At 59.0% G+C, this 220,677-nt stretch carries 233 protein-coding genes, 3 pseudogenes, 1 CRISPR repeat array and 1 riboswitch (1 of these 238 only partly in view); of the genes and pseudogenes, 99 read left to right on the forward strand and 137 right to left on the reverse strand.

Going from position 1 to position 220,677, the window contains the following annotated elements; all coding sequences use genetic code 11:
* The first annotated feature begins 36 nt into the window (after positions 1-36).
* The 6 genes from dnaA (at position 37) to ACG2K1_RS00030 (ending at position 7,032) form a co-directional block, all read left to right on the forward strand.
* The gene (gene dnaA / locus ACG2K1_RS00005; protein ID WP_395429426.1) at positions 37-1,587 is read left to right on the forward strand and encodes a chromosomal replication initiator protein DnaA; all 1,551 of its coding nucleotides are present in this window, start codon (positions 37-39) and stop codon (positions 1,585-1,587) included.
* Positions 1,588-1,786: 199 nt separating this feature from the next.
* A complete protein-coding gene (dnaN, locus tag ACG2K1_RS00010) occupies positions 1,787-2,890 on the forward strand; it encodes a DNA polymerase III subunit beta (RefSeq protein WP_009427521.1) in 1,104 nt (367 codons plus the stop codon).
* An 89-nt stretch (positions 2,891-2,979) separates the two neighbouring features.
* Entirely contained in the window at positions 2,980-3,204 is a 225-nt protein-coding gene (locus ACG2K1_RS00015) for an exodeoxyribonuclease VII small subunit (protein ID WP_395429419.1), read from the forward strand.
* Positions 3,194-4,087, forward strand: coding sequence for a polyprenyl synthetase family protein (locus ACG2K1_RS00020; protein WP_395429420.1), 894 nt, complete (start codon positions 3,194-3,196; stop codon positions 4,085-4,087). Before ACG2K1_RS00015 ends, ACG2K1_RS00020 begins: the two co-directional genes overlap by 11 nt.
* A gap of 241 nt (positions 4,088-4,328) precedes the next feature.
* Complete coding sequence (locus ACG2K1_RS00025; RefSeq protein ID WP_395429421.1) at positions 4,329-5,180, forward strand: energy transducer TonB; 852 nt, start codon at positions 4,329-4,331, stop codon at positions 5,178-5,180.
* A gap of 175 nt (positions 5,181-5,355) precedes the next feature.
* Positions 5,356-7,032: a formate--tetrahydrofolate ligase gene (locus ACG2K1_RS00030; RefSeq protein ID WP_395429422.1), complete on the forward strand. Its 1,677-nt coding sequence runs from the start codon at positions 5,356-5,358 to the stop codon at positions 7,030-7,032.
* 61 nt (positions 7,033-7,093) lie between these two features.
* On the opposite strand, the gene ACG2K1_RS00035 is transcribed toward ACG2K1_RS00030, so the two are convergent.
* The gene (locus tag ACG2K1_RS00035) at positions 7,094-7,399 is read right to left on the reverse strand and encodes a hypothetical protein (RefSeq protein WP_009424855.1); all 306 of its coding nucleotides are present in this window, start codon (positions 7,397-7,399) and stop codon (positions 7,094-7,096) included.
* A gap of 93 nt (positions 7,400-7,492) precedes the next feature.
* Between ACG2K1_RS00035 and metE the strand changes: the two genes are divergently transcribed.
* Together metE and ACG2K1_RS00045 are read left to right on the forward strand one after the other, a co-directional pair.
* Positions 7,493-9,775 carry a 5-methyltetrahydropteroyltriglutamate--homocysteine S-methyltransferase gene (gene metE, locus ACG2K1_RS00040; protein WP_395429423.1) on the forward strand — a complete coding sequence of 761 codons (2,283 nt, stop codon included), beginning with the start codon at positions 7,493-7,495 and terminating at the stop codon, positions 9,773-9,775.
* 104 nt (positions 9,776-9,879) lie between these two features.
* Entirely contained in the window at positions 9,880-10,113 is a 234-nt protein-coding gene (locus ACG2K1_RS00045; protein ID WP_395429424.1) for a hypothetical protein, read from the forward strand.
* Here the strand turns inward: ACG2K1_RS00045 and ACG2K1_RS00050 are convergent.
* Positions 10,110-10,957 (reverse strand): annotated as a pseudogene (locus ACG2K1_RS00050) (IS630 family transposase). The gene ACG2K1_RS00045 and the pseudogene ACG2K1_RS00050 overlap by 4 nt on opposite strands.
* Positions 10,958-11,131: 174 nt before the next feature.
* Between ACG2K1_RS00050 and ACG2K1_RS00055 the strand changes: the two are divergent.
* The 4 genes from ACG2K1_RS00055 (at position 11,132) to ACG2K1_RS00070 (ending at position 14,713) form a co-directional block, all read left to right on the forward strand.
* Positions 11,132-11,935 carry a hypothetical protein gene (locus ACG2K1_RS00055; RefSeq protein WP_395429614.1) on the forward strand — a complete coding sequence of 268 codons (804 nt, stop codon included), beginning with the start codon at positions 11,132-11,134 and terminating at the stop codon, positions 11,933-11,935.
* A gap of 249 nt (positions 11,936-12,184) precedes the next feature.
* Entirely contained in the window at positions 12,185-12,916 is a 732-nt protein-coding gene (locus ACG2K1_RS00060) for a TIGR00730 family Rossman fold protein (protein ID WP_036495411.1), read from the forward strand.
* A gap of 56 nt (positions 12,917-12,972) precedes the next feature.
* Positions 12,973-13,623 (forward strand): HAD-IA family hydrolase, encoded by a 651-nt coding sequence (locus tag ACG2K1_RS00065; protein WP_094030870.1) that lies wholly within the window; start codon positions 12,973-12,975, stop codon positions 13,621-13,623.
* Between the two features lie 40 nt (positions 13,624-13,663).
* On the forward strand, positions 13,664-14,713 hold the full coding sequence (locus tag ACG2K1_RS00070; RefSeq protein WP_395429615.1) for a S49 family peptidase: 1,050 nt from the start codon (positions 13,664-13,666) through the stop codon (positions 14,711-14,713).
* Between the two features lie 144 nt (positions 14,714-14,857).
* Here the strand turns inward: ACG2K1_RS00070 and ACG2K1_RS00075 are convergent, their stop codons facing one another.
* From ACG2K1_RS00075 to ACG2K1_RS00085, 3 genes are all read right to left on the reverse strand, one after another.
* Positions 14,858-15,550 carry a hypothetical protein gene (locus ACG2K1_RS00075; RefSeq protein WP_402838278.1) on the reverse strand — a complete coding sequence of 231 codons (693 nt, stop codon included), beginning with the start codon at positions 15,548-15,550 and terminating at the stop codon, positions 14,858-14,860.
* Entirely contained in the window at positions 15,501-16,373 is an 873-nt protein-coding gene (locus ACG2K1_RS00080) for a DDE-type integrase/transposase/recombinase (protein ID WP_402838281.1), read from the reverse strand. The genes ACG2K1_RS00075 and ACG2K1_RS00080 overlap by 50 nt, the downstream gene beginning before the upstream one ends.
* 228 nt (positions 16,374-16,601) lie before the next feature.
* The gene (locus ACG2K1_RS00085) at positions 16,602-18,359 is read right to left on the reverse strand and encodes a M61 family metallopeptidase (RefSeq protein ID WP_395429611.1); all 1,758 of its coding nucleotides are present in this window, start codon (positions 18,357-18,359) and stop codon (positions 16,602-16,604) included.
* A gap of 344 nt (positions 18,360-18,703) precedes the next feature.
* On the opposite strand from ACG2K1_RS00085, the gene ccoN reads away from it, so the two are divergent.
* From ccoN to ccoP, 4 genes are read left to right on the forward strand one after another with little or no spacing between them, the layout of a single operon-like run.
* Positions 18,704-20,137, forward strand: a complete 1,434-nt coding sequence (gene ccoN, locus ACG2K1_RS00090; RefSeq protein ID WP_198142876.1) for a cytochrome-c oxidase, cbb3-type subunit I — start codon at positions 18,704-18,706, stop codon at positions 20,135-20,137.
* A 24-nt stretch (positions 20,138-20,161) separates the two neighbouring features.
* Positions 20,162-20,773 carry a cytochrome-c oxidase, cbb3-type subunit II gene (gene ccoO, locus ACG2K1_RS00095; RefSeq protein ID WP_009425112.1) on the forward strand — a complete coding sequence of 204 codons (612 nt, stop codon included), beginning with the start codon at positions 20,162-20,164 and terminating at the stop codon, positions 20,771-20,773.
* Between the two features lie 4 nt (positions 20,774-20,777).
* Positions 20,778-20,954, forward strand: a complete 177-nt coding sequence (locus tag ACG2K1_RS00100) for a CcoQ/FixQ family Cbb3-type cytochrome c oxidase assembly chaperone (RefSeq protein WP_009425111.1) — start codon at positions 20,778-20,780, stop codon at positions 20,952-20,954.
* 23 nt (positions 20,955-20,977) lie between these two features.
* Positions 20,978-22,357 carry a cytochrome-c oxidase, cbb3-type subunit III gene (gene ccoP / locus ACG2K1_RS00105; protein ID WP_395429610.1) on the forward strand — a complete coding sequence of 460 codons (1,380 nt, stop codon included), beginning with the start codon at positions 20,978-20,980 and terminating at the stop codon, positions 22,355-22,357.
* Positions 22,358-23,121: 764 nt separating this feature from the next.
* Here the strand turns inward: ccoP and ACG2K1_RS00110 are convergent.
* Positions 23,122-23,802 carry an IS1595 family transposase gene (locus ACG2K1_RS00110; RefSeq protein ID WP_402838290.1) on the reverse strand — a complete coding sequence of 227 codons (681 nt, stop codon included), beginning with the start codon at positions 23,800-23,802 and terminating at the stop codon, positions 23,122-23,124.
* Positions 23,803-23,857: 55 nt separating this feature from the next.
* Here ACG2K1_RS00110 and ACG2K1_RS00115 point away from each other — a divergent pair, with 55 nt between their 5' ends.
* Positions 23,858-24,049, forward strand: coding sequence for a hypothetical protein (locus tag ACG2K1_RS00115; protein ID WP_395428791.1), 192 nt, complete (start codon positions 23,858-23,860; stop codon positions 24,047-24,049).
* 222 nt (positions 24,050-24,271) lie between these two features.
* On the opposite strand, the gene ACG2K1_RS00120 is transcribed toward ACG2K1_RS00115, so the two are convergent.
* From ACG2K1_RS00120 to ACG2K1_RS00145, 6 genes are all read right to left on the reverse strand, one after another.
* Complete coding sequence (locus ACG2K1_RS00120) at positions 24,272-24,577, reverse strand: hypothetical protein (protein ID WP_395428792.1); 306 nt, start codon at positions 24,575-24,577, stop codon at positions 24,272-24,274.
* 55 nt (positions 24,578-24,632) lie between these two features.
* Positions 24,633-25,031 (reverse strand): hypothetical protein, encoded by a 399-nt coding sequence (locus ACG2K1_RS00125; RefSeq protein WP_395428793.1) that lies wholly within the window; start codon positions 25,029-25,031, stop codon positions 24,633-24,635.
* A 115-nt stretch (positions 25,032-25,146) separates the two neighbouring features.
* Complete coding sequence (nagZ, locus tag ACG2K1_RS00130; protein WP_395428794.1) at positions 25,147-26,229, reverse strand: beta-N-acetylhexosaminidase; 1,083 nt, start codon at positions 26,227-26,229, stop codon at positions 25,147-25,149.
* Between the two features lie 90 nt (positions 26,230-26,319).
* Positions 26,320-27,807: a DegQ family serine endoprotease gene (locus ACG2K1_RS00135; RefSeq protein ID WP_395428795.1), complete on the reverse strand. Its 1,488-nt coding sequence runs from the start codon at positions 27,805-27,807 to the stop codon at positions 26,320-26,322.
* A 106-nt stretch (positions 27,808-27,913) separates the two neighbouring features.
* Positions 27,914-28,444: a hypothetical protein gene (locus ACG2K1_RS00140; protein WP_395428796.1), complete on the reverse strand. Its 531-nt coding sequence runs from the start codon at positions 28,442-28,444 to the stop codon at positions 27,914-27,916.
* A gap of 25 nt (positions 28,445-28,469) precedes the next feature.
* Positions 28,470-29,078, reverse strand: coding sequence for a BON domain-containing protein (locus ACG2K1_RS00145; protein ID WP_009426607.1), 609 nt, complete (start codon positions 29,076-29,078; stop codon positions 28,470-28,472).
* Positions 29,079-29,325: 247 nt separating this feature from the next.
* Here ACG2K1_RS00145 and fabG point away from each other — a divergent pair, with 247 nt between their 5' ends.
* The 6 genes from fabG (at position 29,326) to gap (ending at position 34,398) form a co-directional block, all read left to right on the forward strand.
* Positions 29,326-30,072: a 3-oxoacyl-ACP reductase FabG gene (gene fabG / locus ACG2K1_RS00150; protein ID WP_036496330.1), complete on the forward strand. Its 747-nt coding sequence runs from the start codon at positions 29,326-29,328 to the stop codon at positions 30,070-30,072.
* A 180-nt stretch (positions 30,073-30,252) separates the two neighbouring features.
* Positions 30,253-30,642, forward strand: coding sequence for a YqjD family protein (locus ACG2K1_RS00155; RefSeq protein ID WP_009426605.1), 390 nt, complete (start codon positions 30,253-30,255; stop codon positions 30,640-30,642).
* 75 nt (positions 30,643-30,717) lie between these two features.
* Entirely contained in the window at positions 30,718-31,116 is a 399-nt protein-coding gene (locus ACG2K1_RS00160; RefSeq protein WP_395428797.1) for a phage holin family protein, read from the forward strand.
* Positions 31,109-31,411, forward strand: coding sequence for a hypothetical protein (locus tag ACG2K1_RS00165; RefSeq protein WP_009426603.1), 303 nt, complete (start codon positions 31,109-31,111; stop codon positions 31,409-31,411). The genes ACG2K1_RS00160 and ACG2K1_RS00165 overlap by 8 nt, the downstream gene beginning before the upstream one ends.
* Positions 31,412-31,545: 134 nt before the next feature.
* Positions 31,546-32,961 (forward strand): aspartate ammonia-lyase, encoded by a 1,416-nt coding sequence (aspA, locus tag ACG2K1_RS00170; RefSeq protein ID WP_395428798.1) that lies wholly within the window; start codon positions 31,546-31,548, stop codon positions 32,959-32,961.
* A 405-nt stretch (positions 32,962-33,366) separates the two neighbouring features.
* A complete protein-coding gene (gene gap, locus ACG2K1_RS00175) occupies positions 33,367-34,398 on the forward strand; it encodes a type I glyceraldehyde-3-phosphate dehydrogenase (RefSeq protein WP_009425457.1) in 1,032 nt (343 codons plus the stop codon).
* 96 nt (positions 34,399-34,494) lie between these two features.
* Here the strand turns inward: gap and prmA are convergent, their stop codons facing one another.
* Both prmA and ACG2K1_RS00185 read right to left on the reverse strand, forming a co-directional pair.
* Positions 34,495-35,382 (reverse strand): 50S ribosomal protein L11 methyltransferase, encoded by an 888-nt coding sequence (prmA, locus tag ACG2K1_RS00180; protein WP_009425458.1) that lies wholly within the window; start codon positions 35,380-35,382, stop codon positions 34,495-34,497.
* 85 nt (positions 35,383-35,467) lie between these two features.
* Positions 35,468-36,187 carry a 16S rRNA (uracil(1498)-N(3))-methyltransferase gene (locus ACG2K1_RS00185; RefSeq protein ID WP_009425459.1) on the reverse strand — a complete coding sequence of 240 codons (720 nt, stop codon included), beginning with the start codon at positions 36,185-36,187 and terminating at the stop codon, positions 35,468-35,470.
* Positions 36,188-36,321: 134 nt separating this feature from the next.
* Between ACG2K1_RS00185 and ACG2K1_RS00190 the strand changes: the two genes are divergently transcribed.
* Positions 36,322-37,110, forward strand: a complete 789-nt coding sequence (locus ACG2K1_RS00190) for an inositol monophosphatase family protein (RefSeq protein ID WP_009425460.1) — start codon at positions 36,322-36,324, stop codon at positions 37,108-37,110.
* A 304-nt stretch (positions 37,111-37,414) separates the two neighbouring features.
* Positions 37,415-37,699, forward strand: a complete 285-nt coding sequence (locus tag ACG2K1_RS00195) for a hypothetical protein (RefSeq protein ID WP_009425461.1) — start codon at positions 37,415-37,417, stop codon at positions 37,697-37,699.
* Positions 37,700-37,873: 174 nt separating this feature from the next.
* On the opposite strand, the pseudogene ppk1 reads toward ACG2K1_RS00195, so the two are convergent.
* A pseudogene (gene ppk1, locus ACG2K1_RS00200) lies at positions 37,874-39,946 on the reverse strand (polyphosphate kinase 1); the annotation flags it as partial.
* A 244-nt stretch (positions 39,947-40,190) separates the two neighbouring features.
* On the opposite strand from ppk1, the gene ACG2K1_RS00205 reads away from it, so the two are divergent.
* The gene (locus tag ACG2K1_RS00205) at positions 40,191-40,574 is read left to right on the forward strand and encodes a hypothetical protein (protein ID WP_395428799.1); all 384 of its coding nucleotides are present in this window, start codon (positions 40,191-40,193) and stop codon (positions 40,572-40,574) included.
* Between the two features lie 152 nt (positions 40,575-40,726).
* Here the strand turns inward: ACG2K1_RS00205 and ACG2K1_RS00210 are convergent, their stop codons facing one another.
* Positions 40,727-41,002: an oxidative damage protection protein gene (locus tag ACG2K1_RS00210; RefSeq protein WP_009425466.1), complete on the reverse strand. Its 276-nt coding sequence runs from the start codon at positions 41,000-41,002 to the stop codon at positions 40,727-40,729.
* 84 nt (positions 41,003-41,086) lie between these two features.
* Entirely contained in the window at positions 41,087-41,977 is an 891-nt protein-coding gene (locus tag ACG2K1_RS00215; RefSeq protein WP_395428800.1) for a LysR family transcriptional regulator, read from the reverse strand.
* Between the two features lie 102 nt (positions 41,978-42,079).
* Between ACG2K1_RS00215 and ACG2K1_RS00220 the strand changes: the two genes are divergently transcribed.
* Together ACG2K1_RS00220 and ACG2K1_RS00225 are read left to right on the forward strand one after the other, a co-directional pair.
* Positions 42,080-42,478 carry a DoxX family protein gene (locus ACG2K1_RS00220; RefSeq protein WP_009425468.1) on the forward strand — a complete coding sequence of 133 codons (399 nt, stop codon included), beginning with the start codon at positions 42,080-42,082 and terminating at the stop codon, positions 42,476-42,478.
* Positions 42,479-42,489: 11 nt separating this feature from the next.
* Complete coding sequence (locus tag ACG2K1_RS00225) at positions 42,490-43,095, forward strand: nitroreductase family protein (RefSeq protein WP_009425469.1); 606 nt, start codon at positions 42,490-42,492, stop codon at positions 43,093-43,095.
* Between the two features lie 195 nt (positions 43,096-43,290).
* On the opposite strand, the gene ACG2K1_RS00230 is transcribed toward ACG2K1_RS00225, so the two are convergent.
* Positions 43,291-44,181 (reverse strand): tyrosine-type recombinase/integrase, encoded by an 891-nt coding sequence (locus ACG2K1_RS00230; protein WP_009425471.1) that lies wholly within the window; start codon positions 44,179-44,181, stop codon positions 43,291-43,293.
* A 137-nt stretch (positions 44,182-44,318) separates the two neighbouring features.
* Here ACG2K1_RS00230 and ACG2K1_RS00235 point away from each other — a divergent pair, with 137 nt between their 5' ends.
* Positions 44,319-44,651, forward strand: a complete 333-nt coding sequence (locus tag ACG2K1_RS00235; protein WP_009425473.1) for a zinc ribbon domain-containing protein YjdM — start codon at positions 44,319-44,321, stop codon at positions 44,649-44,651.
* Between the two features lie 98 nt (positions 44,652-44,749).
* On the opposite strand, the gene msrAB is transcribed toward ACG2K1_RS00235, so the two are convergent.
* Entirely contained in the window at positions 44,750-46,309 is a 1,560-nt protein-coding gene (gene msrAB / locus ACG2K1_RS00240; RefSeq protein WP_395428801.1) for a bifunctional peptide-methionine (S)-S-oxide reductase MsrA/peptide-methionine (R)-S-oxide reductase MsrB, read from the reverse strand.
* A 165-nt stretch (positions 46,310-46,474) separates the two neighbouring features.
* Here msrAB and ACG2K1_RS00245 point away from each other — a divergent pair, with 165 nt between their 5' ends.
* The gene (locus tag ACG2K1_RS00245; RefSeq protein WP_395428802.1) at positions 46,475-48,745 is read left to right on the forward strand and encodes a Tex family protein; all 2,271 of its coding nucleotides are present in this window, start codon (positions 46,475-46,477) and stop codon (positions 48,743-48,745) included.
* A 61-nt stretch (positions 48,746-48,806) separates the two neighbouring features.
* Here ACG2K1_RS00245 and ruvC read toward each other — a convergent pair whose 3' ends face one another.
* From ruvC to prfB, 4 genes are all read right to left on the reverse strand, one after another.
* Positions 48,807-49,346, reverse strand: coding sequence for a crossover junction endodeoxyribonuclease RuvC (gene ruvC / locus ACG2K1_RS00250; protein ID WP_395428803.1), 540 nt, complete (start codon positions 49,344-49,346; stop codon positions 48,807-48,809).
* Positions 49,343-49,642, reverse strand: a complete 300-nt coding sequence (locus tag ACG2K1_RS00255) for a GIY-YIG nuclease family protein (RefSeq protein WP_395428804.1) — start codon at positions 49,640-49,642, stop codon at positions 49,343-49,345. Before ACG2K1_RS00255 ends, ruvC begins: the two co-directional genes overlap by 4 nt.
* Positions 49,643-49,718: 76 nt before the next feature.
* Positions 49,719-50,150, reverse strand: coding sequence for a hypothetical protein (locus ACG2K1_RS00260; protein ID WP_395428805.1), 432 nt, complete (start codon positions 50,148-50,150; stop codon positions 49,719-49,721).
* Positions 50,151-50,379: 229 nt separating this feature from the next.
* Positions 50,380-51,483 (reverse strand): peptide chain release factor 2, encoded by a 1,104-nt coding sequence (gene prfB, locus ACG2K1_RS00265; protein WP_395428806.1) that lies wholly within the window; start codon positions 51,481-51,483, stop codon positions 50,380-50,382.
* A gap of 149 nt (positions 51,484-51,632) precedes the next feature.
* On the opposite strand from prfB, the gene lpxB reads away from it, so the two are divergent.
* Positions 51,633-52,790, forward strand: coding sequence for a lipid-A-disaccharide synthase (gene lpxB, locus ACG2K1_RS00270; protein ID WP_094031020.1), 1,158 nt, complete (start codon positions 51,633-51,635; stop codon positions 52,788-52,790).
* A gap of 165 nt (positions 52,791-52,955) precedes the next feature.
* Here lpxB and ACG2K1_RS00275 read toward each other — a convergent pair whose 3' ends face one another.
* The 7 genes from ACG2K1_RS00275 to ACG2K1_RS00305 form a co-directional block, all read right to left on the reverse strand.
* A complete protein-coding gene (locus tag ACG2K1_RS00275) occupies positions 52,956-54,134 on the reverse strand; it encodes a phosphoglycerate kinase (protein ID WP_395428807.1) in 1,179 nt (392 codons plus the stop codon).
* A gap of 222 nt (positions 54,135-54,356) precedes the next feature.
* Complete coding sequence (locus tag ACG2K1_RS00280; RefSeq protein WP_395428808.1) at positions 54,357-55,532, reverse strand: glycosyltransferase; 1,176 nt, start codon at positions 55,530-55,532, stop codon at positions 54,357-54,359.
* A 146-nt stretch (positions 55,533-55,678) separates the two neighbouring features.
* Positions 55,679-56,410: a substrate-binding periplasmic protein gene (locus tag ACG2K1_RS00285; RefSeq protein WP_395428809.1), complete on the reverse strand. Its 732-nt coding sequence runs from the start codon at positions 56,408-56,410 to the stop codon at positions 55,679-55,681.
* Positions 56,411-56,553: 143 nt separating this feature from the next.
* Positions 56,554-57,006, reverse strand: coding sequence for a chemotaxis protein CheX (locus ACG2K1_RS00290; RefSeq protein ID WP_009425487.1), 453 nt, complete (start codon positions 57,004-57,006; stop codon positions 56,554-56,556).
* A 56-nt stretch (positions 57,007-57,062) separates the two neighbouring features.
* Complete coding sequence (locus ACG2K1_RS00295) at positions 57,063-57,428, reverse strand: response regulator (protein ID WP_395428810.1); 366 nt, start codon at positions 57,426-57,428, stop codon at positions 57,063-57,065.
* Between the two features lie 12 nt (positions 57,429-57,440).
* Positions 57,441-59,531: an ATP-binding protein gene (locus ACG2K1_RS00300; protein ID WP_094031016.1), complete on the reverse strand. Its 2,091-nt coding sequence runs from the start codon at positions 59,529-59,531 to the stop codon at positions 57,441-57,443.
* 588 nt (positions 59,532-60,119) lie between these two features.
* On the reverse strand, positions 60,120-61,532 hold the full coding sequence (locus tag ACG2K1_RS00305) for a lipopolysaccharide biosynthesis protein (protein WP_395428811.1): 1,413 nt from the start codon (positions 61,530-61,532) through the stop codon (positions 60,120-60,122).
* 217 nt (positions 61,533-61,749) lie between these two features.
* On the opposite strand from ACG2K1_RS00305, the gene ACG2K1_RS00310 reads away from it, so the two are divergent.
* Positions 61,750-62,016, forward strand: a complete 267-nt coding sequence (locus tag ACG2K1_RS00310) for a SemiSWEET family transporter (protein ID WP_395428812.1) — start codon at positions 61,750-61,752, stop codon at positions 62,014-62,016.
* A gap of 219 nt (positions 62,017-62,235) precedes the next feature.
* Here ACG2K1_RS00310 and tgt read toward each other — a convergent pair whose 3' ends face one another.
* The 3 genes from tgt to ACG2K1_RS00325 form a co-directional block, all read right to left on the reverse strand.
* Positions 62,236-63,372, reverse strand: a complete 1,137-nt coding sequence (gene tgt, locus ACG2K1_RS00315; RefSeq protein ID WP_395428813.1) for a tRNA guanosine(34) transglycosylase Tgt — start codon at positions 63,370-63,372, stop codon at positions 62,236-62,238.
* 206 nt (positions 63,373-63,578) lie between these two features.
* A complete protein-coding gene (gene ftsY / locus ACG2K1_RS00320; protein ID WP_395428814.1) occupies positions 63,579-64,922 on the reverse strand; it encodes a signal recognition particle-docking protein FtsY in 1,344 nt (447 codons plus the stop codon).
* Positions 64,923-64,948: 26 nt separating this feature from the next.
* On the reverse strand, positions 64,949-65,155 hold the full coding sequence (locus ACG2K1_RS00325; protein WP_395428815.1) for a phosphoglucosamine mutase: 207 nt from the start codon (positions 65,153-65,155) through the stop codon (positions 64,949-64,951).
* 153 nt (positions 65,156-65,308) lie between these two features.
* Here ACG2K1_RS00325 and ACG2K1_RS00330 point away from each other — a divergent pair, with 153 nt between their 5' ends.
* Positions 65,309-66,694: a M16 family metallopeptidase gene (locus ACG2K1_RS00330; protein ID WP_395428816.1), complete on the forward strand. Its 1,386-nt coding sequence runs from the start codon at positions 65,309-65,311 to the stop codon at positions 66,692-66,694.
* Complete coding sequence (locus ACG2K1_RS00335) at positions 66,691-67,989, forward strand: pitrilysin family protein (RefSeq protein WP_009425500.1); 1,299 nt, start codon at positions 66,691-66,693, stop codon at positions 67,987-67,989. The genes ACG2K1_RS00330 and ACG2K1_RS00335 overlap by 4 nt, the downstream gene beginning before the upstream one ends.
* A gap of 196 nt (positions 67,990-68,185) precedes the next feature.
* On the opposite strand, the gene aceK is transcribed toward ACG2K1_RS00335, so the two are convergent.
* The gene (gene aceK, locus ACG2K1_RS00340; protein ID WP_395428817.1) at positions 68,186-69,943 is read right to left on the reverse strand and encodes a bifunctional isocitrate dehydrogenase kinase/phosphatase; all 1,758 of its coding nucleotides are present in this window, start codon (positions 69,941-69,943) and stop codon (positions 68,186-68,188) included.
* A gap of 166 nt (positions 69,944-70,109) precedes the next feature.
* On the opposite strand from aceK, the gene grpE reads away from it, so the two are divergent.
* Complete coding sequence (gene grpE / locus ACG2K1_RS00345; RefSeq protein WP_395428818.1) at positions 70,110-70,652, forward strand: nucleotide exchange factor GrpE; 543 nt, start codon at positions 70,110-70,112, stop codon at positions 70,650-70,652.
* A gap of 233 nt (positions 70,653-70,885) precedes the next feature.
* On the forward strand, positions 70,886-72,817 hold the full coding sequence (gene dnaK / locus ACG2K1_RS00350; RefSeq protein WP_395428819.1) for a molecular chaperone DnaK: 1,932 nt from the start codon (positions 70,886-70,888) through the stop codon (positions 72,815-72,817).
* A gap of 120 nt (positions 72,818-72,937) precedes the next feature.
* Here dnaK and ACG2K1_RS00355 read toward each other — a convergent pair whose 3' ends face one another.
* Positions 72,938-74,008 (reverse strand): MBL fold metallo-hydrolase, encoded by a 1,071-nt coding sequence (locus ACG2K1_RS00355; RefSeq protein WP_395428820.1) that lies wholly within the window; start codon positions 74,006-74,008, stop codon positions 72,938-72,940.
* 191 nt (positions 74,009-74,199) lie between these two features.
* On the opposite strand from ACG2K1_RS00355, the pseudogene ACG2K1_RS00360 reads away from it, so the two are divergent.
* Together ACG2K1_RS00360 and brnQ are read left to right on the forward strand one after the other, a co-directional pair.
* Positions 74,200-74,297 (forward strand): annotated as a pseudogene (locus ACG2K1_RS00360) (branched-chain amino acid transport system II carrier protein); the annotation flags it as partial.
* A gap of 74 nt (positions 74,298-74,371) precedes the next feature.
* A complete protein-coding gene (gene brnQ, locus ACG2K1_RS00365) occupies positions 74,372-75,565 on the forward strand; it encodes a branched-chain amino acid transport system II carrier protein (RefSeq protein WP_395428821.1) in 1,194 nt (397 codons plus the stop codon).
* A gap of 71 nt (positions 75,566-75,636) precedes the next feature.
* On the opposite strand, the gene ACG2K1_RS00370 is transcribed toward brnQ, so the two are convergent.
* Positions 75,637-76,239, reverse strand: a complete 603-nt coding sequence (locus ACG2K1_RS00370) for a 5-formyltetrahydrofolate cyclo-ligase (protein ID WP_036495659.1) — start codon at positions 76,237-76,239, stop codon at positions 75,637-75,639.
* 83 nt (positions 76,240-76,322) lie between these two features.
* The gene (locus ACG2K1_RS00375) at positions 76,323-76,853 is read right to left on the reverse strand and encodes an inorganic diphosphatase (protein WP_395428822.1); all 531 of its coding nucleotides are present in this window, start codon (positions 76,851-76,853) and stop codon (positions 76,323-76,325) included.
* Positions 76,854-76,951: 98 nt separating this feature from the next.
* On the opposite strand from ACG2K1_RS00375, the gene ACG2K1_RS00380 reads away from it, so the two are divergent.
* The 3 genes from ACG2K1_RS00380 to tsf all read left to right on the forward strand — a co-directional run bounded on the left by ACG2K1_RS00380 (position 76,952) and on the right by tsf (position 78,977).
* Positions 76,952-77,152, forward strand: coding sequence for a hypothetical protein (locus ACG2K1_RS00380; RefSeq protein ID WP_009425510.1), 201 nt, complete (start codon positions 76,952-76,954; stop codon positions 77,150-77,152).
* A 152-nt stretch (positions 77,153-77,304) separates the two neighbouring features.
* On the forward strand, positions 77,305-78,033 hold the full coding sequence (gene rpsB, locus ACG2K1_RS00385) for a 30S ribosomal protein S2 (protein ID WP_009425511.1): 729 nt from the start codon (positions 77,305-77,307) through the stop codon (positions 78,031-78,033).
* Positions 78,034-78,122: 89 nt separating this feature from the next.
* Positions 78,123-78,977, forward strand: coding sequence for a translation elongation factor Ts (gene tsf, locus ACG2K1_RS00390; RefSeq protein ID WP_009425512.1), 855 nt, complete (start codon positions 78,123-78,125; stop codon positions 78,975-78,977).
* 122 nt (positions 78,978-79,099) lie between these two features.
* Here tsf and ACG2K1_RS00395 read toward each other — a convergent pair whose 3' ends face one another.
* Positions 79,100-79,342: a hypothetical protein gene (locus tag ACG2K1_RS00395; protein ID WP_402838331.1), complete on the reverse strand. Its 243-nt coding sequence runs from the start codon at positions 79,340-79,342 to the stop codon at positions 79,100-79,102.
* Between ACG2K1_RS00395 and rsgA the strand changes: the two genes are divergently transcribed.
* Positions 79,341-80,216: a ribosome small subunit-dependent GTPase A gene (gene rsgA / locus ACG2K1_RS00400; protein WP_395428824.1), complete on the forward strand. Its 876-nt coding sequence runs from the start codon at positions 79,341-79,343 to the stop codon at positions 80,214-80,216. The genes ACG2K1_RS00395 and rsgA overlap by 2 nt on opposite strands.
* A gap of 104 nt (positions 80,217-80,320) precedes the next feature.
* Positions 80,321-82,141 (forward strand): DNA recombination protein RmuC, encoded by a 1,821-nt coding sequence (gene rmuC / locus ACG2K1_RS00405; protein ID WP_395428825.1) that lies wholly within the window; start codon positions 80,321-80,323, stop codon positions 82,139-82,141.
* Between the two features lie 45 nt (positions 82,142-82,186).
* Here rmuC and ACG2K1_RS00410 read toward each other — a convergent pair whose 3' ends face one another.
* Positions 82,187-82,414, reverse strand: coding sequence for a hypothetical protein (locus tag ACG2K1_RS00410; RefSeq protein ID WP_395428826.1), 228 nt, complete (start codon positions 82,412-82,414; stop codon positions 82,187-82,189).
* Between the two features lie 47 nt (positions 82,415-82,461).
* Between ACG2K1_RS00410 and ACG2K1_RS00415 the strand changes: the two genes are divergently transcribed.
* The 9 genes from ACG2K1_RS00415 to ACG2K1_RS00455 all read left to right on the forward strand — a co-directional run bounded on the left by ACG2K1_RS00415 (position 82,462) and on the right by ACG2K1_RS00455 (position 90,940).
* Positions 82,462-82,623 (forward strand): hypothetical protein, encoded by a 162-nt coding sequence (locus tag ACG2K1_RS00415; RefSeq protein ID WP_395428827.1) that lies wholly within the window; start codon positions 82,462-82,464, stop codon positions 82,621-82,623.
* 234 nt (positions 82,624-82,857) lie between these two features.
* A complete protein-coding gene (locus tag ACG2K1_RS00420) occupies positions 82,858-84,912 on the forward strand; it encodes a M3 family metallopeptidase (protein WP_395428828.1) in 2,055 nt (684 codons plus the stop codon).
* A 117-nt stretch (positions 84,913-85,029) separates the two neighbouring features.
* Positions 85,030-85,779 carry a Nif3-like dinuclear metal center hexameric protein gene (locus tag ACG2K1_RS00425; RefSeq protein ID WP_395428829.1) on the forward strand — a complete coding sequence of 250 codons (750 nt, stop codon included), beginning with the start codon at positions 85,030-85,032 and terminating at the stop codon, positions 85,777-85,779.
* Positions 85,780-85,902: 123 nt separating this feature from the next.
* On the forward strand, positions 85,903-86,487 hold the full coding sequence (petA, locus tag ACG2K1_RS00430; protein ID WP_036495662.1) for a ubiquinol-cytochrome c reductase iron-sulfur subunit: 585 nt from the start codon (positions 85,903-85,905) through the stop codon (positions 86,485-86,487).
* Positions 86,488-86,502: 15 nt separating this feature from the next.
* The gene (locus ACG2K1_RS00435) at positions 86,503-87,852 is read left to right on the forward strand and encodes a cytochrome bc complex cytochrome b subunit (protein WP_009425521.1); all 1,350 of its coding nucleotides are present in this window, start codon (positions 86,503-86,505) and stop codon (positions 87,850-87,852) included.
* A 13-nt stretch (positions 87,853-87,865) separates the two neighbouring features.
* Complete coding sequence (locus ACG2K1_RS00440) at positions 87,866-88,648, forward strand: cytochrome c1 (RefSeq protein ID WP_395428830.1); 783 nt, start codon at positions 87,866-87,868, stop codon at positions 88,646-88,648.
* Between the two features lie 176 nt (positions 88,649-88,824).
* Positions 88,825-89,430, forward strand: coding sequence for a glutathione S-transferase N-terminal domain-containing protein (locus ACG2K1_RS00445; protein WP_009425523.1), 606 nt, complete (start codon positions 88,825-88,827; stop codon positions 89,428-89,430).
* A gap of 10 nt (positions 89,431-89,440) precedes the next feature.
* On the forward strand, positions 89,441-89,893 hold the full coding sequence (locus ACG2K1_RS00450) for a ClpXP protease specificity-enhancing factor (protein ID WP_009425524.1): 453 nt from the start codon (positions 89,441-89,443) through the stop codon (positions 89,891-89,893).
* A 72-nt stretch (positions 89,894-89,965) separates the two neighbouring features.
* On the forward strand, positions 89,966-90,940 hold the full coding sequence (locus tag ACG2K1_RS00455) for a TerC family protein (protein WP_395428831.1): 975 nt from the start codon (positions 89,966-89,968) through the stop codon (positions 90,938-90,940).
* Between the two features lie 170 nt (positions 90,941-91,110).
* On the opposite strand, the gene ACG2K1_RS00460 is transcribed toward ACG2K1_RS00455, so the two are convergent.
* Together ACG2K1_RS00460 and ACG2K1_RS00465 are read right to left on the reverse strand one after the other, a co-directional pair.
* The gene (locus ACG2K1_RS00460) at positions 91,111-91,518 is read right to left on the reverse strand and encodes a bacteriohemerythrin (protein WP_094031010.1); all 408 of its coding nucleotides are present in this window, start codon (positions 91,516-91,518) and stop codon (positions 91,111-91,113) included.
* A 120-nt stretch (positions 91,519-91,638) separates the two neighbouring features.
* Complete coding sequence (locus ACG2K1_RS00465) at positions 91,639-92,529, reverse strand: NAD(P)H-hydrate dehydratase (protein WP_395428832.1); 891 nt, start codon at positions 92,527-92,529, stop codon at positions 91,639-91,641.
* A gap of 193 nt (positions 92,530-92,722) precedes the next feature.
* Between ACG2K1_RS00465 and ACG2K1_RS00470 the strand changes: the two genes are divergently transcribed.
* From ACG2K1_RS00470 to ACG2K1_RS00480, 3 genes are all read left to right on the forward strand, one after another.
* On the forward strand, positions 92,723-93,649 hold the full coding sequence (locus tag ACG2K1_RS00470) for a LysR family transcriptional regulator (protein ID WP_395428833.1): 927 nt from the start codon (positions 92,723-92,725) through the stop codon (positions 93,647-93,649).
* 10 nt (positions 93,650-93,659) lie between these two features.
* Positions 93,660-94,631: an ABC transporter ATP-binding protein gene (locus tag ACG2K1_RS00475; protein ID WP_395428834.1), complete on the forward strand. Its 972-nt coding sequence runs from the start codon at positions 93,660-93,662 to the stop codon at positions 94,629-94,631.
* Positions 94,632-94,755: 124 nt separating this feature from the next.
* Complete coding sequence (locus ACG2K1_RS00480) at positions 94,756-96,288, forward strand: ABC transporter permease (protein ID WP_395428835.1); 1,533 nt, start codon at positions 94,756-94,758, stop codon at positions 96,286-96,288.
* A 130-nt stretch (positions 96,289-96,418) separates the two neighbouring features.
* On the opposite strand, the gene ACG2K1_RS00485 is transcribed toward ACG2K1_RS00480, so the two are convergent.
* The 4 genes from ACG2K1_RS00485 to ACG2K1_RS00500 all read right to left on the reverse strand — a co-directional run bounded on the left by ACG2K1_RS00485 (position 96,419) and on the right by ACG2K1_RS00500 (position 101,812).
* Entirely contained in the window at positions 96,419-97,885 is a 1,467-nt protein-coding gene (locus ACG2K1_RS00485) for a DASS family sodium-coupled anion symporter (RefSeq protein ID WP_395428836.1), read from the reverse strand.
* Positions 97,886-98,151: 266 nt separating this feature from the next.
* Positions 98,152-99,123 (reverse strand): 4-hydroxythreonine-4-phosphate dehydrogenase PdxA, encoded by a 972-nt coding sequence (gene pdxA / locus ACG2K1_RS00490; protein ID WP_009425532.1) that lies wholly within the window; start codon positions 99,121-99,123, stop codon positions 98,152-98,154.
* 255 nt (positions 99,124-99,378) lie between these two features.
* Positions 99,379-101,034, reverse strand: a complete 1,656-nt coding sequence (locus ACG2K1_RS00495; RefSeq protein ID WP_395428837.1) for an ArnT family glycosyltransferase — start codon at positions 101,032-101,034, stop codon at positions 99,379-99,381.
* A gap of 151 nt (positions 101,035-101,185) precedes the next feature.
* Positions 101,186-101,812 (reverse strand): nitroreductase family protein, encoded by a 627-nt coding sequence (locus ACG2K1_RS00500; RefSeq protein ID WP_395428838.1) that lies wholly within the window; start codon positions 101,810-101,812, stop codon positions 101,186-101,188.
* Between the two features lie 122 nt (positions 101,813-101,934).
* On the opposite strand from ACG2K1_RS00500, the gene ACG2K1_RS00505 reads away from it, so the two are divergent.
* The 3 genes from ACG2K1_RS00505 to yciA all read left to right on the forward strand — a co-directional run bounded on the left by ACG2K1_RS00505 (position 101,935) and on the right by yciA (position 103,488).
* Positions 101,935-102,285, forward strand: a complete 351-nt coding sequence (locus ACG2K1_RS00505) for a winged helix-turn-helix transcriptional regulator (RefSeq protein WP_395428839.1) — start codon at positions 101,935-101,937, stop codon at positions 102,283-102,285.
* Positions 102,286-102,428: 143 nt separating this feature from the next.
* Positions 102,429-103,070, forward strand: a complete 642-nt coding sequence (locus ACG2K1_RS00510) for a glutathione S-transferase family protein (RefSeq protein WP_395428840.1) — start codon at positions 102,429-102,431, stop codon at positions 103,068-103,070.
* Between the two features lie 4 nt (positions 103,071-103,074).
* Complete coding sequence (gene yciA, locus ACG2K1_RS00515; protein ID WP_009425121.1) at positions 103,075-103,488, forward strand: acyl-CoA thioester hydrolase YciA; 414 nt, start codon at positions 103,075-103,077, stop codon at positions 103,486-103,488.
* 62 nt (positions 103,489-103,550) lie between these two features.
* On the opposite strand, the gene ACG2K1_RS00520 is transcribed toward yciA, so the two are convergent.
* The 4 genes from ACG2K1_RS00520 to ACG2K1_RS00535 form a co-directional block, all read right to left on the reverse strand.
* Positions 103,551-104,231, reverse strand: a complete 681-nt coding sequence (locus ACG2K1_RS00520; protein ID WP_395428841.1) for a suppressor of fused domain protein — start codon at positions 104,229-104,231, stop codon at positions 103,551-103,553.
* 98 nt (positions 104,232-104,329) lie between these two features.
* Positions 104,330-106,720 (reverse strand): DNA topoisomerase (ATP-hydrolyzing) subunit B, encoded by a 2,391-nt coding sequence (gyrB, locus tag ACG2K1_RS00525; protein WP_395428842.1) that lies wholly within the window; start codon positions 106,718-106,720, stop codon positions 104,330-104,332.
* A gap of 267 nt (positions 106,721-106,987) precedes the next feature.
* Positions 106,988-107,548: a hypothetical protein gene (locus ACG2K1_RS00530; RefSeq protein ID WP_395428843.1), complete on the reverse strand. Its 561-nt coding sequence runs from the start codon at positions 107,546-107,548 to the stop codon at positions 106,988-106,990.
* Positions 107,549-107,730: 182 nt separating this feature from the next.
* The gene (locus ACG2K1_RS00535) at positions 107,731-108,306 is read right to left on the reverse strand and encodes a TMEM165/GDT1 family protein (protein ID WP_395428844.1); all 576 of its coding nucleotides are present in this window, start codon (positions 108,304-108,306) and stop codon (positions 107,731-107,733) included.
* Between the two features lie 13 nt (positions 108,307-108,319).
* A riboswitch (yybP-ykoY riboswitch) is annotated at positions 108,320-108,489 on the reverse strand.
* A gap of 121 nt (positions 108,490-108,610) precedes the next feature.
* Here ACG2K1_RS00535 and ACG2K1_RS00540 point away from each other — a divergent pair.
* Complete coding sequence (locus ACG2K1_RS00540) at positions 108,611-109,213, forward strand: YdcF family protein (protein ID WP_395428845.1); 603 nt, start codon at positions 108,611-108,613, stop codon at positions 109,211-109,213.
* 130 nt (positions 109,214-109,343) lie between these two features.
* Positions 109,344-109,784 carry a large conductance mechanosensitive channel protein MscL gene (gene mscL / locus ACG2K1_RS00545; protein ID WP_009425129.1) on the forward strand — a complete coding sequence of 147 codons (441 nt, stop codon included), beginning with the start codon at positions 109,344-109,346 and terminating at the stop codon, positions 109,782-109,784.
* Positions 109,785-109,856: 72 nt separating this feature from the next.
* On the opposite strand, the gene ACG2K1_RS00550 is transcribed toward mscL, so the two are convergent.
* The 6 genes from ACG2K1_RS00550 to lysS form a co-directional block, all read right to left on the reverse strand.
* On the reverse strand, positions 109,857-110,420 hold the full coding sequence (locus ACG2K1_RS00550) for an L-threonylcarbamoyladenylate synthase (protein WP_036495471.1): 564 nt from the start codon (positions 110,418-110,420) through the stop codon (positions 109,857-109,859).
* Between the two features lie 107 nt (positions 110,421-110,527).
* Positions 110,528-111,115 (reverse strand): UbiX family flavin prenyltransferase, encoded by a 588-nt coding sequence (locus tag ACG2K1_RS00555; RefSeq protein ID WP_395428846.1) that lies wholly within the window; start codon positions 111,113-111,115, stop codon positions 110,528-110,530.
* A gap of 54 nt (positions 111,116-111,169) precedes the next feature.
* Positions 111,170-111,505, reverse strand: coding sequence for a hypothetical protein (locus ACG2K1_RS00560; RefSeq protein WP_395428847.1), 336 nt, complete (start codon positions 111,503-111,505; stop codon positions 111,170-111,172).
* A 530-nt stretch (positions 111,506-112,035) separates the two neighbouring features.
* On the reverse strand, positions 112,036-114,876 hold the full coding sequence (locus ACG2K1_RS00565; RefSeq protein ID WP_395428848.1) for a helicase-related protein: 2,841 nt from the start codon (positions 114,874-114,876) through the stop codon (positions 112,036-112,038).
* A 3-nt stretch (positions 114,877-114,879) separates the two neighbouring features.
* Complete coding sequence (locus ACG2K1_RS00570; RefSeq protein ID WP_395428849.1) at positions 114,880-116,058, reverse strand: hypothetical protein; 1,179 nt, start codon at positions 116,056-116,058, stop codon at positions 114,880-114,882.
* Positions 116,059-116,201: 143 nt separating this feature from the next.
* Complete coding sequence (gene lysS / locus ACG2K1_RS00575; RefSeq protein WP_395428850.1) at positions 116,202-117,713, reverse strand: lysine--tRNA ligase; 1,512 nt, start codon at positions 117,711-117,713, stop codon at positions 116,202-116,204.
* Between the two features lie 175 nt (positions 117,714-117,888).
* On the opposite strand from lysS, the gene ACG2K1_RS00580 reads away from it, so the two are divergent.
* From ACG2K1_RS00580 to ACG2K1_RS00615, 8 genes are all read left to right on the forward strand, one after another.
* Positions 117,889-118,029 (forward strand): hypothetical protein, encoded by a 141-nt coding sequence (locus tag ACG2K1_RS00580; protein ID WP_395428851.1) that lies wholly within the window; start codon positions 117,889-117,891, stop codon positions 118,027-118,029.
* Positions 118,030-118,043: 14 nt separating this feature from the next.
* Complete coding sequence (locus ACG2K1_RS00585; RefSeq protein WP_036495473.1) at positions 118,044-118,415, forward strand: hypothetical protein; 372 nt, start codon at positions 118,044-118,046, stop codon at positions 118,413-118,415.
* 94 nt (positions 118,416-118,509) lie between these two features.
* A complete protein-coding gene (locus ACG2K1_RS00590) occupies positions 118,510-120,531 on the forward strand; it encodes a prolyl oligopeptidase family protein (protein ID WP_395428852.1) in 2,022 nt (673 codons plus the stop codon).
* A gap of 213 nt (positions 120,532-120,744) precedes the next feature.
* The gene (gene acpP / locus ACG2K1_RS00595) at positions 120,745-120,981 is read left to right on the forward strand and encodes an acyl carrier protein (RefSeq protein WP_009427565.1); all 237 of its coding nucleotides are present in this window, start codon (positions 120,745-120,747) and stop codon (positions 120,979-120,981) included.
* A gap of 116 nt (positions 120,982-121,097) precedes the next feature.
* A complete protein-coding gene (fabF, locus tag ACG2K1_RS00600) occupies positions 121,098-122,345 on the forward strand; it encodes a beta-ketoacyl-ACP synthase II (RefSeq protein ID WP_395428853.1) in 1,248 nt (415 codons plus the stop codon).
* Between the two features lie 269 nt (positions 122,346-122,614).
* The gene (gene rpiA / locus ACG2K1_RS00605) at positions 122,615-123,283 is read left to right on the forward strand and encodes a ribose-5-phosphate isomerase RpiA (RefSeq protein ID WP_395428854.1); all 669 of its coding nucleotides are present in this window, start codon (positions 122,615-122,617) and stop codon (positions 123,281-123,283) included.
* Positions 123,284-123,413: 130 nt separating this feature from the next.
* Entirely contained in the window at positions 123,414-124,544 is a 1,131-nt protein-coding gene (ribD, locus tag ACG2K1_RS00610; RefSeq protein ID WP_395428855.1) for a bifunctional diaminohydroxyphosphoribosylaminopyrimidine deaminase/5-amino-6-(5-phosphoribosylamino)uracil reductase RibD, read from the forward strand.
* A complete protein-coding gene (locus ACG2K1_RS00615; RefSeq protein ID WP_009427570.1) occupies positions 124,514-125,074 on the forward strand; it encodes a hypothetical protein in 561 nt (186 codons plus the stop codon). Before ribD ends, ACG2K1_RS00615 begins: the two co-directional genes overlap by 31 nt.
* Here the strand turns inward: ACG2K1_RS00615 and ACG2K1_RS00620 are convergent.
* From ACG2K1_RS00620 to ACG2K1_RS00640, 5 genes are all read right to left on the reverse strand, one after another.
* Entirely contained in the window at positions 125,071-125,754 is a 684-nt protein-coding gene (locus ACG2K1_RS00620) for a hypothetical protein (RefSeq protein WP_395428856.1), read from the reverse strand. The two genes, ACG2K1_RS00615 and ACG2K1_RS00620, sit on opposite strands and share 4 nt — an antisense overlap.
* A 57-nt stretch (positions 125,755-125,811) precedes the next feature.
* Positions 125,812-126,681, reverse strand: coding sequence for a uracil-DNA glycosylase family protein (locus ACG2K1_RS00625; protein WP_395428857.1), 870 nt, complete (start codon positions 126,679-126,681; stop codon positions 125,812-125,814).
* On the reverse strand, positions 126,675-127,118 hold the full coding sequence (gene rimI / locus ACG2K1_RS00630; protein WP_009427575.1) for a ribosomal protein S18-alanine N-acetyltransferase: 444 nt from the start codon (positions 127,116-127,118) through the stop codon (positions 126,675-126,677). Before rimI ends, ACG2K1_RS00625 begins: the two co-directional genes overlap by 7 nt.
* Positions 127,115-127,795, reverse strand: coding sequence for a tRNA (adenosine(37)-N6)-threonylcarbamoyltransferase complex dimerization subunit type 1 TsaB (tsaB, locus tag ACG2K1_RS00635; protein WP_009427576.1), 681 nt, complete (start codon positions 127,793-127,795; stop codon positions 127,115-127,117). The genes rimI and tsaB overlap by 4 nt, the downstream gene beginning before the upstream one ends.
* A 225-nt stretch (positions 127,796-128,020) precedes the next feature.
* Positions 128,021-128,629: a Maf family protein gene (locus ACG2K1_RS00640; RefSeq protein ID WP_395428858.1), complete on the reverse strand. Its 609-nt coding sequence runs from the start codon at positions 128,627-128,629 to the stop codon at positions 128,021-128,023.
* Between the two features lie 229 nt (positions 128,630-128,858).
* On the opposite strand from ACG2K1_RS00640, the gene ACG2K1_RS00645 reads away from it, so the two are divergent.
* The gene (locus tag ACG2K1_RS00645) at positions 128,859-130,739 is read left to right on the forward strand and encodes an autotransporter assembly complex family protein (protein ID WP_009427578.1); all 1,881 of its coding nucleotides are present in this window, start codon (positions 128,859-128,861) and stop codon (positions 130,737-130,739) included.
* A complete protein-coding gene (locus ACG2K1_RS00650) occupies positions 130,740-134,672 on the forward strand; it encodes a translocation/assembly module TamB domain-containing protein (protein ID WP_395428859.1) in 3,933 nt (1,310 codons plus the stop codon).
* A 330-nt stretch (positions 134,673-135,002) separates the two neighbouring features.
* Here the strand turns inward: ACG2K1_RS00650 and ACG2K1_RS00655 are convergent, their stop codons facing one another.
* From ACG2K1_RS00655 to ACG2K1_RS00690, 8 genes are all read right to left on the reverse strand, one after another.
* Positions 135,003-136,007, reverse strand: coding sequence for a quinone-dependent dihydroorotate dehydrogenase (locus ACG2K1_RS00655; protein ID WP_395428860.1), 1,005 nt, complete (start codon positions 136,005-136,007; stop codon positions 135,003-135,005).
* A 78-nt stretch (positions 136,008-136,085) separates the two neighbouring features.
* Positions 136,086-136,628 carry a DUF924 family protein gene (locus ACG2K1_RS00660; protein WP_395428861.1) on the reverse strand — a complete coding sequence of 181 codons (543 nt, stop codon included), beginning with the start codon at positions 136,626-136,628 and terminating at the stop codon, positions 136,086-136,088.
* 54 nt (positions 136,629-136,682) lie between these two features.
* Positions 136,683-137,006, reverse strand: coding sequence for an FKBP-type peptidyl-prolyl cis-trans isomerase (locus tag ACG2K1_RS00665; protein ID WP_395428862.1), 324 nt, complete (start codon positions 137,004-137,006; stop codon positions 136,683-136,685).
* Between the two features lie 195 nt (positions 137,007-137,201).
* Entirely contained in the window at positions 137,202-139,403 is a 2,202-nt protein-coding gene (locus ACG2K1_RS00670; protein WP_395428863.1) for a UvrD-helicase domain-containing protein, read from the reverse strand.
* Positions 139,404-139,445: 42 nt separating this feature from the next.
* Positions 139,446-139,607, reverse strand: a complete 162-nt coding sequence (locus ACG2K1_RS00675; RefSeq protein WP_395428864.1) for a hypothetical protein — start codon at positions 139,605-139,607, stop codon at positions 139,446-139,448.
* Positions 139,604-140,647, reverse strand: a complete 1,044-nt coding sequence (aroG, locus tag ACG2K1_RS00680) for a 3-deoxy-7-phosphoheptulonate synthase AroG (protein ID WP_395428865.1) — start codon at positions 140,645-140,647, stop codon at positions 139,604-139,606. The genes ACG2K1_RS00675 and aroG overlap by 4 nt, the downstream gene beginning before the upstream one ends.
* 224 nt (positions 140,648-140,871) lie before the next feature.
* Positions 140,872-141,750 (reverse strand): DegV family protein, encoded by an 879-nt coding sequence (locus ACG2K1_RS00685; protein ID WP_009427588.1) that lies wholly within the window; start codon positions 141,748-141,750, stop codon positions 140,872-140,874.
* 180 nt (positions 141,751-141,930) lie between these two features.
* On the reverse strand, positions 141,931-142,401 hold the full coding sequence (locus ACG2K1_RS00690; protein WP_395428866.1) for a CinA family protein: 471 nt from the start codon (positions 142,399-142,401) through the stop codon (positions 141,931-141,933).
* Positions 142,402-142,698: 297 nt separating this feature from the next.
* Between ACG2K1_RS00690 and efeB the strand changes: the two genes are divergently transcribed.
* Complete coding sequence (gene efeB, locus ACG2K1_RS00695) at positions 142,699-143,985, forward strand: iron uptake transporter deferrochelatase/peroxidase subunit (RefSeq protein WP_009427591.1); 1,287 nt, start codon at positions 142,699-142,701, stop codon at positions 143,983-143,985.
* A 49-nt stretch (positions 143,986-144,034) separates the two neighbouring features.
* Here the strand turns inward: efeB and ACG2K1_RS00700 are convergent, their stop codons facing one another.
* The 7 genes from ACG2K1_RS00700 to ACG2K1_RS00730 all read right to left on the reverse strand — a co-directional run bounded on the left by ACG2K1_RS00700 (position 144,035) and on the right by ACG2K1_RS00730 (position 149,193).
* Entirely contained in the window at positions 144,035-144,586 is a 552-nt protein-coding gene (locus tag ACG2K1_RS00700) for a DNA-3-methyladenine glycosylase I (RefSeq protein WP_009427592.1), read from the reverse strand.
* Positions 144,583-145,245: a dethiobiotin synthase gene (gene bioD, locus ACG2K1_RS00705; RefSeq protein WP_009427593.1), complete on the reverse strand. Its 663-nt coding sequence runs from the start codon at positions 145,243-145,245 to the stop codon at positions 144,583-144,585. Before bioD ends, ACG2K1_RS00700 begins: the two co-directional genes overlap by 4 nt.
* A 1-nt stretch (position 145,246) precedes the next feature.
* The gene (bioA, locus tag ACG2K1_RS00710; protein ID WP_009427594.1) at positions 145,247-146,536 is read right to left on the reverse strand and encodes an adenosylmethionine--8-amino-7-oxononanoate transaminase; all 1,290 of its coding nucleotides are present in this window, start codon (positions 146,534-146,536) and stop codon (positions 145,247-145,249) included.
* 348 nt (positions 146,537-146,884) lie between these two features.
* Complete coding sequence (locus tag ACG2K1_RS00715) at positions 146,885-147,331, reverse strand: hypothetical protein (RefSeq protein WP_036496882.1); 447 nt, start codon at positions 147,329-147,331, stop codon at positions 146,885-146,887.
* Positions 147,332-147,525: 194 nt separating this feature from the next.
* Positions 147,526-148,038: a pantetheine-phosphate adenylyltransferase gene (gene coaD, locus ACG2K1_RS00720; RefSeq protein WP_009427597.1), complete on the reverse strand. Its 513-nt coding sequence runs from the start codon at positions 148,036-148,038 to the stop codon at positions 147,526-147,528.
* Between the two features lie 122 nt (positions 148,039-148,160).
* Positions 148,161-148,853, reverse strand: a complete 693-nt coding sequence (locus tag ACG2K1_RS00725; protein WP_009427598.1) for a Bax inhibitor-1 family protein — start codon at positions 148,851-148,853, stop codon at positions 148,161-148,163.
* Positions 148,854-148,953: 100 nt separating this feature from the next.
* Positions 148,954-149,193, reverse strand: coding sequence for a GlsB/YeaQ/YmgE family stress response membrane protein (locus ACG2K1_RS00730; protein WP_009427599.1), 240 nt, complete (start codon positions 149,191-149,193; stop codon positions 148,954-148,956).
* 962 nt (positions 149,194-150,155) lie between these two features.
* On the opposite strand from ACG2K1_RS00730, the gene ACG2K1_RS00735 reads away from it, so the two are divergent.
* Together ACG2K1_RS00735 and ACG2K1_RS00740 are read left to right on the forward strand one after the other, a co-directional pair.
* Positions 150,156-150,662, forward strand: a complete 507-nt coding sequence (locus tag ACG2K1_RS00735) for a C40 family peptidase (RefSeq protein ID WP_083479466.1) — start codon at positions 150,156-150,158, stop codon at positions 150,660-150,662.
* A 17-nt stretch (positions 150,663-150,679) separates the two neighbouring features.
* Positions 150,680-150,898, forward strand: coding sequence for a hypothetical protein (locus ACG2K1_RS00740; protein ID WP_009427601.1), 219 nt, complete (start codon positions 150,680-150,682; stop codon positions 150,896-150,898).
* 188 nt (positions 150,899-151,086) lie between these two features.
* On the opposite strand, the gene ACG2K1_RS00745 is transcribed toward ACG2K1_RS00740, so the two are convergent.
* From ACG2K1_RS00745 to ACG2K1_RS00755, 3 genes are read right to left on the reverse strand one after another with little or no spacing between them, the layout of a single operon-like run.
* The gene (locus ACG2K1_RS00745; RefSeq protein ID WP_395428867.1) at positions 151,087-151,827 is read right to left on the reverse strand and encodes a phosphate/phosphite/phosphonate ABC transporter substrate-binding protein; all 741 of its coding nucleotides are present in this window, start codon (positions 151,825-151,827) and stop codon (positions 151,087-151,089) included.
* Between the two features lie 2 nt (positions 151,828-151,829).
* On the reverse strand, positions 151,830-152,309 hold the full coding sequence (locus ACG2K1_RS00750) for a PAS domain-containing protein (RefSeq protein WP_009427603.1): 480 nt from the start codon (positions 152,307-152,309) through the stop codon (positions 151,830-151,832).
* A gap of 4 nt (positions 152,310-152,313) precedes the next feature.
* Positions 152,314-152,700, reverse strand: coding sequence for a roadblock/LC7 domain-containing protein (locus ACG2K1_RS00755; RefSeq protein ID WP_009427604.1), 387 nt, complete (start codon positions 152,698-152,700; stop codon positions 152,314-152,316).
* Between the two features lie 484 nt (positions 152,701-153,184).
* Here ACG2K1_RS00755 and nfsA point away from each other — a divergent pair, with 484 nt between their 5' ends.
* Positions 153,185-153,928 (forward strand): oxygen-insensitive NADPH nitroreductase, encoded by a 744-nt coding sequence (gene nfsA, locus ACG2K1_RS00760; protein WP_395428868.1) that lies wholly within the window; start codon positions 153,185-153,187, stop codon positions 153,926-153,928.
* 597 nt (positions 153,929-154,525) lie between these two features.
* Here the strand turns inward: nfsA and efeO are convergent.
* From efeO to ACG2K1_RS00775, 3 genes are all read right to left on the reverse strand, one after another.
* Positions 154,526-155,710, reverse strand: a complete 1,185-nt coding sequence (efeO, locus tag ACG2K1_RS00765; RefSeq protein WP_395428869.1) for an iron uptake system protein EfeO — start codon at positions 155,708-155,710, stop codon at positions 154,526-154,528.
* A gap of 10 nt (positions 155,711-155,720) precedes the next feature.
* The gene (efeU, locus tag ACG2K1_RS00770; protein ID WP_395428870.1) at positions 155,721-156,539 is read right to left on the reverse strand and encodes an iron uptake transporter permease EfeU; all 819 of its coding nucleotides are present in this window, start codon (positions 156,537-156,539) and stop codon (positions 155,721-155,723) included.
* 297 nt (positions 156,540-156,836) lie between these two features.
* Entirely contained in the window at positions 156,837-157,142 is a 306-nt protein-coding gene (locus tag ACG2K1_RS00775) for an MGMT family protein (protein WP_395428871.1), read from the reverse strand.
* A 92-nt stretch (positions 157,143-157,234) separates the two neighbouring features.
* Between ACG2K1_RS00775 and ACG2K1_RS00780 the strand changes: the two genes are divergently transcribed.
* A complete protein-coding gene (locus ACG2K1_RS00780) occupies positions 157,235-157,888 on the forward strand; it encodes an IS1595 family transposase (RefSeq protein WP_395428872.1) in 654 nt (217 codons plus the stop codon).
* A 155-nt stretch (positions 157,889-158,043) separates the two neighbouring features.
* Here ACG2K1_RS00780 and ACG2K1_RS00785 read toward each other — a convergent pair whose 3' ends face one another.
* The 11 genes from ACG2K1_RS00785 to hrpA all read right to left on the reverse strand — a co-directional run bounded on the left by ACG2K1_RS00785 (position 158,044) and on the right by hrpA (position 171,267).
* Positions 158,044-158,283, reverse strand: coding sequence for an SWIM zinc finger domain-containing protein (locus tag ACG2K1_RS00785; RefSeq protein WP_395428873.1), 240 nt, complete (start codon positions 158,281-158,283; stop codon positions 158,044-158,046).
* A 313-nt stretch (positions 158,284-158,596) separates the two neighbouring features.
* Positions 158,597-160,846: an SEC-C metal-binding domain-containing protein gene (locus ACG2K1_RS00790; protein ID WP_009427613.1), complete on the reverse strand. Its 2,250-nt coding sequence runs from the start codon at positions 160,844-160,846 to the stop codon at positions 158,597-158,599.
* Positions 160,847-160,913: 67 nt separating this feature from the next.
* Positions 160,914-165,077, reverse strand: a complete 4,164-nt coding sequence (locus tag ACG2K1_RS00795; protein ID WP_402838381.1) for an alpha/beta fold hydrolase — start codon at positions 165,075-165,077, stop codon at positions 160,914-160,916.
* 278 nt (positions 165,078-165,355) lie between these two features.
* Positions 165,356-165,976 (reverse strand): alpha-ketoglutarate-dependent dioxygenase AlkB family protein, encoded by a 621-nt coding sequence (locus tag ACG2K1_RS00800; protein WP_395428874.1) that lies wholly within the window; start codon positions 165,974-165,976, stop codon positions 165,356-165,358.
* A 5-nt stretch (positions 165,977-165,981) separates the two neighbouring features.
* Complete coding sequence (locus ACG2K1_RS00805; protein ID WP_395428875.1) at positions 165,982-166,242, reverse strand: hypothetical protein; 261 nt, start codon at positions 166,240-166,242, stop codon at positions 165,982-165,984.
* 73 nt (positions 166,243-166,315) lie between these two features.
* Complete coding sequence (locus ACG2K1_RS00810) at positions 166,316-167,143, reverse strand: bifunctional transcriptional activator/DNA repair enzyme AdaA (protein ID WP_395428876.1); 828 nt, start codon at positions 167,141-167,143, stop codon at positions 166,316-166,318.
* Positions 167,144-167,220: 77 nt separating this feature from the next.
* Positions 167,221-167,673, reverse strand: coding sequence for an EVE domain-containing protein (locus ACG2K1_RS00815; RefSeq protein ID WP_395428877.1), 453 nt, complete (start codon positions 167,671-167,673; stop codon positions 167,221-167,223).
* Positions 167,674-167,822: 149 nt separating this feature from the next.
* Complete coding sequence (locus ACG2K1_RS00820; protein ID WP_395428878.1) at positions 167,823-168,473, reverse strand: SDR family oxidoreductase; 651 nt, start codon at positions 168,471-168,473, stop codon at positions 167,823-167,825.
* Positions 168,425-168,583 carry a hypothetical protein gene (locus ACG2K1_RS00825; RefSeq protein WP_395428879.1) on the reverse strand — a complete coding sequence of 53 codons (159 nt, stop codon included), beginning with the start codon at positions 168,581-168,583 and terminating at the stop codon, positions 168,425-168,427. Before ACG2K1_RS00825 ends, ACG2K1_RS00820 begins: the two co-directional genes overlap by 49 nt.
* Before the next feature lie 386 nt (positions 168,584-168,969).
* Complete coding sequence (locus ACG2K1_RS00830) at positions 168,970-169,794, reverse strand: CPBP family intramembrane glutamic endopeptidase (RefSeq protein WP_009427622.1); 825 nt, start codon at positions 169,792-169,794, stop codon at positions 168,970-168,972.
* A 75-nt stretch (positions 169,795-169,869) separates the two neighbouring features.
* Positions 169,870-171,267, reverse strand: a complete 1,398-nt coding sequence (hrpA, locus tag ACG2K1_RS00835; RefSeq protein ID WP_395428880.1) for an ATP-dependent RNA helicase HrpA — start codon at positions 171,265-171,267, stop codon at positions 169,870-169,872.
* 241 nt (positions 171,268-171,508) lie between these two features.
* On the opposite strand from hrpA, the gene cas3 reads away from it, so the two are divergent.
* From cas3 to cas7c, 4 genes are read left to right on the forward strand one after another with little or no spacing between them, the layout of a single operon-like run.
* Entirely contained in the window at positions 171,509-173,992 is a 2,484-nt protein-coding gene (gene cas3 / locus ACG2K1_RS00840) for a CRISPR-associated helicase Cas3' (protein ID WP_395428881.1), read from the forward strand.
* Positions 173,993-174,009: 17 nt separating this feature from the next.
* Positions 174,010-174,744, forward strand: coding sequence for a type I-C CRISPR-associated protein Cas5c (cas5c, locus tag ACG2K1_RS00845; protein WP_395428882.1), 735 nt, complete (start codon positions 174,010-174,012; stop codon positions 174,742-174,744).
* Positions 174,741-176,768 (forward strand): type I-C CRISPR-associated protein Cas8c/Csd1, encoded by a 2,028-nt coding sequence (gene cas8c, locus ACG2K1_RS00850; RefSeq protein ID WP_395428883.1) that lies wholly within the window; start codon positions 174,741-174,743, stop codon positions 176,766-176,768. Before cas5c ends, cas8c begins: the two co-directional genes overlap by 4 nt.
* A gap of 21 nt (positions 176,769-176,789) precedes the next feature.
* Complete coding sequence (gene cas7c / locus ACG2K1_RS00855) at positions 176,790-177,632, forward strand: type I-C CRISPR-associated protein Cas7/Csd2 (RefSeq protein ID WP_395428884.1); 843 nt, start codon at positions 176,790-176,792, stop codon at positions 177,630-177,632.
* 300 nt (positions 177,633-177,932) lie between these two features.
* On the opposite strand, the gene ACG2K1_RS00860 is transcribed toward cas7c, so the two are convergent.
* From ACG2K1_RS00860 to ACG2K1_RS00935, 16 genes are all read right to left on the reverse strand, one after another.
* A complete protein-coding gene (locus ACG2K1_RS00860; RefSeq protein WP_395428885.1) occupies positions 177,933-178,505 on the reverse strand; it encodes a formyltransferase family protein in 573 nt (190 codons plus the stop codon).
* Complete coding sequence (locus tag ACG2K1_RS00865) at positions 178,502-179,629, reverse strand: ABC transporter ATP-binding protein (RefSeq protein WP_395428886.1); 1,128 nt, start codon at positions 179,627-179,629, stop codon at positions 178,502-178,504. Before ACG2K1_RS00865 ends, ACG2K1_RS00860 begins: the two co-directional genes overlap by 4 nt.
* On the reverse strand, positions 179,626-179,814 hold the full coding sequence (locus ACG2K1_RS00870; RefSeq protein ID WP_395428887.1) for a hypothetical protein: 189 nt from the start codon (positions 179,812-179,814) through the stop codon (positions 179,626-179,628). Before ACG2K1_RS00870 ends, ACG2K1_RS00865 begins: the two co-directional genes overlap by 4 nt.
* Positions 179,787-179,966 (reverse strand): Com family DNA-binding transcriptional regulator, encoded by a 180-nt coding sequence (locus tag ACG2K1_RS00875; protein ID WP_395428888.1) that lies wholly within the window; start codon positions 179,964-179,966, stop codon positions 179,787-179,789. Before ACG2K1_RS00875 ends, ACG2K1_RS00870 begins: the two co-directional genes overlap by 28 nt.
* Before the next feature lie 172 nt (positions 179,967-180,138).
* Positions 180,139-180,432 (reverse strand): hypothetical protein, encoded by a 294-nt coding sequence (locus ACG2K1_RS00880; protein ID WP_395428889.1) that lies wholly within the window; start codon positions 180,430-180,432, stop codon positions 180,139-180,141.
* Positions 180,433-180,499: 67 nt separating this feature from the next.
* A complete protein-coding gene (locus ACG2K1_RS00885) occupies positions 180,500-180,661 on the reverse strand; it encodes a hypothetical protein (protein WP_395428890.1) in 162 nt (53 codons plus the stop codon).
* A gap of 11 nt (positions 180,662-180,672) precedes the next feature.
* A complete protein-coding gene (locus ACG2K1_RS00890) occupies positions 180,673-181,401 on the reverse strand; it encodes a DUF4376 domain-containing protein (RefSeq protein WP_395428891.1) in 729 nt (242 codons plus the stop codon).
* Between the two features lie 9 nt (positions 181,402-181,410).
* On the reverse strand, positions 181,411-182,709 hold the full coding sequence (locus tag ACG2K1_RS00895; RefSeq protein WP_395428892.1) for a phage tail protein: 1,299 nt from the start codon (positions 182,707-182,709) through the stop codon (positions 181,411-181,413).
* A 22-nt stretch (positions 182,710-182,731) separates the two neighbouring features.
* Entirely contained in the window at positions 182,732-183,310 is a 579-nt protein-coding gene (locus ACG2K1_RS00900; protein WP_395428893.1) for a phage tail protein, read from the reverse strand.
* A gap of 3 nt (positions 183,311-183,313) precedes the next feature.
* Positions 183,314-184,447: a baseplate J/gp47 family protein gene (locus tag ACG2K1_RS00905; RefSeq protein WP_395428894.1), complete on the reverse strand. Its 1,134-nt coding sequence runs from the start codon at positions 184,445-184,447 to the stop codon at positions 183,314-183,316.
* A gap of 3 nt (positions 184,448-184,450) precedes the next feature.
* On the reverse strand, positions 184,451-184,810 hold the full coding sequence (locus ACG2K1_RS00910) for a GPW/gp25 family protein (RefSeq protein ID WP_395428895.1): 360 nt from the start codon (positions 184,808-184,810) through the stop codon (positions 184,451-184,453).
* A gap of 90 nt (positions 184,811-184,900) precedes the next feature.
* Entirely contained in the window at positions 184,901-185,524 is a 624-nt protein-coding gene (locus ACG2K1_RS00915) for a phage baseplate assembly protein V (RefSeq protein ID WP_395428896.1), read from the reverse strand.
* Positions 185,508-186,686 carry a phage late control D family protein gene (locus ACG2K1_RS00920; RefSeq protein ID WP_395428897.1) on the reverse strand — a complete coding sequence of 393 codons (1,179 nt, stop codon included), beginning with the start codon at positions 186,684-186,686 and terminating at the stop codon, positions 185,508-185,510. Before ACG2K1_RS00920 ends, ACG2K1_RS00915 begins: the two co-directional genes overlap by 17 nt.
* Before the next feature lie 8 nt (positions 186,687-186,694).
* The gene (locus ACG2K1_RS00925; protein WP_395428898.1) at positions 186,695-186,913 is read right to left on the reverse strand and encodes a tail protein X; all 219 of its coding nucleotides are present in this window, start codon (positions 186,911-186,913) and stop codon (positions 186,695-186,697) included.
* Positions 186,910-187,809 carry a phage tail protein gene (locus tag ACG2K1_RS00930; protein ID WP_395428899.1) on the reverse strand — a complete coding sequence of 300 codons (900 nt, stop codon included), beginning with the start codon at positions 187,807-187,809 and terminating at the stop codon, positions 186,910-186,912. Before ACG2K1_RS00930 ends, ACG2K1_RS00925 begins: the two co-directional genes overlap by 4 nt.
* Positions 187,809-190,496 carry a phage tail tape measure protein gene (locus tag ACG2K1_RS00935; RefSeq protein WP_395428900.1) on the reverse strand — a complete coding sequence of 896 codons (2,688 nt, stop codon included), beginning with the start codon at positions 190,494-190,496 and terminating at the stop codon, positions 187,809-187,811. Before ACG2K1_RS00935 ends, ACG2K1_RS00930 begins: the two co-directional genes overlap by 1 nt.
* Before the next feature lie 44 nt (positions 190,497-190,540).
* Between ACG2K1_RS00935 and ACG2K1_RS00940 the strand changes: the two genes are divergently transcribed.
* The gene (locus ACG2K1_RS00940; RefSeq protein WP_395428901.1) at positions 190,541-190,816 is read left to right on the forward strand and encodes a hypothetical protein; all 276 of its coding nucleotides are present in this window, start codon (positions 190,541-190,543) and stop codon (positions 190,814-190,816) included.
* Here ACG2K1_RS00940 and ACG2K1_RS00945 read toward each other — a convergent pair whose 3' ends face one another.
* From ACG2K1_RS00945 to ACG2K1_RS01070, 26 genes are all read right to left on the reverse strand, one after another.
* Positions 190,817-190,933 (reverse strand): GpE family phage tail protein, encoded by a 117-nt coding sequence (locus ACG2K1_RS00945; protein WP_395428902.1) that lies wholly within the window; start codon positions 190,931-190,933, stop codon positions 190,817-190,819.
* A gap of 43 nt (positions 190,934-190,976) precedes the next feature.
* Complete coding sequence (locus tag ACG2K1_RS00950) at positions 190,977-191,273, reverse strand: phage tail assembly protein (RefSeq protein WP_395428903.1); 297 nt, start codon at positions 191,271-191,273, stop codon at positions 190,977-190,979.
* Positions 191,274-191,397: 124 nt separating this feature from the next.
* Complete coding sequence (locus ACG2K1_RS00955) at positions 191,398-191,916, reverse strand: phage major tail tube protein (RefSeq protein WP_395428904.1); 519 nt, start codon at positions 191,914-191,916, stop codon at positions 191,398-191,400.
* Positions 191,917-191,928: 12 nt separating this feature from the next.
* A complete protein-coding gene (locus tag ACG2K1_RS00960; protein WP_395428905.1) occupies positions 191,929-193,329 on the reverse strand; it encodes a phage tail sheath family protein in 1,401 nt (466 codons plus the stop codon).
* A gap of 22 nt (positions 193,330-193,351) precedes the next feature.
* Complete coding sequence (locus ACG2K1_RS00965) at positions 193,352-193,831, reverse strand: Gp37 family protein (RefSeq protein WP_395428906.1); 480 nt, start codon at positions 193,829-193,831, stop codon at positions 193,352-193,354.
* Positions 193,831-194,265, reverse strand: a complete 435-nt coding sequence (locus ACG2K1_RS00970) for a DUF1320 domain-containing protein (protein ID WP_395428907.1) — start codon at positions 194,263-194,265, stop codon at positions 193,831-193,833. The genes ACG2K1_RS00965 and ACG2K1_RS00970 overlap by 1 nt, the downstream gene beginning before the upstream one ends.
* Positions 194,266-194,268: 3 nt before the next feature.
* Positions 194,269-194,586 carry a hypothetical protein gene (locus tag ACG2K1_RS00975; RefSeq protein ID WP_395428908.1) on the reverse strand — a complete coding sequence of 106 codons (318 nt, stop codon included), beginning with the start codon at positions 194,584-194,586 and terminating at the stop codon, positions 194,269-194,271.
* A 2-nt stretch (positions 194,587-194,588) separates the two neighbouring features.
* Positions 194,589-194,927: a capsid cement protein gene (locus ACG2K1_RS00980; RefSeq protein WP_395428909.1), complete on the reverse strand. Its 339-nt coding sequence runs from the start codon at positions 194,925-194,927 to the stop codon at positions 194,589-194,591.
* A gap of 51 nt (positions 194,928-194,978) precedes the next feature.
* Positions 194,979-195,917 (reverse strand): hypothetical protein, encoded by a 939-nt coding sequence (locus ACG2K1_RS00985; protein WP_395428910.1) that lies wholly within the window; start codon positions 195,915-195,917, stop codon positions 194,979-194,981.
* 27 nt (positions 195,918-195,944) lie between these two features.
* Positions 195,945-197,021 (reverse strand): 2-oxoacid:acceptor oxidoreductase, encoded by a 1,077-nt coding sequence (locus tag ACG2K1_RS00990; protein WP_395428911.1) that lies wholly within the window; start codon positions 197,019-197,021, stop codon positions 195,945-195,947.
* A gap of 206 nt (positions 197,022-197,227) precedes the next feature.
* Entirely contained in the window at positions 197,228-197,590 is a 363-nt protein-coding gene (locus ACG2K1_RS00995; RefSeq protein WP_395428912.1) for a Mor transcription activator family protein, read from the reverse strand.
* Positions 197,580-198,038 carry a gp16 family protein gene (locus tag ACG2K1_RS01000; protein WP_395428913.1) on the reverse strand — a complete coding sequence of 153 codons (459 nt, stop codon included), beginning with the start codon at positions 198,036-198,038 and terminating at the stop codon, positions 197,580-197,582. The genes ACG2K1_RS00995 and ACG2K1_RS01000 overlap by 11 nt, the downstream gene beginning before the upstream one ends.
* Complete coding sequence (locus ACG2K1_RS01005; protein ID WP_395428914.1) at positions 198,035-198,205, reverse strand: hypothetical protein; 171 nt, start codon at positions 198,203-198,205, stop codon at positions 198,035-198,037. Before ACG2K1_RS01005 ends, ACG2K1_RS01000 begins: the two co-directional genes overlap by 4 nt.
* A gap of 197 nt (positions 198,206-198,402) precedes the next feature.
* On the reverse strand, positions 198,403-198,678 hold the full coding sequence (locus ACG2K1_RS01010) for an HU family DNA-binding protein (RefSeq protein WP_395428915.1): 276 nt from the start codon (positions 198,676-198,678) through the stop codon (positions 198,403-198,405).
* Between the two features lie 44 nt (positions 198,679-198,722).
* A complete protein-coding gene (locus ACG2K1_RS01015; RefSeq protein ID WP_395428916.1) occupies positions 198,723-198,977 on the reverse strand; it encodes a hypothetical protein in 255 nt (84 codons plus the stop codon).
* Positions 198,978-198,987: 10 nt separating this feature from the next.
* Positions 198,988-199,599, reverse strand: coding sequence for a DUF3164 family protein (locus ACG2K1_RS01020; protein ID WP_395428917.1), 612 nt, complete (start codon positions 199,597-199,599; stop codon positions 198,988-198,990).
* Complete coding sequence (locus ACG2K1_RS01025) at positions 199,592-200,050, reverse strand: hypothetical protein (protein ID WP_395428919.1); 459 nt, start codon at positions 200,048-200,050, stop codon at positions 199,592-199,594. Before ACG2K1_RS01025 ends, ACG2K1_RS01020 begins: the two co-directional genes overlap by 8 nt.
* Positions 200,034-200,528, reverse strand: a complete 495-nt coding sequence (locus ACG2K1_RS01030; protein WP_395428920.1) for a hypothetical protein — start codon at positions 200,526-200,528, stop codon at positions 200,034-200,036. Before ACG2K1_RS01030 ends, ACG2K1_RS01025 begins: the two co-directional genes overlap by 17 nt.
* Positions 200,525-200,812: a hypothetical protein gene (locus ACG2K1_RS01035; protein ID WP_395428922.1), complete on the reverse strand. Its 288-nt coding sequence runs from the start codon at positions 200,810-200,812 to the stop codon at positions 200,525-200,527. The genes ACG2K1_RS01030 and ACG2K1_RS01035 overlap by 4 nt, the downstream gene beginning before the upstream one ends.
* Positions 200,809-201,099 (reverse strand): hypothetical protein, encoded by a 291-nt coding sequence (locus tag ACG2K1_RS01040; RefSeq protein ID WP_395428923.1) that lies wholly within the window; start codon positions 201,097-201,099, stop codon positions 200,809-200,811. Before ACG2K1_RS01040 ends, ACG2K1_RS01035 begins: the two co-directional genes overlap by 4 nt.
* Entirely contained in the window at positions 201,074-202,213 is a 1,140-nt protein-coding gene (locus ACG2K1_RS01045) for an ExeA family protein (protein ID WP_395428947.1), read from the reverse strand. Before ACG2K1_RS01045 ends, ACG2K1_RS01040 begins: the two co-directional genes overlap by 26 nt.
* Positions 202,197-202,400, reverse strand: a complete 204-nt coding sequence (locus ACG2K1_RS01050; RefSeq protein WP_395428924.1) for a hypothetical protein — start codon at positions 202,398-202,400, stop codon at positions 202,197-202,199. Before ACG2K1_RS01050 ends, ACG2K1_RS01045 begins: the two co-directional genes overlap by 17 nt.
* Before the next feature lie 11 nt (positions 202,401-202,411).
* Complete coding sequence (locus ACG2K1_RS01055; RefSeq protein WP_395428925.1) at positions 202,412-204,187, reverse strand: transposase; 1,776 nt, start codon at positions 204,185-204,187, stop codon at positions 202,412-202,414.
* Positions 204,188-204,190: 3 nt separating this feature from the next.
* The gene (locus ACG2K1_RS01060; protein ID WP_395428926.1) at positions 204,191-205,045 is read right to left on the reverse strand and encodes a DUF3102 domain-containing protein; all 855 of its coding nucleotides are present in this window, start codon (positions 205,043-205,045) and stop codon (positions 204,191-204,193) included.
* A gap of 44 nt (positions 205,046-205,089) precedes the next feature.
* On the reverse strand, positions 205,090-205,380 hold the full coding sequence (locus ACG2K1_RS01065; protein WP_395428927.1) for a helix-turn-helix domain-containing protein: 291 nt from the start codon (positions 205,378-205,380) through the stop codon (positions 205,090-205,092).
* Entirely contained in the window at positions 205,377-205,562 is a 186-nt protein-coding gene (locus tag ACG2K1_RS01070; protein WP_395428928.1) for a DNA-binding protein, read from the reverse strand. The genes ACG2K1_RS01065 and ACG2K1_RS01070 overlap by 4 nt, the downstream gene beginning before the upstream one ends.
* A gap of 126 nt (positions 205,563-205,688) precedes the next feature.
* On the opposite strand from ACG2K1_RS01070, the gene ACG2K1_RS01075 reads away from it, so the two are divergent.
* The 19 genes from ACG2K1_RS01075 to cas2 all read left to right on the forward strand — a co-directional run bounded on the left by ACG2K1_RS01075 (position 205,689) and on the right by cas2 (position 217,223).
* The gene (locus ACG2K1_RS01075; RefSeq protein ID WP_395428929.1) at positions 205,689-206,327 is read left to right on the forward strand and encodes a S24 family peptidase; all 639 of its coding nucleotides are present in this window, start codon (positions 205,689-205,691) and stop codon (positions 206,325-206,327) included.
* A gap of 14 nt (positions 206,328-206,341) precedes the next feature.
* A complete protein-coding gene (locus ACG2K1_RS01080) occupies positions 206,342-206,572 on the forward strand; it encodes an excalibur calcium-binding domain-containing protein (protein ID WP_315361196.1) in 231 nt (76 codons plus the stop codon).
* 8 nt (positions 206,573-206,580) lie between these two features.
* Positions 206,581-207,168, forward strand: a complete 588-nt coding sequence (locus ACG2K1_RS01085) for a hypothetical protein (RefSeq protein WP_395428930.1) — start codon at positions 206,581-206,583, stop codon at positions 207,166-207,168.
* Positions 207,169-207,177: 9 nt separating this feature from the next.
* Positions 207,178-207,432 carry a hypothetical protein gene (locus ACG2K1_RS01090; protein ID WP_395428931.1) on the forward strand — a complete coding sequence of 85 codons (255 nt, stop codon included), beginning with the start codon at positions 207,178-207,180 and terminating at the stop codon, positions 207,430-207,432.
* Between the two features lie 129 nt (positions 207,433-207,561).
* Entirely contained in the window at positions 207,562-208,092 is a 531-nt protein-coding gene (locus ACG2K1_RS01095; protein WP_395428932.1) for an N-acetylmuramoyl-L-alanine amidase, read from the forward strand.
* Positions 208,092-208,352, forward strand: a complete 261-nt coding sequence (locus ACG2K1_RS01100; RefSeq protein ID WP_395428933.1) for a hypothetical protein — start codon at positions 208,092-208,094, stop codon at positions 208,350-208,352. The genes ACG2K1_RS01095 and ACG2K1_RS01100 overlap by 1 nt, the downstream gene beginning before the upstream one ends.
* The gene (locus ACG2K1_RS01105; RefSeq protein ID WP_395428934.1) at positions 208,330-208,758 is read left to right on the forward strand and encodes a hypothetical protein; all 429 of its coding nucleotides are present in this window, start codon (positions 208,330-208,332) and stop codon (positions 208,756-208,758) included. The genes ACG2K1_RS01100 and ACG2K1_RS01105 overlap by 23 nt, the downstream gene beginning before the upstream one ends.
* 19 nt (positions 208,759-208,777) lie before the next feature.
* Positions 208,778-208,954, forward strand: coding sequence for a hypothetical protein (locus ACG2K1_RS01110; protein ID WP_395428935.1), 177 nt, complete (start codon positions 208,778-208,780; stop codon positions 208,952-208,954).
* Positions 208,951-209,160, forward strand: a complete 210-nt coding sequence (locus ACG2K1_RS01115) for a TraR/DksA family transcriptional regulator (protein WP_395428936.1) — start codon at positions 208,951-208,953, stop codon at positions 209,158-209,160. The genes ACG2K1_RS01110 and ACG2K1_RS01115 overlap by 4 nt, the downstream gene beginning before the upstream one ends.
* Positions 209,161-209,162: 2 nt before the next feature.
* Positions 209,163-209,486 (forward strand): hypothetical protein, encoded by a 324-nt coding sequence (locus tag ACG2K1_RS01120; protein WP_040659594.1) that lies wholly within the window; start codon positions 209,163-209,165, stop codon positions 209,484-209,486.
* Positions 209,483-209,788: a hypothetical protein gene (locus tag ACG2K1_RS01125; protein WP_049256753.1), complete on the forward strand. Its 306-nt coding sequence runs from the start codon at positions 209,483-209,485 to the stop codon at positions 209,786-209,788. The genes ACG2K1_RS01120 and ACG2K1_RS01125 overlap by 4 nt, the downstream gene beginning before the upstream one ends.
* Before the next feature lies 1 nt (position 209,789).
* A complete protein-coding gene (locus ACG2K1_RS01130; RefSeq protein ID WP_395428937.1) occupies positions 209,790-210,335 on the forward strand; it encodes a DUF3486 family protein in 546 nt (181 codons plus the stop codon).
* Positions 210,332-211,846: a terminase large subunit domain-containing protein gene (locus ACG2K1_RS01135; RefSeq protein ID WP_395428938.1), complete on the forward strand. Its 1,515-nt coding sequence runs from the start codon at positions 210,332-210,334 to the stop codon at positions 211,844-211,846. The genes ACG2K1_RS01130 and ACG2K1_RS01135 overlap by 4 nt, the downstream gene beginning before the upstream one ends.
* A gap of 57 nt (positions 211,847-211,903) precedes the next feature.
* Positions 211,904-213,406, forward strand: a complete 1,503-nt coding sequence (locus tag ACG2K1_RS01140; protein WP_395428939.1) for a DUF935 domain-containing protein — start codon at positions 211,904-211,906, stop codon at positions 213,404-213,406.
* Positions 213,403-214,308, forward strand: coding sequence for a phage minor head protein (locus tag ACG2K1_RS01145; RefSeq protein WP_395428940.1), 906 nt, complete (start codon positions 213,403-213,405; stop codon positions 214,306-214,308). The genes ACG2K1_RS01140 and ACG2K1_RS01145 overlap by 4 nt, the downstream gene beginning before the upstream one ends.
* 3 nt (positions 214,309-214,311) lie before the next feature.
* The gene (locus ACG2K1_RS01150; RefSeq protein WP_395428941.1) at positions 214,312-214,755 is read left to right on the forward strand and encodes a phage virion morphogenesis protein; all 444 of its coding nucleotides are present in this window, start codon (positions 214,312-214,314) and stop codon (positions 214,753-214,755) included.
* 117 nt (positions 214,756-214,872) lie between these two features.
* Positions 214,873-215,529, forward strand: a complete 657-nt coding sequence (cas4, locus tag ACG2K1_RS01155; protein ID WP_395428942.1) for a CRISPR-associated protein Cas4 — start codon at positions 214,873-214,875, stop codon at positions 215,527-215,529.
* A 344-nt stretch (positions 215,530-215,873) separates the two neighbouring features.
* On the forward strand, positions 215,874-216,887 hold the full coding sequence (gene cas1c, locus ACG2K1_RS01160) for a type I-C CRISPR-associated endonuclease Cas1c (protein ID WP_395428943.1): 1,014 nt from the start codon (positions 215,874-215,876) through the stop codon (positions 216,885-216,887).
* Positions 216,888-216,929: 42 nt separating this feature from the next.
* Entirely contained in the window at positions 216,930-217,223 is a 294-nt protein-coding gene (gene cas2, locus ACG2K1_RS01165) for a CRISPR-associated endonuclease Cas2 (RefSeq protein ID WP_009427630.1), read from the forward strand.
* 189 nt (positions 217,224-217,412) lie between these two features.
* A CRISPR array of direct repeats spans positions 217,413-219,088; the repeat unit is 32 nt; unit sequence GCAGCCGCCTTCGGGCGGCTGAGTGTTGAAAC.
* 115 nt (positions 219,089-219,203) lie between these two features.
* On the opposite strand, the gene ACG2K1_RS01170 is transcribed toward cas2, so the two are convergent.
* The 3 genes from ACG2K1_RS01170 to ACG2K1_RS01180 form a co-directional block, all read right to left on the reverse strand.
* The gene (locus tag ACG2K1_RS01170; RefSeq protein WP_009427636.1) at positions 219,204-219,746 is read right to left on the reverse strand and encodes a hypothetical protein; all 543 of its coding nucleotides are present in this window, start codon (positions 219,744-219,746) and stop codon (positions 219,204-219,206) included.
* 63 nt (positions 219,747-219,809) lie between these two features.
* Entirely contained in the window at positions 219,810-220,265 is a 456-nt protein-coding gene (locus tag ACG2K1_RS01175; RefSeq protein ID WP_009427637.1) for a hypothetical protein, read from the reverse strand.
* Between the two features lie 318 nt (positions 220,266-220,583).
* A protein-coding gene (locus ACG2K1_RS01180; RefSeq protein WP_395428944.1) for a DUF58 domain-containing protein crosses the window boundary here: on the reverse strand, positions 220,584-220,677 show its 3' end. 848 nt of this gene lie beyond the right edge of the window; only the last 94 of its 942 coding nucleotides appear in the window; its start codon lies off the right edge, out of view; the stop codon is at positions 220,584-220,586.

Genomic DNA, 220,677 nt, shown 5'->3' on the forward strand with positions numbered 1-220,677 from the left:
ATGATTTTCCGACGGTTTTTTCTTTTTATGAACACCATGACGCCCGCCGAGTTTTGGCCGCTTTGCCTGCGCCGCCTGCACGAAACGCTGACCGCGCAGCAGTTTGACACGTGGATCGCGCCGCTGACCGTGGGCGAAGAGGACGGCGCGTGGGTGGTCTACGGCAAAAACCAGTTTGCCGTCAATATGCTGAAAACCCAATTTGCCGCCGCGTTCGAGGCCGTGCGCGCCGAGCTTGCGCCCGAGCAGCCGCCGCTGGTGTTCAAAGCGGGATGCGGCGCGTCTTATCCGATGGCGGCATCAGAGGAGAGGCCGTCTGAAAACGGAAACGGCACAAGCGCCGCGCCGCAGGCACAAGAGACGCCCGTTTCCCAATCCGATACGGCCGCAGCCGCCAAAGTGCAGGCCAAGCCCGCCGCCAAACAGAGCGCGCAGGACATTTTGGCCGAACGTCTGAAAAACCTACCCGCCAAACCTGCGGCGGCTGCGGGCATACAAGATGCCGCGCCTGCGCCCTCGTCGGCTAAACCTGCCGCGGCCGAAACGCCGCGCGAAACGACGAATGCCCAGTCCAACCTGTCGGCCGAATACACCTTCGACACGCTGGTGGAAGGCAAGGGCAACCGCATCGCCGCCGCCGCCGCCCGCAACATCGCCGAAAATCCCGGCCAGGGCTACAACCCCTTCTTTCTCTACGGCAGCACCGGCCTGGGCAAAACCCACCTTGTGCAGGCCGTCGGCAACGAACTGCTGAAAAACAATCCCAAGGCCAAAGTGCGCTACATGCACGCCGACGAATACATCCGCAGCCTGATGAGCGCCTTCCGCAGCAACAACTACGACACCTTCAAACAGCAATACCGCCAATACGACCTGCTCATCATCGACGACATCCAGTTCATCAAGGGCAAAGACCGCACGATGGAAGAATTCTTCTATCTGTACAACCACTTCCACACCGAAAAAAAACAGCTCATCCTTACCTGCGACGTGCTGCCGACCAAAATCGAAGATATGGACGACCGCCTCAAATCGCGCTTTTCCTGGGGTTTGACGCTGGAACTCGAACCGCCCGAATTTGAAATGCGCGTTGCCATTTTGCAGAAAAAGGCCGAAGCCTCGGGCGTGACCCTGCGCGAAGACGCCGCCTTTTTCATCGCCAAACACATCCGTTCCAACGTGCGCGAACTCGAAGGCGCGTTCAAGCGCGTCGAAGCCAGCAGCCGTTTTCAGAAAAAACCCATCGACATCGACCTGGCCGCCGAAGCCTTGCAGGACATCGTCGCCAGCGCCTACAAAGTCATTACCGCCGAGCTGATACTCGACACCGTCGCCAAACACTACCGCGTCAAAATCAGCGAGCTGCTCGGCAAAAAGCGCACGCGCAACATCGCCCGCCCGCGCCAGGTGGCCATGAGTCTTACCAAAGACCTCACCAACCTCAGCCTGCCCGCTATCGGCGACGCTTTCGGCGGCCGCGACCACACCACCGTCATGCACGGCATCAAAGCCGTTGCCAAGCTGCGGCAGGAAGACCCCGAGCTGGCGCAGGACTACGAAAAACTGCTGATACTGATACAGAACTGAGCTTTCAGACGGCCTCTTAATATAGTGAGCCAACACGAAAATCTACGGCGTTGCTGCGCCTTGCCGTACTACTTGTACTGTCTGCGGCTTGCTGCCTTGTATCTTTCCGTGTTGCTTCACTATATTAGAGTTATTAACATTAAAGGCCGTCTGAAAAACAAAAATCCGCCTTTTCTCTTAAATCAAATAAGGAAAACCCATGCTGATACTGCAAGCCGACCGCGACAGCCTGCTCAAACCCCTGCAGGCCGTCACCGGCATCGTCGAACGCCGCCACACCCTGCCCATCCTCTCCAACGTTTTACTCGAAAGCGCGCACGGCCAGACCAACATCCTCGCCACCGACCTCGAAATCCAAATCAACACCGCCGGCCCCGAAAGCGAAGCCGGCGATTTCCGCATCACCACCAACGCCAAAAAACTGCAAGACATCCTGCGCGCCCTGCCCGAAGGCGCGCAAGTCGCCCTCGATTGGGCGCAAAACCGCCTCACCCTCAAAGCGGGCAAATCCCGTTTCGCCCTGCAAACCCTGCCCGCCGAAGACTTCCCTCTGATGAGCGTCGGCGAAGAAGTCAGCTCCGCCTTCTCCCTGCCGCAGGAAACCCTCAAAACCATGCTCGCCCAAGTGCAGTACAGCATGGCCGTGCAGGACATCCGCTACTACCTCAACGGCCTTTTGATGCAGACCGAAGGCAGCCAGCTGCGCCTCGTCGCCACCGACGGCCACCGCCTCGCCTACTCCGCCGCCGCCATCGAAGCCGACCTGCCCAAAGCCGAAGTCATCCTGCCGCGCAAAACCGTGCTCGAACTCTTCAAACTGCTCAACCGCCCCGAAGAGCAGGTCAGCGTCGAGCTGCTCGGCAACCAGGTGCGCTTCCGCTGCAACGATTCCGTCATCGTCAGCAAAGTCGTCGACGGCAAATTCCCCGACTTCAACCGCGTCATTCCGCTCGACAACGACAAAATCTTCGTCCTCAACCGCGCCAACCTGCTCGGTGCCTTGGAGCGCGCCGCCATCCTTGCCAACGAAAAATTCAGAGGCGCCCGCCTGCACCTGCAACCCGGCCTGCTGAGCGTCGTGTGCAGCAACAACGAACAGGAAGAAGCGCGCGAAGAACTCGAAATCGCCTATCAGGGCGGCGAACTCGAAGCCGGCTTCAACATCAACTACCTGATGGACATCCTGCGCAACGTCCACGCCGAAGACATCCAGCTTGCCTTCGGCGACGCCAACCGCTCCACCCTGTTCACCATCCCCAACAACCCCAACTTCAAATATATCGTCATGCCCATGCGCATTTAGAGCATATCGAGCACCGTCAGGCCGTCTGAACCCTTGATACGGAGGTTTCAGACGGCCTCTTCCCATCCGATCCGTCCCCAAATACCGCCATGAAAAAAGCCCCCAAATCCTTCGAAGAGGCCATGAAACGCCTCGAAACCCTCACCGAAGCCATGCAAAACGCCGACATGCCCCTCGAAGACGCCCTTGCCGCCTATCAGGAAGGCAGCGCCCTCGTCAAATACTGCCAAGACAAACTCGCCGAAGTCGAACAAAAACTGCACATCCTCGATTCAGACGGCCTCATCAAGGAATTCGCCCCCGATGGACAATAGCGACCTCAAACACTGGCAGGCACAGGCACAGGCGCAAACCGAGCTGCTGCTGCAAAGCCTGATGCCGTCTGAAAACCAAGTCCCGCAGGATTTGCACCAAGCCATGCGCTACGCCGCCCTCGGCGGCGGCAAACGCCTGCGCCCCCTGCTCGTACTCGCCGCCTCGCAGCTCGGACAGGCCGATCCCGACGCCGTCGGACACGCCATGGCCGCCGTCGAACTCATCCACGTCTACTCCCTCGTCCACGACGACATGCCCGCCATGGACAACGACAGCCTGCGGCGCGGCAAACCCACCTGCCACATCCGCTACGGCGAAGCCGCCGCCCTGCTCGCGGGCGACGCCCTGCAAACCCTCGCCTTCGACATCCTCGCCCGCCCCACAGATCTGCCGCCCGCGCGCCAGCTCAAAATGCTCTCCGTCCTCGCCCGCGCCGGCGGCAGCCTCGGCATGGCGGGCGGACAGGCCGTCGACCTCGCCAACGTCGGCAAACCCCTGGCTCAGGCGCAGCTCGAACAAATGCACAGCCTGAAAACAGGCGCACTCATCCGCGCCGCCGCCGCCCTCGGCGGCCTCGCCTGCTCCGACATCGACGACACCGCCCTGCAACACATCGACCGCTACGCCGAACGCCTCGGCCTCGCCTTCCAAGTCATCGACGACGTGCTCGACTGCGAAGCCGACACCGCCACCCTCGGCAAAACCGCCGGCAAAGACGCCGAACAAAACAAACCCACCTACGTTTCCCTGATGGGACTCGCCGCCGCCCGCCGCTACGCCGAAAGCCTCACCGCCGAAGCCGCCGCCGCCCTCGAACCCTTCGGCAAACGCGCCGAACGCCTGCGCCAGCTCGCGCAATTCGTCACCGCACGCAAAAAGTGAACGGCCGGCTAGGGGCTGTTTGCATTTGGTTTGTGAAGCGGATTTTGCGTCAGAAAGCGGCAGGTGCAAGGCGAAAATACGATCCTATGCCGTCCATAGGCGAGTATTTTCAACGCGGCAGATGCCGTTTTATGGCGTAAAAGCCGCCGCAATACCAAATGCAAACAGCTCCTAAGGCCGTCTGAATCCTGTTTTACGGTTTTCAGACGGCCAACCCTTTCCCGCCACAACAAATGCGGGAATGATGTTTCCGAAACCGTTTTTCAGAAACGTCATCCCGCATTTATGCCCCGAAGGGGTACAGGCGGGAACGGCCTTCCACTACACAGGCCGTCTGAGAAAACTGTTCTCCGTAACCAAAGAAAGCAAAAACACCATGTCCCGCCCCCTGATTCTATTGTCCGCCGCCCTGCTGCTGGCCGCGCCTGCCGTCCAAGCTGCGCCGAAAGCGGAGAAAGCGGCGAAAAAAACGCCCGCCGCAGCGGCAGGCCGCCAAGATGCCGAAGAAACCGTCCTCCTGCCGCCCGTATTCCGCGATGCCGAAACCGACAAGACGGGCTTTCCGCAAACCGGCCGCGCCATCTGGCGGCTGCATGCCGACGCCAACGGCAAAGTCGTCCGCCGCGAACAGGAAACAGACCGCGCCGTTGCCAAACAGGCGGCGGCTATCGGCAATCTGCCGCAGGAATTTCCGCCGCGCGAACGCTGCGGAGAGCGGCAAAGCCAAAGCGGCGCAAGCGAAACCGTCTGCCGCAAAGTGCCGTTTACCGTGGTGCAGGAAGCGTATTTCGTGATTCCGCAAAATCTTGCCGCAGACAAAACGCAGTTTGCCGAGGCCGTGCAGACCGTGCTGCCCCGCCCCGTCTATCCTCCCCTGTCGATGGAAAACGGAGAAGAAGGCACAAGCGTCGTGCGCGCCGCCGTCGCCCCCGACGGCAGGGCTTACGGCGCACATACGGAAAAATCATCCGGCCATCGGCTGCTCGACCGCTTCGCCGTCAAAGGCATGGATGCCGCCCGCTTCCAACCCGCCCGCTACCGTGGCAAACCCGTCTGGCAGGCGGTGGTCGCGCCAATCGCGTTCAGGTTGTGAGCAGTAATCAAAATGCCGCCGCAAAGGCCGTCCCCGATCGGGAACGGCCTTTGCATGAATCCCGCTTGATCGCCGCAGCAATATTTTTCAGCCGCGCCGAGTGCCCCTTTCAGACGGCCTCCCTTATAATCCGCCCGACTGCAACCCCTTGTCCCATCTTGAAAAGGAAACCCCCATGAGTTTCAAAACCGACGCCCAAATCGCCCGCGAAGCCGACATGCGCCCCATCCGCGAAATCGCCGCCAAACTCGGCATCGGCGAAGAGCAGCTTGAGCCCTACGGCCATTACAAAGCCAAAATCACCCCCGCCGACGCGTTCAGGCTACCCAATAAAAACGGCCGCCTGATTCTGGTTACCGCCATCAACCCCACCCCCGCCGGCGAAGGCAAAACCACCGTCACCATCGGCCTGGCCGACGCGCTCAACCGCATCGGCAAACAGGCCGCCGTCGCCATCCGCGAGCCATCGCTCGGCCCCGTGTTCGGCATCAAAGGCGGCGCGGCGGGGGGCGGCTACGCGCAAATGCTGCCGATGGAAGACATCAACCTGCACTTCACCGGCGATTTCCACGCCATCGGCGCGGCCAACAACCTGTTGGCCGCGATGATCGACAACCACATCTACCAAGGCAACGCGCTCAATATCGACCCCAAACGCGTGCTGTGGCGCCGCGCCGTCGATATGAACGACCGCCAGCTGCGCAACATCGTCAGCGGCAACGGCAAGCCCACCGACGGCGTGCTGCGCCCCGACGGCTTCGACATCACCGTCGCCAGCGAAGTGATGGCCGTGTTCTGCCTGGCCCGCGACCTGGCCGATTTGAAAGAGCGGCTCGGCAATATGCTCGTCGCCTACGCCAAAGACGGCAGCCCCGTTTTCGCCCGCGACCTGAACGCCCAAGGCGCGATGGCCGCCCTGCTCAAAGACGCGCTCAAACCCAATCTGGTGCAGACCATCGGCGGCACGCCCGCCTTCGTCCACGGCGGCCCCTTCGCTAATATCGCCCACGGCTGCAACTCGGTAACCGCCACCCGCCTTGCCCTGCATCTGGCCGACTACGCCGTTACCGAAGCCGGCTTCGGCGCCGATTTGGGCGCGGAAAAATTCTGTGACATCAAATGCCGCCTTTCCGGTCTCAAACCCGACGCCGCCGTGGTCGTCGCCACCGTGCGCGCACTCAAATACAACGGCGGCGTGGCCAAAGAAGAGCTGGGCGCGGAAAACCTCGAAGCCCTGCAACGCGGCCTGCCCAACCTGCTCAAACACATCGCCAACCTCAAAACCGTCTTCGGCCTGCCCGTGGTCGTCGCCATCAACCGCTTCGTTTCCGACACCGACGCCGAACTCGCCCTGATTCAGACGGCCTGTGCCGAACACGGCGTGGAAGTATCGCTGGCCGAAGTGTGGGGCAAAGGCGGCGAAGGCGGCGCGGACTTGGCGCGCAAAGTCGTTTCCGCCATCGAAAACCAGCCCAACAATTTCGCCTACGCCTATGATGTCAACAACAGCATCCCCGACAAGCTGCGCGCCATCGCGCAAAAAATCTACGGCGCGGCCGATGTAGACTTCAGTGCCGAAGCACGCGCGGAAATCGCGTCTTTGGAAAAACTGGGCTTGGACAAACTGCCTGTGTGCGTGGCGAAAACGCAATATTCGTTCAGCGACAACGCCAAACTTCTGGGCTGTCCGAGCGGCTTCACCATCACCGTCCGCAGCCTGACCCTGTCTGCCGGCGCGGGCTTCATCGTCGCCGTCTGCGGCAGCATCATGAAAATGCCCGGCCTGCCCAAAGTGCCCTCGGCCGAGAAGATTGATGTGGATGAAAACGGCAATATTACGGGGCTGTTTTAAACAGAGATAAGCTCGCCCTGCGGCAAGAGGCCGTCTGAAAAAACCTGCTTCGCAGGTTTTTTCAGACGGCCTCAACCATTTCAGGCAACAGCATTTGCTGTCTGAAATACCGTTTGTCGGATAAAAACATCGCTTGATAAAAAATATTGACAAATAAAATTTGCACAAAATCCGTTATGCGTGCATAATCCGCGGCCACATCGACAGCGGATTTTGCAGCGGCACCAAGCCGCCGTTGCGGGAAATCTTTTGTTTTTGTGTATTCTCTCTGTTTTCGAGCCCCCGTTACGGGGGCGTTTTTTTGCCCTGCGTTCCGCCTTTGCCGCAGTCGCGCCGTCAAACGGCCTGCGCCATTAAATTCATTCATGTAAAATCCGAAAATAACTCGTTTGCCTGCCGCCGAGCAAAGGCGCAAGATGCGAGCATCACCGTTTTCCCATTTTCCCCAAGGAGACCATCCATGACCACATTCCACCTCTCCGGCTACCCGCGCATCGGTGCCAAACGCGAGCTGAAATTCGCCGTCGAAGCCTTTTGGAAAGGCGCCAAATCCGAAGCCGAGCTGCGCGAAACCGCCGCCGAAATCCGCCGTCTGAACTGGGCGGCGCAGAAAGCCGCAGGCGCGGATCTTGTGCCCGTCGGCGATTTTTCTTTCTACGACCATGTGCTCGACACCCTGTGCACGCTGGGCGCGATTCCCAAACGCTTCGGCTTCGACGCCGCCAAACTGACGCTGCCGGAATACTTCCAGCTGGCGCGCGGCAACGCCACCCAGTTTGCGATGGAAATGACCAAATGGTTTGACACCAACTACCACTACATCGTTCCCGAATGGCACGCCGACACCGAGTTTTCCGTGAACGTCGCCAACCTGATTGCCCAGATTCAGGAAGCCAAAGCGCAAGGCCACGACATCAAGCCGACGCTGGTCGGCCCGCTGACCCTGCTGTGGCTGGGCAAGAAAAAAGAAGAGTTCGGCTGCCGCGTCAAAACCCTGCTGCCCAAACTGCTGCCCGCCTACGCGCAACTCTTGCGCGAGCTGGCCGCCGCCGGTGCCGACTGGGTGCAGATTGACGAGCCGATTCTCGCCGCCGACGCGCCGCAAGCCTATCTCGACGCCTTCGCCGGCGTGTATCAGGAGCTGGCCAACACCGGCGTGCGCATCATCATCGGCACTTATTTCGCTTCCGTCGCCGAACATCTCGAGCTGCTCAAATCCCTGCCGGTACACGGCGTGCACATCGACTGCGTACGCGCCCCCGAGCAGCTGGCCGTGTTTTCCCAAGGCTGGCCGCAAAACAAAGTGCTGTCCGTCGGTCTGATCGACGGTCGCAACGTATGGCGTGCCAACCTGAACAAAGTCATCGACACGCTCAAACCCGTTCAGGAAAAATTCGCCAATAATCTGTGGATTTCCCCCAGCTGCTCGCTGCTGCACAGCCCGCAGGACTTGGCGGTTGAAGAAAAACTCGACGCCGAAATCAAATCGTGGATGGCCTTTGCCGCACAGAAACTGGTCGAACTGGGCACTGTCAAACGCGCACTGGAAAACGGCAAAGACAGCGTGAAAGACGCACTGGCCGCTTCCGATGCCGCCGCCGCCGACCGCGCCACCAACAAAAAAATCCACAATCCCGCCGTACAAGAGCGAGTAGGCAGCCTGAAAGCAGGCGAAGACCAACGCAAATCGCCCTTCCCCGCACGCATCAAAGCGCAACAGGAATGGATGAAACTGCCGCTGTTGCCCACCACCACCATCGGTTCGTTCCCGCAAACCGCCGAAATCCGTCAGGCGCGCGCCGCCTTCAAAAAAGGCGAACTCTCCGCCGCCGACTACGACGCCGCGATGAAAAAAGAAATCGCCTACTGCGTCGAAGTGCAGGAAAAACTGGAAATCGACGTACCCGTCCACGGCGAAGCCGAGCGCAACGACATGGTCGAATACTTCGGCGAGCAGTTGGCCGGCTACTGCTTCACCCAGTTCGGCTGGGTGCAGAGCTACGGCAGCCGCTGCGTCAAACCGCCCGTTATCTTCGGCGACGTCTCCCGCCCCGCGCCGATGACCGTTTACTGGTCGTCCTACGCGCAAACCCTGACCAAACGCCCGATGAAAGGCATGCTCACCGGCCCGGTTACCATGTTCAAATGGTCGTTTGTGCGCGACGACATCCCACTGTCGGTCGTCGCCAAACAAATCGCCCTAGCGCTGAACGACGAAGTGCTGGACTTGGAAAAAGCCGGCATCAAAGTCATCCAGATTGACGAGCCCGCCATCCGCGAAGCCATGCCGCTGAAAAAAGCGCAATGGGAGGAATACCTCGCCTGGGCCTGCGAAGCCTTCCGCCTGTCCAGCACCGGCGCCGAAGACAGCACCCAGATCCACACCCATATGTGCTACTCCGAGTTCAACGATATCCTGCCCGCGATTGCTTCGATGGACGCCGACGTCATCACCATCGAAACCTCGCGCTCCGATATGGAACTTCTGACCGCATTCGGCGACTTCAAATACCCCAACGACATCGGCCCGGGTGTGTACGACATCCACAGCCCGCGCGTGCCGACCGAAGGCGAAGTCGAACACCTGCTGCGCAAAGCGATGGAAGTCGTGCCCGTCGAGCGCCTGTGGGTCAACCCCGACTGCGGCCTGAAAACCCGCGGCTGGACGGAAACGCTGCAACAGCTCGAAGTGATGATGGCCGTAACCAAAAAACTGCGCGGCGAGTTGGACAACAAACGCTAAACGCAGCCCAAGCCGGACAAAGGCCGTCTGAAAACCCCGAAAAAGGTTTTCAGACGGCCTTTTCGGCAAAGCGCCCGCCGCAAGCGATACACCGAGAAAACACCATGAGAAAAACATCCTTATCCCTTCTGTGCGCCGCCCTGCTGCCGCTCGTTGCCGCCTGCGGCAGCCGCAGAGAAAGCGCCGACCCGCCCGCATCCGCGCCGCAGCCCGTCCAAACCGCATCTGCCGCCGAGGGCAAAGCCGCAGGACAAAGCGTTGCCGACAATCCGCGTTACACGCGCAATCTCAACCATCCCTTTGTCAGCCCGCTCGACATCCTCTTCATCTATAGTTAAACAAAATAAAAAATATCCAACAAAGCCTGCTCAAAAGACAAACAGCCGGACATCACTTCCCCCAGATGCCGTTTGATATTCGCCCACACCTTTTCTATCGGGTTCAACTCAGGCGAATATGGCGGCAGCGGCAGAATGATATGTCCCTCCCTCTGCGCCATTTCACGCAGTACCGTCATCCTGTGAAAACGGGCGTTATCCATAATAATGACCGAAGGCTCTTTAAGTTCCTTCAACAGAAACTGCCCAAACCACGCTTCAAACAAGCTGCTTTCCATCGTGCCTTTGTAAACCATCGGCGCAATCAGTTTCCCATCCGCACGGGCGGCAACCAATGACATTCTTTCATAGCGTTTGCCGGAAATCCGCGCTTTGACAATCTGTCCCCTCAAGGCATAGGCATACGGGCGGTAATAGAAAGTATCAAAACCCGTTTCATCCAAGTAAACCTTTGGCATTTCCGAATATTGTTCCAGCTGTTTTCGGTAGCCGGTTACTTTTTGGAGGTCTTGTTCTTTGTAGACGGTTGTCTTTTTTTACGCGTGATCTTGAGTGTTTTGAGCAGGTAGCCGACATTGGATGCGGTGCAGCCCAAGTGCTGTGCTATTTCGTATTGATAGGCATCGGGATGTTCTGCCACATAGCGGCGCAGTTCTTCTTTGTCGATACGTTCCGAATTGCCGCCTTTGGTGCGGTGTTGCAGCGAACCTGTTTCCTTTTTGAGGGCAATCCATTGGTAAAGGGTTCGGTTGGTAATGCGGAAGGTGCGTGCGGTTTGGCTGATGTTGCCGTGCTGTTCGTAGTGGTCTAATGCTTTTTGACGGAAATCGATAGAGTAGGCCATAAAACGGGAACGGGTAAGGTGTGGAGTTAAGGGAGAGAATTATATACTTTTTGTTTTGTTTAACTATATTTCGATACCGATCCCAAAGCCGCAACCGATCCTTCTATTCTGAAAAAAGCCGAAGACAAAAGCCGCGAGCTGGTCGACGAATACCGGCGCACGGGCAAAATCGCCTTGGACGGGCCTGACTACGGCAACCCCGCCGCGCTGGCCGAATTCCGCATCCGCCTCGGCGCGCAGGCCGATTTGGGCTATTCGATTTTCGGCGTCGGCAGAGTCTCCTTCCAAACCGACGAAACGGGGCGCGTGCTCACCGCCGAGCGCGACATCAGCGACGCCGAAGGCTATACGCGGCTGAAATACAGCTATTGGAACGGGCAGCCGTTCAGCCTTGCCCTGCAATATGCCGGCGCCGACAAACAGGAAGGCATCCAAACCTTCATCTATGTCAACCGCCAATGGCTGCCGCTGCGCCCCGAAACACCCCTGCCCGCGGCCTACCGCAACTGCGCCGCCTGCACCGACGAAGCGCACGCACTGCTGGCGGAAAAAGAAAAACTCGCCAACGGCGAATCGCCCGAACAAGCCGCTTTGGCGCACGCAACGGCGGCAGCCAAGCGCAATATCGGCCTGATCGACAAACGCGACCTGCCCGAGCTGATGATAGAAGGTGCAACGAAAAACAGCCTCACCCTCGGCACGACGAAGAAGGGCGTCCCGAAAAACTCTATTACAGCTTCGGCGACAGCCGCCGCGTCCACAGCTACCAGTTCTATTTCCGCGACGGCAGCCCCGTGTCCGCCGAAGCCTCGACGATTTTCTACCGCCCTGACGGCAGCATCGACACCGGCAAAACGGGCTACGAACAGAAAATCCTCTTTGCCGCCGACGGCAGCTTTGAGAAAAACGACACCGCCAACCCGCCGCCCGAGCGCCCGATTAGCGCCAAAAGCTGGCGGGAAGAGACGCAGCGCATGATCCGTCTGGCCGGACAATACCGCTGAACGGCAAGGCAACGAGGCCGTCTGAAAGCCACGAATCGGGTTTTAACTTCGTTGCAGCTTCGCTTTCAGACGGCCTTTTGCCCACCGAACACAAGCGCCCGCACCATACGGGATGCACAGAGGACGTCTGAAAACAATCAGGCGCTTTCAGACGGCCTCCGATATTGCCCGCCGCACCGAAACCGTTTATAACCGCCCGCGTCCACAACCAAAGGAAACACCCATGCCCCTGCGCGACAAACTGCCCGACCCCATGCTGCCCGAAAACACCCGCCGCGACATCCAATCGCGCGAGAGCTACCACCTCTTGAAAATCATGTCCGAATTTCTCGAAGCGGGCGAAGAGCTGCGCGCCGTGCAGCCCGCCGTCAGCATCTACGGCAGCGCCCGCATCCCCCCCGAACACCCCGACTACCTCTTGGCCGAACAAATCGCCCGCATCCTGTCCGACGCAGGGTTTTCCGTTATCTCGGGCGGCGGCCCCGGCATCATGGAAGCCGCCAACAAAGGCGCGTTTGCCGGACGCAGCCCCGCCGTCGGCCTCAACATCCTCCTGCCGCACGAACAGCACGCCAACCCCTATCAGGACCTGTCCGTCACCTTCCGCCATTTTTTCCCGCGCAAAGTCATGTTCGTCAAACACGCCGTCGCCTACGTCGTCATGCCCGGCGGCTTCGGCACGCTCGACGAACTCTTCGAAAGCCTCACCCTCGTGCAGACCGGCAAAACGCCGCACCGCCCCATCATCCTCGTCGGCCGCAGCTTCTGGCAGGGTTTGGCCGACTGGATGGAAGATCAGCTCGCCGGACGCGGCCTGATCGCCCCGAGCGACATGGAACTTTTCGAAATCCTCGACGACGCCCAAGCCGTGGCCGAACGCATCTTCCGCCACTACGAAAACTGCACCGACGGCTTCTGCATCAACGCCAAAGCCGATTGGGGGCTGGGCTTGTAAACAGAGCCGCCGCAACAAAAAAAGCCGCTTTCAGACGGCCTTCAAAGGAGAAAACCATGCAGCCCAAACTCATCATCTTCGACTGGGACGGCACACTGGCCGACACCACCGGCCCCATCATCGAAACCGTACGGCAGTCGTTTTACGAATGCGGCCTCGCCAAACCTCCTGCCGACCGCATCCGCAACCTCATCGGCCACTCCCTCGCCCAAATGATGCACCTGCTTGCCCCCGATGCCGACGCGCACAAACACGAAGAACTCGTCGAAACCTACGCCGCCCGCTACCTGCACCCCGACAACCGCCAAATGCGCCTCTTCCCCGATGCCCTGCCCGCCCTCGACACCCTCAAAGCACGCGGCTTTTGGCTCGCCGTCGCCACCGGCAAAGGACGCAGCGGCCTCGACCTTGCCATCGCCCAAACCCGCACCGCAGACTACTGGCTCGCCACCGCCACCGCTAGCGAATACCCCTCCAAACCCGCACCCGACATGGTGCTCGAAATCTGCGGCGAACTCGGCCTGATGCCGTCTGAAAGCCTCGTCGTCGGTGACACCGCCTACGACCTCGAAATGGCCGCAAACGCAGGCGCGCGCGGCGTCGGCCTCACCACCGGCGCACACGATGCCGAAACCTTGCGCGGCGCCCCGAATATCGGTATCTTGCCCCGACTGGCCGAACTGCCCGCCCTAATCGCAAGCCTCTGAGGCCGTCTGAAACACCCGTCACACATCCACAGGAAACCCCATGAGCTTCAAAATCCAACGCGAAGAAGAACAGCGCGACGAAAACACCCCGCAACAAACCGCCCCGCAGACCGCCCCCGCCGAAAGTTGGGAGCGCGACACCCTCTACAAACTCCTCCTCAGCGTCCACAAAGAACAACGCAGCAGCCGCTTCTGGCGCAACGTCTGGCGCGGCGTCGGCGCACTCCTCTTCGCCGGCACCCTCTTCACCTTCCACAGCTGCGCCACCGGCAGCTTCGACAGCGGCAGCGGCCTGGAAAAAGTCCTCGGCGCAAAAAGCAAAGCGCACACCGCCGTCATCAAACTCGAAGGCGTCATCGGCGGCGGCCACCAAGACCAAGTCGCCATGCTGCGCGACGGCCTCGAAGCCGCCTACGCCGACAAAAACGTCAAAGGCATTATCATCCGCGCCAACTCCCCCGGCGGCTCGCCCGTCGTCTCCAACACCGCCTTCAACGAAATCCGCCGCCTCAAAGAACAACACAAAGACATCCCCGTCTACCTCGTCGCCCAAGACCTCTGCGCCTCCGGCTGCTACTACATCGCCGCCGCCGCCGACAAAATCTACGCCGACCCATCCAGCCTCGTCGGCAGCATCGGCGTCATCGGCGGTGGCTTCGACTTCACCGGCCTGATGGACAAACTCGGCGTCAAACGCCGTCTGAAAATTGCCGGCAGCAACAAAGGCATGGGCGACCCCTTCACCCCCGAAACCCCCGAGCAGCAGGCCATCTGGCAGCAAATGCTCGACCAGATTCACGGCGAATTCATCAAGGCCGTCAAAACCGGACGCGGCAGCCGTCTGAAAACAAACGACCCGCAAATCTTCAGCGGCCGCATCTACACCGGCATCGAAGCCGAAAAAACCGGCCTTATCGACGGCTTCGGCAGCGTATACAGCGTCGCCCGCGATGAAATCAAAGCCCCCGACCTCGTCGACTACACTCCCGAAGACGACGGCTTCGCCCGCGCCCTCAGCCGCCGCCTCAACAGCGAAGTGCGCGACGGCGTGCGCGACGGCCTGCAAAGCCTGCACAACCAAAACTGGTAAACGGTAGAGAGAAAAAAGGCCGTCTGAAAACCTTCATCGGGTTTTCAGACGGCCTTTGCTTCGCCGCTCTCACGCAGGCGTGAATGATGTCAGGGAAATGTTCAGACGGCCTTTCAGGATTTTGGTTTCGTTGGAATTGCGCTTTCAGGCAAACTGTGCGGCCGTCTGAAAAGCAGCCTGAGAACGGCGGGGCAACTGTTTTCCCTCTCCCGCTTGCGGGGGAGGGCTAGGGTGGGGGCTTGCGATGCTTCGGCAACTTTTGCGGAAACGGCACAAAAGCAGTTCTGCGAACTGCCACCTCCTCCCCAACCCTCCCCTGCGCCCAAGTGTACAGACCGGACACATAAGTAACACCTGTGCGGGGACATGGGTAACAGTTTTTCGGGCAGTTTGGCAGAAGTCGTTCAGGTCAATCCGGCCGAGGCGGTAGAAGCAGAAACAGATTTCGTACACACCGTCTTCGCTTTGTACCGGACGGCAGGCTACGGCTTGTCCGACCAGCCCTTTGCCGATGCGTACCTGCCGACCCGGCAGGCTGATGTGGCCGTTGGTGTCCGTTTTGCGCACCAAGTCTCCCGGCAGGTATTCGACCGGTGCCAAGTGTTCGGGAAATTCCCTCGGGCTGCTGCGGTAGTGTTGCGAAGGGGTGTCCGGTCCCAGTGCTTCATGCGGCCTTTCGTGGTTGTAGCAGTGCCGCCGGCTGTCAAACGCCTGCTGTGCCTGCTCCGGGGGCTGTTGGCAACCGGCCTTGCGGCGGTGTTTTTGGTAAAAATCCGCGCTTGCCGCGTCAAAAATGCTCGCAAGGTGTCCAACCTTGCTGTGCTTTTTTCCTTGCATTCGCGGATTTTTCCTCAAAAAACCGCTTCGCAAGCTGATTGCCAACAGCCCCGCCGAAGGTTCTGCCTTTGAGCACTTCGGCTTTCAGGCTGCGGTGGAAACGTTCGTCTTTGCCGTTGGTCTGCGGGTGCAGCGGACGGCTGCGGCCGGGACGGATGCCCAGGCGGATAAGCCAGGCGGCCAGGAGGGTCAGTCCGCCTTGCGCGCTGTCGCCCCGGGGTGCGCCGTTGTCGGTGTTGATTCTGTCGGTCAGTCCGTATTGTCTGAATGTTTCGGTCAATGCTGCCTGTACGCCTTCCCTGTGCTCGTTTGCTGGGGCGCGCAGGATGATGTTGTAGCGCGATCGGTCGTCGATAACGGTCAGCGGGTGGCAGCGGCCGCCGCCGGTGGCGAAATGGCCTTTGAAATCCATCTGCCACAATGCGTTGGGGTAGGGATGCCCGAAACGCTGCCGGTTGTGTGCCGCATGGGTGTTTTCGTGAATGATGCGTCCGTTGCGGTGCAGTATGGAGGTGATGGTGCCGGGGGCGATGTGTATGCCGTGCTCGCGCTGCAGTATGCGGGCGATTTTACGGCCGCCCCATGCGGGATGTTCGTCGCGTACGGCGAGTACCTGCTGTTCGGTTTGGTTGGCGGTTTGCTTCGGGCTGTTGTGCGGACGGCGGGATTGTTCTTGGGTGCTGTCGCGTTTGAGCCATTTGTAGGCGGTTTTGCGGCTGATGCCGAATTGTCGGCACAGACGGCTGATGTTGCGGTCGGGTTGTCGGGCTAGGGTTAAAAATTCCTGTCGTTCTCGGGACACGGTGGTTTCTCTCCAAGGCATGGTAGGGATTCCGTCTGTTGGGACGGGGAAGTGTTACCTATGTCTTCGTACGGGTGTTACCTTTGTGTCCGGTCTGTACACCAAAGTGCGGGGGAGGGAGTTTGGTGCGCGACGGGGTTGGCGGTTTCAAAAACGGTATCCCGGCGTAGGCGTAGGCAGTATTTCGGGTTTTAGTTTGGCCGACACTGCTTTGAGGCCGTCTGAAAAGGGTTTCAGACGGCCTCTGTGTCAGGCCGCGTCGAGCAGCCAGCGGCGGAGTTTGTCTTCGTCTTCTATATAAAGAAGGGCGGTTTCGGCTGCGGCGGCTTTGAGGGTGAGGGCGGTTTGGTGCAGGATGCCGTGGCGGAAGTAGTGGATTTGCCAGATGTCGTCGGGGCGGCTGTCGGCGAGGAGGGCGGCAAGGTTGGTGCAGGCGCGGCCGTTGACGGCGGTGATTTTGTCCTGCGGGCAGAGGGCGGCGTTTTCGGCGCTGCCGCCGTTGAGGATGTGGGTGAGGATGGCGTGGTCGGTTTTTTGCGTGAAACGGGCGCCGAGGTCGGCGGCGGGTTCGGGCGGGGCGATGGGTGCGCCGATAAGACCACCGCCGTGGCTGCGGGGCAGAGGGGCGTATTGCAGGCCGATGCCGACGGTGTGCAGGCAGTCGGCGAGGGGGAGTTCGTCTGTGGTGTATAAGGCCGTCTGAAAGAAGGCGGCGAGGTTAAGGCCGGTGATTTGTTGGCAGCGGGTTTGCCATTGTTGTTCTTCTATGCCGCGTTGGGTGGCGAGCCAGTCGCGGTAGAGTTGTTGCATGACGGTGTCGAGGGAGTGGGCGCCGCTGCTTTTTTGCCGGATGAGGAGGTCGAGGCAGAGGGCGGCGAGGGCGCCTTGCTGGTAGTAGCTGACGAGGGCGTTGGGGGCGTTTTCGTCGGCTTTGTAGTATTTGTGCCAGGCGGTGTAGGAGGATTGGGCTAGGGTTTGTTTCAGACGGCCTTTGTTTTGGCGTACGCGGGTGATGTTTTTGGCCAGGAGGGTGAGGTAGTTTTCGGGGGTGATGACGCGGCTGCGGGCGAGGATGAGGTCGTCGTAGTAGGCGGTGATGCCTTCGAATGCCCAGAGTTGTTCGGTGTGGTTTTCGCGGTCGAGGTCGTAGGGGGCGAAGGCGGCGGGTTTGACGGATTTGACGTTCCAGGCGTGGAAGTATTCGTGCGAAAAGAGGCCGAGCAGTTCGGTGTAGGCGGGGGCGGCCTCGCCCATGCCGTGCGGCGGCAGGCTGTTGCGGTCGGCGTGCAGGGCGGTGCTGCTGCGGTGTTCGAGGCCGCCGTAGATGTTGTCGCCGAGGTGGAGGAGGAAGAGGTATTCGGCAAACGGGGCAGGCGCGGGGAAGAGGGCGAGTTGGGTTTCGCAGATGCGTTGCATGTCGTCGCGCAGGCGTCGGCGGTCGAAGTCGGAATAATGGCCGCTGAGGGCGATGCGGTGGGGGATGCCGTGTGCTTGGAAGGTGATGGTTTCGATGTGTCCGAGTTCGACGGGGTGGTCGATGAGTTCGCCGTAGGAGGCCGTCTGAAAGGTGTTTGCGCCGACGGCGGGCAGGGTGGTGGCGGTCTGCCAGTCTGCGGGCAGGTTTTGTAGGACGAGGGTTTGGGTTTCGTTCAGACGGCCTTCGAGGGCGAAAAGGAGGCAGGCACCGTCGAAGAAGCCGCGTTCGGCGGTGAGGTAGGAGGCGCGCACGGAGAGGTCGTAGGCGTAGACGGTGTAGCGGATGCGCCACTCGCCGGCGAGTGGTTCGGTCTGCCAGGTGTTTTTGGCGGTTTGCCGCAGGGCGGCGGGGCGGCCGTTGTGTTCGGCGTGGATTTCGACGATGTGGCGGGCGAAATCGCGTATGGTGTAGCTGCCGGGCACCCAGTTGGCGAGTTTTAACACGGCAGGGGTGTCGGCGTTTTGAGTGAAGATGAGGGTGATGTGCCAGTAATGGGCTTTGGGTTCGGGGCTGAGGGTGTGGGTAATCATGATGAAAATTTAATGGCTCAATAGGATTGGGCAATGTTAAAAATTAATTGATTGGTGTCAAATCATAAATTAGTTAAAATCTATAACCTTGTAAAGTGTATGGGAATTTAGTGTAAAGATTGCCGCTTTACCTTGACGGGCGGGCTTTCTTTTCCGCTTTCCGGCCATTATGGCAGCGTGCAAACGGGCTGCCAAGCGGCGGATTCTCTGTATGCTTGGTTCGGCAAAACGGCCGTCTGAAAAAGGCGGCCGCAGCAAATTGATGGAAAAACGGCTTTGCGCGGCGGGTTTCGGCGTGCCGCAGAATCGACCGGATTTATTTTCCGTGTTTAATGGAGACTTTCATGGAAGCGCAAACTTATAACTACAAAGTGGTGCGGCAGTTCGCCGTCATGACTGTAGTTTGGGGGATTGTGGGTATGCTGGTCGGCGTGATCGCCGCCGCGCAGCTTTTCTGGCCCGCACTCAATCTGTCTGAAATCGGCCCGTGGTTCCACTTCGGCCGCATCCGTCCGCTGCATACCAATGCGGTGATTTTCGCCTTCGGCGGCTGCGGTCTGATCGGTACGTCTTACTATGTGGTGCAGCGTACCTGCAACACCCGTCTCTTCGGCGGCTGGCTGCCCGCATTCACGTTTTGGGGCTGGCAGGCCGTGATTCTGGCCGCTGCCGTCAGCTTTCCTATGGGCTGGACGCAGGGTAAGGAATACGCCGAGCTGGAATGGCCGGTCGATATTCTGATTACGCTGGTGTGGGTGGCTTATGCCGTGGTGTTCTTCGGTACTATCGCCAAACGCAAAATCAAGCATATCTATGTGGCAAACTGGTTCTACGGCGGCTTTATTCTCGCCGTTGCCCTCTTGCATATCGTCAACAACCTCAGCCTGCCGGTCGGCCCGATGAAATCGTATCCGATTTATTCCGGCGCCATCGATGCGATGGTGCAGTGGTGGTACGGCCATAACGCCGTGGGCTTCTTCCTGACCGCAGGCTTCCTCGGCATGATGTACTACTTCGTGCCCAAGCAGGCCGGTCGTCCCGTTTATTCCTACCGTCTCTCCGTCGTGCACTTCTGGGCGCTGATTTTCACCTATATGTGGGCGGGTCCGCACCATCTGCACTACACCGCGCTGCCCGACTGGACGCAGTCTGTCGGCATGGTTTTGTCGCTGATTCTCTTTGCACCCTCTTGGGGCGGCATGATCAACGGCATCATGACCCTCTCCGGCGCGTGGGGCAAACTGCGCACCGACCCGATTCTGAAATTCCTCATCGTTTCCCTGTCCTTCTACGGTATGTCCACCTTTGAAGGCCCGATGATGTCGATCAAAACCGTCAACGCTCTGAGCCACTACACCGACTGGACAGTCGGCCACGTACACGCCGGCGCGCTCGGCTGGGTGGGCTTCGTTACCATCGGTTCGGTCTACTACATGATTCCCCGCCTGTTCGGCCAAAAAGAAATGTACAGCACCAAACTCATCGACGCGCACTTCTGGATTGCCACCATCGGCGTCGTCCTCTATATCGCCTCGATGTGGATTGCCGGTGTGATGCAGGGACTGATGTGGGGCGCGCTCAACGAAGACGGCACGCTGACCTTCGCCTTTGTCGAGGGCGTGAAAGAAAGCATGCGCTTTTATGTCATCCGTTTTTCAGGCGGCCTCCTTTACCTGAGCGGCATGTGCATCATGGGCTACAACGTTTACCGTACCATCATGAACGGCAAACCGGTTGAAGCGGAAATTCCCGCCGTGGCCGAAACGCAGCACCATTAATATAAGAAAGACGGGCTACCAAAAATGAAACTGCAACAACTAGTCGAAGAAAAAGTCGGCGTCCTCATCGTGTTTACCCTGCTGGTGGTCAGCGTGGGTCTGCTGATCGAAGTCGTCCCACTGTTCTTCTCTCCGGCGGTTACCAAACCGATCGAAGGAGTCAAACCCTACAACGCCCTGCAAGTGGCCGGCCGCGACATCTACGTGCGTGAAGGCTGCTACAACTGCCACTCGCAGATGATCCGTCCCTTCCGTGCCGAAACCGAACGCTACGGCCACTACTCCGTGGCCGGAGAATCGGTTTACGACCGGCCCTTCCAATGGGGTTCCAAACGCACAGGTCCCGATTTGGCGCGTGTCGGCGGCCGCTATTCCGACGAATGGCACCGCATCCACCTGCTGAACCCACGCGACGTCGTGCCCGAGTCCAATATGCCCGCCTTCCCCTGGCTGGCGCGCAACAAAGTCGATCCGGCTCAGGTTGTCGCCCACATGAAAGGCCTGAAAGCTTTGGGCACACCCTACACCGACGAAGAAATTGCCAAAGCTCCCGAAGAGCTGAAAGACAAATCCGAATTGGAAGCGGTAATCGCCTACCTGCAGGGTTTGGGCTTGGCCTTGAAAAACGTAAGGTAACACCATGGACGTTAACTGGGCGCGCAGTCTGTTTACCGTAGCGGTATTCGTCAGCTTCATGCTGGTTCTGTACATCGTTCTGAACAAGCGCAATAAAACGAACTACGACGAAGCGTCGCACAGCATCATCGACGACGACGACACCCCGCACGGTAACGACAACGACAGTCCCGTCCGTTAACCCGTGGCACGGAGCTAAAAACAATGAACACAACATCCCATTTCACCAGTGATTTCTGGAACTACTACATCATCGGCATCATCGTCCTCAGCTTTATCGGCCTGATCTGGCTTCTGCTGTCGCAGAACAAAGTCAAGCCCCTGCCCAAAGGCGAAGACGTCAAAACCACCGGCCACGACTGGGACGGCATCGAGGAATACAACAACCCCATGCCCCGCTGGTGGTTCTACCTCTACATCCTCACCTGGCTGTTCGGCATCGGCTACCTCGCCCTCTACCCCGGCCTCGGCGACTTCAAAGGCCTGCGCAACTGGACCAGCGTCGGCGAATACCGCGCCGAAGTGGACGCGGCCAAAGCCAAATACGGCACCATCTATGCCAAATACGGCAAAATGTCCGTAGAAGACACCGCCAAACAGCCCGAAGCCCGCACCATCGGCAAAAACCTGTTCGACACCTACTGCATCCAGTGTCACGGCTCCGATGCTAAAGGCTCGCGCGGCTTCCCCAACCTCACCGACGCCGACTGGCTCTACGGCGGCACTCCGGAAAAAATCCAGGAAACCATCACCAAAGGCCGCACCGGCATCATGGCCTCCTGGGGGCCCAAACTCGGTGAAGAAGGCGTGAAAGACGTTGCCAACTACGTCCTCTCCCTGTCCAAACCGGAAGAGCAATACGACGCCGAACGCGCCGAACGCGGCAAAGTCCTGTTCAACGGCCCGCCCGCCAACTGCTTCACCTGCCACGGCGACAAAGGCCAGGGCGTCCGCGGCCTCGGCCCCAACCTCACCGACGATGTATGGCTGTGGGGCGGCACCCAGAAAGCCATTATCGAAACCGTTACCAACGGCCACCACAACCAAATGCCGGCTTGGGAAGGCTTCCTCGATAAAGACAAAATCCACCTGCTGACCGCCTACGTTTGGGGCTTGTCGCACAAAGACGGCAAAGCGCTGAAAACCGACAGCGAAAACGAACTGGGCAAAAAAGCCGCCGCAGCTGCCGCGGCCGAGCCGAAAAAAGTCGAACCCGCGCCTGCCGCAGCCGCCCCCGAAGCCGCCGCTTCTGCCCCTGCCGCAGAAAGCAAACCCGCGGAAACCGCCGCAGCCAAACCCGGACAGGCCGCAGCGCCCGCTGCCGACGGCAAAAAAGTGTTCGACGGCCTGTGCTTCGGTTGCCACGCCGCCACCTCCGCCATCCCCGACACCCCGCGCATCACCCACAAAGACGAATGGGCGCCGCGCATCAAAAAAGGCAAAGACACCCTGTTCAAACACGCCATCGAAGGCTTCACCGACAAAGGCATGATGCCCGCCAAAGGCGGCAACACCGCCCTCTCCGACGACGAAGTCAAAGCGGCCGTGGTCTACATGGTGAACGAATCCGGCGGCAAGTTCTAAACACCGTCCGAGTGCAAATAAAAAAAGGTATGCGGCCAACGCATACCTTTTTCTGCTTTGAGGCCGTCTGAAAAGTCCAAAACGGCTTTTTCAGACGGCTTTTTCGCGTCGTATAGTGAGCCAAAATAAAAAATATACGGCGTTGCTGCGCCTTGCCGTATTACCCATACTGTCTGCGGCTTGCTGCCTTGTATCTTTTCTATTTTGGCTCACTATATGTAGGGTGTGTTACGCAGCAACGCACGCGGTTTGCCGCTTAAATACAGCGTCGGCCAACGTTTAAAAGAGTAGTTTCAACAGAGTGAAAACCGCTAATCTGCAAATACAAAAAGGCCGTCTGAAATCCGAATTTGGTTTTCAGACGGCCTTTCGTGTCGTGAGTAGGGTGTGTCGCCCGCAGGCGACGCACGCGGCTTATGGATTAACGGGCAGCCCGCCGATTTTGCCCAAGCATCGGAAACCGCGTGCGTGCCTGCGGCACACACCCTACGCAAGAGTTGAAAACGCACCGCCCCGCCGTTTATGCGGGCGGCGGGGCAGGGAGAGGAATATCGTCTTTACAAAAATTTGCGTGCTGCGTGCTGCGTGCTGCGTGCTGCGTGCTGCGTGCTGCGTGCTGCGTGCTGCGTGCTGCGTGCTGCGTGCTGCGTGCTGCGTGCTGCGTGCTGCGTGCTGCGTGCTGCGTGCTGCGTGCATTATAATTTTACCACTTTCCATTGATTTGGAAAGGAAATTTAAGATTTTAGGGGCTTAGGAAGCAAAAATCATTTCAAAGGATCTTTTCGCAGCATTTTCAGCAGCACTTTGTACAAATCATCATGCCTGTGATTAAAGCGGAATTCGGTTTCTTTCAAGTGCAGGTAAAACGTATGTCGTGCTACGCCGTGAAATTGTATCAGACGGTGTTTTGCATAACTCCAAAACGACTCGATACCGTTGATATGCTGCGCTCCTCGGGCAAATTCATTCTGCCCGTGACGCACCCTGAAATGCTTTGCAAAACCCATATCAACCAAGCCGTGATAACCACGCCGGCCATCAGTATTGATAACACTCTCAACAGAAATGTGCCCGCGTATTACCTTTTGCAGTGTGGCTTTGGACGCATCAGGAACGATTTCCGTATAGACCTTGTTGCCCCGTTTGAGTACGCCGAAAACGACGGTTTTGCCACCGGCACCGCGCCCGCGTTTACCACGGATGCGCTTTGCGCCAAAGTAAGATTCGTCAAGTTCCACAACGCCGTCAAAAGGGGTTTGCTGCTCGCTTTCGACAGCCAAACGCCGGCGCAATTTCAGAAAGGGCGTGTTGATGCTTCGGACGCTGATACCGGTTAGCCCGGCAGTATCGGAGGCGGTCAAATCCAAAGCAAACAGCCGCAGGATTTGACGAAATTGCGGTTCGGAAATTTTGCTGAACTTTTGATACTTGTTTTTTAATTTCATTTCAGAAGCTTATCACTGTTTTTGGTGATTTTGCTTCCTAAGCCCCAATTTTATTATGGATAAAAAGATAAAGACGGACAAAATTTTACAGGTATTGATGGTTTCTACGGTATTGGTTGCACCAATGGTCGTTGGAGCGGAAGTTAAGGAATTTGGGATGGGGATAAGTGCGGAAAAAGCGAAGCTGTACAGCGGAGTAGGAGTAGTAGAAAGAGTAGGACGGTATGATTATTTGGAGGGGATGTAGGAGAAGTAGGAGTAGGCCTGGTTCATACGGCGGCAAAGGATAGGAAAGCGGAAGGAAGTACAGGCAAGCAGGTTGCGAAGCAGGCGAAGAGACAAAAGAGAGTTGCTAAGAAAAAAGGAGTAGATTGGGGTAGAATGAGTCGACAAGACAGATTGAAAAGAGAGGAACGTGAACGAACCGGTAAACCATTTGATTGGGAAAAATATCTTTAATCTTGCAAACTTAAAAGACGGCCAATTGGCCGTCTGAATTTTTATCTATCATTTGAAGGTTTCTTCCGTTGTCCTGTCCTTGAACAATGTGTTCTTGGGTGTTTGATACGTTTGCTAGATTAAGCTTGTTTGCTTTTGCATAAAATGCGCCAACAATTTCTTTAGCGTCGTGAGAAAGGTCATTTTTATTGTCTCTTAGCCGTTTACCTAATTGTAAGTACATTTCGGGTGCCTTTTCTCCTGTTTCCTGATAAATTAAATCGGCAACTTTCATCCCATCTTTCAATTTACTTGGGTCAATACCATTATCGAGCAACTATTCATCTATCTTTTTTTGTCTGCCGGACTGCCTTTTTCATAAACTTCGTTTATCAGTACAGAGTTTTCGATAAAGCTTTGATATACATATCCTGTTTATGTACAGGCATTTTGTGAATATCGGCATTTTTATTGGCTGCAAAACCTGCTTTCATCATTTCTTCCATTTTGTGTACCTTCTCGAACAAATCCATCTGATTGATTTTTAGAGATGATTCTGTTTCTTGAATTTCTTTTGCCAAATCCATCCCGTTTTTTTCTGCCCAGTCTGCTACTTGTTTAATAGAAGCTTGAGAGGAGAGCATATGAATAAAAGCGAGATGAAGGTTATGGAAGAATTGTTGAATTTCGTGATGTCGGATGATTTGTTCGTGATTGATTTCGACCTGTTTTTGAATAATTTTTTTATGTTTTTCTAGGCGGTTTTTGTATAGCTCTTCGTATTCCAGCATTCTGCGGGCGACGGCTGCGCCGCAGCCGTGCGGCATCGTCGAATTGATAATAAATGAGGCCGTCTGAAAGTCTGTTTGGCTTTTCAGACGGCCTTTTGCTTTGGATGGCGGGTTTTTAAAACGCTTCGCCGACTTTGACGCCGCCGGCGGTGTCCTGCGGCGATGCGAGGGCGGCGGTGAGGGCTTGGGCGGCGCGGAAGTCTTCGCTTTGCATGGCGGCGCGTGCCTGTTCGGGGCTGAGGGTGCAGGCGGTGTTTTGCCAGCGGGCGGCGAGGGCGGGGTTGGCGGGGGCTTGGAAGCCGTCGAGCAGTTCGTCGGTGAGGTCGGCGCGGTTGCAGACGAGGACGATGTCGCAGCCGGCGGCGAAGGCTTGGGCGGCGCGTTCGCGGATGCCGCCTGCCGCCGCCGCGCCTTCCATGGTGAGGTCGTCGGAGAAGATGACGCCGTTGAAGCCGAGCTGTTGCCGCAGGACGGTTTGCAGCCAGTAGGGGGAGTAGCCTGCGGGCAGGGGGTTGGCGGCGGGGTAGACGACGTGGGCGGGCATGACGGCGGCCATGCCTGCGGCGGCGAGTTTGGCGAAGGGGACGAGGTCGGCGGCTTCGATTTCGGACAGGGGGCGGTTGTCGTGCGGCAGGGTGTGGTGGCTGTCGCCTTCGACGTGGCCGTGGCCGGGGAAGTGTTTGCCGCAGGCTTTCATGCCGCCTTGGTTGAGGCCGCGTTGCAGGGCGAGGGCGAGGGCGGAGACGGTGTCGGGATGGGGGTGGAAGCTGCGGTTGCCGATAACGGCGCATTGTCCCCAGTCGAGATCGAGTACGGGGGTGAAGGAGAGGTCGATGCCGCAGGCGGCCAGTTCGGTGGCGAGGACGCGGCCGACGGTTTGGGCGCAGCGTTCGGCTTCGGCGGGGCTTTGTTCGTCCCAGATGCGGCCGAGGGTGCGCATGGCGGGCAGGCGGGTGAAGCCGTCGATAAAGCGTTGGACGCGGCCGCCTTCGTGGTCGACGGCGACGATGGGTTCGGGTTGGCGCAGGGCTTTGATTTCGGCGACGAGTGCGGTGAGTTGGGCGGTGTCGCGGAAGTTGCGGCGAAAGAGGATGACGCCGCCTATGGCGGGGTGGAGCAGGCGGCGTTTTTCTTCTTCGCTGAGGGTATGGGCGGCGACGTCGGCCATGACGGGGCCGCGCGGGAGATGGGGTTTCATGGGCGGGTTCTTTCGGGAGTTTGTGCGGGATTTGCGGCAGGCGGTTTTCAGACGGCCTCAATGCGGGACATTGAGGCCGTCTGAAAAGGCTTATTGCAGGTTGAGGGCGAGGAAGATGGTGCTTGAGCCGCGCTGTACCAGAAGGGGGATGTTGTTTCCGGCTGCGGCGATGGCTTTGCGCAGGGCGTCTTCTTCGGTAACTTGGGTTTGGCCGACGGCGAGGATGTAGTCGCCGCGCCGCAGTCCGGCGCGTGCCGCCGCGCCTTCGGCACGCAGCACTTGCAGGCGGTTGCCGTTGGCGGAGGCTTGTTCGGAGAGGGTGAGGCCGATGTTTTCGACGGTGAAGCTCTGGCTTTGCAGGCTGTCGCTGCCGTCTGCGGTTGTGCGGCCGCCGCTGCGGCTGCTGTTTTTGTCGGCGTTGTCGAGCAGGATTTTCTGTTCAACGGTTTGGCCGTTGCGCCAGATGGTAAGGGTGATTTCTTTTCCGGGGGCGATGGAGCCGACCATGACGGGCAGGTCGTTGGAGGAAAGGACGTCTTCGCCGTTGACGCGTAGGACGACGTCGCCCTGTTTGAGGCCGGCGGCAGCGGCGGGGCCGTCGGGCAGGACTTGGGCGATGAGGGCGCCGGTGGGTTTGGCGAGGCCGAAGGATTTGGCGAGGTTGTAGTCGACTTTTTGGATGATGACGCCGAGGCGGCCGCGCTGGACTTTGCCGGTGGTTTTGAGCTGGTCGGCGACGTTCATGGCAACGTCGATGGGGATGGCGAAGGAGATGCCCATAAAGCCGCCGCTGCGGCTGTATATCTGGGAGTTGATGCCGACGACCTGGCCGTTGAGGTTGAAGAGGGGGCCGCCGGAGTTGCCGGGGTTGATGGCGACGTCGGTTTGGATGAAGGGGGTATAGCTTTCGTCGGGCAGGCTGCGGCCTTTGGCGGAAACGATGCCGGCGGTGATGCTGTTTTCAAAGCCGAAGGGGGCGCCGATGGCGGCCACCCATTCGCCGGTTCGCAGGGCTTTGGCGTCGCCGATTTTGACGGTGGGCAGATCGGCGGCTTCGATTTTGAGCAGGGCAAGGTCGGATGGGGTGTCGGAGCCGATAAGCTTGGCGGAAAATTCGCGTTTGTCGTTGAGCGTGACTTTGATGTTGTTCATGCCGGAAACGACGTGGGCGTTGGTGAGGATGTAACCGTCGGCGCTGATGATGAAGCCTGAGCCGAAATTTTGGTCTTTGTCGTCGTCGGGGTTTTGCAGCTGCGGGGCGTTGGGGACGAGGCGTTTGAAGAAGTTGTAGAACGGGTCGTCTTCGGGGAAGGGGCTGTCGTCGCTTTGGTTGTCGGTTTCGCTTTGTTTGGCAGCCTGGATGTTGACGACGGTCGAGCCTTCCTGTTCCATCAGTCGGGTAAAGTCGGGCAGCAGCATGGCGACTTTGCCTTGTTCGGTTTGCGCTTCGACGGGTTTGGCAAAAGCCTGTTCCTGTCGGGCGGGGGTGTCGGCGGCTTTGTCTTCTTTTTTGCCGCAGGCGGCCAGTGCCAGCGCGACGGCGGCGGCAAGGGCGAGGTGTTTGCAACTGGGTTTCACGGTGCTTCCTTTGAATGCTTGAAATGCTTGGTTTTCGGCGTTCAGGCCATCTGAAAGGTTTTAGTTTCGTTGAAACTTCTCTTTCAGACGGCCTGTGCCGTGGTGTTTAAAACAGGTTGTCCATGTCGGAAGAGGACTGGCGCTTGGGTGCGGTTTTTTCCGCTTTGGGCTTTTCGGGTTTGGGGCTGTTGACGGGTTCCAAAACGGTTTCGCCGCTGTTTTTCGTTTTATTGACCGGTTCGAGAACGGTTTCCTGCACCGGTTTTTCTTCTTTCGCTGCCTCTTCTTTGGCCTTGGTTTTGGGCTTGGCCGGTTTGGCGGCGTCTGCCTGCGGGGTGTTTGTTTCGGCGGCGGAGGCTTCGGTTTGCGCGGGCTGCTGCGGCAGCAGCGGGTTGCCTGCGGCGGGCGGGACGGCGGATGCGCCGTTGGGCGACCATACTTCCACTTTCTCCGGCTGCGGCGCGGCGGGCTGCGGCTGCTGCGGCGGGCGTTGCAGTTCGAGCCAGACGTTGATGAGCAGGGCGGCGACGGCAACGGCCAGCACGAACACAAATGCCCACAGGATTTTTCCTGCGCTCAGGAAGCCTTTTTTCTTTTTCTGCTGCGGCGTGCCGGGTAAGGGGTTTTCTTCGTTCATTTGCGTGTTCTTCTAATCGGTTTGTTTATTTTTGCAGCGTGTAGTTTTGGTAGAGGGTGACGACTTTCTGCACGCCTGCGGTGGTGCTGACGCGCTGGGTGACGGCGGCCTGTTCTTCGGGCGTGAGGATGCCCATTGCGTAGGTGACGCCGTCGTAGGTGACGATTTTGACGCGGCCGGGGTAGACGCCGTTCACGCCCAGCATCATGGTTTTCACCTTTGTCGTGCTCCATGTGTCGGCGGAAATATTGCCGAAGGAGCGCGCCTGCGGGTTGACTTCGATGTAGTTGTATACCGCCTGCGCCGACTGCTCGGAACGCGCCACCTGTTCGACGAAGCGGCGTTCGGCTTCGGTGGCCACTTTGCCCAGGAGCAGGATGTGGCGGTTGTAGCTGACCACGCTCAGGTTGGGCGTGAAGCCGTCGGTTTGGTTGTTTTGCCGCAGGTAGGCGGCGGCGGTGTTTTTGACGCGCAACTCGATGATTTGGTCGTCGGCCTGCGCGCCGGTGGTGCGGCGGTCGATAACCGACGATGTGCCCGCCGCCGCGCCGCCGATAACGGCAGCGGCGCAGCCGCCGAGCAGCAGGGCGGAAACCAGGGCGGCAGACAGGGTTTTGATGGGGGTTCGGCTCATTTCCGTATCCTTTCGCAAAAGGCGTTTGACGAGCAAACGCCTTGAAAATACACAGCGGCGCGTATTGTAGCGGGTATTGCCGCCGATGCGTAGGGTTTGTTGGCCGCCGTTTCCCTGCGGCGCGGGAGGCCGTCTGAAAAAAGGCGGCGGGCGGATTTGGGTTTGAAGCTTCGCTTTCAGACGGCCTTGTGATATAAGGCCGCCTGTTTTTTCAGACCAACCGTATTACATGCAAAGGAGCACCATGATGAGTACGCAAGATTTAACCGGCAAAGTCGCCCTCGTTACCGGCGCCTCGCGCGGCATCGGCGCGGCAATCGCCGACACGCTGGCCGCAGCAGGCGCGAAAGTCGTCGGCACGGCCACGAGCGATAGCGGCGCGGCCGCCATCGGCAATCGTTTGGCGCAATGGGGCGGCGCAGGCCGCGTTTTGGATTCCGCCGCGCCCGACACCATCGAAAACCTGATTGCCGAAATTGAAAAAGAGTTCGGCAAACTGGACATTTTGGTCAATAACGCGGGCATTACGCGCGACAACCTGTTGATGCGTATGAAAGAAGAAGAGTGGGACGACATCATGCAGGTCAACCTCAAATCCGTGTTCCGCGCCAGCAAAGCCGTGTTGCGCGGTATGATGAAGCAGCGTAGCGGCCGCATCATCAGCATCACTTCGGTGGTGGGCGCGATGGGCAACGCGGGGCAGGCAAACTACGCCGCCGCCAAAGCGGGCTTAATCGGCTTTTCCAAATCGCTCGCCCGCGAAGTGGGCAGCAGGGGCATCACGGTCAACTGCGTCGCCCCCGGCTTTATCGACACCGACATGACCCGCGCCCTGCCGGAAGAGACGCGCAAAATGTTTGAAGCGCAAACCTCGCTGGGCAGATTCGGCGACGCGCAGGACATCGCCGACGCGGTATTGTTTCTCGCTTCCGAGCAGGCCAAATACATCACTGGACAAACGCTGCACGTCAACGGCGGCATGCTGATGCCCTGATTTGCTTTTCTTGTTAAAGACTGACGGAGGCCGTCTGAAAAGCTTGTTCAGACGCCCTTTTGCTTTTTGTATACAAATCTTTACGCAATACTGTAAACATTTAATTGATTTAATTGACCTTTGTCTGCCGCCGCCCTATACTGGCGACCTTTCCAACCCGAACCGAAGAGGAGCAAACCGATGAGCAAATACGACCGTGACGAATTTGAAGCACGCAAAGCCGATATGCTGGAAGAAATCCGCGCCGTGATGGATGATGTGGAAGCGCTGTACAGCCAAGGCGTGGAGCAGGGTACGGAAGAAATCGAAGAGCTGAAAAGCCGTTTGGGCGGCAAACTCGAAGCCGCGAAAAAGAAACTGCGCCACTTTGAAGAAGAAGCCTCCGAAACCTTCAAACGCCGCTCGGCCTACGCCAAAGAGAAATTCCGTCAGTTTGAAGACGAAGCGGGCGCGCAAATCAAGCGCCGCGCCAAGCAGGCCGACGAAGCCGTACACGAAAAACCGTATTACGCCATGGGCTTTGCCGCGCTGGCAGGCTTGGTAGTCGGCGTGCTGCTCAACCGCCGTTAAACGCAGGCAGACAGAGGCCGTCTGAAAACCCTTTCAGACGGCCTCTCTTCCAATTATCCGACACTCGGAGCGACGATGGGTATCAGACAAGAAATCGACCATGCTAAAAACCTGTTCGACAAAGGAACGGATCTGCTGCTCTTGCGCCTGCAAATGCTGGCGTTGGATTTGTCGGAGCAGGCGGAAAGCACCTTCGCCATCATGCTGTCGCTGCTTTTTGCGGCGGTGATGTTGTTTGCCGCCGTGCTGGCCGCCCTGTTCGGCCTCAACCGACTGCTCGGCGACACTTGGGCGGTGGGCGTGTTTTTCGCCATAACGGCATTCTGCCTGCTGGCGGCGTTTCTGTTTTTCCGCCGCATCGGCGCGGCGTGGCGCAAACAGCGTGCCGATTTGTCTGCCGCCGTGGCGGCCGTACGCGACGACATCGCCTGTTTGCGCGGCGAAACGGCAGACAAGGAGCAGCATCATGAATGAACAGGAACAGCGGCGGCAGGCGCGCGAACTGCTGGAACTGGAAATCAAACTGGCGCGGCTGAAAGTGCAGGCCGCCCGCATCAAACGGCAGCAGGCGCGGCAGAACGACAGCCGCAGGCGCGGCGAATGGCTGGCGCTGGCGGAAACTGCCGCCGCTGCGGCCGCCGACGGCTGGGGACGCAAAGCCGCCTTCGCCGCCGCGCCGCGCAAATCGCGCTGGCTGTGGCTCGCCGCCTGGGCGGCCTGGCAGTTTGCACGGCAGAGGGCGGCGGAGCGCTACGGAAAATCCCGGTAGGCCGTCTGAAAGCCTTGTTTGCCACGCCCGATGCGGCGAACCGGTTGGAACCCCATACCGAATCGGGCAAAATGCCGCCGCAGCCGCACGGCGGCATTTCTCTATATTTTTATCATCGAATTTGGAGAAAAGACATGACAAGCCGTACCGAACGCGACCTGTTGGGCGAGCGACAAATCCCTGCTGATGCCTATTGGGGCATCCACACCCTGCGCGCGGTGGAAAACTTCCGCATTTCCGAACGCAGGATTTCCGACATTCCCGAATTCGTGCGCGGCATGGTGATGGTGAAACAGGCCGCCGCCCGCGCCAACGCCGAGCTGGGCGTGCTCTCCGCCGAAGTCGCGCAGGCGATCGACCAAGCCTGTGCCGAAGTGCTGGAAAAAGGCCGCTGTCTCGACCAGTTTCCGTCCGACGTTTATCAGGGCGGCGCGGGTACGTCGGTGAACATGAACACCAACGAAGTCATCGCCAACCTCGCCTTGGAAATCCTCGGCTACGCCAAAGGCAGCTACGGCATCATCGACCCGATGGATCATGTCAACGCAAGCCAGTCGACCAACGACGCCTATCCCACCGGCCTGCGCCTTGCCGTGTACAACAGCGCCGCCGCCCTGATGGAAAAAACAGGCCGTCTGAAAAAAGCCTTCGAGGACAAGGCCGCAGCCTTTAAAGACGTGCTGAAAATGGGGCGCACCCAGTTGCAGGACGCCGTGCCCATGTCGCTGGGCGCCGAATTTGCCGCCTTCACCCGCTGGCTGGCAGACGAAGAGGCCAACCTGCAACGCAATATCGACCTGCTTTTAACCGTCAATCTCGGCGGCACCGCCATCGGCACCGGCGTCAACACCCCCGCAGGCTATGCGCCGCTGGCCGTGGCCAAACTCTCGGAAATCAGCGGCCTGCCGTGCACCCTGTCGCCCGATTTGGTTGCGGCCACGCCCGACTGTGGCGACTACGTCAGCGTCCATGCCGCGCTGAAACGTCTGGCGGTGAAGCTCTCCAAAATTTGCAACGATCTGCGCCTGCTCTCCTCCGGCCCGCGCGCCGGCCTGAACGAAATCAACCTGCCGGAAATGCAGGCCGGCTCGTCCATCATGCCCGCCAAAGTCAACCCCGTGATTCCCGAAGTGGCCAACCAGGTCTGCTTCAAAGTGATCGGCAACGACACCGCCGTCGCCTTCGCCGCCGAAGCGGGGCAGCTCCAACTCAACGTGATGGAACCCGTTATCGCCCAGGCCCTGTTTGAAAGTATCGAGCTGCTCGGCAACGCCTGCACCGCCCTTGCCGAAAAATGCGTCGACGGCATCACCGCCAACCGCCAAACCTGCGCCGATTACGTTTTCGACTCCATCGGCATCGTCACCTACCTCAACCCCTTTATCGGCCACCACAACGGCGACAAAGTCGGCAGAATCTGCGCGCAAACCGGTAAAAGCGTGCGCGAAGTGGTGTTGGAACTCGGCCTGCTGGACGCGGCGCAGCTCGACGACATCCTGTCGCCCGCCAACCTGATGAACCCGCAATACAAGGCGGTGACAGCGGGTTAAGCTGCCGATTGGCATAAAACCGCTTCAAAGGCCGTCTGAAAAGCATTTCCCGCTTTTCAGACGGCCTTTTTATGCGGATGGGGCAGAAAATGGCTTAAAAGCGTATTGTTAAATACCGTTAATCCGAAAAATTGCGCCGTTTATCTATTAATAAATCGTTCGGCGCACAAAGCCGCTATGATGCATCCCGTCTGATAGATATTTGCTTTTCTAGCAAGTAAGTGAGTAAGACGTTTTCCCCGTAATGTGTTTGGCCGCCTGTCTTTTCAGGCGGCATTTTTTTGTCCGCAATTTGCCCCGAGGCCGTTTTTCAGACGGCCTTTTCCGACTACGTCCGATTACAAATTTGCTATAATCCGCCGGTTTTTATTTCCGCAAACCCACAAAACACAAAGGATTCAGACCATGGGCATCAAAGTTGCCATCAACGGCTACGGCCGCATCGGCCGCCAAGTATTGCGCGCCATTTACGACTACAACCTGCAAGACCGGCTCGAAATCGTTGCCGTCAACGCCAGCGGCGGCATCGAAACCAATGCCCACCTCACCAAATTCGACACCGTACACGGCCGCTTTGCCGCCGATGTGTCCCACGATGAAAACCACCTCATCATCAACGGCCGCAAAATCCCCTATTTCTCCACCCGCAACCCGGCCGAGCTGCCGTGGAAAGAACTCGGCGTGGATTTGGTAATGGAATGCACCGGTGCGTTTACCAGCAAAGCCAAAGCGCAAGTCCACCTCGACAGCGGCGCGAAGAAAGTGCTGATTTCCGCACCCGGCGGCGACGATGTCGATGCCACCGTTGTTTACGGCGTCAACGATGATGTGATTACCGACGACATGACCGTGATTTCCAACGCCTCCTGCACTACCAACTGCCTTGCTCCCGTGGCCAAAGTGTTGAGCGAAAGCGTCGGCATCGTCAAAGGCGCGATGACCACCATCCACGCGCTCACCAACGACCAAACCGTTACCGACGTGCGCCACAAAGACCTGCGCCGCGCGCGCAGCGGCGTGGAAAACATGATTCCCACCAAAACCGGCGCGGCCAAAGCCGTCGGCCTCGTACTGCCCGAACTCAAAGGCAAGCTCGACGGCCTCGCCATCCGCGTGCCCACCGTCAACGTATCTCTGGTTGACCTGAGCTTCCAAGCCGGACGCGATACTTCCGTCGACGAAATCAACGCGCTGATGAAAGCCGCCGCCGAAGAAGGCCGTCTGAAAGGCGTGTTGGCGTACAATACCCTGCCGCTGGTGTCCACCGACTTCAACCACACCACCGTCGCCAGCAGCTTTGATGCCACGATTACCAAAGTCGTCGACGGCAATATGGTGAAAGTGTTCGCCTGGTACGACAACGAATGGGGCTTCAGCTGCCAGATGCTGCGCACCGCCCTGCGCATGACCGGACAGGAAGTGCCCGAATTCGCATAAGCCGCGCCTGCGGCAGAGCTTAAAGAGGCCGTCTGAAAGCCCGCAAAAGGGTTTTCAGACGGCCTCTTCGGTTGGACGGGCGGTATTGCCGCCGTGTCAGCGTTTCACGCCGCTCAGACGTGCCCAGCCTTCGTCGGCGGCAACGGGATCAATGTCGAACCAGCGGCCGTAGATTTCCGACAATTCCTGCGCCTGGTCGGCCAAAAGTCCCGAAAGGACGATGCGGCCGCCGCTTTTGGTGCGGGCGGCGAGCATTTCGCCGAGCATACGCAGCGGGTTGGCGAGAATGTTGGCGACGACGACGTCGTATTGTCCCTGCGGCAGTTCGTCGGGCAGATAGAAGCGCGCCGCCGTGTTGTTTTGTTCGGCGTTGGCTTTGGCGGCGGCAACGGCCTGCGGGTCGATATCCACGCCGTCGGCGGCGCGTGCGCCGAGTTTGAGGGCGGCGATGGCGAGGATGCCCGAGCCGCAGCCGTAGTCCAACACGCTTTCGCCGCCTTTCAGTTCGGTATCCAGCCATTGCAGGCACAGGCGGGTGGTGGGGTGGCTGCCCGTGCCGAAGGCCAGGCCGGGGTCGAGTTGCAGGTTGACGGCGCCGCTGTCGGGCGCGTCGTGCCACGAGGGCGTAATCCACAGGCGCTCGGAGATTTTGATGGGGTCGAACTGCGCCTGCGTCAGCCGCACCCAGTCCTGTTCGGGCAGAAGTTCGGTGCGGTAGGGCGGCGCGGGTATGTCGAGCGAGGCGGCGGCAGCAGCCACAACGGCGGCCACATCGTCGTTTTCGGCAAACAGCGCCAGCACTTTGCTGTTTTGCCAAACCTGTTCGGCGGGCATGCCCGGTTCGCCGAAAATGGCCTGCTCTTCGTCCGTGCCCGCGTAGGCGTCTTCGATGGCGGCGGAGAGCGCGCCGTGCGCCATCAGCGCGTCGGACAGGGGTTCGGCGATCAGTTCGTTAACGATAAAGGTGGTTTGCTGGTAGGACATGGTCGGGCTTTCAATCGGGGTTGGGATGGAGAGGCCGTCTGAAAAGGCAAAACGGTGTTTCAGACGGCCTCAAACAAGGAAAATCTCAAAAATCGCCCCACAGCGTCTGCATCGCGGCGAGGGCGGCGACGGGGGCGGTTTCGGTACGCAGCACGCGGCGGCCGAGGGTGACGGCGGCGAAGCCTGCGGCGGCGGCGGCGGCGGCTTCCTGTTCTGTCCAGCCGCCTTCTGGGCCGACGGCAAGGATGGCGTGCCGTGTCGGCGGCAGAGTGCGCAGACCGGTGCCGTTGCGCGGGCTCATCAGCAGGCGGGTGCCGCCTGCGGGCAGCAGCGCGAGCGCCTGCGTGAAAGGCAGCAGCGGGCGGATGGCGGGAACGGTGTCGCGCCCGCTCTGCTCGCAGGCGGCCACGGCGATTTCCTGCCAGCGCGCCACCCGCTTGGCCGCACGTTCGCCATCGAGCCGCGCCACCGAGCGGGTGCTGACAACGGGGAAAATTTCGTTCACGCCCAATTCGACGCTTTTCTGAATGATGAAGTCCATCTTCTCGCCCGCCGACACGGCCTGAACCAGCGTGACCGACAGCGGCGATTCGCTTTCAGACGGCCTCTCGGCCAGAATCCGCGCATCCGCTTCGCGTTTGCCGATGTGTTCGAGCACGGCCGGATAAGCAAAGCCGCCGCCGTTGAACAAAACGATTTCCTCGCCCGCGCGGCAGCGCAAAACGTGCAGATGGCGCACCACGGCGGGCGGCAGGGAAACGGCCGCGCCCTCGGTGAGGGCGGCATCGACAAAGAAGCGGGGCATAATCGGTAAAAATCGGTTAATATAGCCCGCAATTATACAATACAGGTGCGGCGCGCAATGCATAGCGCGCGCCGCCGCGCAGACAGGCCGTCTGAAAACTTTCGGGCGGCCTGTACGGATAAAGGACGGCAATCGTGTTGCAAGAATTACAAACGCTGGTGAAACACATCGCGCACACCGAAGTGATGCCGCGCTTTCTCACGTCGGCCGCAAGCGAGAAGGCCGACGGCAGCATTCTGTCGGAAGCCGATCTGGCGGCGCAGGCCGCTTTTTCAGACGGCCTGCGGCAGATTGCCGGCTGCCCGATGCTCGGCGAGGAAATGGCCGAACAGGCGCAGCGCGACTTGTGGCTGCACAACCACGACGCGCTGTGGGTGGTCGACCCGATAGACGGCACCACCAATTTCGTCAACGGCTTCCCCCACTTCGCCCTCTCCGCCGCCCTGCTGCGGCAGGGCAGACCCGAAATCGGCGTTATCTACAACCCCGTGTCCGACGAATGCTTTTACGCGCAGGCCGGGCAGGGCGCGTTTCTTAACGGCCGCCGCCTGCCGCTGGCGCTGCGCGAAAAAAAACTCCACCGTGCCATCGCCGGCGTGGAAATCAAATACCTGCGTTCGGGCAAACTCTCCAGCCGCATGAGCACCCTCTCGCCGGTGGGCAGCATCCGCAGCATGGGCAGCAGCACGCTCGACTGGTGCTATCTCGCCGCCGGACGCATGGACGTGTACGTCCACGGCGGCCAGAAACTGTGGGACTACGCGGCAGGCTCGCTGATTTTCAGCGAAGCAGGCGGCTGCCTCGCCACACTCGAAGGCGACGATTTTTGGAGCGGAGAACACGTTTTCCAGCGATCGGTCATTGCCGCCGTCAGCCCGCAGCTGTTCGATCCGTGGCTCAAATGGATACGCAGCAACCAGTAGGCCTGCAAACCCCCGCCTTCGTTAAAATAAAAAAGAATTGCATACGTCGGCTCAAGCCCTTATAATGCGCTCCATCAATCGGGTCTAATCCCTGCCCGGTTGGTGTTTTTCTATGACGTTTTCCCATAATGTATTTGGCCGCTCGCTCCCTGAGCGGCATTTTTTTTGTCTGTTTTTCAGATGGGTTGTACCGTTTGTTTGAAAAATATGCCACTTATCGGAAAAACGGTCTATAATGGCATCGCCTCAACGGTCGGACACAGGCCGCAGGCATCAGACAAAAACAAATACTACGGGGTAAAACATGAAAAAACTATTCGCACTGCTGCGCGCGGAATGGCGTGCGGCCTTCGATCCGAAAAGCATCGTGCTGCGCGACTACGGCGATTTGAAAGCGCACGCCAAATCGCTGAAACTGCTGAGCGCCGAAGAGCGCGAAACGCTGCTGGAATTTGTGACTCAGGCGGAAATCGGCCGCCAAACGGGGCGCTACACCGCCGCCCGCTACGGCATTACCGTCGGCGAGGCCATCGAGCACCAGCATATGATGGACGACATCGAATCGTCGGTTGCATCGTTTGTGATGTGACGGAATACGGAAAGGCCGTCTGAAAGCCCGAATCGGGGTTTCAGACGGCCTTTTGCCGTGTGCCGCCGCCATCGGCATCCCTGTGGCGGGGCGGGGTTCAAAAGCGTCAGGCCGTCTGAAACCTTGCTTTCAGACGGCCTTTGTGCGTTCAGACGGCCTCAAAGCGCCTGCGGTTCAGCCACCGTATTCCTGCCACAGGGTTTCTTGCAGGCTGCGCGCTTCTTCGGCGGCTTCGGCGCGGACGTAGCTGCCGTCGGGCTGCATGATCCAGGCTTGGCAGGTGTCTTCCAATGCCAGCGTCAGCCCTTCGCGGATCACGCGCGCTTTGAGTTGCGCATCTTCAATCGGGGTGCAGGTTTCGATGCGGCGGAAGAAGTTGCGTCCCATCCAGTCGGCGCTGGAAATGTAGGTGTCTTCCGCGCCGCCGTTGTAGAAATAATAGACGCGGGCGTGTTCGAGCTGGCGGCCGATGATGGAGCGCACGCGGATGTTGTCCGACAGGCCGGGCACCTGTGGGCGCAGGGCGCACATGCCGCGCACGATCAGGTCGATCTGCACGCCCGCCGCGCCGGCTTCGTAGAGGGCGTCGATGATGCCGGTTTCGATGAGCGAGTTGAGTTTGGCGACGATGCGGGCAGGACGTCCGGCTTTGGCGTGCTCCGTTTCGCGGCGGATGCCTTCGAGCAGCATTTTGTGCAGGGTGAAGGGGCTTTGGTAGAGGGTGTTCAGACGGCCGGGCTGGCCGAGGCCGGTGATTTCCATGAAGATGGTGTTGACGTCGGCGGTGATGTTTTCGTCGGCGGTGATGAGGCCGAAGTCGGTGTAGATGCGCGAGGTGCCCTGGTGGTAGTTGCCCGTGCCGAGGTGGGCGTAGCGTTTCAGACGGCCTTCTTCGCGGCGGATGACGAGTGCCATTTTGGCGTGGACTTTGTAGCCGAATACGCCGTAAACGACGTGCGCGCCCGCGTCTTCGAGGCGCTGCGCCCAGTTGACGTTGTTGGCTTCGTCGAAACGCGCCATCAGTTCGACGACGACGGTCACCTGTTTGCCCGCCAGCGCGGCGTTCATCAGGGCTTTGGCCAGCTCGGAAGTCGTGCCGGTGCGGTAAATCGTCATTTTGACGGCGACGACGTCGGGATCGGCGGCGGCTTCGCGGATGAGGCGGACGACGGGTTCGAAGGATTGGTAGGGATGGTGCAGCAGGATGTCCTGCCGCGCGGCCGCATCGAGTATCGAGCGGTCTTTTTTCAGCGGCGCGGGCACGCTGCCGGTGCGCGGGGCGAATTTGAGGTCTGGACGGCCGACCATGTCGGGCACGGCCATCAGGCGCACGAGGTTGACGGGGCCTTCTACCTGATAGAGGTCGGCGGGTGTGAGGCGGAAATGGCCGAGCAGGAATTCGCACAGCTGCGGCGGACAGGTGTCGGCCACTTCGAGGCGCACACCGACGCCGTATTCGCGGTCGTGCAGCTCGCTTTGGATGGCGGCGCGCAGGTTGGTGAGGTCTTCTTCGTCGACGGTGAGATCGCTGTCGCGTGTGAGGCGGAACTGGTGGCAGCCTTTCACTTCCATGCCGGGGAAAAGCAGGTAGACGTATTCGTGCAGGATGGACGACAAAAAGACGAAGCCCTCGTCTCCGCCGCAGATTTCGGCGGGCAGTTTTACCACGCGCGGCAGGATGCGCGGGGCTTGGACGATGGCCATGCCCGAGGAGCGGCCGAAGGCGTCGCGGCCTTCGAGTTCTACGGCGAAATTGAGCGATTTGTTCAGCGGGCGCGGGAAGGGGTGCGAGGGGTCGAGGCCGACGGGGGTAAGTATCGGCCACAGTTCGCGGTCGAAATAGCTTTTAATCCACGCGCGCTGTTCGGCCGTCCAGTTGCGGCGGCGGTAGAAATGGATGCCGGCCTGTCCGAGCGCGGGTTGCAGTTCTTTGTTGAACACGGCGTATTGTTCGGCAATCAGGCGGTGCGCTTCTTCAGAGGCGGCAGCCATGGTTTCGGCGGACGTCAGGCCGCTGTCGAGCAGGCGGGCGGGGTTGCGTTTGTGTTCGCGCCGCAGCCAGGCCATGCGTACTTCGAAAAATTCGTCGAGGTTGGACGAGACGATGCACAAAAACCGCAGCCGCTCCAACAGCGGCACGCGCACGTCCTGCGCCTGTGCCAGCACGCGGCGGTTGAATGCGAGCAGGCTCAGTTCGCGGCAGAGAAAGCGGTCGGATCGGGGCATGGCGGTCTCCTTTTTGTCTGTTGTCGTTCTGTTCGGATTTTTCGGGAAAACGGCGGCGGCGCACCGTTTTCAGAGGCTGTCAGTATAAGTCGCGCGGTGGTGTTTTGCCAGCGGGAGGCCGTCTGAAACGGGCTTCGGGGCGTATGCCGTTTGTTTGAAAGTATGACATACGTCAAACATTCTTTTTCGCTGCATGATTTACAATAGCCATTTTTTGCGGGCGCAAGGCGTCCTTTAAAAAACCATTCCAAATAAGGAGATGTCGATGAGCATCAAACACGAAATACGGGATAACGAAATTTTTGTCTTCGGCTCGAACAAGGCCGGCAAACACGGCTTGGGTCCCGCCCTCACTGCGCGGATGAAATACGGCGCGGAAATGGGGCAGGGCTTCGGTTTGCAGGGGCAGTCGCTGGCGATACCGGTGAAGGACGAGCAGCTCAAGCTGCTGCCGCTGGAAGAAATCCAAAGCTATGTGGATTTGTTTGTCGAGTTTGCCAAAACCAATTTCGACAAACGCTTTTTCGTGACACCCGTAGGCACGGCGCTGGGCGAATACGGCGCGGCCGATATGGCGCCGCTGTTTAAAAACGTTTCCGACAACTGCCGCCTGCCGCCGGAGTGGGAAGAAATCATCAAGGGGCTGTGAGGCCGTCTGAAAAAGCACAGTGGTGCAACAGGCCGTCTGAAAACGCATTTGCGGGTTTTCAGACGGCCTCTTTGTATGGCGGGATGCCTGCAAAAGGGAGGGAAGAACGGTTCAGGCCGTCTGAAAACGGAGTTTCAGACGGCCTGTAAGGTTTATTGCGGCTCTTGCGGCACATAGCCTGCGACGGAATCGGCGCCGTCGCCGAAGAAGTAGTTTTCCATCTGCTGCGCCAGATATTCGCGCGCGCGCGGGTCGGCGAGGCTGAGGCGGTTTTCGTTGATGAGCATGGTTTGGTGGCGCGTCCAGGCCATCCATGCTTCCTGGGAGACGTTTTCAAAAATGCGTTTACCCAATTCGTTGGGCAGCGGCGGGAATTTCATGCCTTCGGCTTCTTTGCCGAGTTTCACGCAGTGAACCATGCGGGTCATTTTCTTTCCTTTTTTACGGGTTTCAAACGCGCGGATTCTAGCCCACGGGCGGGGTTTTGTATAGGAAGGGCGGCGGCGGGCGTTTCAGACGGCCTGATCGGTTTTTTCGCACAGAAAATCGATAAAGCTGCGGACTTTGGCACTGAGGAAGGTGCGGTCGGGGTAGGCGGCGTAAAGGGTGGCGGAGAAGATGTGCCAGTCGGGCAGCAGGCGGATCAGGCGGCCGTTTTCGAGGTCGCGGCGCGCCGTCCATTCGGGCAGATAGCCCAGGCCGCAGCCGGCAAGAACCATTTGCCGCGTCATTTGGGTGTTGTCGGTGCGCACGGCGGCTTCGGGGCGCAGGGTATGGCGTTCGCGGCCGCGGCTGACGGTGAGGCTGTCGACGTCGGTGTAGGCGGGCAGCACGAAGGGATGGGCGGCGGCTTCCTGCGGCGTGGCGGGGGTGCCGTATTCGGCGAGGTGTTCGGGTGCGGCGGCGAGGTAGAAGGGAATTTCGGCCAGCGGGCGGACAATCAGGCCGGGCGGCAGGCCGTCTGAACTGACGCGCAGGGCAAGGTCTATGCCTTCGGCGATGAGGTCGGCCTTGCGGTTGTCGAGTATCAGATCGAAGGTAACCTGCGGGTAGCGGCGGCGGTATTCGGCGAGCCAGCCGCAGAACATGGCGTTGGCAAACCACATGGGCATGGTGATTTTGAGCCGCCCCTGCGGGGTTTCGGCGCTGCCGGCGGCGCGCTCGGCGGCGGTGTCGAGGGTGTCGAGCGCTTCGGCGCAGCGGCGATAGTAGGCTTCGCCCGCTTCGGTCAGGTTCAGGCTGCGGCTGCTGCGTTGCAGGAGTTTGGCGCGGACGTGGCGCTCGAGATGGGAAACGTGTTTGCTGGCCATTGCGGTGGAGATGCCGAGCTTTTCGGCGGCGCGGGTGAAGCTGCGCTGTTGTACCACTTCGCAGAAAACCCGCAGACTCAAAAGGGTGTCCATGGTTTCTTATTGGGAAAGGTTGCGTCAACGGCGCGAGTATATATCCGCCGATATGCTTTATCTATAATGCCGCGTTTTACACACACGATAAGGATTATCCCGATGAATGCTTTAAACCGTTTCGCTCCCGCCGTGCTGTCGCTGCTGCGCATTGCTTCGGCCTATATGTTTATCCTGCACGGCACCGCCAAGTTTTTCTCTTTCCCCGTATCGATGGGCGGCGGCGCGCCGTCGGGCATTTATCTGGTAGCGGCAATTTTGGAAGTGGGCGGCGGCCTGCTGCTGCTTTTGGGCTTGCTGACCCGTCCGGTGGCCTTTATTCTCTCTGGCCAGATGGCGGTGGCCTATTTTATGGCGCACGCCGCTGAAAGCCCGCTGTTCCCGATTGCCAACGGCGGCGAGTCGGCCGCGCTGTTCAGCTTCCTGTTTCTCTATTTTGCCGCAGCGGGCGGCGGTGCGTGGTCGCTGGACAATCTTTTGTGCAAATCCCGTTCCCAATAAGGAGTCCGAATATGTCTTACCAAGCCCTGCAACAGGCGGCCGAAGCGCGCCGCTCGGTGTACGCGCTGAACAAAAACCTGCCGCTGCCTGCGGGCGAAGTGGCGGCGATCGTCGAGCATGCGGTGCGCCACATGCCTTCGTCTTTCAATTCGCAGTCCACCCGCGTGGTGGTGCTGTTCGGCGCCGAGCATGAAAAGCTGTGGCAGTTTGCCGAAGACGCGCTGCGCGCCGTCGTGCCCGCCGAGTCTTTCGAGCCGACGGCGCAGAAGCTGGCGATGTTCAAAGCCGCTGCCGGTTCGGTACTGTTTTTTGAAGACCAGGACGTGGTAAAAGGCTTGCAGGAAAAATTCCCGCTTTATGCCGACAATTTCCCCGTGTGGGCGGAACACGCCGACGCCATGCACCAATACGCGGTGTGGACGACGCTGGCCGCCGCCGGCATCGGCGCCAACCTGCAACACTACAACCCGCTGATTGATGCTGCCGTCGCCCGCGAATGGAACATCCCCGCTTCGTGGACGCTGCGCGCGCAGCTGGTGTTCGGCGGCATCGCTGCGCCGGCGGGCGACAAAACTTTTGCGCCGCTGGATGGGCGCTTTAAGGTGTTTGGCGCGTAACGGCGTTTGCCTGACACGAAGAGGCCGTCTGAAAACCCTGAATCGGGGTTTTCAGACGGCCTCTTTGTATTTTCCGTGCGGCAGACGAAAAACGGCGCAGCGCCTGCCCGTTTTCAGGCGGCCTGAGAAGTAACGCGGGCGGTTTGAGGCCGTCTGAAAGCAAAATCCGCTTTCAGACGGTCTTTTCCTGACGGCTTATTTTTTCCGCTTCGCCCTCGGGTGCGCCGCGTCGTATACCTTGGCCATATGGTCGAAATCAAGCTTGGTGTAAATCTGTGTTGCCGACAGGCTGCTGTGGCCGAGCAGCTCCTGCACGGCGCGGATGTCGCCGGCCGACTGCAACAGATGGCTGGCGTAGCTGTGGCGCAGCATGTGCGGGCTGATGTGCTGCGGGCTGCCGCCTACTGCCGCCCAGTCGCGCAGGCGGTTTTGCATTTGGCGGATGCCCAGACGGCGGCCGTGGCGGTTGGTGAAGAGGGCGGTTTCGCCTACGGCGGCGGCGCGCTGCGGCAGGTAGGCGGCGAGGGCGGCGGCGCTTTTGCCGGTGAGCGGCACCTGGCGGTGTTTGCCGCCTTTGCCGCGCACGGCCACCCAGCCTTCTTCCAACAGCACGTCGGCCAAGTCCAAACCATGCGCTTCGGCCACGCGCAGGCCGCTGCCGTAGAGCAGCTCGAACAAGGCCAAATCGCGGGCGGCGCAGGCATGGCCGGCGTCGGCGGCGCGGTCGAGCAGGGCGTTGAGCGGTTCGGCGTCGACCGCTTTGGGCAGCAGCTGCGGCGCTTTGGGTGCTTTCAGACGGCCTGCGGGGTTGGCATCGAGCAGGCCGAGGCGCACGAGATATTCGGCAAACTGCCGCCAGGCCGACAGTTGGCGCGCCATGCTGCGCTCGCCCAAGCCCTGCTGCGACAGTTTTTTCAGCGCGGCGGCAAAGTCGGCGCGGCCGACGGTGTTTCCGTGGCGCGGCATGATGTCGGCCAGTTTGTCGAGGTCGCGGCGGTAGGCGGCGATGGTGTGCGGCGATTTGCGCTGTTGGCGCAGGGCGTCGAGATAGGCGGCGCGGTGCGACAGGAATTCTTCGGGAGTCATGGGCGGCGGAGTAGGGGAGAAACGGCGGCAGGGTAGCAAGCGCGGCGGCGGCGGGCAAGGGAGGCCGTCTGAAAGGAATGGTCGGATACGGTTGGCGGTTTTGCTGTATATTGCCGGCTTTTTTTGAAGGAAACACAATGACTCTGCCCGCCTGTCCGCAATGCGGTTCCGAATACACTTATGAAGACGGCGCCAATCTGGTCTGTCCCGAATGCGCCCACGAATGGGATCCGCAGGAAACAGCCGCCGCCGAGGCCGATGCCGAAGTTAAAGATGCCAACGGCGCGGTGTTGCAAAACGGGGATATGGTGGTATTGGTGAAGGATTTGAAAGTCAAAGGCAGTTCGATGGTGATTAAGCAGGGCACCAAGGTGAAAAACATCCGTTTGCAGGAGGGAGATCACAATATCGGCTGCAAAATCGACGGCAGCGCGATGAATTTGAAATCGGAGTTTGTGAAGAAAGCCTGACGGCGGTTTGCACCGACACAAACGGCAAAGGCCGTCTGAAAACCTGATTTGGGTTTTCAGACGGCCTTTTTGCTTTCAGACGGCCTGAACGGACGGCCTTAACGCGCCAGATGTTTCAAATGCCCGTAGCCTGCCGCGTCCATCTCTTCCAACGGAATGAATTTCAGGCTGGCGCCGTTGATGCAGTAGCGCAGGCCGCCTTTGTCTTTGGGGCCGTCGGGGAACACGTGTCCCAAGTGCGAGTCGGCAGCGCGGCTGCGCACTTCGGTACGCACCATGTTGTAACTCAAATCGTTGTGCTCGGTTACAGCGGCAGCTTCGATGGGCTTGGTAAAGCTCGGCCAGCCGCAATGGGAGTTGTATTTGTCGGCGGAGGCAAACAGAGGTTCGCCGCTGACGATGTCCACATAGATGCCGGGTTTGAACAGGTGGTCGTATTCGTGGCTGAACGCATATTCGGTGGCCGCGTGCTGGGTTACTTCGTATTGCTCGCGGGTAAGCGTGCGCTTGAGTTCGGCATCGCTGGGCTTGCGGTAGGTGGCGGCGTTAAAGCCTTTGCCTTGCGGCGCGGCTTTGCCCGGCAGCGGCTCGTCGGCCTTACGGATGTCGATGTGGCAGTAGCCGTTGGGGTTTTTAATCAGGTAGTCCTGATGGTATTCCTCGGCATCGTAGAAGTTTTGCAGCGGCCGGTTTTCTACCACGATGGGCTGGCTGTATTTTTTCTGCTCGCGCGTGAGGGCTTGCTCAATCACGGCTTTTTCGGCCGGGTCGGTGTAGTACACACCGGTGCGGTATTGGATGCCGCGGTCGTTGCCCTGTTTGTTGAGGCTGGTGGGGTCGATAACGCGGAAGTAGTATTGCAGGATGTCGTCGAGGCTCAATTTGTCGGCATCGTAGGTTACTTTTACCGTTTCGGCGTGGCCGCTGTTGTTGATTACATCTTGATAACTTGGGTTTTTCGTGTTGCCGTTGGCGTAACCCGATACGGCGTCGGCCACGCCGTCGATGCGTTGGAAATAGGCTTCCAAGCCCCAGAAGCAGCCGCCGGCCAGATAGATGGTTTTGGTATTCATGGGTTTGACTTTCGCTTTGTCTTGGGTGTTGAACTGTGTTTTCAGACGGCCTAAGTCGGCCTCGGGGTTGTCGATGAGCGCGAGCGCTTGGGCTTCGTTGATGCTGCCTTTGACGATGCGGGCGACATTGCCGCTTTTGTCGAGCACCGCCCACGAGGGGTACACGCCGATATTGAGGCTTTTGGCAATCGTGCCGCCGTTGTCGGCGACCACGGGCAGCTTGGGATAATTGAGGCCGGCATACCATTTTTGAAAGTCGCCGTCTTTTTTCTCGCCGAGAAAACCGGGCGAGGCCACGGTAATCAGGTTGGCCGATTGGAAACGCTTGTCCTGCGCCCATTTTTCGGTGTGGCCGAGTTCCGACAAACACAGCGGACACCAGCTCGCCCAAAATTTAATCAGCGTGGGCTTGTTTTTCGCCAGCAGGCGCGGAGCGGGTTGTCCGTGTGTGTCTTTGAGCTGCGAGAGCATCTGCGGCACGGGCGCGGCTTCGGCCGTTTGCGCGTGCGTCAGAAAAAACGCCAAAGCCGCCGCCGCTGCGCCCAACAGCAGCACGGGCAGCCGGAAGGATGTTCGTTTTTGCATGGTCGTACTCCTTTTTCACGGTTCGGATAGGCATTAGACGCGCAGCAGCGGCAAACCTTACAGAATTTCCGCGCCGCCGTAAAAAAAATTTTCAGACGGCCTTTTCGGGCGCGGAAAGCCTGCCGCTATAATCCCGCCCTTTGCATTGATCAAGAGATTCCCACTATGAACATCACCGCCACCCTCGCCGCCGAACTTTCCGCCACTGCCGACCAAATCGAAGCCGCCGTTGCCCTGCTGGACGACGGCGCGACCGTGCCCTTTATCGCCCGCTACCGTAAGGAAGCCACGGGCAGCTTGGACGACACGCAGCTTCGCACCCTTGCCGAGCGTTTGCAGTATCTGCGCGAATTGGAAGAGCGCCGCGCCGCCGTGCTCAAATCGATAGCCGAGCAGGGCAAACTCACGCCCGAATTGCAAAGCCAAATTGAAGCCGCTGACAACAAAACCGCGCTGGAAGATTTGTACCTGCCCTACAAACCCAAACGCCGCACCAAGGCGCAAACCGCGCGCGAACATGGTTTGCAGCCGCTGGCGGATTTGCTGTTAAACGAGCAGCCGCAAGACGTAGAAGCCGCTGCCGCGCCCTTTGTCAGCGAAAACGTATCCGACACCAAAGCCGCGCTGGACGGCGCGCGCGCGATTCTGATGGAGCAGTTTGCCGAAGACGCGGAACTCATCGGCACGCTGCGCGACAAACTGTGGAACGAAGCCGAAATTCACGCTCAAGTCGTTGAAGGCAAAGAAACCGAAGGCGAAAAATTCAGCGATTATTTCGACCACCGCGAACCCGTGCGCGCCATGCCCAGCCACCGCGCGCTGGCGGTTTTGCGCGGCCGCAACGAAGGCGTGTTGAACATCGCGCTCAAATACCAGCCCGACGACACGCCGATTACCCAGCAAAGCGAATACGAGCAAATCATCGCCCGCCGTTTCAAGGTTTCAGACGGCCACAAATGGCTGCGCGATACCGTGCGCCTGACTTGGCGCGCAAAAATCTTTTTGTCGCTGGAGCTTGAAGCCTTAGGCCGTCTGAAAGAAGCCGCCGACACCGACGCGATTACCGTGTTCGCCCGCAACCTTAAAGACCTGCTGCTTGCCGCACCCGCCGGACGGCTGACTACTTTGGGTCTCGACCCAGGCTACCGTAACGGCGTGAAATGCGCCGTGGTGGACGACACAGGCAAGCTGCTGGATACCGTTATTGTCTATTTGCATCAAGAAAACAATATGTTGGCAACACTGTCGCGCCTGATTAAACAGCACGGCGTGAAGCTCATCGCCATCGGCAACGGCACCGCCAGCCGCGAAACCGACAAAATCGCGGGCGAACTGGTGCGCGGAATGCCCGAAAGCAGCCTGCACAAAATCGTCGTTTCCGAAGCCGGCGCGTCGATTTATTCCGCTTCCGAGCTTGCCGCCCGCGAGTTCCCCGAGCTTGATGTCGCCCTGCGCGGCGCGGTATCCATCGCCCGCCGCCTGCAAGACCCGCTGGCGGAACTGGTGAAAATCGACCCCAAATCCATCGGCGTGGGGCAGTACCAGCACGATGTCAACCAAAGCCAGCTTGCCAAATCGCTCGATGCTGTGGTGGAAGACTGCGTAAACGCCGTGGGCGTGGACGTGAACACCGCTTCCGCCCCACTGCTTGCCCGTATTTCCGGCTTAAATCAAACCCTTGCCCAAAACATCGTCGCCTACCGCGACGAAAACGGCGCGTTCGACAGCCGCAAAAAACTCCTGAAAGTGCCGCGTCTCGGCGAAAAAACCTTTGAGCAGGCGGCGGGATTTTTGCGCATCAACGGCGGCAAAGAGCCGCTGGACGCATCCGCCGTCCATCCCGAAGCCTATCCCGTCGTCGCCAAAATGCTGGAAAAACAAGGCATTACCGCTGCCGAGCTGATCGGAAACCGCGAAAAAATCAAACACATCCGCGCCGCCGATTTCACCGACGAGCGCTTCGGCCTGCCGACCATTTTGGACATTTTGGCAGAACTGGAAAAACCCAGCCGCGACCCGCGCGGCGAGTTTCAGACGGCCTCCTTCGCTGAAGGCATCGGCGAAATCAAAGACTTGCAAATCGGCATGATTTTAGAAGGCGTGGTCTCCAATGTCGCCAACTTCGGCGCATTCGTCGACATCGGCGTGCATCAAGACGGCCTCGTCCACATCTCCGCCCTGTCCGACCGTTTCGTTCAAGACCCGCGCGACGTGGTGAAAGCCGGCGACGTGGTGAAAGTGAAAGTGCTGGAAGTCGATGCCGCCCGCAAACGTATCGCGCTGACCATGCGCCTTTCAGACGACCCCGCATCAAGCGCAGCAGGCAAAAGGCCGTCTGAAAACCCGCGCAACCGCAAAGGCAGCCAACGCAACACCGACAACAAAGCTCCGCAAAACAGCGCAATGGCCGATGCGTTTGCCAAGTTGAAGCGGTAAGGCCGTCTGAAACCTTTTCAGACGGCCTTTTGTCGTTTTCGGCACGGTGCTGCGGATGTATTCAGCGGAATCTGCCGCCTTTGATTTGCAGGCCGTCGGGGTTGAGGCGGGCGGCTAGGGGGTTGTTGCGCAGGGCGTGGGTAAGGGCGGCGGCGAGGCCGTCGGCGGCGTCGGCCTGGGGTGTGCCGGAGAGGCGCAGCATGCGTACGACCATGTGCTGAACCTGCTCTTTGGCGGCTTTGCCCTGGCCGACGACGGCCTGTTTGATTTGCAGGGCGGTGTATTCGTAGACGGGCAGGCCGCGGATGACGAGGGCGGCGACGGCCGCGCCGCGCGCCTGGCCGAGCATAAGGGTGGAGGCGGGGTTGGCGTTGACGAACACTTTTTCGACGGCGGCCTGCTGCGGGCGGTATTGTTCGATGATTTGGCCGATGTTTTCGACGATGATGCCGATGCGTCCGGCCAGTTCGTCGCCGGGGATGGTTTTGATGCAGCCTGAGGCGACATAGTGATGTTCGCGGCCGACGATGTCGATGATGCCGAAGCCGGTGGTGCGGCTGCCGGGGTCGATGCCGAGGATGCGCAGGGGTTGGTCGGTCATGCGGTGGTTTCCGTGTCGGGGAGCGGGGCGGCGTGTTGCCAGAGTGCGGTTTTTTCGGCTTTGCCCAGGCGTTTGATTTGCGCTTCGCGTTTTTGTGCCGCGCTTTTGGTGAGGCCGCTGTCGGTGAGGCGCATTTGCTGCGGTTTGTGCATGCGGGTGTAGCGTGCGCCGCGTCCTTCGCGGTGGGCGGCGAAGCGTGCGGCGGGGCGGTTGCTGATGCCGCAGTAGAGCGAGCCGTTGCCGCAGAGGATGAGGTAGACGCTCCATGCGGTGTCGGGCGGGGCTGTGTCGGTCATGGGAGGCCGTCTGAAAGTTTGGATTCGGTGCAAAGGCCATCTGAAAGCTTCAGACGGCCTTTCGGTACAGTTTCGTTTATTTGATGCGGTTGACGGGCAGGGGGACGATGTTGCCGTCGGTGAGGGCAAACCACCAGTAGCCGGTGCGGCCCGCTTCGGTGGCGTGGTCGACGCGGCAGAAGGCGAAGGCTTTGTTGTTGATGCAACCGAAGTGGTGCGGCTGCCAGCTTGCGGGCAGGTGTTTTTTCCATTTTTCAACGTCGCCTTTGGCGGAGGTGGCGAGGCGGCATTCGCCCGTGCCCCGGCAGACGGGCTGCCATTGGCCGCCTGCTTCGCGGCCGTTCATGATCCATTGTTTGCCCTTGAGGGCAAACTGCATCTGCATGGGGGTGGGGTTTTCGTTTTGGTCGAGCAGGACGTAGTCGCCCTGGTCGGCTGCGGAAAGGGGGGCGGCGGCCAGTTGCGCGGCGGCGGTGAGTGCCAGCAGGGGCAGGAGAAGTTTTTTCATCGGGTTTCCTTTCTGTATCGGATGGGTGGCAAAGGCCGTCTGAAAGTCCGAAATGCTTTTCAGACGGCCTCGGGTGTGTTGACATTCGGCTTGCGGCGGTGTTTTTGGCAAAAAATACCCGCCTGCCGTGTCAAAAATGCTCGCAAGGTGTCCAACCTTGCTGTGCTTTTTTCCTTGCATTCGGGCATTTTTTACTCAAAAAACCGTCCCGCAAAACACACCCTGAAGATTACACGCCTTGTTTCAGACTGGCTTCGATAAAGCCGTCCAAATCGCCGTCGAGCACGGCTTTGGTGTTGCCGACTTCGTGGCCGGTGCGCAGGTCTTTGATGCGCGAGGAGTCGAGCACGTAGGAGCGGATTTGGCTGCCCCAGCCGACATCGGATTTGCCTTCTTCGAGCGCCTGTTTTTCTTCGTTGCGCTTGCGCATTTCCAGCTCGAACAGTTTGGCGCGCAGCATTTCCATCACGATGCGGCGGTTTTCGTGCTGCGAGCGGCTGGATTGCGATTGGACGACGATGCCGGTGGGAATGTGGGTGATGCGCACGGCGGAGTCGGTTTTGTTGATGTGCTGTCCGCCCGCGCCCGATGCGCGGTAGGTGTCGGTGCGCAAATCGGCGGGGTTGATTTCGACTTCGAAGCTGTCGTCCACTTCGGGATAGACGAAGACGGAGGCAAAGGAGGTGTGGCGTTTGTTGTTGGAATCGAAGGGCGAGTAGCGCACGAGGCGGTGCACGCCGGTTTCGGTGCGCAGCAAACCATAGGCGTATTCGCCTTCGAGGCGGAGGGTGGCGTTGTTGATGCCGGCGATTTCGCCGTCGTCCTGCTCGATCACTTCCACTTTGAAGCCTTTGCGCTCGGCGTAGCGGGTGTACATTCTGAGCAGCATGCCCGCCCAGTCTTCGGCTTCGGTGCCGCCCGCGCCGGCGGTGATGTCGATAAAGCAGTTGTTGGGGTCGGCGGGCTGGTTGAACATGCGTTTGAATTCCAAATCCGCCATTTGTTTTTCCAAACCGGCGACGTCGTTTTCGATGGCGGCAAAGCCGTCGGCATCGTTTTCTTCGACGGCCATTTCAATCAGCATGCGGTTGTCGTCGATGCCCGAAGCGATGTCGTCGAGTGTGAGCACCACGCCTTCGAGGATTTTGCGCTCTTTGCCGATTTCCTGCGCGCGTTTGGGGTCGTTCCACAAATCGGGGTCTTCGGAGAGGCCGACCACTTCTTCCAGGCGTTCTTTTTTGCCCTGGTAGTCCAGATAGTCGCGGATGTCGGCGCTGCGCTGTTCGAGGTCGTCGAGCTGGTTGTTGAGCTGGTTGATGCGTTCGGCTTCCATAATGCTTCTGCTTGTTGAATAAGGGGCGTATTTTAAAGGATTCGCCCGTTTTCCGCCATTTGAGGCTGTCTGAAAGGGTTTCAGACGGCCTCAAAGCATGTTTTCCAGTACAATGCCGCGCTTTACAAAAACAAAACCTTTCCAAACACATGACTGCCCCCTCCCCCCTTATTGCCCTGTGCGCGGGCGAAGCCTCCGGCGATCTGCTCGGCGCGCACCTGATCGAAGCGATACGCGCCCGCTGCCCGCAGGCGCGGTTCACCGGCATCGGCGGCGCGCGCATGGCCAAGCTCGGCTTCGAGAGCCTTTACGATCAGGAAAAACTCGCCGTGCGCGGCTTTGCCGAAGTGGTGAAACGCCTGCCCGAAATCCTGAAAATCCGCAAAGGTTTGACCGCCGACATGCTGCGCCTGCGCCCCGACGTGTTCGTCGGCATCGACGCGCCCGATTTCAACCTAGCCGTGGAAGGCCGTCTGAAAGCGGCGGGCATCGCCACCGTGCATTACGTCAGCCCCTCCGTGTGGGCGTGGCGGCGCGAGCGGGTAAACAGCATCGTCAAACAGGCCAACCGCGTGCTGTGTCTCTTCCCGATGGAACCGCAGCTCTACCGCGACGCGGGCGGGCGGGCGGAATTTGTCGGCCACCCGATGGCGCAGACCCTGCCGCTGCAAGCCGACCGCGCCGCCGCCCGTGCCAAAATGAAGCTCGACCCGCAAACGCCCGTTTTCGCCCTGCTGCCCGGCAGCCGCGTCAGCGAAATCGACTACATGGCGCCCGTCTTTTTTCAGACGGCCGCCCTCGTTCTGCAACGCCTGCCCGCCGCCCGCTTCCTGCTGCCCGTCGCCACCCACGCCACCCGCGTGCGCCTGATGGAAATCTTAGCCAAAGACGCCTACAAACGCCTGCCGATCCAACTGATGACCACCCACACCGACCTGGCCTGCACCGCCGCCGACGCCGTGCTCGTCACCAGCGGCACGGCCACATTGGAAGTCGCCCTGTGCAAGCGGCCGATGGTCATCAGCTACAAAATCTCGCCGCTCACCTACGCCTATGTGAAGCGCAAAATCAAAGTGCCGCACGTCGGCCTGCCCAACATCCTGCTCGGACGCGAAGCCGTGCCCGAGCTGTTGCAGGGCAAAGCCAAACCCGCGCTTTTGGCCGACGCGCTGATCAAGTGGTACGAATCGCCCGAAGCCGTCGCCGCGCTGGAAAACGACTTCCGCGAACTGCACCTCACCCTACGCAAAGACACCGCCGCGCTGGCGGCGCAAAACGTGCTGGAAGAAGCAGACGTGGCAATCTGAGACGCACAAAAAGGCCGTCTGAAAACCCGAAACAGGGCTTTCAGACGGCCTTTTCATGTCTGCCGCATCAACGGTTTTCCAAGCGCCGCGCAAACGGCAAAACGGCGGTTTGCCCGTTCTCAGACGGCCATTTTGTACAAAGGCCGTCTGAGAACGTTTCCAACCTTACGCGCCGCGTTTTTCCAGCGCGGCCACGGCGGGCAGCTCTTTGCCTTCCAAAAATTCGAGGAACGCGCCGCCGCCGGTGGAGATGTAGCCGATGCGCTCGGTTACGCCGAATTTGGCGATGGCCGCCAGTGTGTCGCCGCCGCCGGCGATGGAGAAGCCGCTGCTTTGGGCAACGGCATCGGCCAGTGCTTTGGTGCCGCCTGCAAATTGGTCAAACTCAAACACGCCTACCGGCCCGTTCCACACGATGGTGCCCGCCTGTTGCAGCAGCGCGGAGAGTTCGGCGGCGGATTTCGGGCCGATGTCGAGAATCATGTCGTCGGCCGCCACATCGTCGATGTTTTTGACGGTTGCTTCCGCGTCGGCGGCAAATTCTTTGGCCACCACCACGTCCACCGGCAGGGGCACGCTGCCGCCTTTGGCCGCCATTTTCGCCATGATTTTTTTCGATTCTTCCACCAAATCGTGCTCGGCCAGCGATTTGCCGATGGGTTTGCCCGAAGCGAACAGGAAGGTGTTGGCGATGCCGCCGCCCACGATAAGCTGGTCAACCTTGTCGGCCAGCGAGTCGAGAATAGTGAGTTTGGTGGAAACCTTGCTGCCGGCAACCACGGCGGCCATCGGGCGGGCAGGGTTTTTCAAGGCCTTGCCCAGCGCATCGAGTTCGCCCGCCATCAATACGCCCGCGCAGGCAAGCGGCGCGGCTGTGGCTACGGCTTCGGTGGAAGCTTGGGCGCGGTGCGCCGTGCCGAATGCGTCGTTCACAAAAATATCGCACAAAGCGGCATAGGCTTTGCCCAATCCGGCATCGTTTTTCTTTTCGCCTTTGTTGACGCGCACGTTTTGCAGCATCGCCACTTCGCCCGCCTGCAAAACGGGTTTGTTTTCGCGCCAGTCGTTGAACACTTTGATTTCTTTGCCCAACAGCGCGCCCAGATGCGCGGCCACGGGGGCAACATCGTCTTCGGGGTGGAATTCGCCTTCGGTGGGGCGGCCGAGGTGGGTCATCACGATAACCGCCGCGCCGTTGTCGAGGCAGTAGCGGATGGAAGCGAGCGAGGCGCGGATGCGCGTGTCGTCGCTGATTTTGCCGTCTTTAAACGGTACGTTCATGTCGGCGCGGATAAGTACGGTTTTGCCGGAAACGTTTTGGTCGGTGAGTTTCAAAAATGCCATGATGGGATTCCTTGCGTAGTCGGATGAAGCAAAACGCGCATTATCCGACAATGTAAAGGTTCGGTAAAGGAAAGGCCGTCTGAACGGGTTTCAGACGGCCTTTACTGCATCAGGCGGGGTGTTGCGCGGCGGTACATACGGTTTCGGATATTCCGACAGACACGGCGGGATTTGGTACAAGCGCAAGCCGTGTGTCTGCGTCCGAACCGTTTTCAGACGGCCTCAGTCCTGCTGCAGCACTTGCCGGTAGATTCCTTTCAGACGGCCTGTGACGGCGGCTTCGCCGTATTCGGCGAGGCAGTGGGCGCGCAGGGTTTCGCGGTCGTAGCGGCGGCAGTTAGCGTGCAGTTCGAGCAGGGCGGAGGCGAGGGCTTCGGGGTTTTCGGGTGGGACGAGGAGGCCGTTGCCGTCGTTGACGATGCCTTCAGGGCCGCCGCAGCGGGTGGCGGCGATGGGTAGTCCCTGCGACAGGGCTTCGATAAAGACGACGCCGAAGGTTTCGCTGCGGCTGGCGAGGACGAAGGCATCGCTGCGGCGCATGAGGCGGCGCACGTCGGCGGGGACGAGTGCGCCGTGGAAGGTGACGGCGTGTGCGATGTTCAGACGGCCTGCCTGGTTTTGCAAATTGCCCAGTTCGTTGCCGCCGCCGCCGATTTCGAGGCGCAGGGCGGGTTGGCTTTGCAGGGCGCGGGCGAAGGCGTCAAGAAGGATGTCGAAGCCTTTGTTGTGGTCGAGGCGGCCGACGGAACAGAAGGTGAAGGTGTCGCTTGTTTGGTTTTCAGACGGCCTTTGGGCGGTAAAGGGTTCGGCGAAGTCTGCGCCGAGGATGTTGGGCAGGTATTGCCAGTTCAGGCCGGGATATTCGCTTTCGAGCAGGCGGCAGAAGGCGGGGCTGACGGCCAGCCGCACCGCCGCGCTCGCTGCGGCTTGGTTCATGGCGGGGCGTTGCCAGCGGCGGATCAGGCCGCGTGCGTAGGTGCTGCTGTGTTCGGTGATGATGTAGGGGATGTTGTGTTTGGCGGCGATGCGACGGGCGAGGATGCCGCCGTGGTTGACGGCGTGGGCGTGCAGGAGGTCGGGACGGCCTTGTTCTTTGAGGTAGCGCCCGAACAGGCGCATGCCGGCGGCGAGCCAGCGTTCGCGGTCGAAATGGGGCAGGGGCGGGCAGAGGTAGGTGTTGTGGGCGGTGTAGGTGGGGATGAGGCCGTCTGAAAAGATGTTTTCGCCGTAGCGGCCTGTGAGGATTTCGCGCCAGCGGCGCGGCGAGCGGAACAGAGGTGCGACGACGCCGACGCGCAGGCCGGCGCGGGCGAGGGCGTGCGCCTGTTGGCGGAAGAAGATGCCGTCGAGGGAGTCGGGCGTTTCGGGATACCAGGAGGGGAGGAGGAGGATGTGCATGGGGTGTCGGGCGGGGCGTTTTCAGACGGCCTGTGACGGTTGAGGCCGTCCCCGTATATGCGGTTGAGGCCGTCTGAAAAAGGTTTGGGCCTTTGTTGGGGCAAAAAATTCAGGCCGCCTTTGCTTCTGTTCGGCGGCCTGTCCGCTTATTTGGCGGGGGCGGGGGTTGGTTTGCCCTGATCGGTTGGAAACCATTTCTGATAGATTTTATCGTAAGTGCCGTCGGCTTTGATTTGCTCCAAGCCTTGATTGAGCTTGTTCAGCAGTTCGGTTTTGCCCTTGGTTACTGCCAATGCGTAGTGGTTTTTGACGGAACTGCCGTCGTTGATGACGCGCAGTTTCTGCTCTTTGTAGGTGTTGGCATAGTAGTTCAGGGGGCCGGCGTCGGCGAAGGCGCCGTCGACGTTTTTACGCATCACTTCGCGCGTTGCCGCCCAAACGGAGGGCGTGCGTGTGATGATGCCTTTGCCGCCTTGCAGTTTGGCGAGGCCGGGTTCGCCTACTGTGTCGACCACGACGGCGATGTTTTTGCCTTTTACGTCGCCAATCGAGGTAATCGGGCTGTCTTCGGGGACAATCAGTGCCATCGAGGTGTCAAAGTGCGGGTTGGTGAAGTCGACCATGGCTTTGCGCTCGTCGGTCACGGTAATCGCCGCCACGGCGATGTCCGCGCCTTTGCCCAAATCTTCCAGCATGCCGGTAAAAGGATGGGGGATGTAGTTGGTGCGGAAGCCCTGTTTGTCGCCGATGGCGTTGACCAGGTCGATACCGAAGCCGGAGGGGCGGTTGTCGGTGTCCGACATCACAAACGGGGCGAAGCCGCCCGCTTCAAAAAATACGTTTTGCACGGGGCGGGAGTCTTGTGTGGAGTTTTCCACAGCGGGCTCGCTGTGTGCCGGCGTTCCCTTGCTTGCCGTGTCGCCGCAGGCCGCCAAGGAAAACACAACAACAAGGGGCATAAAACGTCGTAACGAAATCATGATGATGTTCTCTTTTCGGGTTGGGATTGCAGGGCGGAAAATCATTTGCGCAGGCTGATGACGATGGCCGCGCTGCGGTTGCGCCAGGTTATCGGGATGACGAAGGAGCGGTCTTTGCGCGGCAGCAGGATTTCGTCGGGTGCGCCGCGCAGGACGATGGGCACGGAAATTTCAAATTCCTCGCCGAATTCGCTGCGCGCGTTGCCGGCGATGGTGTTGGCCACTTCGCCCACCAAATCGGCCATCAGCTCTTCGCCGGTGTCTTTCTCGCCTATCAGCACCAAAAGGCGTTCGAGCAGCTCTTTGGGGGCGGTGAAATAGACGACGCCCTGGTTTTTTCCCGAAATGGCAATTACGCCGGTGAAATCTTTGGCCGACGGTATTTTGTTTTCGATGAGGTAGGGCGTGCCTACCACCAGTTCTTCCCCTGTAATCATTTGCGCGAAATATTTTTGCACGCCGTCGATAAATATTTGTAACTTCTCTTCTTTCATGTTTATTCCTGTGTTTGTGACAATCGGTTCGGGCGGTTTGCCGAGGCGGCCGCGAATCAGCCTTCCAGCATTTCGTTCAGTGCGCCGAACAGTTCTTCGTCGGAAAATGGCTTGTAGAGGAAGCCGCGCGCGCCCAGTTGCAGGGCTTTGATGCCGGTGGCTTTGTCGGCCAGCGCGGAAACGACCAGAATATTGGCGTTTTCATCCATGGCGGTGATTTGGGCGATACACTCCAAGCCGTCCATTTTGGGCATGGTCAGATCCATGGTAACCACATCCGGGTGGTGCTGGCGGTAGAGGGCGATTGCTTCTTCGCCGTTTGACGCGGAGGCCACCACTTCGAAATCCATTTTGCTCGACCCGCGCGAAATGCGGTTGCGGATAACGTTGGAATCGTCGACAACCATAATGTGTTTTGCCATAGTTTTTAATCCTTATCCTAATTTGGGCAGCGTGAAGGTGAAACGGGTATAGCCTTGCGGGCGGGTGGTTACGTTTACCGTGCCGTTCAGAGAGATGATGCGGTCTTTGATGATGTCCAAACCTATGCCGCGGCCGGCGTCTTCGGTGCTGTCGTTGGCGGTGGAGAAGCCCGGGCTGAACAGCAGTGAAACCAGCGTTTTTCTGTCCAGATTGGCGGCTTCTTCCTCGGTGTATCTGCCCAAACTTACGGCTTTTTGCGCGATGGCGCGGTAGTCGATGCCGTTGCCGTCGTCTTCGAAAGTAAGGACAAATCTGTCGCCGTGGTATTTCAGTCCCATGTGGACATGGCCGATGGTGAGTTTGCCGCGCTGGTTGCGGATTTCGGGTTTTTCGATGCCGTGTACGACTGCATTGCGCAGCAGCTGGATGGCGATTTCGGTAATGACCCGATCCATTTTTTTGTTGCCGGTGCTTTCCAGGCCGCTGTAGGTGAAGGCGGCTTCTTTTTTGTTGCGTTTGGCGATATCGGCGACAAAATCGGCATAGCGGCTGCGGGTGGTTTGCGGTGTGGCGGCTTGCTTACCGTCCAAAGTAACGGGGGCTGTACCACCGATTTTAGCCAGCAAATCTTCGATGGTGTGGGTGAGACGGATCAGTTCTTCCAGTTGCACGGTCAGACCGAGGAAGTTTTCGCCGGAGAGCTTGGGCGTTTGTTTCAGGCGGTTGAGGTTGGTTTCGAAGTTTTCCGCCATATTGGTGAAGCCGCTCAGTTTCAGGGCGGACGCTTCGCCTTTCATGCTGTGCACTTCGCGGTAGATGGCGTTTACTTTTTCATACAGCGACATGCCGCTTTCGTCTTGCACCTTCAATACCGAGTTGATGCTTTGGATGCGCTGCTTGGTGTTGTTGATAAAGTCGTTCAGCGAATCGCGGTCGGCCTGCAAAATGGTGCTGAGCATTTCGAGCTGGACGTCGTTCTGCTCGCGCTCCTGTTCCATTTTCTGTTCCAGCAGTACGGCATCGGTAACATCTTCCACGTTCACCAGCACGCGGGTAATGGCTTTGCCGTGATAGACGCGGCGGAAGTTGAAGTCGAGAAAGCGCTCGTTGCCGTCAACCTTTACTTTCTGGCGGATGAGGGGGTTGAGCGAGGCAATCAGACGTTCTTTGGTGCGCGCGTTGTAGAGCTGGCCGACGAAGTCGTTGGTGGTGTTCAGGTCTTTGGTGTCGATGAAGCTGCTCAAAACGTCGAGCAGGTTTTTGCCGCCGACATTTTTCTGGCCGATCAGGCTTTCGAGCTGTTTCGAATATTGCGAACCGATGGTCAGGTCTTTGTCGAGCAGGAACAGACCGGTGGTTACCGTGTCCATAATCTCGGTAGTTTCTTTTTTCGCCGCATCTGCCGATTTGTCGGCGGCGAGCAGTTTGCGGATGAAGTAGGCCAAGAACAGCGCAAGGTATAACACTGCGCCCCCGATACCAAAAATCTCCACGTTTCTTAATTGGATGCCGCGTTCTTCCAACTTGGCACGTTTGTTTGCCAGCAGGAAATTGGTGATTTCGGTAAAGCGGGCGTTGTTGTTTTGCAGACTCAATAACGCAGCATCAACCAACGAAGCATCGGCGGTGGGGTCTTCGGCCTTTTTCAGATAGGCGTCTACGATGATTTTTGATTCTTTCCATTTTCGCACCATCTCTGCCATCAAGGCTTTTTTGACACCTTTGTCGGCTGCGTCCACCAAATATTTCCGGCCGTCAATGGAAAGATAGTCGCCGCCTTTGGCTGTGGCCTGCAGCGAGCGGGAAAAAGCGTCTTGCGCCTCTTTGGTACGTTTTAATGCACCTTGCACCAAGGGATTTTTCGGGTCTTGGTGGGTGTTGAGTTTGAGCATCTGGACGTTTTCCAGCAATTCGCCATACGCGTTTGCCATTTCGGCGGTAACGTAACTTTGGACGGAATCTTCTTCAATCTCGTTGGAAATATGGTTGGCATAAGCCAATAATCCTGCCAGCAATACAACGAAGATGCCGATGGAGATAATCAATCCTCGATACCGACTCAAACCGGCGGAATCGGTTTTGGGCGCCGTATTGTCGTTCATGGCTTTCCTTTCACTCAAATAAGAAATGTGTTTTCAGGCTGTTGAAAAGGGCGGTTGAAACCAAAGTGTGGTGTCCGTCCATAAAATTACGCGGCAAGTCCGACCCATTGCGGTTGGGATTGTTTTACGGATGGAGCAGCACGAAAACAAAGAAGGAGGCCGGTATTCCTCCGATAAGGTTTCAGCCCTCTGCCCGATTGGGCGGCCGGAGCGACGGTTTCATTCATAATGTAAGTCCTCAATTTGGTTGGTATTTTATACTGCCGGAAAACAACGGTTTGGGAAGATTCGGAGTGAAGCTTTCTTCCTTACAAATTTATTTCCAAAAAATGCAATTTGGAAAATTTTGTGTTGTTTTGTAAGTTTTCTCAGCTTTTTCGGATTATAAGTTATAAATATGTAAATTTACACTTAATTATGTAAAGACAAATTTATCCGGTTTTATTTCGATATTTGTTGATTTATATCAAATTAATGCGTTTTGGTAACGGATTGCACTCAAAAAACGATTGGGGGAGCAAAGACTGCCGGGGTGGCGAATGTAAAAGTCTCCGAAGGCATGGTAGCGGACAGGCCGTCTGAAAGGACCTACCGCCGCCCAAACCGGGCTTTCAGACGGCCTAAATCATCGCGGACCAGCCAAGCCGCCCACAGAAGCCCGGCCGTCCACAAAACGGCAAACAGCGGATAGTTTTGCGCGTTGCCGAACAGGGTGTGCGACACGGCGGCGGCGAGGGTGGCAAGAGTGGCGGGGTAGAAGGTGCGGCGCGGCAGCGGCTGCCACAGGTGGGCGGACAGCTCGCTTTTGAGCACGCAGAAAATCCAGAACGCCGCCGCCGCCGCTGCCGCCGCGCCGCGTGCACCGTAGGGCGGGATAAGCGCGTAAAGCAGCGGCAGGGCGGCGGCGAGGGCGGCCAGCGAAACAGAGGGGACAAGGCCGCTTTTGCGCCGCACATTGATACCGATGCCCGTTGCCTCCGTCAGCGTATACAGCAGCGGCACGAGCACGGACGACACCAAAACGAAGCGCACGGCGGCATACTGCGGCGGCAGAATCAGATCGGCCAGCGGCGACAGCAGCCCGGCCAAACACGACAAAGCCAGCACGGCGGCGCAGAGCAGGGCGGCGGCGCGGGCGACTTTGTCCGCGCCGCCGCCGTCTGCCGCCCATTTGAACACCGTCGGTGCCCACACCGTGGCAAACACGTTTTGCAACATGCCCGCCGCCGCCGCAAAGCCCGCCGCCAGCGCGTATACGCCCAACTCTTCCGGCGCGGCCAAATCGCGCAGCAGCCAGCGATCGGCCGAGGAAAACGCCCAGTAAACCAACGCGCCCGCCGCCAGCGGCAGGCCGTAGGCGAGGGCGGAGCGCAGTTCCGCCGCCGACCAGCGTGCCCGCCACGCCGCCGCGCAGTCGCGCCGAGTCTGCCACAGCAAAAGCGGCAGCGCCGCCGCCTGCGCCGCCGCGAACACCGCCAGCAGGGTGAAGGTGTCGGCGGGCAGCCAACCCGTCAGGCAGAACGCGGCCGCCGCCAAAACCAGCAGCTTGGGCAGCAGCTGCGACAGCGAAAACGCCCACGCCCGCCCGTTCATCCGCAGCACCAGCGACAGGCAGCGCGTCAGCAGCAGCGCGGCGGCAAACAGCAGACACAGCAGGCTCAAACGCGCGTCGGCGAGCGAAAACACGGTTTCAGACGGCCTCTCGGGCGCAAAAACCATCAGCGCGGCAAACGCGGCGGCGGCCAGCAGCAGCGGCGGCGCGGCCGTGTGTTTCAGCAGCGCGCCTTCTCGCCCCCTGTAATGGTGGAACTCGCGGATATAGCTCTGATCCAAGCCCAGCCCGAGCACAATCAGCGCCAGCGCGGCGGCGGTTTGCATCAGCAGCAGCCGTCCCATGTCGGCGCTTGAAAAATGGCGCGACAAAAGCGGCAGGGCGGCAAACGAGGCGGCCGCGCCGCCGACCGGGCCGGCGGCATAGGCGAGAAGGGTTTTGAGCTTCATAAAACAGGCTGGGAAAAGGGTTGTACGGCGGTTTTCAGACAGCCTCTGTGTCTTTTGAAGCCGTCTGAAAACGCTCTGATGCCGCGCGGTGTGGTATGGTTTGAGAACGGCATAAAGCGGGCGTATGATGCCGCGTTTCTTTGCCGCCCGGGCGACAACAGAACAGGCATCCGCCAAAGGGCTTTGCGCCCCTCACAAACATTTCGACAGGAAAATCATGAACGAAAAGCAAATCCGCATTTTGGGCACTATCGGCAGCATCATGGCCGTGGGCATGTATGTGGCCTATATCCCGCAGATTCAGGCCAATCTGGCCGGACGCGAGGTCGGTTTTATGGAACTTTTGCAGCCGCTGGTGGCCTGCATCAACTGCACCATCTGGGTGGCTTACGGCCTGTTCAAACAGCCGCGCGACTGGCCGATTGCCGTTGCCAACGCGCCGGGCATTGTGCTGGGTTTGGTGACTTTTATTACCGGCCTGTAAAAGGCTTGTATAACAGAGCGGGTTTTCCCGCTCTTTCTTTATTCTGAGGCCGTCTGAAAACCTTTCAGACGGCCTTTTTGTTATGGTGGAACAACACGGAAAGATACAAGGCAGCAAGCCGCAGACAGTACAAGTAGTACGAGGCAGGTTTTCTTGGCATTTCCAATGCCGTAGAAAGCCGCCCTCTTCGAGCTAAGGCGCAGCAACGCCGTAGATTTTCTATTTTGGTTCACTATACTCCGCTTCGGGATTCGTGCCGCGCAGCTCGTGAAAACGCGCGCGCCAGTCGGCAAAATGCCCTTGTTCGATGGCTTCGCGCATTTCTTCCATAATCACCTGATAGAAATGCAGGTTGTGGATGGTGTTGAGCTGCGCGCCGAGAATTTCGCCGGCGCGGTGCAGGTGGTGCAGATAGGCGCGGCTGAAGTGTTGGCAGGTATAACAAGTGCAGCTTTCGTCCAGCGGCGCGGTGTCGTGTTTGTGTTTGGCGTTTTTGATTTTTACGTCGCCGAAACGGGTAAACAGCCAGCCGTTGCGGGCGTTGCGCGTGGGCATCACGCAGTCGAACATATCCACGCCGTGCGCCACGCCGTACACCAAATCTTCGGGCGTGCCCACGCCCATCAGGTAATGCGGCTTGTGCGCGGGCAGCATCGGGCCGACGGCGCGCAGCATGCGGTACATCTCGGGCTTTGGTTCGCCGACACTCAAACCGCCGATGGCAAGCCCCGGGAAGTCGAATTCTTCCAGCCCGCGCAACGACTGTTCGCGCAGGTCTTCATACATCGCGCCCTGCACGATGCCGAAGAGCGCGTTGGGGTTTTTTAAGTCTTCAAACGCCTTTTTCGAGCGCTCCGCCCAGCGCAGACTCATTTGCAGCGATGCTTCAGCCTGCGATCGCGTGGCTTCGCCGGGCGTGCATTCGTCCAGCTGCATGGCGATGTCGGAATTCAAAACCGTTTGGATTTTCATCGAGATTTCGGGAGACAGAAATAATTTGTCGCCGTTAATCGGGCTTTTGAAAGTGCAGCCTTCTTCGGTCAATTTCCGCATATCGGCGAGCGAGAAGACTTGAAAGCCGCCCGAGTCGGTGAGTATCGGTTTGTCCCAGCCGATAAACTGATGCAGGCCGCCGAATTGTCCGATGACTTCCAGCCCGGGGCGCAGCCACAAGTGATAAGTGTTGCCGAGAATAATCTGCGCCTTGATGTCGTTCAGGTTGGCGGGCGACATGGCTTTAACCGAGCCGTAAGTGCCCACGGGCATGAAAACCGGCGTTTCGATTTTGCCGTGGTTGAGTTCGAGCGTACCGCGACGGGCGTGGCCGTCGGTTTTGTGCAGGGTGAATGTGAGCATGGTGTTCGGGTGCGGGAAACAAAGGGGCGGATTATAGTGAACCAAAATAGAAAATCTACGGCGTTGCTGCGCCTTGCCGTATTCCCCATACTGTCTGCGGCTTGCTGCCTTGTATCTTTCCCATTTTGTTTCACTATTATACGGCAAGAGGCCGTCTGAAAACCCTGCGGCGGGTTTTCAGACGGCCTGACATTCGCGGCGCGTGTTCAACCGTCGATGAGGGCATCAACGAAGGCGCGGGCGTTGAAGGGGCGCAGGTCGTCGATGCTCTCGCCGACGCCGATGTAGCGCACGGGTATCGGGCGGGCGGAGGCGAGGGCGGCGAGGACGCCGCCTTTGGCCGTGCCGTCGAGCTTGGTGACGATAAGGCCGGTGACGCCTAGCGCGTCGTCGAAGGCTTTGACCTGGTTGACGGCGTTTTGACCGATGTTGGCATCGAGCACGACGATGATTTCGTGCGGCGCCTCGGGCATGGCTTTCTGCAAAACGCGTTTGACCTTTTTGATTTCTTCCATCAGATGAAGCTGGGTGGGCAGGCGGCCGGCGGTGTCGGCCAGTACGATGTCGGTTTTGCGGGCTTTGGCCGACTCGACGGCGTCGTAGCAGACGGCGGCGGAATCGCCTTTGGCCTGGGAGATGACGGTGACGCCGTTGCGCTCGCCCCATTCCTGCAACTGCTCGCGGGCGGCGGCGCGGAAGGTGTCGCCTGCGGCGAGGATGACGGATTTGCCCTGCTGCTGGAAGTATTTGGCGAGTTTGCCGATGGAGGTGGTTTTGCCCGCGCCGTTGATGCCGGCCATCATGATGACGAAGGGTTGGCCGTTGCTTGGGATGTTGAGCGGTTTTTCCAGCGGCGCGAGCAGGTCGTAGAGGGCTTCTTTGAGCGCCTGACGCAGTTCGCGGCCGTCTGAAAGGCCTTTGAGGGAGACGCGGCGGCGCACTTCGTCCATCAGCTGCTCGGTGGCTTCGATGCCCATGTCGCTGGTGAGGAGGACGGTTTCGAGTTCTTCGTAGAGGTCTTCGTCGATTTTGCCGCCGCCGAACACGCCCGCGAGGGATTTGGCCATTTTGTCGCGCGATTTGCCGAGGCCTTTTTTCAGACGCGCCGCCCAGCCGCCGTTGTCGGTTTGCTCGGTGTCGGTTTGTTCCGTGTCGGTTTGTTCCGTGTCGGTTTGTTCCGTGTCGGTTGCGGACGGGGTTTCGGCGGTGTCTGCCGCTGCGGCTTCGGGCGGCGGGTTGTCGTTTTCAGACGGCCTCCCGTCTGCCGCTGCCTCTGGCGCGGTTTCGCTCGGATTGAGGCCGTCTGAAACGGTGTTGTCGGACGGGGTTTCGTCTGCGCCCGCGGGCTCCTGCGTTTCGGCGGGACGGTTGAGCAGGCCGCTGCGGTCGGCGTTGCGGATGTCGTCGAGGTATTTCTGACGCGCGGCGGCGGCTGCGTCCGCAGATTCGGCGGGCGCGCTTTCGGCGGCGTTTTGCGCGGTGTCGGTTTGCTCCGCTTCTTTGTCGGCGGATTCGGTTTTGCGTTTGAATAGGAAGTCGAATAGTGCCATGTGTGTTCCTGACGGCGGGTAGTGGGTTAGCTTTTGTCGGCCTGGCGGGAAACGGCGTTGAGCTGCTCGTCGGTCAGCGGGCTGTCGTCTTCGAAGCTGACGTTGTCGCCGAGATCGGCGTCGTCCATTTGCAGGCCGTCGTCTTCGGGGAGGGCGGACGGTGCGGGTTCGGCAGGCTGTGCGGGCGCGGGCGGCGGGGTGCGGCGGAAGAGCTTGGCAAGAAATCCGAACATGATTTATTCCTTTTATTGCGTTGTTAGGCTGCTGGCGGCGGATTGTAACGCAAGCGGCGCGGATTGGGGCGCGGCGGCGGCGCTTTTTTGCTTTTCAGACGGCCTTTGCCCCTTTAATATGCGCGTTTCGTTTATTTGTTGACAGGAATTCGGATGATGTTGCGTTATTCTGCGGTGCTGCTTTTGGCGCTTGTGCCGTTTTCGCAGGCGGAGACGGTGCTCTCGACGCTGCCCAACGGCATGAAGGTGCTGGTGAAGGAAGACAGGCGCGCGCCGGTGGCGGCGGTGCGGCTGTGGTACAAGGTGGGCAGCGTGGACGAGCACGCGGGCAAAACGGGTTTGAGCCACGCGCTGGAACATATGATGTTCAAGGGTACGAAGGCCGTGCCTGCGGGCGAGTTCAGCCGCCGCGTCGCCGCGCTGGGCGGCAACGACAACGCCTATACCAACCGCACGGAAACGGTCTACACCACCAATATCGCGGTGAAAAACCTGAACGAAGTGCTGAAAATGGAGGCCGACCGCATGTCCAACCTCAATTTCAGCGACAAGGCTTTCGCCAACGAGATGGACGTGATCCGCGAAGAGCGCCGCATGCGCACCGACGACAGCCCCGGCGGCAAAATGTGGGAAACGCTGCACATCAAAATGTGGCGCAAACCCTTCAACAAAGCGCCCGTTATCGGCTATATGGCCGACCTGCACAAACTCAAAGCCGCCGATCTGCGTGCGTGGTACAGGCAATGGTATGCGCCGAACAACGCCATGCTGGTGATTGTCGGCGACGTGGACGCGCGGCAGACCGTGAAGGAAGTGCAAAAACTGTTCGGCAGCATCCCCAAGCGCAAACTGCCCGCGCGCAACGGCGAATTCGAGAGGCCGTCTGAAGCGCGCGCCGTGCAGGCCGAGGTGTACGCCGTCACCGCCCAGCCCATCGTCAGCCTCAACTGGCGCGTGCCCGCCGCCGAAAAAATCAGCGACGAAATGCCCTATGCCCTCGAAATGCTCGGCCTCGTCCTCGCGGGCACGGATTCGGCACGCTACAACAAAAAACTCCAGCGCGGCGATGCCGTGGCGCTGGCCGTGTCGGCCGGATACAGCGGCTTCGGCCGCAAAAACGCCATGTTCTCCGCCGGCGGCCTGCCCAACGGCCAAACCACGCCCGAAGAGCTGAAAAAGCGCCTGCTCGCCGAAATCCGCGACATCGCCGACAAGGGCGTCACGCAGGAAGAACTCGAACTCATCCGCCGCCCCGTCGAAACCTCGCGCATCTTCGCCAAAGACTCCGTACGCAGCCAGGCCGACACCTTGGGCGAACTCGAACACAACGGCTTCGGCTGGCAGACCGAAGACGAAGCCGTCCGCCGCCTGCTCTCGGTTACGCCCGCACAAGTGCAGGCCGCCGCCCGCCTGATTGCCGCCTCGCCGCTGACGCAGATTACCGTCCTGCCCAAAGCGCGGCAGGCGCAGGCGGCAGAAGGCCGTCTGAAAACACCCGAAACACCCGCCGCCGCGCAAGAAAACAAGGCACAGCCATGAACAAAGTCCTCATCCTCCCCCTCGCGGCCGCCCTGGCCGCCCCCGCATACGCCGTCACCTTCCAACGCTGGCAAACCGCCGACGGTGCCACCGTCACCTACGTCGAGCGGCGCGAGCTGCCCATCGTCCACATGGAAATCACCTTCAAAGGCGCGGGGCAGACCGGCGAGAGCGCCAAAGGCGTCGCCGCCTTCACCGCCGACATGCTCTCCACCGGCACGCAGCAATACGGCGAAGAAGAGCTGCACGACCTCAGCAACCGCCTCGGCGTCACCGTCGGCAGCAGCGCGGGCACGGAAAACGCCTCTGTCTCCTTCGCCTCCCTCAGCCGCCGCGACACCCTTTCAGACGGCCTCAAACTCGCCAACCAAATCGTCGCCCATCCCAAATTCGACGGCAAAATCCTCGAACGCGCGAAAAGCCAGGCCGCCACCGCCCTGCGGCAAAACCTCAGCCGTCCCGCCTTCGTCGCCTCGCGCGGGCTCACCGTCCTCAACTACGGCAATCACGCCTACGCCGACACCGCGCGTCTGAACGAAGCCGACATCGCCGCCGTCACCACCGACGCTTTGAAAGCGCACCACCGCAGCACCTACGCCAAAAACAACGCCTACGTCGCCATCGTCGGCGACGTCAGCCGCCAGGAAGCCGGCGAAATGGCCGCCGCCGTCCTCGACGGCCTGCCCGCCCAGGCGGATATCCGCCCCATCGCCGACATCCCCGAAACCGACGGGCGTCAGCAGGACATTCCTTTTGCCGACAAAGAACAGGCCGTCGTCGTGATGGGTCTGCCCCTGCTCGTGCACAAAGACCCCGACCGCTACGCCCTCACCGTCGGCAACTACATCCTCGGCGGCGGCGGCTTCGACAGCCGCCTGATGAAAACCCTGCGCGACGAAAAAGGGCTGGTCTACGGCGTTTCCTCCGCGCTCAGCCCCTTGGAGAAAAAAGGGCCGTTTGCCGTTTCCTTCTCCACCAAAAAAGGCAGCGCCGCCGAAGCGCTGGCCGCCGCCCGCAGCGTTTTGGAAAATTTCATCGCCCAAGGGCCGACCGAAGCCGAACTGAAACAGGCCAAAGACAACATCGTCGGCAGCTTCCCGATGAGTTTCGACACCAACGCCAAAACCGTCGGCCTCGCCGCCGCCGTCGGCGTGCGCGGCCTGCCGCTCGATTACTACGACAACTACACGCGCAACATCGAAGCCGTTACCGCCGAACAGATAAAAGAAGTCTGGCAGCGTCGCCTCGATCCCAAGAAAATGAACGTCGTCACCGTCGGCAAAGAAACGCGTTGAGGCCGTTTCTGCCTGTATTTTTGCGGGGCAAAACGCACAAAGGCCGTCTGAAAGGTTTTTTCAGACGGCCTTTCTGTGTCCGCACGGCCTGTTTTTGTATCGGGTCGGCAGGTGCTTTGAGGCCGTCTGAAAGCGGAGCTTCAACGAAGTTAAGAACCGGTTTGAAACGGGCTTTTCAGACGGCCTCCTGCCCGTTTCACGCGTCGGTATCGTCCACCAGCCCTTCCGCCGTCTGCTCGGGATGGAAACGGACGGACTGCGGGTAGGGGTAGAAATCGTCGAGCAGTCCCTGTTGCAGCCGCTCTTTTTTGCCCTGCCAGAATTCGGGGGTCAGAAGGTCGCGGTGGTGTTTGAGGAAGACCTGCCGCACGTCGGGTTCGCCCAAGAGGAAGGGGGCGAATTCTTCGGGGAAAACGTCGCCTTTGTGTATGGGATACCAGGGTTCGGCGGCCATTTCGGCTTCGGGGGTCGGCGCGGGCGGGATTTTGCGGAAGTTGCAGTCGGTCATGTATTCGATTTCGTCATAGTCGTAGAAAATCACGCGGCCGAAGCGGGTCATGCCGAAGTTTTTGTAGAGCATGTCGCCGGGGAAGATGTTGGCCGAGGCCAGCTCTTTCAGGGCGAAGCCGTAGTCGATCACCGCCGCCGCTTTTTCTTCGGGAGCGGCCTGCTGCATGAAGAGGTTGAGCGGTTGCAGGCGGTGTTCGATGTAGGCGTGCCTGATGATGACCATGTCGTCGGTTTCTTCGATCTGGCAGGGGGCGAGGGTGCGCATTTCTTCGAGGAAGGCGGTGTCGCAGCGCGATTTGGGCAGCGGGATGTCGGAAAATTCCATGGTGTCGGCCATGCGTCCGACGCGGTCGTGTTTTTTCACCAGCAGGTATTTGCGGCGGACGTATTCGCGGTCGAAGTCTTTGTTGGCGCCGAAGGTGTCTTTGATAACTTTGAACACATAGGGAAAAGAGGGCAGGGTGAACACGCTCATCACCAGCCCTTTCACGCCGGGCGCAAGGATGAATTTGTCGTCGGAGTGGCGCAGGTGTTGGGAAAACTCGCGCCAGAAGATGTTTTTGCCCTGTTTGTGCAGGCCGAGCAGGGTGTAGAAATCGCCGTCGGAGCGCATGGGCAGCATTTCGCGCAGAAAACGCACGTAGCCGCTGGGCACGGGCATGTCGACGAGGAAATAGGCGCGGGCGAAGGAGAAGAGGACGGAAATCTGTTTCGGATCGAAAAGGGCGGCGTCGATTTTCAGACGGCCTCTTCCGTCGTGCACCACGGCCAGGGCGAAGGGGTGGCTGCGGCTGCCGTTGACGATGCGGCCGAAGACGTAGGCGGATTTGTTGCGGTAGAAGGCCGAATCGAGCACTTGGACGTGCAGGTTCATTTCCTGCGGCGGCCATTCGGCGGCGAAATGGCGGCGGGCGGCGCGCATGATGTCGGCCACGTCGGCCGCGGCGTGGGCAAAGGGAATCTGCCAGCCGAAATGGCCGAGGATGCGGCGCAGACAGCCGCGCAGGCCGGTTTCGGCGGGGTAGTAGGGGAAGAAAACGGGCGGATCGGAATCGATGAATTCGGTGCTGATGGCCGGTTTGACGAAGATGAAGCGGTTGTTGAAATACTTTTTGTCCAGCACTTTGGTGGACACGGAATTGAAAAAGGTTTCGGCCAGCTCGGGTTGTTTGTGGTCGACCAGAAGGGCGATGTATTCCTTTTTCACTTCCGCCCAAAAGGCGTCGGAAGCGTCGGGCGGCAGGCTCTGGCGCAGGATGTCGGCCGCTTCGCGCACGCGGCGGTCGTACATTTGGATGCGCTGCGCCGACAAATCCTGTATCCCCTTCCAGTCGCCGCGCTCGAACAGCGCTTTAGCCTGCGAGGATTTTTCGCGGAACAGGCGGTAGTGTTTGTCGAAGCCGGCCAGCATGGCGGCGGCGGCGCGGGCGGCGGGTGCGGTCATGGTTTCTCCTTTGTTTCGTTTGTTATTGCTTCGGCACAACCATATGCCGCAGCGGCGGAAAAAGCAAGGCGCAAAGCCCGCCGCCCAGTGCTTGAAACCGTTTCAGACGGCCTTATATTGCCGCCTTATGAAAAATCCCTTCCGTTACTTCCAAAAAGGCAAAAACATGAACGAACAAAACCCCGCACCCGAAGAAGAACTGAATACCGCCGATCAGGCCGAAGCCGCGTCGCCGAGCTATGAAGACTTGCAGGCGCAGGTGGCCGAACTGGAAGGCCGTCTGAAAGACGAAGAGCTGCGCGGCCTGGCCAACGAACAAAACCTGCGCCGCCGCCACCAGCAGGAAATCGCCGACGCCTACAAATTCGCCGGACAGAAATTCGCCGCCGAAATGCTGCCCGTGAAAGATTATCTGGAAATGGCCCTGCTCGACCAAAGCGGCAATTTCGACGCGCTGAAAACAGGCGTGCAAATGACGCTGAACGAGTTGAACAAAGCGTTTGAAAACACACACATCAGCGAAATCAACCCGCAGCCGGGCGACAAACTCGACCCGCACCGCCACCAGGCCATGCAGGCTGTGGAAAGCGATCAGGAGCCGAACACCGTGGTCGGCGTGATGAAAAAAGGCTACGCCCTATCCGACCGCGTATTGCGTCCGGCCATGGTAACCGTCGCCAAAGCCGCCGCAGAAAACACGGCGCAATAAACACGGCACAGAGGCGTTTTCAGACGGCCTTTTGAGGCCGTCTGAAAAGCCGGTAGGCAGCAAAAACCGCATAATGGTTTGATTTTAAAATTCAAAAAGTTGTGATTTTTTTACAACACAGCCCTTGAAAAGTTTCCCTTCTTCCCTATTTTGCAGCGCATGACAAGACGGCGGCAGCTTTATGAGGCCGTCTGAAAACAGATTAACCAATCATTTTTTAGGAGCAATACAATATGGCAAAAGTAATCGGTATCGACCTGGGTACAACCAACTCCTGTCTGGCCATCTCTGAAAACGGCCAAACCAAAGTCATTGAAAACGCCGAAGGCGCGCGCACCACGCCTTCCGTCATCGCCTACCTCGACGGCGGCGAAATCCTCGTCGGCGCACCGGCCAAACGCCAGGCCGTAACCAACGCCAAAAACACCATCTACGCTGTAAAACGTTTGATCGGTCATAAATTTGAAGACAAAGAAGTCCAACGCGACATCGAATCCATGCCTTTCGAAATCATCAAAGCCAACAACGGCGACGCATGGGTGAAAGCGCAAGGCAAAGAGCTGTCTCCGCCGCAAGTTTCCGCAGAAGTCCTGCGTAAAATGAAAGAAGCCGCCGAATCTTACTTGGGCGAAAAAGTAACCGAAGCCGTGATTACCGTTCCCGCCTACTTCAACGACAGCCAACGTCAAGCCACCAAAGACGCAGGCCGTATCGCCGGTTTGGACGTAAAACGCATCATCAACGAGCCGACCGCAGCCGCACTGGCCTTCGGTATGGACAAAGGCGACAACAAAGACCGCAAAGTAGCCGTATATGACTTGGGTGGCGGTACCTTCGATATTTCCATCATCGAAATCGCCAACCTCGACGGCGACAAACAATTCGAAGTATTGGCCACCAACGGCGACACTTTCTTGGGCGGCGAAGACTTCGACCAACGCCTCATCGACCACATCATCGCCGAGTTCAAAAAAGAACAGGGCATCGATCTGAAAAACGACGTGATGGCCTTGCAGCGTCTGAAAGAAGCTGCCGAAAAAGCCAAAATTGAATTGTCCAGCGGTCAGCAAACCGAAATCAACCTGCCGTACATCACCATGGACGCAACCGGCCCGAAACACTTGGCGATGAAAATCACCCGTGCCAAATTCGAAAGCTTGGTTGAAGACCTGATTGCCCGCTCTATCGAGCCTTGCCGCACCGCACTGAAAGATGCCGGCTTGAGCACCAGCGACATCGACGACGTGATCTTGGTCGGCGGTCAGTCCCGTATGCCGAAAGTACAAGAAGCCGTTAAAGACTTCTTCGGCAAAGAGCCGCGCAAAGACGTCAACCCTGACGAAGCCGTTGCCGTAGGCGCAGCGATTCAAGGCGAAGTATTGAGCGGCGGCCGCAGCGACGTATTGCTGCTCGACGTTACCCCGCTCTCGCTCGGTATCGAAACCATGGGCGGCGTGATGACCAAGCTGATTCAGAAGAACACCACCATTCCGACCAAAGCGTCGCAAGTGTTCTCGACAGCCGAAGACAACCAAAGCGCAGTGACCATCCACGTACTGCAAGGCGAACGCGAACGTGCTTCTGCCAACAAATCTTTGGGTCAGTTCAACTTGGGCGACATCGCACCCGCACCGCGCGGCATGCCGCAAATCGAAGTAACCTTCGACATCGATGCGAACGGCATCCTGCACGTTTCGGCCAAAGACAAAGGCACGGGCAAAGCCGCCAACATCACCATCCAAGGCTCTTCCGGTTTGAGTGAGGAAGAAATCGAACGCATGGTGAAAGATGCCGAAGCCAACGCCGAAGAAGACAAAAAACTGACCGAACTGGTGCAGAGCCGCAATCAGGCCGAAGCCCTGATTCATTCAGTGAAAAAATCGCTGGCCGACTACGGCGACAAACTCGACGCTGCCGAGAAAGAAAAAATCGAAGCCGCGCTGAAAGAAGCCGAAGAAGCCGTCAAAGGCGACGACAAAGCCGCCATCGATGCCAAAGCCGAAGCCCTCGGTTCAGCCAGTCAGAAACTGGGCGAAATGGTGTACGCACAGGCGCAGGCCGAAGCCCAAGCCGGCGAAGGCGCGGCGCAGTCGGAATCTTCCGCCAAGAAAGACGACGACGTAGTCGATGCCGATTTTGAAGAAGTGAAAGACGACAAGAAGTAATCGAGGCCGTCTGAAAAAAGCGCGAACCGTGAAGGTTCGCGTTTTTTTGTGTGCGGGAGCGTAATGGCGAAAGGCCGTCTGAAAGTGTTTCAGACGGCCTTTTTGTGTCCGCCATTGCGGTTAGGGCAGGGGTTCGGCAAACCAGTCTGTCGTTGCCGTATCGGCATCGAACACCTGCCCCATCAGCGGTGTGAGCGTGTCGACGCCGAGTTTGCGGGCGGCGGGGATGCTTTGCAACACGGGTTCGTTCCAGGTGTGCAGGGCCATGGCGTATGCGCCCCAGTGGATGGGCATGAAGCGTTTGGGTGCGAATTTGGCGGCGAGGGCGGCGGTTTGCTCGGGGAAAAGGTGGTTGTTCGGCCAGCGTTCGTTGTATTGGCCGTTTTCGATAAAGGCGATGTCGAAGCCGTTGAAGCGTTTGGCGATTTCGTCAAAATGCCTGCCCTGCGCGGAATCGCCGTGGTAGTAGAATTTTTCGCGGCCGTGTTCGATAACGAAGCCCGACCAGAGGGATTTGTTGCGGTCGGTGAGGGTGCGCGAGGAGTCGTGGCGGGCGGGCAGCGCGGTGTAGCGGATGCCGTTGATTTCGGCACTCTGCCACCAGTCCAGCTCGGTGATGCGCTCGGGCGGCACGCCCCATTTTTGCAGCAATACGCCCAAGCCGAGCGAAACGACAAAGCGGCTGCCGCGTGCGGACAGCTCTTTGACGCTGTCTTTTTCGAGATGGTCGTAATGACTATGTGAAATCAAAACCACGTCGGGCGCGGGCACTTTGGACAAGGGGGCGGGCGGTGGCTGGAAGCGGTGCATCATCACGGGAAGCGGCGAAACGCTGTTGCCGAATACAGGGTCGGTAATCACGGTTTGCCCGCCGATGCGCATCAGAATGGTCGAGTGGCCGAACCAGACAAAGCGGCTTTTGTCTGCGGGTGCGGCGAGAAAGGCGTGCCAGTCGGGCTGCACGACGGGCAGCGGCTTGGGCGGGCGCGCGGATTGTTGGTCAACCAGCATTTTCCACATGGCGCGGGCAAGGTCGGTGGGCGCAGCCTGCGGCTCGGGGTTGAAAAAGGTGCGGCTTTCGGGGTCGTAGTGGTCGCTTTTGGGGTAAACGGGATAGGTGTCGGGATAGAGACAGATGGCGAGCGCGGCGGCTGCGGCGGTGAGGGCGAAGAGTTTTTTCTTGTGTTTCATCGCTGTGTTTTATCGTGAGGCCGTCTGAAAAACGAAACCGGGTTTCAGACGGCCTGTTGTCTGCGGGCGGGCATTATAGCGGCAGCCGACGCGCACCCGCATAAATTGATAGAATGCGCGGCTTTGTTTTCCACGCAGGTATTTCCATGACGCATACCAGTAAAAAATCGGCCTTTATCGCCACCGGCCTGATGCTGTTCGCCCTGTTTTTCGGTGCGGGCAACCTGATTTATCCGCCCGTTCTGGGGCAGAACGCGGGCAGGCGGTGTGGGCCGCGCTGGCCGGATTCCTGCTTACGGGCGTCGGCCTGCCGCTGGCGGGGGTGCTGGCGGTGGCCTATACCGGCTCGCGCGATTTGCGGATTTGGCAGGGCGCGCGGGCAGGGTCTACGGCGTGTTTTTCGCCGTCGCCCTTTATCTGGCCATCAGCCCTCTGTTTGCCGCGCCGCGTACGGCGACGGTGTCGTTTGATCTCGGTATCAAGCCGTTTTTGGGCGAGAGGGAGCACAAAGGGCTGCCGGCCGCGTTTGCCGCCGCCTTTTTCGCGCTGACCTACTGGCTGTCGATTTCGCCCGGCAAACTGGTCGACCGCGTCGGCAAGGTGCTGACGCCCGCGCTGCTGGTGTCGATTGCCGTGCTGGTGGGCTATGCGGCGGCCAAACCGATGGCCTCCTTGCAGATGCCCGCTGCCGATTATGCGGCCAACCCCGTTGTCAAAGGTTTGATTGAGGGCTACGGCACGATGGACGCGCTCGCTTCGCTGGTGTTCGCCATTATTGTGATTGACGCGGTGCGCGGCATGGGTTTTGCGAAAAAGGAAGAAGTGCTGTACCTCACTTCGCGCGCGGGCTTTGTCGCCGCCGCCTTTCTCGCGCTGGTGTACGCCTTCGTCGCCTACATGGGCGCGACGAGCGCGGGGGCAATCGGCATACAGGAAAACGGCGCGGCGGTGCTGGCCAAAAGCGCGCAGCATTATTTCGGCACGGCGGGCAACGTGCTGCTGGCCGTGATTGTGATACTGGCCTGCCTGTCGACTTCGGCCGGCCTGATTACCGCCTGCGGCGAATATTTCCACCGCCTCGCCCCGCGCGTCAGCTACCGCGCCTGGACAACCGTGTTCACGCTGGTGTCGCTCGCGCTGGCCAACGTCGGCCTGTCGGGCATTATCAAGCTCTCCGTGCCCGCGCTGATGCTGCTCTACCCTCTGACCGTGGTGCTGATTGCGCTGGCCTTTCTCGACAGGTTTTTCGGCGGCCGCCGCATCGTGTACGCCTGCACGGTGGCCGCCACGCTGCCCGTCGCCCTTATCGACGGCTGGCGCACCGCGCACGGCATGTTTGACGGTGCTTCAGACGGCCTGATTATGCAGATTGACGCAGCTTTGAAAAACATTCTGCCGCTCTACGCCGACGGCCTGGGCTGGGTCGTACCTGCGGCTGTGGGATTGGCCGTCGGGCTGGTGCTGGGGGCGGCGCAGGGTAGGGCAGAGCGCCTAGTCTGCCGTTTGCCCGAAACGGAAAGGCCGTCTGAAAACCTTGCGGGGTTTCAGACGGCCTGATGTTTTGCCAAGCTGCCGTTTGACGGGATGAGGCCGTCTGAAAGCCGTGCGTTGCGGGCGCGTTTTGTCTGTCAGCGGCGGGAAAAGCGCAGCTTGTGGCACTCCGATACGAAGCCGTCGAGCAGGATGTCGTGGGCTTCGCGCGGCAGGCGCTCGGCAAGCTGGCAGGCGAAACCGGCGGCAACGGCAAGAGGCCGTCTGAAACGGCATCCGGCCAGCGTGGCGTCGTAGTAGCCGCCCGCCTGGCCGAGGCGGCAGCCCGTGCGGTCGGCGGCAACAACGGGGACAACCATGACATCGAGGCGGTCGGCGCGGATTCGGCGTCCGGCAAACTGGGGCACGTTCAGCTTGGCGCGGCCGCGTTTGCGTTCGGCCGCCGCGCCTTCGCGGTAGGGCGTGAACCACATGCGTTTTTTGCGCGGCTCGATGTAGGGCAGGTAGACGGCCGCGCCGCGTTGTGCGGCGGTGTGCAGCAGTGGGCGCAGGTTCGGTTCGCTGCCCATCGCCCAGTAAAGGGCGGTTTTTTTGCCGCGCCGTATCAGGGGTTTGAGGCGGCGGACGATTTCCCGTTCGGCGCGCAGGCGCTCGGCGCGGGGCAGGGCGCTGCGTGCGGCGCGGTATTGGCGGCGCAGGGCGCGTTTTTGCTGTTTGACGGTGTCGGTTGCGGCGGACATGGTTTCAGACGGCCTTTCTGTGACGGTTTGCCCAAACGGAAAAGGCCGTCTGAAAAATGCTTTTCAGACGGCCTGCCGGTGCGTTAACGCTTGTTCCAGCGCTCCTGCGATTCGCGGATAACGGCTTTGGCTTCGTCGATGCCGCCCCAGTGTTCGACTTTGGTGGTGCCCGGTTTTTTCAGGTCTTTATAGTGGTTGAAGTGGAACTCGATTTGTTTGACAAGCTGCTTGGGCAAATCTTCCAAAGTGTTGTAGGCATTGCCGTTGTGGCGGTCGTCGGCGGGCACGACGACGATTTTGTCGTCCACTTCGCCGTCGTCGACGAATTTCATCACGCCGATAACTTTGGCTTCGAGGAAGATGCCGGTGGGCAGCGGCGTGTCGGTGATGATGAGCGCGTCGAGTTCGTCGCCGTCTTCGTCGAGCGTCTGCGGGATGAAGCCGTAGTTGGTCGGTTTGGCGAAGGCCAGCGGCTCGACGCGGTCGAGCTGCATCACCGCCAGCTTGCGGTTCCATTCGATTTTGTGGTTCGAACCTGCGGGAATTTCGACGACGACATTGATAATGCCGCCGTCCACGTCGCCCGCATCGAGGATTTGGTTAAAGTCTGCCATTGGGTGCGTCCTTTCGCTGTGCAAAGTGGGAAAAAGCGCGATTATAGCAGCATCAACCCCTATAATAGAGGCCGTCTGAAACCCCGAAACGGCAAACCATGTGGCACATCGTCTTTATCGGCTACGTTTTTACCACGCTGATGTTTTCCGTCGCCCAGCCCGGGCTGGCGCGCAAACTGATTTACTTCGTTTTCCTCACCGCCCTGCCCGCCGCCTTCATGCTGTGGTCGGCCTACATCCGCCTGCGCAACAGGCGCATGAAGCGCGAAGAGGAAAACGGCGGCAGACCCTTGCCCTGAAAAGCCGCAGCCCGTATAATGCCGCCGCTTTTTCCCGTAAAAAGCGCTTTTTTATTGTCATTGAAACGCTCGCACTCCGCGTCCGAAGGGTGTTTCCGCCGGTCGGAAATTCTGTGCGCGGGTGTCTGCACTAACCCTTTTGAAGGAAAACCATGTCCCAAATCACCATGCGCCAAATGCTCGAAGCAGGCGTACACTTCGGCCACCAAACCCGTTTCTGGAACCCGAAAATGGAGCAGTATATTTTCGGTTCGCGCAACAAAATCCACATTGTCAACTTGGAAAAAACCCTGCCGCTCTTCCTTGAAGCGCAGGAAGCCGTGCGCCGCCTCGTCGCCAACAAAGGCACCGTGCTGTTTGTCGGCACCAAACGCCAGGCACGCGAAATCATCCGCGAAGAAGCCACCCGCGCCGGCATGCCCTATGTCGACCACCGCTGGCTCGGCGGCATGCTGACCAACTACAAAACCGTCAAGCAGTCGATCAAACGCCTGGAAGAAAAATCCGCCGTTCTGGCCGACGCCGACAACAGCGGTTACAGCAAAAAAGAACTGCTGGACATGACCCGCGAAGTGGAAAAACTCGAACGCTCGCTGGGCGGCATCAAAAACATGAAAGGCCTGCCCGACGCCATCTTCGTTATCGACACCGGCTACCAGCACGGCACTTTGGTCGAAGCCGCCAAACTGGGCATCCCCGTTATCGCCGTAGTCGACACCAACAACAGCCCCGACGGCGTGAAACACGTCATCCCCGGCAACGACGATTCCGCCAAAGCCATCCGCCTCTACTGCCGCGGCATCGCCGATGCGGTATTGGAAGGCAAAAACCAAGCGGTTGCCGAAACCGTAGCCGCCGCACAGGCCGCCGCTGCCGAATAACACCGATGCAAAAGGCCGTCTGAAAAGTTTCCCGCCCTGCGGAAAACGGTTTCAGACGGCCTGTAACCTTAATACCCTTGGAGACAAAAATGGCTGAAATCACAGCAAAAATGGTTGCCGACCTGCGTGCCGCCACCGGCCTTGGCATGATGGAATGCAAAAAAGCCCTGGTTGAAGCAGACGGCAACATGGAAAAAGCAGAAGAAATCCTGCGCATCAAATCCGGCGCCAAAGCCGGCAAACTGGCAGGCCGCACCGCCGCCGAAGGCGTATTGGCCTACGCCATCGAAGGCAACACCGGCGCACTGGTGGAAGTGAACTGCGAAACCGACTTCGTCGCCAAAGACGCCGGCTTTGTCGAGTTTGCCAACTCGGTTGCCAAAACCGCCGTTGCCAAAAAACCCGCCGACATCGAAGCGCTGGCCGCCCTGGTGGAAGACGAGCGCAAAGCGGTTATCGCCAAACTGGGCGAAAACATGTCCGTGCGCCGTTTCAAAGTTATCGAAACCGCCAACAGCCTCACCGCCTACATCCACGGCGCGCTGGCCACCGAAGGCGTTTTGGTGGAATACAAAGGCAGCGAAGACGTCGCCCGCAAAGTCGGCATGCACATCGTTGCCGCCAAACCGCAATGCGTATCCGAAGCCGAAGTGGACGCCGAAACCGTCGAAAAAGAGCGCCACATCTACACCCAGCAGGCCGTCGAGTCCGGCAAACCCGCCGACATCGCCGCCAAAATGGTCGAAGGCCGCATCAAAAAATTCTTGGCCGAAATCACCCTCAACGGCCAGGCTTTCGTAATGAATCCCGACCAAACCGTTGCCCAGTACCTGAAAGAAAACAATACCGAAGTGATCAGCTTCGTGCGTTACAAAGTGGGCGACGGCATTGAAAAAGCCGTAGTCGACTACGCCGCCGAAGTGGCCGCAGCCGCCAAAGTGTAAGCTGCGCCATCCGATCAAAAACCCGCCGCAAACGGCGGGTTTTTTCGTTTTCAGACGGCCTGTACGCCCGATCCTTATCTGTTTCAGACGGCCTGAGCGGTTTCGCAAAGGTCGCGGCCTTTTCAGACGGCCTCTTCATCCCCGATACGCAGGCGGTAGCGCACGGAAAAGGTGCGCTTTCCTTGCGGCTGCAAAACCGTCAGACCGATGCCGTTGTTCAAGCGGTCGGGGAAACGCGGCAGGAGAGCATGGGGTGGCCGTCTGAAAAAAGGCGGCATGATAGACGAAGGGCGCGGATGCCCGTGCGGCGGCACGGCGCGGCCGCCTCTGTTAAAATCCGTTTCTTTTTGGTTACCGAACACCATGTCCGACACTGCCCGCATCATTGCCAGCTACGGCCGCCGCTACACCGTTCGCGCCGCCTCCGACCGCGTTTACGACGCTACCACGCGCAAAAAGCGGGTGGATTACGCCTGTGGCGACTTCGTACACATCGAAGTGCAGAACGAAGAGCAGGCCGTGATTAGCGATTTCCTGCCGCGCCGCAGCCTGCTCTACCGCCAAGACGCCTGGCGCACCAAGCTTATCGCTGCCAATGTCGACAGAATGTTTGTTGTGACCGCCGCCGTGCCCACGCCGAACGAAACCCTGCTGCAACGCGCCCTGCTGGCGGCGGAGGCGGGCGGCATCGAAGCCCTGGTCGTCCTCAATAAAAGCGATTTGCCCGAAAGCGCGGCGTGGCGGGAGAAACTCGCTTTTTACGCCGCCCTCGGCTACCCCGTCGTCGAAGTCAGCGCGCTGGCAAACGCCGCCGCCCTGCCGCCGCTGATGGCGGGGCGCACCAACATCTTTCTCGGCCAGTCGGGCATGGGCAAATCCACCCTCACCAACGCCCTGCTCGGCAGCGACGCCGCCCGCACCGGCGACATCTCCGCCGCCCTCGACTCCGGCCGCCACACCACCACCCACGCGCAAATGTACGACCTCGGCAGCGACACCTTCCTTATCGACTCGCCCGGCTTGCAGGAATTCGGCCTGCACCACCTCGCCGCCGCCGACCTGCTGCGCTATTTCCCCGACCTGCGCCACCTCGTCGGGCAATGCCGCTTCCACAACTGTACCCACCGCCAGGAACCAGGCTGCGCCGTCAAACAGGCGGCCGACAGCGGCGCGGTTTCGCCCGATCGCGTCGCCTTTTTGCAGCGCGTTACCGACGAGCTGGCCGCGCCGCGCCGATAACCCCTAGGCCGTCTGAAACCTGTTTTAACCTCGTTGAAGCTTCGCTTTCAGAAACGTCATTCCCGTGCAGACGGGAACGGCCTCATCCTCCTCATTTCCACACCATGACCGCAAACCACTACTACCTCATCCTCGCCGCCGCCGTCTTCACTGCCGCCGCCCTCGCCGCCCTGATTACCCGCCTTGTCTGCCAAAACCGCCATCAGGCCGATACGGCCGAGCGCGAGCGGCAGCACCGGGCCGCGCAGGCCGAAAGCGAAAGCCGCTGCGCCGCCCTCGAAGAAAACCGCGCCCACCTTGAAGAACTGTGCGACCGTCTCACCGCCGAGCAACGCCGCAGCGAAGAAGAACTGGCCGAGCAAACCCGCTTTTCAGACGGCCTCAGAGGCCGTCTGAACGCCGCCGAAAACGAGCTGGCCGCCGCCAACGTCCACGCCCGCCGCCTGCCCGAGCTGCAAAGCGAACTGGCCGCCGCCCGCAGCGCCGCCGACGGACTGCACGGGCAAATCCGCGAACTCGACAGCCGCCGCGCCGCCCTCGAAGCGCAGGTGCGCCACCTCGCCGCCCAAGCCGAAGAAGCAGGCCGTCTGAAACCCGACCATGCCGCCTTGCAGCAGGAATTGTCCGACAGCCGCGCCGCCAACGGACGCCTGTCGGCGCAACTCGAAGAAGCCGCCGCGCAAAACCGCCGCCAAACCGACGAATTAGGCCGTCTGAAAACCGACTACGCTACCTTGCAGCAAGAGTTGTCCGACAGCCGCGTGCAAAACGAACGCCTCGCCACCCAAATTGAAAAAGAGCGTCAGGCGCAGGCAGAAAAACTCGCCCTGCTCGACGAAGCCCGCGACGCCCTCGGCAGCCGTTTCCAACACCTTGCCAACCAAATCCTCGAAGAAAAAAGCCGCCGTTTCAGCGAACAAAACCGTGAACAGCTCGGCCTGCTGCTCAACCCGCTGAACGAAAAACTCGGCGGTTTCTCCCAACTCGTGCAAAACACCTACGAAAAAGAAGCCAAAGAGCGCCATACCCTCGAAAACGAACTCAAACGCCTGCAACAGCTCAACAGCCGCCTGCACGAAGACGCCGCCGCCCTCACCCGCGCCCTCACCGGCAGCCGCAACAAAACCCAGGGCAACTGGGGCGAAATGATATTGGAGAGCGTGCTCGAACACTCCGGCCTCGCCAAAGGGCGCGAATACACCGTGCAGGCCGCCGCCGTGCAGACGCAGGAAGACGGCAGCACCCGCCGCCTGCAGCCCGACGTCCTCGTCAACCTGCCCGACGGCAAACAAATCGTCATCGACAGCAAAGTCTCCCTCACCGCCTACGTGCGCTACACCCAGGCACAAAACGAAGACGAAGCCCGCACACATCTGGCCGAACACGTCCAATCCGTGCGCCGCCACGTCGCCGAACTGGCCGCCAAGCAATACAGCAACATCGACGGCCTCACCACCCTCGATTTCGTCTTCATGTTCATCCCCGTCGAACCCGCCTACCTGCTCGCCCTGCAACAGGACGGCAGCCTCTTTCAGGAATGCTTCGACAAACGCATCATGCTCGCCGGCCCCTCCACCCTCCTGGCCACCCTGCGCACTGTCGCCAACATCTGGCGCAACGAACAGCAAAACCGCAACGCCCTGGCCATCGCCGAAGAGGGCGGCAAGCTGTACGACAAATTCGCCGGCTTCGTCGAAACCCTGCAAAGCGTCGGCAAAAACATCGAACAGGCGCAAACCGCCTACCAAAAAGCCTTCAACCAGCTCAAAGACGGCCGCGGCAACCTCATCGGCCGTGCCCAAAAGCTGCATAAACTCGGCCTGAAAACCGGCAAACAGATAGACCGCAAACTGCTGGAAGAAGCCGAAGAAAACGAAACCGCCGCCCTGATTGCGGCGGACAAAACGGAAGATACGCAGGAATAGGCAAAAGGCCGTCTGAAAGCGCAGCTTCGGCGCAGCCAAACTTTTTCAGACGGCCTCCCCTAAAGGAAACCCATGTTCCTCAACCTGAAAAACGGCGGTTTTTCCATGCCGCCGCACATATTCCTGACCCGCGATACCACCCTTTCGCAGATACAGGCAGCGTTTCCCGACAGGGAAACCCATGATGTCGGCACGGGCTGGTATTGGTTCGGCCTGCCCGAAACCGAATACCGCGGGCGGCGTTTTCTCATCAGCCTTGCTTTTTGCGGCCAAACGCTGAAATCCATCCGTTTTGCCATGGCCGACAGAAACGCGGCATCGTGGGAAGACTGGTCGGAAGCTACGAACTGGAAAGCCTCAGCCTCTACCGCCGCTGGCTGGCCGAAGAAATCGGCAGCACCGGCAAATTCGACTGGGGCGGCTGCGGCGCGCACTACGATCCCAAAAGCGGCATCTGCGAAATGTTTTTCTGCTACGCCTGAACACGGCAAAAGGCCGTCTGAAAAGGGCGTTTTCACGCTTTCAGACGGCCTTTAAGCCAATATGGAGCGTGCCACCGCAGCAGCGCATTCTGCGAAATTCCGTTCCGACAATCCGCCCCCTGCGGGCTGTAATTTTGCCAAACAGCCCCATTTGGCGGGCTGTACGTTTCGTTTTCAGACGGCCTCAGAGGCCGTCTGAAACCCTTTTCCCATTTGCAAACAAGCGAGAACCCCATGACCGACAACGTCCTCCTCCATTTGGCCGACGAGCCCCGTTTTTCCGACATCCGCACCGAAGACATCAAGCCCGCCCTGCAAAGCGCGATGGCCGACGCCCGCGCCGCCGTGGCCGCCGTCAAGGCCGAACCGCAGGCAAGCTGGCTGAACACCGTCGAGCGGCTCACCGACCTCACCGAGCGCGTCGGCCGCATCTGGGGCGTCGTCTCCCACCTCAATTCCGTGGTGGACACGCCCGAACTGCGCGCCGAATACAACGCCCTGATGCCCGAAGTGACCGTCTTTTTCACCGAAATCGGCCAGGACATCGGGCTTTACGAACGCTTCAAAGCCATCAAAGCCTCGCCCGAATTTGCCGCCTTGTCGGAAGCGCAGCAAACCAAGCTGGAACACGATTTACGCGATTTCGTGTTGAGCGGCGCCGAGCTGCCGCCGGAGCAGCAGGAAAAACTGGCCTCGCTGCAAACCGAAGCCGCCCAACTCGGCGCGCAGTTTTCGCAAAACGTGCTCGACGCCACCGACGCCTTCGCCCTGTATTTTGACGACGAAGGCCGTCTGAAAGGCCTGGATGCCGACGAAAAAGCCATGTTCGCCGCCGCCGCGCAGGCCGAAGGCAAAACGGGTTGGAAAATCGGCCTGCAAATCCCGCATTATTTGGCGGTGATGAAACACGCCGACGAGCGCGAACTGCGCCAAACCCTGCACCGCGCCTACCTTACCCGCGCCAGCGAGTTGGACAACGGCGGCAAATTCGACAACACCGCCATCATTACCCGCACCCTCGAAATCGCCCTCGAAGAAGCCCGCCTGCTCGGTTTCGCCAACTACGCCGAACGCTCCCTTGCCACCAAAATGGCCGAATCGCCGCAGCAGGTGCTCGCCTTTATCCGCGACCTCGCCGCCCGCGCCAAGCCGCACGGAGAAAAAGATTTGGCCGAGTTGCAGGCGTTCGCCAGCGCCGAACTGGGTCTGCCGCAGCTAGAAGCGTGGGACATCGCCTATGCCAGCGAAAAACTGCGCGAAGCCAAATACGCATTCTCCGAAAGCGAAGTCAAACGCTACTTCCCCGCCGGCAAAGTCCTTGCCGGGCTGTTCGGCCAAATCGGCAGGCTTTACGGCGTGACCCTGCGCGAGCGCGAAGTGTCCGTCTGGCATCCCGACGTGCGCTACTACGAACTCGAACAGGACGGTGCGGTAATCGGCGGCGTGTACATGGATTTGTACGCCCGCGAAGGCAAACGCGGCGGCGCGTGGATGAACGACTACCAAGGCCGCCGCCGCTTCCTCGACGGCGGCAGGGCGGGCAGCGTGCAAATGCCCGTTGCCTACCTCGTCTGCAACTTCACCCCGCCCGTCGGCGGCAAAGAAGCGCGGCTGAGCCACGACGAAATCGTTACCCTGTTCCACGAAACCGGCCACGGCCTGCACCATCTGCTCACCCGCATCGACGAATTGGGCGTTTCCGGCATCAACGGCGTCGAATGGGACGCGGTCGAGCTGCCCAGCCAGTTTATGGAAAACTTCGCCTGGAAATACGACACCCTGCGCGCCATGTCCGAACACGAAGAAAGCGGCGCGCCCCTGCCCGAAGAGCTGTACAAAAAAATGCTGGCGGCGAAAAACTTTCAAGTCGGCCTCTTCCTCGCCCGCCAGGCCGAATTTGCCCTGTTCGACATGCTGATATACAGCGAAAGCGACGAAGGCCGTCTGAAAGACTGGGCACAGGTGCTGGAAAACGTACGCGCCGAAGTGGCTGTCATCCCCCAGCCCGCCTACAACCGCTTCGCCAACAGCTTCGGCCACATCTTCGCCGGCGGCTACTCCGCAGGCTATTACAGCTACGCCTGGGCCGAAGTATTAAGCGCGGACGCCTACGCCGCCTTTGAAGAAAGCGGCGACATCCGCGCCACAGGCGGGCGTTTCCGCGACGAAATCCTCTCGCGCGGCGGCTCGCGCAGCGCGGCCGCCTCCTTCCGCGCCTTCCGAGGCCGCGACGCCACCCCCGACGCCCTGCTGCGCCATTTGGGGCTGACGGAAAACGCCGCCGCATAAGACAGGCCGTCTGAAAGACAGAAAGGCCGTCTGAAAACCTCCGATCGGGGTTTTCAGACGGCCTTTTCCGCTACAATGCGCCGCCGTTTCAAAACAGATCAAGCAAAGGACACAAACATGGCCACACGCAGCGAAATCCTCGCATGGTGCGACGACACCCTGCAAACCCGCCTCTTCAAAGACTACGCCCCCAACGGCCTGCAAGTCGAAGGCACCGAACACATCGCCAAAATTGCCGCCGCCGTCACCGCCAGCCGCGCCGCCATCGAATACGCGGCAGAGCAGGGCGCGCAAATGCTGCTGGTGCACCACGGCATGTTTTGGAAAAGCGAACCCGTCACCATTACCGGCTGGAAAAAAGAGCGCATCGCCGCCCTGCTGCGCCACAACATCAACATGGCAGGCTACCACCTGCCGCTCGACGCCCACCCCGAACTGGGCAACAACGCCCAACTGGCCAAACTGATGGGCTGGGAAACCGAATATACCTGTGGCGAACAAAACCTGCTGCACATAGGCCGTCTGAAAACGCCGCAAACCGCCGCCGTGCTCGCGGCGGATTTGGCGCAGAAACTGGAGCGCGAACCCGTTGCCGCAGGCGATCTGTCGCAAACCGTCTCCCGCATCGGCTGGTGTACGGGCGGCGCACAGGGCTTTTTTCAGACGGCCTTAAACGAAGGCGCACAGGTCTACGTCACGGGCGAAATCTCCGAAGCACAATACCACCTTGCCAACGAAACCGGCGCGGTGTTCCTGTCGGCAGGCCATCACGCCACCGAGCGTTACGGCATCCTGGCGCTGGCGCAGGCGCTGCAACGGCGCTTTAACGTGGAAACCGTCTTTTTCGACGAAAAAAATCCTGCTTAAAGTCAAAAAACCCTTCAAAAATTTACCTTATTTTAAATAGTGCTTTAAGTAACCCCAGCAGTTCGGGTAGAATTGCGGGGTTTAATGGCTCGGTATTTTCAAAATCTCAGGATGACTGAAATAATGGATAATCAAGAAATCAATCAAGGCCGCCGCCGTTTCCTCGTGCTGGCAACAGCGGGAGCGGGCGGGGTGGCCGCAGCAGGTGCGGCTGCGCCCTTCGTAGCCAGCTGGTTTCCCTCGGAAAAGGCTAAGGCCGCCGGTGCGCCGGTGGAAATCGACGTCAGCAAGCTCGAAGCCGGACAGATGCTGACCGCCGAGTGGCGCGGCAAACCGATATGGGTGGTGAACCGCACCGACCAGCAGGTAAAAGACCTCAAAAGCCTCAACGGCTCTCTGGCCGACCCCAATTCCGAGGTCGACCACCAGCCCGAAGACTGCAAAAACGAAACCCGTTCGATCAAACCGAACGTGCTGGTGGCCGTCGGCATCTGCACCCATTTGGGCTGCTCGCCGACCTTCCGTCCCGACATCGCCCCCGCCGATTTGGGTGCAGACTGGAAAGGCGGCTTCTTCTGCCCCTGCCACGGCTCGAAATTCGACATCGCCGGCCGCGTGTTCTCCGGTATGCCCGCGCCGACCAATCTGATTGTTCCCCCCCATAAATATCTAAGCGACACCACCATTCTGGTCGGTGCCGAATCATAAAAAAGGGACTTCATCATGGCAAACCAAACCAATAGCAAAGCAAAGGCATTGTTAGACTGGGTGGACGCTCGTTTCCCTTTGTCTAAAATGTGGCGCGAACACCTTTCCGAATACTACGCGCCGAAAAACTTCAATTTCTGGTATTTCTTCGGCTCACTGGCGCTTTTAGTGCTGGTGATTCAGATTGTCAGCGGCATCTTCCTCGTGATGAACTTCAAGCCCGACGGCAACCTGAACCAATACAACCTGCCCGCCGCGTTCACCGCTGTGGAATACATCATGCGCGACGTATCCGGCGGCTGGATCATCCGCTATATGCACTCTACCGGCGCATCCTTCTTCTTTATCGTCGTATACCTGCATATGTTCCGCGGCCTGATTTACGGCTCGTTCAAAAAACCGCGCGAGCTGGTGTGGGTGTTCGGCTCGCTGATTTTCCTTGCGCTGATGGCCGAAGCCTTTATGGGCTACCTGCTGCCGTGGGGACAAATGTCGTTCTGGGGCGCGCAGGTGATTATCAACCTGTTCTCCGCTATTCCCGTAATCGGCCCCGATTTGTCCGTTTGGATACGCGGCGACTTCACCATCTCCGATGCCACGCTCAACCGCTTCTTCGCCCTGCACGTTATCGCCGTGCCGCTGGTGCTCTTGGGCTTGGTGGTGGCACACATCATCGCCCTGCACGAAGTCGGCTCGAACAACCCCGACGGCGTGGAAATCAAAAAACTCAAAGACGAAAACGGCGTGCCGCTGGACGGCATTCCCTTCCATCCCTACTACACTGTGAAAGACATTCTCGGCGTGGTGGTGTTCCTCATCGTCTTCTGTGCTGTGATGTTCTTCGCTCCCGAAGGCGGCGGATACTTCCTCGAAAGCCCCAACTTCGACCCTGCCGACCCGCTGAAAACTCCCGCGCACATCGCGCCGGTGTGGTACTTCACCCCGTTCTACGCCATTTTGCGCGCCATCCCCTCGTTTGCCGGCACGCAGATTTGGGGCGTGATCGGCATGGGCGCGGCCGTGGTGCTGATTGCCCTGCTGCCGTGGCTCGACCGCTCGCCGGTGAAATCCGTGCGCTACCGCGGCCCGGTCTTCAAAACCGCGCTGGTGCTGTTTGTTATCGCCTTCATCGGTCTGGGCATCCTCGGCGCGATGGTGGCCACCGACTCCCGCACGCTTGTTGCCCGCATCCTGACCTGCGTCTACTTCGCCTTCTTCATCGGCATGCCGTTCTACACCAAACTGGACAAAACCAAACCGGTTCCCGAACGCGTAACCATGAGCACGGGCAGACAGAAAGTCATGTTCTTCGTTTACGTTACGATTACCTTGGTCGGCGCGTATCTGTTTGCAACCAATATCTGATGAGGGCGGCAAAATGAAAAATACATTGAAAAAATGGATTGTTGCCTTCGCATTGGCAACACCGGTTATCGCTGGCGCCAGCGGCCACGCGAACTATGAAAAAGTAGACATCGACTTGGGCGACCAGGTCAGCCTGCAGCGCGGCGCGCAGATTTTCACCAACTACTGCCTGTCGTGCCACTCGGCCAGCAATATGCGTTTCAACCGCTTGCAGGACATCGGCCTGACCGAAGAGCAGATTAAAGAAAATCTGATGTTCACCACCGACAAAGTCGGCGACGTCATGCACGCGGCCATGAGCCCGGCCGACGGCAAAAAATGGTTTGGCGCCGCGCCGCCCGATTTGTCGTTGATTGCCCGCTCGCGCGGTGCGGACTACCTCTACGCCTATATGCGCGGCTTCTATAAAGATCCGACCCGCCCCACCGGCTGGAACAACACCGTCTTCGACAAAGTCGGCATGCCGCACCCGCTGTGGCAGCAGCAGGGAGTCCGCGCGGTCGAACTCGATGCCAAAGGCCAGCCCGTGATGGTGAAAGACGAACACGGCAATTTGGTGCCCAAGCTGAATTGGGAATCCGTCGGCACCATGACCCGCAAAACGCCCGACGGCAAAGTCATTACCAAAGAGTACGACGACTACGCCAAAGACCTGGTGGCCTTCATGGTGTACATGGGCGAACCCGCCCAAGTCGAGCGCAAGCAGATCGGCTACATCGTGATGATCTTCCTCTTGGCCGTGATGCTGCCTCTGGCCTACTTCCTGAAAAAGGAATATTGGAAAGACGTGCACTAAGCGGCGCAACGAAAGCGGGGGTAACCCCGCTTTTTGATTTTTTCAATTTGAAAACATAGCGTTATAGCCGTTTTCTGGCGTTTTTAGACGGCCTTGTGTATAATATCCTTATTTTTCAATCACATCATATCCGCCGCATGCGGATATGCGTTTTAACCGAACAGGAGCAAACCATCATGATGATTCTGTATTCCGGCATTACCTGCCCGTTCAGCCACCGCTGCCGCTTCGTCCTCTACGAAAAAGGTATGGATTTCGAAATCAAAGACGTGGATATTTTCAACAAGCCCGAAGATCTGGCGGTAATGAATCCCTACAACCAAGTGCCGGTGCTGGTGGAGCGCGACCTCATCCTCTATGAATCCAATATCATCAACGAATACATCGACGAGCGCTTCCCCCATCCGCAGCTGATGCCGGGCGACCCCGTGCAGCGCGGCCGCGGCCGTTTGGTGCTGTTCCGCATGGAGCGCGAATTGTTCAGCCATGTCCAAGTGCTCGAAGCGCCCGAATCCACATCCAAAGAACAGGCCAAAGCGCGCGAAGCCGTATCGCAGGGGCTGACCCTGCTTGCCCCCGCCTTCACCAAAAACAAATACGTGATGGGCGACGATTTCTCCATGATCGACGTCGCCATCGCCCCGCTGCTGTGGCGTCTCGACCACTACGACATCAAACTCGGCAAAAACGCCGCGCCGCTTTTGAAATACGCCGAACGCCTGTTCCAGCGCGAAGCCTTCATCGAAGCGCTCACCCCCGCCGAAAAAGCCATGCGCCGCTGAGGAAAACGTCATGAGCAGCAGCACCAAACCCTATCTTCTGCGCGCGCTGTACGAATGGTGCAACGACAACGGCTACACCGCCCACATCGCCGCCTGGGTCAACGGCCACACCCAAGTACCCGTGCAGTATGTGCGTGACGGCGAAATCGTCCTCAACATCGGCCCGAACGCCGCCCGCAACCTCACGATAGACAACGAATGGGTCAGTTTCTCCGCCCGTTTCTCCGGAGTGGCGCACGACATCTGGATACCCGTCGGCCACATCTCCGGCATCTTCGCCCGCGAAACCGGCGAAGGCATGGGCTTTGAAGTCGAGCCCTACGAGCCCGAAGAAGGCGCGGAAGCGGCAAAGCAGCCGGCTGCCGAGAGGCCGTCTGAAAACACTCCCGATGCCCAAGCGCCCGAGGGCAAACAACCCGATGGCGGCACGGAAAAGAAAAAAGTTTTGAAATTCGTCAAATAAACCGAAACGGGAGGCCGTCTGAACACTTTCAGACGGCCTTTAAACCGCTTCCAAACGCAAGGAACGCACAATATGACCGCAGCACCGAGCATCGGCTCACCCCTGTTTTACGGCGTATTCGCCGCCGCCGTCCTCGCCATGATCGCCATCGACATGCTGACGCTGAAAAAAAGCGGCGCCCACAAGATCAGCAGCAAAGAAGCTCTGGCCTGGACAATAGTGTGGATCGCCGTCTCCTGCGCCTTCGCCGGCTGGCTCTACTGGGAAATCGCCCATAATCAAGCCTACGGCCACGAATTGGCGAAAACCAAAGTCATGGAATACTTCACCGGCTACGTTTTGGAAAAATCGCTGGCGGTAGACAACCTCTTCGTCTTCCTCATGATCTTCGGCTACTTCAAAGTGCCGCCGCAATACCAGCACCGCGTCCTGCTCTACGGCGTGTTCGGCGCCATCGTCCTGCGCGCCCTCATGATTTTCGTCGGCGCCGTACTCGTCAGCCGCTTCGAATGGATACTGTATTTCTTCGGCGCCTTCCTGCTCTACACCGGCATCAAAATGATTAAGCAGGGCGGCGAAGAAGACGAAGACCTGTCGCAAAACAAAATTCTGCAATGGCTGCAAAAACACATCCGCGTCAGCAAAAACCTCAACGGCGAAAAATTCTTCACCCGCGAAAACGGCCGCCGCATGGCCACCCCGCTGCTGCTTGTGCTGGTGATGGTGGAACTGAGCGACGTCGTCTTTGCCGTCGACAGCATCCCCGCCGTCTTCGCCGTCACCACCGACCCCTTCATCGTCCTCACCTCCAACATCTTCGCCATCCTCGGCCTGCGCGCCATGTACTTCCTGCTTGCCGACATGGCCGACCGCTTCGTCTTCCTCAACTACGGCCTCGCCTTCGTCCTCAGCTTCATCGGCATCAAAATGCTTGTCATGCACTGGATACACATCCCCGTCGGCACTTCGCTTGCCGTCGTTTTCGGCGCACTCGGCGCCTCCATACTCACCTCTCTCGCATACAGCCGCAAAACCGGCCGGCCGTAAATGCAGGCGCAAAGCGCAAAGAGGCCGTCTGAAAAAGATTTCAGACGGCCTCTTTGTTTTGTGTGTAGGGTGTACGCCGCAGGCCGACACACCCTCCGCGGCAGCGGAAAAAAGATAAGGCCGTCTGAAAAGTTTTTTCAGACGGCCTTTTTCATTTTGCGGCGGGCGGTTTACAAGCCCAGTTTTTCTTTCACATGGCGCACATAGCCGTGGTCGTTGCGACGGATGTGCATGAAGAGCCAGGTTTCCAGGATGTCGAGCAGCTCCTGGCTGACGTCGTCGCCGTTGTCGAAGCGGCCTTTGTACATCTGCACTTTGTCGACGAAGTTTTGATGCACGCGGTGGTGTGCGTCTACCAGCGGATATTCGGCCATTTTCAGCAGGTCTTCTTCGTCGGAGAAGTGTTGGATGGTGTAACCCAAGAGGTTGTCGAGCGCTTTGCCGACGCCGTCGCGGTCGTTGGCGGTGTGTGCATCATGCATTTCGTTGATGTACTGCACCAAGATTTTGTGCTGTTCGTCAACCTGATCGATGCCCGTGTCCAAATCGGAAGTCCAATGCAAAAAGGGTTCAGACATTTTTATTTTCCCGTAAGTGTGTTAATGAAAGCGGCATTATAGGGTGTTCTGTGTAAAGAAAAGATAACTTCGGCATAATATGAAAAACAATTACCGCCAAATTTGATTTTTATCAAACGCTTATTCTGACTCGTTCTCAATCATCCGATTGCGCAGCCAGCGTGCGGCGGGGGCGATTTCGCCTGCGGTCAGGCCGCTTTCGCCTATGCCCGATGCTTTGAGCACTTCCGCCGCCGCGCCGTGCAGCCACACGCCCGCGCAGGCAGCTTCGAATATATCGCTGCCCTGCGCCAGCAGGCTGCCGACGATGCCGGAGAGGACGTCGCCGCTGCCTGCGGTGGCCAAACCCGCGTTGCCGCTGTCGTTTTCGTACAGCGTGCCGTCTGCGGCGCACACCAGCGTGCGGTGTCCTTTTAAGACGGCCGTAGCGGCGAAACGCCGCGCCAGTCCGCGCACGGCCGTTGCTCTGTCGGCTTGGATTTCGGCGGTGGTGCAGCCGAGCAGCCGCGCGGCTTCGGCGGGGTGGGGCGTAATCAGCAGGCGGGGGTAACGCGCGGCCGCGTCGGCCAAATCCCTGTGTTGCGCCAGCAGGTTGAGGGCGTCGGCATCGAGCAGCAGCGGGGTGTCGGAGGCTGTCTGAAACAGCCCGGCCAGCAGTTTGCGCGCGGCTTCGTTTGTGCCCAGGCCGCAGCCTGCGGTGCGTGCGGAGAGGTCGTGCCACCGCGCCAGGCCGTGGGCTGTGTCGAGCATGATTTCGGGAAAGGCGGCGATAAAGGGCACGGGCAGGGAGGCCTGGTTGAAACCCGCCCACACTTTGCCGCAGCCTGCGAGCAGGGCGGCGGAGGCGGCCAGCACCACGGCGCCGCTCATGCCTGCCGCGCCGCCGAATACGGCCAGCGTGCCGAACGTGCCTTTGTGGCTGTCGGCGGGACGCGGGGTAGACAGGGCGGGAAAGCGCCGCGCAGAAGCAGCGAGAGGGAAGTTTTCGGGCAGGCGGTACGCGGCGTGCATGGTGTTTCTCCTTATACATATGGCTTTCAGACGGCCTGTATTGTAAACGACAGGCTGTCCGAACGTTTGCACGGCGCGGCGTTCAGACGGCCTTTGCGCGGGCTTGAAGGCCGTCTGAACGCCGTGTTTGCCCCTTCTGCATGAATTATTTTAATATCGCGCCTTCGCAACCGCCGACGTGAAAGGCCGTTTTATGGAATCCATCATCGAACTGCGCCACCTCAAAACCCTGCTCGCGCTGGAAGAAACCGGCAGCGTGTCGCTGGCGGCGCAGCGCGTTTTTCTGACGCAGTCTGCCCTGTCGCACCAAATCCGCACGCTGGAAAACTATTACGAAACGCCGCTGTTCGAGCGCAAGTCCAACCCGCTGCGCTTCACGCCTGCGGGGGCGCGGCTGCTGAAACTGGCGCGCGAGCTGATGCCGAAGATGGCCGCCGCCGAGCGCGATATGGCGCAGATTATCGAGGGCGAGGCGGGCGAGTTGCGGCTGGCGGTGGAATGCCACACCTGTTTCGACTGGCTGATGCCGGCGATGGGCGAGTTCCGCCCGCTGTGGCCGCAGGTGGAATTGGACATCGTGTCGGGCTTTCAGGCCGATCCCGTCGGCCTGCTGCTCAACCACCGCGCCGATTTGGCCATTGTGTCCGAAGCCGTGCCGCAGGCGGGCATCGCCTACCGGCCGCTGTTTGCCTACGGCATGGTCGGCATCTGCGCCCCCGACCATCCGCTGGCGGCGAAAGACGTTTGGCAGGCGGAAGACTTCGCGACCGAAACGCTGATTACCTATCCGGTGCCCGACGATATGCTGGATTTGCTGCGCAAAGTGCTGCTGCCGCGCGGCATCAACCCGCCGCGCCGCCACAGCGAGCTGACCATCGCCATCGTCCAGCTCGTCGCCAGCCGACGCGGCATCGCCGCCCTGCCGTATTGGACGGTGATGCCCTATCTGGAAAAGGGCTACGTCGTTTCCCGCCCCATCACCGACGGCGGCCTGCAAAGCGAACTCTATGCCGCCATGCGCAGCGAAGACGAAGGCAGCAGCTATCTGGCCGACTTCTGCCAAATCGTGCGCGACCAGGGCTTCGCCACCCTGCCCGGCCTGAGCGTGCTCAACAGATAGGCCGTCTGAAATGCTCGAACTCAAATACATCGTCAAACGCTACGGCGGCAAAACCGTCGCCGACGGCGTTTCCCTCACCGTCGGCGGCGGCCGCCTGCTCGCCGTCCTCGGCCGCTCCGGCTGCGGCAAATCCACCCTGCTCAACATCGCCGCCGGACTCGCCGCCCCCGACAGCGGCGAAGTATGGATAAACGGCGAAAACGTCACATCAAGGCCGTCTGAAAAACGCCGCGTCTCGCTGATGTTCCAAGACTACGCCCTGTTTCCCCACCTCAACCTGCGGCAGAACGCCGCCTTCGGCCTGCGCATGCGCGGCGTGGCGAAAAAGCAGGCCGAAGCTGCGGCCGACGCCATGCTGGCACGCGTCGGCCTCGCGGGCGAAGGCGGCCGCAAACCGCACACCCTCTCCGGCGGCGAACAGCAGCGCGTCGCCCTGGCCCGCGCCCTGGCCGCCGAACCGAAAGTGCTGCTTTTGGACGAACCCTTTTCCAGCCTCGACACCGGCCTGCGCCGCAGCCTGCGCGAGCTGACGCTGGAACATATCCGCCGCCTCGCCATCCCCGCCGTCCTCGTCACCCACGACCCCGAAGAAGCCTTCCTGATGGCCGACGAAACCGCGCTGATGGCCGACGGCCGCATCATCCAGCAGGGCAGTTCGGCCGAACTGGCCGCGCGCCCCGCCAACGCCGCCGCCGCCCGCCTCTTGGGCTGCCGCAACGTGACCGAACGCTTCTACCTGCCGCCCTCCGCCCTGTCGGCCGATGCAAACGGCACGCCCTGCGCCGTGCAGACCGTATACCGCCTGCCCGGGCAGACCCGCGCCGAAATCATCCACCCGCAATACGGCACGCTGGAAATGCCCGTGGCCGACGGCTTTGCCGCCGCCGAAATCCGCGTGCGCGCCGATACGGCGAAAATCGTTTTCTTCGATGCGGCCGACAAGGTTTCAGACGGTCTCCAAACATACAAAGAGGCCGTCTGAAAACGGAGTTTGAACAAAGTAAAACCCGCTTTCAGACGGCCTCGAACGAAACAACCGCCCCGCCGCATCTTATTTTTTACCCGTCTCCCCCGCCGCCGCCCGCGGCAGATTTCGGAATCCCGCCATGCGCCGCCTTGTCTCCACCCTCCTGCTCGCCCTAATCCCCGTCGGCTTCCTCGTACTCACCGTTGCCGCGCCGCTGTGGGCGCTGGCCGCTTACGGCGGGGATTTGGCCTGGGCGGAGGTGCTGGGCGACGACTACATCCGCCGCCGCATCGCCTGGACGGCGGCGCAGGCGGGCATCACCTGCGTGCTCACCGTACTCTTGGGCGTGCCCGCGGCGTGGACGCTGGCACGGCTCGATTTCCGCGGCCGCGCGTGGGTGCTGCGGCTGCTGATGCTGCCCTTCGTGATGCCGACGCTGGTGGCGGGCATCGGTGTGCTCTCGCTCTTCGGCGCGCGCGGCCTGCTGTGGCCGGGCTGGCAGGACACGCCGTATCTTTTGGTTTACGGCAACGTGTTTTTCAATCTGCCCGTGCTGGTGCGCGCGGCCTATCAGGGGCTGCGCGCCGTGCCGGCGGCACGGCTGGCGGCGGCGCGCACGCTGGGCGCGGATGCGTGGCAGCGCTTTTGGCGGGTGGAATGTCCCGTGCTGCTGCCGTGGCTGGCGGGCGGCGCGTGCCTGGTTTTCCTCTACTGCTTTTCCGGTTTCGGCCTCGCCCTGCTGCTCGGCGGCACGGACTACGCCACGGCGGAAGTGGAAATCTACCGGCTGGTGACCGTGGAACTCGACATCGCTCAGGCTGGCGTTCTGGTGTGGCTGGTACTGGGCGTCACCGCGCTGGCGGGTGCGGCCTATGCTTATTTCGGCCGCGCTTCGGCAGCGGGACGGCAGGTTGCGCCGCAGCCTTTGGCCGCCGTGGACAGCGCCGCCCGCCGCGCCATGCTGTTTTTCTCGCTGGCCGTGCTGGCGTTTTTCTGCGTGCTGCCGCTGGCAGCGGTGGCTGCGCAGGCCGCGCGCTCGGGGGAGTCGTGGCAGGTGCTGTGGGCGGAGGACACGCGGCTGGCGGCTTGGAACACGCTGCGCTTTACGGCATCGGCCGCAGCGGCGGCGCTGCTTTTGGGCGCGAGCCATGCGGCGCTGGCGCGGCAGCTGCCGTGGATACGCGGCATCACTTTTCTGCCGTTTATGGTGTCGCCCGTGTGCGTGGCGTTCGGCATGCTGCTGCTTTATCCCGAATGGACGGCGTCGCTGCCGCTTTTGATTGCCGCCTACGCGCTTTTGGCCTATCCCTTTGTCACCAAAGACCTGCTGGCTGCTTGGGATGCGTTGCCGCCGCAATACGCCGCCGCCGCCCGCAGCATGGGCGCCAGCCGTTTTCAGACGGTCTTTTTCGTTACCGTGCCGCTGCTGCTGCCCGCCCTGCGCCGCGGCCTGACGCTGGCCGCCGCCACCTGCATCGGCGAGTTTGCCGCCACGCTGTTTCTGTCGCGCCCCGAATGGCTGACGCTGACGACGCTGGTCTACCAATATCTCGGCGCGGCGGGCGCCGACAACCACGACCGCGCCGCCGTGCTCACCGCCGCGCTGATGCTGCTGGCCTCGCTGGTGTTCGTGCTGCTGGATGCGGCGGAAAAGCGGGAAACGGCGCGCTGAGGCCGTCTGAAACATTCAGACGGCCTCACAGCGGCGCACGCGGCGTGGTTTTTTGGAAAAACGTGCGGGCAGACAAAAGGCCGTCTGAAATTTTCAGACGGCCTTTTTGATGCGTTTTACCGACAGCGCTTTACCAGTAGCCCAGCACTTTCCACCAGATGCCGCCGACGATGGCGAACACCAGCAGGTTGGCAACGCTCATGACGAAGCCGGTTTTCCACCATTCGCCCAGCGTGGTGTAGCCCGAGCCGAACACCACGGGGGCGGTGCCGGTGGCGTAGTGGGTGAGCGTCATCATCAGGCTGGAAGCGGCGGCCATCATCAGGCCGAACACCATCGGCGGCGCGCCCAGCGCCAAGCCCGCGCCGTAGAAGGCGGCGAACATGGCGGTGATGTGGGCGGTGGTGCTGGCGAACATATAGTGCGCGTACAGATACACCAGAATCAGCAGCACCGATGCGCCCGCCCAGCCCATGCCGGTTTGCTCGATGCCCGTTTTGAGCGCGTCGGAAAACCAGGCAATCAGGCCGAGTTTGTTGAGGAAGGTGGCCATCATCACGAGGGCGGCAAACCAGGTTACGGTGTCCCACGCGCTTTTTTCTTTCAGCACGTCGTCCCAGCTCAACACGCCCGAGAGCAGAAGCAGCGAGAGGCCGATGAAGGCGGTGGCGGTGGGGTCGACAGCAAAGGCGCTGCCCAGCAGCATGGCGGGCACTCCCGCCCACAGAACGAGCAGCAGGGCGAAGATGGCGAGCATGATTTTTTCGCCGCGGCTCATCGGCCCCTGTTCGGCCAGACGGTCTTTGGCAAACTGCGCCGCGTTGGGCGTGGCTTTGATTTCGGGCGGGCTGACGAAATACAGTACCAGCGGCATCAGCAGCATGGCCACAAGGCCGGGCAACAGCATGGCCACTGCCCAAGTGCCCCAGCTCAGATGGATGTCGTTGCCGGTGGCTTTGGCGATGATGTCCACCACCAGCGGGTTGGGCGCGGTGGCGGTGATGAACATGGCCGAGGTGATCGGGTTGCTGTGGTAGTTCACCAGCGCGAGATAGCGGCCGATGCGCCCCTGCGTGCCTTTTTCGGGGTCGGAATCGTAGCTTGAAGCGATGGCCTTCATCACGGGGTGGATGATGCCGCCGCCGCGCGCGGTGTTGCTCGGCGTTACCGGTGCGAGTATCAGCTCCGAGAGCGCGAGGCTGTAGCCGATGCCCAGAGTTTTTTTGCCGAACATGGAAATGAAGTAATAGCCGATGCGTGCGCCGAGGCCGGTTTTCAGGATGCCGCGCGAAATCATGATGGACACGCCGATCAGCCAGATGAGCGGGTTGGCGAAACTCGACAGCGCGTCTTTGACCGCCGCGTCGGGCTTGTCGTTGGTCACGCCCGTCACCGCCACCAGCATGATGGCCACCATCGACAGCGCGCCGATGGGCATCACCTTGCCGATAATCGCCGCAATCACGCCGACAAACATCGCCAAAAGATGCCATGCCTGCGGCGTCACGCCTGCGGGCACGGGAACGGCAAACCAAATCAGCAGCGCCAGCCCCACCGCCACGGCGGCGGGCAGCGGTTTGAAACCGAGCTTGTCCATAATGGAACTCCTTTTTTGCTTGGATGGCGCACGCGAAACGGCGCCTGTGGAAAGAAAAGGGACAGGCGGACTATACGCCTGCCGTGCCGTTTTTGTAACCGGATTACAAAAAATGTGTCTGAACGGCGATAAGCGGAGCGGTTGGGAAAGATAGTTACAAAAACGCCCGGCGCACGACAAAAAGGCCGTCTGAAAGCGAAGCTTCAACGAAGTTAAAACGCCCATTCGGGGTTTCAGACGGCCTCTTGCGCTGCACAAACCGAATGTCAGCCGACCATCGCCAAAGCCGTGCGCACGGCCTCGATCAGGCTGCCGCCGTCGGCTCTGCCCGTGCCCGCCAAATCGAGCGCCGTGCCGTGGTCGACGGAGGTGCGCACGAAGGGCAGGCCGAGGGTGATGTTCACGCCGCGCCCGAAGGAGGCGTATTTCAACACGGGCAGACCCTGGTCGTGGTACATCGCCAGCACCGCATCGGCATCTTTCAGCATAAAGGGCTGGAACAGTGTGTCGGCGGGGTAGGGGCCGCGCACGTCCAGTCCCTCGCCGCGCAGCTTGCCCAGCGCGGGGATAATGACGTCGTTTTCCTCGTGTCCCAAATGGCCGCCTTCGCCCGCGTGCGGATTCAGCCCGGCCACCAGTATGCGCGGCGCGGCGATTTTGAATTTGCCGCGCAAATCGCGGTGCAGGATGCGCGCGGTTTCGCACACGGCATCGAAGGTGACGGCGGCGGCAACGTCTTTCAGCGGCAGATGGGTCGTTACCAGCGCCACGCGCAGGCCGCCGCCCGCGAGCATCATCACCACGCGATCTGTGCCGCTTTTTTCCGCCAGATATTCGGTGTGGCCGCTGAAAAACGCGCCCGTCGCCTCGTTGATGATGCCCTTGTGCAGCGGCGCGGTCACCATCGCGGCAAATTCGCCGCGTACAATGCCGCCGTATGCCGCATCGAGCAGTTGCAGCACATAGGGCGCGTTGGCGGCGTTCAGACGGCCTGCTTCACACGGCGCGGCCAGCGGGATGTGCAGCACTTCCAGCGTGCCCGCTTCGGCGCGCTTGTGCGGCGCAAAGTCGCGCAGGCGCACGCTTTTGCCCAGTTGCGCGGCGCGGCTTGCCAGCAAATTCCTGTCGGCAAGGATAACGGGGCGGCAGGGCAGGGTATGTTCTGCCAAACCGAGGCAGACGTCCGGGCCGATGCCGGCCGGTTCGCCCGAGGTGACGGCGAGAATGGGAAGGTTCATGGGATTTCCGTTTGCTTGACTGTCGAATTGTCGGCCGCCGTGGTTTCAGACGGCCTTTTAGTTTGTTCAGTTGCCGTGCGGCCGTCAGCTATTCTTCTCCCTCTCCTGCGCCAAAGCGCGGGGGAGGGGGTGGCGGTTCGCAGAACCGCTTTTTGCCTGCCGCCGCTCCGTGCACGTTAGCGCAGCTGCATCAGCCCCCCCCAGCCCTCCCCCGTTTATGCCCCGAAGGGGTACTGGCGGGAGAGAAAACAGGTTTCAGACGGCCTCTTGTTTTTCCAAAAGCACGAAAAATTCCTGTTTGCTGCGCGGGCGGGCGCCCTGCCACAGCACGCGCCAGCCTGCGGGCGCGGGTTCGTCTGCTTTTTCGTTGCGCGTCAGGCGGTAGCGGCAGGAGGCTTCGCCGCCGACGGCAAGAGGCAGGCTGCCGTATTCGCCCCAGGCGGTGCGCACGGTGTAGGCGTCGCGGGCGACGGCGAGGCACTCGGCGCCCGATGTGAGTGCGGCGGGCGCGGCGGCTTCCATGCGCTCTACCACGGGGCGGTAGCTTTTGGCCGCGTCGAGCCAGGGCAGAAACAGCGTCATCAGCAGCGCCCACACCAGCGTCATGCCCGCCGCCCAGTTTGTCACCGCCTGCCGCCCGCGCACCTTGCGCCGCCGCACCGCCAGCACCCACAAGGGCGTGAACAGCACGGCGACAATCATCGGCATCCAGTCGAAATCGGGTACGTAATACGGGCTGAAATAGGCCGAGCGTTCGGCCAACTTCGCCGGCCAGCCGAAATTCATCGCCAGCCAGCCCAGCCATAAAAACGCCGCCAAAAGGCCGAAAATCATGATGCCGAACCAGTTGAAAAACGCCGCCGCGCCGCGCCGCAGCGCATCGAGGCGCACCGCGCCCAAGAGCGAGAGCGGCGGCAGCAGCCAGATGAGATTGTCGGCGTCGTGTGCGGGCGTGCACGAGGCCAGCGCCAAGGCCGCCGCCGTCCACAACACGGCGGGCGCCGCCCAGTCTTCGCGCCAAAAGCCGCGGCGGCTGCACGTCCACAAGGCCAGCGGCCAGGCGGGAAAGGCAAACCACAGCAAGTTTTTCAGGTAATAGACGGGCGAAAACGACAGCGCAAACGTTTCCGTACCGCCGAACACGCCGAACGCATTTTGCCGCAGCCACCAGTCGAAAGCGGCGGGCGAAGCGCGGTGCAGCGAGAGCGGATAGAGCGCCGCCAGCGGCAGCGCCAGCGCCGCCGCGCCCGCCAGTGCCGCCGCGAAACGGCGGCTGCGCCATTGCGGCGCCAGCGGCAGGGCGAAGGCCGAAAGCATCAGCACCGCCGTCGCCAGCCAGCCCGCCGACACCGACAACAGCGCCCAGCCCGAACCCAAAAGCAGCGCGGCGAACATCGCCCGCCGCCGCGCCACCGACAGTCCGTACAGGCACAGCCCCAGCGCGGCAAACTGCACCGATACGCCGCCGAGCAGGTGCGCGTTGGTAATTAGCCCGGCGCAGCCGATCAAAATCAGCACCACGCTGCGCCCCTGATGCCGCCCCGCCAGATGGAAGCCCGCCATGCCGCAGCCGCTCAGCCCGATCACGGTGAAAAACACGCCCGCCAGCCGCATCGCCGAATAGGCGTCGGCCAGCCACGGCGAAAACAGCGTGCGGCACTGCGCCGCCAGCCAGACGTAAACAAAGGGCAGACCGGCCTCGGGTGCGCCGTCCAAACCCCGCGCCAGCCACCAGCCGCCGCCCGAAAGCGCGTGTTTCACCGCTTCGTTGGCCGCAATTTCGTCGGGTTTCCACAGGTCGTGCGAGAACACGCCCGGCCACAGCCAAGCGAAGACCAAAAGCAGCAGAATCCACGGTTTTTCATGCGTCGGCGGCGCGGCGCGCATCTCGGGCGGGGTGTAGGTCAGCATCGTTTTTCTATCGGGGGAAAACAGCCCCTAGTGTAACAAAAACGGCGTGAGGCCGTCTGAAAGCCGCACGCCGTCGGGTTTGGGTTTCCATTTCTTCGGGATTTCGTTTTCAGACGGCCTGATGCTTGTGAGGCCGTCTGAAAACGGGGTTTTAAGGAAGTGCGTTCCACGCCGACACCGCCGCCGCGTTCTGCCGCAGCGTGCGGTGGCCGCGCTCTGCGCCTTTGCCGAGGGCAATCAGCATCATATCGAGATAGCGCTCGGGCAGGTTCAGCACGCGGCGCAGGCCGTCGCGTTTGTAGCCGGTCATCGGCACGGTTTGCCAGCCTGCGTTTTCGGCGGCAAGCATAAACGCCATCGCCCACAGGCCGCAGTCGAGCGCCAGGCTGCGCTGCGTGTCGGTTTCGTCAAACGGCCGGTAAAAGCCGACGGCGGCCTGAATCAGAAAATCGCGCACATCCGCGTCAAAACAACCTTCGGCAAATTCCTCTTCATGGATGCGGCGCAGATTCGGCTCGCGGTAGGCTTCGCGGTCGCCCAAAAGCACCAGCACGGCAGACGCGGTAACCACCTGTTCCTGACCGTAGGCTTCGGGCAGCAGGCTTTGGCGCAGCGCGGGGTCGGTCAGCACCATGATGCGCCAGGGCTGCGAATTGTTGCCGCTGGGCGCGCGGCCGGCTTGGGCAAGCAGCGCGTCCAATTCGGCGCGGGAAATTTCGGCAGACGGATCGAAGCGGCGGGTGGAGCGGCGGTTTTGCAGCAGGGTTTCCGGGTTCACGGTTTTGTCCTTTCGGTTGGAAAGCCGCTATACTAATGGCTTTAAAACCAAATAAAAACAACGTACTGAAAGGCCGGTTACGCACCTTTCGGTAAGTTTTCGGACAAAACAGGAGCTTGGCGATGGCGGTTTTTTCAGCGGTGGAGCTGACGATGAAGCTGGTGGGCGGCAAATGGAAATGCCTGATTCTCTATTATCTCGACGGCGGCGCGAAACGCACGCGCGATTTGCTGGAAAAGCTCGACGGCATCAGCGCGAAAGTGCTGACCGAACAGCTGCGCCAGCTTGAAGCCGACGGCCTGATCGAGCGCGAAACCTTCGCCGAAGTGCCGCCGCGCGTGGAATACCGCCTCAGCGCCGAGGGCGAAACCTTTGCGCCGGTGCTCGATGCCATGTGCGACTGGGGCAAGGCTTACGACGCGCGGCACGAAAAGAAAACGACGCCCTGCGCGCAGATGGCGCAGAGGGAATAGGCCGTCTGAAAACGGTTTCCGACGAAGCCCAAACGCGCCGCCCGTTTCGCGGCGCCCTCCGTTCGGGCTAAAATGGCGCGGCCGTCTGTGTTTCAGACGGCCTTATGTCCACAATATCCACAAGAAAAACGGAAGGAAGAAATATGTACCGACTGCATATCGGCAGCAAACACATCTCGTCATGGTCGCTGCGTCCCTGGCTGCTGATGAAGGCCTGCGGCATCCCCTTTGAGGAAGTGCTGCACCATTTTATCGGCGACAAAGAAGCGCAGCGGGCGCAGTGGCGGCCGTTTTCGCCTACTTCGCAAGTGCCCGCGCTGCATGACGGCGGCACGGTGGTGTGGGACAGCCTTGCCATCGCCGAATATCTGGCCGAGCGCCATCCGCACATCTGGCCGCAGGATGCCGAAGCCCGCGCCTGGGCGCGCTCCGCCGCAGCGGAAATGCACAGCGGCTTTGCCGTGATGCGCACGGTCTGCAACTTCACCCTGCTGCGCGCCGACACCCCCGCCATCACGCCCGGCCTGCGCCGCAACCTCGAGCGCATCGATGCATTGTGGAACGAAGGCCTCGGCCGTTTCGGCGGGGATTTTCTCGCCGCCGCGCACTTTGGCGCGGTTGACGCCTTTTACGCCCCCGTGGCGCTGCGTCTGGCCAACTACGGACTGGAAGACGCCCTCAGCGGCGCGGCGAAGGCGTATGCGCAACGCCTGTTGGCGCTGCCCGCCATGAAAGAATGGCTTTCAGACGGCCTCAAAGAAATCGAAACCGCCCGACAGGAGTAAAAACATGAACCGGCAAGACACACCAACCCGCACCGAACCGCAAGGCAGCCTGCTGCTGCGTACCATGACCCGCCCCGCCGACACCAATCCCAACGGCGACATTTTCGGCGGCTGGCTGATGTCGCAGATGGACATCGCCGGCGGCATCCTCGCCTGCGAAACCGCCCGCGGCCGCATCGTCACCGTGGCTGCCGACAAAATCGTCTTCCACCGTCCCGTCGCCGTCGGCGACATCGTCGGCTGCTACGGCAGGCTGGTGAAAACGGGCAATACCTCGATGCAGATCCACATCGAAGTGTGGGTGCACTCCGCATCCTTCGCCGATTTCAACGAACAGCGGCTGGTAACCGAAGCGCTGTTCACCTACGTCGCCATCGACGAAAACGGCCGCCCGCGCCCCGTCAGTCCGAACGTTTGAACGCGGTAACAAAAGGCCGTCTGAAAACCTTAAAGCGGTTTTCAGACGGCCTTTGCGCTTGTTTAAACGTAGCTTTTGCTGCGGTGCAAATCGGTAATCAGCAGCGGGTTGTCGGCGCGCATTTTGTCGATGAGTTCGCGGCAGCGGGTGCGGGTGGGGTCTTGCCACAGCCAGTCGAGTTCGCTTTGGGTGAGGCCGACGAGTTGCAGGAATTGGACTTCGCCGTTGGGTGTGGCGAGGGTGGGCAGCTTGGGGTCGGGTGCGAAGGCGAAGCCGACAAGGGCGGTGTCGCTGTCGAGGCGGATGGGGCCGTTGGCGGGGATGAAGTGGTAGGAGTCAAACCATTTTCCGCTCTCGAATACATAGCGGCCGAGCTTGTTCATCACGTTTATTACCCATATCGGCTCATGCTCGGCACCGTTGTAGGTTTCGTCTTCGGCGCAGGGGGCGATGCGGGCGGTAAACTCGAAGCCCCAGCCGCTGTATTCGTTGCCGGCATTTTCGGGGTCGAAGTAGAGGCTGCTCATGCCGTAGGAAACAAGATGGCGGTGGAAGCTTTGTTCGTTGCAGTCGTAGATACTGGTGCCGTCGAGCGGATCTTCGCCGCCAAGACGGTATGAGATGATGCTGCCGTAGTGGCGCGGCTCGGTATCGCCGTAGATTTTTTCCAGCGCGGCGTCGATGGCTTCCCAGCCGACAGCTTGGTCTTCGTTGAATCGGGCGCGGTATTCGGTTTCGGTCATGATGATTTCTGTGGGTGGTTGCGGGTGGCTTTGATGTGGCAAAGGCCGTCTGAAAAGCGGTTTTTTGTTTTCAGACGGCCTTTTTTTGCCCAAACGCTTTATGCGTCGATGTTTTGCGCAATCAGGGCGTTGTTTTCGATGAAGGCACGGCGCGGTTCGACTTCGTCGCCCATCAGGGTAACGAACACCTCGTCGGCGGCGATGGCGTCTTCGATGCGCACTTTCAACAGGCGGCGAACGGCGGGATCCATCGTGGTTTCCCAAAGCTGCTCGGGGTTCATCTCGCCCAAGCCTTTGTATCGCTGGATGGACATGCCTTTTTGCGCGTTTTGGAGCAGGATGTTCAATGCGGTTTCAAAGCTGTCCACATCGTACTCGTTCTCGCCTTTGTAAAGCTTGGCGCCCTCGCCGACCAAGCCTTTGAGCGCGGCTGCGGTTTGGGTGAGGGTTTGGTAGGCTTTGCTGTTGAGGAACTTGGGTTCGATGTAGCTGACCATGACGTTGCCGTGCAGCTTGCGGGTGATTTTGATGAAGCGGTTGCCTTCGTGTCCTTCGATGCGTTCAAGAGCGACTTCTTTTTCGTCGAGCAAACCGGAAAGTTCGGTAACGGCTTTATCGGCGTTTTCAGACGACGTCAAATCAATAGGCGACGCGTGCAGCATGGCGCGTAGGACGAGTTCGTCCACGAAGCGGCTTTCCTGTTCGATCACGGTTTTCGCCAACAAGAATTGTTTGGCGGTGTCGGCAAGCTCTGCGCCTTCGATGGTGCGGCCGTCTGAAACGATTTTGGCTTTTTCCAAGGCGAGGCCGAGCAGCCATTGGTCTTTTTCAAGCTCGTCTTTGAGATAACGCTCTTGCTTGCCGTATTTGGCTTTGTAGAGCGGCGGCTGGGCGATGTAGATGTAGCCGCGTTCGACCAGCTCGGGCATTTGGCGGTAGAAGAAGGTCAGGAGCAGGGTACGGATGTGCGCACCGTCCACGTCGGCATCGGTCATGATGATGATGCGGTGGTAACGCAGTTTTTCGGGGTTGAACTCTTCTTTGCCGATGCCTGCGCCCAGCGCGGTAATCAGGGTAGCGACCTCTTGGCTGGCGAGCATTTTTTCAAAACGGGCTTTTTCGACGTTCAGGATTTTGCCTTTGAGCGGCAAAATGGCTTGGAATTTACGGTCGCGGCCTTGTTTGGCAGAACCGCCTGCGGAATCGCCCTCGACCAGATAAAGTTCTGACAAGGCAGGGTCTTTTTCTTGGCAGTCGGCGAGTTTGCCGGGCAGCCCCAAGCCGTCCATCACGCCTTTGCGGCGGGTGATTTCGCGGGCTTTGCGGGCGGCTTCGCGCGCGCGGGCGGCATCAACGATTTTGCTGGTGATGATTTTGGCTTCGTTCGGATTTTCTTCGAGGAAGTCGGTCAAAGCTTGGTTGATGACTTCGTTGACGACGGGGCCGATTTCGCTGGAAACCAGTTTGTCTTTGGTTTGCGACGAGAATTTGGGGTCGGGCAGTTTGACGGACAACACGCAGGTCAAACCTTCGCGCATATCGTCGCCGGCGGTTTCAACTTTTGCTTTTTTGGCGACTTCGTTGGCTTCGATGTAGCTGTTGATGGTGCGCGTCATCACTTGGCGCAACGCGGTCAGGTGCGTACCGCCGTCGCGCTGCGGGATGTTGTTGGTGAAGCACTGCACGCTTTCCTGATAGCTGTCGTTCCACTGCATCGCGCATTCGACGCTCATGCCGTCTTTCTCGCCGAACGCGTAGAAGATTTTTTCGTGCAACGGCGTTTTTTTGCGGTTCATGTATTGCACGAAACCTGCCACGCCGTCGGAAAGGGCGAAGCTTTCGTGTTTGCCGTCGCGCTCGTCAATCAATTCGATGTCCACGCCGTTGTTTAGGAAGGAAAGTTCGCGGATACGTTTGGCGAGGATGTCGAAACTGTATTCGACGTTGCCGAAGGTTTCCGCGCTGGCGAGGAAGCGCACGGTCGTGCCTTTTTTGTCGGAATCGCCGACAACCCTTAACGGCTCTTCGGTTTCGCCGCGCACGAAGCGGACGAAGTGTTCTTTGCCGTCGCGGTAAATGGTCAGCGTGACCCAGTCGGACAGCGCGTTGACGACGGATACGCCCACGCCGTGCAGGCCGCCGGAGATTTTGTAGCTGTTGTTGTCGAACTTGCCGCCCGCGTGCAATACGGTCATGATGACTTCGGCGGCGGAGCGTCCTTCTTTCGGGTGGATGCCGGTGGGCATACCGCGCCCGTTGTCGGCCACGCTGACGGAATTGTCGGCATGGATGGTTACGGTGATTTTGTCGCAATGGCCGGCGAGGGCTTCGTCGATGGCGTTGTCCAATACTTCGAATACCATGTGGTGCAGGCCGCTGCCGTCCTGCGTGTCGCCGATATACATACCGGGGCGTTTGCGTACCGCTTCCAAGCCTTCGAGCACCTGGATGCTCTCGGCACCGTATTCTTCGTGTTTTTGCTCTGCCATAGTTTTTCTTACCGTTGTTTTTGCTGAAAGAGGCCGTCTGAAAAACCGCGTGGGAAACGGGTGGCGCAGACGGCGCGAAAGGGGCGGATTATACCTGATTTTGCTGGATTATTCAGCGGCGGCAGTCACAGGGAGGCCACCTGAAAAGCCTTGCGGGACGGGGCGGCGGCCTGTTCGGGCAAACGCCGCCTTCGTGCGGCGCGGATAGGCAAAGGCCGTCTGAAAAACGGGTTTCAGACGGCCTTTTGGGTTGGCGGGGTGCGGCGTTCAGAACTTTTTCAACTCGCGTTCGATGGCGCGGATATTGGCTTCGCGGTCGGCAACGGCGCGTTGCAGCGTGGCGGTGTTGCCGCCTTTTTTCATTTCCTGTTCGAGGCGGCCTTTGGTGCGGACGAGGGCGGCGCGTTCGCTGCTGATTTCGCGTTGCAGGATTTGGTCGCGGCTGAGCTTGGGTTTCACGGCGGCGTAGATCGGCGCGGCGGCGCGGACGGGGGCTTTGGCGGGCGCGGCAGTTTTCACGGCGGCGGTTTGCGGGCGGTTGCGCAGCTTCACCGTCATTTTCGGCGGCGGGGCGTTGTCGGCCAGCTGCTGCGCGGAGGGCGGCATCACGAAAATGTCGCCGGAAGACGCGTCGCCCCAAACGTCGGTTTTGTCGGCCGGCGTTTTTTCCGCGGCAGAGCCGCGCGGCTGCGATTCGCGGCAGGAAGCGTCGGTTTTTTCGCTGGAATAGCTGACGGACGCGCTGCTGCCGCAGACATAGGTTGCGCCGTGCGAGAGCGGGGCGGTGGCGAGGGTGGCGAGAAAAAGAGGCAGGTAAAACAGTTTCATAGCGGTTTGGCTTGGTGGAACGAAGGCTCGGATTATAGCGGCGCAAGCGTAAATTTGGGTTCGGAGTGTTTAAACGCTTGTCTGCATGAGGCCGTCTGAAAACACGGCTCCAACCAAGCCGAAACCGCCTTTTCAGAAACGTCATTCCCGCGTAGGCGGGAACGGCCTCTTGCCTGCCGCGTTCAACCCAAAGCGATTCCGCCGCCGCACAGTGTCAGCACGCCCATCGCGGCGAACAGGGCGCAGGCGGCAAAGCGCACGGCGCGGGCGGGAACGGCGGCGGTGATTTTTTCGCCGAGATAGGCGGCGGGCACGTTGGCCGCCATCAGCCCGATAACGCTGCCCGCCACCACGGCCGTCAGATCGTGGTAGCGCGCGGCCAGCAGCACGGTGGCAATCTGCGTTTTGTCGCCGATTTCCGCCAGAAAAAACAGCACCGCCGTGGCGGCGAACGCGCCGTATTTCAGCCAGCGGCCGTTGTCGCCCTCATCGTCTTTGTCGGGCACGAGCAGCCACAGCGCCACGGCGACAAAGCTCAGGCCGACCGCCCATTTGGCCGTTTCGGGCGGCACACGGGCAAACAGCCACGCGCCGAACAGGGCGGAGGCGAGATGGTTGAGCAGGGTGGCGGCGAAAATGCCCGCGACAACGGCCTTTTTGTCGGCAAAGCGGGAGGCGAGAAACAGAGTGAGCAGCTGGGTTTTGTCGCCGATTTCGGCAATCAGCACGGCCAGCGTGGAGGAGAGGAAGGCTTCCATTCGATATTCCCAAAAACCGTGCGGACAGACAAAAGGCACACCAAACGCCCCGCACGGAATGCGTCGGTATGCCCCAAGTCTTGCCAGTCTTCCGGCGGGAAGATGCCTGCGCCATGCCGACCGGCAATTGTGTTGACGCAGGCTCCGCGCGCTGCCTGAAACGGCGCGCGGACGGCTACTCCCTCGAGAGCGGGCGCGATTATAGCGGCACAGGCCGTCTGAAAGAAAGCGCCGCCGCGTTTCAGACGGCCTCAAGCGTGTTATCGTCGGCATTTTGCAGACAATAAAGATAAAGGACACGGACATGGCAAAACGCAGAATGCGGCGCGCGGTTTGCGCGGCGGCGGGTGGCGGCCTGCTTTTGTGGGCGGCGGGCATATTGGCGCTTGATGCGCTGGCGGAACGGGCGGCGCAGCCCGTACACGGCGCTCCGGCGGCGGACGCGGCGGTGGTGCTCGGCAACGCCGTCAACCGTCGCGGCCGCCCCAATCCCTGTCTGCGCAGCCGCGTCGAAGCGGGCGTGGCGCTTTATCATGCGGGCAAAGCGCGGCGGCTCATCATGTCGGGCGGCACCGACGGCGACGGCAGCAACGAAGCCGAAGCCATGCGCGACATGGCCGCAGCCGCAGGCGTGCCGCGCCGCGACATCGCCGTCGAAAACCGCTCGGAAAGCACCTACGAAAACATCGCGTTCAGCCGCGAAATGCTGGGGGCGGACAAACGCGTCGCCATCGTCAGCGACGCCTTCCACCTGCCGCGCGCGCAATGGCTGGCGCGCCGCCACTGGCCGGACAAGGAAACGCAGCTGTACGCCGCCCCCGACTGCGGCGACTCCGCCCCCAACTACCTGCGCAAACTGACGCGCGAACTTCTGGCATGGGTCAAAACCGCCGCCCTGCACCGCTGAAAAGCCGTTTGCCCCCGTTCGCCGCACATAACCGAAAAGCAACCGAAAATCGCGCCGCCGCCGCACGGGCTGCGCGATTTCTTTACACTGCCGCCCTTTCGTTTCGCAAACATACAAAAAGGAAAGACAAGTGTCGATTAAACAAGAGTTTAAAGACTTTATCATGCGCGGCAACGTGGTGGATCTGGCCGTCGGTATGGTGGTGGGCACCGCCTTCTCCGGCATCGTCAAATCGCTGGTGGACGACGTTATCATGCCCCCCATCGGCCTTTTGATCGGCGGCGTGGATTTCTCCAACCTCTTCATCACCCTCAAAGACGGTGTGCCCGCCCCCGAAAGCGGCTACGCCTCGCTGGCCGCCGCCAAAGCCGCCGGCGCGGTCACACTCAACCTCGGCCTGTTTATCAACAGCATCATCAGCTTCCTCATCATCGCCTCTGCCATCTTTATGGTGGTGAAAGCCCTCAACACTCTGAAAAACAAAGTGGAAGCCCCTGCCGACGCTGCTCCGGCCGAGCCGAGCGAAGAAGTGCTGCTGCTGCGCGAAATCCGCGATTCGCTGAAAAAATAAGCGGCAGACAAAAGGCCGTCTGAAAACCTGTTTTACGGTTTTCAGACGGCCTTTTTGCGCGGGATTCAAGGTTCAGCGCAAGCGTTTTCCCGTTGCCCAGTCGGTGATGCGGCTGGGCGTTTTGCTTTGGCCGCAGCGGCCGCCGACGATGCGTGCGCTGCGGCCGAACTGGCGGCGGGTTTCGCGCTCGCTGCGGCAGGGGCGTTTGCCCGCACGGTTGCACGAAGTGGACACCAGCGGCGTGCCGAGCAGGCGGCACAGGTCGCGGGCGGCGGCGTGAGCGGGCACGCGCACGGCGAGTTTGCCGCGTCCTTTGCCGCGCAGCAGCGGCGGCAGGCCGGGGGCGGCGGGCAGCAGAAAGGTTTCGCGCGCCGGCCAGATGTCGTGCAGCGCGGCCGCGTCGGACTCGGGCAGCGGACGCAGCAGCGGGCGCAGGCGGGCAAGGCTGTCGCCGATAACAATCATGCCTTTGTGCTGCGGGCGGCGTTTGAGGCGGACGAGCGTTCTGAGTGCTTTGGCATGGCGCGGCAGGCAGCCGAGGCCGTAGCAGGATTCGGTGGGATAGGCGATGAGGCCGCCACGGCGCAGATGGGTTTTCAGACGGCCTTTTTCGGCGGCGGAGAGGGTGCGTTTCATGGTTGGGGCTTTGTTGGCGGGAAGGGGGTGTTTTTCCGTTTTGTATGGGGTTTGGGACGGGGAGGCCGTTCCCGCCTACGCGGGAATGACGTTTCTGAAAACGGGTTTCAGACGGCCTTATCCGCCGCGCCGCCCGTCCATTGCGGGCTGTTGGGGATGTCGAGGCCGAGCAGGCCGAGGGCGCGGGCGGTGCTGTGGGCGACGATTTCGTCGGCGGTTTGCGGGCGGTGGTAGAGGGCGGGCACGGGCGGGAAGACGATGCCGCCCATTTCGCTGACGCGGCGCATGTTGTCGAGGTGGGCTAGGTTGAGCGGGGTTTCGCGCACCATCAGCACGAGGCGGCGGCGCTCTTTGAGGGTGACGTCGGCGGCGCGGGTGAGCAGGTTGTCGGCGAAGCCGTGGGCGACGGCGGCCAGCGTGCGCATGGAGCAGGGGGCGACAATCATGCCGTGCACGGGAAACGAGCCGCTGGACACGGGCGCGCCGAGGTTGCCGATGGCGTGGACGGTGTCGGCGAGGCCGTAGATATCATCTTTGCCGTAGGGCGTTTCGAGGGCGCGGGTGAGTTCGGCGCCTTTGCTGACAATCAGGTGGCTTTCGACGTTGGGCAGGGAGCGCAGGATTTCGAGGGCGGCGCGGCCGTATTGGAAGCCGCTGGCGCCGCTGATGCCGACGATGATGCGGCGTGTGTGCATGGGTTGTCCTTTCGCTTGTGTCTGGGGGCGCGGGCTCGCGGCGGAGGATGGTTTTCAGACGGCCTTTATGCCGTGAGGCCGTCTGAAAAGCCGTTTATTTTTCTCGGAAACACTTTCCCGTTTGCCCTCGGTTGTGAAAAACACGATAACGGGGGTTTGGTCGAAAACATCGTTTTTCTCATAGCGTACTGCCCACTCGAAAACGGGTTCTTGCGGAGTCCAGTCGTTGGCGAGCTGATAGGCGATGCGGTTCCAGCAGTTGTTGAAGGAGGCGGGGTTTTTCTCTTTGGCGATTTTGTCGGTCTCGGCAATGATGGCGGGCAGTACGGAAAAGTCGATGCCGTCCACGGAGATATAGCCGTTTTCGGTGTCGGGGTCGATGCCGAGCACCTGCACGCCTTCGGGGCCGGTCCAGCTTTTGTCGCGGGAGTTGTAGGTGTAGTTGATGATTTTGGCTTCTTTGTGCTTGGTGCGGTTGCCGTCTTTGGTACTGGGTACGATGTTGCGGGAAATGCTGCCCGCGCTTTCGCGGTCGACGCTTGATTTGGGTTCGGCATACAGGTTGAAGAAGCGGTAGGCTGCTATTTTTTGCCCTGCACTTCGGCTTTCATTTCTTCCGCGCTTTTCTTCTCGCCGCAGCCGGCGAGCAGGATTGCACCGGCCAGGGCGGCGGCGATGAGTTTGAGGCCGGGTTGGTTCACAGGATTGCTCCGTCGGTTTGTTGTGGGAAAAATCGGGAAAGAGGCCGTCTGAAAAATGGTTTTCAGGCTGCCTGAAAACCGTTTGCCCGCTTATTCCGGCACTGTACTATTTCTCTTTCTCTCAAAAAACTGCCCATCTGAAAAACAGAATAAATTTTAACAGAACGCCGGTAGCAGGAAAAAGCTGAATTCTTGGGAAGTTCGTCTGAATTCTGTTTTTCAAAGAGGGTTATTCCATGCCATTGCCAACCATTGTTTATTTTCCGGAAACAAGCATTCGCCTTGATATTCTGCCAGCTGTTTTTCTGCTTCCTGCTCCCATAGGCGGCAGGCAGTTTGAAGGTATGTTTTGTTTGGTACGGCCATACTTTGACCAGTAAACGGCCGCTTAAGCCATTCTGTGAATCCGTTTGGGTTACGGCATATTTTCCCAAAATGGTCGATTCCTACGATGTTCAAAGTTTGCAATACTCGTCGTCCCAACCCATCCTGCCAGCGCAACATAAAACAGGCGATAGCAGGACAATCGCCTGCATGGCTTATTAATGCAGATAATCCGCCAAATTTATAAGATTTTGCCGTTTGCAGCATTAAGATCATCAGCGGATGGTTAATGTCCAGTATTTCTATGTTGGATGCCAGTTTGGCACTGAGACGGTCGGTGGTAACGCGCAAACGGTTTTTCCGGCGTTTAAGTGCTTTACAAATGGATTCGGGCAATTCGATGTCCCATACTTTTCCTTTATGCAATGTAGTAAACGGAATATCCAGAACAACAAACATACCGCTGACAAAAGCCTGCCAGTGTTCTACAGAGAGTTTCAGCCCTCCAGCCGTTTCGCTGCTGTGGAAGCCTGCTGCGTAAGCAAACAGTTCGCGCTGACGGCTGACTGCGTCTTTGGCACGGATCAGTGCGGCTTCAATTTCGTCGGTTGTGCGCTTCCAATTTATCGGCTCGGAACGGTTAAGGATATCGCCAATGTCTGCCAGTTCGGTAAATTCGCCAAAAATATCATCGTACAACCGTTCATTGAATTCGTTGTTGACTTTGGCCATATCGCTGACGACCTGATGAATGCGTTGGTACATCATTTGAACGACTTGCTCGTCGGCGGTGTCTTGGGTGTGAAGATTGAAAATATGCACTTTGTTCTGCTGACCGTAGCGATAGAGACGGCCTATACGCTGCACCAGCCGCATCGGATTCCACGGCAGGTCGTAATTAATCATAATGTGGCAGTTGCGTTGCAGATTGATGCCTTCTCCACCTGCCTCAGTGGACAACAAAAAGAGGATGTTTCCGCTGTCAAACTCACGAATAACCTGTCGTCGCGCGCTATGCGGCATCGAGCCGTGAATCGCACCGACTCTGCCGATGCCATACCGCTGTTCCAAGTGGTGTTTCAAGTATTCTTGGGTCGTTTTGTATTCGGTAAACAGCAACAGCTTTTCCTGCGGATGTTCGGCATGAATCTGTGGCAGGATGTTGTCGAGTAGGGCATAAAGCTTGGCATCGTTTTGCTTCAAGTTACCTGAAAGTTGCAGCAGTTTTTGCAGATGTTGTTTTTCACCGTGAAAAAATTCTCCCTGCTCTTCCAACAATGCTAATTGTTTTTCTTCGTCCTCCCCTCCGAAACGCTCATCCTCGTTTCCGATGTCGCTTTCTGCATTGTCAAAATGTGGTGCGGTCATGGTTTCCAGTTTGTCCATTCGACGGCGCAATGCCGTATCGATAGCGGCAATACTGGATGCTGCAAGCTTGCGGTAGGTAGTCATCACAAAACCGACTGCACGCGTATAGATGTCGGATGGATTATTGCCGCAATAGGCTTGTCGGAAGTAATCCTGCAATTCGGCATCAAATTGTCTGAATTCATCACTGGTAGGAATCGGCACGGCATGAACCGTTTTGCCTTTAAAGATAAAGTTTCCTTCCACATCGGTTACATCTGCCTTGTTGTTGCGGCACACCATATCGCGCAGCAACTCGGGATGGTGTTCAAGCAAGCGGATTTTTTCTGTGCGTTCAGGGCGAAGCAATTCCAGTAATGCTTGAAATTTGTCGCTTTTCCCCTGATGCGGGGTTGCACTGAGCAGCAGCATTGCTTCGGTTTGTCCGCGTAAAAAGCGGGCGAGTTTGAAACGGTCGGATGATTGAAATTTCATGCCATACTGGTAACGGCTCAGGCGGTGGGCTTCATCAAACACTACTAAGTCCCAACGCCCGGCTGAAGCCAGCATTTCCAGTTGTATTTCGTCTTTCAATTTATCCATCGAAGCAATAACGAAATCATACATTTTCCAATGTCGTGCCTCGTTAATATGGAAATCTTCACCGTAAATTTGGAATTTTCCCAAATTGAATTTATCGTGTAATTCTTCCTGCCATTGGCGGGTCAGCCCGGCCGGAGCAACCAGCAAAACGCGGTTCAGACGACCTCTCTGTTGCAGTGCATACAGCAACATGCCTGTTTCTATAGTTTTGCCCAAACCCACATCGTCGGCAATCAGCCAATTCAGATTGCCCGAAGAAAGAATATGGTGAACCAGATGGATTTGATGTGGTAGCGGGTCAATTTCCAAATCTGATAAGGCACCGGTATTTTCGTTCCACATCTCTAAGGCATGGGCTAGAATCTTCAGCCGAAACCGTTCACCGTTTTTCTCATTACCAAAATCAGCAGTGGCAAAGCGTTGTTTGGCATCTTTAACCAACCGCAGATTCTGATATGGCAGCCACAACTTTTTCCCATTTTCGGGAAACTCCGCCAACACCTGTTCGCAGCCGCCAATGATGCGGCACTGCAAAACCGTGCCGATTCCCCAGTCGGCTTCTTTGCCGTTTTGCTGTTGCATATAAACGGACATGCCTGCTTTCAAACCATTGCCAATTCGGTGAAGCGGGCAGCGGTGTGTTTTCCCTTGCGGTGTTTGCAGCATTACCCAAAATTGCTGCCCATCATCAATGAATGTATTTGAAACTCTTCCCCAAACGGCATTTTCACCGTTGTTGTCGTAATCCGTATCTCGAACGCACGCATTTTTTACGGGGATTAACATGGTTTACCATTCCGCTTTTGAATCGTTTTTCTCACAAGTAACATTCAGTCTGTTGCGATATGCCTGCACAATTAGCCGACTGTTTATTAAATCTTTCCCGCGCAATTCTATATAGATAGGTTTTAAAGCATCATAAAGATTGATCAGATGATGCCGGAAGAAGAGCTTTTTAGCTGCTTCCGGCCACGCAGCCAAATCCAGTGGCAGTTTCTTAAATATGTCAGTATGACTTCTTCCTTCTGCCACCCATTCGGCAATCAAGGCACAATGTCGTTCCCAAGTAGTCGGATGATGTTCTTCATAATAATAGGCAGCCTGAAGCAAAGTATCGCTTCGGTTTTGCCCGATAGGGACTATCGGTTGTAACCGGTCATCCGGACGTTCTAATTCACTAACCAGCCAATATTCCGCAGGATGTGCTGTTTGTCTGCCGACAAAATCGATAAAAGTTTTGCATTCCTGCCGCCAATAGTTCGAGCAGAACCAAAAGTCATACAAATCCTCCAAACGGGCGATCACTTCTTCCAAACATGGAATACCTTCAAAACAAGACAAAACTTTGAAAGCCTGCGGCCAGCTGAGAAACCAATGGGTAGCATGAGTGTGTTGTCCCGTATAGCTGTTAATACCGAGCATGGAGATATGCCAACAGGCATTTTGTTCCCAATATTTTTTCAACTCGTAAGCGCAAATTATCAGTTCGGGCGGAATATTGCGCTCTACCGCACGGTACAGTGCCGTTTTGGTTGCCCCGCTCCTCGGTTTGAGAAAAATATCGGTTAAAAACGCAAGATAGCGTTGCGGCCAGCCGAAATCATCCAGTAATTCGTATGCGGTTCGGCGGGCATAATCTTCCTGTGTAAAAATATCGTCTGGCAGTATCTGAAACCACTCTTCATATTCATCCTCCTCCTGCCAATCCCAGTTATCCGTTATTTCTTCTATCTGTTCTTTTCCATCATTTTCTTCAACTGAAAGATCGTACCAATCCAGCAATACAGTACGTGACTGTATTTGAAAAGAAGCTGCAACAGCTTCCAGCGGGGCATTAGGTTTATGCACAACAGCAGAATATTCTTGCTGCGGCCATACGGAATCAAAAATTCCCTGTCGGACAATATAATCGTCATTTTCCGGCGACCAAACACCATCCTCGGCAAATTCCTCATCCAACCAATCCATCTGCTGCACCACCGCTAAAATCTCCCAAGTTTATTTTTAATAAAGCAGCCTAAAAACTGATTGCTCCGTTTTCAGGCTGTCTGTTATTGATAATACTTTTTGTAAAAACTATCTGAATGCGTGGATAACCTCAGACAGGCTGCCTACTCCGGCCGCATCTGCGGGAACAGAATCACGTCGCGGATGCTTTGCGCGTCGGTGAGCAGCATCACGAGGCGGTCGAGGCCGATGCCGCTGCCGCCGGTGGGGGGCAGGCCGTATTCCATCGCGCGGATGTAGTCGGCGTCGTAGTGCATGGCTTCGTCGTCGCCCGCGTCTTTTTGCGCCACTTGGGCTTTGAAGCGGGCGGACTGGTCTTCGGGGTCGTTCAGCTCGGAATAGCCGTTGGCCAGCTCGCGGCCGACGACAAACAATTCAAAACGGTCGGTCAGGCCGGGCTTGGTGTCGGAGGCGCGCGCCAGCGGCGATACTTCCACCGGATAATCGATGATGAAAGTCGGGTTCCACAGTTTGCCCTCGGCGCAGCCTTCAAACAGTGCCAGTTGCAGGCTGCCGATGCCGGGCGAGGGCGGCAGGCTTTCGCCGTGGCGCACGATTTCTTTTTTCAGCCATTCGGCGTCAAAAAGCTGCTCGTCGGTGTAGTGCGGATTGTATTTTTTGATGGCTTCCAAAATCGTCAAACGCTCAAACGGGCTTTCCAAATCGACTTCTTTTCCGTTGTAGCTGATTTTGGCCGTACCGCAGACGGCCTGTGCACAGGCGCGGATGACTCCCTCGGTCATTTCCATCATGCGCTCGTAGGTGCAGAAGGCCTCGTAAAATTCCATCATGGTGAATTCGGGGTTGTGGCGCGTGCTCATGCCCTCGTTGCGGAAGCTGCGGTTGATTTCAAACACGCGCTCCAAGCCGCCCACCACCAAGCGTTTCAAATACAGCTCCGGCGCGATACGCAGATACAGCGGCATATCCAGCGCGTTGTGATGGGTTACGAAAGGCTTGGCCGTTGCGCCGCCGGGAATCGGGTGCATCATCGGCGTTTCCACTTCGAGATAACGCTCGTTCACCATATAGTTGCGTACGGTTTGGATGATGCGGCTGCGTTTGATAAAGGTGTCGCGCGATTCGGGGTTCACAATCAGATCGACATAACGTTGGCGGTATTTTGCCTCTTGGTCGGCCAAACCCTTGTGTTTGTCGGGCAGCGGGCGCAGCGATTTGGACAACAGGCGCACATTGGACACGCGCACGGTCAGCTCGCCGTGGTTGGTTTTGAACAAAGTACCTTCCGCGCCGACGATGTCGCCCATGTCCCAATGTTTGAAATCTTCGTGCGCCGCCTCGCCCACGCCCTGATTGTTGATGTAGAGCTGTATTTGGCCGGTTGCGTCCTGCACGGTGGCAAAGCTGGCCTTGCCCATCGCGCGTTTGAGCATCATGCGGCCGGCGATTTTTACCGGAATTGCCTGCGGGTCGAGTTCTTCTTTACTTAAAGCGTCGTATTTTTCATGCAGCTCGGCAGCGAAGCTGTCGCGTTTGAAATCGTTGGGGAACGCGATGCGTTCGGCGCGGATGGCGTTGAGTTTTTCGCGGCGGATAGCGATAATTTGGTTTTCGTCGATATGGACTTCTTCGGCGGGATTGTGCTGTTCGGTCATGTTTTTTACCTGATAAAAAACAGGCAGTTGAATCTGCCTGCGGATAAAGAAAATTTACGCGGATTTTACGCGCTTTTCCGTATTTTTGAAAGACAGGCCGTCTGAACGCCGCGGCGGCGAAACGGGAAGAAGCCCGTTCCGTAGGGCATCGGGCGGTTTCAGAAGGCCTCTGGTTGTGTTAAAAGCTATCGCATTGGGTTTTTCTGTTTACAAAAATTATCCGAATGCCTTTGCTTTTTTAACAGAAAAAGCCTTAGTATGGCGGCGCTTTTGCGGCGGGCGTCTGCCGCAAAGGATTTTCATCCAATCTACTTAATTGAGGATACGCATATGAAACTGTTGTCTGCCGTCGTACTGTCTTCCCTGGTTGCCCTCAGCGGCACCGCCATGGCCGAAACCGGCAATCCCACCGTCAGCAAAAAAACCGTCAGCTACCGCTGCCAGCAGGGCAAACGCATCAACGTGACCTACGGTTTTAACAAACAAGGCCTGCCCAACTACGCCGTTGCCCGCATCAACGGCCGCAACCGCACCATGGACATCAACCTCGACCGCTCCGACAATGTGGACACTTTCTTCATCGACGAGGGCGGCTACACTTTGAGCACCAGCGAGATGAGCACCAAAACCTACCACAAGCAGCCCATCATGATCACTTCGCCGAAAGACGAAATCCTGTTCAAAAGCTGTACGCCCCGCTGATTGTGCATCAAGCGCAGAGGCCGTCTGAAAACGTTTCAGACGGCCTTTTTGTTTATAATCGCGCCCTTTTCTCCTTTTCAGACAGCCTCACACCATGCCCGAGCAACACGATCCGTTTTCCCGTTTCCACAATCTTTCCGACCCCGCCACGCAGGATTTCGCCTGCAGCGCCCACGGCGAAACGCTGGCGCGCTTTGCCGGCGACGACGTCTTCCGCGCCCTGCGCGACGACATCGCCGAAGCCATGCGCGACGAGCGGCAGATTCCGTTTTGCCAGGAACACCGCGCGCGGATGTACCATTTTTACCAGAGCGAAGACTTTCCCAAAGGCGTCTACCGCGTCTGTTCCGCCGCCTCCTACCGCGCCGGTCTGCCCGATTGGGAAGTGCTGTTTTCCGTAGCCGATTTCGACGAAATCCTCGGTGACGACGTTTACTTGGACGGTGTGTCGCATTATGTCGAGCAGCCGCTGCGCGTGCTGTTGAGCCTGAGCGCGGCGGGCGGCGACGCGGCCTACACGCTGGAATTCGATTTGGCTGGGCGGTGCATCGTCGAAAACGGCTTCCACTTTCCGGCGGGCAAAAACCATATTTCGTGGCGCGACGAAAACAGCGTGTGGGTCTGCCCCGCCTGGGACGATCGCCAGCTCACCGAATCGGGCTATCCGCGCCAGGTGTGGCTGCTCGAACGCGGTCAGGCGTTTTCAGACGGCCTGCCCGTGTTGCAGGTGGCGGAAAACTGGATGATGGCCAACGCCTGGCGTTATCTCGACGGGCTGGGTTCGCCCGTGGATCTGATCGAGGCGGCGGAAGGCTTTTTTACCAAAGACTATTACCAGGTGCTGCCCGACAACAGCACCGCCAAACTGAACCTGCCGCGCGACTGCGACATCGTCGGCTACACGGCGGGGCAGTTGCTCGTGCAGCTGCGCGAACCGTGGCAGCGCGCCAAGCAAAGCTATCCGGCGGGCGCGCTGGTGGCGGTGAAGCTGAACAAGGGCGTGCTGGGCGAGGCTGCTCTGCTATTCGAGCCGTCGGACACGCAGGCGGTGGACAGCGTGGAAACCACCAAACGCTTTATCGCCGTGTCGCTGCTGGATAAGGTGAAAGGCCGTCTGAAAGCGTGGAAATGGACGGGCAAAACATGGGAAGAACAAAGCCTGCCCGAGCTGCCCGCAGGCGCGCTGGAAATCACCGACCAACCCTGGGGCGGCGACATACTCTATCTGGCCGCCGACGACTTCACCACGCCGCTCACCCTGTTTGCCCTCGATTTGCACGTCAACGAACTGAGCGTGCTGCGCCGCCAGCCCGAACAGTTTGTTGCAGACGGCATCCGCGTGCAGCAGCTTTGGGCGGAATCGGCCGACGGCACGCGGATACCCTATTTCCACGTCGGTAAAACCGCCGCGCCCGACACGCCGACGCTGGTTTACGCCTACGGCGGCTTCGGCGAACCCGAGCCGCCGCATTACCCCGAAAGCATCGGCCGCCACTGGCTCGAACAGGGGAATGCTTTTGTTGTTGCCAACGTGCGCGGCGGCGGCGAGTTCAAACACTGGCACGCCGCCGCGCAGGGCAGGTACAAACACCGCAGCGCCGACGATCTGCTGGCCGTGGTGCGCGATTTGGCCGCGCGCGGCATGAGTTCGCCCGAACGCATTGCCGTGCAGGGCGGCAGCAACGGCGGCCTCGTCGCCGCCGCCGCCTTCGTGCGCGAACCGCAAAACATGGGCGCGCTGGTGTGCGAAGTCCCCCTCACCGACATGCTCGCCTACACCGAACTCTCCGCTGGCGCCAGCTGGACGGACGAATACGGCGACCCCGCCGACCCCGAAATGCGCCCCCACCTCGCCGCCCTGTCGCCCTACCACAAACTTTCAGACGGCCTCAGCTACCCGCCCGCCCTCATCACCACCAGCCTGTCCGACGACCGCGTCCACCCCGCCCACGCCTTAAAGTTTTACGCCAAACTGCGCGGCTATGGCGCAAACGCCTGGCTCTACGCACCCGACGGCGGCGGCCACACCGGCAACGGAACGCAGGAAGAAACCGCCGCCGAGCTGGCCTGCGTGCTGCGCTTTTTGCAGCAGACCATAGGCGCAGAAAAGCCGTGACAACGGGTAACCATAAGGAAAACCGGGGGAAAATGCGCTTGTCGGCAAAATCGCCGCCATGCTAAGATGCCCGCGCTTCGAGCCCCGCCCAAGCGGATACCCGCAGCGGGGCGTCAAACTAGATGGAAAACTCTAAACCAATCGGGTACAATGCGCCCGTTTTAAGTTTTACATTAACCACCGCCGCAAGGCTTTAAACAAGGACTTACAAATATGTCAAATGTCGACCAAAAAGTGAAAGAAATCGTTGCCGAGCAATTGGGCAAAACCGTTGACGAAGTGAAAAACGAATCTTCCTTCCAAGACGATTTGGGCGCCGATTCCCTCGACATCGTCGAGCTGGTTATGGCTTTGGAAGAAGCGTTCGGCTGCGAAATCCCCGATGAAGAAGCCGAAAAAATCACCACCGTTCAGGCTGCCATCGACTACATCAATGCACATCAGGGCTGATAAGCGGCTTTGACACATTCCGGCCTCTGCGCGCGGGCTTGCCTGCACACAGGGGTCGTTTCTCATTCAACCCGCCGCCGAACAGGCGCAAACGATTCCACAGCGAGCAGATTTTTATGAGTCAGCGAAGAGTAGTCATCACCGGCCTCGGGCAGGTATCCCCCGTCGGCAACGACATCCCGACCGCATGGGACAACCTACTGGCCGGCAAAAGCGGCATCGGCCGCATCACCCGCTTTGACGCATCCGACCTCAACAGCCAAATCGCAGGCGAAGTGCGCGGCTTCGACATCGGCCAATACATCAGTGCCAAAGAAGCCCGCCGCATGGACGTATTCATCCACTACGGCATCGCCGCCGCCCTCCAAGCCATCGCCGACGCAGGCCTCGACGACGTAAACGGCCTCGACAAAGACCGCATCGGCGTGAACATCGGCTCCGGCATCGGCGGCCTGCCCAGCATCGAAGCCACCGGCAAAGCCGTTATCGAAGGCGGCGCGCGCAAAATCAACCCCTTCTTCATTCCCAGTTCGCTGATTAACCTCATCTCCGGCCACGTTACCATCCTCAAAGGCTACCGCGGCCCCAGCTACGGCATGGTTTCCGCCTGCACCACCGGCGCGCACTCCATCGGCGATTCCGCCCGCATCATCAAATACGGCGACGCCGACATCATGATTGCCGGCGGCGCGGAAGGCGCAATCAGCACCCTCGGCGTAGGCGGATTCGCCGCCATGAAAGCCCTCTCCACCCGCAACGACGACCCCGCCACCGCCTCCCGCCCGTGGGACAAAGGCCGCGACGGCTTCGTTATCGGCGAAGGCGCAGGCATTTTGGTATTGGAAGAGCTTGAACACGCCAAAAAACGCGGCGCGAAAATCTACGCCGAACTCGTCGGCTTCGGCATGAGCTCCGATGCCTACCACATCACCGCCCCCGACGAAGAAGGCCCCGCATTGGCCGTCACCCGCGCCCTCAAAGACGCAGGGCTGAACGCCGCCGATGTGGACTACGTCAACGCCCACGGCACGTCCACCCCGCTGGGCGATGCCAACGAAACCAAAGCCCTCAAACGCGCCCTGGGCGAACACGCCTACAAAACCATCGTCAACTCCACCAAATCCATGACCGGCCACCTGCTTGGCGCGGCAGGCGGAGTAGAAGCCGTGTACAGCGTCTTGGCCGTACACAACCAAAAATCCCCGCCCACCATCAACCTGTTCGAGCAGGACATCGAAGCAGGCTGCGATTTGGACTACTGCGCCAACGAAGCCCGCGACGCAAAAATCGACGTCGCCCTCTCCAACTCCTTCGGCTTCGGCGGCACCAACGGTACGCTGGTATTCAAACGCTTTACCGGCTGACCGTGCCCGTTGCAGCAGGTGCAAAGGCCGTCTGAAAATCCAAATCGGGTTTTCAGACGGCCTTTTTGTTTCGTATAGGGTGCGCCGCTTGGGCGGCACATCCTACACACGAGCCTTGCAGGCTTTCAGACGGCCTCCTGTCCCCACCTTTGCGATGGGTCAAACAGCCGCCGTTTTCCCGCCGCCGCGGCCGCCCCGCGCTTCCGCCGCCCCCTGCCTTTCGGTATCATGCAGCCCGACAAACCAACCACGACAAAAAGGAGCAGAACATGGCAGCACAAGACGATCTGAAACGCATGGCGGGCGAAAAAGCCGTCGGCTTCGTGCCCGAAAACGAATACATCGGCATCGGCACGGGTTCCACCGTCAACCACTTCATCAAAGCCCTGGCCGAAAGCGGCAAAGTCGTCAAAGGCGCGGTCAGCAGCTCCAAAGCCACCTCCGAGCTGCTGGCGCAGTATGAAATTCCCGAAGTGACTTTGAGCGACGTGGTGCGGCTGGCCGTTTACATCGACGGCGCCGACGAAGTGAACCACAGCCTGCAAATGATCAAAGGCGGCGGCGGCGCCCTTTTGCGCGAAAAAATCGTCGCCAGCGCCTCGGAGCGCTTTGTCTGCATCGCCGACGAAAGCAAATACGTCACCCGCCTCGGCCGCTTCCCGCTTCCCGTCGAAGTGATTCCCGCCGCCCGCTCGCTGGTGGCGCGCAAACTGCTCGCGCTGGGCGGCGAACCCGAATTGCGCGTCGGCTTCACCACCGACAGCGGCAACGAAATCCTTGACGTCTCCGGCCTCGATTTGTCGCGTCCGCTGACGATGGAAGAAGAAATCAACAAAATCACCGGCGTGGTGGAAAACGGCCTCTTCGCCCGCGACACCGCCGACGTGCTGCTGCTGGCACGCGCAAGCGGCGTGGAAACGATCACCATCGGCGGCTGAGCCGGATCCTAGACAAACACCGCATCAAGGCCGTCTGAAACCACGCTTTCAGACGGCCTCAACCGTTTTCCGCCCCATCCGGGCGCCGCTATAATCCGCCCCCGTTTTCCGTTCCGAAAGGCCGTCTGAAATGCCCTCCCCCCAAGAGCCAACCTTCACCGACACCGACCGCCGCCATATGCAGGCCGCCCTCGCCCTTGCCCGCGAAGGCCGTTTTTCCACCAGCCCCAATCCCCGCGTCGGCTGCGTTATCGCACGCGGCGGGCAGATTGTCGGACAGGGCTTCCACGTCCGCGCGGGCGAACCCCATGCCGAAGTGCACGCCCTGCGTCAGGCGGGGGAACTCGCACGCGGCGCAACGGCCTACGTCACCCTCGAACCGTGCAGCCACCACGGCCGCACCCCGCCCTGCGCCGAAGCCCTCGTTGCGGCGGGCGTGTCGCGCGTCGCCGCCGCCATGTCCGACCCCAACCCGCAGGTGGCCGGACGCGGCCTCGCCCTCTTGGCGGCGGCGGGCATCCGCACCGAATGCGGCCTGCTCGAAACCGAAGCCCGCGAACTCAACCGCGGCTTCCTGTCGCGCATCGAACGCGGCCGCCCCTTCGTCCGCCTCAAATGCGCCGCCTCGCTCGACGGCAAAACCGCCCTTTCAGACGGCCGCAGCCAATGGATTACCAACGCCGCCGCCCGCGCCGACGTGCAGATACTGCGCGCCGAAAGCTGCGCCGTGCTCACCGGCATCGGCACCGTGCTCGCCGACGACCCGCTGCTCACCGTCCGCGCCTTCCCCACCGTGCGCCCGCCCGAGCGCGTCGTCCTCGACAGCCGCCTGCGCCTGCCGCCAAGCGCCAAGCTGCTGGCCGACCCCTCCGCCCCCGTTATCATCCTCACCGGCGAAACCGACCCCGCCAAACACGCCGCCTTCGCCCGTTTTCCGCACGTTTCCCTCCGCACCGTGCCGCTGCTTTCAAACGGCCTTATCGACCTGAACGCCGCCCTCGCCGCGCTGGCGGAACAAGGCATGGGCGAAGTGCTGGCCGAAGCGGGCGCGACGCTGGCGGGCGCGCTGCTGCGGGCGGATTTGGTTGACGAAATCGTCCTCTACCAAGCGCCGAAAATCCTCGGCACGGCGGCGCGCGGCCTGTTCGAGCTGCCCGAAAACCCCGCCGCCCTCGCCGCCCGCGCGCACTGGCACACCGTGTCCGCCGACATCCTCGACGGCGATATCAAATGGGTGCTGCGGCGGACAGAGGCCGTCTGAACGCACTTTCAGACGGCCTCAACCAGCGGAAACAGCCCGTGAACAAACGCAAAACGAAAAAACGCCAAACCCGCGCCGCGCGGCCTGCCGCCGTGCCGCCGCAGCGGGCGAAACCGTCGGAAAAGCCGGTGGAAAAACTCTTTGCCCTCGGCATGGTCACGGCGTTTGCCGCACTCGTGCCGCTGTTTTCCCTGATGGCAGAAATTGTGCGCGCCGTCATGGAAAACGGCTTTTCAAGCGGCCTCTCCGCCACGCTGCTTGCTGCGAAGACGTTGCGCTTGTTTTTCGCACAAACGGCGGCTTTGGCGACGCTGTTCGTCCTTTATTTCATCGAAGAAGACGCCGAAGACGCAGGCGGCGAACCGCTCTTTGGCCGCAGCGGACGGCTGCTGTTCGGCATCGCGGGCGGCGCACTGGCAGGTCTGGCAACGGCAGGCGTGCACGGCGCGGCTTGCGGTGCGGCGGCGGGTCTGATGGCGGCGCTGCTGATGCCGTGGCTGAAATATCTGCTGCGCCATGCCTCGTTTTAAACGGGAAAAAGCGAAAAGGCCGTCTCTGTCCGAACAGGCAGGGACGGCCTTTTGCATGGGCAAAACGTACAGCCCGCATTTTCAGACGGCCTCCGTTTTGCAGGGCGTGCCGCATTCAAACGAAAGGCCGTCTGAAAGCGGGTTGGGCGTTCAGACGGCCTTTGCCGTTGCGGCAGCATCATTTTCTGTCCGGTTCGGGCGGGGCGTTTTTTGTGCCTGCCGCCGCGCATAAAAAATCGGCGAACTTGGCGCACAGGCCGCTGTCGATATCGTGCATTTCCTGCAACAGCAGCATCAGGTCTTCGCCGATGTCGCCCGGCAGGCGGAGACGGGTTCGGTTGTCGTATCGGGCTCAGGAAAAAACGGCTGATGCGCCGTATGCCGTGTTCGCGTCCCTCTCCGCCGCTCTCGCTGCCGCACCATGAAATACGGGCGCGGACGCGCAGCCGGTGCGCGGTAATCAGGCCGTCTGCAAAGGCGGCGGCGCAGGCCGGGTCTTCCGCCGCGCCGTCGGATTCGGCCAGCGGCAGGATTTCGGCGGCGACAAAATCACGCCACAGCCGCATCAGTTCGCGGTTGGGCACGGTGTTGACGATGTCCGAATCCCAAACGGCGTAAAACGCCCGCCTGACTTCGTTGGCGGCGGTTTTTTTCTCGCGGCGGCGGTTGTTTTTATTCATCGTATGCTCCAAACGGAAGCGGCAAAACGCCGTTCTCTGCACGGGTTGGAAAACAGCCTACGCAGCGCTGTGCAAAAACTGCCGCAGGCGTTTGAGTTCCTGCCAGGCGGCGGCTTTCAGTTCGGGTTGGCGCAGCAGGCGGGCGGGGTGGGGGACGGCGAACACGGGGATGCCCGCGAATACCTGCGGCAGGGCGGCGGCGTGGGCGGGGTGGTCGAAGCGGCCGAGCAGCAGCACGGCGGATGCGCCGCACAACTCGCGCTCGGCCTGCACGCGGGTGGCGGCGGCTTCGATTTGTGCGGCGCTGGGGGAAAATTCACTGTTTTGCAGCCAGCTGGTGCGGCGCACGTCGGCGTCGGCCAGGCCGATGGCGGCGAACATATTGCCCAGCAGCACGCCCGCCGCGCCGCCGAACAGGCGTCCGGCGGCGATGTCTTCCGGCGCGGGGCAGACGGACACGGCCATCACGCGGGCGGAGGCGACGCTGGCGGCAAGGGCGGCTTTGTGTTCGGCCACGCTGTGGAAGACGGGCGCGGCGGTTTCGGCGGCGCGGCGTTCGGGCGGCGCGGCCAGTTGCGCGGCGCGCTCCTGCGATTTGTAGTAGCCGCCTATGCTGCTGCCGACGGCGGCCATGGCGGCGGCGCGTGCGTTTTCAGACGGCCTGATGTTTTCAGACGGCCTTTTTACCGCGGCCGTCTGAACGGCGGCGTTGCGGGTTGGGTCGGGCGCGGCAACGGGCGCGGCTGACGTCGGCGCGGTGTTTTCAGACGGCCGTTCTGTTGCGGCGGTTTGCGGCACGGAGGCCGTCTGAACGGCGGTTTGCCCTTTGTTTTCCGCGTCGGCGGCCACGAGTTTCGCGCCCCGTTTCAGCCACATCGGGCCCAGATCGAGTGCTTCGTGCAGGTGGAGGTAGCGGCTGCTTAACATATTTTCTCCATAATCAGCGCGTCTTCGCGCGCGCCGTCGGGCAGGGAATAATAGCCGCGCCGCCGCGCCGCGTCGGAAAAGCCGTGTTTGCGGTAGAGCGCCTGCGCGGCAGCGTTCGATTCGCGCACTTCCAGCAGCAGGCGGGTCACGCCGTTGGCGGCGCAGTCGGCCAACCAGCGGCGCAGCAGCGCGTCGGCATAGCCTTGGCGGCGCGTGGCGGGCGCGGTGGCAATCAGGTGCAGCTCCGATTCGCCCGCCACGGTCTGCCAGACGATAAAGGCGGCGGGCGCACCGTCGGCTTCCGCAAGCAGCACGGTACCGCAGGCTTGGTTTAAGGCCGTCTGAAACTGGTTTTCCGACCACGGCGAGGGGTTGCAGGCGCGGTCGACGGCGGCCAGCGCGGCGCAGTCGCTTGTCAGGGCAGGGCGGATGTTCATGCGCCGCCCGCCGCTTTGCGTGCCGCCTGCTCGGCGGCGGTGAGGGCGATTTTGTCGCGCACATAGAGCAGCGAAGCGTCGGCGGCGTCGCCCGCCGCATATGCGCCCGTCTGCGCCAGACGCAGATAGTCTGCCGCCGTCGGCATCGCGGGCGAACCGGCAAAGGGCGGCGGATCGGCCAGCGCGAAGGCGTTGCCGATGCCGTGCGTGAACGATACGCCCTCGGGCGGCACGATGTCCGCCGCGCGTCCGACCTGATAGGGGCTGAGGCGGCGGCGGTTTTCCGTGTCAAACCACGCGTAAAACACCTCGCCCATCCGCGCGTCCGCCGCCGCCAGCACGCCGCGCCCGCGCACCAGATAAGCCGCCGCGTCCAAACAGGGCACGCCCACCAGCGGCAGGCCGAAGGGCGCGGCCAAGCCCTGCGCCACGCCCAGGCCGATACGCAGTCCCGTAAACGCCCCCGGCCCCTGCGCGTAGACAATGCACGACAGATCGGCGGCAGACACGCCCGCTTCGCCAAACAGCCGCCCGATCTGCGGCAGAACCAGCGCCGACTGGCGGTTGCCCGCTTCTTCGTGGCAGGCAAACAGGCGGCCGTGCGCGAAGAGGGCGAGGGAGAGGACGGAGGTGGAGGTGTCGATGGCGAGGACGGGGCGGGAAAAATCGGGCTGCATGGCGGCGGGGCGGGGTTGGAAAAGGGGCGGATTATAGCAGGAGAGGCCGTCTGAAATGCCCGGCGGAATCTTTTCAGACGGCCTCAATCCGCTCGTGTGTTGCGGCAGCGGCTTGGTGTGTTTCGGGAAAGCGTGCGGGCAGAAAGGCCGTCTGAAACCCTGTTTTCAGACGGCCTTTTTTCGGCACGGGCGCATAAGCCTTGCGGCTTTCAGACGGCCTCTGTGCTATGTGGCAAACGGCGGCACGGGGCAGCCGGCCTGGCGCAGCAGGGCGCAGGTTTCGTAAACGGGCAGACCCATCACGCCGCTGTGGCTGCCGTTGAGGCTGCGCACGAAAACGCCGCCTATGCCCTGTATGCCGTAGGCGCCCGCCTTATCGAGCGGTTCGCCGCTTGCGACGTAGGCGTCGATTTGCGCGTCGTCGATTTCGGCAAAGGCGACGGTGGCGGTGTGCAGGGCGCAGGATGTGAGGCCGTCTGAAAACAGGCAGACGGCGGTGAGGACTTGGTGTTCGCGGCCGGAGAGGGCGGCGAGCATGGTGCGGGCGTGGTCGGGCGATTCGGGTTTGCCGAGGATTTGCCCGTCGAGGACGACGGCGGTGTCGGCACTGAGCACGGGGGCGGCACTCGGCGCTTTGCCCGCCGAGCGCCGTGCGGCAAGGGCGGCGGCGTTTTTTTCGCGCGCCATGCGGACGACGTAGGCGGCGGGGTCTTCGTGCGGACGGGGCGTTTCGTCGATGTCGGTGGCGGCGCGTTCGACGGCAAAGCCGAGGTTTTCGAGGATTTCGCGGCGGCGCGGGCTGCCGGAGGCGAGATAAATGAGGGGTGCGGTCATGTCGGGTTTCCTGTTTGCGCGGGGAAGGGCGGCATTATATCGGCATCGGCAGAGGCCGTCTGAAAGCGCAGCGCCCTGTTCAAATGCCGTCGGAACGGTGTTTCAGACGGCCTCTGCGCCGTTGCGGCGGCACGCTCTTCCGCCCGTCGGCGGCCGCGTGTCTGGCAAAATGAAACGGTGTTACAATCCGCGCTCTTTTGCCAACCCGTACCGTCTGCCGTTTCCCGCCATGAACCGCCCATCCGCCGCCTTTGTTTTTTTGTTCGCGCTCGGCCTGCCTGCCGCCGCGTTTTCAGACGGCCTCTCCGATGCCGCAAAGCAGGAGAGGCCGTCTGAAAACGCGGCGGAGCAGAAGCCTTCGTTTGCCCAACGGGTGAAAAACCGTCTCGGTTTGAACAAAAAAACAGAAGACGGTGCGGCGGCGCTGAAACCGAAGTTTCCCGTGACAGTGGAGGCCGCGCCCGCCGATGTGAAGGAGATGATTGAAACGCACCTGCCGCTGATTACGCAGCAGCAGGAGGAAGTGCTTGACGAAGAGCAGATGGAGTTTCTCGCCGAGGAAGCGCCCGAGCAGGTGCTGATGATGCTGAAAACCAAGGGTTATTTCAACGCGCGGGTGACGGTGTCGCGGCAGGGCGCGGGCTATCTGGTGAAGGTGGAGAGCGGGGCGCAGACGACGACGGGCAATGTCAGCGTTGCCATTCTCGGCGATGTGCTGCAAGACGAAAACCTCGGCGCGTATTACCGTTCGGCTTTGGAAAACTGGGCGCTGCCGGTGGGCAGCGTCTTCAACCAGGACGATTGGAGCAGCAGCAAAACCTCGGTGTTATCGGCCGTGCGGCGCAAGAAATACCCGCTGGCGGAATTTTCCTCCACCCGCGCTTTGGTCGACCCGGCCAAACGCAGCGCCGATTTGTCGGTGGCGGTGGAAAGCGGCAAACCGGTTTACTTCGGCGATTTGGAAATCAGCGGCACCAAGCGCTATCCCGAAAGCGTGGTGCGCGGGCTGGCGCAGTTTGCCCCCGGTTCGCCCTACGATTTGGACAAGCTGCTCGACTACCAGCAGGCGCTCGAACAGGACAGCCACTATTCGGGCGCGTCGGTGCAGGCCGATTTCGACAGGCTCAGCGGCGACCGCGTGCCGGTGAAAGTGGCCGTGTCGGAAATGAAGCGGCAGAAGCTGGAACTGGGCGTGCGTTTCGATTCCGAATACGGCTTGGGCGGCTCGTTCGGCTACGACCACTATAACCTCTTCGGCCGCGGCTACACCGGATCGCTGGTGCTCAACGGCGACAAATACGAGCAGACCGTGGCCGCCGGCGTCAGCCAGCCGCGCAGCAGCAACGGCCACTACTGGACAGGCTCGCTCTCCTTCAACCGCAAAACCACGCAGAAACTCGAAACCGAAACCCTCACCGCCGGTCTGTGGCGCGTGCGCGACCGCAACGGCATCGAATCGCGGCTGGGCATCGAGTATGTCGAAGACAAATCGAAAATTCCCGACGCCAAAATCAACCTCGGCCGCTCCTTCGCCACCATGCTCACCGCCTCGTGGAAAAAACAGAGCATCGAAACCCTGCTGCGCCCCGAAAACGGCTACTTCCTCGACATCAAAGGCGGCACCACCCTCGGCAGCCTGATGTCCTCCTCGGCCATGCAGCGCATCGCCGCGCGGGCGGGCTACTACTTCACACCCGAGAACAAAAAAATCGGCACCTTCGTCGCCCGCGGCCAAATCGGCTTCGTCAACGCCAGCGACAGCAGCGACACTCCCGCCGTGCTGCGTTTCCGCACCGGCGGCGCCACCTCCGTGCGCGGCTACGAACTCGACAGCATCGGCCTGGCCGGCCCCTCCGGCTCCGTCCTGCCCGCCCGCGCCCTCGCCGTTGCCAGCGCCGAATACCAGTTCCCCATCAACAAAAGCTTCTCCGCCGCCCTGTTCCACGACATGGGCGACGCGGCGCACAGCTTCCAAGACATGAAACTCAAACACGGCACGGGCATCGGCGTGCGCTGGTTCAGCCCCGTCGCCCCCTTCTCCTTCGACATCGCCTACGGCCACCAGGACAAAAAAATCCGCTGGCACATCAGCTTGGGAACCCGTTTCTAAATGACCGCGACACACGACAACGCTGCCGAAAGGCCGTCTGAAAAAAACGAAAACCTCACCCCCGTGCCGTCTGAAAACGAAGGCGGCGCAAACGGCAAAAGGCCGTCTGAAAATCCGAAAAAGCCGAAAAAAAGCCTGCCGCGCCGCCTTATCAAAGCCCTGCTGTGGCTCCTCCTCATCCTCGTTCTGACGCTGGCGGGCGCGCTCTACTGGCTCGCCGCCACCGAATCCGGCCTGCGCGCCGCCCTCTACCGCCTGCCCGAACTGGGCGGCGTTCACATCGGCAGCAAAACCCTCAAAGGCACGCTGTGGCACGGCTTTGAGGGCGACGGCTGGACGGTGCGGACACCCTCCGCCGACATCGAAATCAGCCGCCTCGCCTTCCAATGGCGGCCCCGGCAAATCTTTTCAGACGGCCTCCTGCACATCGAAAAGATAGACGCGGGCGACATCCACATCCAAAGCAAACCCACGCCGCCCAAAGACAGCCCGCCCGCCAAACTGCCCGAAAGCATAGACCTGCCGCTGGCCGTGCAGATTGACAAACTCTCCGTCGGCAGCATCAGCAGCGGCAAAGCCCGCACCGTCTTCGTCACCCGCATCGACGCCGCTTACGCCTACAACCGCCGCAGCCACAAACTCACCGTCTCCCGCCTCGTCACCCCGTGGAGCGGCAACGACGGCACGCTGGAAATTCAGACGGCCTCCCCCTTCGCCCTCAAAGGCAGCTTCGGCGGCATGGCCGTGCTCGACGACATCGTCAGCGAAACACAGCTCAAACTGGCGGGCGACCTCAAACAAACCGCCCTCACCGCCCGCCTCGCCAGCGGCGACATCAAACTGAACGCCGACGCCCTCGTCAGCCTGTTTGAAAACCGCCTCGACAAACAAATCGACCACGTCCTGATTAAAGGCAGCGGCATCGACCCCGCCGTCTTCGCCGAAGGCGCGCCCGAAGCCGACTTCGACTTCGACGCCACCATCGTCCCCTCCGCACAGCGCGGACTGGCGCTCGAAGGCTCGATCGACCTGGCCAACCGCGCCGCCGCCCCCGCCGACCAAAACGGCATCCCCGTCCGCAGCCTGCTGGGCGACTTCACCGTCGGCAGCGACGGCGTACTCAAACTCTACGGCGTCGAAGCCGCCCTGCTCGGCGGCGGACGGCTGGTGTTCGGCGGCGAAACCGACACCGGCCGCAACACCTTCGCCCTCGAGGCGGCACTCAAAGACATCACCGCCGCCGACCTCGTTCAGACGGCCTACGACGACACCTTCAACGGCACAATCGGCCTGCGCGGCAGCTACCGCGAACCCGAAGCCGTGTGGGACATCGCCTCGCGCCGCGCCAAAAGCGAAGGCCGTCTGAAAATCGCCGCCGACGCCAAACTCGGCCAGCGCACCCTCGAAATCGTCTCCGCCTCCGTGCGCCCCGACGGCGGCGGCTCGCTCGACGCGCGCGGCAAACTCGAACTCTTCAACCGCCGCCTGCTGTCCGCCGAAATCGCCTCCGAACGCTTCAACCCCGCCAAACTCCATCCCGACCTGCCCGCAGGCAGCGTCAACGGCGGCATCTCCCTGAGCGGCGAATTGGCCGACCTCGTTTTGAACGGCAAAATGAAATTCGGCAACAGCACCCTCTCCGGCGCCGTCCTCTCCGGCAGCGCCGACGTGCAGTATGAAAAACAGCACCTCAGCCGCGCCAAAGCCGACATCATTCTCGGCCGCAACCGCCTCAAAGCCGACGGCAGCTTCGGCAAAGCGGGCGACCGCCTCAACCTCGACCTTGCCGCCCCCGAACTCGACAAATTCGGCTTCGGCCTCGGCGGCGCCCTCAATGCCAAAGGCTACATCGCGGGCGACCCGAAAAAACTCGCCGCCGACCTCACGGGCAGCGTGCGCGGCCTGCGCGTGCAAAACGCACTGTCGGTGCGCGAACTCGACTTCAAAGCCGCCGCCTCGCCCGATTACAGCCTGCCGCTCAACCTCCAAGTGCGCGGCCGCGACATCGTGGCGGGCGGCAAAGACGGCACGCGCATCGACACCGTCAACGCCGCCGTCACCGGCACCGGCCTGCGCCACAGCGTGCGCGCCGACGGCAGCATGGCGATGGGCGGCAAACACTACAAACTCGACCTCGAAGCCGACGGCGGCCTGAACAAAGACAACGTTTGGAAAGGCACGCTGGGCAGGCTCGATCTGTCGGGCGGCTTCAACCTCAAACTGCAAAACCGCCTCGCCCTCGAAGCGGGCGCGCAGCGCGTGGTGCTGGGCGCGGCGCAGTGGGCGGCGATGGGCGGCCGTCTGAACATGGAACGCTTTGTGTGGGACAAACAAAACGGCCTCACCAGCAAAGGCAGCGCCGCCAACCTCAACGTCGCCGAGCTGCACAGCTTCTTCAAGCCGCCCGTCGAACACAACCTCATCCTCGCCGCCGACTGGGATCTGGCCTACAGCCGCGACGCGCGCGGCTTCCTCAACGTGCGCCAGCAGTCGGGCGACATCATCATCCCCTACCGCAAACAGGCGCTCGGCCTGACCGGCCTCGTTTTGCAAACCCGCCTGCAAAACGGCCGCATCGACAACCAAATCTCCGGCAAAACCCGCTACGGCGAACTCTCCGGCAGCGTCGGCATCAGCCAGCAGTTCGGCAGCTCCATCCTGCTCGCGCCCGTGTCCGGCAGCATCAAACTCGACATCCCCGACCTGGCCGCGCTGAAAAACCTGATGCCCGTCGGCCAAAGCGTGAAAGGCAGACTGGCGTCGGCGGCCACCGTCGGCGGCCGCGTCGGCGACCCGCAGCTGGACGGCACGCTCGAGGGCAGCGGTCTTTACTACATCAACCGCGACCTCGGCGTTATCCTCGACAACGGCAGCCTGCGTTCGCGCTTCGTCGGCCGCGAATGGCAGATACAGACGCTCAAATTCCAACGCGGCAGCGGCAGCGTCGCCCTTGCGGGCAGCGTCGGCTGGGGCGGCGGCATCCCCGTCGTCGATGCCTCGGCCGTGTTCGACAAATATGAAATCCTCGACAAACCGCGCCGCCGCCTCGCCGTCAGCGGCGACACCCGGCTGCTCTACACCGAGAAAAACGGCATCACCCTCACAGGCCGTCTGAAAGTGGACGAAGGCCGCTTCGGCATGCAGAAATCGGGTATGCCGACGCTGGACGACGACGTGGAAGTGATAGGCGAAGCGAAAAAAGAACCCTCCGCCGCCGTGCCCATCAGCATGGACGTGACCCTCGATCTCAACGACAAGGTCTATTTCAAAGGCGAAGGCGTGGACGTCACCCTCGGCGGCCAGCTCAACCTCACCGCCAAGCCCAAGCAGGACGTGCAGGGTGTCGGCACGATTAAAGTCGTCAAAGGCAAATACAAAGCCTACGGCCAGGATTTGAACATCACCAAAGGCACGGTATCCTTTGTCGGCCCCTTGTCCAGCCCCAACCTCAACATCCGCGCCGTGCGCAACCTCTCGCCCGTGGGTGCGGGCGTGGAAGCGGTCGGCAGCCTCGACAACCCGCGCGTCACCCTCGTCGCCAACGAGCCGATGAGCGAAAAAGACAAGCTCTCCTGGCTCATCCTCAACCGCGCCAGCAGCGGCAGCGACGGCGACAATGCCGCCCTCTCTACCGCCGCCAGCGCCTTCCTCGCGGGCAAACTCAACGACCGCATCGGCTTGGTCGACGACTTCGGCATGACCAGCCAGCGCAGCCGCAACGCGCAGACGGGCGAACTCAACCCCGCCGAGCAGGTGCTCACCGTCGGCAAGCAGCTGACAAGCGAGCTGTATCTGGGCTACGAGTTCGGCCTCAACAGCGCCAGCCAGACGGTCAAACTCGTCTACCAGCTCACGCGCAGCATCCAGGCCATCGTCCGCGTCGGCTCGGTGTCTTCGGGCGGCGAAATCAAATACGTCGTCCGCTTCGACTGACAAAAGGCCGTCTGAAATACTAGGGCGTGTTGACAATCAGCGTTTTGGAGGCTTTTCCGCCATAAAACGGCATCTGCCGCGTTAAAAATACTCGCCTATGGACGGCATAGGCTCGCATTTTTGCCTTGCATCTGCCATTTTCTGACGAAAAATCCGCTTCAAAAGCCGAATGTCAACACGCCCTAGGCCGTCTGAAAGCCCGTAGCGCTTTCAGACGGCCTTGTGTGTTTTCCGCGTTTGCACCTGCCGCCCGCCGCCGTTCCGGCCATACAAGAAGGCCGTCTGAAAAAACCGACGGCGGATTTCAGACGGCCTCTGTGTTTTTTCCGCTCAGCGGCAGGCTTCGATGCACTCGCGCACCAGCTCCGTGCCCCGGTAGACCATGCCGCTGTACAGCTGTACAGCCGTGGCGCCGAGGCGGAGTTTTTCGGCGGCGTCGCTGCCGCTCATGATGCCGCCCACGCCGATTATGGGGAGTTTGCCGTCGATATGCTGCGCCAGAAGCTGCAGGACGCGGTTGCTTTTTTCGCGCACTGGTTCGCCCGAGAGGCCGCCCGCTTCGGCGGCAAGAGGGTGGCTGCCGAGGGCGGTTTTGTCGATGGTGGTGTTGGTGGCAATGATGCCGTCCATTTCCACTGCTTTGACGACGCGGGCGATGTCGGCAATCTGCGCTTCGTCCAAATCGGGCGCGATTTTGACGGCGAGGGGAACGTATTTTCCGTGCGCGGCAGAGAGGTGCGCCTGTTTGTCTTTCAGGGCGGCGAGCAGGGCGGTGAGTTCGTCTCCGCCTTGCAGCTCGCGCAGGTTTTTGGTGTTGGGCGAGGAGATGTTGACGGTGATGTAGTCGGCGTGGACGTAGGCTTTTTCGAGGCAGATCAAATAGTCGTCGGCCGCGTTTTCCATCGGCGTGACGGCGTTTTTGCCGATGTTGATGCCGAGGATGCCGCTGCGGCGGCTTTTTTCCAGGTGGCGGATCATGGCGTCGATGCCCTCGTTGTTGAAGCCCATGCGGTTGACGATGGCGCGCTGTTCGGGCACGCGGAACAGGCGCGGCTGCGGGTTGCCGCGCTGGGGCAGGGGGGTGACGGTGCCGACTTCGACGAAGCCGAAGCCCAGCGCGAAAAGGGCGTCGGTGTAGGCGCCGTTTTTGTCGAGGCCGGCGGCGAGGCCGACGGGGTTGGGCAGGGTCATGCCCATCAGCGGCGTCGGGCGCGTGTCGCGCTCCACGGCGGGCAGCAGGCCGCAGCAGGCGGCGGTTTTCAGGGAGTTGAGGGCGAGGTGGTGGGCTTTTTCGGGGTCGAGGGCGAACACGAGGGGGCGGAGCAGGGAATACATGGTTGGAGGCCGTCTGAAAAGAAAAAAACGGGCGGATTCTACCCGAATCCGTCCGTTTTATCAGTTGTGCCGCCGTGTTTAAAAGCCGCGTCCGCCTTCGAGAAAGGCGATTTCGTCGGGCGTGCTTTCGCGTCCCAGCACGGCGTTGCGGTGCGGATAGCGGCCGAAGCGGCTGATGACGAGCTGGTGTTTGAGTTCGAAATCCAGCGGGTTGCCGGGAGCGTATTGTTTGAAGACGCCGACGGCGTGGGCGTGCACTTCGGGGCTTTCGCTGTGCATGAAGGGCATGATGACAAACTGGCGTTCGTCGGGCGTCATCGAGGCGAAGCCGGGGCGGGTGATGGCTTCCTGCGCCAGGCACAGCGCGGCCAAGTCCTGCGCGAAAGCCCGCGGGCTGTTGCGGAAGAGGTTGCGCGAAAACTGGTCGAGAATGATGATTTCGGCCAGCCTGCCCTGCATGGTTTTGCGCCAGCCCGAAAGTTCGCCCGCCGCCGCCTGCCGCCACAGGGGGAAGAAGAGGAGGCGGATTTTTTCGTCGAATTCTTTGCTTTCGGCAAACCAGTAGGGGCGGCTTTCTTCGGAAAACCAGAAATCCAATACGGCTTGTGTGTCGATGGTCATTGTGTCGTTCCTTTTTCTGTTCGGAAAATGCGGCTGCCGCCTGTTCGGACGGCCTCAGTGTACTTTCAACAGCTCTACTTCGAATACCAGCGTGGCGTTCGGCGGAATCACGCCACCCGCGCCGCGTGCGCCGTAGCCCATTTCGGGCGGGATGGTGAGCTTGCGTTTTCCGCCTTCCTTCATGCCGGCGAAACCTTCGTCCCAGCCGCGGATAACCTGACCCGCGCCGAGTTTGAACTCGAAGGGTTGGCCGCGGTCGAGGCTGGAATCGAATTTGCTGCCGTCGGCGAGGCGGCCGGTGTAGTGGACGCTGATGCGGCGGCCTTTTTCGGCTTCGGTGCCGCTGCCGGGTTCGATGTCTTCGATGATAAGGCTCATGATGTGCTCCTTTGTGTCGGTTGGGAAACGGGAGGCCGTCTGAAAGGCGTGCGCCGTTGCAGACGGCATATGCGGGCGCATTGTAGCAGGGTTTGGCGCAAGGCCGTTCCCGCCTGCGCGGGAATGACGTTTCCGAAAGCAGAAATTTGGTTTTCAGACGGCCTTTTTTGTTTTCACTGCCTTGAAGCCCTACTTTCAGACGGCCTCTAATTTGGCAAACGCGGTATCCAGCTCTTTCACGCCCTGTTTGCCGAAATTGATGGTCAGGCGGGCGGATTGGCCCTTGTCGGCGGCGTCGATAATCACGCCTGTGCCGAATTTGGCGTGGCGCACGTTTTGGCCGATGCGGAAACCCGCGTAGCTTTGCGCCGGTTGGTAGCTTTCGGAGGCGCGTATGTCGCTGCGGCGCGTTTGGGGAGCGTCGGCGAAGGCGGCAGATTTTGGTGGCGAGAGAAAGTGCAGCACTTGGGGCGGGATTTCTTCGACAAAGCGCGACACCACGCCGAATTGGGTTTGGCCGTGCAGCATCCGCTGTTGCGCCATGCTGATATACAGCCGTTTGCGCGCGCGCGTGATGGCAACGTACATCAAACGGCGTTCTTCTTCGAGGCCGCCGCGCTCGGCCAGCGAGAGTTCGCTGGGGAAGCGGCCTTCTTCCATGCCGGTGAGGAACACGGTGTCAAATTCCAAGCCTTTGGCGGCGTGCACGGTCATCAGCTGCACCGCGTCTTCGCCTTCGCCCGCCTGGTTTTCGCCCGATTCGAGCGCGGCGTTGCTCAAAAAGGCCAGCACGGGAAAGGCCGGGTCGGCGGCGGCGTTGTCGGGCAGGATTTCAAAATTGCTCTCTTCGGGCTTGAACGCGATGGCGGCGTTGACCAGTTCGTCGAGGTTGTCCAAACGGTCTTGGTGGTCGCCTTTTTGCGTTTGGTAATACTCGATAAGGCCGCTGTCGCGCACGATGCCGGACATGATTTCGGCCAGCGGCATTTGGCCGACTTGGGTGCGCAGGTTTTCGATCAGGCGCACGAAGGCGGCCACTTTGGCGGCTTTCGCACCGGCGGCGCAGGCGGCCTGCCACAGCGACACACCGGTTTCGGCAGAGGCCGTCTGAATGTTTTCAATCGTGCGCGCGCCGATGCCGCGCGGCGGTACATTGATTACGCGCAACAGGGCGTTGTCGTCGTCGGGATTGACCGCCAGACGCAGATAGGCCAGCGCGTGTTTGATTTCCTGCCGCTCGTAAAAGCGCAGGCCGCCGTAGATTTTGTAGGGCAGGCCGCTGCGGAACAGGGCTTGTTCGATCACGCGCGATTGGGCATTGCTGCGGTAGAGCACGGCGGTTTCGCGCAACAGCTTGCCTTCGCGGTGCAGGGCTTTGGTTTCTTCAACGACAAACTGCGCTTCGTCAAAATCGGAGGGCGCGGAGAAAAAGCGGATTTTGTCGCCCGCTTCGGCATCGGTGCGCAGGTTTTTGCCCAAACGATCGCCGTTGTTTTCAATCACGGCGTTGGCGGCAGCAAGAATGTTGCCCACCGAGCGGTAGTTTTGTTCGAGTTTCACTGGCGCGTCGATGTGAAATTCCTGCATCAGCGCGGTCATGTTGCCGACGTGTGCGCCGCGAAAGCGGTAGATGCTCTGGTCGTCGTCGCCCACGGCAAACACGGCGGCGTGGCTGCCCGCCATCAGCTTGAGCCATTTGTATTGCAGCTTGTTGGTGTCTTGGAATTCGTCAACCAGAATATGGCTGAAACGGTTTTGGTAGTGCGTACGCAGGATTTCGTTGCGCGCCAGCATTTCGTAGCTTCGCAGCATCAGCTCGGCAAAATCGACTACACCTTCGCGCTGGCATATTTTGTCGTATTCGGCGTAGCACTCGATCATGCGGCGCGTGTGCGGGTCGGGCGCTTCGAGCGCGTCGGCACGCAGGCCGCTTTCTTTTTGCGCGTTGATAAAGCCCTGCAATGAGCGCGGCGCGATGATTTCTTCGGCGATGTTGAGGCTTTTGAGCAGGCGTTTGATGAGCGAGAGCTGGTCGCCGCTGTCGAGAATCTGAAACGAGGCGGGCAGACCCGCGTCGCGGTGGTGCAGGCGCAAAAAGCGGTGGCACAGGCCGTGGAACGTGCCCAGCCACATGGCGCGCACGTTTACCGGAATCATCGCGCCCAGCCGCGTCTGCATTTCTTTGGCGGCCTTGTTGGTAAACGTTACCGCCATGATGCTGTGCACGCTGGCCTGGTTGGTCTGCAAAAGCCAGGCGATTCGCGTGGTGAGCACCCGCGTTTTGCCGCTGCCCGCGCCCGCCAAAACGAGCGCGGATTGCGGCGGCCAGGTTACGGCGGCGAGCTGTTCGGGATTGAGGTTTTGCAGCAGGGCGGAGGGGGATTCGTTGGGAAACATGGGAGGCCGTCTGAAAAATCGGAAAGGGCGTATTTTAGCGGATTAGGCCGTCTGAAAATGCGTTTGCGGGTTTTCAGACGGCCTCTGCGGATGGGGCGCGGACGGCGGGCGATACGCCCTGCCCGAATGTCGGAGGCCGTCTGAAAGTCCGTAGAAACGGTTTTCAGACGGCCTTTTTATGTTTGGCGCTGCCGTGCCGTTCAAACGCGGCTGCGGTTGGCGTCGGCCAACAGGGAGAGCAGCTCTTCGGTAGTGTCCCAGCCGATGCAGGCGTCGGTGATGCTTTGGCCGTAGATTTCGGGTTTGTCCTGGCGGCCTTCGACGAGGTGGCTTTCAACCATTACGCCCATGATGTCGTTTTCGCCGTTTTTGAGCTGCTGCGCCACGTCGCGGGCGACTTCCATCTGGCGGGTGTAGTCTTTGCGGCTGTTGGCGTGGCTGCAGTCGACCATCAGCTTGGGGGTGACGCCCGCTTTGGTCAGTTGCTCCGACGCTTCCCGCACGAAGCGGCTTTCGTAGTTCGGCTCTTTGCCGCCGCGCAGGATAACGTGGCAGTCGGGGTTGCCTGCGGTGTGGACGATGGCGGAATGCCCCGCTTTGGTAACGGACAAAAAGTGGTGCGGATGGCTGGCGGCGCCGATGGCGTCGATGGCGATTTTGAGGTTGCCGTCGGTGCCGTTTTTGAAGCCGACGGGGCAGGAGAGGCCGCTGGCAAGCTCGCGGTGCACCTGACTTTCGGTGGTGCGCGCACCGATAGCGCCCCAGGAAATCAGGTCGGCGTAATACTGCGGCGTAATCATGTCGAGAAACTCGGTGGACGCGGGCATGCCGAGATTGTTGAGATCGAGCAGCAGGCGGCGCGCCTGACGCAGGCCGTAGTTGATGTCGAAAGTGCCGTCCAGATGGGGGTCGTTAATCAGGCCCTTCCAGCCGACGGTGGTGCGCGGTTTTTCAAAGTAAACGCGCATGACGATGAGCAGCTCCTGTTCGTATTGTTTTTTCAGCGGCAGCAGCTTTCGCGCGTATTCGAGGGCGGCGGCGGGGTCGTGGATGGAGCAGGGGCCGATGATGGCGAGCAGGCGTTTGTCGCGGCCGTGGACGATGTCGGCGATTTGGCGGCGGGTGCCGGCGACGAGTTCCTGCGCGGCGTCGCCTGCGGGCAGCTCGTAAAGGTGGGCGATGGGGGGGAGGAGTTCGGCGATGCCGCTGATGCGGATGTCGTCGGTGCGGTTTTTTTTGGTCATGGCGCGGCCTGTTGTTTTTATGGATGAAAGGAGGAGAAGGATAGCGGCGGCGGCGGGGAATGGCAAGCCGCTCGGTGCTTCTTTGGCAATAAAATTGCTTTATTCCGCTTTTTTTATCCGTTTTGTTATTTTTTAGGCTGTTTTTTCTTTTGTTTTGGCATTTCGTTGTGCATCAGGCCGTCTGAAAGGTTTCAGACGGCCTGATGCGGAAAGTGGTGCGGGATTCAGAGCAGCTTGTCGACGCGGGCGATGCCGACGGCGTCGGGGCCGATGTGGGCGCCGATAACGGGGGAAATGGGGAAGGCTTCGGGCGTGATACCGGTTTTGCGGTGCAGCCTCTCGGCGAGGTTTTCGTAGAGGGCGCGGTTGCCGCCGTAGAGGCCGTAGAGGCGGACGGGTTTCTGCCGCAGGGCTGCGGCGGCGCTTTCCACCAACGCGTCGAGGGTGTTTTCCGTTTTGCGGCCGATGTCCACTCGCGAGAATTGTCCGTCGTAAAAGCGCAGCACGGGTTTGAGGTCGAGCAGGCCGGCGACGAATTTTTCCGTGGTGTTGAGGTGCGGCAGTCGGCGCAGGTGGGCGAGGCTGTGGACGCTGAACACAATTTCGGCGCCGGGTTTGAGGCGTTCGAGGTGTTCGACCACGTCGGCGGCGGCAAAGCCCTGGCGCAGCAGCTTCACCGCTTCGAGGGCGAAGTGGCCTTCGGCGATGCAGGCGGTGCCGGTGTCGACGATGTAGGTTTGGATGTCGCGCGCCGTTTCCGCCGCGACTTTGCGCACGGTGTCGACGGTGTCGCTGATGCGGCCGCTGAGGGTGGTGACGATGATTTCGCGGTAGCCCGCGTCGCGTATCTGGCGGAACAGGGCGCGGACGGCGGCTTCGGCGGGCGGCGAGGTGCGGGTTTCGCCTTCGGGGTTTTCCGTCTGGCTCTGGTAGAAGGCTTCGGGGTGCAGATCGAGGCCGTCGGCGTAGACGAGGCCGTTCATGTGGATGTTGAGGCGCAGGATGTAGAGCAGGTCGTCGAGGCCGGAGAGCTCGTCGAGCGAGCCGGTGGAGGTGGCGACGACGGCGCAGCGTATGGGTGGTTCGGTAAGCGGGGCAGACATGGCGGGGCGGCGGAAAAAACAGATGAAAAACGGGCGCGGATACTAAGCGTTTGCGCGGCGGTTGTCTAGTTTGACAAGCGGCTTAATGTAATGAAATTTATCTGAAAAATGCGGTCGATAGTTTTTTATGTGTCACGTGCGCGAATGGGGCAACCGTGCTTTCAGACGGTCTTTTGCGCCTCAGCGGCGCACGGCTTGCGCCAGCCATTCCAGCGCGAAGGCCACGGCCTGTTGCCGTATTTCGCTGCGGCTGCCGTGAAAATGCGCGGTGCGGGCGGCTGTGCCTGCGGCCGATGCCAAACCGAAGCACACCGTGCCCACCGGTTTTTCCGCGCTGCCGCCGCCCGGGCCGGCGATTCCGGACACGGAAAGGGCGAAGTCGGCCTGCGCCGCTTTGAGCGCGCCTGCGGCCATTTCGCGCGCCACCGTTTCGCTGACCGCGCCTTCGCGCCGCAGGCTGTCGGGCGAGACGCCGAGCAGCTTTTGTTTCGCTTCGTTGCTGTAAGTGACAAAGCCCGTTTCAAACCAGGCCGAGCTGCCGGGCAGGCGGGTGAGTTCCGCCGCCAGCAGCCCGCCCGTGCACGATTCGGCACAGGTGACTTTCAGACGGCCTGCCGCCAGATTGGCGGTGAGTACGGCGAGTGTGTTCATCAATAAGGCTCCGTAGTTGCGTTGGCCGATTGTATAGTGAGTCAAAATGAAAAATCTACGGCGTTGCTGCGCCTTGTCGTACTACCTGTACTGTCTGCGGCTTGCTGCCTTGTATCTTTTTCATTTTGACTCGCTATATGGCAAGTCTGCCGCGACTGCACGGGCGGCATGGCATCGGGCGCGTGCGCTCGGGTATAATTCTTATTTGTAAGAATCTGCACGGAGCCGTCTGAAAACGAAGTGAAAAAGCGGTTTCAGACGGCCTCGAATCAAAAACAACGGACACAAGGAGCTAACATGAAACACCCCGAAAACCCGAGCCGCCGCCGTCTGCTGCAAAACGCCGCCGCCCTCTCCGCCGCCGCCGCCCTTGCCGCCTGCGGCAAAAACGGCGACAGCGCCGAAGGCGCGGCAGAGAGGCCGTCTGAAAGCAAAGGCGAAGGCGGACAGTTTGCCGGCCACAGCCAAACCGCCTACGACTGCTACGGCACGCACCAGGCCGGCATCACCACCCCGCACCAGCCCTTCGGCATCCTCTGCGCCTTCGACATCACCGCCGCCGACCGCCCCCGCCTGATCGACTTTTTCCGCACCCTCACCGCCCGCATAGAATTTCTCACCAAAGGCGGCGAACTGATCGACGGCGACGACAAACTGCCGCCCGCAGGCAGCGGCCTGTTGGGCAAAGTGCTGCCGCCCGACGGCCTCACCGTCACCGTATCCGTCGGCAACAGCCTGTTCGACGGCCGCTTCGGCCTCGCGGGCAAAAAGCCCAAGCATTTGCAGGAAATGAAAGACTTCCCCAACGACGAACTGCGCAAAGAATGGTGCGACGGCGACATCGGCATCCAAATCTGCGCCTTCTCGCCCGAAACCTGCCAAAACGCCCTGCGCGACATCATCAAAAACACCGCCAAATACGCCGTTATCCGCTGGACGGTGGACGGCTGGCTGCCCAAGCCCGAACCCGGCGCCATCGCCGCCCGCAACCTGTTGGGCTTCCGCGACGGCACGGGCAACCCCGACGTCTCCGACCCCAAAATCGCCGACCAAGTCCTGTGGACGGGCGTGGCCGAAAACAGTCTCGACGAGCCCGCGTGGACGAAAAACGGCAGCTACCAAGCCGTGCGCCTTATCCGCCACTTCGTCGAATTTTGGGACAGAACACCCTTGCAGGAGCAAAACGCCATCTTCGGCCGCGAAAAATACAGCGGTGCGCCCTTGGGGCAGAAACACGAGAGCGATATTCCCGATTACGCCAAAGACCCCGAAGGCAAAGTCATTCCCAAAGACAGCCACATCCGCTTGGGCGACCCGCGTGATCCCGAGTTTATGAAAAAACACCTGCTCTTCCGCCGCCCGTTCAACTACTCGCTGGGGCTCGCCAAAAACGGCCAGCTCGACGTCGGCCTCATCCTCGTCATGTATCAGGCCAACCTTGACGACGGCTTTATCTTCGTGCAAAACCGCCTCAACCTCGAACCCTTGGAAGAGTATGTCAAACCCTTCGGCGGCGGCTATTTCTTCACCCTGCCGGGCGTGGAAAAAGGCGGCTTCCTCGCACAGGGGCTGCTGCTCGATTAAAACGCCGCACCATCGGCGCATGAGGCCGTCTGAAAGCCCTAAAAGGCTTTCAGACGGCCTCCGTCCATTTGGGTTTCTGGCGCAATACCCGCGCGTACACCGGGCAGCTTTCGCCGTGCGCGCCTTTGAGATAGCCCGTGCTCATCAGAAACTCGCCGACGATTTCGCCGCCGACGAATTTGAAATGTTTTTTAAACAGCTTGACCCAGTCGTTTAAGCTGCGCGGATGGTGCGCGTTCAGCCAGTTTTCAAACGAGCCGTATTCCTGCCGCAAGGCCAGAATCCGATTGGCGTTGTCAATGGCGGCGTTGATTTTCAAACGGTTGCGCACGATGCCCGCATCGGCGAGCAGACGCGCGCGGTCGGTGTCGTCGAAGGCGGCGACAGCGGCGATGTCGAAGCCGCGGTAGGCCGTCTGAAACGCCGCGCGTTTGTTTAAAACCAGCGTCCAGCTCAGCCCGGCCTGATTGATTTCGAGCACCAGCCGCTCAAACAGCGCGTTGTCGCCCGAAACGGGGAAACCGTATTCGTGGTCGTGGTAGTGTTTGTTGGGGTTGTCGGTGTCATCGGGCAGGGCGTTGGCAAGGTCGCAGTAGCTCATGGTTGCGCGCTCATTTCTTCCATTGTTTCAAATACCGCATCGGGGAAGTGGCGTTGCAGATAATTTTGCAGATAGGCGGCGGTTTCGTTTTCGATCAGCGCGTCGGTTTGTGGGAAGCGGTTGTACACCAGCATTTCCACGGCAATGCCGTTGTGGCGGCAGGCTTCGAGTGTGAGCAGGGTGTGGCTGATGCTGCCGAGCCGCCCAGAGGTAACAATGATTAAGGGATAACCCTGATTGCGGACGAAATCCAGCGTGGTTTCTTCATCATTGAGCGGCACAGCCAGCCCGCCCGCGCCTTCGAGCAACACATAATCGTAACGCGCGGCCAGCGTTTCGGCGGCGCGGGCGATGGCGGCGGGGTTAATGGTTTTGCCCTCCATGCGGGCGGCCAAATGCGGCGAGCAGGGGTAGGCAAACAGGTAGGGGCAGGTGCTGCCGTCGAGGTCTTCGGGCAGCAGCGGCAGGTTTTGCAGGCGGCGGTGGGTTAAAAGGTCGTCTGAAACTTTTTCGCAGCCGGTCTGCACGGCTTTGGCGGTAATCACCGAATGCCCCAGCCGCATGAGTTTGGCGGCGAGATAACTGGTGGCAAAGGTTTTGCCGATGCCGGTGTCGATACCGGTAACAAACAGGATTTTGCCTTTTGGTGTCGAACTCATTTTACGCTCCGTATTCTTCTGCCAGCGCGCCAATCAGGCCATCTGAAAGTGTTTCCAAATCATAGTCTTGCATTATAAACGGCGGCATGGTGTACACCAGTTTGCCGAAGGGGCGCAGCCAGATGCCGCGCTTGACGAATTTGGGCTGCAGGCGGCGCAGGTTCACAGGTTCGTGCATTTCCACCACGCCGATGGCGCCGAGTACGCGCACGTCTTTCACCGCCGCGATTTCACGCGCGGGGGCGAGGCCGTCTGAAAGCTGCCGCCCAATCCGCGCGACATTCTCCTGCCAGCCGCCTTCCAACAGCAGCTTCACCGATTCGGCGGCCACGGCGCAGGCGAGCGGGTTGGCCATAAAGGTGGGGCCGTGCATAAAGCAGCCCGCCGCGCCGCCGCTGATGGTGTCGGCGATGTGTTTGTGCGTTACCGCCGCCGAGAGCGTGAGATAGCCGCCGGTTAAGGCTTTGCCGAGACACATGATGTCGGGGACGACACCGGCGTGTTCGCAGGCGAACAGTTTGCCGGTGCGGCCGAAGCCGGTGGCGATTTCGTCGAAAATCAGCAATACGCCGTGTTGGTCGCACAATTCGCGGGCGGTTTTCAGGTATTCGGGCGAATAAAAATACATGCCGCCCGCGCCCTGAACGACGGGTTCGAGAATCAGCGCGGCGATTTCGTGCGCGTGTTTTTCCAGCAGATCCGCCAGCGGCGCGGCGGCCTCTTCGCGCCACGCTTCGCCGAATTTCACGCTCGGCTGCGGCAGGAAAAACTGCACGGGCAGGCTGCCGGAAAACAGGCCGTGCATGCCGGTAACGGGGTCGCACACCGACATCGCGTGCCAAGTGTCGCCGTGATAACCGGCGCGGATGGCGGCGAATTTGTGTCGCCCTTTTCGATTGAGCGCGTGCTGGTACTGCACCGCCATTTTCATCGCCACTTCCACCGCCACCGAGCCGCTGTCGGCGTAAAACACGGTGTCCAAGCCTTTGGGTAGAATGCCGAGCAAAACCTGCGTCAGTTCGCCGACGGCATCGTGTGTGAAGCCGCCGAACATGATGTGGCTCATTTTTTCGAGCTGGCGCGCGGCGGCGGCATTCAGGCGCGGATGGTTGTATCCGTGCACCGCCGCCCACCACGACGACATGCCGTCGATGAGCGTTTGCCCCGTTTTCAAATGAATGCGCACGCCCTCGGCGCGTGCCACGGGATAAACGGGCGCGGGGTCGGCGGTGGAGGAATAGGGATGCCAGATGTGGGCTCGGTCGAGCGAGAGGAGGGTTTCGGTGTTCATGGTTTTGGGGAATTGATGGTGGAACAACACAAGCGGGTATTTTGCCAAATAACGCAAATGCGGTTTGTGAGGCAGGGTGGGCGGCGGGGACGGCCTCAGCAGTCTTTTATTCAGACTATGCCGAACCTAAGGTAGGGTGTGTCGCCCCAAGTCGACGCACGCGGTTTGTGCCACACAGCCAATCCGAGAGTTAGCCTGTGAATCCCAAACCGCGTGCGTGGCTGCGCCACCCCCTACCTTGGCGACAGAGGCCGTCTCCGCCTGCACGGGGATGACGTTTCTGAAAAGTGTTTTTGGTTGCGCCGAAACTGCGTTTTAACTTCGTTGAAGCTACGCTTTCAGACGGCCTCAACAGTCTTTGCCGGTGATGCGGAAGGGGGCGGCGACGGGACGGCCGTCGGCGGCAAGGACATGGAATTCGAGGGCGTAGCGGCCTTGGGTGAGGATGTCTCGTTCGGCGCGGCGGCGGCAGCTTTCGCGCACCATGCCGCGCTTCATTTCGGCCTGGGCGCGGCGGCGGGCGGCGGGGGTGATGCCGTGTGTGTTTTTCAGGCGTTTGAGGACGACGGTGTAGACGAAGGTGTCGTCGGCTGCGCGGTAGCGGATGTCGCGCACGGCCACGTCGGGGTCATCGTCGCGGTTGGCGCGGCGCAGCATTTGCGCGGCTTTGCGTCCTTCGGCGTCGCGCTGCGCGCTGCTGAGGCCGGCAAGCTGGCGGCCGAGCGGCGGTTCGGCCGATTGGCGGACGCAGGCGGCGAGAAGGAGGGCGGCCAGAATCAGGGCGGTTTTGTTCACGGGAGCTCCTTTGTGCGGGGAAACGGTTGGTTTTGCACCGCCGCGTGTCGCGTGTTCGGAAACGACATCCCCGCACAGGCGGGGACGGCCTGAATCGGTTGCGGCGCGGTGCGGCTTGGTTGCGCTTTGCAATACGCGTTATGCGGCCTTCGGCGGCGGGTGTTTCCTGTTTCGAGGCCGTCTGAAAAACGGGTTCAGCCGCTGCTTTGGTGGTCGCGCAGGATTTTTTCGTACACTGCTTCGGGCAGGTAGCGGCGGACGGTGTCGCGCCAGCCGACGGGGCCGACCATGCCTTTGACGAGGGTGGACGACACTTCGGCGTATTCGCGCGGCGGAATGAGCAACACGGTGGAGATTTCGGGCTGGAGGTCGGAATTGATGTGGCGGATGGTGCGTTCGTATTCGTAGTCCGAAGCGCTGCGGATGCCGCGCACGATGTAGCCCGCGCTGACGCTGTGGGCATAGTTGACGAGGAATTGGTTTTCGTAGGAATCGATGCGCACGTTGGCAAAGGGCGCGGTGATGTCTTCGAGCATTTTGCGGCGCTCGGCGACGGTGTAGGTGGATTTTTTGTCGGGGTTGACGCCGATGGCGACGATGAGTTCGTCGAAGAGCGCCTGCGCTTCGCGTATCATCCACAGGTGGCCGTTGGTGGGCGGGTCGAAGCTGCCGGCATACACGGCGCGGCGCAGGGCTTTGGTTTGCATATCGTTTTTGGTGCTTTGGTGCGGCTGGTGGGAGAGCGGGCAGAATAGCGGGATTGTGAAGAAATGTCAAAAGGCCGTCTGAAAACTTTAAGGTTTTCAGACGGCCTTTTGTTTTTAGGTGCTTAGTCGTCGCTGCCGGCAAAGGCCAAGAGGATGCGCAGCAGGCTGGTAAAGAGGTTGTAGATGGAGATGAAGATGGTCAGCGCCGCGCTGATGTGGCTGTCTTCGCCGCCTTCCACCACCACGCGGGTCTGCCACATGATAACGAGCGAGCTGAATACGACAAACGCGCCCGAGATGGCAAGACCCAGCATGGGGATGCCGAAGGCGAAGTTGGCAACAACGGCTATCATCAGCACGATACCGCCGATAGTCAGGAAGCGGCCGAGCGAGTTGGAATTGATGTTGGCTTTCGCACCCGTTACCGACATTACGCCGAAGATGGCTGCGGTCATCAGGGCGGCCGTGCCGACCAGCCCCGCGCCGCCTTGGATCGACAGGCTGTATTGCAGCAGCGGGGCGAGCAGGGCGCCCATGCCGAAGGTGAAGACCATCAGCAGGCCGGCGCCGACGTTGCTGTAACGGTTTTTCTCGATGAGGAAAACCATGCCGTAGAAGAAGGCGAGAACGGCGATGAAGCCCGCCCAGCGGTTGCCGGTGAGGGCATAGACGTTGAAGTTTGAGGCGGCTGCCGCAAATGCGCCCAGCGCACAGGGGATAAAGGACAGCGCCAGAAGGCCGTAGGTTTTGCGCAGAACGGTGCTGCGCTGCACGCCTGCGGCGGGGTTGGTGTAGTCGTAAACATCATTTTGCATGGTGTCGTTCCTATGTGTGGGTTGGTAAAAAAAGCGCGATTGTAACAGCAAGCGGCTGTTTGTTGGAGAAATTGTAGCGTTCAGACGGCCTTTTGCGGCCTCATCGGGCAGCGAGGCGGCTGTAAACGGCGAGAATGGCAACGGCGGCTGCGGTAGACACAATCCAGCCTGCCGGTTCGCCCTGCGCGTACCAGCCCAAAGTCTGTCCCGCCCAACTGCCGAGCACCGAGCCGCCGATGCCCAAAAGCGTGGTCATGATGATGCCGAGTTTGTCGCGGCCGGGGTAGATGAATTTGGCCAGTACGCCGATGACGAAGCCGATAATCAGAGTGACGATCATGGTTGTTCCTTTTCCTTATTGTGTGTCTGTGACAAGCCGGGATATGGCGCGTTTTTGCGGAATTTAAAGTGTGTTGTCGTGTTTTTGTCCGCGCAACGGGGAACAGGCTCGGAGGCCGTCTGAAAACCACAGCGGGCGCGGGCGGACAAATCGCACACGGCGGGCAAAATTGGTATCATCGCGGCTGTTATAGGGTAGCCAAGCGCCCTGCGGCTTTTGCCGCCGCACGCCATTTTTTTCAGACGGCACACAGAGGCCGTCTGAAAACGTGTTATCCGGCTTTGCCGGCAAAATCGAAGAGAAACAACAGCATGACTTATCTGAAAAAGCTTTTCGCCCCTGCCTTCGCCGCGCTCGCTCTGCTGTGCGCCGCGCTGCCGGTTCAGGCCGCCAACAAGAAAGCCGAGCCGAAAACCGCTGCCAAAAAGGAAGCGCCTAAAGGCAAAAAAGACGGTGCCGACAGTAAAAAACAGCCCGCCGCGAAAAAAGAAAGCACGGCCAAAGAGCCGACGAAAGGTAAAAAAGAGGCGGTAAAAGGTAAAAAAGACGCGGCACAGGAGAACAAAAAAACGGCCAAAAAAGAAGTGCCCGCCAAAGAAGACAAAACCAAAGGCGGTAAAAAAGACAGCGGCAAAGACAAAGGCCGCAATGCCAAAGACGGCAAACAGAAAACTCCCGCAGGCAAGGCGGACGATGCAAAGAAGAAGGGTAAGGCCGACACGGCGAAGAAAACCGAGTCCGGCAAAACCGCGCAGAAAAAAGAGCCTGCGAAAAAGGAAGCGACCAAAAAAGAGCAGTCTAAAAAAGAAGCAAAAGAAACGGCCAAACGCGAGCCTGCGCCGAAACCGCCCAAGCCTGAAACCCCGCCCAGCCGCGATTTTGTCCGCCGCTCCGAAACGCAGTTTCCACCCGCCGTGCAGAGCGAAGAGCCGAAGGCCAAATCCGCTTACGACGAGTCGGCGATGCAGGCTCTGGTCAGGCAGCAGGCCGAAAAGGAAAAACAGAAGGAAAGGCAGGCCGCCAAAACCGCAGAGCCCGCCATGCCCTCGGGTTCGCCCGTTTCCCGCCGCGAGGCCGACGAACTGATCGGCAGCGCGATGGGACTGCTCGGCGTCAGCTACCGTTTCGGCGGCACATCGGTCAGCACAGGCTTTGACTGCAGCGGCTTTATGCAGCACATTTTCCGCAAAACCATGCAGATCAACCTGCCGCGCACGTCGGCCGAACAGGCGCGGATGGGCGTGGGCGTGTCGCGCAGCGAATTGCAGCCGGGCGACATGGTGTTCTTCCGCACCTCGCGCGGCCGCATTTCGCACGTCGGCCTCTATATCGGCAACAACCGTTTCATCCACGCGCCGCGCACGGGCAAGAGCATCGAAATAACCAGCCTGTCCAACAAATACTGGAACAGCCGCTACGCCCTGGCGCGCCGCATCAAACGTTTCGACTCCGGCCGCTTCGCCAACTGACCGAAAGAACTTCCGCCATGTCCATGCCCGAAATGCCCAAATGGTACGGCGACGACGGCAGCGTCGTTTCCTGCACCGAGAAAATCAAAGTGATGAACGAAAATATGAACGAGCTGTTCCAACTCGCGCAGGACGCTTTCGAGGACGCGCTGCTGATGGGCTGCGGCGAAAAGCAGCTGCGCGAATACCTCGCCGCGCTGGTGGCGGGTGTGGAAAACCCCTACCGTTCGGAGTAGGAGGCCGTCTGAAAGCCGTAGGCGCGGCTTTGGGCGCAACGGCAGCGGGAATGGGAGGCCGTCTGAAAGTTTTTCAGACGGCCTTTGTGCGTGGTGCAAATTCGGGCGGCGCAGGATAGGGAAAGAGGCCGTCTGAAAGCCTGTTTCGGGTTTTCAGACGGCCTCTTTAAGCCTGTGCGGCGGTGGGTTCAGTCTTCCAGCGTGGTCAGCAGGTCGAGCATGGTTTCCACTTCTTCCTCTTCCGTTTCGGCGAAACCAGCGGGCAGGCCGAATTCTTTGAGGACGGCGCGGCCGTTGTCGCAGCGGTTGAGCTTGAGGAAGGCCGATTTGACGTCTGCCGCTTTTTCCTGCGAGTCGGGGTGCAGCAGAATCAGGTGGCAGATGTCGTCGATGGCGCTGCGCATGATGACGCGGAACTGCCGTTTGCCGAAGTCGGACAGGCCGTCGTACAGGCCGGCCATCAGAAAACCGATGCAGGCTTTGCTGTGGAAAACGGAGGTGAGCACGGCTTCTTCCGAGTGTTCGCGCAGGGTGCGGGTGTTGGAGCTGTCGAGATTGAAGCCTTCGAGCAGGCGCATGCCGATCAGGCGGACGTCTTCGTCGGCGCAGGCGATGCCGCAGCCGGCTTCGACATCGCGCAGGCTGCGGTAGGGCGCGTCGGCGCGGCAGATGACGACCATTTCGTCGGACACGGCAGCGGGTTTGAGCAGCGGCAGCCAGCCTTCTTCGCGGATGAGGCGGGAGGCGGAAAAGGAGCTGACGTATGCCAGGCCGCTTTTCTGACTCGCCAGTGAAACGGCCAGTTCGTCGGCATCGTGCGGCATATGCAGGCTGACGGGGCTGCCGAGTTCGCCGCGGATGAAGCTGCCCAGCAGATACCAGGCGCCGAAATGGGCGGGAAGGTAGTCGGGGGCGACGGTAAACTGCATGGTCAGCACCTTTCCGATTCGCGCATTTCGCGGTACAGCTTGCTGATTTCGCGGATTTTCTCTGCCGAGGCGCGGCGGCGGACGGAGGTGTAGCCCTGTATTTCGCCTTTGCGGATATTGGGGATTACGGTGGCGTAAACCCAATAGTAGCGGCCGTCTTTACGCAGGTTTTTGACGTAGCCGTGCCATTTTTCGCCGTTAGAGACTTTGTGCCACAAATCGGCGAAGGCGGCTTTGGGCATGTCGGGGTGGCGCAGGATGCTGTGCGGGCGGCCGATGATTTCGTCGCGGTTCCACGCGCTCATGTGGACGAAGGCATGGTTGGCGTGGGTGATGATGCCGTTGAGGTCGGTGCGCGAGGTAATCAGTTTGCCGTCGGGAAATTCCACTTCTTCGTTGAGGACGCGGCGGTCGTCGGCGGGGCTGCTGCGGCCGCTGCGGACCACGTCGGCGTAGGGCATGTCGGCGGAAATGTACATCATGGCATCAGTCTCCGTATCCGAGCTGCTTGCGGATTTCTTTTACGGCTTTGCGCAGGTGGACGAGCATCATGCCCAGCTGTGTGCCGGTGTGGGTGGTGCTTACCAGTGCCAAATCGTCGCTGATCTGCATCAGCAGCACGTCGCCCTGGTTGCCCTGCAAGGTCATTTGGTTGAAGCTGCCGCAGGAGAGCATGCGGGCGGTTTGGCCGCACAGCGACATCAGCGCCGCCGACAGCGAGCCGACGCGGGTGGAGTCGATATTGCGTTCCAGCACGCTGACGATGGGCAGACCGTCTACGGAAACGATGGCCGAGGCCGTCAGCCCTTTCGATTGGGAATGAAGCGTGTCCAATGTATGACGCAGAATGTCTGTTTTTACCGTTTTGTTCATGGTTTACTCCTCTTAATTGTTAACGCAGTCCAAACAACACAATAAAACGCGGGCAATATGCCCGCCCCTAGAAAAATGCGCGCATTTTAAAGTTTAATATATTATTGATTTTTTGATTTGGTGCAAATAAAAAAATTTTAATCAATAAAGTCTTTAAAATTCAAAATGATTGTGACAAATAGATATTAATGGAAACATTCATAAAATCTTCTTTTTTCAAAGCGGGATTATTCCGATAAAAAAGAACCGTTAATATAAAGTCATAACAATAAATAACCAAAAATTCTTCTTGTTTGCAAAACGCAACACAAATACAACAAACGTTAATTTTAAATCCGGACGACGCCATTTCGCGGCAGAGCGCTTGCAAGGGTCGGAAAAAACATCTGCTGTCCGGCAGAAAGAGCAGCAGGCCGTCTGAAAGCGTTTCAGACGGCCTCTTCTGCTATAATCGCCGTCCCGACAAACTGCAAAGGAAAACCGCATGACCCTCAACAGCCTTCCCGCGCTGGACACCGCGCTTTCCCACCGCTCCATCCGCCGCTTCACCGAGGAACCCGTTTCCGCCGAAATGCTCGCCGCCGTGCTCGAAGCCGGCCGCGCCGCTTCCACATCGAGCTATCAGCAGAACAACAGCGTCATCCGCGTCAGCGACCGCGAAATCCGCAAAGAGTTGCGCGAAATCTGCGCCTCCGAAGGCGGCATGGGGCATGCCTATGTCGAGCATTGCGCCGAGTTTCTCGTGTTCTGCATCGATGCCGCCCGCCATCACACGGTGGACGCCCAAATGCAGACCGACTGGACGGAAGTGCTGCTCACCGGCGCGATTGACGCGGGCATTATGGCGCAAAACGTCGTGCTGGCCGCCGAATCGCTCGGCCTCGGCGCGGTGTATATAGGCAGCATCCGCAACGATATCGCCCGCGTCGGCGAACTGCTCGGCCTGCCCGAACACACCGTGCCGCTGTTCGGCCTCTGCCTCGGTTTCCCCGACCAGGAACCCTTGCAACGCCCGCGCCTGCCGCTGGACACGCTGGTGTCGGAAAACCGCTACCGTCCCGCCTCCGCCGAAGTGCTCGCGGCCTACAACGAAGAGGTGAAAACCTATTACCACGAACGCAGCGGGCGGGATTTGGACTGGGCGGGGCAAATCGCCAACACCCTCGCCCGCCCCGTGCGTCCGTTTATGCTCGGTTATCTGCAAGGGCAGGGTTTCGCCAAACGTTGAACCGGGTTTGTACAGGCCGTCTGAAAAGGCGGCCGGCCGCATCGGCAGAAGAGGCCGTCTGAAAGATTCGCTTTCAGACGGCCTTTGGTGTTTTGTCTGCCTGTCTGCATCGGAACGGGATGGTTGGAAAGCTGTGTCGCTGTCGGGCTTGGTTTGAAATCTGCCGGGATTTGAACCTTTTTCCATCCGCCTAAACGACGTCATTCCCGCGCAGGCGGGAATCTTGTCTGATATTCGGCAAGCCTTGCAAAAACAAACCGTTCCTCGAATTTCACTAAGATTCCTGCCTGCGCGGGAATGAAAGGGTTTGGTTGTTTTTCAATATGGTTTTAAGGCATTGTCGGTATTTCAGGCCGTCTGAAAGCCGCGTTTCGGGTTTCGCTTTCAGACGGCCTTTGGGTATTTGACCTGCCTGTCTGCATCGGCGTGGAATGGTTGGAAAGCTGTGCCGCTGTCAGGCTTGGTTTGAGGTTTGCGCTTTGGCTGTTTGCAGTTTAAAAAAGGCCGTCTGAAAACCGTATTTCGGGTTTTCAGACGGCCTTTGCACGCTTTATCCGCCTGCTGGCGGGGTGCGGCGGAACTGCGTTTTCAGACGGCTTAGTTCAGACCGAGTACGCCGCGCAGTTTGCCCAGTTCTTCGGCCAGAGTGTTGATTGGGGCTTTGAGCTGGGTGCGGTCGGCTTCCGACAGTTTGTCGTAGGTTTCGAAGCCGTCGCCTTTTTTGTATTTCGCCAGGATGTCGTTGATCTGTTTGAAGTTGGCATCAACGGTTTCCAAGAGGGCTTTGTCTTTTTCGGCAATCATCGGGCGGAAGAGTTCGACGATTTTCTGCGAGCCGTCGATGTTGGCCTGGAAGTCGGAGAGGTCAGTGTGGCTGTAACGGTCTTCCTCGCCGGTGATTTTGGTGCCGGCCACTTCTTCGATCAGCGCCGCCGCGCCGCCCACCACTTTGCTCGGCGGGAAGCTCAATACGTCGATTTCGGCTTTCAGCGCTTTCACGTCTTTATCGAGCTTGTCGGCGGTTTCTTTCACTTTGTCGTCGATTTTGTTGTCCACCCACAGCGCGTGTTCGATGCGGTGGAAACCGGTGAAGGCGTCGTCTTTGGCTTTTTCTTTGTAGTCGTCTTCGCGCGAGTCGATGGCGGGATCAAGCTCGTTGAACAGCTCGGCAATCGGCTCGATGCGTTCGTAGTGGACGCGGGTGTCGGCAAACAGGGCTTTGGCTTCGTCAACTTTGCCCGCTTTCACGGCGGCAGCGAATTTCTCGGTTTTTTCAGCCAAGAGCTTGGCCTCACCTTGAACATAGACTTTGTAGTCGGCCAAAGGCTGCGCCAGTTTGGCCATGTCGGCCTGCGCGGGATCGGCTTTGAAGCCGCTGTCGGTGACGACCAGTTTGCCGCGCGGGTTGGTCAGCAGGCCGCAGGTCATTTCGTAAGTGCCGGGCATTAGGGTAACGGTCATTTTGTCGGACAGGCCGGGGGCGATGTTTTCGCGCTCGTCCACCACCATCACGCCTTCGAGAATCTCCCATTCCAGCTTGCGGCCGCTGTTGTTCTTGATGTTGAACACGGTTTTGCCGCTGGGTACGGTCAGTTCCATCGGATCGCAGGCGGTGTCGGTAACGGCGATGTTGATGCTGCCGTCGGCATTCGGCGCGGCTGCCGCAACAGAAGCGGCTGCTTCGCCCGATGCGGGCGCGGCAGGTTTGTCGGCCTCGGGCGGCTGGCAGGCTGCCAGTCCCATAGCCAGTAAAACGGATAAAGTGATGCGTGTCATATTCATAAAAAACTCCTTAACGGGAAGATGAAGCGGCTTGGCTGCCGCGTAAGAACCAAAACAAAACAGGAACTAAATAAACTACATACCACAGAACATCGCTGACGGTCGGATGGTCGGTATAACCGAAAAATCCGCCCATCAGCACGCCCAACGGACTGTCTTCGTGCAGAAAACCGGAAAAATCGGCAATCACCTGCTGACCGGCATTCCACACGCCTGCCTCATGCAGCGCGCGGAACGAACCCGACAGCAGCCCGGCGGCGACGAAAATCAGAAACACACCCGTCCAGCGGAAAAATTTTCCCAAATTCAGACGGATGCCGCCCTGATACAGCAAAATCCCGACCGCGGCGGAAGCCAAAAGCCCGCCTGCCGCGCCCAGCGGCATACGGCTGTCGGGGCTTTGCGTGAACACCGCAATCAGGAAAAACACACTCTCCAAACCCTCGCGCATCACGGCCAAAAAAGCCATCAGCACCAAAGCCCAGCCCGAACCGCCCTTATTGAGCGCGGCCTGAATCGAGTCCTGCAACTGCTGTTTCATCGACCGCGCGGCCTTCTGCATCCACAGCAGCATATAGGTCAGCATGCCCACGGCCAGCAAACCGATCATGCCGACAACAAATTCCTGCTGCTTCTGCGGAATCTCGCCTGTGATGCGGTGGATGGCAAAACCCAGCCCGAAGCAGATCAGCACAGCCGCCGCCACGCCCAGCCACACCTTCGGCATCAAATCATGATGGCCGGACTGTTTCAAAAATCCGGCCACAATACCGACAATCAGCGCCGCTTCGATACCCTCGCGCAGCATAATCAGAAAAGCAATCAACATAAAAATTCGTTCTGACGCATGGTTAAAATACGCAAATATTATCGCCGCTTCACGGAGCGAATGCAAACGGTTTTCAAGATATTTGATGCCGAAAAGATTTTCGGCTGCGCAAACCGTTGGCACAAAAACAGACAGGCCGTCTGAAAACAACCGCCGCACATTCGGGCAGAAGCTTTCAGACGGCCTCTCTGTTTTGTGAAAACCCTATCCGTAATTTTCACCACGGATTGGCGTGCAGAAAATACCTACTGTCTTTAATAAAAGATAAAGCCTAATTAAAGATGCCGGCTCACAGTCCTAACAATCCCACTGATATGTCTTCAAACAAACATGGTTCTCGTCTTTCAGCACCACACCTTCTTCGCGCAGCAAATCTGCCTGCTGCACCCACCCCGGCACCAGCCGCCCTGCGGCATTGACCACGCGGTGACAAGGATAATCGCCGTAATCCACCGCATGGCGCAGCACGCTGCCGACCAAACGGGCGTTTTTGTCCCTGCCGATCAGGCGGGCGATTTGGCCGTAGGTGGCGACTTTGCCGATGGGGATTTCGGATACGGCGGAAAGAATTTCGTAGGCTAGGTAGTCGTTTTTGAGGCGCATAGATAAAGTTGGAACACAAGCTATGAACTTGCATTATTTGTTAAATTTTATAAGGGGCTGTACTAGATAAGCAGTCACGCTAGACTGCAAAAATGAAGATAGCCCGTTGTAAAATAAAGAAGAATATTCAAAAGAAAATGCTTCAATTTTTTGTACTCGAAGTTACCGCCCGTTCAGCTGCCGATATTTTGGGCATTCAGCCCAACTCCGCCATTCTGTTCTACCGCAAAATTCGTATGGTTATCAGCCATTATCTGGCCTTGGTTGCCGATGAGATTTTTGAGGGCTCTGTCGAGTTGGACGAAAGCTATTTCGGCGGACGGCGTAAAGGCAGACGCGGTCGCGGTGCGGCAGGAAAAGTGGTTGTCTTCGGCATTCTGAAACGCAACGGACGGGTCTATACCGTTGTGGTGGATAATGCCAGGTCTGAAACGTTACTCCCTGTCATCAAAAAGAAAATCATGCCGGACAGTATTGTTTATACCGATAGTCTGAGCAGCTACGACAAGTTGGATGTGAGCGGTTTTATCCATTACCGCATCAGCCATTCCAAGGAATTTGCAGACCGCCAGAACCACATTAACGGCATTGAGAATTTTTGGAATCAGGCAAAACGCGTCTTACGCAAATACAACGGAATCGATCGCAAATCCTTCCCACTGTTCTTGAAAGAATGCGAATTTCGGTTTAACTTCGGCACACCGTCCCGGCAGCTAAAAATCTTGCGGGAGTGGTATGGAATTTAGGGCTAATCTACGTCAGCCCCTAAGAGAAAGGCTACCTGAAAAATGGTTTTCAGGTAGCCTTTGGTGTTAGAGCACGATACAAAGAGAATGATTTCAGGCTGCTGCACGCCGGATTCGTCAGCTTGTTTATCCGGCGTTTGAGCGCGCACCGCATACTACAACGCCGCCATATGCTTGCACGCCCAGCCATAAGGACAATCGCAGCCCCCGTCCTTAATGTACAAATCACTATCCAGCTTCAGCCATACTGAATAGTTTTCCGAACCGAACACCTCCGCCCGATAACGCCCGGCGGAAGTTTTTTGGACATCGCGAACCTTGCCCTGCTGAAAATACAACAGGCCGCGTTCGGCGATATGGGGCGGGAACAGGTGGAGCGGATGGATACGGGACATGGTTGGTTTCCAAGAAGTTGTTGAAATATGGGAAGTTTACTGGTTCGGGTGATGTTTGGGGAGAGGGTGGTGGGAATTCTTGTTTGGCAAAGTGGCAAAAGGTCGTCTGAAAATGGGTTTCAGACGACCTTTAGTTTGGTTGGAAAGGGAAGTAGTTCAGAAAGACCACGTGCGTACCGCACACACCCCACACATGGATTTCAAATTCTTTGTAATTCGTAGGTAGGGCGGAAGGTACGCACGCGGTTTGATGCAGGCTACGGCTTGCTATGCGAGGGATGTGGATTGTATGGTATTGGGTTTCAACTTAGTTTTATTTACCGCAGCAACGTTTGTATTTCTTTCCACTATTGCATGGACATGGTTCATTTCTACCTATTTTCCTAGTTACTGCTCTCCCATCTATAAATAATTTTTGCGTTGGTTTCCTACCAAAAACTCTTTGATATTTTTGTTGCATTTCATCATTAAATACCCATTCGGAATCTAATATATCAATATATTTAACAACACCTTTGGTGGAAATAATTAAAGCAAACCATAAATTTGATTTTGCATGATATTTTCTTAAATTAGCATGTTCATAAATTTGCTCTTTGACTTCTTCAGTTATAAACGGAGAATTATGTACATATACAGTTAATCCGTGATTATTGCTTAAGAACATAGTAAAATCAGAAATAATTTGATTGGTATTTAATTTTAATTTATTAATTCTATCTAAAACAATTGAGTTATATTGTTCAATAAACTCTCCCGATAATTGAAGCAGCTCTAATCCAAATTTAAATTTTTCCTTTATATCCAATTGAGAACAGAATGCAAATAATTGCCACCAGTAAGTATCTTTAAATTTAAACCAACATGATAATGATGGAATTTCATTTCTATCTGTATGAGTAATAATATTTCTTCTTTTATTTAACAAAAATAAATCTAAATCAGCAGAGAGCCCATTATCTAGATAAAACATGTCAGCATCTTCTGAACAAAGTAAATTTCTACTTAGGTGTACTGCTAACAAATCTATTTGAGTATTTGCAAGAAAAATTTCTCGTACATTTGATAATACAGAAATGAAATGTATAAATTCCAATGGAGTGTTCAATGTTTTATACATTAAATCTAATAAGAAAACATCAAACACTAAGGCAGAAGCAATTTTTTCATGCTGATTTTCTTTTAATAACCATCTGATTTGCATTGTTAATGCAGGAAAATGCTCTGATAGTACGCAAATTGGAATACAAAAGTCTGTCTCAGGTAATTTAACAATTTCCCCCTCAATTCTAGCAATATAATCATTACCTAATAAAATTTTAGAACATTCAAAAGCCTGATTATAAGCGTGTTGAATAGCTTTTGAAAAATCATTGTCTATTTGTTGAATATTTCCTTTTCTAGCATTTATAGTTAATTTTTTCGACTTTGCTTGAAAAACTAAAGAATAGCCATGAATATTCACGAGAATATCAATTTCACCTATTCTATCTTTTTTTGAATGATTTAAACCGGATTTTGAATATAAATCAACATTTAACCAAACATTTTCTTTGCCAAATACATCACAAAATATAGAGTAAACCATATTTTCTGTAAATTCACCTCGATTCTTTGAGGCTAAATTATTATATTTATTATCAGAAGAAAGCCAAAAAAAAGGCGTTTCATAAAATGCTTGTGAAAGTGTATATAAGTCTAATAATAGAAATTTATCTTCGGAAAGTTTAATAAATGGAAATGCTACTAATGGATTAAAGTCATCAAAACTTTGGAATTTATCTAAATCTTCTAGATTATCTAATTTAAAACTAAATGCAGATATAAAAGATATGATTTTATCAATTAAAAAATCTGTTGGTAGATAATTTTCTTTCTTATAAGTTTCAAATAAATCAATAAAATCTTTTTTAGTATAAATAAATGATTGGATGGACACGGTTTGTTCAGAATTTATAGCATTATGAATCTTCTTATGATTAATATGAAAAATAGCTTCAATGAAAAAATGGGCATATTCAACAGAAAATCCCTTATTTTCAATAAACCATTTATTATCATTTATATATTTCAAACATCCTAAATCTTGATATTGAAAATCATATGCTCCATCTCCTGAATAAAAAACAGCTTCCCTAATATTATTTTCATTTAAAAACCAGTCACTTTCTTGTTGTTTTAGTTGTAAATCTCCATTTACTTTTAGATTTGAAAATTTTTCCATTATGTTGATGATAGATTTTTCTTGAAAAATTTTATGAAAATCTTCTAGTAACTTATAGGCTCTAGTACTATATTCATCTGATTTCTCTTGCTGTGGTACTTGATCATAGAAAAAATTTGGATTGTTTTGAACGACTAAGGCTAATAGTGTATTTAATTCATTGCGATTTAGTTTTTTTCGATTAGCTTGAAACTCTGAAATTTGTGAAGTTGTAAAATTTCCTTTTTTGTTGGCTCTAAAATAATTATCGTTAAACCACATTTTTACTAGTACATGAATAAACCCGTTGCTTCTGCATAAATTAGATAATTCTTCAAAAATTTGTTGTTCATTTATCATAATTTCTTACTCCGTGATGGATTTGCATTTAAATCAAGCTTTTTTAAAACTTTCAGGTAGTCTTTATTCATTTCAAACCTTCCCACTCCTTCAACAACCGCTTCACCGACACCGGATACGGCGTTTTCAATTCCTGCGCGAACAGCGACACCCTCAATTCTTCAATCATCCATTTAAACGCAGCGAGGTCGTCTGAAACGGGCTGTCCTTGTTTCACTAAGCCGTCTGTTTTTTCCTGCCACATTTGTTCCAGCTCTTGAATATCGGCTTCGCGGGCTGCGTCGCGGGCGGGGTTGCTGCTGTATTTTTCGAGGCGCAGGGTCATGGCTTTGAGGTAGATGGGGAGGCGCGGCCATTGTGCCCACGGGGTGCGGGTGGCGAAGCCGGCGGCGAGCAGGGTTTGCAGGCGTTGGCGCAGGATGTGGGTGAGCGGGTGTTTGCCGAGTTTGCTGTTGAGTTCGGCGTAGGCGGCGGCGGTTTCCTGCAGGTAGCGGCTGAGGGCTTCTTTGACGGCGGGCAGGCGGCTGCGGGCGCGTTTGATTTGTTCTTTGAAGGCTTTTTCGTTGCGCGGCAGCTCGTCTTCGCCGATAAAGGCGCGGTCGCAGACGGCTTGGGTGAGGTCGTCGCGCAGGGTGTCGGCGTTGATGTGTTTGAGCAGCATGGCGGCTTGGGTGAAGCCTTGGATGCCTTTGTTCAGGTCTTTAACTTGTTCTTTTAGTTGTAGTTTCATGAGTTCGATCACGCCTAATCGGTGGGCTTGTTCGGCGGCGGCGGACGTGTCGAACAGGCGCAGGGCGATGCGGCCGTCTTTTTCTTTTTGCAGGCCGAGGTAGCCGGTGAGCTGTTGTTTGCCGCGTGCGAATTTGATGGATTCGGGCAGGGTGCCGATGTCCCATGCGGTGACGTTGTCGCGCTCGAATTCTTGGGTGTTGTCGCGGAAGGTGGCGGCGGCGGCTTTGCCAAGTTGTTGTTGGATTTGGATTAAATCGCGCCCCATGGCTAATTCTTGCCCGCCGTCGTCGATGATGCGGAGGTTGAAATAGCAGTGTTCGGGCAGCCTGAACGCGGCCCATTCGTCTTGGTTGATTTGCTCCAGTATGCGGATGTCGCCTGCGGTTTTGGCGATGGCTTGGGCGAGTTGGGGCAGGATGGGGGCGTTGCGGTCGGGATTTTGGCTTAAAAATTGGGTGATGAATTCGGGCACGGGCACGCAGATTCGGCGGATTTGTTTAGGCAGCGCTTTGATTTGCAACTGGATTTTTTCGCGTATCATGCCGGGCACGAGCCATTCGAGGGCGGCGGGGCTGATGCGGTTGAGCACGGTGAGCGGCAGGGTGAGGGTAACGCCGTCGAGCGGGTGGTGCGGCTCGAAGCGGTAGGAAAGTTTGAACTTGCCGTCTGCGGTTTGCCAGTGTTTGGGGAATTGTTCTTCGGTGATGTGCGCGGCGGCGTGCTGCATGAGGTCGTCGCGGCTGAGGAACAGCAGGCGCGGGTTGTCGCGCTCGGCGGTTTTGAGCCATGCGGCGAAGGTGCGGATGTCGGCGAGGGGGAGGGGTTTCAGACGGCCTTTTTGAGGTGCAGGCTGCTTTTTGGGTTTGGGGGCGTCTGACAATATTTTTTCAGGCTGGATTTGCATATCGCAGTTGTGTACCCAAATTGCTTGTTCTCCGATGAAATAGGTATGAAAATCTTCCACTTCCAAATTATAAACAGGCACTCTCGACACGGCGGAGGAAGGTTGCTCATGGCAGCAGAAATCTCGCAGCAAATCAGCAAAACGTTGCGGGCTTTCTTTTTGTGCCCAGTGCTTGTGTTGCCCAAACACCTCTAACCGTGAATTTGGAATGCTACTGGCGGCAGCTTGTGCATCTGATAGTGGTACACCTGGATCATTCTCTCCATGCACTAACAATACAGGCATAGATAGCGAAGGTAATTGTGGTAGCAGGCGGCCTATTTGTTGGCTATCGCCGATTTCGTTAATTTGGAACGATTGGAACGCTTTACCCGCGTCTTTATCCAACGCAGCGGCGCGTACGGAATCAACAGTTTCGGGTGTGATACGTTGCGGGTCGCCAATTAACGTAGTGGCAATCAGATAGCGGGTCAGCCAGCGACTAGCGCACAAACGGTAGCTCAAGCGGTTTAGGCGCGATTTGGCATACCATTTGCCAATACCAGACAATGGAGCACTGCGACTGATACCCCATGGCGCGAGCAATACCAGTTTTTCCACCTGCTGCGGATGGTGCAGCGCATATTGCAATGCAACAGCGCCACCCATAGATAGGCCGCACAATATGGGGTTAGATAGATTTAGGGAAGTTATTAGTTGATTTAGGAATTGCTCATAATAGTCAATTGAATAGTTTACATTAGGCTTCTCGCTTGCCCCATATCCAGGCCAATCGGGGGCAATCAGGTAGTAATCATCATCCTGCCATTTTTGCATGACCTCTTGCCAAGACAACAGTGCTGAATCCACACCGCCGCCATGCAGTAATAGAATGGGACGCCCTGCTGTATTCCCAACGCTGTAATAGGCAATTTCAGTACCGGAAACAGTCAGACGGTGGTTGTAGATGACGGTATCGGTCGTAGATTTTTCAAAATATTCCAACGACAACACGCGTAAAGTGTTACCGTTTGCGCAAGCCAGCAAAGTACCTTTTTCCAGCTCGGCAGCAGGCCTCCATTTTTGCAAAACGGCATCCCACAAAGGATGGTTGGCCGTCATTAAGGCTTGATAAACAGGGGACGGATGTTTGCTATCTTGGTTATCCGAGCGAAGCATCAACCGAACCAGCGTGCTCTCTCCAGAGCAGAAAGCACGTAGAACGGTTTTGTAGGCAGTGGGCGCATCTGTTCCGCCATATTCCGAACGCGACAAAACACGGTCGCCTACACGAATATGTTCAATTGGCACAGGTCCTTTGTCGGTATGCACTAACGTTCCAGCAGGGAAACAGGCATGTTGGTTTTCAGGTAGCCTTCGGGAGTGCAGGCTGCTTTCGGTGTGCAGGCTGCCTGAAACCGCGTCCGCCGTATAAAAATCGGGCAGCCGTTCGTGATAAAACGCGAACAGCGCTTCGTCATCGACCAGCACGTCTTGTTTGCGCGATTTGTGTTCGAGTTCGGTAATTTCCTTAATCAGCTTTTTGTTATGCGCGAAAAAGTCCGCTTTCAAGTCGCATTCCTGCGCCACCAGCGCGCTGCGGATAAAGATTTCGCGCGCTTCTTCGGGGGCGATTCTGCCGTAGGACACGGGGCGGCGCGGCAAGACGGTCAGGCCGTAGAGCGTTACCCGTTCGCTGGCGATGACTTCGCCGCGTTTTTGTTCCCAGTGCGGCTCGAAATAGTGGTAGCGGACGAGGTGCGGCGCTTCCTGCTCGATCCATTCGGGCTGGATGGCGGCCACGTCGCGCGCATAAAGTTTTGTCGTTTCAACGAGTTCTGCCGCCATCACCCATTTGGGTTTGGCTTTGAACAGGGCGGAGGCGGGGAAAAGGTGGAAGCGGCTGCCGCGCGCGCCGGTATAGTCGTTGCCGTCGGGCGATTTCATGCCGACGTTGGCGATGAGGCCTGTGAGCAGGGCGCGGTGGATTTGTTCGTAGCCCGCTTCTTTGGCGGCACGGATTTGGGCGCGGTGTTGTTTCTTATCCAGTTGTTTTTGTTTGAGTTTGGCGGATAAGTCTTGGTCGCCCGCATTTTCAGACGACGTAAGCTGCCTGACTTCGGGAGGTCGTCTGAAAGCGGCTTCCTTGGTGGTCAAACCCATTTCGATTGCGGTTTGGGCAAGCTGGTGGTGCAGATCGCGCCATTCGCGCATCCGCAGGTGCGACAGGAAATATTGGCGGCACCACTGCACCAACTGTTTGTTGGACAAGCCTTTATCGCGCTCGCGCTGGAAGCTGTCCCAAATGTTCAGATAGGCAAGGAAATCGGACTGCTTGTCGGTAAAACGTTCGTGTGCCTTGGCGGCGGCATCGCGCGCTTCCAGCGGCCGTTCGCGCGGGTCTTGAATCGACAGCGCGGACGCGATCACCAATATTTCCGCCATACAGTCGTGTTTCTTCGCCGCCAACAAAATGCGCGCGATTTTCGGGTCGATGGGCAGGCGCGCCATTTGTTCGCCGAGTTTGGTCAGGCGGTAGCGGGGTTTAGGGCTGGCTGAATGGTTTTCAGACGGCGTGCCGGGGGTTTTGTTTGGATGAGTTTGAGTGGCTTGCATAGTAGGTTTGGAGGTTTCAGGCTGCCTTTGTGGCGCATATTGTTTTCAGACGGCATAGCTTATGCCGCCACTCCCGCGCAGGCGGGAATCTTAGTGGATATTCGGCAATTGTTTAAAAACAATTCGTTGTTCAAATTCTACCAAGATTCCCGCCTGCGCTGGAATGACGGCGGCGGGTTTCAGGTTGCCTGAGTGTTGCTTGCGCAGGGCGTGCGCTGTTTTCAGACGGTATCGGTATTTTTCAGGCTGCCTGAACAGACCGTCTGAAAACCAAAAACCTAGCCCTGCGGCAGCATGGTGCGGAAGGTCAGGTTGATGCGCAGGGTGTGGATTTTGCTGCTTTTCATAATGGCGTGCCGCCAATGGCTTTGCGTGCTGCCGCGCATCACAATAAGCTGCCCGTGTTGCAGCATAAGTTCGCGTTTTTCCTGAGTTTGTTTGTGTTTGAACGCGAATTTCCGCGTTGCGCCGAAGCTGACGGATGCGATAACGGTGTCTTTGCCCAAGCAGGCTTCGTCGTCGCTGTGCCACGCCATGCCTTGGCTGCCGTCGGCGTAGCGGTTGAGCAGGCAGGAATTGAAGCGGGTGGGGCTGACGGCGGCAATGTGTTGTTCTACCTGCTGTTTGATGTCGGCTAACACGCTGTCCCACGGCTGTGCGGTGCGGGTGGCACCGGAATAGGTGTAGGCGAAGTTCTGCTCGCCGTACCACGCGACTTGGCGGGCGGTGGTGATGTGTTTGCCGTAAATAACGGCTTCGTCGTGCCGCCATGCGATGTGTTCTTCCAAATAGGCAAAATAATCATCGGCTTGCTGCGGGGTGAAGATGATGCCGTAGTCGTTGACGATGCCGTCGTAGGGCAGCAGGTTGTCGGCAGGGTGGGGACTGAACAGGTTCATGCTATTCAACTTGTTTCAGATTCGTAATAAGGTTTCTCAAATAAATCCCCTTCCCAAATACTCTCTCCTGTTACGCCACGCGACTCCATAAAAGGAACGTAGGAATAAAAATCTTTGTCATATTCTCCATAAAATATCTTCATTCCTTTTAACCATACTGCATCACATTCGTCACAGAGAATGATTTCTTCTGGAATGTATTTGGGTTTGGCATGATAGAGATAGCCTTGATTACATGCAGGACATATTTCAATTTTTTTATTCATATGTAATTTATTTTTGAGGGTAAGCAGTAGCAATTTTATTACTACTTGTCGGTGGGGCGGGGGCTGAACAGGCTCATGTTGATTCCAATTCTTTGCCCAGCAGGGCGATTTTCCGCCCGCGATGCCAGCGGTAGCCGCCCACCATGCCGGTTTGGCGGATAACGCGGTGGCAGGGTATCAGCACGGCGACGGGGTTGCTGCCGACTGCGGTGCCGACGGCGCGGCAGGCTTTGGGATGTCCGATGCGCGCGGCGAGTGTGCCGTAGTCGGCGAGTTGTCCGCGCGGGATGTTGAGCAGTGCCTGCCATACTTTGAGTTGGAACGGTGTGCCTTTGATGTGCAGAGCAAGCGGTTGCTGCGGCGGCTGTTGCAGGGCGTGCAGAGCTTGTGCCTGCATTTCGCTGGCGGCGTTGCGCAGTTCGGCATTGGGGAAAAGGGCTTGCAGGCGCGCGCGTTCGGCGGCGGGGTCGTCGGCGAAACTGAGGAAGCAGATGCCTTTGCCGGTGTTGGCGACCAACACGCTGCCGTAGGGGCTGGCGGCGAGCTGCCAGTCTATTTGCAGGCCGGCGCCGCCGTTTTTGTATTCGCCGGGGGTCATGCCCTCGATGCGGGTAAAGATGTCGTGCAGCCGCCCCGTGCCGCTTAGGCCGCTTGCCAGCGCGGCATCCTGCACGCTGCCTTGCGCGTGCAAGATGCGTTTGGCGTTTTCAATGCTGATGTGTTGCAGCATTTTTTTCGGGCTGATGCCAGCCCACTGCTGAAATTGCCGCTGCAAGTGCTGCGGGCTGAGGTGGACGTGTGCAGCAACGGCGGCCAGGTCGGGCTGCTCGCGGTGGTGGTCGTAGAGAAACTCTATCGCGGCGGCGATGCGCTCAAATTGGATTTGTTCGGCGGGAGTCATCGTATTTCCAGTTTGTTTTAGATAAAGGAAAAACGCTTTTGCAGTTTGCCCGACAGTATTTCAGGCAGCCTGAAACGTTAAAACAAACTTGCTTGCTGTGGATTGGGTGCGGATGCGTTTTCAGGCTGCCTGAGCATATAGCTTGTAACCCGGTTAAAAAAATCTTGCGAAATTTCAAAATGCCCGTAGCGCAGCAGGCTGGCGTATTGTTTCCATTCGCCATGCTGGCGGGCGATGTCTAGCGGACAATCGCGCACAATTTGGGCATACGCCACATTGCGGCGAAACGGGATAAAAGTTTCACTCATCTGAAACGGATAGGCTCGCTCGTCCAGAATTTGCCCGAACGCGGTAAAGGCTTGCAGCTTTTCGTTGCCGTCCAAACGGATTTTTGGGCTGTAATACAGCAGCCAGTCGCCGCGTTTCATGCAGTTGAGCGGGGCGGCTTTGCCGTGGCAGACTTGGCAAAAGCCGCCTGCGACACCGCGTAAAACGTGTTCTTGGGAAACTGTGCCTATCCAATATTTCATATTTGCTCCTGTGTGAGTTTGTAGGTCGGGCATTCATGCCCGACATTTTTAATTTGCCGGTGTTTGTCGGGCATAAATGCCCGACCTACGCTACTGGATTTGTTGGGCGATAAGCATGGTGTTGTCTTTTGAATTAAAAGGGGAATCTGCTATTTCACCGACGCATTGCCGCCGTCGGCAAACAGCGCGGCGCCGGTTACAAAACTCGCCGCCGGACTGGCAAGAAAGGCAATCACCGAGGCGATTTCTTCAGGCTGCGCGATGCGTTTGACCGCGTGCAGCCCCGCCGCCCACGCTTTCTGCTCTGTGTTGCCTGCCATGTCGGTGTCCGCACCGCCGGACAATACGACGTTGGCACGGATGCCCTGCGCCGCGTAATCGGCGGTAATGCCCTTTGCCAGCGCGCTCAACGCCGCTTTTGCCGTGCCGTAAGCCGACAGGTTCGGCAGGGCGACGCTGCTGCCGACGAAGCTGGAAGTAAACACCAGCGCACCACCGCCGCGCGCCAGCATCGCCGGGATTTGGCTGCGCGCGCCCAAAAATGCGGTGGTGAGGTTGCTGTCCAGCGTGTCGCGCCATTCATCGGGCGAGAGCTCGGCAAGCGGCTTGTACGCACCCAGCGCACCGACGTTGTTCACAGCTATATCCAGCCCGCCGAAAGCCTGCTCTGCGGTGCGCACCACTGCCGCATGGGTTGCAGATTGGCGCGCATCGCCTACTACCATCTCCGCCCTGCCGCCTGCTTCGCGTATCAATGCCGCCGTCTGCGCCAGTTCGTCCGCGCGTCGCGCGCACAACACGACCCCGCGCCCTGTTTTGCCAACAGCAAGGCCGTTGCCCTGCCGATGCCCGACGATGCGCCGATGACGGCGGCGACTTTGCCGCTCAAATTCAAAAAATCGTTTTGCATGGTTTTTCCTTTTCTGTCAGTTGTTTGGTAACAGCGCGGATTTTAAGGAAAAGACCACAGGCAGACGACCCGATTCTTGCGGAGTTTTCAGGCTGCCTTTGGGGCTTTCAGACGGCCTTTTCGGCAGCCTGAAAATTGTTGAACCATACCCCGCCGACGTCATTCCCGAGCAGACGGGAATCTTAGTAGATTTAACCAATAGTTTGTTTTTTCAAAAATTTCCAAGCATCAAACAAGATTCCCGCCTGCGCGGGAATGACGGCAGGTGGGCAGGTTTGCGCCTGATAAAAGTTTCAGGCTGCCTTTGGGTTTTCAGACGGCGTATCGGGCATTGATACCCGACGTTTTTTAAATTTACCGGCAGTTGTCGGGCATGAATGCCCGACCTACTTGTATTTAGCAAAGAACAATTTATGGTCTTTGGCAATCAACACCATCACAAACAGCAGGAAAATCAAGGTTTGTATGATTTTGGTGTCGGGGTGCGTGTCAAAAATTTCGTTGGCCGTGTTGGCAGCCAAATGAAACAGCACGCTTATCCAAATATTGCGCCCGAACTTGCAGTACAGCCAGTTCATAATCAGCACAAACAGAAATGCGCTGGCAGCAAAATTAACCGACGCCAACGCGCCTTCGGCAACCACATTGCTGTGGTAATAGCCTTTCACAAAAGCCAGCGGCAGATGCCACACCACCCAATACACGCCGAAAATCATGGAAGCGGAAAACAGGCTGAATTTTCGCAACAGCGCATCCGTGCCATAGCTGTGCCACGCCAATTCTTCAACCAGCGGGGCAAAAGTCAGTACAAACCATGCGGAGACAAAGGCAGACTGAAAAGACGGCTGCCCCGAAATATGAAACTGCGCCCAGCTATACCCAAACAATGTAGAAACCGCCTGCGCCGCCATAATTGAGCCGTAGGTCAGCAGCAAAACCAGCCCGACGGCAAGCGGCGAAAAATGCCGGTGCAAAGACAGGCGGCGTTTCAAATCGTTCCACAAATCAGCGTCTTGGCGGAACAAATGCAGCGCAACCAGCATCGGCGACACCAAGCCCGCAATGCCCAAAACAATCTGCCCCACTTGCGCGGCGTCCGTCTGCGCGGGCAGGTGGCTCAAATACGCCATGCCGAACCACAGCACGGCGGGAATCAGCATAGACCAGAAATAGAAGAAAACGGGGCGGTTGTATTTGCTTAATATGTTCATGGCGTGCCTGCTTTCTATGGTTATCTATGGTTTCAAAAAATACGATATTTTGCCTTTCAGGCTGCCTATCCCCTTTCAGACGGCCTCTTCCACCGCCCCCAATTCCAGCAACACCTGAAACCCGTCGTTGATATACCGCTGGTCGGGTGCTTCTAAAAACGGGAATGCCGCCACGTCGCCGAGTTTCAAGGCTGCCATGCGCAGGATGACGGCGGCGAGGTTGCTGCGGATGATTTCGGGGTCGGTGAACGGGCTGCGCTGGTTGAAATCGTCTTCGGCGTACAGGCGGATGCACACGCCTGCCGACACGCGCCCGCAACGCCCCGAACGTTGCTGCGCGGCAGCTTGGGAGATTTTTTCCACATGCAGCTGCTCCACTTTGGCGCGGGCGGAATAGCGTTTGACGCGCGCCAAACCCGTATCAATCACATATTTGATACGCGGCACGGTGAGCGAGGTTTCGGCAACGTTGGTCGCCAAAATAATGCGCCGCTGCGAACCTGTGGGGTGGAAGATTTTGTGCTGCTCCTGCGCGGAAAGGCGGGCGAACAGGGGCAGAATGTCGTCGTTGCGGCGCAGCGGGGATTTTCGCAGGGCTTCGGCGGCTTCGCGGATTTCGCGCTCGCCGGGCAGGAAGACGAGAATGTCGCCGTCGCCCAGCCGCGCGAGTTCGTCCGCCGCGTCCACAATCGCTTCGGGAATGTCGATTTCCGCTTCGTCTTCATCACGCTCGTTAATCGGGCGGTAGCGGATTTCTACGGGATAGGTGCGCCCCGACACTTCCAATACGGGTGCGCCGTTGAAGTGTTGGGAAAACCGTTCGGCATCGATGGTGGCCGAGGTGATGATGACTTTCAAATCAGGGCGGCGCGGCAGAAGCTGTTTCAGGTAACCTAACAGGAAATCAATATTCAGGCTGCGTTCGTGCGCTTCGTCGATAATCAGCGTGTCGTAGGCGGCGAGATAGCGGTCGGTTTGCGTTTCAGCGAGCAAGATGCCGTCTGTCATCAGCTTGATGCTGGCATCGCGCGAGGTGTTGTCGTTAAACCGTACTTTGTAGCCCACCGCCTGCCCAATCGGCTGCCCCAGCTCTTCGGCAATGCGCTCGGCAACCGAACGCGCGGCAAGGCGACGCGGCTGCGTATGCCCGATCAAACCCGCCGCCCCGCGCCCGAGTTCCAGGCAGATTTTGGGCAACTGGGTGGTTTTGCCCGAACCCGTTTCGCCGCAGATAATCGTTACTTGATTGTTTTGAATGGCGGTTTTGATGTCGTCCAAACGCTCGTGCACGGGCAGGGTGTTATCAAACTCAGGCTTGGGCAACGCGGCTTGGCGTTTTAAGAAAATATCGTGGGATTTTTGGTATTTTTCTTCGACTTTGGCTTGGCCGCCGTATTTTTTCGGGTTTTTAAAGGCGGATTGCAGGAAATGGCGGTCTTTGGAGAGCACTTGGGTGAAGTCGGGCTGGAGCATGGTTGTGTATGAAATTTCAGGGAAAACAAAGGGCGGAATTATAGCCCAAAGGCCGTCTGGAAAGCTTTCAGACGGCCTTTTTGTATAGGAACAGTCGTTTAGGATGGAGATAGGTGCAAGGAGAAATGTAAATAATTTGTTTGTTGTGATATTATTCGTTAATAAATATTAAGTTATTTGCATATTTGCAGACCGCAAACGAATAACAACAACCAAATCTACGAATTAAACGGGGAAAACCGTGTCTGATAACCAATTTATCGCTCATGTACGAAAGGCAGACGGAGAGCAGCAGCTGCTTGAAACGCATCTTGCGGAAACGGCTGAAATAGCGGGGCTGCTTGCTGCCAAGTTGGGTTTGGGTATGGCGGGCAAGTTGCTCGGGCTGATGCATGATTTCGGCAAATATTCCGAAAAGTTCCAAAGCTATATCCGCCATGCCACGGGCTTGCTTGATCCTGATGCGGATGAAGAAGAAAACACGCCAACGGACAGCAAGGTTGATCATTCCACGGCGGGTGCGCAATGGGTTTATGGCCGTCTGAAAGTGTTTTGGGCGCAATACGGCATCGGCGAACTGTTCGGGCAGATGCTTGGCTTATGCATTGCCTCGCATCATGGGGCGGGGCTGATTGACTGTTTGGATCCTGATAACGGAGAGGCGGTTTGGCGCAAGCGCTTTAATAAAGACGATGCGCTGACGCATTTGGCGCAGTGTGAACAGGTCGCCGACAAATCCGTTTTGCAACAGGCACAATCCTTGGCTGGCGAGGCTTTGCTTAAAGAAATGCTGACTGCGTTGGATGCGGTCATTCGGCCAATGAGCGAGTCGTTTAATAAAGAAAGAAAACATGGCGAGATTAAAACCCCGCACAAAATTGAAGAGTTTTATCTTGGCTGTTTCACCCGTTTTCTTTTTAGCTGCTTGATCGATGCCGACCGCATCAATAGTTCGGATTTTGAGCGTGAAGCGCAGAAAGATGTGCGCCGTTTGGCTGAAATGCCAGATTGGCAGGTCGCCATTGACAAGCTGGAAGCCCATCTTGCGCAGTTGCCCGTTCGTTACCCCATTGATGAAATCCGCCGCGATATTTCTAATACCTGCCTGCGCCGTTCCGGCGATGGGCAGGGAATCTATACGCTAACCGTTCCTACCGGTGGCGGCAAAACGCTCGCCAGCCTGCGTTATGCGCTGCACCATGCGCAAAAGCACTGGCTCGACCGCATTATCTATATCATTCCCTACACTTCCATCATCGATCAAAACGCCCGCGCCGTGCGCGATATTCTGGGCGCGGATTGGGTGCTCGAGCATCATTCCAATTTGGAACCCGAACAACAAAGCTGGCAAGACAAGCTGTTGTCCGAGAACTGGGACAAACCCATCGTGTTCACGACCATGGTGCAGTTTCTGGACGCATGGTTTGGCGGTGGTACGCGCGGGGTGCGGCATGTACACGCAATGACCCGCAGCGTGTTGGTTTTTGATGAAATCCAAACCTTGCCTGTGAAATGTGCGCGCCTGTTTTGCAATGTGCTTAACTGGCTGGCGAAATATGGCCGCAGCAGCGCAGTTTTGTGTACCGCCACGCAGCCTTTGCTGGGTCAGGTTCCCAATCCCGAATTAGGCAGCCTGAAATTGGTGAAAGACGCCGAAATCATGGGCGGCGGACAAGATTTGGACAGCTTGTTTGCCGGTTTGTCGCGCGTGGAAATCATCCCCAAGTTGAAAGCGGGCGGCTGGGCGGTGGACGAAGCGGGTGCGTTTTTGCTGGAACGTTTTCAGACGGCCTCAAGCTGCCTGTTTGTCGTCAACACCAAACGCTGGGCGCAGGAGCTTTACCAATATTGCCAGCAGCAAAACGTACCGGGCGACGCCCTGTTTCATCTCAGCACCAACCAATGCGCCGCGCACCGCAGGGCGATTTTCGATGTCATCAAGCAACGCCTGCAAGACGGCAAGCCCGTGCTCTGTATCAGCACCCAGCTTATAGAAGCGGGCGTGGATATTTCCATGGCTTGCGTGATCCGCGCCTTGGGCGGGCTGGACAGCATTGCCCAAGCGGCGGGACGCTGCAACCGCAACGGCGAAAATACCGATAAAGGGCAGGTGTATGTGCTTAATCTGCAAGAGCCGGATTTTTCCAAAGTTTTGCCCGATATCACCGCCGGGCAAGCTAATGCCGATCGGGTGTTTCGCGAGTTTGACGGACAGGATATTTTGCAGCCCGACGCCATGAACCGTTATTTTGAATATTACTTCCACCAACGCGGCAGCGAAATGAGCTACACCCTTGCAAACAGCGTTTCAGGCTGCCTTTTGGACTGGCTTTCCGACAACAGCCGCAATCCTTATATGCCGAAAAATAATAAACGGGGCAAAGCTATTCCGCTGTTGATGCAATCGTTCAAAAGCGCAGGCAGGGCGTTTGCCGCCATCGATGCGCCAACCCGTGCCGTAATTGTGCCCTACGGCAAAGGACAGGAGCTGATAGCCGAGCTGTGCGGCGCATGGGATGCCAAAGAAATGCGCCGCACACTGGCACAGGCGCAGCGTTACAGCGTGAATGTTTTTCCCAATGTGTGGGAGCGGCTGCAAAAAGCGCAAGCGGTGCGGGAAACCCTTGCCGGTTCGGGCATTTACTATCTCGACGAGCGGCACTATCACGAAGCATACGGGCTTTGCATCGATGAAGCGGGCGAAATGACGTTTTACGATTTATAGCAATCACAAGGAGCGATATGGACAACAAAATCAGTTTCCGCGTTTGGGGGCGGCAGGCACTGTTTACCGACCCCGTTACCAAAATCGGCGGTGAAAAATTCAGCTACCAGGTACCGACCTATGAAGCCATAAAAGGCATATTGAAAAGCATTTATTGGAAGCCAACGTTGATATGGCATATCGACCGAATCCGCGTGATAAAGCCGATACGCACGCAAAGCAAATCCACCAAACCTAGGCAATGGGAATCTCCGCAAGGAAATCATCATACATTGGCTATCTACACCTTTTTGCAAGATGTGGAATACCAGGTTGAAGCGCATTTCACCTGGAACGAAAACTGGGAAGAGCTGGCACCAGATCGTATTGCCGGCAAGCACATCGCCATCGCCCGCCGAATGCTGGAACGCGGCGGGCGGCAGGATATTTTCCTGGGTACGCGCGACTGCCAGGGCTATGTCGAACCGTGCGAGTTTCGCAGCAGCGAAGGTTTTTACGATGCCATCGACAATCTGGATTTCGGTTTGATGTTCCACAGCTTCGGCTACCCCGAAGAAACCGGCAAACCCGAGCTGGTCAGCCGCTTTTGGCATGCCAAAATGGAACACGGCGTAATTGAATTTCCCAGCGTTAACGACACAACAGGCCGTCTGAAAAGCCGTTTCATCCGCAAAATGCAGCCTGAAAAGCTGTTTAAGCGCGGCGAGAATCTGAAAGCAGTGGAAAACGAAGCGCAGGAGTTGGGCTTATGAGCTGGATGAGCAAGTTGTATCAAACTTATGAATACGCACAAAAACAGGGTTTAGACGATGAGGATTTGGCTTTGCCTTTCCACATGCCTAAAGCTGCGCATTTAAAAGTGGTGCTAAATGATAAAGGCGAATTGGTTCGTGCAGAACGCTTTGATGGCAAGAAGCAAGTTCCTATTCAGGTAACAGAAAAATCATCAAAACGATCCGGTTCGACGATTGCGCCGTATGCCTTGCATGATAACTTGCAATATGTTGCTAAAACTGCGGAGCAGTATTTAACGATTGCATACCTTTCAAAAGTAGCTGAGAAAGAAAGCGGGAAAAAATGGAAGGCTTTTTTATCTGATAACGATGACGGCAGAAGAAAATTTGCAGATTTGGAAAAAGAAAAATTCAGAAATAGTTTTGAATGTTACGAAAAGCAATTATCCGATTGGGCTGATTTTAGTGGGTTGAAAGAAATACAGGCTGTTTTGCAATATATACGAAAAGGCTCTTTGATTAAGGATTTATTAAGCCATCAAGTTTTCACGATTGAAGAAGATATTTTGTTGTCGAAAAAAGATGACCCATTCGGCTTTACGATTGTGTGGACGGTAGAAATTCCGGATGATCCACATACAGAATTATGGAGTAAAAACAGCGTCCAAGCAGACTGGATTAGATACCAAGAGAGTACGAGCGGACAAGATAGTACTCAGAAAGATTTGTGCTACATAACGGGAGAACAGGAGTTTCCGGTAGCGGCGTACCCTAAGATTCAAGGAAATGCCAAATTGGTATCTGCCAATGATACGGGAGGTTTGACTTTTCTTGGTCGTTTTCTAACAGACAAACAAGCTGTTATTTTGGGAAGAGATGTTTCTCAAAAAGCATTCAATATGCTGAAATGGTTAATTAAACGTCAGGGATTTAAATTCGACGATCAAGTTACCGTTGCCTGGGCAATCAGCGGCAAACACATTCCCTCGCCGCTGCAAGATACCTTCGTCGAACTGGACTTGGGCAACTTGAGCGGCAGTATCGGCAAAGCCGAAGCCGAAAAGCAGCCTGAAAACCAAGAAGGCGGTATCGACTGGTCGGACAATATCGGACAAGCCGCCGCGCAAATCATCAAGCGAAAAATGCGCGGCTATCGGGCGGACTTGGCAAAGCACGAGCAAATTTCCCTGCTGATGCTCGATTCCGCCACGCCCGGGCGCATGGCGCTGACCTATTACCAGGAATTCCTGCCCGATGATTATTTCGCCAATCTGGATGCGTGGGTGGACGATACCGCCTGGTACCAACGGCACAGCATCGACAAAAAAGGCGCAAAAAAATCCGACAAAAAGCAGACCATCTGGCCGATTCTGCCGCCTTCGCCCTATGCCGTTTATGAAACCGTGTATGGTAAACGCGGCAGCGACACCCTGAAAAAACAGCTCTATGCCCGCCTGCTGCCCGTGATTGCAGGCGGCCGCGGCGTGCCGCTACCCTATGATCTGGTGCAGAAAAGCTTTCAGGCTGCCTGCAATCCCGGCGGCTGCGAACATTGGGAATGGCAGCGCAATATCGGCGTCGCCTGCGCGCTTTATAAAGGCTGGCGCGCCCGACATCATGACTTATCACAACGGAGAACCTACCCCATGAGTTTGGACAAAGAAAACCGCTCGCGCGACTATTTGTACGGCAGGCTGCTGGCGATCGCCGAAAATATCGAATCCTACGCCCTTTATCTGGCGGAAGAGAAACGCGCCACCACCGCCGAGCGTTATATGCAGCGTTTCGCCGAGCATCCCTTTGCCACTTGGCGCAATATCGAGCTGGCTTTAAAGCCCTATCAAGACCGTCTGCGCAGCCGCAACAAAGACACCGGCAGCCGCGCCATCGGCGAAATCATGGAGCTTTTTAATCCCGACGATTTCACTTGTGACAACAAGCTCAACGGCGAATTTCTGCTTGGCTACCACTGCCAGAAAATGGAAATCGCCCGCCAAATCGCCGAGCACGGCAAATCTAAACCGAACGAAACCACCGAATAAACCATTTTTAAGGAGAACCCCATGAGCCTGAGCAAAAAAATCGACTTCGCCCTGATTATCAAAGTACAAAACGCCAACCCCAACGGCGACCCGCTTAACGGCAACCGTCCGCGCGCCGACTTTGCCGGTTTCGGCGAAATGACCGATGTCTGCCTGAAACGCAAAATCCGCGACCGTCTGCAAGACGCGGGCGAAAGCATTTTTGTCCAGTCCGACGAAAAGAAAACCGATGGCATGACCAGTCTCGCCAACCGCGCCAAAGACAAAGACGTCGGCTTGGGCGCGGAAGCCTTCAATCCAAAAAAAGCCAATAAAGACCAAACCGCCCAAGCGGCCTGTGAAAAATGGCTGGACGTGCGCAGCTTCGGCCAAGTATTCGCCTTTGGCAAAAGCGACGACGCTTCCGGCGTATCCATTGCCATCCGCGGGCCGGTAACCGTCCAGTCCGCATTCAGCGTTGAGCCGGTCAGCATCACCAGCACGCAAATTACCAAAAGCGTCAGCGGTGAGGGCGACGGTAGCAAACGCAGCTCCGACACCATGGGTATGAAACACCGTGTAGACCACGGCATTTACGTTGCATTTGGCGCAATGTCCCCCCAATTGGCCGAGCACACCGGTTTTTCCGATGATGATGCGGAAAAAATCAAAGCCGTGTTGCCCAAGCTGTTTGAAGGCGACGCCTCGTCCGCCCGCCCCGAAGGCAGCATGCAGGTTTTGAAAGTGATTTGGTGGAAACACAACTGCAAAGCGGGTCAATATTCCTCTGCCAAAGTACACGGCAGCCTGAAAGTGAACGCCGACGGCAGCTACACCTTGGACGGTTTCGGCGACCTGCAACCCGAAGTAATCGACGGCTTCTGATATGTCAGCCGCTGCAACGGACGGGCGCAGCATCCCCCTCTCCGCCCTGCTGAAGCCCGCCGCGAAAAATCCACCTGCTTTATTGAGAAAAACACTCTTCCGATTTGTTTCATATCGTGCAACATTATTTCACTTCCCGCCCTGCAAAGGCGGGATTTTTTGTATCGATAAAAAACGGCGTCGGTGCTCAGAACAATTGCAGATTGGAAACAAGAAAACAAAAGGGACGACGTCGTCCCTTTTGCTATTTAAAACCAATTCAAGACTGTTTTAAATGGAACAATCTTGCACTGCTGCCGGTCAGCCTTTCAGCCGCTGTCGCGTGAACGCCGGTTCAAAGGTGACCAGTGTTTCGTCCTGCGGCACGGTGGGGATGTCGGGACGGGCTAGGTATTGGCCGAGCAGGCGCAGACCCATTGGGGCGAGTTCCCGCTGCCACAGGCTTTGCGCGGTGTCGTCGGGGCGGATGTGGCACCAGTCCTGTAGCAGGATGCCGCCGGTGTCGGCGCCGTCGTCCATGCGGTACAGGGTGCCGCCGGTAACGGGCTCGCGCATGTGGATAGCCCAGCGCACGGCGTCGCGGCCGCGATGGCGCGGTAGCAGCGAAGGATGGTAGCCGACGGCGCCGTAGCGCGCCTGATCACGCAGGCTCTTCGGAATGAAGACGTGGGCGTGGGCGGCAAGGATAACGTCGCATTCGGGCAGGGTTGCGGGCAGCGCGGTTTGTACCGGTATGCCGTGGGCGGCGGCCGTCTGAAACAGCCTGTCTGCGCTGTTCGGCGCGTAGGCAGCGGTAACTTGATGGCCGTCGCGCAGGCATTGCTGCAAAAGCTCGGCGGCCAGCCATTTTTGGCCGGTGATGGTTATCCTCATGCGTCCTCCCTCTCTCCCAGATAGCGGAAGCCCTGTACGGCGCGGAAGTGGCCGCCGTAGCCCACAGCGTTGCCGGTTTTCCCGCCGCTCGTGCGCTCCGCCGAGCGGCGTATGCTGGCGGCGGAGCGGGCTTTGTTGCCGCCGTACAAAACCGCTGATACCTGCGTCCATTTTTTATCGCGGCGCAAGGCGTTGGCCAATGCGGGATGCGAGGTGTGGAACAGCGTGCGCATGGGCTTTCGGTAGCGGTTTTCGCCGCGCTGCCACATCTCGCAGCAGGCATTGAGAAAGCGCATGCCTACGCCCGCGCCCTGCCACTCAGGCAGCACCACCAAACGGCACGCCCGCGCTTCGACCAAACCCGGGCGGGTACTGAAGGCAATATGCGCCACAGGCTGGCCGTTGACCAAACCCATGTAGTGGGTGGCGGCAATCATCGGCGGCAGTTTTAAATAATGATGCGGCTCAAACAGGCGCCAGTCGGCTTGTCGGCAAGGGTATATTTCCAGTTCGAGTTTTGGGCGTTGCCTGACCCACCCCCATTGGAATTGGCCGGTGTCGGTATCCAATACCCAGTCGGGTTGCACCCAGTCCAAAATATCGTGGTGGCAGGACAGCAGCACTACCTGCCCCGTCGTGCGGCGCCATGCCTTGGCAAACGCGCCCGCGCCGATTTGGGCAATTTGGCGGTCAACCACCGAGCTGAACTCATCCAATACCGCAAAGGACGGCGCTTCGCACAGCAGCCGTGCCAGATTGGCGCGGAACTGCTCGCCATTTGAGAGCACGGCATACGGGCGCAGCCATGTCGGCACACTGCCCAGTCCCACCGAAGCCAGCGCAGCGGTAACGTCGTTAAATGCGCCATCGGGTGCAATCGCATCCACAATCGGCACATCCCGCGCCCATTTGGGCGCGTAGATTTGCCCCAGCTTTTTGCCGATGCTGGTTTTGCCCGAACCGGAAGAGCCGACCACCACGCCGATCTGCCACGGTTGTTTATCCAGCGGCAGGTCGGCTTCCAAGTTAAAGTTTGCGCCCGACTCCACATTAAACAGCGATTTGACCGAAGCGGCACGGTAGCTGTCAAAATCCGAGCAACGGTGTTGGATTTGGATTTTCATACGCTGACCACCTTTAATTTCAAACCTTGTTCTTTCAGCTCGGCATACACCTGTTGCTGGTGCTTCTCGTCGACGCACAGCACGACCACACCGTACTGCTGTTTGTATTTAAAGCCGTTGCGGCCGTAGTGTTTGGCCGCTGTTTGCGGCGGCGGATTTAGCGGGATGGCGTTGTTTTTGAGCATCCATTGTTTCCTTTCAGGTTCGGATGCTCGGCGGCATTCTGGGTTGTTAAAGAACTAAATTTGTTCACGGCCTTGCAGCGTGGGCATTTGATTTCAAAATTTCCCGTGCCGACGGCCAAGAGCTTATTGCAATGTGTGCAACGGTGTTTCATTTTTTGCGGCTTCCTACATCGTTAGTGATACAATCCGCCCGCCCTCGAGGGTGGCGGCTTTGGCTGATGCAGGCTGGTTCTGCTAGGCTGGCGCGGCGGGTGTGTCAGCACCTGCCGTGTCGCCGTCTTTTTAGGTTTGTCTGCCCGTCCGTTTCTGCGGACGGGCTTTGTTTTACTGTTTTGCCCCATCCTCCTTTTTCAGACGGCCGCTGCGCAGCTCCGGCGGGAAGTGGTGTCGTCTGCACTCTTGTTCGTAGGCGCTTTTGCAATGGTCGCGCTGATGGCGGAACAGGCCGTTGATGATGCGGCGGGCGAGCAGCCAGCGGCGGCGGGGCTTTTGTTCCAACACAGCGCGGCGGTGGATGCGGCTGGACAGGGTTTCGTCCGGCCAGCCGCCGGTGAGGGCGTTCAGCAGTTGGTCGGCGGCGATCAGGATGAGGCGCAGGCGGGTTTTCAGGGCGTTCATCGGCGGTATTCCCATGTTTTAAACGTTCTGCCGCAGCAGACGGCGAAATTCCATCCTTTGTAACAGCTCATTTGCGTTTTCCTTTTTGGTTTCTGCGCCGCTCGGCACGGTTGCCGTGCCGGCTTTCAGGTTGCTTTGATGTTTCCAGCGCAGCAGCCAGCATCAGCGCCATTGTCAGCAGCGGCGTGCGGCTTGGCTTGCTCAAACCGATTCGGATTTGCTCTTTCATGCTTCCCCCTTTCAGACGGCCTGAAATTCGGGCGCGGGCTGAGTCCAGCCGTCGGAATAGTCGTAATCAAGCGGATGCTCGGCTTGGAGCATAGCGGCGCGGTGGCGTTCGGCGTTGGCGAAATCGGCCTGTTCGTCGGCAATGAGTTTGAGCGACAGCTCGTCGAGCAAATCCTGCGTCATGGTGACAAAGCTGTTGTCTATGGTTTTCCATTGCAGGTTTTCGGGCAGTTTGGGCAGGGTGCGCAGGAAGGTGTACCGGCCGCGGGCGGAGTCGTCGTTGTGAAACCATTTGCCGATGCTCGGCACGAACACGCCGGCGCGGGTGGCCTCGTGGCGGCGCGCTTTGATGCGCTCCCACATTTCGCCCTGCTGGCGGATTTTGCGTTCGGCTTCGGCGGCGGGGTCGGGCTGCCATTGTGTACCGTCCCAGCGGTGCAGGTCGGAGGGCGGCGGCTCTAAGGTGAGGCCGTCTGAAAGTTCGCCCGCTGCGGTGACGGTGAGGGCTTCGCGGGTGTCGGTGCGGTAGGCGGTTTGTCCCCGGTGGTCGGGAATGTATTCCCAGCCCGTGCCCGTCCAGCGGGCGGTCTGTCCGTCCGCTGGGTCGGGCGGGTCGGTGTCGACGCACAGGGCGGGGAGCAGCCAGCCGCCGCCCAGGGGGTCGGGGTCGGCTTCGGTTTGGCCGATGTAGAGGCCGTCTGTATCGAGCTGGCAGACGATTTTGGGTTGGTATTCGGTCATGGTGTGCTCCTAGATTTTGATGCAGGCCAGAAGGGCAATGTTGCGGGGGCGGGTTTCCGCGCCGCCGGTGGCGGTGTAGTCGTCTTTGGCAAAACCGTAGACGTTGTTGGAATCGGTGTCGGGCACCAGGGTGATGTTGAGGTTTTTGCGCTCCGACAGATGCTCAAACATGTCGTCGCTGTTGCCTGCAATCGGCATCGCGTGTTTATGGGATTTGATTTCGTCGGCCTGTGCCGAACCCAAGGCTCGGTTGGCGTCGATGCCGCGGCCGTCGTCCCAGCCGCGTACAAACTCGCCGCGCAGGTCGGGCAGGTTAAATGTGTTGCGGCCGTCGCCCGCGCCGTAGGCCGTGCCGATGGCGGCGAAGAGGTCGGCGTAGGCGGTGCGGGAAACGGCGGCGCCGTTGGCTTTGAGCCAGCCTGAAGGTGCGTTGCTGCCTGCGAAGAAGGCGATTTGCCCCGACGGGGCGGCTTGGGCGATTTTGCCCGCAACGGTGGCGGCAAAGTTGGCGTCGCCGCTCAGTGCGTTTTGCAGCTCTCCGAGGGTGTCGAAGGCCGCGCCCGCGCCGCCGAGGATTTCGTTTTTCAGGGCGGTGCGCACGGCCTGCGCCTGCTGGCTGACCCAGCCTTGATAGGCCACTGTCTCGTTGCCCTCAACCGTCGGAAAAGAGATGTACTTGGTCGTCTGGCCGCTCTCTTCAAACTTGAAATTGAGGCGCACGCTGCCTGACACGGTGTGCGATGCTTGGGGGGGGCTTTCCACTACCCAGCGGCCTTTGCCGCTTGTCATGGACAGTTTGCCCCATTGGTTGGGGTTGTCGATGGTGAGCACGCCACCGGAGAGAGTCTGGCTGCCCCGGTTGCCCAGTTTGTCGTCGTTGAGCTGTTTGCCCATCGCAGCGGACAGGGCGGCGTCGTTGCCGCCTGCGGTGAGGTTGTCAATCAGCTTGACAACACCAGCGAGGGTGGCGGTGGCTTTGGCCAGCTCGTGTGTGTGGCCGGTGTTGCCGTTGCCCGCCCAGTTGTTCGTGTTGCCCGACAGGGTGGACGGGGTGGCGAGGGCGATGCTGCGGTTGGCGGACAGGTTGCCGCCGCCCGCCAGCCCCGCGCCTGCGGTGATGCTGATGCCCTGCAGGCTGCCGATGTTTTGCACGGCTTTTGCCAGCTCGGTTTTGAGCCACAGGGTGCGGTTGGCCAGCTCGCGCGTCGGGCGGTTGTCGATACCGTTGGGGCCGCCCATCACGGGGTCGGAGGTCTCAAACTGGTAGATGCCTGCCTCCCAGCGGGCTGTTTCGTTCAGGTTTGCCATTTTTTTCCTTTGGGTGGGTTGCTCAGGCCGTGCCGCGGGCAAATTTGCCGTCGCGGCGGGCACGGCCGTTGTGTTGCAGGGGAACGGAGCGGTAGTCGAGGGCGGCCAGTACGCAGCGGGCAGGGGCGAAGGCGGCGAGCGTACGGCGCAACAGCGCGGCTTGGCCGTTGGTAATCGGGCTGCTCATGACAATACGGTAGTGTGCCCAGTGGTTGCTGTGCCCGTGTGCGTACAGACCGTCGCGGCGGATTTCGCCGTTGTGTTTTTTATTGGACAGCCCTTCGATGATTTCGATTTCGCCGAAGCCCAGCCGCCGCACGATTTCGCGGATGGACCACGGCGTGCCTTTTTTGCGGTGCAGCTCGTACGCGCCTTTAATCAGGCGGCGACGGGCGTCGTCGCTTTCGGCCAGCCAGTAGCCGTCCACGCCCAAGATGCTGCGGCTTTCGGCCAAGAGTTCCAGATGCGCGGGAGCGACCAAATCGACCAGACGCGGCATCAGGCGCGGCAGGTCGGCCAAATCCAGCCGCAGGCCGAGTTCAGCCAGCGCGCGGGCGCGTTGGTCGCGTTCGATAATCGCGGCGTAGGAGAGTTTGGCCATCGCCTAGCCCTCCGCCGTGTGCGCGGCGGCGCGGATGTCTGCGGATATGCAGCGCGCCCATTGGTCGGGCCTAACTTCGGTCAGCGGCAGGCCGTGCAGCACCACGTTGTACACGCCCGCCACTTTCAAGGCCGTTTGGATGTCCAGCGGCACGATGTCCAGCCCCAGCTTGGCGCGGCGGCGGCTTTCGTAGTCCGCCCAGGCGGCGCGGGCGGCGGCCAGCACTTCGGCGGCGTTGGCGCCGGTAAACAGGGTCAGCTCGGCATCCAGGCGGTAATCCACCGGCTGCGGCGCGGCCACGGATACGGTGTCGCACAACGGCCGGCGGTCTTCGGCCGACAAGGCAGCTTGAACCTTGGCCAAGAGTTCGGCAGACGGCAGGCCGTCTTTGGCCAGCACGGTTACGGCGACGCGCCCGCCTATCGGGTTGCCCGCGCCGTCAAGCGCGTTGGCGACGTGTACGTCGGCAACCGCGGAACTGGCCTGCCGCACCCAATACTGGTAGGCGCCGACGGGACCGGCCACGCTGAAACTTTCAAAGGCCAGCAGGATGCGCTCGCGGTAGGCTTCGTCATCTTCCGCTTCCGCGCCGCCCGCCGATGCGGTGGTGTTGGCGGCAGCCACATCGATGGTCGGGTGCAGCCGCTCGGCCAAGGTGTTGATTTGCCCTGCCGACCAGCCGTTGCCCGCCGCGCCGGCACGGGTGCATTCGGCGGGCAGTTCGACGGCGGGGCTTTGCGCGGTCAGCATGCCCGCTGCGGTGGTGGCAAACGACACCTGTCCGGCCGCCACCAGCGTGCCTTTGGGCACGGGTATCTGTTGGCCGTCTGAAATCTGCGCGCTAAAACGCAGGGTGGTCAGCGCGCTTTGGGCATCCAGCCTCGGCGTGCCGACGTCGTCGCCGCACAAATCCAGCATCAGGCCGGTGGCAAAGCGCGGGTGCTGCTGGCGGTAGGCTTCGTTGACCTGCGCCCTTAACAGCGTTTCGCGGTAGGCGAAGGTGTTGATAATGAGCCGTTCGATATGGGCGGGCTGCAGCACTTTGCCGGCGCGCCGCTCGTAATCGGCAACGGTTTCGGCCAGCACGGCGGCCAGTTCGTCTTCAACGATTTTGATGTCGTTTTTGTTCCAATCCATGTTTCAGGCTGCCTTGAACGGTGTGCGGTAGATTTCGCCCGCCACGTCGTCGGCCACCCGCCAGTGCAGGCTGACAAACAGGTGCGGCGCGGCGCCCTCGAAGGTGATTTTTTCCAATACCGCCCGTTTTTCCCAGGTCTGCACCGCCAGCGTGATTTCACGCACGAAGTTCGGCACCAGCACGTCTTCGGGCGCATCGGTGTAGTCGTGGTGGCCGCTGCCGAAGGTCGGACGGCACACGTCTTCGCCCTTGCGGGTGGCCAGGATGTTGAGCAGGCACTGCTCGATGTCGGCGGCGTCTTCGACGGTGTCTTTCAGGCTGCCTGCGGGGGCGATCTGCCAGTGGCGGGAGCGGGGGTTCACGGGGGTTCCTTAATCTGCGGGCATAACAAAGCCCTGCGCGTATGGTAGGCGCAGGGCTTTGAAACGGCTTTTAAAGGGGTTTAAAAATGGTTACAGCTGCGGCGTGCCGGTTTGGCCGCCGGAATCGCCGGGGTGGGTGTGGTTTGAGACAAACTCTTGGAGACTGACGCCGTTGAGCAGGATGTCGCCCTGCACCTCGGCCGTGCCGCTGATGCTGGCCGCTACGCCGCCGCCGGCATTGCTCGCGCTCATGCCCGCGCTGTAGGTCAGATGGCCGAGAATGGCGGTGTCGCCGGTGATTTCGGTGTTCGGGGTTTGGATTTTGACCTGTTTGGCGGCCTTAACCAGTACATCGCCGGGCGTGTCAACCATTACTTGCCCGCTGCTGCGGTCGTGGCGGATGACCGTGCCGTTGGCAAAGCGTTTGCACCAGATATTGCGGTCGGACTCGGGCGCGGGGTCGGACTCGTTGTAAATCACGCCCAGGCACACGCCGCCTTCGCCGCGCGCATCCAGCAGGCAGACGGCCAATTCTCCCGGGTCGGGCAGCGCGTAGAAGCGGTTGCCGCCCGCGCCTAAGCTCACCACTGGCAGCCAGTCGGTTTCCATGCCTTCCAGCGCGGGCAGCTGCACGCGCACGGCATGGCGCGCGCCGTCCACTGCCGAGACGGTGCCGAATTGGATGGTCGCGCCGAAATCATAGGCTTGCTGCATGGCTGTTTTCCTTGTTTGGGTTTTCAGGCTGCTTTTCAGACGGCCTTTCAGGTTGCCCTTCGGCTTCGTCGGCGATGTATGCCACCATTTTGACTTCCAGCGACGTGGTGTAGCCCGTGCTGCGGCGCAGCTCGTGGCGGCTCTGCTTGACCAGATAGCGCCCCGAAAACTGGCCGAAACCTTTGAGCTGCACAATCTGCCCCGCCACCAGTTTGGCATTGCCGACCAGCGTAAAGTCGCCCGCCACTTGGTTTTGCGATGCGTCGGCCAGTGCGGCATCGGCACGGGCGGCCAGCTGCGCGTCGCTCTCGCCGCGGTTGGCCACGATTTTCAAAGTGTCGGTGGTGGCGGCGCGCTTGGCGTTCGGACGCAGCGGTTTGTGCTTGCGGCTTTGGCGGCGCACGGTCTTTTTCTTGGCGTCGTAGCCGCTGACCACCGCTTCCTGCGGCACGCCCTTAATCAGGTCGCGCAGGCGGATGTTTTTAATGTCCTGCGGCAGCAGCAGGGCGACGGCTTTTTGTTCCGCGAGCTTGTCGTTGCGGGTAAAAACCAGCGCTTTGTCGGTAAGCTTGAAGCTGTGACCGTATTCGCGGGCAAGGCGGGCGAGAAACTCGACGTCGCGCTCCTGATACTGGGTGACGCGCTCGATTTTGATGTCGGCCACTTCGCCGCTTACCGACAGTTTCAGCCGCTTGGCCACCTGCCGCACGATGCCGGCCAGCGTGGTTTTTTCGTAGGATTTGGGTTTTAAGGTGCGGTTGGCGCGGCTGATACCGGCAGACAGGGCTTTCAGGCTGACCACGCTCGGCGGATGGCTGTATTCGATTTCGGCGATTTCAAATTCGCCCAGATTTACCATGCCCGTAAATTGGTCGCCCAGCTGCAAGGCCAGTTTGTCGCCCTGGTTCGGATACCACGAGCGCAGCCAGCGGCCGCCGGTGTCTTCCAAATCGAGCTGGATTTCGTCGGACTGGCCTTCCAGATAGTCGGTGTAGCTCAGCGACAAAAAATAAGGGCGGATGTCGGAGCTGATGTCTTTCTGCTCATATTTGACCAGCACGTCGGGCAGGGTAACGGGATGGGCGGACGGGGGTTTCAGGCTGCCTGAAAGGCCGTCTGAAAGCAGGCTGCCGAGTGCGGCACTGATACTGCTTGGTTTCATGTTGTTCCTTATCTCATCCACGGCGGCATATCGTCCCGGCTCTGCGGTTTGGCAGGCAATACCGGCACAAACACCGTCAGGTTCGCCGCAAAGGCTTCGCAGACCGGCAGGTGCGGATTGGCGGCAATCAGCCCTTCAATCAGCAGCGCGTTGCCGTAATAGCGGTGGGCGATCAAATCCCAGCGCTCGCCTTCGGCCGTGGTGTGCTGTAAAACCGACTGTTTCATGTGCCGTCCTTTCTCGCGGCCAAATACGCGGTCAGGCTTTCGGCACCTGCCGCCCCGTTGTTCAGACTGTCGCCAGCGGCTGCGGCAAATTCCGCCGCCGCCTCCAGCCAGCCGCCGATGCTGCGGCTTTCCACTCCGCTGCGTACGGCAGCCATGCCGTCGGCCAGATGGCGTGATGCCTGGCCGCCGTAGGAGAGCATCTCGGCCGCCCCTTTCAGGCTGCCGAAATAGCGGCCGGCTTCCGGCAGGGCATCGAGTTTGCCCAAAGCCGAACCGCCGACAGAGAGCGCGTCGCCCAGTATCGAAAAGGCGGCGGCCGGGTCGTTTTTCAGATCGCGGGCGCGGCCGATCAGGTTTTGGATTTGGCCGATTTCCTTTTCCGCCGCGCGGTACAGGCGCACGCCCTTTTGCACCGCTTCAGCGGCTTTGGATGCCGTGCCGCGCACGCTCTCGGGCAAAAGCGACAAGAGCGGGTTTTCCTGCGCGGGTGCGACGGCGGGCGCAGGCAGCGGGTTGTTCGGGTCGCCGACAAACTCAACCAGTGACACTTCCAGCTCCCGCGCCGCCGTACGCCCTTGGGCGTCCTGCACCAGCGTGCGCGCGGACAGGCTCTCAATCACAAACCAGCCGACAAAGCGTCCCGCGCCGGTGACCAGCGACAGCGCCTGCTGCGCTTCTTTGGCGGCGACCAGTCCCTTATAGGCGGCATCGGGGCTGCCCAGCTTCCAGTGCAGCTTTAAGCCGAAGCGGATTTTGGTCAGATCGTTACCCACCGCCTGCAGGCGCGGGCGGCCGCCCAGCACTTCGTGTTTGGCATAGTCCGCGCCGTGCGTCTCTTCCCATTCGCTAAAGCTCTGCAAAAATTCAAACGGCACCTCGCCCAGCATCGCGTACATCAGTAAGCCCTTCTTTGTATGTCCGCCATCATGCGGCGGTACATCGTTTCAAATTCCTGCAAACCCAGCCGCAGGGCAGCCTGAATCTGCTGCGGATCGCCGCCGGGGGCGTTGATGGTCGGATTAAAGTTCACCGTGATCCCGCCTGATGCCTGCGTCTGGCGGGCGGCGGCGAACTCGTCGGCGTTGGTGCGTATCGATGCGGCCATTTCCGCCGACAGGCCGCTGCCGGAAGTGAAACGCTGTTTCAGACGGCCTGCCACCGACTGCACCGCCGCCAACGGCCGTCCTGCAGCCGCGCCGATACCCAGCTGCAAGCCTTCCATCAGATAGCCGCCGTAGCTTTTGAACACGCGGCTGGGCGAGTGGATGGCGACCGGGCCGGTAAAGGCCGATTTGATGCGGTTGGCCAATGATGTAACGGTGCCGACAACCGCATCGACTTTGGACTTGATACCGTTAATCAGACCGTCCAGCAGCATCTGGCCGAACTCGGTAAATTTGGCAGGCAGCTCGACGCCGAACCAGCTCATTACTGCAGCAAACGCCGAGTAAAACGCACCCAGCGGCGACCAGTTCAGAATCAGCGCCAATATGCCGCTCAGACCGCCGTCAAAGGCGGTTTTGATTTCCGTCCACGCCGCATCGGCCGCGCCGAACAGCGTGTCGAAAATCATCCGCCAGCCGCTGATAATCATCGCGCCGGTTTCGACCACGGCGGCCAACACGCCGCCCACCGCCGCACCGAAAGATGCGCCAAAACCACGCGCTCCGCCCTCCGCTTCCTGCGTCAGGCCGAAAAATTCCCCCAGCCAGTCCAAAACCGGCTGCAAAACGGGGCGCACGGTTTCCCAAATCCCGCCCAGCGCGGCAGTGAAACCGTCAAACAGCGGCAGCACGGGTTTGAAGGCTGCCGTCAGCCCGTCCCAAAAGCCGAGGAAAAACGCCTTTATAGGCCGCCAGTATTTGTAAATCAGGAACGCGGCGGCAGCCAGCGCGGCGGCAATCCAGCCGACGGGCGTGGCCAACAGGGCGCGGCCGAGGGAGAGGACGGCGGTGCGGGCAAGCGGCAGGAAACGGAGCAGGCCGGAAAAAGCCCTGCCGATACCGGAAAAAGCCGCCGCCGCAACCGATTTGCCGAGCGACAGGCTGCGGGCAAGGATGCCCGTGCCGCTTTTGAAGCGTAGCATGGCCGCCAACCAGTCCGCCCCCAGTAATGCCCTGCCCAGTTTCACGGCGGCGGTAAAGCCGCGCCACTCGTTCAGCAGGAAGCGAAAGCCCAAGCCGCCGATTTTCAGAGCAGCAAGACCCGCAACCAGATGCACCAGCCCGCTGACGAATTTCGGGTTTTCCGCCGCCCAGTCGGCAAACGCGCCGACCAGCGGTTTGACCGATGCCAACGCGCCGTTAATGGCGGGTAACAGCACGCTGCCGACGGTAATGCCGATCTCGGCCAAACCGTTTTTGAACAGCTTAAACTGGTTGGCGGTGGTGGCCGAACGGTTGGCAAACTCGCGCTGCATCGAGCCGAGGTATTTCAAGTTGCCCGATGCGTCTTTTTCCGAGAGCAAATCCAGCTGGCGGTTGTACTCGCCGACATTGTTGGCCAGCAGCATCACATCGTCGGCATAGTTGCGGCCGAACATTTTCAGCAGCAGCGGGAACTGCTCGTCTTTGGGCAGCTGCTTGATGCGCGCGAGCAGGTTGCGTATCGCGCCGTTGGCATCCTTGTTCATGGCCTCGGCAAATTCTTTGGTGGTCAGCCCCAGCTTGGCCAGTTCTTTCCTGCCCCCGCCTGTTTTCAAAACCGACAGCGAGGTAACCATCCCTTTCACCGCCTGCGCCGCCAGCTCGGGAGCTTTGCCCATGCTTAAAAAGGTACTGCCCAGCGCGGCGGCCTGGTTTTCGGTCAGGCCCAGCTGCTTGGTGTCGCTGCCGACGCGGGTCAGCGCATTGACGATATCGGCGGCTTTGGAGTTGGCATTGTCCGACAGGTGGTTAATGGCATCGCCCAGACGGCTGATTTTGGGAATGGGGATTTGCAGCACGTTCGACAGCGTCGCCATTGCTTCGCCGGCGTCTCCCGCTGCCATGTCAAAAGCCACGCCCATCTTGGCCGCATCGGAAGCAAAGCCCAGCAGGTCTTTGCGCGCCACACCGCTTTGGCCGCCGGCCGCCACGATGGCAGCAATGTCTTTGCCGGCCATCGGGATGGTGCGCGTCAGCTTCAGAATGTCGCGGTTCATCTGCTGGAACTGCTGCGGCGTATCGAAGTCCACCACCTTTTTTACATCGGCCATTGCCGACTCGAAATCTATGGCCAGCTTGACGGGAACGGCAATCACGCCGCCTGCGGCCGCCGCGCCGAGGAGCTCATTTTTAAAGGCTGCGCGCTTGTCGTAATGGCTTTGGCGCAACTGTTGCAACTCTGCGATCCGGACGCGCTTGGTGTTGATTGTGTCGATGGTCTGCCCGAGCTGCACATACTCGCGGCGCAACTCGCCCACCCGCTGTTTGGACATGCGCAGCGGATTGTCCAGCGTCTCTTTCAGCAGACGCTGGCGGCGGTTCAGCGTGTCGGTCACTTCGCCCAGATACTTCATAGACGAGCCGACGCTTTTGATGCCGGCCACCGCCGCGCCGACAGACGCGCCGATGGTGATGCCGATGGAGAAACTGCTTGCCATATTGCTGTTGCGACCTTATGATTTGCCGAAAGAAAGGGGGCATCGTGAACGACAGATACGCGAAGATTTTCAACCAAACCGCCGATGCGGTTTTGGTTTTGTCCTTTGCCGCATGGATGGCGGTTTTGGCCTTTGAGGTATTGTCCGCATATCCCGCTGCGGATTCGTCCGTATTGTTGCCGCTTGCGCTGGTTTGGATGCTCGGCGCGGCTCTGTTCGTACTGCTGGGCAAAGTCCCCGTTTTACTGGCCGGTGCGCTGGCCGGCAGCCTGTTTGCCGGACTGGCTATACTCAAACACAAGTTTCTTACCCGCCGCTGATCAGCCTTTCCGATAGCCCGCCTTGATTTGGCGGGCTGCTTCTTTTTGGAAGGCTAGGAAATCTTCCATATCCAATTCGTCTATTTCCCGCAGCGGCCAACCGTACCACCACGCCATATCGGCGCAGGCGGCGGCCAGCAGGCGGCGGAAGGTTTGCGGGTCAGACGGCTCGCGGCGGCTCTTGGCAGGTGCGAAAAAACTCCTGCATCTGCTTGTAGTCGCACAAATCCATATTTTCCAAATCTTCGGGTACCAGCCCGGACAGGCGCGCCATCATGGCGATTTCCTGCGCCGCGTCGCCTTCCAAATGCGCCACTGCGCGGATGTCGCCAACCTTGGCGCGGCGCACGGTTACACTTTCCAACAGCCTGCCGTCTGCCAGCCTCAGCGGGCAATGCAGCCTGATTTCTTTTCCTGTTCCCAGTTTTTCCTGCATCTGCTGCGCTTCGTTTGCCATTTGACTATCCTTTTTCAAATCGCCGGGTGGGGCGGCCAAAAGAAAAACCCACCATCAAAATCAGATGGTGAGTTTAGTTTTCAGGCTGCCTTGCGGCTTTTAAACCGCTTTAAAAAACCGTTTATTACTGCCCCAGGTTGCGGCGGAACTTGGCGAACATATCCGCACCGTCCACGCGGTACTGGTTGGTAAAGGCGTCAAAATAGAGAATTTCGCGGCCGGCCACTTTCAGGCTGCCCGCATGGGCGAGAAAGGTGCTGGCGAACTCGGCGCGCTCTTTGGGTTTGTAGGTACCTAAGGGCGATTTGGAAAAATTGCCGGTTAGGGTGGCCACCAGCGGCACTTCCTCCGCCCGCCCCAGTGCGTTGTGCTGCTGAATGTCGGCGCGGATCATCAGCTGCTGGGCTTTGAACGGGTCGTACACCGCGCGGAAAGCGTCGGGATAAAAGCCGTTCCAGTTGATTTCGGCCTCGCCGATTTTGATACCCATCGGCAGGGAAACGCCGATGGCCATGCCCAGTCCCTTGTACTCTTCCTGCTCGATTTCGATTTCAGGCAGTTTGATTTCGCCGCTGCGGCCGATTTGGGTATTGCCGTTCAGGTACAGCGCGGCGTTGTAGATCACGTTTAATTCGATGCTCATGGCTCAAAGCTCCTAGTTGCCCGCCTGTCCGGTCAGGTTGACCAGATATTTGCGGGTCATTTTGCTGGTGTTGGTGATGCGCTCGGCCGGTAGCTTGGGTGTGTAGTCGTACACCAGCGGCACTTGGCCTTTGGAAAAGGCGTCTGCCAAATCGTAGTCGTAATCCAGGCTGACCGATGCGCCGACGATGCTTTTCAGGCTGCCCAGATAGACGCGGTAGCCTTCGAGCAGCGCATCCAGCAGCGCGTCTTCAATCGGGCGGTCGACATATTGCAAAGCGTAGCGGCGCAGACTCTCGTCGATCACATCGCCGGTGCGCTGGGCGACTTCGAAATTCTTGATGTGGCTCACACTCGGGAAGCAGGCCAGACGGTTGCCCCACATGCGGAAACCGCTGCCGTAGCTGTTGAAAACGGTGGTGATGCCTTTTTCGTTCAGGCGGTTGGTTTCGGACTGCGGGTCGTCGCCGCGGGCGGTCAGGCCGACTTCCAAACCGGTTACGCCCAACAGTTCCTGATTGGAAATGCTCCACCAGTAGCCTTTTTCGACGTCGGTTTTCATGCGCAGGCCGGCGGCGTGGGTGGCCAGGCTTTCCAGTCCCAGCAGGCCGACAACGTGCGGGAAAAACAGCTGGACGCGGTCGGAGGCCGTCTGAAAGTTGATTGAGCCCAAGGAGCCGCGCCCTTCTATGGCCTGGCTCAGGCTGGTGCCTTTGGGGGCGCTGATGTAGGCGATGGCTTTGAGTTTTTCGGCCTTGGCAATCATTGCCGCCGCGCAAGTGGCGGTTTGGTCGTATTCGGGCACGATGATGATTTTGGCGTCGGCACCCAAGCGGCTGTAACCCTCGACCAACAGTTCCAAACCGGTGCGTTTGCCGGTTGCCGCCACATAGGCGCCGATAATGTCGGCTTCGGTAACTTTAGACGGATCGGTGTAGCTGTAGCTGATTTTCGGGTCGGTAGGTTTGGCGGCAAACACGATGTCGCCGGTTAAGGTATCGAGCGTGTAGCCGACACCTTCGGCAAGCGCTGTTGCACCGTCGGAAACGGTGTAACCGCTTTGGATGGCGGGGTGCGCGGTTTTGGCGCGCAGGGTGTCGGCATCGACGGCCAGCGCTTCGTCGACGACGCTGCTTTTGTGCTTGTCCGGGTCGCAGACGTTAATGACATAGGCGACGCCCGAGCCGTAACGCGTCCAGATGTTGGCCGCATCGGGCAGGGTAAAGCCCGCGCCGGTCAGCTGGCCGCCGAATGCGGCAAAGTCTTTGGTGGTTTGGCATACGGTCAGTTCGTTGACTTTGCCGGTGGGGGCGGTGCCGACAATGGCGGTAATCGCGCCGTCCACGGTATAGACGGGGCTGGAGCCGGCATCGATGCGGATGGTTTCGGTGCCGTGGTGGTAGGCTGCTGCCATAGGATTCTCCTGATGGTTGGGATTACGGGTTTTGCGGGCCGCCCTGCTGCCGCAGATAGACGGCAGTCAGTTTGGGCGCGGCGGGCGGGGTGTATTGCTCAATCTGCTGGGTTTCGGTCTGCACCAAGAGCTGGTACTGCCACGCGCCGCCGTCTTCGGCCAGAAACTGCTCGCTGATTAAGTGGCAGGGCAGGCAGTCGGGCGGGCGGTAGCCGACAACGGCCAGCCGCAGCGCGTCGAGCAGGTCGAGTGCCGCGCCGTCGTGGTGCACGCCGCGGCCGAACACAGTCAGATGCAGGGTCAGATCGCGCTGCTGGGCAATGCGGCCGGTGTCTTCCAGCTTGCCGAAACGGCTGCCCTGATAGCCCACCAGCACCGCGCCTTTGGGGTGCATAAAGCGGTACTGGGCGGGCTTGTCGGGAAACAGCTCGACGCTGTATCCGGCCAGTTGCTCCCGCAGGTGGTCGCGTACGGCGGTGAGTATCGGCAGGGTGGCAGCCATCAGTAGCCCTCCCAGTTTTGTTTGGCCTTGGCGCGGACGTGATACGCCCCGCCTTCGGTCTGCGGCCGGTCGGGCGCATCGGCATCGTCGCGCACACCCAGATGGATTTTGCCGTCGCGGATATTGGCCAGCACTTTGAGCGCGTTCTCGTAAGAGAGTTGCAGCGGCTTGGGAAATTCGGCGGCGTTGATGCGGCGGCTATGCAGCCAGTGCCGTGCGATGTCGGTGCACAGCGGCCGCAGGATGCTGGGAGCGGGTTCCAGCGGCAGGCGGTAGCGGCCGGTCAGATAGCCGTCGGCCAGTTCGCAGGCGTAGGCGATGGCTCTGTCGACGATTTCCCAATCGGGTTCGCTGCCGTAGCCGTCGTCGTTGGACAGTTGCACCAGCTCCACTTTGCCGACGGCCGCAGCGATGTCCTCGCGCGTGATGTACACGGCTTACTCCTTCGCGCCTTTGCTGCCGCGTTTGGGGGCTTGGGCTTCGGCAGCCGGCGTTTCAGGCTGCTTATCCGTTTCAGGCTGCCCATCGGGCGGGTTTTCAGACGGCGTTTCAGGCTGCGTCAGCGGGGTTTCACCGTCGGCCTGATAGCCGCTGGAGGCCAAATCGGCGGCGGAAATTTCCGCTTCGCTGACGTGGGCGGCCACCAGCTCGTACAGCTCGGGCGTCAAGTCCACCGCTTCGCCCGCTTCGACGCGGTATTCGCGGCCGTCTGCATCTTCCAAAATCAGCGGCGTGTGGGCGATATAGATTTTCATGCCTAGCCTCCGATCTTGATGCGGATGGTGTCGTTGGCCGCAGCGGCGGCATCGAGTGCGTATCCGGCAACGGACGCGCTGCCGGTCTGTTTCACCGCGCAGCCCTGCGCGTCGGCAGCCACTGCATCGCCTGCGGCCAGTGCGCCGCCCGTTTCGACTACGGCAATGCCGATGGCGTCGACGGCGGCGGTATCGCCCGCAGCGGTGTCGTAGGGCGCCACGCCCAGCACCGCTTCGCCCGCTTTGGCCTGCTTGCCCGCGTAGTTCACAAAGCGGTTGGCGACGATTGCGCCTTCCGCGCGGATGGTGGTGGTCAGCACCACCTGTTTGGTTTTAGCCATTTTTTCTCTCCCAAGGCAGCCTGAAAGCCTTTTCAGGCTGCCTCAAATTGTTTAGGCGACTGCCTTTTCAAACAGATAACCGCACGCGCTGCCGACCACTGCCGCTTTGCGGATGTCGGTGTAGCGGGCGTATTCCACTTTGCCGCCGACGCCGTCGTAGCGGTCGACCAGCGGCATGCCGCGTCGGCGGAAGGTGTAGCCGAAGGCCGGCTCGCCCTCGTCGTTGCCGTCTGAAACGGAGTGCGGGCGCACAATCAGGCTGGCGAATTTGCCCCAGATGTCGGCGGTCTGCTTTTTGCCGTCGGGCACGGATACCGCCGCGCCGACGATGATGTCGTCCAAATCCAACAGATTTTTAATCTGATCGACCGACAACAGTGTTTTGCGCTCGCCCGAAGACAAGGCGCCGCGTAGGCCGTCGTGCTTGGACAGTGCGTGCAGCACGCTTGCGCCGACCACCAGCACGCGGGGGGAAACGCCGCAGGCGGCGCGCACCAGCTCTTTGGCATTGGCAATGTCTTCCATCGGATCGGACGTGCCGTCGCTCCATTGTTTGGTGGCGGACAGGTCTTTGCTGTGGCCACTCTCGTAGGCCGATTTGGCGGTAACGAGCTGTGCGGTTTCGACTTCTTGGCGCAGCTGCACGCCGCGCACCACACGGCGGGCGGCTTTGGCGCGCTCGTCGTATTGGCTCTCGGCCTGTTCGCGGTAGTCCACACCGGCCGACAAATCGTGTTCTTCCAGCACCACCGGCAGGTAGGACGGCGCATCCAGCGTAATCACATTGCTGGCCGCGCCCACCGCGCGCTCGGTGCGGTACTCGACAAACGAGCCTTTGCCGAACACCGGCACGCGCACGCCTTCTTTGTCGGTAAAGACAACGGGCATAATCCGTTCGGCGACAAATTCGGCCTGCTTCATGCCCAGCGCCAGCTGGGTCAGCACGGGATCGATTTGGCCGCGCAGGTTTTTCAAATGGGAAGTGCTCATCGTGTTTCCTTGTTCAAACAATCAAAGTTATTCGGATACCGTGCGGCGCGCCGCCTCGGCGTAGCTGATGCCTTCTTTGGCCGCCAGCGCCAGCGCGCGCTGGTGGTGGCTCAATGCTTCGGGGTCGGCGTTCTCGGCGAAGTCGGCCGAAACGCCGGCGGGTTTGGCCGAAACGCCGGTGGCCAGATGGCCTGCGGCAGGCAGCTGTTGCGGCAGTACTGCACCGAGAAAATCGCGCAGCGCGGCGGCTAGTGTTTTCTTGCCGTCGCCCTCGCCGAAATCGGCGGTGGTGTGCTGCGGGTACTCGGCAAAGTCCAAAGCCTGCACCACCAGTTCTTTGTCGGCAGGTTTCAGACGGCCTGCTTTGACCAAGCCTTCGGCAAAGTCGGTGTTTTCCTGATGCGCCGCTTCGCGCTCGGACTGCGCCTGCGCGTCTTTCAGCTTCTGCAGTTCGGCTTGCGCCGCTGCGGCGGCCTGTTCGGCCTGTTCGCGGGCGGCTTTCTCTGCCGCCAGTTGTTCTTCGGTGGCCATATCGGGCTCCTTGGGTTCGGGGTTGGTGGGATGGGATTCGGGTTGGGATGTGTTCGGCGGCGGGTCTTCGGCAAAATCGGCAGCCTGAAAACCGAGCGCGGCCAGCAGGCGGCGCAGCAGGGCGGCCGGTTCGGCGCTCTCGCCAAATTCGACCACGCCCGCTTCCGCCTCGTTAAACTCAATCGGTTTCAGCCCTTTAACCGCAGGCGGGTGCGCACCCAAAAAGCCGACATGGCGCAGCGACCATTTGCCCGGTGCGGGATTGGCGGGGGCGTCGGGTTGGTAAAAGCTGGCCGACACCTTTTTGTAGCGGCCTTGGCGCACCTGCTCGGCAAAGGCCGCGTCCATCTGGGCAAAGTCCGCCAGCAGGCTGTTTCCCTCGGCTTTCAGGCTGCCTACCCAGCCGTAGGCGGGCGCGTCGGTTTTCGGGTGGCCGACGACTACCGGTGCTTCGTGCGCGGCCGTGTTGTAGGCTGCCGCCGTCGCCGCTAGGTCGTCGGCACTGATGGTGATGCGCCGGCCGTTGTTGTCGGTGTGCGTACCGGCGCGGAAGATTTCAAAAAATTCGGACATACAAAAAGCCCCATCGGTGTGATGGGGCGATGATGCGCCGCGGCAGCCTGAAAGACTTTTAACCTGCTTTAAAAAAGGCCGTCTGAAAGGCCTGAAACGGCAAACGCCGTATTTTGCGTTTTTACGGCCTTTCGGCCTGCAGACGGGCAAACACCCGCCCGCGCGGCAAAACGCCGTAAAAAAGCGGTCAGAAGCAAACCTGACCGCTATTTTGGTTTGTCCGCCGCATCGCCGAACAAATCGCCCTGGCTTTTCGCCCGCTCGCGCCTGCCGGCCTCCTTCACAATCTTGTAAATCTGCTGCACGGTCAGATGGTATTTTTTCGCCAGTGCGGCATGGTTGCGGCCGTCGAAGTCCCGATAAACCTGCATATCGCGCTCGGACAGCTGGCCGAGATGGTTTTTCGGGATGTAAATCAGCTGGCCGCCCCAGTTGTCGGTGATATGCCGTGCCACTTTTTTGCTCAGCGCCAGCGCCTTTTTGCGCTCGATGGGCAGTTCGGAAAGCAGGCAGGCGGCCATTTGGTCTTCCAAATCCGTTACCAGCTCGGGTACGCGCTCATCCGCCATGTTTGGCCTCCTCTCTTTGTTTCCACTGTTTCAAATGTTCGATCACCTTTGACGCATTGTCCGCATCCAGCCAGCCGTGGTGGTCGGTGCCGGTCATCCGTTTGACAAAACGGGCAAGGCTCAATTCCGACGGGCTGCGTACCGCGCCCATTTGGTGCAACTCCAGCCACAAGCCCCGTATCATCGCTGTCTGTGCGCCGTAATCGCGCACCGGCAGGTCGGTCTTGCCGTTTTCAGACTGCCTGAGGGTAACGACAAAACCCTGCGCCTTCATCATCCGCAGCGCGGTTTCCAATTCGCCCAAGCTCATCGCCTTACTGCTGGTTTTGCCGCGCGAGGCGTTGGCCAGCAGCGTGCGGTAGGCCGCATCGTCCATCTGCAGCCGGCTTTTGGCCACGTGCAGCAGGCGGATCAGACGGGCTTTTTTGTGGGCGGCGGTTTCTTTCATGGCAGCTCCTTGAATAGGGATGCCATGTTTTTGCCAAAGGCAAAGAAGGTGGCAAGGGCGGTTTGTTGGGTAGGCAGCAGGATATCGGCAAAAGACAGATCGCCCGATGCCGTTGCCGGACTTGCCGTCCAGATGCCGCGCGTTTTGCGGATATGCGGTTTCTTCATGTTCCCTCCCTGCGGCTGGCAGTATGGGCAGCCTGAAAGGTTTTCAGGCCGCCCGTTGGCCGCAAAAAGTGAAACGGCGTTTCACTTTTTATTTAAAATCAAATTGGTATGGAATAATAACGCAGCAAAAAGCGCAGCGCAAACAAAAAGGCAGCCTGAAAACCGTTTTGGATTTTCAGGCTGCCTTGCGTGGTGGCTTAGGCGTTTACCGCGTCTTTGAGCGTCTTGCCCGCTTTGAACTTGACGCTGTTGTGCGCGGCAATCACTACCGGCTCGCCGGTTTTCGGATTGCGCCCTTCGCGCTGGGCTTTGGCGGAAACGGTAAAGCTGCCGAAGCCGGTCAGGGCGACGGTGTCGCCGGCGGCAAGCGCTTTGCAGACGGCGTCGAGCGCGGCGTCGATGGTGCGCGCGGTGTCGGTTTTGGACAGGCCGGTGGCGCGGGCGGTGGTGTCGATCAGGTCGGTTTTGTGCATGATGGTGCTCCTAGGGTTGATGCGGCAGGCCGTGCCGCGCGGTGTTACTCGGTTTCAAACCGGCAGGCTTTGGCAAATACATCCGCCATCACCTTGTCGGTAAAATTTTGGTCAATCCGCTCGTCAAATACCTTATCGCGCAACTCTTCCGTGGCAAAGCCGAGATAAAAGGTAGCGGTCAGTCCCCGCAACATGGCTTCGAATTTGACGGCGGGGCTTTCGTCTTCGTCTTGTGTTTCCGCCTTGCAGACCAGCACTTGCCGCCCGTGGCATTCAAACAGTTTTGCCCAGATTTCCATTTTCCGCTCCTTAAACTTTCGCAATATCCAAACTCATCAGACTGTATTCCCCGTTGGCTTCGCGCCGGTACACGCGCACAAAGGGCTTGCTGGTTTGCACCTGCACGCTGTCGGAGAGCGCGTCCATCGCCCTGTGCCATTTCTCGTCGTCGATGCTCAGGCGGCGCAGGCCGAGCACGCGGGTGGTGGAGATGTTGCCTTCTTTGTCCACTTGGAAGGCGTCGTTGATTAGGGCTTTGAGTTCGGGGCGGCTGTCTGCCGTCCATTCGTTGATGCACTCGTCGATCAGGGCTTTGGCGGCGGCCAGGCGCTCGTCGAAGCTCAGGGTGTCCTGCATGGCCAGCGCGATGCGGTAGGCGCCGTCGAAGCTCATCAGGCGGATATTGCCTTTCGCGCCGCCCAGTTTCGTGCCGTATTTTTCGGCCGAGAGTTGGGCGAAGGCGGCGATGTCGTCCATCGCGCTCTGCTTAAATTCGGCGATACGCTCGCGCACGGCCTGCGCTTTGGCGACGATTTCCATCACTAGCTCGTCGCGCAGCAGGTCGGTTTCTTTGATGTTTTCCAGCGGGATTAAATTGCCTTTCGCGTCTTGGCGGTAGCGGCTCAAATCGATTTCAGTCATGTTGTTTGCCTTTCTGTTTCTGCCTTGCGGCATAGATTTTTTTACATTCGTCCACGGAGCGGCTTCTCGTTCCGTGTATCCATTCGGTTTGGAATAGCGGCGCGTCTTTCAGACGGCCTATGATTTCCTGCGCCATCCGGTGGCCGTATTCCGTGGCTGTGTGCTTGTCCTCCAGCCTCGGTTCGAGACGCAGCGGCTCCGGCGGCAGGGCGCGGGTGAAATCCGCAGGGTTCGGCCATTCGTCCGATTCGGCGGCCAGTTTCTCAAATGCCGAGCGGACACGCGGTGCATCCCGCTCAAATTGCCATTGCCGCCTGCTTAGGATTTTCAACCACAGTATGGCCACGGGCTTCAAATCCGCCGCTGCCGGCCGGCCTTTCAGGTTCAATGCGGCCAGCATGGTAAAGCCCTGCGCGATTTCTTTTTTCAGCCAGTTAAGTTCCTCCTCCATTTCCCCACTCCATCAAGTCCGATGCGCCCTCGCGCAGCTTGGTGCTCGGTGCGGCCTGCCTGACGGGGAGACCGTCTGAAACCGCTATAGCCGCCGTTTTCTCCGGCTTCCAAAAAGTGATGTTTTCCAGTAAAAAACCGTGGCTTGTCAGCGGCGGGGTCAGCCGCTCTTTTTCCAATGCCTCAAAGCAGCGCTCCACCGCCCAAATCCATGCCTCGCGCGGGGCGGGGTAGGTTTTGCCGCTACGGCTGATTGTTTCTGCGCGTATCATCGGCAAAAGCTCGCCCAACAGGCGGGCGGTGCGGGCAAAGGTCAGGTCTTTTTCAGACGGCCTGAACAGGGTCAAATACTTGAGCATCGCGCGGGTCAGGCCGTCTGAAATCCCTGCCAGCGCAATCAGCGCGGCGCGGGCTTCATCGTGGGCGATGAGTACGTCTAGGCTCATGCTTGCGCCGCAGGACGGGCATTTGACTTTCATGGCGTATCCTCCTCAAACGCTCCTTCCAGCCTTGCCAGCACGTTTTCTTTAAATTCCAACGCTTTTTCAAACTGTTCGTCTTGCGTTTGCACAGCCTCAAAACCGGGGACATACCAGCCGTTTTCGTCTTCTCCGGCCTCTCGTTCGACCGCGCGGGCGATTTCTTCGGGAAAGTCCGCCTCCTCAAAGGGGCAGACCAGCCATTGGTCTTCAGGGTACATCGGCTGCCCGATGGTCAGTACCACCGTACCTTTGGTATCGATATTCAAATAAATATCCATCATCTCAGTAACTCCATCCGTGCCAAATCCTCATCGGTCGGCTCAAACGGCATCGGCGGTTCGATGCCCAGGCTCATGCAGTCTTCGTTTACCGGCGCTTCCAATCCCGGCGGCGCGGGGGTATCTGCATATTCCGCCCGTACGGCTGCCGCAGGTTTTGCAACGGCGGGGCGGTCGCACTCGGACAACAGTACGAGATAGGCAAAACAGAGCGCGGCAGCCAAGAGCCAGCGGCGCAGGGCTTTTAAGGTTTCGTACCACATTTCAGACGGCCTCCACCATATCCGCATCCACCGGCATGCCCAGTTCGGCGGCTTTGTTCATGGCGGCGGCCACCAGGTTGTTGACGGCCAGCGGATACAGCAGGCTGGTTTCGCGGCTGCCTTGGGTGCCGCGGCTGCGAATGGTGAGCCGTGCGGCAACGGCATCAACGGCGGCCGCATCCATAATCTGCGCGATGTCGGCACCGGCGCGCTCGAACTTGTGCTTCAGGTAGCCGGCGAGCCTGCCGTCGGTCAGCGGCTCAAGGGTAACGATTTCGCAGCGCTGCACCACTTCGCGCACGTTGGGGTTGTTTTCCGAGAGCTTGGTCGCCAGCTCGGTTTGGCCGATCAGGATGATGCCCAACAATCTTTCAAAGCCGTTTTTCAGCTCGTAAAAGCGTTTCAGGTGTTTGAGTGTCGGTATCGGCATACCGTGCGCCTCTTCGATAATCAGCACGTGTTTGTTGCCGGCTTTCGCGCTCTCCTGCAGGGCGCGGTGGATTTGGCGGAAACGGGCTTCGGGGCTGCGTTTGGGGGATGTGCCGGGGGCAACAGCTTCAAGGATGGCCTCGGCAATGTGCACGGCTTTCAGGGTTTTGCCCTTTTGGTCGTTGTCTTCCATCGCCAGCACATACGGCTCAATCATCACAATCTGCCTGCCTTCGCGGTTGATGCGGTCTTGCAGGTCTTCGCGCAGGGTGGATTTGCCCGCGCCGCTCTCGCCCACCGCCGCCATAAAGCCACCGTGGCAGGCCGTCTGAAACATCGCTTCGCGCACATAGCGCACGTCGGGCGTGATGTAGAGATCGTCGGCGCTATTGATTTCGTCGTTGAAGGGGTCGCGTGCCAGGCCGAAATGGCGGCGCGCGGCTTGTGTCAGGGTGGATTTCCGAAGTAACATTTCTCTGTCCTCGCTTTCATGGTTGGGGATGGGTGCGGCTTCCTGCTCGTTTCTCAGGCTCGCGGGAATGTCCGCACCGTTCTGCTTAAAAAAGTCTTTCAATTTCCCACGCAGCGCCGCTGCGTTTTTTTTCGGCCAGTTGCCGTGGTTGACCACCGCCACCAGCATCGGCTTGGAGCAGCCGATTTCGGCGGCAGCTTTGGCAAAGGATTTGCCGGTCTGTTTAAACGCTTCCTTCATCATCTGCTCCAAGTGCTCTGACGGCTTTCTCAAACTCGTTCCACACCGCAAACCCGTTTGCATCAATGCAGCTCGCGCCGATGTTGACTTTTGGAATAAACAGCCTGCTCAAATCCTGCGCGGCTGCCGCCAGCTCTTTTAATCTCCTATATTCGGCTGCGTTTATTACTGTGACTTCTATTTCCATTTTTTAACTCCTTATCCGTTGACGGTTCTCAAATGGCTGCGGCGGCTGATGCGCTCATACACTGCTTCGGTTTCGCTCGACGGCGCGCCGTCGGGGTATTCGCGCATCAGGATTTTCACAGCGGTGTCCCAGTTGCCGCCTGCCGCTTCGATACGCGGTTTCAAGAGCTTGGCCAGCTCCACCTTGCTCAGAATCTGCTCGCGCACTTCCATGCGGTTGTATTCCATCTGCTGCCCGCGCTTGGGCATATACAGCGTGTTGCTGACCGCCAGCGTGTCTTCCTGATGCTTGTAGGGGTCGATCTGCCCGCCGAAGGGAACGGCCTTGCCCTTGCGTTTGGCCGCCGCCGCTTCCAGCGTGTCGGCCTGCATCGCCAGTTTGTCCAGCTCCTTGGCGTGCTGCTGCGCGGCGGTTTCCGCTTGGCCTTTGTACTCTTTGCCAATCACAGCCGCGTCGGCTCTGAAGCCCATTTCGTCAAACACCACCTGCGGCACGGCCTGCCAGATTTCGTTGCCCTCCGCATCGTAGGTGGCGATGCGCGCGCCGTCGGTTTCCCACGGGTTTTTGGCTACCAAGAGCTTCTGGCCGACCAACACGTGCGGAATGTCTTTCACGCTGTAATAGCGGCCGTTGAACCTGATTTCCAAATCGCTCGATACCTTCGCTTCTTTGGGCGCGGATACCGCCAGCTCGCGGCAGTAGTCGGCAGGCGGCGGCAGAATCAGCTGCTCGGCCTTGATTTTGTTCCATGCCTGATAACGGGTCAGACCGTGGCGGCTGTGAATCTGCGTGCCGTTGTAGTAGCGCATCCAGCGCTCGGCCAGCGCATTCAGGCGGTCGATATCGGACACTTCGGTAAAGCGCAGGCCGCTTTCAAAGGCGGTTTCGACAATGTCGTTGCCTTTTTCCACCTGTCCCTTGGCGCGCGGATTGCCCGGCTTGTTAATCTGCACATGCACATCCAATGCTTTGCACAGATTCTTAAACGCCGCCGAAGTATTCGCGCTGCCCGGGTCGAGCATCACCATGCGCGGCACGCCGCGAAAAGGGTCTTTGAGTACGTCTGCCTTGGCCTGCATCATGTAGATGAAAAAATCACACAGATTCGCGCTGGTTTCGCCGCCGAAGTAGTAGCGGGCGATAATCGTGCCGCTGGCGTGGTCGGTGCCGGTGTAGCGCCACACGCGGTCGTTTTCGATGCGCTCCACATTTTTCGGCTTGTTTTTGTAAAACTCCTCCTGCTTCATCACCCGCAGGCCGCTGTCGTCGCCATGGCGCGGCAGGTAGTAGAGTACGCACAGGCTCGGGTCAATCTGCCAGCAGTGGTTCGGGTGCTCCGACTTCATGCGGTTGACCGGCGCGGGCTGCAAAAGCTGGTCGGGGTGCAGCCGGTATTCGCGCAGCGCGCGGGCTATCGTGCTTTCCGATAGCGGCAACACTTCGCCCGTTTCCGTATCGATGCGGCACGCTTCGATTTGCCCGTTGGCGCGCAGCATTTCCACCGCGCGGGCGACCGTCATCAGCCGTTTGCCGTTGCGCCGCATTGCTTCCATCAGCACCGCCGAAATCAGCTTGGCTTCAGCCAGCGGCAGCTCCGATTTGCCCGCATCGCTGCGCCGCTTGCGGCTCGGTTTTACCGCCACCGCTTCCAGCCTGCGGTAGAGCGTGGCCGCGCTGATGCCCAGCTCTTCGGCCTGCCGTTTCAGATAGGCCGTTTTCTCGCCGCGCCCCAAGGTCTCGGCATGGCGCGACACGGCAGCCAGTTTTTCGGTTAAGGCGGGATTCATCGCTTACTCCCCGTCGCCATCGCCCAGCCATGCCGGTTTGGCATCGGTCGGCGCTTCGCGCGGCAGGGCAAACTGCTCGCGCAGCAGCTCGCAGTCGCGGATGATTTGGTTCAGGCTGCCCACCATTGCCGGTGCATGGTCGAAACCGTGCGCTTCGCCGTGCGCGCTCATCTGCTCGAACATCTCTTTCAGGCGGCTCACCTGCGAGCGGATGCCCACTTCCAAGCTGCCCAGCTGCATGGACAGCTCGCTGCCGACATCGGCAGGCGCGGGCTCTTTCAGGCTGCCTTGTTTTTTGGTCAGCTTCTCAGCCAATTCGTCGATTTTTCGGCTCTTGTCGGCGATCAGTTTGTCTTTGGCTTCTGCAGTGTCCCGGCTCTCGCGCAGGGCAAGCCGCAACTCTTTCACGGTCATGCGGTCGACATCGTCCAGCGTCATGCCGTTCACCTCTTCGCCGTCCGCCAAGCCGGTTAGGGTTACGTCTTCTTCCACCAAGAGTTCCAGCAGTTTGGATTTGCCCAAACCCAGCAGCTTGGGAGCGGCTTTCTGCATCTGCGGTGTAGCAAACCGCTGGGTGGCAGCCATCAGCCGCGCGGCTTCGCGGTAATGGATGCCGAGTTCCTGTTCGGCCAGCGCACGGAAGCGGCCGTGTTCGGTATGCTCTTTCAGCACAATCAGCGCGCGCCCCAGCTCGAACATTCCTTCCATCGTTTTATAAGCAGCCTGTCTGGCACGTTCGACCCAAGTCGCTTCGTTATAGGTTTCACCGTTTCCCCACTGCTCCATCACCATCACGCTGTGCATGGCAGCGTGGTTGCTATTGGCAACTACTTCGCGCTCGATAATTTCTTGGCTCATGTTTCTTTCACTCCAAAAGTGACGACGTCGTCACATTTCAATTTCTAAAAACTGCCGCTGTCCACACGGCTGCCGATTTCCTGCACCTTGCTTTGCAGCCGCTCCTGCTGTTTGCGGAACCGCTCGGCGATTTGCAGCGTTTTGATGCTGTAGGCGAAATTGCCGTTGTCTAGCTTTACCGCCAGCCCCTCCGCAATCAGATCGTCCAAATCACGGCTCACCTGCGTGGCCGTCAGCCCCAGCCCGTCGGCGATGTCCTTATTGGACAAACCGATCAGCGGGTGCGCTTCCAGTGCTTTGAATACCCGCAGTACCCTTTGTCCTTTACCGCTCATGATGCCACCTGCTCTTTCAGGCCGAGCGCAACGGCAATTTCATGCGCCTTGCCTCGATTTGCCTTAACACCACCGTTCAAAATCCGCGACACATAGTGATAGTCGTAGCCGCGCTCTTCACTCCATGCCTTGATGGTTTCCCCGCGGTCCTTGAACCGCTTTTTCACTTTTTCGGCGTTCACTTATATCTCCCAATAATCCGTGATAGAATCCAAAAATGCTTACAACATTGTTGTAAAGTTGTTGCTATTCTATCCAAATAAATTTGGACTAGCAAGAGTTTTGTTTAAATTTTTTTGGAATTTTCTATGTTTGGTGAGCGATTAAAAAAAGAACGCCTTAAAAATCAAATGAGTCAGGAAGATTTGGCTGAAAAATTAGGCGTAAAGAAAAACACGATTTGGAATTGGGAGAACGAAAAATCCTATCCGAATGCACTTCAAATCATGGATTTTTTGGATTTTGGTTTGAATGTCCAATTTATTTTGACTGGAAAGTATCCCGATGACATTCAGGCTGCCAACGATGAATTTGAGATGGTGCCTTTTTACGATGTCAAAGTATCTGCTGGCTTCGGCAGAACCGGACAGGGCGTATACGAACCGGACTCTTATCTGGCTTTCCGCAAAGACTGGCTGCACGCCCGCGGTTTGAAACCAAAGGATTTGTGCTGCGTTCAGGCGCACGGGGACAGTATGGATCCAACCATCGGCAGTGGAGACACACTCTTGATAGATATGTCGCAAAACGTACCACGGGACGGGCATATCTACGTTCTCCGCAGTGCAGACACCTTGTGGGTAAAACGCATCCAGAGGCAGATTGGCAACAGCCTGCTGTTGATTAGCGACAACGATACCTACCCGCCGATGATACTGACAGAAGAAAACCACCATGATGTCGAAATCATCGGCCAGGTGGTCAATGTTTCCAAAGACATTTCTTGATTCAAGGAATACAAATGAAAAAGACTTTATTCGCGGCGGCCTGCATCATGGCCTGCACCGCCGCTCCCGCCTCTGCTAAAACCTGCAAAGATTTCCCCACCCAGCAGGCCGCGCAGAAATACTACGAAGCACGCAAGGCGGCGGGTGAAACCGGCTGGAAAAGCCTCGACCGAGACGGCGACGGCCGCGCCTGCGACTGCAACCCCGGCGGCAGCGGTAAAAACTGCCCCAAATCGAAACGCTAGGATAGCCGATGAACAAAGCCTTATTCCTCACCTGCCTGCTGCTGGCGGCCTGCGGCGGGCAGCAGAACCACTCTGAAACACCGGCAAGCCCTGCGCCTGCAGAAGCGTCCGCCGCAGCATCCGCGCCTGCGGAGCCGAAAGCAACCCTGCTGCTGGGTTATGCCGCCTACCGCAGCGCAGCCAACGCCGCCTTAAAGGCAAACAAGCTGGGTTTGTCGCTGCCGGAAAACATCGAACCTGCCGCCGTACCGGATGAGCCGAGCATATGGAAAGTGGCGCACCATTATCCTGAAGGCTTGGATGTGATTGCCCAAACTGATGCCGCCGGGAACATGCTCAATCTGCGTGTCATCTGGCACAGCGATACCGAACCGAAGAAAGCCAAACAGTTGTCGGCCGCTGCCGCCGTTTTGATGGCGGCAACCGCACCCGAAGACCGGACGCTGGCAAAAGACACCGCCTACCAAATAGAACGGGCGGTATCCGATCACAATCAAGGCCGCGAGCCAACAGCGGTTTTCTCGCGCGGCGGCGTCACTTACAAGGTAACCGTCACCAACCTGCCCAGCGTGGTACTGACTGCCCAACCCGAATAGGAGTGCCTTATGAAAACCACCTATATCGTCCAGCCCTTTGTTTTGCAGAAAATCAAAGGCCAGATCGTGTTAAAGCCCGAAAAGCCGATGCAGTTCAATTACGAAGACGACGCCCTGCGCCGCGCCGAACGGATGGCGGAAAAGTTTGACGGGGTGGTGGCCGTGTCGCAGGAATATGACGAAGACAGCGGCGAAATGGGCAAAACCGTGCTGCTGCGGCAGATAGGCCAAGTGCCGGAGGATATTGCCGACAGCTTTTCCTGACTAAGGTCAAGGCAGCCTGAAAACCGTTTCAGGCTGCCTTTTTGCTGCGCGCGCCGGTTTTTAAAGCCGTTTAAAAGCCCGAAACCACTCCCGTATCTAAGATGCCGCCATCTGATACGGGAGTTTTTTATGCACATCACACTCACAGCTGGACACAGCAACACCGACCCGGGCGCCGTCAACGGCTCCGACCGCGAGGCGGATATTGCGCAGGACATGCGCAATATCGTCGCCGCCATCCTGAAAAGCGACTACGGCCTATCCGTTAAAACCGACGGCGAGGGCAAGGGCAACCTGCCTTTACGCGAGGCGGTCAAACTGATTGCCGGCAGCACTTTGGCCGTCGAGTTTCACACCAATGCCGCTGTGTCAAAACAGGCCACCGGCATCGAAGCACTGGCCTTACCCAAACACAAAGCAGCCTGCCAGCGTTTGTGCAAGGCAGTGGCCGATGTGAGCGGCTGGAAACTGCGCGGCGATGGCGGCTACAAGCCGGACAACGCCGGCCAGCACAGCCGTCTGGCCTACGCACAGCACGGCGGCATCATCTTCGAGCCGTTTTTTATTTCCAACGATGCCGACCTTGCGACTTGGAAACAGTGCAAATGGCCGATTTGCCGCGCCATTGCGGCGGCCATTGCGGCAGAGGCGGGCAAGTGATGAAGCTGCTCAAACCGTTTGCCGGTCTGTTCACCAATCCCGCTACCGGCGCGCTGTCGCACAGCAAACTGTGGGCGAACATCGCCGCCGCGCTGATGACCTACAAATTCGCCACCGCCGGCGAATCCGCCGAATGGATGTGGTGGTGCTACGGCGCGATGGTCGGCGGCTACGCCCTGATTAAGCGCGGCATTGCCGCCGTCCCGCAAATCGAGCAAATCCGCACGGAGGCTAAAAATGATGCTGCCGATACCGAGTAAAGCGCTGCTGGCGGGCAGCCTGAAAACCGCGCTGCCGCTGCTGCTGGCTGCCGCGCTGGCCGCTTACAGCTACCGCGCCGGTTATTTGAAACGCGATGCCGCCGCCAAGCTGGAATCCGCCCAAACACAGCAGGCGCATGATGCCGCCCGCCTGAAAGCCGAGCAGGAATATTCCGCCAAGCTGGCCGCCGCCGCTGCCGAAAAGCAGCGCTGGTTTGACTATGCCCAAGCGCAGTCCGCCCGTCTTGCCGCAACCGAACGCAGCTTGGAGCAAAAACAACACGCCATCCGGCAGGAGATACCCCATGCGATACGCAAAGACAATGCAGACGGCCGCTGCTTTGGCGGCCTTGGTGCTGACAGCCTGCGCCTCTACCGCCAAGCCTTCGGCTACAGCGCCGATTAAAACGGTAGCCGTACCCGAAATGCCGTCCGCCCCCTTTGGGCTGCTGGTCGAACACGAGCGCCCCGCGCGCCCGGCCGGCGGCTCACCCGAACAGCTGCTAAACCACGCCGTGCAATACGGCGGCTACTGCCAAAAGCTCGAAGCCCAAGTATCGGGCTGGCAGGCGTGGTACCGGCGGGGGGTGAAAACCGAATGAGCGACATCATCGACCGCGCATCCGAGCGCGAAGCGGAGCTGCTGGCCGAAGCGCTGGCCAAACACCAAAGGCCGTCTGAAAACCGGGGCAGCCTGAGCCATTGCGAAGACTGCGGCGAACCGATACCCGAAGCGCGGCGCAAAGCCGTTTCAGGCTGCACGCGCTGCATTGTCTGTCAGGAATATTTCGAGCACGGATGGCCGTAAACATGGACAACAAAACCTTTATCAGCATTGAGTTTTGGCAGCTCGTCAGCTTTCTGCTCTCCTTTCTCGGCATCTGTTTCGCCTTCGGCAAAATGCTGCTCGGCCAGTTCCAAGCCCAGCAGGAAGAGCGGCACAAGCAGCAGGCGCGGCTGCACGAAAAAGTGGAGCAGCTGGAAAACCAGTTTGCCGAGCAAAAAGCGCTGCTGCCGGAAAAATATGTGCTGCGCGACGACTACATCCGCAACCAGGCCATACTCGAAGCCAAGATGGACAGCATCCAAAAAACCCTTACCGACCTCTACAAAATGGAAAGCCAGAAAAAATGAACGAAAAAGCCCGCCGCGAAGGCATGCGCTGGCACTTGGTCAACACCCTGCACAAAGCCCGCCCCTACACCACCAGCGAAGTGTTTCTGCTCGACGTGATGCGCGGCATCTACCCCGACGCCACCGCGCTCGAATTGCGCCAGCAGCTCGACTATCTGGCCGACCGCAAAATGGTGGAGCTGAACAAGCAGCCCTCGGGCATGTGGTTTGCCGATCTGACCAGTCTGGGCGTGGATATTGCCGAATACACCGTCGAGTGCTATCCGGGCATTGCCCGCCCCGAAAAATACTGGGAGGGATGAGATGGCCAAACGCAGCGCAATCGATACCCTGCCCGAAGACATCCGCCACGCGCTCGAGCGCAGGCTGTCGGAGAACGGCTTTGCCAATTACACCGAGCTGACCGATTGGCTGAACGCGCAGGGTTACGAAGTCAGCCGTTCCGCCGTCCACCGCTACGGCCAGAAGGTCGAGCGGCGTTTTGCGTCCATCAAGGCCAGTACCGAAGCCGCGCGCCTGATTGCCGAAGGCGCGGCCGACGAAGGCGATACCCGCAGCGAAGCCCTGATGGCAATGGTGCAGACCGAGCTGTTCGATTCTTTGGTGCAGATCGGCGAAATCAACGACGACGAGCTGTCGCCGGTTGCCCGTTTCGATTTGATGAGCGAAGGCGCAAAGCGCATCGCCGGACTGGTATCGGCCAGCACCCGCCTGAAAGAATATCAGGCGAAAGTGAAAGCCAAAGTGGCCGCCGTGGCCGAAGACGCGGCCAAGCAGGCGAAAAAAGGCGGCCTCTCCGATGAAGCCGCCGAAGCCATCCGCAAACAGATTTTAGGGATCGCATCATGATGCCGTCTGAAATCAGGCAGCCTGAAAAAACCGAAGACCGCACGCCTGCGGCCTTGTTGCCCTACCAGCAGCGCTGGTGCGCCGACCAATCGCCCGTGAAGCTGTGCGAAAAGTCGCGCCGTATCGGCCTGAGCTGGGGCGAAGCCGCCGACACCGCCTTACTGGCCGCATCCGAAAAAGGCATGGATGCCTGGTATATCGGCTACAACAAAGACATGGCGCTCGAATTTATCCGCGACTGCGCCAACTGGGCAAAGTTTTACAACCTGGCCGCCGGCGAAATCGAAGAAACCGAGGAAGTGTTTGTCGAGGGCGACGACAAAAAATCCGTATTGGCCTTTGTTATCCGCTTCGCTTCCGGCTGGCGCGTTACCGCCTTGTCCAGCCGCCCCAGCAACCTGCGCGGCAAACAAGGCCGCGTAATCATCGACGAAGCCGCCTTCCACGAGCAGCTCTCCGAGTTGCTCAAAGCCGCAATGGCCTTGCTGATGTGGGGCGGGCAGGTACACATCATTTCCACCCACGACGGCGTGGACAACCCGTTCAATGAGCTGATTACCGACATCCGCGCCGGCAAGAAACCCTATTCCATCCACCGCATTACCTTTGACGAAGCCGTTTCAGACGGCCTTTACCGCCGCATCTGCCTGCGTTTGGGGCGCGAATGGACGAGTGAGGGCGAAGCGGCATGGTGCAAAGAAATCCGCGATTTCTACGGCGAAGACGCCAGCGAAGAGCTGGATTGCATCCCGAAAAACGGCGGCGGCAAATGGCTCAACCGCGCCTTAATCGAAAGCCGCATGAGTCCCTACACGCCCGTTGTCCGCTACGACCAAACCGACGATTTCGGCCTTATGCCCGAGCCGCGCCGCGCCGCCGAAGTGGCTGACTGGATAGCCGACACCCTGCAACCGCTGCTTGATGGCTTGGACGCAACGCGCGTGAGCTTTGTCGGCGAAGACTTCGCCCGATCGGGCGACCGCACCGTCATCGTGCCGCTGTTGCAGCAGCGCGATTTGGCCTTAAAGCCACCGTTTGTGTTGGAGCTGGGCAATATGCCCTTTGCCCAGCAGGAGCAGATTATCAAACACCTGCTGCACGGCCTGCCCAATCTGCGCGGCGCGGCGCTGGATGCGCGCGGCAACGGCCAATCGCTGGCCGAAGCCGTGCGCGACGAATTTGGCGCGGAGCTGGTCGATGCCGTGATGCTGTCGGAAAACTGGTACCGCACCCACACCGCGCCATTCAAAGCCGCGCTGGAAGACGGTACGCTCACCGGCCTGCCGCGCGACGAAGACATCCTGAACGATTTGCGCGCCTTCGAACTGGTGCGCGGCGTGCCGCGCATTCCCGACACGCGCAGCAAAGGCCAAGACGGCCGCAAACGCCACGGCGATGCCGCCATTGCTTTTGTGTTGGCGCATTACGCCAGCCGCGAGCTCAACACCGGCCCCGTGCGCGTATCCGGCCGCAACATCCGAAGGCGCAGCCGCTTTACCGGCGGCTATTAAACCCAACCCAAGGCCGTCCCGATGACGGGAGGCTGCGCACTCTGAAAGAATCCCGCCATGTCCAAACCGCATTTCAAACTTAAAACCACCGCCGGCAGCGTTACCCTGCAGCCTGAAAACCTGACCGCCCATCTGGCCGTTGCCCGCCGCTTTATGGGGGCGGCCGGTTTCGGCGGCTGGCTGGCCAACCCCGACCCCGTACTCAAAAAGCTCGGCAGAAACATCGCCGTCTACCGCGAGCTGCTGGCCGACCCCGTGGTCGCAGGCCATGTGCGCCGCCGCAAAGCCGCCGTGGCCGGCATGGACTGGCGGCTCGATGATGACGGCGTGCCGCCCAAAGTGGCCGACACCGTATCCGCGCTGCTCGATGGTTTGGACTTGTACAAACTCATCGGCCAGATACTCGATGCCGCGCTGTTCGGTTATCAACCTTTGGAAGTGGTGTGGCAGCAGGGCAGCGTATGGCTGCCGCGCGAGATTACCGCCAAGCCGCAGGAGTGGTTTCATTTTGACGACGAAGGATGGCTGTATATTTCAGACAGCTTTTCAGGCAGCCTGAAAAACGAACCCGTACCCGATTTCAAATTTCTCTGCCCCACCCACAACGCCACTTACCAAAATCCCTACGGCACGGGCGACTTGGCCAGCGTGTACTGGCCGACTGTCTTCAAGCGCGGCGGCCTGAAATTCTGGGCGGAGTTTGCCGAGAAGTTCGGCGCGCCGTGGATTATCGGCAAAGAGCCGCGCAGCAACACGCCCGCCGACACCGAAAAGCTGCTCGATGCCTTGGAGCAGCTCATCGGCAACGCCGTGGCTTCGATTCCGAATGACAGCAGCGTCGAAATCAAAGAAGCCGCAGGCAAGCAGGGCAGCGCGGATGTGTACGAGCGCTTTATCCGCTACTGCCGATCGGAAATCGCCATCGCCCTGCTCGGGCAGGACATGTCCACCGAAAAAGACACCAACCACGCCAGCGCCGCCGCAGGCTTGGAAGTCACCCGCGACATCCGCGACAACGACTGCCGCATCGTCGAAGGCTGCATCAATGAGTTAATCGACTGGGTATGCGCATTCAACTTCGGCGACGCCCAGCGCCCGCGTTTCGTGTTGTACGAGACCGCCGAAGGCGGCAAAGAGCAGGCCGAGCGCGACCAAATCCTTACCGGCTGCGGCGTAAAATTCAGCGAAGCCTATTGGAAGCGGGTGTACAACCTGAGCGACGAAGACATCGCCGGAATTGCTGTTGAAGACGGTCACAACCCGCAGGGCAGCCTGAAAACCGCTGCCGACTTTGCCGAATCCGCGCTGCCGCCCGATGCAGGCACGGTGATCGACAGTCTCGCGCCCGATGCAGGCAGCCTGAATACACAGGGGCGCGAGCTGACTGCCGCATTTGTGGACAACCTGCAGCAGGGCATGCCGCCGGAACAGCTGCTGGACAGCTTGACCGCTGCTTATCCCAACTTGGATGACACGGCTCTGCAAAACGAGCTGGCACGGCTAATCTTTCTATCCGAACTGGTCGGCCGCATCGAAGCGCGGCAGGAGCTGGCCGTATGAATGACGCAGACATCAAAGCCGTGTTCGGCATGCAGCCTGAAACTGCCGTCATCTATTTAAAGCAGAAAGGCGTCGCCGTATCGTGGGATTGGCAGGATATGCTGGATGATGCCCACACCGCCGCGTTTACCGTTGCCAAAACCGCCGGTATGGACGTGGCCAACGACATCTATACCGCCGTCGTCAAAGCAGCCGAACGCGGACAAACTTTCGATCAGTTCCGTCGGGAGCTGACCCCCGTATTGCAGGCCAAAGGCTGGTGGGGCAGGCAGGAAGTACCCAATCCCGACACCGGTGACATCCAGTCCGTGCAGCTGGGCAGTCCGCACCGCCTGAAAACCATCTACCTGACCAATATGCAGTCTGCCTATATGGCCGGACGCTATGTCGAAATGAAGGCCGCTACCGCCACCCATCCTTATTGGGAATATGTGGCAGTGAACGACGAGCGCACCCGCGAAAGCCACCGCCTGATGCACGGACGTGTCTATGACGCCGACGATCCGATATGGGATACCCTGTATCCGCCGCTCGACTACCGCTGCCGCTGCCGTGTGCGCCCGCTGTCGCGCAGTCGGGGCGAAGGGCGGGTACTGCCGTCTCCCGAACTCGAAACCCAAACCGTGGACATCGGCGAAAACCGTTACACCGGCGAAGAGCGCTACGCCCAACGCACCGGCATCCGCATAAACGGAAAATTCGTCGCCCCAAACGCCGGATTCAACAGCAACCCGGGCAAAAGCCTACTGGAACGCACCGCACGGCTTGCTGTGGACAAAGCACAGGCCGTCCATCCCGAGATTGCACGGGTTGCACTGAAAAAGATGATGGAAAACGACAGATTCAGCCGGGTGCTCGACGCAGCGGCGCTGGCGTGGATAAAGAAACTGCTGGAAGGATAGAAGATGCTGAATATCAACTTGGATATTTCGCAGGTAGAAGCCGGATTGGGACGGCTGCTGGCCAACGCCCGCGACACCCGCCCGATGATGCGCGGCATCGCCGCCGAATTGCTCAGCCTGACCGAAGACAATTTTGAAAACGAAAGCTGGGGCAACGAAAAATGGCCGCAAAGCCGCCGTGCGGCAGAGAACGGCGGCAAGACCCTGCAAAAGAGCGGCCAACTGGCGGCAAGTATCGAAAGTAAAGCAGGCAACGGCTACGCCCGCATCGGCAGCAACAAAGTATATGCCGCCATCCATCATTTGGGTGGCAAGGCGGGGCGCAACAAAAAAGTACACATCCCTGCCCGTCCCTACTTACCGATGAACAGTGACGGCAAACTCCAACACCGAGCCGAAGAGAACATCCTGCAAGTTGCCCTAGACGCTCTGACGCGCGGGCTGTAAAACACAAAAGCGGGCAAAATCCGCCCGCTTACTTTTGTTTCACTGTGTGCAACACCATTTCATTGCCGCCATCCCGCCAAATCCTTTCTCATCCCGCCTTATCCCATTTATTGCAGAATGGGGCGGGGATTTATCTCAAGGGGTTTCACCCTGCAACACTACGCCTTCTGTCCGCGCCAATGTGCGCTGATTCACAACGAGCAGGCGTGGGCGGAGAATTTTCTCACTGCGCAGGGCAGGGTGTTGCATGAGCGCGTCGATTCTGGCGAGCCGGAAACCCGAAAGGGCGTGCGTTTTGAGCGCAGCGTGCATGTGGCGGCGGAGCGGCTGGGCATTCACGGCGTATTGGATATGGTCGAGCGCGATTTGCGTTCGGGCAGCCTGAAACCTGTTGAATACAAGCGCGGCCGCCCCAAGCCGGATGTTTGCGACGAAATCCAGCTTTGCGCGCAGGCTTTATGCCTGGAAGAAATGAGCGGGCAGACGGTCGCCGAAGGCGCGCTGTGGTACGGGCAAACCCGCCACCGCGTGCCGGTGGTGTTTTCAGACGGCCTGCGCGAACAAACCCTGCAAACCGTCGCCGCCGTGCGTGAACTGCTCGCCGGCGGTAAAACGCCGCCGCCCGAATACGGCAAACGCTGCAAGGCGTGTTCGCTGGCAGAAATCTGCCAGCCCAAGCTGCTGTCCCGCGACCGTTCCCGCCGCTACGCTGCCGCCCTGTTCGACACCGCAGACGACGAAGCGGCAGACGATGCGGATTCGGAAACAGCCTGAAAGCTGTTCCAAATATTTTCAGGCTGCCGCATAGTTCAACTATTCAGACGGCCTTAACTTTCAGGCTGCCCTAATAGAACCAGAGAAAGGCAGCCTGAAAGCCTGATACGGCGCAAGTTCGCTCTCAGGCTGCCGCACAAGCCAAACCGTTCAGACGGCCTGAACTGTGCAGCGGAAAAACGGCGCCACACCGAAAAGCAGCCTGAAAAGAAGGCAAAAGGCCGTCTGAAAACCCGATACGGCGCAAACGTGCTTGCAGGCTGCCCATCCGTTTCCGCCCTGCAAAAACCGTCCCCATCCCCTTTCCTTTCAGACGGCCTGCCGCCGTCAAGCGAGCATCCGCCATGCGCAAGCTGCAAAACACGCTTTACATCACCGGCCAGGGCAGCTATCTGCACAAAGAGCGTGAAACGCTGGTGGTCGAGCGCGAGCGCAAAAAAGTCGCGCAACTGCCGGTGCACGCCATCGGCCATATTTTCTGCTTCGGCAACGTGCTGGTGTCGCCGTTTCTGATGGGCTTTTGCGGCGAAAACGGCGTCAATCTCGCCTTTTTCACCGAAAACGGCCGCTATCTTGGGCGTTTGCAGGGGCGGCAGAGCGGCAACATCCTGCTGCGGCGCGAGCAGTACCGCCAATCCGAGCGTAATCCCGTTCCCGTTGCCCGCAATATTGTTGCCGCCAAAATCCAGGCTTCCAAGCGCGTGCTGCAACGCCGTTTGCGCAACCACGGCGGCAGCGAAGATATTCAGGATGCCGTTGCCGCGCTCAACAGCAGCCTGCGTCAGCTTAAACGCGCCGACTCGCTCGATTGGGTGCGCGGCATCGAAGGCGACGCCGCCGCGCGTTATTTTGCCGTGTTTGGCAGCCTGATCCGCGAGGGCAGCGGCTTTGCTTTCAACGGTCGCAACCGCCGCCCGCCGCGCGATGCCGTCAACGCCCTGCTGTCGCTGCTGTACAGCGTTATCGGCAAAGAAATCAGCGGTGCACTGCAAGGCGTCGGGCTTGATCCGCAGGCGGGCTTTCTCCACGCCGACCGCCCCGGCCGCGACAGCCTCGCCCAAGACATACTGGAAGAATTCCGCGCCTGGTGGGCAGACCGTCTTGCTCTCAGCCTGATTAACCGCGGCCAGCTCAAAACAGACGACTTCGTGTGCGAAAGCAGCGGTGCCGTCAGCCTGAAAGACGACGCGCGCAAACGGCTGTTTCACAGTCTGCAAAGCAAAAAACAGGAAAAAATCGTCCACCCGTTTTTGCAGGAAGAAGTGGAAATCGGCCTGCTGCCGCACATCCAAGCCATGCTGCTCGCCCGCCACCTGCGCGGCGATCTGGCCGAATATCCGCCGTTTTTAATGCGCTGAACCCGTTTTCAGACGGCCTTCAGGCAGCCTGAAAGAACCGCCATGCTGATGCTGATTACCTACGACATTTCCCTGCAAGACCCCGCCGGCGCCGCGCGGCTCAACCGCATCGCCAAACACTGCCTGGACTACGGCACGCGCGTGCAGTATTCCGTGTTCGAATGCGACATCGCGCCCGACCAATGGGTGAAACTGAAAGCCAAGCTGCTGGACACCTACAACCCCGAAACCGACAGCCTGCGTTTCTACCATCTCGGCAGCCGCTGGCGGCGCAAAGTCGAACACCACGGCGCCAAACCGGCGCTTGACGTGTTTCAGGACACGCTGGTGGTGTGAATCGCCAACCTGCGGTTCGCACCGAAACGCGGGCAGGTTGGCGATAAGGGACAGTTCTTTAACAATCAGGAAATTATCGGGCGGGTGCGCATAAAGGCTGTGCTATACTCGCCCCCACTGCACTTTTGCGGCGACGTTGGCGAATAACAGGCCTCAAAGCCTGAATTGGCGGGCGTTCCGCAAAAGGCAGCAGCCGCCTTCGGGCGGCTGAGTGTTGAAACCCATGTCCTGCCGTTGAAGACGGGGTGATGTATCGCAGCCGCCTTCGGGCGGCTGAGTGTTGAAACAACGACGACACCGCAGAGCAGGCAGGCTGGAAAGAGCAGCCGCCTTCGGGCGGCTGAGTGTTGAAACAAACAACTGTACCGCGTCCTTGCCGCCTCGGTTGGCAGCCGCCTTCGGGCGGCTGAGTGTTGAAACTGCGGGTTTGCCGCGCCACGGGATTTGCGTGTGGCAGCCGCCTTCGGGCGGCTGAGTGTTGAAACGACGACGACGTACGCTTTAATAAGCTAAAACAAGCCGCAGCCGCCTTCGGGCGGCTGAGTGTTGAAACAAATATATAAGGCAGCTTGTGTTAATGTTTAACGCAGCCGCCTTCGGGCGGCTGAGTGTTGAAACTTTACAATTACATGTATATTTTTTAGCTCGATTTTGCAGCCGCCTTCGGGCGGCTGAGTGTTGAAACGCCGACTATTTCGTTGTTAATTAAAAATGGCAGCGGCAGCCGCCTTCGGGCGGCTGAGTGTTGAAACTTTGGCAAAGGGTCGGTCAAAGGTGGCTGTTACGCAGCCGCCTTCGGGCGGCTGAGTGTTGAAACGGCGCGCCGGATTGGGAAGAAATCGAGGTGCGCGAGCAGCCGCCTTCGGGCGGCTGAGTGTTGAAACACAGCCCGCCTCAAAGCCAACGGCAAACGCCCGAAGCAGCCGCCTTCGGGCGGCTGAGTGTTGAAACCGCGTAGCCCTAAGGGGCGTGGCGAACGAGATGGGCAGCCGCCTTCGGGCGGCTGAGTGTTGAAACGACTATTTTTTTTACGGAATGAATGCTTTGTTTAGCAGCCGCCTTCGGGCGGCTGAGTGTTGAAACGACAAAGCACATTAAAACCAAGCGCAAGTTGGGGCAGCCGCCTTCGGGCGGCTGAGTGTTGAAACGCCGCGTTCTCTTCCGCCACCTCCGAAAGCGTGGCAGCCGCCTTCGGGCGGCTGAGTGTTGAAACGCCGCAATCCCGTTGCCCCTGTTCTGCACCGTCGGCAGCCGCCTTCGGGCGGCTGAGTGTTGAAACGCAGGAAGAGGTGTTGAAATTTACCGAAGCCACGAAGCAGTCGCCTTCGGGCGGCTGAGTGTTGAAACATTTGGACGCAGCGCACAATCGGAATCGGACGGCAGCCGCCTTCGGGCGGCTGAGTGTTGAAACAGGCCATGGTTGTCATGGCCAAACAGTTCCCGCGGCAGCCGCCTTCGGGCGGCTGAGTGTTGAAACGGCCACTCAAGGCAAAAGGCCGAAGCCGCCGCCCGCAGCCGCCTTCGGGCGGCTGTGTGTTGAAACCTGCGCTGCTACCTGTCCTGCTGCACCGTCGCAGCAGCCGCCTTCGGGCGGCTGTGTGTTGAAACCTCTGCATGGGCTTTACCGGCGGGCAGGCAGCCGCCTTCGGGCGGCTGTGTGTTGAAACACCATCGCCCTCAAAACCGTCGTCAACCAGGGCGCAGCCGCCTTCGGGCGGCTGTGTGTTGAAACGCGGCCGTCGATGTTTAGGCGGGCAAAGTCGTCGGGCAGCCGCATTCGGGCGGCTGTGTGTTGAAAAGCAATGCTTTTTGCGGCGGTGGGTGGTGGTTGTGGCAGCTGCCTTCAAGCAGTTGTTATGTTGAAACTTCGCTTATCATGGCGTAATAGTTGCTGTGTGGGTGGGAATTATCTTTGACATCTAGCGCAATAATCCAAAGGCCGTCTGAAAAACATTCAGACGGCCTCCGTTTGCAAACCGTTCACGGCTTGGCGACAATGTTGCTGGCAAACTGCCGGAACTCTTTTTGCAGCTCGGGTGCGGCCGATTTGGCCAGCGGCTGCAGGATTTCTGCGCCACGTCTGCCGCCTGCTGCGATGCGGTATACCGCCCACATGATTTTTTTCTGTAAGGGGTAGCGGTCGGCATACGGCGGGTCGAAAGCAAAGGCTTTGACGAGGTGCGGCAGTGACGATTCGGACGGACATTCGGCCAGCAGCGTCACGATGTCTTCATGCCGTTCGTGCCAGTCTTGCGCCAGCAGTTTTTGGAACGCGGCGAGCGTCTGCGGGTCTTTGCACGACAACACTTCATGCAGGATAACCGCGTATTCCGCACCGCCGCCGTTTTGCGTTTCGGTGACGCGGTGCAGGTATTCGAGCAGGAAACGGCTGCGCTCCTGCGGCGGTACTTCGCGCCCGTTGCCGCCGAAAAGGCAGAACAACAGGTCGTATTTTTGCAGCGTGCCGTTGATATATTGTTCGAGTAACAGATTGGTTTGGGCAAAATCCATTGGTTTCTTCATGTGCTTTATCGGTTTGAGGCCGTCTGAAAACGCAAAAGCGGCTTTCAGACGGCCTTTCCCCTGTCAGGCAATCCCGTCAAAGCCCTCAAAGGTGTTGGGGAAGGGTTCGCGGTTGAAGCAGGCTTGCAATACGCTGCCATGCCGCGTCAGGTTGCGGAACATTTCGGGCAGATCGCTACCCAAGAGATGGAAGCCGCCGACAAAATCGGTGGCGTAAATGTCGAACTCGTCGCGGCCGGCGCCGCTTGCGGTGTCCCAAAACAGGAAGAAACCCGATTCGCTGCGGGCAAACGGTTCTGTCCGTGCCATCAGTTGCACGATGTCGTCGGGGTAGTAGTCCGCATAGTCTGCCAAATCGTCGAGATAGGCGGATTTGACGGCTTCGCGCATCTGCTGCCACGAATCGCAGGCGGCGTCTGCAGGCAGATAGATGAGAAAATTGCCCAATGTCCTGCCCCAGCCGTAGCGTTGTGCAAACAGGCGGTAGGAACGGGGAAACTTGGGCGTGTCGACACTCAACGTTTTGGCGGCTTTTCCGTCCTAAAACGGCATCTGCCGCGTTGAAAATACTCGCCTATGGACACATAGGCTCGCATTTTCGCCTTGCATCTGCCGTTTTATGCCGCAAAATCCGCTTCAAAAGTTGAATGTCAACACGCCCTGCCGCCGGCAAATCTGAATGCGTCGAGAAAATCCGCATCGGCGGCGGCTGCCGACGGGCATAGGATTTCCAAGTCAAATTCCAGTGAAGCTCCGAAATGACTGTCGAATTTTTGGCTGCCTTATTCCGAGGCCGTCTGAAAACGGAAAAACGGCTTTCAGACGGCCTCAAACCGTTTACCACAAGGCCAGGGCGGTCAGGCAGATTTCGCGCTGGCCGTTTTGCGGGGCGACGGTGCGCTGCGGCAGTTCGAGAATGTAGGGCGCGCCG

The sequence above is a fragment of the Neisseria sp. 23W00296 genome (assembly GCF_044772855.1).
Taxonomy (GTDB): domain Bacteria; phylum Pseudomonadota; class Gammaproteobacteria; order Burkholderiales; family Neisseriaceae; genus Neisseria.

Coding starts and splice junctions, on each gene's coding strand:
- dnaA (WP_395429426.1), top strand. CDS start 37: ATGACGCCCGCCGAGTTTTGGCCGCTTTGCCTGCGCCGCCTGCACGAA.
- dnaN (WP_009427521.1), top strand. CDS start 1,787: ATGCTGATACTGCAAGCCGACCGCGACAGCCTGCTCAAACCCCTGCAG.
- ACG2K1_RS00015 (WP_395429419.1), top strand. CDS start 2,980: ATGAAAAAAGCCCCCAAATCCTTCGAAGAGGCCATGAAACGCCTCGAA.
- ACG2K1_RS00020 (WP_395429420.1), top strand. CDS start 3,194: ATGGACAATAGCGACCTCAAACACTGGCAGGCACAGGCACAGGCGCAA.
- ACG2K1_RS00025 (WP_395429421.1), top strand. CDS start 4,329: ATGATGTTTCCGAAACCGTTTTTCAGAAACGTCATCCCGCATTTATGC.
- ACG2K1_RS00030 (WP_395429422.1), top strand. CDS start 5,356: ATGAGTTTCAAAACCGACGCCCAAATCGCCCGCGAAGCCGACATGCGC.
- ACG2K1_RS00035 (WP_009424855.1), bottom strand. CDS start 7,399: ATGAATGAATTTAATGGCGCAGGCCGTTTGACGGCGCGACTGCGGCAA.
- metE (WP_395429423.1), top strand. CDS start 7,493: ATGACCACATTCCACCTCTCCGGCTACCCGCGCATCGGTGCCAAACGC.
- ACG2K1_RS00045 (WP_395429424.1), top strand. CDS start 9,880: ATGAGAAAAACATCCTTATCCCTTCTGTGCGCCGCCCTGCTGCCGCTC.
- ACG2K1_RS00060 (WP_036495411.1), top strand. CDS start 12,185: ATGCCCCTGCGCGACAAACTGCCCGACCCCATGCTGCCCGAAAACACC.
- ACG2K1_RS00065 (WP_094030870.1), top strand. CDS start 12,973: ATGCAGCCCAAACTCATCATCTTCGACTGGGACGGCACACTGGCCGAC.
- ACG2K1_RS00070 (WP_395429615.1), top strand. CDS start 13,664: ATGAGCTTCAAAATCCAACGCGAAGAAGAACAGCGCGACGAAAACACC.
- ACG2K1_RS00075 (WP_402838278.1), bottom strand. CDS start 15,550: ATGCAAGGAAAAAAGCACAGCAAGGTTGGACACCTTGCGAGCATTTTT.
- ACG2K1_RS00080 (WP_402838281.1), bottom strand. CDS start 16,373: ATGCCTTGGAGAGAAACCACCGTGTCCCGAGAACGACAGGAATTTTTA.
- ACG2K1_RS00085 (WP_395429611.1), bottom strand. CDS start 18,359: ATGATTACCCACACCCTCAGCCCCGAACCCAAAGCCCATTACTGGCAC.
- ccoN (WP_198142876.1), top strand. CDS start 18,704: ATGGAAGCGCAAACTTATAACTACAAAGTGGTGCGGCAGTTCGCCGTC.
- ccoO (WP_009425112.1), top strand. CDS start 20,162: ATGAAACTGCAACAACTAGTCGAAGAAAAAGTCGGCGTCCTCATCGTG.
- ACG2K1_RS00100 (WP_009425111.1), top strand. CDS start 20,778: ATGGACGTTAACTGGGCGCGCAGTCTGTTTACCGTAGCGGTATTCGTC.
- ccoP (WP_395429610.1), top strand. CDS start 20,978: ATGAACACAACATCCCATTTCACCAGTGATTTCTGGAACTACTACATC.
- ACG2K1_RS00110 (WP_402838290.1), bottom strand. CDS start 23,802: ATGAAATTAAAAAACAAGTATCAAAAGTTCAGCAAAATTTCCGAACCG.
- ACG2K1_RS00115 (WP_395428791.1), top strand. CDS start 23,858: ATGGATAAAAAGATAAAGACGGACAAAATTTTACAGGTATTGATGGTT.
- ACG2K1_RS00125 (WP_395428793.1), bottom strand. CDS start 25,031: ATGCTGGAATACGAAGAGCTATACAAAAACCGCCTAGAAAAACATAAA.
- nagZ (WP_395428794.1), bottom strand. CDS start 26,229: ATGAAACCCCATCTCCCGCGCGGCCCCGTCATGGCCGACGTCGCCGCC.
- ACG2K1_RS00140 (WP_395428796.1), bottom strand. CDS start 28,444: ATGAACGAAGAAAACCCCTTACCCGGCACGCCGCAGCAGAAAAAGAAA.
- ACG2K1_RS00145 (WP_009426607.1), bottom strand. CDS start 29,078: ATGAGCCGAACCCCCATCAAAACCCTGTCTGCCGCCCTGGTTTCCGCC.
- fabG (WP_036496330.1), top strand. CDS start 29,326: ATGAGTACGCAAGATTTAACCGGCAAAGTCGCCCTCGTTACCGGCGCC.
- ACG2K1_RS00155 (WP_009426605.1), top strand. CDS start 30,253: ATGAGCAAATACGACCGTGACGAATTTGAAGCACGCAAAGCCGATATG.
- ACG2K1_RS00160 (WP_395428797.1), top strand. CDS start 30,718: ATGGGTATCAGACAAGAAATCGACCATGCTAAAAACCTGTTCGACAAA.
- ACG2K1_RS00165 (WP_009426603.1), top strand. CDS start 31,109: ATGAATGAACAGGAACAGCGGCGGCAGGCGCGCGAACTGCTGGAACTG.
- aspA (WP_395428798.1), top strand. CDS start 31,546: ATGACAAGCCGTACCGAACGCGACCTGTTGGGCGAGCGACAAATCCCT.
- gap (WP_009425457.1), top strand. CDS start 33,367: ATGGGCATCAAAGTTGCCATCAACGGCTACGGCCGCATCGGCCGCCAA.
- prmA (WP_009425458.1), bottom strand. CDS start 35,382: ATGTCCTACCAGCAAACCACCTTTATCGTTAACGAACTGATCGCCGAA.
- ACG2K1_RS00185 (WP_009425459.1), bottom strand. CDS start 36,187: ATGCCCCGCTTCTTTGTCGATGCCGCCCTCACCGAGGGCGCGGCCGTT.
- ACG2K1_RS00195 (WP_009425461.1), top strand. CDS start 37,415: ATGAAAAAACTATTCGCACTGCTGCGCGCGGAATGGCGTGCGGCCTTC.
- ACG2K1_RS00205 (WP_395428799.1), top strand. CDS start 40,191: ATGAGCATCAAACACGAAATACGGGATAACGAAATTTTTGTCTTCGGC.
- ACG2K1_RS00210 (WP_009425466.1), bottom strand. CDS start 41,002: ATGACCCGCATGGTTCACTGCGTGAAACTCGGCAAAGAAGCCGAAGGC.
- ACG2K1_RS00215 (WP_395428800.1), bottom strand. CDS start 41,977: ATGGACACCCTTTTGAGTCTGCGGGTTTTCTGCGAAGTGGTACAACAG.
- ACG2K1_RS00220 (WP_009425468.1), top strand. CDS start 42,080: ATGAATGCTTTAAACCGTTTCGCTCCCGCCGTGCTGTCGCTGCTGCGC.
- ACG2K1_RS00225 (WP_009425469.1), top strand. CDS start 42,490: ATGTCTTACCAAGCCCTGCAACAGGCGGCCGAAGCGCGCCGCTCGGTG.
- ACG2K1_RS00230 (WP_009425471.1), bottom strand. CDS start 44,181: ATGACTCCCGAAGAATTCCTGTCGCACCGCGCCGCCTATCTCGACGCC.
- ACG2K1_RS00235 (WP_009425473.1), top strand. CDS start 44,319: ATGACTCTGCCCGCCTGTCCGCAATGCGGTTCCGAATACACTTATGAA.
- msrAB (WP_395428801.1), bottom strand. CDS start 46,309: ATGCAAAAACGAACATCCTTCCGGCTGCCCGTGCTGCTGTTGGGCGCA.
- ACG2K1_RS00245 (WP_395428802.1), top strand. CDS start 46,475: ATGAACATCACCGCCACCCTCGCCGCCGAACTTTCCGCCACTGCCGAC.
- ruvC (WP_395428803.1), bottom strand. CDS start 49,346: ATGACCGACCAACCCCTGCGCATCCTCGGCATCGACCCCGGCAGCCGC.
- ACG2K1_RS00255 (WP_395428804.1), bottom strand. CDS start 49,642: ATGACCGACACAGCCCCGCCCGACACCGCATGGAGCGTCTACCTCATC.
- ACG2K1_RS00260 (WP_395428805.1), bottom strand. CDS start 50,150: ATGAAAAAACTTCTCCTGCCCCTGCTGGCACTCACCGCCGCCGCGCAA.
- prfB (WP_395428806.1), bottom strand. CDS start 51,483: ATGGAAGCCGAACGCATCAACCAGCTCAACAACCAGCTCGACGACCTC.
- lpxB (WP_094031020.1), top strand. CDS start 51,633: ATGACTGCCCCCTCCCCCCTTATTGCCCTGTGCGCGGGCGAAGCCTCC.
- ACG2K1_RS00275 (WP_395428807.1), bottom strand. CDS start 54,134: ATGGCATTTTTGAAACTCACCGACCAAAACGTTTCCGGCAAAACCGTA.
- ACG2K1_RS00280 (WP_395428808.1), bottom strand. CDS start 55,532: ATGCACATCCTCCTCCTCCCCTCCTGGTATCCCGAAACGCCCGACTCC.
- ACG2K1_RS00290 (WP_009425487.1), bottom strand. CDS start 57,006: ATGAAAGAAGAGAAGTTACAAATATTTATCGACGGCGTGCAAAAATAT.
- ACG2K1_RS00295 (WP_395428810.1), bottom strand. CDS start 57,428: ATGGCAAAACACATTATGGTTGTCGACGATTCCAACGTTATCCGCAAC.
- ACG2K1_RS00300 (WP_094031016.1), bottom strand. CDS start 59,531: ATGAACGACAATACGGCGCCCAAAACCGATTCCGCCGGTTTGAGTCGG.
- ACG2K1_RS00305 (WP_395428811.1), bottom strand. CDS start 61,532: ATGAAGCTCAAAACCCTTCTCGCCTATGCCGCCGGCCCGGTCGGCGGC.
- ACG2K1_RS00310 (WP_395428812.1), top strand. CDS start 61,750: ATGAACGAAAAGCAAATCCGCATTTTGGGCACTATCGGCAGCATCATG.
- tgt (WP_395428813.1), bottom strand. CDS start 63,372: ATGCTCACATTCACCCTGCACAAAACCGACGGCCACGCCCGTCGCGGT.
- ftsY (WP_395428814.1), bottom strand. CDS start 64,922: ATGGCACTATTCGACTTCCTATTCAAACGCAAAACCGAATCCGCCGAC.
- ACG2K1_RS00325 (WP_395428815.1), bottom strand. CDS start 65,155: ATGTTCGGATTTCTTGCCAAGCTCTTCCGCCGCACCCCGCCGCCCGCG.
- ACG2K1_RS00330 (WP_395428816.1), top strand. CDS start 65,309: ATGATGTTGCGTTATTCTGCGGTGCTGCTTTTGGCGCTTGTGCCGTTT.
- ACG2K1_RS00335 (WP_009425500.1), top strand. CDS start 66,691: ATGAACAAAGTCCTCATCCTCCCCCTCGCGGCCGCCCTGGCCGCCCCC.
- aceK (WP_395428817.1), bottom strand. CDS start 69,943: ATGACCGCACCCGCCGCCCGCGCCGCCGCCGCCATGCTGGCCGGCTTC.
- grpE (WP_395428818.1), top strand. CDS start 70,110: ATGAACGAACAAAACCCCGCACCCGAAGAAGAACTGAATACCGCCGAT.
- dnaK (WP_395428819.1), top strand. CDS start 70,886: ATGGCAAAAGTAATCGGTATCGACCTGGGTACAACCAACTCCTGTCTG.
- ACG2K1_RS00355 (WP_395428820.1), bottom strand. CDS start 74,008: ATGAAACACAAGAAAAAACTCTTCGCCCTCACCGCCGCAGCCGCCGCG.
- ACG2K1_RS00370 (WP_036495659.1), bottom strand. CDS start 76,239: ATGTCCGCCGCAACCGACACCGTCAAACAGCAAAAACGCGCCCTGCGC.
- ACG2K1_RS00375 (WP_395428822.1), bottom strand. CDS start 76,853: ATGGCAGACTTTAACCAAATCCTCGATGCGGGCGACGTGGACGGCGGC.
- ACG2K1_RS00380 (WP_009425510.1), top strand. CDS start 76,952: ATGTGGCACATCGTCTTTATCGGCTACGTTTTTACCACGCTGATGTTT.
- rpsB (WP_009425511.1), top strand. CDS start 77,305: ATGTCCCAAATCACCATGCGCCAAATGCTCGAAGCAGGCGTACACTTC.
- tsf (WP_009425512.1), top strand. CDS start 78,123: ATGGCTGAAATCACAGCAAAAATGGTTGCCGACCTGCGTGCCGCCACC.
- rsgA (WP_395428824.1), top strand. CDS start 79,341: ATGTCCGACACTGCCCGCATCATTGCCAGCTACGGCCGCCGCTACACC.
- ACG2K1_RS00395 (WP_402838331.1), bottom strand. CDS start 79,342: ATGGTGTTCGGTAACCAAAAAGAAACGGATTTTAACAGAGGCGGCCGC.
- rmuC (WP_395428825.1), top strand. CDS start 80,321: ATGACCGCAAACCACTACTACCTCATCCTCGCCGCCGCCGTCTTCACT.
- ACG2K1_RS00420 (WP_395428828.1), top strand. CDS start 82,858: ATGACCGACAACGTCCTCCTCCATTTGGCCGACGAGCCCCGTTTTTCC.
- ACG2K1_RS00425 (WP_395428829.1), top strand. CDS start 85,030: ATGGCCACACGCAGCGAAATCCTCGCATGGTGCGACGACACCCTGCAA.
- petA (WP_036495662.1), top strand. CDS start 85,903: ATGGATAATCAAGAAATCAATCAAGGCCGCCGCCGTTTCCTCGTGCTG.
- ACG2K1_RS00435 (WP_009425521.1), top strand. CDS start 86,503: ATGGCAAACCAAACCAATAGCAAAGCAAAGGCATTGTTAGACTGGGTG.
- ACG2K1_RS00440 (WP_395428830.1), top strand. CDS start 87,866: ATGAAAAATACATTGAAAAAATGGATTGTTGCCTTCGCATTGGCAACA.
- ACG2K1_RS00445 (WP_009425523.1), top strand. CDS start 88,825: ATGATGATTCTGTATTCCGGCATTACCTGCCCGTTCAGCCACCGCTGC.
- ACG2K1_RS00450 (WP_009425524.1), top strand. CDS start 89,441: ATGAGCAGCAGCACCAAACCCTATCTTCTGCGCGCGCTGTACGAATGG.
- ACG2K1_RS00455 (WP_395428831.1), top strand. CDS start 89,966: ATGACCGCAGCACCGAGCATCGGCTCACCCCTGTTTTACGGCGTATTC.
- ACG2K1_RS00460 (WP_094031010.1), bottom strand. CDS start 91,518: ATGTCTGAACCCTTTTTGCATTGGACTTCCGATTTGGACACGGGCATC.
- ACG2K1_RS00465 (WP_395428832.1), bottom strand. CDS start 92,529: ATGCACGCCGCGTACCGCCTGCCCGAAAACTTCCCTCTCGCTGCTTCT.
- ACG2K1_RS00470 (WP_395428833.1), top strand. CDS start 92,723: ATGGAATCCATCATCGAACTGCGCCACCTCAAAACCCTGCTCGCGCTG.
- ACG2K1_RS00475 (WP_395428834.1), top strand. CDS start 93,660: ATGCTCGAACTCAAATACATCGTCAAACGCTACGGCGGCAAAACCGTC.
- ACG2K1_RS00480 (WP_395428835.1), top strand. CDS start 94,756: ATGCGCCGCCTTGTCTCCACCCTCCTGCTCGCCCTAATCCCCGTCGGC.
- ACG2K1_RS00485 (WP_395428836.1), bottom strand. CDS start 97,885: ATGGACAAGCTCGGTTTCAAACCGCTGCCCGCCGCCGTGGCGGTGGGG.
- pdxA (WP_009425532.1), bottom strand. CDS start 99,123: ATGAACCTTCCCATTCTCGCCGTCACCTCGGGCGAACCGGCCGGCATC.
- ACG2K1_RS00495 (WP_395428837.1), bottom strand. CDS start 101,034: ATGCTGACCTACACCCCGCCCGAGATGCGCGCCGCGCCGCCGACGCAT.
- ACG2K1_RS00505 (WP_395428839.1), top strand. CDS start 101,935: ATGGCGGTTTTTTCAGCGGTGGAGCTGACGATGAAGCTGGTGGGCGGC.
- ACG2K1_RS00510 (WP_395428840.1), top strand. CDS start 102,429: ATGTACCGACTGCATATCGGCAGCAAACACATCTCGTCATGGTCGCTG.
- yciA (WP_009425121.1), top strand. CDS start 103,075: ATGAACCGGCAAGACACACCAACCCGCACCGAACCGCAAGGCAGCCTG.
- ACG2K1_RS00520 (WP_395428841.1), bottom strand. CDS start 104,231: ATGACCGAAACCGAATACCGCGCCCGATTCAACGAAGACCAAGCTGTC.
- gyrB (WP_395428842.1), bottom strand. CDS start 106,720: ATGGCAGAGCAAAAACACGAAGAATACGGTGCCGAGAGCATCCAGGTG.
- ACG2K1_RS00530 (WP_395428843.1), bottom strand. CDS start 107,548: ATGAAACTGTTTTACCTGCCTCTTTTTCTCGCCACCCTCGCCACCGCC.
- ACG2K1_RS00535 (WP_395428844.1), bottom strand. CDS start 108,306: ATGGAAGCCTTCCTCTCCTCCACGCTGGCCGTGCTGATTGCCGAAATC.
- ACG2K1_RS00540 (WP_395428845.1), top strand. CDS start 108,611: ATGGCAAAACGCAGAATGCGGCGCGCGGTTTGCGCGGCGGCGGGTGGC.
- ACG2K1_RS00550 (WP_036495471.1), bottom strand. CDS start 110,420: ATGAAACGCACCCTCTCCGCCGCCGAAAAAGGCCGTCTGAAAACCCAT.
- ACG2K1_RS00555 (WP_395428846.1), bottom strand. CDS start 111,115: ATGCACACACGCCGCATCATCGTCGGCATCAGCGGCGCCAGCGGCTTC.
- ACG2K1_RS00565 (WP_395428848.1), bottom strand. CDS start 114,876: ATGTTAATCCCCGTAAAAAATGCGTGCGTTCGAGATACGGATTACGAC.
- ACG2K1_RS00570 (WP_395428849.1), bottom strand. CDS start 116,058: ATGGATTGGTTGGATGAGGAATTTGCCGAGGATGGTGTTTGGTCGCCG.
- lysS (WP_395428850.1), bottom strand. CDS start 117,713: ATGACCGAACAGCACAATCCCGCCGAAGAAGTCCATATCGACGAAAAC.
- ACG2K1_RS00585 (WP_036495473.1), top strand. CDS start 118,044: ATGAAACTGTTGTCTGCCGTCGTACTGTCTTCCCTGGTTGCCCTCAGC.
- ACG2K1_RS00590 (WP_395428852.1), top strand. CDS start 118,510: ATGCCCGAGCAACACGATCCGTTTTCCCGTTTCCACAATCTTTCCGAC.
- acpP (WP_009427565.1), top strand. CDS start 120,745: ATGTCAAATGTCGACCAAAAAGTGAAAGAAATCGTTGCCGAGCAATTG.
- fabF (WP_395428853.1), top strand. CDS start 121,098: ATGAGTCAGCGAAGAGTAGTCATCACCGGCCTCGGGCAGGTATCCCCC.
- rpiA (WP_395428854.1), top strand. CDS start 122,615: ATGGCAGCACAAGACGATCTGAAACGCATGGCGGGCGAAAAAGCCGTC.
- ribD (WP_395428855.1), top strand. CDS start 123,414: ATGCCCTCCCCCCAAGAGCCAACCTTCACCGACACCGACCGCCGCCAT.
- ACG2K1_RS00615 (WP_009427570.1), top strand. CDS start 124,514: ATGGGTGCTGCGGCGGACAGAGGCCGTCTGAACGCACTTTCAGACGGC.
- ACG2K1_RS00620 (WP_395428856.1), bottom strand. CDS start 125,754: ATGAATAAAAACAACCGCCGCCGCGAGAAAAAAACCGCCGCCAACGAA.
- ACG2K1_RS00625 (WP_395428857.1), bottom strand. CDS start 126,681: ATGTTAAGCAGCCGCTACCTCCACCTGCACGAAGCACTCGATCTGGGC.
- rimI (WP_009427575.1), bottom strand. CDS start 127,118: ATGAACATCCGCCCTGCCCTGACAAGCGACTGCGCCGCGCTGGCCGCC.
- tsaB (WP_009427576.1), bottom strand. CDS start 127,795: ATGCAGCCCGATTTTTCCCGCCCCGTCCTCGCCATCGACACCTCCACC.
- ACG2K1_RS00640 (WP_395428858.1), bottom strand. CDS start 128,629: ATGACCGCACCCCTCATTTATCTCGCCTCCGGCAGCCCGCGCCGCCGC.
- ACG2K1_RS00645 (WP_009427578.1), top strand. CDS start 128,859: ATGAACCGCCCATCCGCCGCCTTTGTTTTTTTGTTCGCGCTCGGCCTG.
- ACG2K1_RS00650 (WP_395428859.1), top strand. CDS start 130,740: ATGACCGCGACACACGACAACGCTGCCGAAAGGCCGTCTGAAAAAAAC.
- ACG2K1_RS00655 (WP_395428860.1), bottom strand. CDS start 136,007: ATGTATTCCCTGCTCCGCCCCCTCGTGTTCGCCCTCGACCCCGAAAAA.
- ACG2K1_RS00660 (WP_395428861.1), bottom strand. CDS start 136,628: ATGACCATCGACACACAAGCCGTATTGGATTTCTGGTTTTCCGAAGAA.
- ACG2K1_RS00665 (WP_395428862.1), bottom strand. CDS start 137,006: ATGAGCCTTATCATCGAAGACATCGAACCCGGCAGCGGCACCGAAGCC.
- ACG2K1_RS00670 (WP_395428863.1), bottom strand. CDS start 139,403: ATGTTTCCCAACGAATCCCCCTCCGCCCTGCTGCAAAACCTCAATCCC.
- aroG (WP_395428865.1), bottom strand. CDS start 140,647: ATGACCAAAAAAAACCGCACCGACGACATCCGCATCAGCGGCATCGCC.
- ACG2K1_RS00685 (WP_009427588.1), bottom strand. CDS start 141,750: ATGTCTGCCCCGCTTACCGAACCACCCATACGCTGCGCCGTCGTCGCC.
- ACG2K1_RS00690 (WP_395428866.1), bottom strand. CDS start 142,401: ATGAACACACTCGCCGTACTCACCGCCAATCTGGCGGCAGGCCGTCTG.
- efeB (WP_009427591.1), top strand. CDS start 142,699: ATGAAACACCCCGAAAACCCGAGCCGCCGCCGTCTGCTGCAAAACGCC.
- ACG2K1_RS00700 (WP_009427592.1), bottom strand. CDS start 144,586: ATGAGCTACTGCGACCTTGCCAACGCCCTGCCCGATGACACCGACAAC.
- bioD (WP_009427593.1), bottom strand. CDS start 145,245: ATGAGTTCGACACCAAAAGGCAAAATCCTGTTTGTTACCGGTATCGAC.
- bioA (WP_009427594.1), bottom strand. CDS start 146,536: ATGAACACCGAAACCCTCCTCTCGCTCGACCGAGCCCACATCTGGCAT.
- coaD (WP_009427597.1), bottom strand. CDS start 148,038: ATGCAAACCAAAGCCCTGCGCCGCGCCGTGTATGCCGGCAGCTTCGAC.
- ACG2K1_RS00725 (WP_009427598.1), bottom strand. CDS start 148,853: ATGCAAAATGATGTTTACGACTACACCAACCCCGCCGCAGGCGTGCAG.
- ACG2K1_RS00730 (WP_009427599.1), bottom strand. CDS start 149,193: ATGATCGTCACTCTGATTATCGGCTTCGTCATCGGCGTACTGGCCAAA.
- ACG2K1_RS00735 (WP_083479466.1), top strand. CDS start 150,156: ATGCAGGCTCTGGTCAGGCAGCAGGCCGAAAAGGAAAAACAGAAGGAA.
- ACG2K1_RS00740 (WP_009427601.1), top strand. CDS start 150,680: ATGTCCATGCCCGAAATGCCCAAATGGTACGGCGACGACGGCAGCGTC.
- ACG2K1_RS00745 (WP_395428867.1), bottom strand. CDS start 151,827: ATGCAGTTTACCGTCGCCCCCGACTACCTTCCCGCCCATTTCGGCGCC.
- ACG2K1_RS00750 (WP_009427603.1), bottom strand. CDS start 152,309: ATGATGTACATTTCCGCCGACATGCCCTACGCCGACGTGGTCCGCAGC.
- ACG2K1_RS00755 (WP_009427604.1), bottom strand. CDS start 152,700: ATGAACAAAACGGTAAAAACAGACATTCTGCGTCATACATTGGACACG.
- nfsA (WP_395428868.1), top strand. CDS start 153,185: ATGACCCTCAACAGCCTTCCCGCGCTGGACACCGCGCTTTCCCACCGC.
- efeO (WP_395428869.1), bottom strand. CDS start 155,710: ATGAATATGACACGCATCACTTTATCCGTTTTACTGGCTATGGGACTG.
- efeU (WP_395428870.1), bottom strand. CDS start 156,539: ATGTTGATTGCTTTTCTGATTATGCTGCGCGAGGGTATCGAAGCGGCG.
- ACG2K1_RS00775 (WP_395428871.1), bottom strand. CDS start 157,142: ATGCGCCTCAAAAACGACTACCTAGCCTACGAAATTCTTTCCGCCGTA.
- ACG2K1_RS00780 (WP_395428872.1), top strand. CDS start 157,235: ATGAAGATAGCCCGTTGTAAAATAAAGAAGAATATTCAAAAGAAAATG.
- ACG2K1_RS00785 (WP_395428873.1), bottom strand. CDS start 158,283: ATGTCCCGTATCCATCCGCTCCACCTGTTCCCGCCCCATATCGCCGAA.
- ACG2K1_RS00790 (WP_009427613.1), bottom strand. CDS start 160,846: ATGATAAATGAACAACAAATTTTTGAAGAATTATCTAATTTATGCAGA.
- ACG2K1_RS00795 (WP_402838381.1), bottom strand. CDS start 165,077: ATGCAAGCCACTCAAACTCATCCAAACAAAACCCCCGGCACGCCGTCT.
- ACG2K1_RS00800 (WP_395428874.1), bottom strand. CDS start 165,976: ATGAACCTGTTCAGTCCCCACCCTGCCGACAACCTGCTGCCCTACGAC.
- ACG2K1_RS00805 (WP_395428875.1), bottom strand. CDS start 166,242: ATGAATAAAAAAATTGAAATATGTCCTGCATGTAATCAAGGCTATCTC.
- ACG2K1_RS00810 (WP_395428876.1), bottom strand. CDS start 167,143: ATGACTCCCGCCGAACAAATCCAATTTGAGCGCATCGCCGCCGCGATA.
- ACG2K1_RS00815 (WP_395428877.1), bottom strand. CDS start 167,673: ATGAAATATTGGATAGGCACAGTTTCCCAAGAACACGTTTTACGCGGT.
- ACG2K1_RS00825 (WP_395428879.1), bottom strand. CDS start 168,583: ATGCAAAACGATTTTTTGAATTTGAGCGGCAAAGTCGCCGCCGTCATC.
- ACG2K1_RS00830 (WP_009427622.1), bottom strand. CDS start 169,794: ATGAACATATTAAGCAAATACAACCGCCCCGTTTTCTTCTATTTCTGG.
- hrpA (WP_395428880.1), bottom strand. CDS start 171,267: ATGCTCCAGCCCGACTTCACCCAAGTGCTCTCCAAAGACCGCCATTTC.
- cas5c (WP_395428882.1), top strand. CDS start 174,010: ATGGACAACAAAATCAGTTTCCGCGTTTGGGGGCGGCAGGCACTGTTT.
- cas8c (WP_395428883.1), top strand. CDS start 174,741: ATGAGCTGGATGAGCAAGTTGTATCAAACTTATGAATACGCACAAAAA.
- cas7c (WP_395428884.1), top strand. CDS start 176,790: ATGAGCCTGAGCAAAAAAATCGACTTCGCCCTGATTATCAAAGTACAA.
- ACG2K1_RS00860 (WP_395428885.1), bottom strand. CDS start 178,505: ATGAGGATAACCATCACCGGCCAAAAATGGCTGGCCGCCGAGCTTTTG.
- ACG2K1_RS00865 (WP_395428886.1), bottom strand. CDS start 179,629: ATGAAAATCCAAATCCAACACCGTTGCTCGGATTTTGACAGCTACCGT.
- ACG2K1_RS00870 (WP_395428887.1), bottom strand. CDS start 179,814: ATGCTCAAAAACAACGCCATCCCGCTAAATCCGCCGCCGCAAACAGCG.
- ACG2K1_RS00875 (WP_395428888.1), bottom strand. CDS start 179,966: ATGAAACACCGTTGCACACATTGCAATAAGCTCTTGGCCGTCGGCACG.
- ACG2K1_RS00880 (WP_395428889.1), bottom strand. CDS start 180,432: ATGAACGCCCTGAAAACCCGCCTGCGCCTCATCCTGATCGCCGCCGAC.
- ACG2K1_RS00885 (WP_395428890.1), bottom strand. CDS start 180,661: ATGAAAGAGCAAATCCGAATCGGTTTGAGCAAGCCAAGCCGCACGCCG.
- ACG2K1_RS00890 (WP_395428891.1), bottom strand. CDS start 181,401: ATGACCGAATACCAACCCAAAATCGTCTGCCAGCTCGATACAGACGGC.
- ACG2K1_RS00895 (WP_395428892.1), bottom strand. CDS start 182,709: ATGGCAAACCTGAACGAAACAGCCCGCTGGGAGGCAGGCATCTACCAG.
- ACG2K1_RS00900 (WP_395428893.1), bottom strand. CDS start 183,310: ATGGCCAAACTCTCCTACGCCGCGATTATCGAACGCGACCAACGCGCC.
- ACG2K1_RS00905 (WP_395428894.1), bottom strand. CDS start 184,447: ATGGATTGGAACAAAAACGACATCAAAATCGTTGAAGACGAACTGGCC.
- ACG2K1_RS00915 (WP_395428896.1), bottom strand. CDS start 185,524: ATGCAGCAAGCCTATGATTTCGGCGCGACCATCCAATTCGGCACCGTC.
- ACG2K1_RS00920 (WP_395428897.1), bottom strand. CDS start 186,686: ATGAAACCAAGCAGTATCAGTGCCGCACTCGGCAGCCTGCTTTCAGAC.
- ACG2K1_RS00925 (WP_395428898.1), bottom strand. CDS start 186,913: ATGAAACAGTCGGTTTTACAGCACACCACGGCCGAAGGCGAGCGCTGG.
- ACG2K1_RS00930 (WP_395428899.1), bottom strand. CDS start 187,809: ATGTACGCGATGCTGGGCGAGGTGCCGTTTGAATTTTTGCAGAGCTTT.
- ACG2K1_RS00935 (WP_395428900.1), bottom strand. CDS start 190,496: ATGGCAAGCAGTTTCTCCATCGGCATCACCATCGGCGCGTCTGTCGGC.
- ACG2K1_RS00945 (WP_395428902.1), bottom strand. CDS start 190,933: ATGGCGTGGTGGTACGGTTGGCCGCTGCGGGAAATAGACGAATTGGAT.
- ACG2K1_RS00950 (WP_395428903.1), bottom strand. CDS start 191,273: ATGGCAAACGAAGCGCAGCAGATGCAGGAAAAACTGGGAACAGGAAAA.
- ACG2K1_RS00955 (WP_395428904.1), bottom strand. CDS start 191,916: ATGAGCATCGAATTAAACGTGATCTACAACGCCGCGCTGTACCTGAAC.
- ACG2K1_RS00960 (WP_395428905.1), bottom strand. CDS start 193,329: ATGGCAGCAGCCTACCACCACGGCACCGAAACCATCCGCATCGATGCC.
- ACG2K1_RS00965 (WP_395428906.1), bottom strand. CDS start 193,831: ATGGCTGCCACCCTGCCGATACTCACCGCCGTACGCGACCACCTGCGG.
- ACG2K1_RS00975 (WP_395428908.1), bottom strand. CDS start 194,586: ATGAAAATCTATATCGCCCACACGCCGCTGATTTTGGAAGATGCAGAC.
- ACG2K1_RS00980 (WP_395428909.1), bottom strand. CDS start 194,927: ATGGCTAAAACCAAACAGGTGGTGCTGACCACCACCATCCGCGCGGAA.
- ACG2K1_RS00985 (WP_395428910.1), bottom strand. CDS start 195,917: ATGAGCACTTCCCATTTGAAAAACCTGCGCGGCCAAATCGATCCCGTG.
- ACG2K1_RS00990 (WP_395428911.1), bottom strand. CDS start 197,021: ATGTCCGAATTTTTTGAAATCTTCCGCGCCGGTACGCACACCGACAAC.
- ACG2K1_RS00995 (WP_395428912.1), bottom strand. CDS start 197,590: ATGGCGGATGAGCGCGTACCCGAGCTGGTAACGGATTTGGAAGACCAA.
- ACG2K1_RS01000 (WP_395428913.1), bottom strand. CDS start 198,038: ATGAAAGAAACCGCCGCCCACAAAAAAGCCCGTCTGATCCGCCTGCTG.
- ACG2K1_RS01005 (WP_395428914.1), bottom strand. CDS start 198,205: ATGAAGAAACCGCATATCCGCAAAACGCGCGGCATCTGGACGGCAAGT.
- ACG2K1_RS01010 (WP_395428915.1), bottom strand. CDS start 198,678: ATGCACAAAACCGACCTGATCGACACCACCGCCCGCGCCACCGGCCTG.
- ACG2K1_RS01015 (WP_395428916.1), bottom strand. CDS start 198,977: ATGGAAATCTGGGCAAAACTGTTTGAATGCCACGGGCGGCAAGTGCTG.
- ACG2K1_RS01020 (WP_395428917.1), bottom strand. CDS start 199,599: ATGACTGAAATCGATTTGAGCCGCTACCGCCAAGACGCGAAAGGCAAT.
- ACG2K1_RS01025 (WP_395428919.1), bottom strand. CDS start 200,050: ATGGAGGAGGAACTTAACTGGCTGAAAAAAGAAATCGCGCAGGGCTTT.
- ACG2K1_RS01030 (WP_395428920.1), bottom strand. CDS start 200,528: ATGAAAGTCAAATGCCCGTCCTGCGGCGCAAGCATGAGCCTAGACGTA.
- ACG2K1_RS01035 (WP_395428922.1), bottom strand. CDS start 200,812: ATGATGGATATTTATTTGAATATCGATACCAAAGGTACGGTGGTACTG.
- ACG2K1_RS01040 (WP_395428923.1), bottom strand. CDS start 201,099: ATGCGGATATGGTGGAGGCCGTCTGAAATGTGGTACGAAACCTTAAAA.
- ACG2K1_RS01045 (WP_395428947.1), bottom strand. CDS start 202,213: ATGAAGGAAGCGTTTAAACAGACCGGCAAATCCTTTGCCAAAGCTGCC.
- ACG2K1_RS01050 (WP_395428924.1), bottom strand. CDS start 202,400: ATGGAAATAGAAGTCACAGTAATAAACGCAGCCGAATATAGGAGATTA.
- ACG2K1_RS01055 (WP_395428925.1), bottom strand. CDS start 204,187: ATGAATCCCGCCTTAACCGAAAAACTGGCTGCCGTGTCGCGCCATGCC.
- ACG2K1_RS01060 (WP_395428926.1), bottom strand. CDS start 205,045: ATGAGCCAAGAAATTATCGAGCGCGAAGTAGTTGCCAATAGCAACCAC.
- ACG2K1_RS01065 (WP_395428927.1), bottom strand. CDS start 205,380: ATGAGCGGTAAAGGACAAAGGGTACTGCGGGTATTCAAAGCACTGGAA.
- ACG2K1_RS01075 (WP_395428929.1), top strand. CDS start 205,689: ATGTTTGGTGAGCGATTAAAAAAAGAACGCCTTAAAAATCAAATGAGT.
- ACG2K1_RS01080 (WP_315361196.1), top strand. CDS start 206,342: ATGAAAAAGACTTTATTCGCGGCGGCCTGCATCATGGCCTGCACCGCC.
- ACG2K1_RS01085 (WP_395428930.1), top strand. CDS start 206,581: ATGAACAAAGCCTTATTCCTCACCTGCCTGCTGCTGGCGGCCTGCGGC.
- ACG2K1_RS01090 (WP_395428931.1), top strand. CDS start 207,178: ATGAAAACCACCTATATCGTCCAGCCCTTTGTTTTGCAGAAAATCAAA.
- ACG2K1_RS01095 (WP_395428932.1), top strand. CDS start 207,562: ATGCACATCACACTCACAGCTGGACACAGCAACACCGACCCGGGCGCC.
- ACG2K1_RS01100 (WP_395428933.1), top strand. CDS start 208,092: ATGAAGCTGCTCAAACCGTTTGCCGGTCTGTTCACCAATCCCGCTACC.
- ACG2K1_RS01105 (WP_395428934.1), top strand. CDS start 208,330: ATGATGCTGCCGATACCGAGTAAAGCGCTGCTGGCGGGCAGCCTGAAA.
- ACG2K1_RS01110 (WP_395428935.1), top strand. CDS start 208,778: ATGCCGTCCGCCCCCTTTGGGCTGCTGGTCGAACACGAGCGCCCCGCG.
- ACG2K1_RS01115 (WP_395428936.1), top strand. CDS start 208,951: ATGAGCGACATCATCGACCGCGCATCCGAGCGCGAAGCGGAGCTGCTG.
- ACG2K1_RS01120 (WP_040659594.1), top strand. CDS start 209,163: ATGGACAACAAAACCTTTATCAGCATTGAGTTTTGGCAGCTCGTCAGC.
- ACG2K1_RS01125 (WP_049256753.1), top strand. CDS start 209,483: ATGAACGAAAAAGCCCGCCGCGAAGGCATGCGCTGGCACTTGGTCAAC.
- ACG2K1_RS01130 (WP_395428937.1), top strand. CDS start 209,790: ATGGCCAAACGCAGCGCAATCGATACCCTGCCCGAAGACATCCGCCAC.
- ACG2K1_RS01135 (WP_395428938.1), top strand. CDS start 210,332: ATGATGCCGTCTGAAATCAGGCAGCCTGAAAAAACCGAAGACCGCACG.
- ACG2K1_RS01140 (WP_395428939.1), top strand. CDS start 211,904: ATGTCCAAACCGCATTTCAAACTTAAAACCACCGCCGGCAGCGTTACC.
- ACG2K1_RS01145 (WP_395428940.1), top strand. CDS start 213,403: ATGAATGACGCAGACATCAAAGCCGTGTTCGGCATGCAGCCTGAAACT.
- ACG2K1_RS01150 (WP_395428941.1), top strand. CDS start 214,312: ATGCTGAATATCAACTTGGATATTTCGCAGGTAGAAGCCGGATTGGGA.
- cas4 (WP_395428942.1), top strand. CDS start 214,873: ATGGGGCGGGGATTTATCTCAAGGGGTTTCACCCTGCAACACTACGCC.
- cas1c (WP_395428943.1), top strand. CDS start 215,874: ATGCGCAAGCTGCAAAACACGCTTTACATCACCGGCCAGGGCAGCTAT.
- cas2 (WP_009427630.1), top strand. CDS start 216,930: ATGCTGATGCTGATTACCTACGACATTTCCCTGCAAGACCCCGCCGGC.
- ACG2K1_RS01170 (WP_009427636.1), bottom strand. CDS start 219,746: ATGAAGAAACCAATGGATTTTGCCCAAACCAATCTGTTACTCGAACAA.